The 228,110-nt window shown below is 62.8% G+C and carries 214 protein-coding genes, 2 tRNA genes, 1 other RNA gene and 1 pseudogene (2 of these 218 running past the window's edge); 116 read left to right on the top strand and 102 right to left on the bottom strand.

Translation table 11 applies throughout. The annotated features are described in order from the left end of the window. The 6 genes from GO499_RS01475 to GO499_RS01500 all read left to right on the top strand — a co-directional run. Positions 1–665: the 3' portion of a sugar phosphate isomerase/epimerase family protein gene (locus GO499_RS01475; protein ID WP_161860515.1), read on the top strand. Its footprint begins 91 nt before the window's first position; only the last 665 of its 756 coding nucleotides appear in the window; its start codon lies beyond the left edge, outside the window; the stop codon is at positions 663–665. An 11-nt stretch (positions 666–676) separates the two neighbouring features. After that, complete coding sequence (locus GO499_RS01480) at positions 677–1,810, top strand: Gfo/Idh/MocA family protein (protein WP_161860516.1); 1,134 nt, start codon at positions 677–679, stop codon at positions 1,808–1,810. 9 nt (positions 1,811–1,819) lie between these two features. Next, positions 1,820–2,869: an L-glyceraldehyde 3-phosphate reductase gene (gene mgrA / locus GO499_RS01485; protein ID WP_161860517.1), complete on the top strand. Its 1,050-nt coding sequence runs from the start codon at positions 1,820–1,822 to the stop codon at positions 2,867–2,869. After that, complete coding sequence (locus GO499_RS01490; RefSeq protein WP_161860518.1) at positions 2,866–3,447, top strand: GNAT family N-acetyltransferase; 582 nt, start codon at positions 2,866–2,868, stop codon at positions 3,445–3,447. Before mgrA ends, GO499_RS01490 begins: the two co-directional genes overlap by 4 nt. After that, positions 3,444–5,030: a glycoside hydrolase family 43 protein gene (locus GO499_RS01495; protein ID WP_161860519.1), complete on the top strand. Its 1,587-nt coding sequence runs from the start codon at positions 3,444–3,446 to the stop codon at positions 5,028–5,030. Before GO499_RS01490 ends, GO499_RS01495 begins: the two co-directional genes overlap by 4 nt. 85 nt (positions 5,031–5,115) lie before the next feature. Then, the gene (locus GO499_RS01500) at positions 5,116–5,424 is read left to right on the top strand and encodes a hypothetical protein (RefSeq protein WP_161860520.1); all 309 of its coding nucleotides are present in this window, start codon (positions 5,116–5,118) and stop codon (positions 5,422–5,424) included. A gap of 199 nt (positions 5,425–5,623) precedes the next feature. Here the strand turns inward: GO499_RS01500 and rpmB are convergent, their stop codons facing one another. Then, complete coding sequence (rpmB, locus tag GO499_RS01505; protein ID WP_161860521.1) at positions 5,624–5,911, bottom strand: 50S ribosomal protein L28; 288 nt, start codon at positions 5,909–5,911, stop codon at positions 5,624–5,626. Between the two features lie 145 nt (positions 5,912–6,056). Continuing rightward, positions 6,057–7,043, bottom strand: coding sequence for a methylmalonyl Co-A mutase-associated GTPase MeaB (meaB, locus tag GO499_RS01510; RefSeq protein WP_284154857.1), 987 nt, complete (start codon positions 7,041–7,043; stop codon positions 6,057–6,059). Positions 7,044–7,173: 130 nt separating this feature from the next. Between meaB and GO499_RS01515 the strand changes: the two genes are divergently transcribed. The 4 genes from GO499_RS01515 to GO499_RS01530 all read left to right on the top strand — a co-directional run bounded on the left by GO499_RS01515 (position 7,174) and on the right by GO499_RS01530 (position 12,060). Continuing rightward, positions 7,174–7,896 (top strand): DUF3108 domain-containing protein, encoded by a 723-nt coding sequence (locus tag GO499_RS01515; protein ID WP_161860523.1) that lies wholly within the window; start codon positions 7,174–7,176, stop codon positions 7,894–7,896. A gap of 3 nt (positions 7,897–7,899) precedes the next feature. After that, the gene (hrpB, locus tag GO499_RS01520; protein ID WP_161860524.1) at positions 7,900–10,323 is read left to right on the top strand and encodes an ATP-dependent helicase HrpB; all 2,424 of its coding nucleotides are present in this window, start codon (positions 7,900–7,902) and stop codon (positions 10,321–10,323) included. Between the two features lie 91 nt (positions 10,324–10,414). Further along, entirely contained in the window at positions 10,415–11,845 is a 1,431-nt protein-coding gene (locus tag GO499_RS01525; protein WP_161860525.1) for a Glu/Leu/Phe/Val family dehydrogenase, read from the top strand. Continuing rightward, positions 11,845–12,060 carry a hypothetical protein gene (locus GO499_RS01530; RefSeq protein WP_161860526.1) on the top strand — a complete coding sequence of 72 codons (216 nt, stop codon included), beginning with the start codon at positions 11,845–11,847 and terminating at the stop codon, positions 12,058–12,060. The genes GO499_RS01525 and GO499_RS01530 overlap by 1 nt, the downstream gene beginning before the upstream one ends. Here the strand turns inward: GO499_RS01530 and GO499_RS01535 are convergent. Continuing rightward, positions 12,055–12,567, bottom strand: coding sequence for a hypothetical protein (locus GO499_RS01535; protein WP_161860527.1), 513 nt, complete (start codon positions 12,565–12,567; stop codon positions 12,055–12,057). The genes GO499_RS01530 and GO499_RS01535 overlap by 6 nt on opposite strands. A gap of 142 nt (positions 12,568–12,709) precedes the next feature. Here GO499_RS01535 and GO499_RS01540 point away from each other — a divergent pair, with 142 nt between their 5' ends. Both GO499_RS01540 and GO499_RS01545 read left to right on the top strand, forming a co-directional pair. Next, a complete protein-coding gene (locus tag GO499_RS01540) occupies positions 12,710–14,134 on the top strand; it encodes a pentapeptide repeat-containing protein (RefSeq protein ID WP_161860528.1) in 1,425 nt (474 codons plus the stop codon). Positions 14,135–14,511: 377 nt separating this feature from the next. Beyond that, positions 14,512–15,423, top strand: coding sequence for a pirin family protein (locus GO499_RS01545; RefSeq protein WP_161860529.1), 912 nt, complete (start codon positions 14,512–14,514; stop codon positions 15,421–15,423). A gap of 78 nt (positions 15,424–15,501) precedes the next feature. Here GO499_RS01545 and GO499_RS01550 read toward each other — a convergent pair whose 3' ends face one another. Further along, positions 15,502–15,615, bottom strand: a complete 114-nt coding sequence (locus GO499_RS01550; RefSeq protein ID WP_284154858.1) for an entericidin, EcnA/B family — start codon at positions 15,613–15,615, stop codon at positions 15,502–15,504. 121 nt (positions 15,616–15,736) lie between these two features. Here GO499_RS01550 and GO499_RS01555 point away from each other — a divergent pair, with 121 nt between their 5' ends. Further along, positions 15,737–16,552 carry a sulfotransferase gene (locus GO499_RS01555; protein ID WP_161860531.1) on the top strand — a complete coding sequence of 272 codons (816 nt, stop codon included), beginning with the start codon at positions 15,737–15,739 and terminating at the stop codon, positions 16,550–16,552. Positions 16,553–16,587: 35 nt separating this feature from the next. Further along, positions 16,588–17,136, top strand: coding sequence for an alpha/beta fold hydrolase (locus tag GO499_RS01560; RefSeq protein ID WP_161860532.1), 549 nt, complete (start codon positions 16,588–16,590; stop codon positions 17,134–17,136). A 6-nt stretch (positions 17,137–17,142) separates the two neighbouring features. On the opposite strand, the gene GO499_RS01565 is transcribed toward GO499_RS01560, so the two are convergent. From GO499_RS01565 to cobT (GO499_RS01615), 11 genes are all read right to left on the bottom strand, one after another. Continuing rightward, the gene (locus GO499_RS01565; protein WP_161860533.1) at positions 17,143–17,469 is read right to left on the bottom strand and encodes a hypothetical protein; all 327 of its coding nucleotides are present in this window, start codon (positions 17,467–17,469) and stop codon (positions 17,143–17,145) included. After that, positions 17,466–17,729, bottom strand: coding sequence for a hypothetical protein (locus GO499_RS01570; protein WP_161860534.1), 264 nt, complete (start codon positions 17,727–17,729; stop codon positions 17,466–17,468). The genes GO499_RS01565 and GO499_RS01570 overlap by 4 nt, the downstream gene beginning before the upstream one ends. After that, positions 17,726–18,403: a hypothetical protein gene (locus GO499_RS01575; protein ID WP_161860535.1), complete on the bottom strand. Its 678-nt coding sequence runs from the start codon at positions 18,401–18,403 to the stop codon at positions 17,726–17,728. The genes GO499_RS01570 and GO499_RS01575 overlap by 4 nt, the downstream gene beginning before the upstream one ends. Positions 18,404–18,501: 98 nt before the next feature. Beyond that, on the bottom strand, positions 18,502–19,713 hold the full coding sequence (locus tag GO499_RS01580; RefSeq protein ID WP_161860536.1) for a mandelate racemase/muconate lactonizing enzyme family protein: 1,212 nt from the start codon (positions 19,711–19,713) through the stop codon (positions 18,502–18,504). A 45-nt stretch (positions 19,714–19,758) separates the two neighbouring features. Beyond that, a complete protein-coding gene (locus tag GO499_RS01585; protein WP_161860537.1) occupies positions 19,759–20,832 on the bottom strand; it encodes a Zn-dependent alcohol dehydrogenase in 1,074 nt (357 codons plus the stop codon). Between the two features lie 114 nt (positions 20,833–20,946). Further along, on the bottom strand, positions 20,947–21,912 hold the full coding sequence (gene cobD, locus GO499_RS01590) for a threonine-phosphate decarboxylase CobD (RefSeq protein ID WP_161860538.1): 966 nt from the start codon (positions 21,910–21,912) through the stop codon (positions 20,947–20,949). Next, entirely contained in the window at positions 21,909–22,844 is a 936-nt protein-coding gene (gene cbiB, locus GO499_RS01595) for an adenosylcobinamide-phosphate synthase CbiB (protein WP_161863799.1), read from the bottom strand. The genes cobD and cbiB overlap by 4 nt, the downstream gene beginning before the upstream one ends. A gap of 11 nt (positions 22,845–22,855) precedes the next feature. After that, entirely contained in the window at positions 22,856–23,686 is an 831-nt protein-coding gene (locus GO499_RS01600) for a propanediol utilization protein (protein ID WP_161860539.1), read from the bottom strand. Further along, positions 23,679–24,224: a histidine phosphatase family protein gene (locus GO499_RS01605; protein ID WP_161860540.1), complete on the bottom strand. Its 546-nt coding sequence runs from the start codon at positions 24,222–24,224 to the stop codon at positions 23,679–23,681. The genes GO499_RS01600 and GO499_RS01605 overlap by 8 nt, the downstream gene beginning before the upstream one ends. Next, positions 24,215–24,961 carry an adenosylcobinamide-GDP ribazoletransferase gene (gene cobS, locus GO499_RS01610; RefSeq protein ID WP_284154859.1) on the bottom strand — a complete coding sequence of 249 codons (747 nt, stop codon included), beginning with the start codon at positions 24,959–24,961 and terminating at the stop codon, positions 24,215–24,217. The genes GO499_RS01605 and cobS (GO499_RS01610) overlap by 10 nt, the downstream gene beginning before the upstream one ends. 1 nt (position 24,962) lies before the next feature. After that, the gene (cobT, locus tag GO499_RS01615; RefSeq protein WP_161860542.1) at positions 24,963–25,967 is read right to left on the bottom strand and encodes a nicotinate-nucleotide--dimethylbenzimidazole phosphoribosyltransferase; all 1,005 of its coding nucleotides are present in this window, start codon (positions 25,965–25,967) and stop codon (positions 24,963–24,965) included. A 126-nt stretch (positions 25,968–26,093) separates the two neighbouring features. On the opposite strand from cobT (GO499_RS01615), the gene cobU reads away from it, so the two are divergent. Next, positions 26,094–26,603, top strand: a complete 510-nt coding sequence (gene cobU / locus GO499_RS01620) for a bifunctional adenosylcobinamide kinase/adenosylcobinamide-phosphate guanylyltransferase (protein WP_161860543.1) — start codon at positions 26,094–26,096, stop codon at positions 26,601–26,603. A gap of 35 nt (positions 26,604–26,638) precedes the next feature. On the opposite strand, the gene GO499_RS01625 is transcribed toward cobU, so the two are convergent. The 4 genes from GO499_RS01625 to GO499_RS01640 all read right to left on the bottom strand — a co-directional run bounded on the left by GO499_RS01625 (position 26,639) and on the right by GO499_RS01640 (position 28,756). Further along, positions 26,639–27,022 carry a DUF1636 family protein gene (locus tag GO499_RS01625; protein ID WP_161860544.1) on the bottom strand — a complete coding sequence of 128 codons (384 nt, stop codon included), beginning with the start codon at positions 27,020–27,022 and terminating at the stop codon, positions 26,639–26,641. Between the two features lie 74 nt (positions 27,023–27,096). After that, positions 27,097–27,528: a type II 3-dehydroquinate dehydratase gene (gene aroQ, locus GO499_RS01630; protein WP_161860545.1), complete on the bottom strand. Its 432-nt coding sequence runs from the start codon at positions 27,526–27,528 to the stop codon at positions 27,097–27,099. Further along, positions 27,525–27,875 carry a hypothetical protein gene (locus GO499_RS01635; protein WP_161860546.1) on the bottom strand — a complete coding sequence of 117 codons (351 nt, stop codon included), beginning with the start codon at positions 27,873–27,875 and terminating at the stop codon, positions 27,525–27,527. The genes aroQ and GO499_RS01635 overlap by 4 nt, the downstream gene beginning before the upstream one ends. Before the next feature lie 131 nt (positions 27,876–28,006). After that, entirely contained in the window at positions 28,007–28,756 is a 750-nt protein-coding gene (locus GO499_RS01640; RefSeq protein ID WP_161860547.1) for an SDR family oxidoreductase, read from the bottom strand. Between the two features lie 96 nt (positions 28,757–28,852). Between GO499_RS01640 and GO499_RS01645 the strand changes: the two genes are divergently transcribed. Next, positions 28,853–29,758, top strand: a complete 906-nt coding sequence (locus tag GO499_RS01645; protein WP_161860548.1) for an AraC family transcriptional regulator — start codon at positions 28,853–28,855, stop codon at positions 29,756–29,758. A 21-nt stretch (positions 29,759–29,779) separates the two neighbouring features. On the opposite strand, the gene GO499_RS01650 is transcribed toward GO499_RS01645, so the two are convergent. Both GO499_RS01650 and GO499_RS01655 read right to left on the bottom strand, forming a co-directional pair. Beyond that, a complete protein-coding gene (locus GO499_RS01650; RefSeq protein WP_161860549.1) occupies positions 29,780–31,342 on the bottom strand; it encodes a trimethylamine methyltransferase family protein in 1,563 nt (520 codons plus the stop codon). 40 nt (positions 31,343–31,382) lie between these two features. Continuing rightward, the gene (locus GO499_RS01655) at positions 31,383–32,111 is read right to left on the bottom strand and encodes an HAD family hydrolase (protein ID WP_161860550.1); all 729 of its coding nucleotides are present in this window, start codon (positions 32,109–32,111) and stop codon (positions 31,383–31,385) included. 81 nt (positions 32,112–32,192) lie between these two features. On the opposite strand from GO499_RS01655, the gene GO499_RS01660 reads away from it, so the two are divergent. Next, positions 32,193–32,648 (top strand): acyl-CoA thioesterase, encoded by a 456-nt coding sequence (locus GO499_RS01660; protein WP_161860551.1) that lies wholly within the window; start codon positions 32,193–32,195, stop codon positions 32,646–32,648. 4 nt (positions 32,649–32,652) lie between these two features. Here GO499_RS01660 and GO499_RS01665 read toward each other — a convergent pair whose 3' ends face one another. Then, complete coding sequence (locus GO499_RS01665) at positions 32,653–32,931, bottom strand: DUF3572 domain-containing protein (RefSeq protein ID WP_161860552.1); 279 nt, start codon at positions 32,929–32,931, stop codon at positions 32,653–32,655. A gap of 116 nt (positions 32,932–33,047) precedes the next feature. On the opposite strand from GO499_RS01665, the gene GO499_RS01670 reads away from it, so the two are divergent. The 4 genes from GO499_RS01670 (at position 33,048) to GO499_RS01685 (ending at position 36,013) form a co-directional block, all read left to right on the top strand. Next, entirely contained in the window at positions 33,048–34,424 is a 1,377-nt protein-coding gene (locus GO499_RS01670; protein ID WP_161860553.1) for a diguanylate cyclase, read from the top strand. 91 nt (positions 34,425–34,515) lie between these two features. Further along, complete coding sequence (locus GO499_RS01675) at positions 34,516–35,094, top strand: TetR/AcrR family transcriptional regulator (RefSeq protein WP_161860554.1); 579 nt, start codon at positions 34,516–34,518, stop codon at positions 35,092–35,094. Positions 35,095–35,119: 25 nt separating this feature from the next. Then, entirely contained in the window at positions 35,120–35,407 is a 288-nt protein-coding gene (locus GO499_RS01680) for a YciI family protein (protein ID WP_161860555.1), read from the top strand. Between the two features lie 3 nt (positions 35,408–35,410). Further along, positions 35,411–36,013 carry a DNA-3-methyladenine glycosylase I gene (locus GO499_RS01685; RefSeq protein WP_161860556.1) on the top strand — a complete coding sequence of 201 codons (603 nt, stop codon included), beginning with the start codon at positions 35,411–35,413 and terminating at the stop codon, positions 36,011–36,013. Positions 36,014–36,023: 10 nt separating this feature from the next. Here the strand turns inward: GO499_RS01685 and GO499_RS01690 are convergent, their stop codons facing one another. Genes GO499_RS01690 through GO499_RS01700 form a run of 3 tightly spaced genes read right to left on the bottom strand, consistent with a single transcriptional unit; the run spans position 36,024 to position 37,489 of the window. Continuing rightward, positions 36,024–36,527: a periplasmic heavy metal sensor gene (locus tag GO499_RS01690; protein WP_161860557.1), complete on the bottom strand. Its 504-nt coding sequence runs from the start codon at positions 36,525–36,527 to the stop codon at positions 36,024–36,026. Positions 36,528–36,530: 3 nt separating this feature from the next. Further along, positions 36,531–36,905 (bottom strand): hypothetical protein, encoded by a 375-nt coding sequence (locus tag GO499_RS01695; RefSeq protein ID WP_161860558.1) that lies wholly within the window; start codon positions 36,903–36,905, stop codon positions 36,531–36,533. Beyond that, a complete protein-coding gene (locus tag GO499_RS01700) occupies positions 36,902–37,489 on the bottom strand; it encodes a sigma-70 family RNA polymerase sigma factor (protein ID WP_161860559.1) in 588 nt (195 codons plus the stop codon). The genes GO499_RS01695 and GO499_RS01700 overlap by 4 nt, the downstream gene beginning before the upstream one ends. Positions 37,490–37,720: 231 nt before the next feature. Between GO499_RS01700 and GO499_RS01705 the strand changes: the two genes are divergently transcribed. The 4 genes from GO499_RS01705 to GO499_RS01720 all read left to right on the top strand — a co-directional run bounded on the left by GO499_RS01705 (position 37,721) and on the right by GO499_RS01720 (position 39,747). Beyond that, positions 37,721–38,119, top strand: a complete 399-nt coding sequence (locus GO499_RS01705; protein WP_284154860.1) for a DUF983 domain-containing protein — start codon at positions 37,721–37,723, stop codon at positions 38,117–38,119. Between the two features lie 41 nt (positions 38,120–38,160). Continuing rightward, positions 38,161–38,850 (top strand): NUDIX hydrolase, encoded by a 690-nt coding sequence (locus GO499_RS01710; RefSeq protein ID WP_348520794.1) that lies wholly within the window; start codon positions 38,161–38,163, stop codon positions 38,848–38,850. 107 nt (positions 38,851–38,957) lie between these two features. After that, positions 38,958–39,125 carry a 50S ribosomal protein L33 gene (gene rpmG, locus GO499_RS01715; protein ID WP_009572866.1) on the top strand — a complete coding sequence of 56 codons (168 nt, stop codon included), beginning with the start codon at positions 38,958–38,960 and terminating at the stop codon, positions 39,123–39,125. An 82-nt stretch (positions 39,126–39,207) separates the two neighbouring features. Next, complete coding sequence (locus tag GO499_RS01720) at positions 39,208–39,747, top strand: GNAT family N-acetyltransferase (protein WP_161860561.1); 540 nt, start codon at positions 39,208–39,210, stop codon at positions 39,745–39,747. Between the two features lie 18 nt (positions 39,748–39,765). Here the strand turns inward: GO499_RS01720 and GO499_RS01725 are convergent, their stop codons facing one another. The 5 genes from GO499_RS01725 to GO499_RS01745 form a co-directional block, all read right to left on the bottom strand. After that, complete coding sequence (locus GO499_RS01725; RefSeq protein WP_161860562.1) at positions 39,766–40,275, bottom strand: DinB family protein; 510 nt, start codon at positions 40,273–40,275, stop codon at positions 39,766–39,768. Positions 40,276–40,495: 220 nt separating this feature from the next. Further along, positions 40,496–40,765, bottom strand: a complete 270-nt coding sequence (locus GO499_RS01730; protein WP_161860563.1) for a YiaA/YiaB family inner membrane protein — start codon at positions 40,763–40,765, stop codon at positions 40,496–40,498. Between the two features lie 21 nt (positions 40,766–40,786). Further along, on the bottom strand, positions 40,787–41,470 hold the full coding sequence (locus GO499_RS01735; RefSeq protein ID WP_161860564.1) for a PspA/IM30 family protein: 684 nt from the start codon (positions 41,468–41,470) through the stop codon (positions 40,787–40,789). Between the two features lie 118 nt (positions 41,471–41,588). After that, positions 41,589–42,185, bottom strand: a complete 597-nt coding sequence (locus GO499_RS01740; protein ID WP_161860565.1) for a TetR/AcrR family transcriptional regulator — start codon at positions 42,183–42,185, stop codon at positions 41,589–41,591. A gap of 56 nt (positions 42,186–42,241) precedes the next feature. Next, positions 42,242–43,639, bottom strand: coding sequence for a helix-turn-helix domain-containing protein (locus GO499_RS01745; RefSeq protein ID WP_161860566.1), 1,398 nt, complete (start codon positions 43,637–43,639; stop codon positions 42,242–42,244). A 121-nt stretch (positions 43,640–43,760) separates the two neighbouring features. Between GO499_RS01745 and GO499_RS01750 the strand changes: the two genes are divergently transcribed. The 6 genes from GO499_RS01750 (at position 43,761) to GO499_RS01770 (ending at position 48,799) form a co-directional block, all read left to right on the top strand. Further along, positions 43,761–45,293 carry an acyl-CoA carboxylase subunit beta gene (locus GO499_RS01750; protein ID WP_161860567.1) on the top strand — a complete coding sequence of 511 codons (1,533 nt, stop codon included), beginning with the start codon at positions 43,761–43,763 and terminating at the stop codon, positions 45,291–45,293. 28 nt (positions 45,294–45,321) lie between these two features. Next, the gene (locus GO499_RS01755) at positions 45,322–45,702 is read left to right on the top strand and encodes a hypothetical protein (RefSeq protein WP_161860568.1); all 381 of its coding nucleotides are present in this window, start codon (positions 45,322–45,324) and stop codon (positions 45,700–45,702) included. A gap of 94 nt (positions 45,703–45,796) precedes the next feature. Beyond that, positions 45,797–45,919, top strand: a complete 123-nt coding sequence (locus GO499_RS19615; RefSeq protein ID WP_284154861.1) for a hypothetical protein — start codon at positions 45,797–45,799, stop codon at positions 45,917–45,919. A 96-nt stretch (positions 45,920–46,015) separates the two neighbouring features. Continuing rightward, positions 46,016–46,369, top strand: a complete 354-nt coding sequence (locus GO499_RS01760; protein WP_161860569.1) for a hypothetical protein — start codon at positions 46,016–46,018, stop codon at positions 46,367–46,369. Positions 46,370–46,490: 121 nt separating this feature from the next. Continuing rightward, the gene (locus tag GO499_RS01765; protein ID WP_161860570.1) at positions 46,491–46,694 is read left to right on the top strand and encodes a hypothetical protein; all 204 of its coding nucleotides are present in this window, start codon (positions 46,491–46,493) and stop codon (positions 46,692–46,694) included. Positions 46,695–46,798: 104 nt separating this feature from the next. Then, complete coding sequence (locus tag GO499_RS01770; protein ID WP_161860571.1) at positions 46,799–48,799, top strand: acetyl-CoA carboxylase biotin carboxylase subunit; 2,001 nt, start codon at positions 46,799–46,801, stop codon at positions 48,797–48,799. Between the two features lies 1 nt (position 48,800). On the opposite strand, the gene GO499_RS01775 is transcribed toward GO499_RS01770, so the two are convergent. Beyond that, a complete protein-coding gene (locus tag GO499_RS01775) occupies positions 48,801–49,226 on the bottom strand; it encodes a DUF4174 domain-containing protein (protein WP_161860572.1) in 426 nt (141 codons plus the stop codon). A 111-nt stretch (positions 49,227–49,337) separates the two neighbouring features. On the opposite strand from GO499_RS01775, the gene scpA reads away from it, so the two are divergent. Next, on the top strand, positions 49,338–51,479 hold the full coding sequence (gene scpA, locus GO499_RS01780) for a methylmalonyl-CoA mutase (protein ID WP_161860573.1): 2,142 nt from the start codon (positions 49,338–49,340) through the stop codon (positions 51,477–51,479). A 339-nt stretch (positions 51,480–51,818) separates the two neighbouring features. On the opposite strand, the gene nhaA is transcribed toward scpA, so the two are convergent. Together nhaA and GO499_RS01790 are read right to left on the bottom strand one after the other, a co-directional pair. Continuing rightward, positions 51,819–53,012 (bottom strand): Na+/H+ antiporter NhaA, encoded by a 1,194-nt coding sequence (gene nhaA, locus GO499_RS01785; protein ID WP_161860574.1) that lies wholly within the window; start codon positions 53,010–53,012, stop codon positions 51,819–51,821. A gap of 118 nt (positions 53,013–53,130) precedes the next feature. Beyond that, positions 53,131–55,407, bottom strand: coding sequence for a patatin-like phospholipase domain-containing protein (locus tag GO499_RS01790; RefSeq protein WP_161860575.1), 2,277 nt, complete (start codon positions 55,405–55,407; stop codon positions 53,131–53,133). Between the two features lie 227 nt (positions 55,408–55,634). Between GO499_RS01790 and GO499_RS01795 the strand changes: the two genes are divergently transcribed. Further along, the gene (locus tag GO499_RS01795; RefSeq protein ID WP_161860576.1) at positions 55,635–57,920 is read left to right on the top strand and encodes an NADP-dependent malic enzyme; all 2,286 of its coding nucleotides are present in this window, start codon (positions 55,635–55,637) and stop codon (positions 57,918–57,920) included. 156 nt (positions 57,921–58,076) lie between these two features. Beyond that, on the top strand, positions 58,077–59,963 hold the full coding sequence (locus GO499_RS01800; RefSeq protein ID WP_161860577.1) for an AMP-binding protein: 1,887 nt from the start codon (positions 58,077–58,079) through the stop codon (positions 59,961–59,963). Positions 59,964–59,990: 27 nt separating this feature from the next. Here GO499_RS01800 and GO499_RS01805 read toward each other — a convergent pair whose 3' ends face one another. After that, positions 59,991–60,218: a hypothetical protein gene (locus tag GO499_RS01805; protein ID WP_161860578.1), complete on the bottom strand. Its 228-nt coding sequence runs from the start codon at positions 60,216–60,218 to the stop codon at positions 59,991–59,993. A gap of 124 nt (positions 60,219–60,342) precedes the next feature. On the opposite strand from GO499_RS01805, the gene GO499_RS01810 reads away from it, so the two are divergent. From GO499_RS01810 to upp, 7 genes are all read left to right on the top strand, one after another. Next, positions 60,343–60,723, top strand: a complete 381-nt coding sequence (locus GO499_RS01810; protein ID WP_161860579.1) for a VOC family protein — start codon at positions 60,343–60,345, stop codon at positions 60,721–60,723. 159 nt (positions 60,724–60,882) lie between these two features. After that, positions 60,883–61,281 carry a cytidine deaminase gene (locus tag GO499_RS01815; protein WP_161860580.1) on the top strand — a complete coding sequence of 133 codons (399 nt, stop codon included), beginning with the start codon at positions 60,883–60,885 and terminating at the stop codon, positions 61,279–61,281. After that, positions 61,274–62,035, top strand: a complete 762-nt coding sequence (gene deoC, locus GO499_RS01820) for a deoxyribose-phosphate aldolase (protein ID WP_161860581.1) — start codon at positions 61,274–61,276, stop codon at positions 62,033–62,035. The genes GO499_RS01815 and deoC overlap by 8 nt, the downstream gene beginning before the upstream one ends. Next, entirely contained in the window at positions 62,035–63,342 is a 1,308-nt protein-coding gene (gene deoA / locus GO499_RS01825; protein ID WP_161860582.1) for a thymidine phosphorylase, read from the top strand. Before deoC ends, deoA begins: the two co-directional genes overlap by 1 nt. Beyond that, positions 63,339–64,547 carry a phosphopentomutase gene (locus GO499_RS01830; RefSeq protein WP_161860583.1) on the top strand — a complete coding sequence of 403 codons (1,209 nt, stop codon included), beginning with the start codon at positions 63,339–63,341 and terminating at the stop codon, positions 64,545–64,547. The genes deoA and GO499_RS01830 overlap by 4 nt, the downstream gene beginning before the upstream one ends. Beyond that, on the top strand, positions 64,544–65,530 hold the full coding sequence (locus tag GO499_RS01835; RefSeq protein WP_161860584.1) for an adenosine deaminase: 987 nt from the start codon (positions 64,544–64,546) through the stop codon (positions 65,528–65,530). The genes GO499_RS01830 and GO499_RS01835 overlap by 4 nt, the downstream gene beginning before the upstream one ends. A gap of 4 nt (positions 65,531–65,534) precedes the next feature. Further along, positions 65,535–66,167, top strand: coding sequence for a uracil phosphoribosyltransferase (gene upp / locus GO499_RS01840; protein WP_161860585.1), 633 nt, complete (start codon positions 65,535–65,537; stop codon positions 66,165–66,167). Here upp and GO499_RS01845 read toward each other — a convergent pair whose 3' ends face one another. The 6 genes from GO499_RS01845 to GO499_RS01870 all read right to left on the bottom strand — a co-directional run bounded on the left by GO499_RS01845 (position 66,168) and on the right by GO499_RS01870 (position 70,595). Continuing rightward, complete coding sequence (locus GO499_RS01845) at positions 66,168–67,175, bottom strand: quinone-dependent dihydroorotate dehydrogenase (protein ID WP_161860586.1); 1,008 nt, start codon at positions 67,173–67,175, stop codon at positions 66,168–66,170. Next, on the bottom strand, positions 67,172–67,504 hold the full coding sequence (locus tag GO499_RS01850) for a DUF952 domain-containing protein (RefSeq protein ID WP_161860587.1): 333 nt from the start codon (positions 67,502–67,504) through the stop codon (positions 67,172–67,174). Before GO499_RS01850 ends, GO499_RS01845 begins: the two co-directional genes overlap by 4 nt. 3 nt (positions 67,505–67,507) lie before the next feature. Beyond that, entirely contained in the window at positions 67,508–68,434 is a 927-nt protein-coding gene (locus GO499_RS01855; RefSeq protein WP_161860588.1) for a DMT family transporter, read from the bottom strand. Beyond that, complete coding sequence (locus GO499_RS01860) at positions 68,431–68,796, bottom strand: Lin0512 family protein (RefSeq protein ID WP_161860589.1); 366 nt, start codon at positions 68,794–68,796, stop codon at positions 68,431–68,433. Before GO499_RS01860 ends, GO499_RS01855 begins: the two co-directional genes overlap by 4 nt. Next, complete coding sequence (locus GO499_RS01865; RefSeq protein ID WP_161860590.1) at positions 68,793–69,140, bottom strand: Lin0512 family protein; 348 nt, start codon at positions 69,138–69,140, stop codon at positions 68,793–68,795. The genes GO499_RS01860 and GO499_RS01865 overlap by 4 nt, the downstream gene beginning before the upstream one ends. 75 nt (positions 69,141–69,215) lie before the next feature. After that, positions 69,216–70,595 carry an aminotransferase gene (locus GO499_RS01870; protein WP_161860591.1) on the bottom strand — a complete coding sequence of 460 codons (1,380 nt, stop codon included), beginning with the start codon at positions 70,593–70,595 and terminating at the stop codon, positions 69,216–69,218. 213 nt (positions 70,596–70,808) lie between these two features. Between GO499_RS01870 and GO499_RS01875 the strand changes: the two genes are divergently transcribed. Beyond that, positions 70,809–72,383 (top strand): bifunctional metallophosphatase/5'-nucleotidase, encoded by a 1,575-nt coding sequence (locus tag GO499_RS01875; protein WP_161860592.1) that lies wholly within the window; start codon positions 70,809–70,811, stop codon positions 72,381–72,383. A gap of 555 nt (positions 72,384–72,938) precedes the next feature. Here GO499_RS01875 and GO499_RS01880 read toward each other — a convergent pair. The 6 genes from GO499_RS01880 to GO499_RS01905 all read right to left on the bottom strand — a co-directional run bounded on the left by GO499_RS01880 (position 72,939) and on the right by GO499_RS01905 (position 79,300). Beyond that, positions 72,939–74,042, bottom strand: a complete 1,104-nt coding sequence (locus GO499_RS01880; protein ID WP_161860593.1) for a TFIIB-type zinc ribbon-containing protein — start codon at positions 74,040–74,042, stop codon at positions 72,939–72,941. Positions 74,043–74,091: 49 nt separating this feature from the next. Next, positions 74,092–75,204, bottom strand: a complete 1,113-nt coding sequence (locus tag GO499_RS01885; protein WP_161860594.1) for an SPFH domain-containing protein — start codon at positions 75,202–75,204, stop codon at positions 74,092–74,094. Between the two features lie 80 nt (positions 75,205–75,284). Next, entirely contained in the window at positions 75,285–76,223 is a 939-nt protein-coding gene (locus GO499_RS01890; protein WP_161860595.1) for a DUF2927 domain-containing protein, read from the bottom strand. Beyond that, complete coding sequence (locus GO499_RS01895) at positions 76,220–77,413, bottom strand: toxic anion resistance protein (protein ID WP_161860596.1); 1,194 nt, start codon at positions 77,411–77,413, stop codon at positions 76,220–76,222. Before GO499_RS01895 ends, GO499_RS01890 begins: the two co-directional genes overlap by 4 nt. A 20-nt stretch (positions 77,414–77,433) precedes the next feature. Then, complete coding sequence (locus GO499_RS01900; RefSeq protein WP_161860597.1) at positions 77,434–78,339, bottom strand: 5-bromo-4-chloroindolyl phosphate hydrolysis family protein; 906 nt, start codon at positions 78,337–78,339, stop codon at positions 77,434–77,436. 160 nt (positions 78,340–78,499) lie between these two features. Next, on the bottom strand, positions 78,500–79,300 hold the full coding sequence (locus GO499_RS01905; protein ID WP_161860598.1) for a TerC family protein: 801 nt from the start codon (positions 79,298–79,300) through the stop codon (positions 78,500–78,502). 256 nt (positions 79,301–79,556) lie between these two features. Between GO499_RS01905 and GO499_RS01910 the strand changes: the two genes are divergently transcribed. Then, positions 79,557–79,760: a cold-shock protein gene (locus GO499_RS01910; RefSeq protein WP_161860599.1), complete on the top strand. Its 204-nt coding sequence runs from the start codon at positions 79,557–79,559 to the stop codon at positions 79,758–79,760. A 57-nt stretch (positions 79,761–79,817) separates the two neighbouring features. On the opposite strand, the gene GO499_RS01915 is transcribed toward GO499_RS01910, so the two are convergent. Genes GO499_RS01915 through GO499_RS01930 form a run of 4 tightly spaced genes read right to left on the bottom strand, consistent with a single transcriptional unit; the run spans position 79,818 to position 83,123 of the window. Next, positions 79,818–80,612, bottom strand: coding sequence for a hypothetical protein (locus GO499_RS01915; RefSeq protein ID WP_161860600.1), 795 nt, complete (start codon positions 80,610–80,612; stop codon positions 79,818–79,820). Between the two features lie 28 nt (positions 80,613–80,640). Next, complete coding sequence (gene gatA / locus GO499_RS01920) at positions 80,641–82,131, bottom strand: Asp-tRNA(Asn)/Glu-tRNA(Gln) amidotransferase subunit GatA (protein WP_161860601.1); 1,491 nt, start codon at positions 82,129–82,131, stop codon at positions 80,641–80,643. Continuing rightward, positions 82,131–82,418 carry an Asp-tRNA(Asn)/Glu-tRNA(Gln) amidotransferase subunit GatC gene (gene gatC, locus GO499_RS01925; protein ID WP_161860602.1) on the bottom strand — a complete coding sequence of 96 codons (288 nt, stop codon included), beginning with the start codon at positions 82,416–82,418 and terminating at the stop codon, positions 82,131–82,133. The genes gatA and gatC overlap by 1 nt, the downstream gene beginning before the upstream one ends. Before the next feature lie 33 nt (positions 82,419–82,451). After that, complete coding sequence (locus tag GO499_RS01930; protein ID WP_161860603.1) at positions 82,452–83,123, bottom strand: ceramidase domain-containing protein; 672 nt, start codon at positions 83,121–83,123, stop codon at positions 82,452–82,454. Between the two features lie 66 nt (positions 83,124–83,189). Between GO499_RS01930 and GO499_RS01935 the strand changes: the two genes are divergently transcribed. After that, entirely contained in the window at positions 83,190–83,882 is a 693-nt protein-coding gene (locus GO499_RS01935) for a metal-dependent hydrolase (RefSeq protein WP_161860604.1), read from the top strand. Here GO499_RS01935 and GO499_RS01940 read toward each other — a convergent pair. After that, entirely contained in the window at positions 83,879–84,334 is a 456-nt protein-coding gene (locus GO499_RS01940) for a nucleoside deaminase (protein ID WP_161860605.1), read from the bottom strand. The two genes, GO499_RS01935 and GO499_RS01940, sit on opposite strands and share 4 nt — an antisense overlap. Before the next feature lie 53 nt (positions 84,335–84,387). Between GO499_RS01940 and GO499_RS01945 the strand changes: the two genes are divergently transcribed. The 3 genes from GO499_RS01945 to rnpB all read left to right on the top strand — a co-directional run bounded on the left by GO499_RS01945 (position 84,388) and on the right by rnpB (position 86,285). Beyond that, on the top strand, positions 84,388–85,173 hold the full coding sequence (locus GO499_RS01945) for a pseudouridine synthase (protein WP_161860606.1): 786 nt from the start codon (positions 84,388–84,390) through the stop codon (positions 85,171–85,173). 28 nt (positions 85,174–85,201) lie between these two features. Beyond that, positions 85,202–85,894: an N-acetylmuramoyl-L-alanine amidase gene (locus GO499_RS01950; RefSeq protein ID WP_348520795.1), complete on the top strand. Its 693-nt coding sequence runs from the start codon at positions 85,202–85,204 to the stop codon at positions 85,892–85,894. An 11-nt stretch (positions 85,895–85,905) separates the two neighbouring features. Then, an RNA gene (gene rnpB, locus GO499_RS01955) (RNase P RNA component class A) lies at positions 85,906–86,285 on the top strand. Positions 86,286–86,473: 188 nt separating this feature from the next. On the opposite strand, the gene GO499_RS01960 is transcribed toward rnpB, so the two are convergent. Together GO499_RS01960 and GO499_RS01965 are read right to left on the bottom strand one after the other, a co-directional pair. Beyond that, positions 86,474–88,279, bottom strand: coding sequence for an ATP-binding protein (locus GO499_RS01960; protein ID WP_161860607.1), 1,806 nt, complete (start codon positions 88,277–88,279; stop codon positions 86,474–86,476). Positions 88,280–88,396: 117 nt separating this feature from the next. Further along, positions 88,397–89,689, bottom strand: a complete 1,293-nt coding sequence (locus GO499_RS01965; protein WP_161860608.1) for a UDP-N-acetylglucosamine 1-carboxyvinyltransferase — start codon at positions 89,687–89,689, stop codon at positions 88,397–88,399. Between GO499_RS01965 and GO499_RS01970 the strand changes: the two genes are divergently transcribed. From GO499_RS01970 to recN, 24 genes are all read left to right on the top strand, one after another. After that, positions 89,688–89,852, top strand: coding sequence for a hypothetical protein (locus GO499_RS01970; protein ID WP_161860609.1), 165 nt, complete (start codon positions 89,688–89,690; stop codon positions 89,850–89,852). The genes GO499_RS01965 and GO499_RS01970 overlap by 2 nt on opposite strands. Positions 89,853–90,371: 519 nt before the next feature. Then, positions 90,372–90,887: a division/cell wall cluster transcriptional repressor MraZ gene (mraZ, locus tag GO499_RS01975; RefSeq protein WP_161860610.1), complete on the top strand. Its 516-nt coding sequence runs from the start codon at positions 90,372–90,374 to the stop codon at positions 90,885–90,887. A 4-nt stretch (positions 90,888–90,891) separates the two neighbouring features. After that, a complete protein-coding gene (rsmH, locus tag GO499_RS01980; RefSeq protein WP_284154862.1) occupies positions 90,892–91,884 on the top strand; it encodes a 16S rRNA (cytosine(1402)-N(4))-methyltransferase RsmH in 993 nt (330 codons plus the stop codon). Further along, positions 91,881–92,234 carry a cell division protein FtsL gene (ftsL, locus tag GO499_RS01985; protein WP_161860612.1) on the top strand — a complete coding sequence of 118 codons (354 nt, stop codon included), beginning with the start codon at positions 91,881–91,883 and terminating at the stop codon, positions 92,232–92,234. The genes rsmH and ftsL overlap by 4 nt, the downstream gene beginning before the upstream one ends. Continuing rightward, positions 92,231–93,979: a peptidoglycan D,D-transpeptidase FtsI family protein gene (locus tag GO499_RS01990; RefSeq protein WP_161860613.1), complete on the top strand. Its 1,749-nt coding sequence runs from the start codon at positions 92,231–92,233 to the stop codon at positions 93,977–93,979. Before ftsL ends, GO499_RS01990 begins: the two co-directional genes overlap by 4 nt. Positions 93,980–93,981: 2 nt before the next feature. Continuing rightward, positions 93,982–95,487, top strand: a complete 1,506-nt coding sequence (locus GO499_RS01995; RefSeq protein ID WP_161860614.1) for a UDP-N-acetylmuramoyl-L-alanyl-D-glutamate--2,6-diaminopimelate ligase — start codon at positions 93,982–93,984, stop codon at positions 95,485–95,487. Further along, positions 95,484–96,929 (top strand): UDP-N-acetylmuramoyl-tripeptide--D-alanyl-D-alanine ligase, encoded by a 1,446-nt coding sequence (locus GO499_RS02000; protein WP_161860615.1) that lies wholly within the window; start codon positions 95,484–95,486, stop codon positions 96,927–96,929. The genes GO499_RS01995 and GO499_RS02000 overlap by 4 nt, the downstream gene beginning before the upstream one ends. Next, a complete protein-coding gene (mraY, locus tag GO499_RS02005; RefSeq protein ID WP_161860616.1) occupies positions 96,930–98,039 on the top strand; it encodes a phospho-N-acetylmuramoyl-pentapeptide-transferase in 1,110 nt (369 codons plus the stop codon). A 215-nt stretch (positions 98,040–98,254) separates the two neighbouring features. After that, a complete protein-coding gene (locus GO499_RS02010) occupies positions 98,255–99,046 on the top strand; it encodes a DUF2927 domain-containing protein (protein ID WP_161860617.1) in 792 nt (263 codons plus the stop codon). A gap of 93 nt (positions 99,047–99,139) precedes the next feature. Then, on the top strand, positions 99,140–100,546 hold the full coding sequence (murD, locus tag GO499_RS02015; RefSeq protein WP_161860618.1) for a UDP-N-acetylmuramoyl-L-alanine--D-glutamate ligase: 1,407 nt from the start codon (positions 99,140–99,142) through the stop codon (positions 100,544–100,546). 140 nt (positions 100,547–100,686) lie between these two features. Then, on the top strand, positions 100,687–101,112 hold the full coding sequence (locus tag GO499_RS02020) for a hypothetical protein (RefSeq protein ID WP_161860619.1): 426 nt from the start codon (positions 100,687–100,689) through the stop codon (positions 101,110–101,112). Positions 101,113–101,369: 257 nt separating this feature from the next. After that, positions 101,370–102,533, top strand: coding sequence for a putative lipid II flippase FtsW (gene ftsW / locus GO499_RS02025; RefSeq protein ID WP_161860620.1), 1,164 nt, complete (start codon positions 101,370–101,372; stop codon positions 102,531–102,533). 1 nt (position 102,534) lies between these two features. Next, positions 102,535–103,659, top strand: a complete 1,125-nt coding sequence (locus GO499_RS02030; RefSeq protein ID WP_161860621.1) for a UDP-N-acetylglucosamine--N-acetylmuramyl-(pentapeptide) pyrophosphoryl-undecaprenol N-acetylglucosamine transferase — start codon at positions 102,535–102,537, stop codon at positions 103,657–103,659. Beyond that, positions 103,631–105,040 carry a UDP-N-acetylmuramate--L-alanine ligase gene (gene murC, locus GO499_RS02035; RefSeq protein ID WP_161860622.1) on the top strand — a complete coding sequence of 470 codons (1,410 nt, stop codon included), beginning with the start codon at positions 103,631–103,633 and terminating at the stop codon, positions 105,038–105,040. The genes GO499_RS02030 and murC overlap by 29 nt, the downstream gene beginning before the upstream one ends. Next, positions 105,040–105,288 carry a DUF2484 family protein gene (locus GO499_RS02040; RefSeq protein ID WP_161860623.1) on the top strand — a complete coding sequence of 83 codons (249 nt, stop codon included), beginning with the start codon at positions 105,040–105,042 and terminating at the stop codon, positions 105,286–105,288. The genes murC and GO499_RS02040 overlap by 1 nt, the downstream gene beginning before the upstream one ends. Beyond that, complete coding sequence (locus tag GO499_RS02045) at positions 105,288–105,548, top strand: DUF2484 family protein (protein WP_161860624.1); 261 nt, start codon at positions 105,288–105,290, stop codon at positions 105,546–105,548. Before GO499_RS02040 ends, GO499_RS02045 begins: the two co-directional genes overlap by 1 nt. A gap of 5 nt (positions 105,549–105,553) precedes the next feature. Further along, the gene (gene murB / locus GO499_RS02050) at positions 105,554–106,483 is read left to right on the top strand and encodes a UDP-N-acetylmuramate dehydrogenase (protein WP_161863802.1); all 930 of its coding nucleotides are present in this window, start codon (positions 105,554–105,556) and stop codon (positions 106,481–106,483) included. Positions 106,484–106,548: 65 nt separating this feature from the next. Further along, a complete protein-coding gene (locus GO499_RS02055; RefSeq protein WP_284154863.1) occupies positions 106,549–107,463 on the top strand; it encodes a D-alanine--D-alanine ligase in 915 nt (304 codons plus the stop codon). Further along, entirely contained in the window at positions 107,451–108,332 is an 882-nt protein-coding gene (locus GO499_RS02060; RefSeq protein WP_161860625.1) for a cell division protein FtsQ/DivIB, read from the top strand. Before GO499_RS02055 ends, GO499_RS02060 begins: the two co-directional genes overlap by 13 nt. Further along, entirely contained in the window at positions 108,329–109,657 is a 1,329-nt protein-coding gene (ftsA, locus tag GO499_RS02065; RefSeq protein WP_161860626.1) for a cell division protein FtsA, read from the top strand. The genes GO499_RS02060 and ftsA overlap by 4 nt, the downstream gene beginning before the upstream one ends. Before the next feature lie 199 nt (positions 109,658–109,856). Continuing rightward, positions 109,857–111,437: a cell division protein FtsZ gene (ftsZ, locus tag GO499_RS02070; RefSeq protein WP_161860627.1), complete on the top strand. Its 1,581-nt coding sequence runs from the start codon at positions 109,857–109,859 to the stop codon at positions 111,435–111,437. Positions 111,438–111,726: 289 nt separating this feature from the next. Then, a complete protein-coding gene (gene lpxC / locus GO499_RS02075; RefSeq protein WP_161860628.1) occupies positions 111,727–112,647 on the top strand; it encodes a UDP-3-O-acyl-N-acetylglucosamine deacetylase in 921 nt (306 codons plus the stop codon). 122 nt (positions 112,648–112,769) lie between these two features. Next, the gene (locus GO499_RS02080; RefSeq protein WP_161860629.1) at positions 112,770–113,612 is read left to right on the top strand and encodes an outer membrane protein assembly factor BamD; all 843 of its coding nucleotides are present in this window, start codon (positions 112,770–112,772) and stop codon (positions 113,610–113,612) included. A 16-nt stretch (positions 113,613–113,628) separates the two neighbouring features. Continuing rightward, positions 113,629–115,278 (top strand): DNA repair protein RecN, encoded by a 1,650-nt coding sequence (recN, locus tag GO499_RS02085; RefSeq protein WP_161860630.1) that lies wholly within the window; start codon positions 113,629–113,631, stop codon positions 115,276–115,278. A gap of 54 nt (positions 115,279–115,332) precedes the next feature. Here the strand turns inward: recN and GO499_RS02090 are convergent, their stop codons facing one another. Both GO499_RS02090 and GO499_RS02095 read right to left on the bottom strand, forming a co-directional pair. Then, positions 115,333–115,908 (bottom strand): L,D-transpeptidase, encoded by a 576-nt coding sequence (locus tag GO499_RS02090; protein ID WP_161860631.1) that lies wholly within the window; start codon positions 115,906–115,908, stop codon positions 115,333–115,335. A gap of 148 nt (positions 115,909–116,056) precedes the next feature. Then, positions 116,057–117,430 (bottom strand): FAD-binding oxidoreductase, encoded by a 1,374-nt coding sequence (locus GO499_RS02095; RefSeq protein WP_161860632.1) that lies wholly within the window; start codon positions 117,428–117,430, stop codon positions 116,057–116,059. A gap of 57 nt (positions 117,431–117,487) precedes the next feature. On the opposite strand from GO499_RS02095, the gene GO499_RS02100 reads away from it, so the two are divergent. Then, positions 117,488–118,003 (top strand): thioesterase family protein, encoded by a 516-nt coding sequence (locus tag GO499_RS02100; RefSeq protein WP_161860633.1) that lies wholly within the window; start codon positions 117,488–117,490, stop codon positions 118,001–118,003. A 3-nt stretch (positions 118,004–118,006) separates the two neighbouring features. Further along, positions 118,007–119,683 (top strand): chloride channel protein, encoded by a 1,677-nt coding sequence (locus GO499_RS02105; protein ID WP_161860634.1) that lies wholly within the window; start codon positions 118,007–118,009, stop codon positions 119,681–119,683. Positions 119,684–119,757: 74 nt separating this feature from the next. Here the strand turns inward: GO499_RS02105 and GO499_RS02110 are convergent, their stop codons facing one another. The 3 genes from GO499_RS02110 to GO499_RS02120 all read right to left on the bottom strand — a co-directional run bounded on the left by GO499_RS02110 (position 119,758) and on the right by GO499_RS02120 (position 123,054). After that, positions 119,758–120,687 (bottom strand): bifunctional helix-turn-helix transcriptional regulator/GNAT family N-acetyltransferase, encoded by a 930-nt coding sequence (locus GO499_RS02110; protein ID WP_161860635.1) that lies wholly within the window; start codon positions 120,685–120,687, stop codon positions 119,758–119,760. A 90-nt stretch (positions 120,688–120,777) separates the two neighbouring features. Further along, positions 120,778–121,140 carry a DUF427 domain-containing protein gene (locus GO499_RS02115; protein ID WP_431309880.1) on the bottom strand — a complete coding sequence of 121 codons (363 nt, stop codon included), beginning with the start codon at positions 121,138–121,140 and terminating at the stop codon, positions 120,778–120,780. Between the two features lie 117 nt (positions 121,141–121,257). Beyond that, positions 121,258–123,054: an aminopeptidase P family protein gene (locus tag GO499_RS02120; protein ID WP_161860636.1), complete on the bottom strand. Its 1,797-nt coding sequence runs from the start codon at positions 123,052–123,054 to the stop codon at positions 121,258–121,260. A gap of 211 nt (positions 123,055–123,265) precedes the next feature. Between GO499_RS02120 and GO499_RS02125 the strand changes: the two genes are divergently transcribed. Continuing rightward, positions 123,266–123,481, top strand: a complete 216-nt coding sequence (locus tag GO499_RS02125) for a hypothetical protein (RefSeq protein ID WP_161860637.1) — start codon at positions 123,266–123,268, stop codon at positions 123,479–123,481. 9 nt (positions 123,482–123,490) lie between these two features. Here GO499_RS02125 and GO499_RS02130 read toward each other — a convergent pair whose 3' ends face one another. After that, positions 123,491–124,414, bottom strand: coding sequence for an isopenicillin N synthase family dioxygenase (locus GO499_RS02130; RefSeq protein ID WP_161860638.1), 924 nt, complete (start codon positions 124,412–124,414; stop codon positions 123,491–123,493). A gap of 70 nt (positions 124,415–124,484) precedes the next feature. Here GO499_RS02130 and GO499_RS02135 point away from each other — a divergent pair, with 70 nt between their 5' ends. Both GO499_RS02135 and GO499_RS02140 read left to right on the top strand, forming a co-directional pair. Next, complete coding sequence (locus GO499_RS02135; RefSeq protein WP_161860639.1) at positions 124,485–125,408, top strand: DMT family transporter; 924 nt, start codon at positions 124,485–124,487, stop codon at positions 125,406–125,408. 152 nt (positions 125,409–125,560) lie between these two features. Further along, positions 125,561–125,746, top strand: coding sequence for a hypothetical protein (locus GO499_RS02140; protein ID WP_161860640.1), 186 nt, complete (start codon positions 125,561–125,563; stop codon positions 125,744–125,746). A 12-nt stretch (positions 125,747–125,758) separates the two neighbouring features. Here the strand turns inward: GO499_RS02140 and cobT (GO499_RS02145) are convergent, their stop codons facing one another. After that, complete coding sequence (gene cobT / locus GO499_RS02145; protein WP_161863805.1) at positions 125,759–127,618, bottom strand: cobaltochelatase subunit CobT; 1,860 nt, start codon at positions 127,616–127,618, stop codon at positions 125,759–125,761. A 157-nt stretch (positions 127,619–127,775) separates the two neighbouring features. On the opposite strand from cobT (GO499_RS02145), the gene GO499_RS02150 reads away from it, so the two are divergent. Continuing rightward, positions 127,776–128,234 carry a hypothetical protein gene (locus GO499_RS02150; protein WP_161860641.1) on the top strand — a complete coding sequence of 153 codons (459 nt, stop codon included), beginning with the start codon at positions 127,776–127,778 and terminating at the stop codon, positions 128,232–128,234. 269 nt (positions 128,235–128,503) lie between these two features. After that, on the top strand, positions 128,504–129,370 hold the full coding sequence (locus tag GO499_RS02155) for a CpsD/CapB family tyrosine-protein kinase (protein ID WP_161860642.1): 867 nt from the start codon (positions 128,504–128,506) through the stop codon (positions 129,368–129,370). 41 nt (positions 129,371–129,411) lie between these two features. On the opposite strand, the gene GO499_RS02160 is transcribed toward GO499_RS02155, so the two are convergent. Together GO499_RS02160 and GO499_RS02165 are read right to left on the bottom strand one after the other, a co-directional pair. Further along, positions 129,412–130,776: an oligosaccharide flippase family protein gene (locus tag GO499_RS02160; protein ID WP_161860643.1), complete on the bottom strand. Its 1,365-nt coding sequence runs from the start codon at positions 130,774–130,776 to the stop codon at positions 129,412–129,414. A gap of 39 nt (positions 130,777–130,815) precedes the next feature. Beyond that, complete coding sequence (locus tag GO499_RS02165) at positions 130,816–131,577, bottom strand: WecB/TagA/CpsF family glycosyltransferase (protein WP_161863806.1); 762 nt, start codon at positions 131,575–131,577, stop codon at positions 130,816–130,818. 317 nt (positions 131,578–131,894) lie between these two features. Between GO499_RS02165 and GO499_RS02170 the strand changes: the two genes are divergently transcribed. From GO499_RS02170 to GO499_RS02195, 6 genes are all read left to right on the top strand, one after another. After that, entirely contained in the window at positions 131,895–133,022 is a 1,128-nt protein-coding gene (locus tag GO499_RS02170; protein ID WP_161860644.1) for a Gfo/Idh/MocA family protein, read from the top strand. After that, positions 133,010–134,014, top strand: coding sequence for an NAD-dependent epimerase/dehydratase family protein (locus GO499_RS02175; protein WP_161860645.1), 1,005 nt, complete (start codon positions 133,010–133,012; stop codon positions 134,012–134,014). The genes GO499_RS02170 and GO499_RS02175 overlap by 13 nt, the downstream gene beginning before the upstream one ends. Continuing rightward, positions 134,007–135,239: a glycosyltransferase family 4 protein gene (locus tag GO499_RS02180; protein WP_161860646.1), complete on the top strand. Its 1,233-nt coding sequence runs from the start codon at positions 134,007–134,009 to the stop codon at positions 135,237–135,239. Before GO499_RS02175 ends, GO499_RS02180 begins: the two co-directional genes overlap by 8 nt. Beyond that, a complete protein-coding gene (locus GO499_RS02185; protein ID WP_161860647.1) occupies positions 135,236–136,207 on the top strand; it encodes a glycosyltransferase family 2 protein in 972 nt (323 codons plus the stop codon). Before GO499_RS02180 ends, GO499_RS02185 begins: the two co-directional genes overlap by 4 nt. 26 nt (positions 136,208–136,233) lie before the next feature. Then, positions 136,234–138,330, top strand: a complete 2,097-nt coding sequence (locus tag GO499_RS02190) for an NAD-dependent epimerase/dehydratase family protein (RefSeq protein ID WP_161860648.1) — start codon at positions 136,234–136,236, stop codon at positions 138,328–138,330. Positions 138,331–138,506: 176 nt separating this feature from the next. Next, a complete protein-coding gene (locus tag GO499_RS02195) occupies positions 138,507–139,706 on the top strand; it encodes a glycosyltransferase family 4 protein (protein WP_284154864.1) in 1,200 nt (399 codons plus the stop codon). Positions 139,707–139,723: 17 nt separating this feature from the next. Here GO499_RS02195 and GO499_RS02200 read toward each other — a convergent pair whose 3' ends face one another. The 5 genes from GO499_RS02200 to epsE form a co-directional block, all read right to left on the bottom strand. Beyond that, positions 139,724–141,136, bottom strand: a complete 1,413-nt coding sequence (locus tag GO499_RS02200; protein WP_161860649.1) for a mannose-1-phosphate guanylyltransferase/mannose-6-phosphate isomerase — start codon at positions 141,134–141,136, stop codon at positions 139,724–139,726. Between the two features lie 91 nt (positions 141,137–141,227). Next, on the bottom strand, positions 141,228–142,622 hold the full coding sequence (locus GO499_RS02205) for a hypothetical protein (RefSeq protein ID WP_161860650.1): 1,395 nt from the start codon (positions 142,620–142,622) through the stop codon (positions 141,228–141,230). Continuing rightward, the gene (locus GO499_RS02210) at positions 142,619–143,230 is read right to left on the bottom strand and encodes a polysaccharide biosynthesis/export family protein (RefSeq protein WP_161860651.1); all 612 of its coding nucleotides are present in this window, start codon (positions 143,228–143,230) and stop codon (positions 142,619–142,621) included. The genes GO499_RS02205 and GO499_RS02210 overlap by 4 nt, the downstream gene beginning before the upstream one ends. Before the next feature lie 164 nt (positions 143,231–143,394). After that, positions 143,395–144,453 carry an ExeA family protein gene (locus tag GO499_RS02215; RefSeq protein WP_161860652.1) on the bottom strand — a complete coding sequence of 353 codons (1,059 nt, stop codon included), beginning with the start codon at positions 144,451–144,453 and terminating at the stop codon, positions 143,395–143,397. Positions 144,454–144,509: 56 nt separating this feature from the next. After that, positions 144,510–145,718 carry an exopolysaccharide biosynthesis GT4 family glycosyltransferase EpsE gene (gene epsE / locus GO499_RS02220; protein ID WP_161860653.1) on the bottom strand — a complete coding sequence of 403 codons (1,209 nt, stop codon included), beginning with the start codon at positions 145,716–145,718 and terminating at the stop codon, positions 144,510–144,512. Positions 145,719–146,059: 341 nt separating this feature from the next. Here epsE and GO499_RS02225 point away from each other — a divergent pair, with 341 nt between their 5' ends. The 4 genes from GO499_RS02225 (at position 146,060) to GO499_RS02240 (ending at position 151,011) form a co-directional block, all read left to right on the top strand. Continuing rightward, a complete protein-coding gene (locus GO499_RS02225) occupies positions 146,060–147,664 on the top strand; it encodes a GMC oxidoreductase (RefSeq protein ID WP_161860654.1) in 1,605 nt (534 codons plus the stop codon). After that, the gene (locus GO499_RS02230) at positions 147,665–148,447 is read left to right on the top strand and encodes an SDR family oxidoreductase (protein WP_284154865.1); all 783 of its coding nucleotides are present in this window, start codon (positions 147,665–147,667) and stop codon (positions 148,445–148,447) included. Between the two features lie 154 nt (positions 148,448–148,601). After that, positions 148,602–150,164 (top strand): GumC family protein, encoded by a 1,563-nt coding sequence (locus tag GO499_RS02235; protein WP_161860655.1) that lies wholly within the window; start codon positions 148,602–148,604, stop codon positions 150,162–150,164. 16 nt (positions 150,165–150,180) lie between these two features. Then, positions 150,181–151,011 (top strand): glycosyltransferase, encoded by an 831-nt coding sequence (locus GO499_RS02240; protein WP_161860656.1) that lies wholly within the window; start codon positions 150,181–150,183, stop codon positions 151,009–151,011. Here the strand turns inward: GO499_RS02240 and rfbA are convergent. The 8 genes from rfbA to GO499_RS02280 form a co-directional block, all read right to left on the bottom strand. Further along, on the bottom strand, positions 151,008–151,874 hold the full coding sequence (rfbA, locus tag GO499_RS02245; protein WP_161860657.1) for a glucose-1-phosphate thymidylyltransferase RfbA: 867 nt from the start codon (positions 151,872–151,874) through the stop codon (positions 151,008–151,010). The genes GO499_RS02240 and rfbA overlap by 4 nt on opposite strands. Beyond that, on the bottom strand, positions 151,867–152,718 hold the full coding sequence (gene rfbD / locus GO499_RS02250; protein WP_161860658.1) for a dTDP-4-dehydrorhamnose reductase: 852 nt from the start codon (positions 152,716–152,718) through the stop codon (positions 151,867–151,869). Before rfbD ends, rfbA begins: the two co-directional genes overlap by 8 nt. Next, on the bottom strand, positions 152,715–153,755 hold the full coding sequence (gene rfbB / locus GO499_RS02255) for a dTDP-glucose 4,6-dehydratase (protein ID WP_161860659.1): 1,041 nt from the start codon (positions 153,753–153,755) through the stop codon (positions 152,715–152,717). The genes rfbD and rfbB overlap by 4 nt, the downstream gene beginning before the upstream one ends. Further along, positions 153,752–154,321 (bottom strand): dTDP-4-dehydrorhamnose 3,5-epimerase, encoded by a 570-nt coding sequence (gene rfbC, locus GO499_RS02260; protein WP_161860660.1) that lies wholly within the window; start codon positions 154,319–154,321, stop codon positions 153,752–153,754. Before rfbC ends, rfbB begins: the two co-directional genes overlap by 4 nt. A gap of 98 nt (positions 154,322–154,419) precedes the next feature. Next, entirely contained in the window at positions 154,420–155,121 is a 702-nt protein-coding gene (locus tag GO499_RS02265; protein ID WP_161860661.1) for a sugar transferase, read from the bottom strand. A gap of 513 nt (positions 155,122–155,634) precedes the next feature. Beyond that, complete coding sequence (locus tag GO499_RS02270) at positions 155,635–157,926, bottom strand: calcium-binding protein (RefSeq protein ID WP_161860662.1); 2,292 nt, start codon at positions 157,924–157,926, stop codon at positions 155,635–155,637. Then, entirely contained in the window at positions 157,923–159,110 is a 1,188-nt protein-coding gene (locus GO499_RS02275) for a hypothetical protein (protein WP_161860663.1), read from the bottom strand. Before GO499_RS02275 ends, GO499_RS02270 begins: the two co-directional genes overlap by 4 nt. Positions 159,111–159,266: 156 nt before the next feature. After that, the gene (locus tag GO499_RS02280; RefSeq protein ID WP_161860664.1) at positions 159,267–164,069 is read right to left on the bottom strand and encodes a calcium-binding protein; all 4,803 of its coding nucleotides are present in this window, start codon (positions 164,067–164,069) and stop codon (positions 159,267–159,269) included. Between the two features lie 533 nt (positions 164,070–164,602). Here GO499_RS02280 and GO499_RS02285 point away from each other — a divergent pair. Further along, a complete protein-coding gene (locus tag GO499_RS02285; RefSeq protein ID WP_284154866.1) occupies positions 164,603–165,058 on the top strand; it encodes a serine O-acetyltransferase in 456 nt (151 codons plus the stop codon). On the opposite strand, the gene GO499_RS02290 is transcribed toward GO499_RS02285, so the two are convergent. Continuing rightward, positions 165,047–166,339, bottom strand: a complete 1,293-nt coding sequence (locus GO499_RS02290) for a glycosyltransferase family 4 protein (protein WP_284154867.1) — start codon at positions 166,337–166,339, stop codon at positions 165,047–165,049. The two genes, GO499_RS02285 and GO499_RS02290, sit on opposite strands and share 12 nt — an antisense overlap. A 436-nt stretch (positions 166,340–166,775) precedes the next feature. Between GO499_RS02290 and GO499_RS02295 the strand changes: the two genes are divergently transcribed. Genes GO499_RS02295 through GO499_RS02310 form a run of 4 tightly spaced genes read left to right on the top strand, consistent with a single transcriptional unit; the run spans position 166,776 to position 179,725 of the window. Next, positions 166,776–173,282, top strand: a complete 6,507-nt coding sequence (locus GO499_RS02295) for a type I polyketide synthase (RefSeq protein ID WP_161860667.1) — start codon at positions 166,776–166,778, stop codon at positions 173,280–173,282. A gap of 5 nt (positions 173,283–173,287) precedes the next feature. Further along, positions 173,288–174,316, top strand: coding sequence for a glycosyltransferase (locus GO499_RS02300; RefSeq protein WP_161860668.1), 1,029 nt, complete (start codon positions 173,288–173,290; stop codon positions 174,314–174,316). A 35-nt stretch (positions 174,317–174,351) separates the two neighbouring features. After that, on the top strand, positions 174,352–178,995 hold the full coding sequence (locus tag GO499_RS02305) for a MupA/Atu3671 family FMN-dependent luciferase-like monooxygenase (protein WP_161860669.1): 4,644 nt from the start codon (positions 174,352–174,354) through the stop codon (positions 178,993–178,995). A gap of 4 nt (positions 178,996–178,999) precedes the next feature. After that, the gene (locus tag GO499_RS02310; RefSeq protein WP_161860670.1) at positions 179,000–179,725 is read left to right on the top strand and encodes a 4'-phosphopantetheinyl transferase family protein; all 726 of its coding nucleotides are present in this window, start codon (positions 179,000–179,002) and stop codon (positions 179,723–179,725) included. Between the two features lie 10 nt (positions 179,726–179,735). Here the strand turns inward: GO499_RS02310 and cobS (GO499_RS02315) are convergent, their stop codons facing one another. Next, a complete protein-coding gene (gene cobS / locus GO499_RS02315) occupies positions 179,736–180,722 on the bottom strand; it encodes a cobaltochelatase subunit CobS (RefSeq protein ID WP_161860671.1) in 987 nt (328 codons plus the stop codon). Between the two features lie 175 nt (positions 180,723–180,897). Further along, the gene (locus GO499_RS02320) at positions 180,898–181,536 is read right to left on the bottom strand and encodes a J domain-containing protein (protein WP_161860672.1); all 639 of its coding nucleotides are present in this window, start codon (positions 181,534–181,536) and stop codon (positions 180,898–180,900) included. A gap of 103 nt (positions 181,537–181,639) precedes the next feature. Between GO499_RS02320 and GO499_RS02325 the strand changes: the two genes are divergently transcribed. After that, positions 181,640–181,897: a BolA family protein gene (locus GO499_RS02325; RefSeq protein WP_161860673.1), complete on the top strand. Its 258-nt coding sequence runs from the start codon at positions 181,640–181,642 to the stop codon at positions 181,895–181,897. Here the strand turns inward: GO499_RS02325 and GO499_RS02330 are convergent, their stop codons facing one another. From GO499_RS02330 to pepN, 4 genes are all read right to left on the bottom strand, one after another. Further along, positions 181,898–182,263, bottom strand: a complete 366-nt coding sequence (locus GO499_RS02330; RefSeq protein WP_161860674.1) for a DUF4177 domain-containing protein — start codon at positions 182,261–182,263, stop codon at positions 181,898–181,900. It abuts the gene before it with no gap. Between the two features lie 75 nt (positions 182,264–182,338). Continuing rightward, on the bottom strand, positions 182,339–183,850 hold the full coding sequence (gene gatB, locus GO499_RS02335) for an Asp-tRNA(Asn)/Glu-tRNA(Gln) amidotransferase subunit GatB (RefSeq protein ID WP_161860675.1): 1,512 nt from the start codon (positions 183,848–183,850) through the stop codon (positions 182,339–182,341). Between the two features lie 94 nt (positions 183,851–183,944). Next, on the bottom strand, positions 183,945–184,697 hold the full coding sequence (locus GO499_RS02340) for an SDR family oxidoreductase (RefSeq protein ID WP_161860676.1): 753 nt from the start codon (positions 184,695–184,697) through the stop codon (positions 183,945–183,947). Continuing rightward, entirely contained in the window at positions 184,694–187,279 is a 2,586-nt protein-coding gene (pepN, locus tag GO499_RS02345) for an aminopeptidase N (protein ID WP_161860677.1), read from the bottom strand. Before pepN ends, GO499_RS02340 begins: the two co-directional genes overlap by 4 nt. A gap of 236 nt (positions 187,280–187,515) precedes the next feature. Here pepN and GO499_RS02350 point away from each other — a divergent pair, with 236 nt between their 5' ends. The 7 genes from GO499_RS02350 (at position 187,516) to GO499_RS02380 (ending at position 192,132) form a co-directional block, all read left to right on the top strand. Beyond that, on the top strand, positions 187,516–187,944 hold the full coding sequence (locus GO499_RS02350) for a GlcG/HbpS family heme-binding protein (protein ID WP_161860678.1): 429 nt from the start codon (positions 187,516–187,518) through the stop codon (positions 187,942–187,944). A gap of 63 nt (positions 187,945–188,007) precedes the next feature. Further along, on the top strand, positions 188,008–188,778 hold the full coding sequence (locus GO499_RS02355; protein WP_161860679.1) for a gamma-glutamyl-gamma-aminobutyrate hydrolase family protein: 771 nt from the start codon (positions 188,008–188,010) through the stop codon (positions 188,776–188,778). 585 nt (positions 188,779–189,363) lie between these two features. After that, positions 189,364–189,440, top strand: a tRNA-Arg gene (locus GO499_RS02360). Positions 189,441–189,586: 146 nt separating this feature from the next. Further along, positions 189,587–190,750 (top strand): hypothetical protein, encoded by a 1,164-nt coding sequence (locus GO499_RS02365; RefSeq protein ID WP_161860680.1) that lies wholly within the window; start codon positions 189,587–189,589, stop codon positions 190,748–190,750. Between the two features lie 531 nt (positions 190,751–191,281). After that, the gene (locus GO499_RS02370; protein ID WP_161860681.1) at positions 191,282–191,650 is read left to right on the top strand and encodes a hypothetical protein; all 369 of its coding nucleotides are present in this window, start codon (positions 191,282–191,284) and stop codon (positions 191,648–191,650) included. Between the two features lie 60 nt (positions 191,651–191,710). Beyond that, positions 191,711–191,848 (top strand): hypothetical protein, encoded by a 138-nt coding sequence (locus GO499_RS02375; protein WP_161860682.1) that lies wholly within the window; start codon positions 191,711–191,713, stop codon positions 191,846–191,848. 74 nt (positions 191,849–191,922) lie between these two features. After that, on the top strand, positions 191,923–192,132 hold the full coding sequence (locus GO499_RS02380) for a dodecin family protein (RefSeq protein ID WP_161860683.1): 210 nt from the start codon (positions 191,923–191,925) through the stop codon (positions 192,130–192,132). A 345-nt stretch (positions 192,133–192,477) separates the two neighbouring features. Here the strand turns inward: GO499_RS02380 and GO499_RS02385 are convergent, their stop codons facing one another. From GO499_RS02385 to lepA, 4 genes and pseudogenes are all read right to left on the bottom strand, one after another. Then, positions 192,478–193,056, bottom strand: a complete 579-nt coding sequence (locus tag GO499_RS02385) for a hypothetical protein (RefSeq protein ID WP_284154868.1) — start codon at positions 193,054–193,056, stop codon at positions 192,478–192,480. Continuing rightward, positions 193,034–193,159, bottom strand: a pseudogene (locus tag GO499_RS19815) (hypothetical protein); the annotation flags it as partial. The gene GO499_RS02385 and the pseudogene GO499_RS19815, both read right to left, overlap by 23 nt. A 44-nt stretch (positions 193,160–193,203) precedes the next feature. Then, a complete protein-coding gene (locus tag GO499_RS02395; RefSeq protein ID WP_161860686.1) occupies positions 193,204–193,410 on the bottom strand; it encodes a hypothetical protein in 207 nt (68 codons plus the stop codon). A gap of 272 nt (positions 193,411–193,682) precedes the next feature. Continuing rightward, positions 193,683–195,482 (bottom strand): translation elongation factor 4, encoded by a 1,800-nt coding sequence (gene lepA, locus GO499_RS02400; protein WP_161860687.1) that lies wholly within the window; start codon positions 195,480–195,482, stop codon positions 193,683–193,685. 100 nt (positions 195,483–195,582) lie between these two features. Here lepA and GO499_RS02405 point away from each other — a divergent pair, with 100 nt between their 5' ends. From GO499_RS02405 to GO499_RS02415, 3 genes are all read left to right on the top strand, one after another. After that, positions 195,583–196,515, top strand: coding sequence for a hypothetical protein (locus GO499_RS02405; RefSeq protein ID WP_161860688.1), 933 nt, complete (start codon positions 195,583–195,585; stop codon positions 196,513–196,515). A 101-nt stretch (positions 196,516–196,616) separates the two neighbouring features. Then, the gene (locus GO499_RS02410; protein ID WP_161860689.1) at positions 196,617–197,249 is read left to right on the top strand and encodes a hypothetical protein; all 633 of its coding nucleotides are present in this window, start codon (positions 196,617–196,619) and stop codon (positions 197,247–197,249) included. Between the two features lie 9 nt (positions 197,250–197,258). Then, on the top strand, positions 197,259–197,804 hold the full coding sequence (locus tag GO499_RS02415) for a calcium-binding protein (protein ID WP_161860690.1): 546 nt from the start codon (positions 197,259–197,261) through the stop codon (positions 197,802–197,804). A 62-nt stretch (positions 197,805–197,866) separates the two neighbouring features. Here GO499_RS02415 and GO499_RS02420 read toward each other — a convergent pair whose 3' ends face one another. Beyond that, positions 197,867–200,029, bottom strand: coding sequence for a phosphatase PAP2 family protein (locus tag GO499_RS02420; protein ID WP_161860691.1), 2,163 nt, complete (start codon positions 200,027–200,029; stop codon positions 197,867–197,869). A gap of 477 nt (positions 200,030–200,506) precedes the next feature. On the opposite strand from GO499_RS02420, the gene GO499_RS02425 reads away from it, so the two are divergent. Both GO499_RS02425 and GO499_RS02430 read left to right on the top strand, forming a co-directional pair. Further along, a complete protein-coding gene (locus GO499_RS02425; protein ID WP_161860692.1) occupies positions 200,507–201,910 on the top strand; it encodes a type IV pili methyl-accepting chemotaxis transducer N-terminal domain-containing protein in 1,404 nt (467 codons plus the stop codon). A gap of 247 nt (positions 201,911–202,157) precedes the next feature. Next, positions 202,158–202,736 carry a DNA-3-methyladenine glycosylase I gene (locus GO499_RS02430; RefSeq protein WP_161860693.1) on the top strand — a complete coding sequence of 193 codons (579 nt, stop codon included), beginning with the start codon at positions 202,158–202,160 and terminating at the stop codon, positions 202,734–202,736. Between the two features lie 48 nt (positions 202,737–202,784). On the opposite strand, the gene GO499_RS02435 is transcribed toward GO499_RS02430, so the two are convergent. Then, positions 202,785–204,152, bottom strand: coding sequence for a DEAD/DEAH box helicase (locus tag GO499_RS02435; protein WP_161860694.1), 1,368 nt, complete (start codon positions 204,150–204,152; stop codon positions 202,785–202,787). 403 nt (positions 204,153–204,555) lie between these two features. Between GO499_RS02435 and GO499_RS02440 the strand changes: the two genes are divergently transcribed. Continuing rightward, positions 204,556–205,587, top strand: coding sequence for an XdhC family protein (locus GO499_RS02440; RefSeq protein WP_161860695.1), 1,032 nt, complete (start codon positions 204,556–204,558; stop codon positions 205,585–205,587). Between the two features lie 2 nt (positions 205,588–205,589). Next, entirely contained in the window at positions 205,590–207,206 is a 1,617-nt protein-coding gene (locus tag GO499_RS19820) for an NTP transferase domain-containing protein (protein ID WP_161860696.1), read from the top strand. Here GO499_RS19820 and GO499_RS02450 read toward each other — a convergent pair. Then, positions 207,193–210,357, bottom strand: coding sequence for a hypothetical protein (locus tag GO499_RS02450; RefSeq protein ID WP_161860697.1), 3,165 nt, complete (start codon positions 210,355–210,357; stop codon positions 207,193–207,195). The two genes, GO499_RS19820 and GO499_RS02450, sit on opposite strands and share 14 nt — an antisense overlap. A 196-nt stretch (positions 210,358–210,553) precedes the next feature. On the opposite strand from GO499_RS02450, the gene GO499_RS02455 reads away from it, so the two are divergent. Next, a complete protein-coding gene (locus GO499_RS02455) occupies positions 210,554–210,997 on the top strand; it encodes an RrF2 family transcriptional regulator (RefSeq protein ID WP_161860698.1) in 444 nt (147 codons plus the stop codon). Between the two features lie 3 nt (positions 210,998–211,000). After that, positions 211,001–211,879, top strand: a complete 879-nt coding sequence (locus tag GO499_RS02460) for an NAD(P)/FAD-dependent oxidoreductase (protein WP_161860699.1) — start codon at positions 211,001–211,003, stop codon at positions 211,877–211,879. A gap of 37 nt (positions 211,880–211,916) precedes the next feature. Here the strand turns inward: GO499_RS02460 and GO499_RS02465 are convergent, their stop codons facing one another. The 4 genes from GO499_RS02465 to rlmB all read right to left on the bottom strand — a co-directional run bounded on the left by GO499_RS02465 (position 211,917) and on the right by rlmB (position 214,907). Further along, on the bottom strand, positions 211,917–213,209 hold the full coding sequence (locus GO499_RS02465) for an O-acetylhomoserine aminocarboxypropyltransferase/cysteine synthase family protein (protein ID WP_161860700.1): 1,293 nt from the start codon (positions 213,207–213,209) through the stop codon (positions 211,917–211,919). A 97-nt stretch (positions 213,210–213,306) separates the two neighbouring features. Next, complete coding sequence (locus GO499_RS02470; protein ID WP_161860701.1) at positions 213,307–213,759, bottom strand: YHS domain-containing (seleno)protein; 453 nt, start codon at positions 213,757–213,759, stop codon at positions 213,307–213,309. A 65-nt stretch (positions 213,760–213,824) separates the two neighbouring features. Further along, positions 213,825–214,109, bottom strand: a complete 285-nt coding sequence (locus GO499_RS02475; protein ID WP_161860702.1) for a hypothetical protein — start codon at positions 214,107–214,109, stop codon at positions 213,825–213,827. A 3-nt stretch (positions 214,110–214,112) separates the two neighbouring features. Further along, the gene (gene rlmB / locus GO499_RS02480) at positions 214,113–214,907 is read right to left on the bottom strand and encodes a 23S rRNA (guanosine(2251)-2'-O)-methyltransferase RlmB (RefSeq protein ID WP_161860703.1); all 795 of its coding nucleotides are present in this window, start codon (positions 214,905–214,907) and stop codon (positions 214,113–214,115) included. A 57-nt stretch (positions 214,908–214,964) separates the two neighbouring features. Between rlmB and GO499_RS02485 the strand changes: the two genes are divergently transcribed. Both GO499_RS02485 and GO499_RS02490 read left to right on the top strand, forming a co-directional pair. Next, positions 214,965–215,408, top strand: coding sequence for a GNAT family N-acetyltransferase (locus GO499_RS02485; RefSeq protein WP_161860704.1), 444 nt, complete (start codon positions 214,965–214,967; stop codon positions 215,406–215,408). 53 nt (positions 215,409–215,461) lie between these two features. Then, positions 215,462–215,545 (top strand) — tRNA-Tyr (locus GO499_RS02490). A 26-nt stretch (positions 215,546–215,571) separates the two neighbouring features. Here the strand turns inward: GO499_RS02490 and GO499_RS02495 are convergent. Continuing rightward, a complete protein-coding gene (locus tag GO499_RS02495; protein WP_161860705.1) occupies positions 215,572–216,369 on the bottom strand; it encodes an HTD2 family dehydratase in 798 nt (265 codons plus the stop codon). After that, entirely contained in the window at positions 216,369–217,508 is a 1,140-nt protein-coding gene (locus tag GO499_RS02500) for an acyl-CoA dehydrogenase family protein (RefSeq protein WP_161860706.1), read from the bottom strand. Before GO499_RS02500 ends, GO499_RS02495 begins: the two co-directional genes overlap by 1 nt. 95 nt (positions 217,509–217,603) lie before the next feature. Here GO499_RS02500 and GO499_RS02505 point away from each other — a divergent pair, with 95 nt between their 5' ends. Together GO499_RS02505 and GO499_RS02510 are read left to right on the top strand one after the other, a co-directional pair. Beyond that, positions 217,604–218,608, top strand: a complete 1,005-nt coding sequence (locus GO499_RS02505) for a ligase-associated DNA damage response exonuclease (protein ID WP_161860707.1) — start codon at positions 217,604–217,606, stop codon at positions 218,606–218,608. 72 nt (positions 218,609–218,680) lie between these two features. Beyond that, positions 218,681–220,252, top strand: a complete 1,572-nt coding sequence (locus GO499_RS02510) for a cisplatin damage response ATP-dependent DNA ligase (protein WP_161860708.1) — start codon at positions 218,681–218,683, stop codon at positions 220,250–220,252. 441 nt (positions 220,253–220,693) lie between these two features. Here the strand turns inward: GO499_RS02510 and GO499_RS02515 are convergent, their stop codons facing one another. From GO499_RS02515 to GO499_RS02530, 4 genes are all read right to left on the bottom strand, one after another. After that, on the bottom strand, positions 220,694–222,040 hold the full coding sequence (locus tag GO499_RS02515) for an alpha,alpha-trehalose-phosphate synthase (UDP-forming) (RefSeq protein WP_161860709.1): 1,347 nt from the start codon (positions 222,038–222,040) through the stop codon (positions 220,694–220,696). 7 nt (positions 222,041–222,047) lie between these two features. Then, positions 222,048–222,755, bottom strand: coding sequence for a trehalose-phosphatase (gene otsB / locus GO499_RS02520; protein WP_161860710.1), 708 nt, complete (start codon positions 222,753–222,755; stop codon positions 222,048–222,050). Positions 222,756–222,843: 88 nt separating this feature from the next. Continuing rightward, complete coding sequence (gene kynU / locus GO499_RS02525; RefSeq protein WP_161860711.1) at positions 222,844–224,031, bottom strand: kynureninase; 1,188 nt, start codon at positions 224,029–224,031, stop codon at positions 222,844–222,846. A 51-nt stretch (positions 224,032–224,082) separates the two neighbouring features. Next, the gene (locus tag GO499_RS02530; protein ID WP_161860712.1) at positions 224,083–224,703 is read right to left on the bottom strand and encodes a class I SAM-dependent methyltransferase; all 621 of its coding nucleotides are present in this window, start codon (positions 224,701–224,703) and stop codon (positions 224,083–224,085) included. 127 nt (positions 224,704–224,830) lie between these two features. Between GO499_RS02530 and GO499_RS02535 the strand changes: the two genes are divergently transcribed. Then, positions 224,831–225,733, top strand: coding sequence for a LysR family transcriptional regulator (locus GO499_RS02535; RefSeq protein WP_284154869.1), 903 nt, complete (start codon positions 224,831–224,833; stop codon positions 225,731–225,733). A 124-nt stretch (positions 225,734–225,857) separates the two neighbouring features. Here the strand turns inward: GO499_RS02535 and GO499_RS02540 are convergent, their stop codons facing one another. Beyond that, positions 225,858–226,100: an EF-hand domain-containing protein gene (locus GO499_RS02540; RefSeq protein WP_161860714.1), complete on the bottom strand. Its 243-nt coding sequence runs from the start codon at positions 226,098–226,100 to the stop codon at positions 225,858–225,860. A 264-nt stretch (positions 226,101–226,364) separates the two neighbouring features. On the opposite strand from GO499_RS02540, the gene GO499_RS02545 reads away from it, so the two are divergent. Then, positions 226,365–226,868, top strand: a complete 504-nt coding sequence (locus GO499_RS02545; protein ID WP_161860715.1) for an RNA polymerase sigma factor — start codon at positions 226,365–226,367, stop codon at positions 226,866–226,868. 12 nt (positions 226,869–226,880) lie between these two features. Here GO499_RS02545 and GO499_RS02550 read toward each other — a convergent pair whose 3' ends face one another. Next, complete coding sequence (locus tag GO499_RS02550; protein ID WP_161860716.1) at positions 226,881–227,372, bottom strand: hypothetical protein; 492 nt, start codon at positions 227,370–227,372, stop codon at positions 226,881–226,883. An 81-nt stretch (positions 227,373–227,453) separates the two neighbouring features. Then, positions 227,454–228,110: the 3' portion of a hydantoinase/oxoprolinase family protein gene (locus tag GO499_RS02555; RefSeq protein WP_161860717.1), read on the bottom strand. The gene runs 1,332 nt beyond the window's last position; only the last 657 of its 1,989 coding nucleotides appear in the window; its start codon lies beyond the right edge, outside the window; its stop codon occupies positions 227,454–227,456.

Here is a 228,110-nt window from a genome sequence, read left to right on the forward strand (position 1 = left end):
AGGTCGAGGGGTATGGCGCGCTTTACAAGGGGCTGGATGACCTTGGGGCGCTGAAAGGGCTGCTGGCGGCCAATGGATTGCGAATGCCGACAGCGCATTTCGGGCTCGACATGCTGGAGGGCGATCCGGCGCGTGCGGTGGAAATCGCGAAAACGCTGGGAATCGAGACCGTCTATTGCCCGCATATCGGTCCGGATGACCGCCCGGACGACGCCGAGGGCTGGAAGACCTTCGGGATGCGGCTGGATCGGGCCGGCGCGATGATCCGGGCCGAGGGCCTGGGCTTTGGCTGGCACAACCATGCGTTCGAGTTCGAGAAACAGGCTGACGGCTCCGTACCGATGGAGAGCATTCTCGAAGGCGCACCGGAGCTGGAGTGGGAGGCGGACATCGCCTGGATCGTGCGCGGCGGCGGCGACCCGCTGGCGTGGATTGACCGGGAGGGAGACCGGATCACCTCTGTCCACATGAAGGATATCGCGCCGGCGGGCGAGAAGGCGGACGAGGACGGTTGGGCCGATGTCGGCCAGGGCGTGCTGGACTGGCAGGGGCTGTGGGCGGCGCTGAAGGCGACGCCGGCAAAGCATTTCGTAATGGAACATGACAATCCGTCGGACGACGCGCGTTTTGCCAAGAACGCCCTCACCGCCGCGCAATCCTACTGAGGGGCTGAACCATGGTTTTGGGAGTTGGCATAATCGGCTGCGGCAACATTTCGGCAGCATATCTGCGCCTTGCGCCGTTGTTTCGGGATATCGAGGTGCGGGCCGTGGCGGACATGGTGCCGGCGGCGGCGGAGGCTCGGGCGGCGGAATTCGGCGTGCGGGCGGACAGTGTGGACGACCTGCTGGCGGCGGATGATGTGGATATCATCGTCAACCTGACGATTCCGGACGCCCACGTGGAGGTGACGCGCACGGCCCTGCGGGCGGGCAAGCATGTCTACTCGGAAAAGCCGCTGGCGCTGACGCTGGAGGACGGGCGGAGCCTGCGCGACTTGGCCGCCGAGAAGGGGCTGCAGGTGTGTTCGGCCCCCGACACGTTCCTTGGTGGTGCGCATCAGAGGGCACGGGCGGTGATCGATGCCGGAGATGTCGGCCGGATCGTGGCCGGCACGGCGCATGTGATGAGCAAGGGGATGGAGCACTGGCATCCGAACCCGGATTTCTTCTTTCTGCCCGGTGCCGGGCCGATGCTGGATATCGGGCCCTATTACGTGACCAACCTGATCAACCTGATCGGCCCGGTGAAGCGGGTGGGGGCGCTGACGAGCATGGCCCGCACGACACGGCGCATCCTGAGCGAGCCACGCAGGGGCGAGGACATTCCGGTAAAGACGCCGACGAACATCCATGCGCTGCTGGAGTTCGCGAACGGCGCAACGGTGACGGTTTCGACAAGCTGGGACGTGTTCGCGCACCGACACGCGAACATGGAGCTGTACGGCACAGAAGGTGCGATCTTCGTGCCTGATCCCAACTTCTTTGGCGGCGATGTGGAGGTGGCCGATACGGAAGGTGCGATTACCCTGCTGGAGCCCGACAACCACCCGTTCGGGGTCGCCAACCAGGAGGGCAAGGACGGCGGCCCGGACCGGGCAAACTACCGCACGGCCGGGCTGGCAGACATGGCCGACGCGATCGCTACCGGGCGCACACCGCGCTGTGGCATAGAGGTGGCGCTGCATGCCGTGGAGGTGATGACGGCGGTGCTGAAATCCGGCGAGGAAGGGCGGTTCGTCGATATCGTCTCGACATGCGAACGGCCGGAAGCCCTGAGCCCGGAAGCGGCCCGGGCCCTGATGAAGTGAGGAAATGATATGAATTACGTCCCGGCGGAAGACCGCTACGAGAACATGATCTACCGGCGGTGCGGCCGCTCCGGTCTGCAACTGCCTGCGATATCTCTGGGGTTGTGGCACAACTTCGGCCATGACACGCCGCACCAGACCAAGCAGGCGATCTGCCGGAGAGCGTTCGATCTTGGGATCACCCATTTCGATCTGGCCAACAACTACGGGCCGCCGCCGGGCAGCGCGGAAGAGGCTTTCGGCGATATCCTCGCGACCGATTTCCGCGGCTATCGCGACGAGATGATCATCTCCAGCAAGGCCGGGTACATGATGTATCCCGGCCCCTACGGCGAGTGGGGCAGCCGCAAGTATCTGCTGGCGAGTTGCGACGCCAGCCTGAAGCGCATGGGGCTGGACTACGTGGATATCTTCTATTCCCACAGGTTCGACCCGGACACGCCACTGGAGGAGACGATGGGCGCCCTCGACCAGATCGTGCGCTCTGGCCGCGCGATCTATGCCGGGATTTCCAGCTACAATTCGGAGCGGACGCGCGAGGCCGCGGCGATCCTGAAGGAGCTGGGCACGCCCTGCGTGATCCACCAGCCGAGCTACAACATGATCAACCGCTGGGTGGAGCGGGACGGGCTGAAGGACACGCTGAAGGAACTCGGAATCGGCTCCATCGCCTTCACGCCGCTGGCGCAGGGGATGCTGACGAAGAAGTACCTCGGCGGCATACCGGAGGACAGCCGGGCCGCGCAGGGCAAGAGCCTGAAGCAGAATTTCCTTTCGGAAAAGGCGATCGAGAACATCCGCAAGCTCAACGAGATCGCGGAGCGGCGCGGCCAGACTCTGGCGCAGATGGCGATTGCCTGGGTGCTGCGCGATGGCGGGATCACCACAGCGCTGATCGGGGCCTCGCGGCCAAGCCAGGTGGAGGATTGCGTGGGTGCCATCGGCAACCTCGAGTTCACCGGCGAAGAACTGGCCGAAATCGACACCTATGCCGACGAGGAGAACATCAATCTCTGGGCACTTTCTTCCGAGACGAAGGAAGGCGCTGCCGAGAGATGACCCTCGCCGTGCGCCCGCTGAACGCCGAAACGTGGAACGGCTTTGCCGAACTGGTGGAGGCGCATGGCGGCATCTGGGGCGGGTGCTGGTGCCTCGCCTTCCATTTCCGCGGCAAGGCTGCGCAGGGGATCGGTGACAAGCGGGCGAAGAAGGAGGCGATGGTGCGGACAGGGGAGACCCATGCCGCGCTTGTCTTCGATGGCGGGGAGTGTGCCGGCTGGGCACAATACGGCTGCCCGGCGGAACTGCCCGCGATCCAGAACCGGAAAGCCTACGAGGAGGGGCTGGCGGCGCTGCCGGACTCGCGGATCACCTGCCTATTCGTCGGCAAGGCCTACCGAAAGCGGGGTGTTGCCGACCTTGCCGTGCGCGGCGCTTTGGAACAGATCGGCGAGGCCGGCGGCGGCAGCGTGGAGGCCTTTCCGGAGGAAACGGAGGGCCGCAAGGTTTCCGGCGCGTTCCTCTGGGGCGGGACGCTGGGCATGTATGAACGGCTGGGCTTTGTGCGCGAGCGCAAGATCGGCAAACACAAATGGGTGGTGCGCAGAGGCGTGGCTGCCGGGGAGAGACTGACATGATCCGCAACCCGATTCTGCCGGGGTTCAACCCCGACCCTTCGATCTGCCGGGTGGGCGACGACTATTACATTGCCACCTCCACCTTCGAGTGGTTTCCGGGTGTCCAGATCCATCATTCGCGCGACCTGATCAACTGGACGCTGGTGCGCCGGCCACTGGAGCGGGCGAGCCAGTTGGACATGCGCGGCAACCCGGACTCGGGTGGTATCTGGGCACCGTGCCTGAGTTATGCGGACGGGCTGTTCTGGCTCGTCTATACGGATGTGAAGCGGCTGGACGGAAGCTTCAAGGACACCCACAACTACATTGTCACCAGCCCGACGATCGAGGGGGTGTGGTCCGACCCGGTGCGGGTAAATTCGTCGGGCTTCGACCCGTCACTTTATCACGCGCCGGATGGGCGGAAGTGGTTCGTCAACATGCTGTGGAACCACCGGCAGAAGGGGCATCCGGCCAATGCGCGGTTCGACGGCATCGTCGCGCAGGAATACGACGCAGAGGCCGGGGCGCTGGTGGGAGAGGTGACCAACATATTTGCCGGGAGCTACCTGGGGATGTCGGAGGCTCCGCATCTGTTCGAGAAGGACGGCTGGACCTATCTGACGGTGGCCGAGGGCGGCACTGGCTATGGCCATGCAGTTACGATGGCGCGCAGCCGCGACGTGTTGGGCCCCTACGAAATGCACCCTGATGTGCACCTGATGACCGCCAAGGATGCGCCGGACAGCCCGTTGCAACGGGTGGGTCACGGACAGATCGTTGAGGGGCCGGAGGGGCGGTGGTATCACACCTTCCTGTGCGGCCGGCCGCTGCCGGGCCGGTTCTGCACCCTGGGCCGGGAAACCGGGATCGAGGAGGTCGTCTGGGGCGAGGACGGCTGGCCAAGGCTGGCCTGCGGCGGGATGGTGCCACGGCTGGAAGTGCCGGTCCCGGGGGTGGAGCCCGCAAAACCGCAGGCGGATGAGAAATACTACCGCTTTGATTCTGCGAAGTTGCCATCCGACTTCCAGTGGTTGCGAACACCGGAGCCGGAGCGGCTGTTCACGCTGACCGGTGACGCCCTGCGCCTGACCGGGCGGGAATCACCCGGAAGCTGGTTCGAGTTGGCTTTTGTGGCGCGACGGCAGACAGAACTGGCCTACAGGGCGGAAACCGAGGTGACGGCGGAGCCGCCGACGTATCAGCAGGCGGCGGGGCTGGTGACCTATTACAACAAGCACAAGTTTCACGGCCTTTTTCTGAGCGTCGAGCCGGGGATGGGACGGTGCCTTAACATCTTCTCCTGCCCCGGTGACTGGCGGGAGGCGCGGCTGAGCTATCCGATGGAGCCGCTGGCGATGCCGGAGGGTCCGCTGGAACTGGCAGTGGAGGTGGACGGCGCACAGCAGCAGTTCCTGGCGAAGCTCGAGGGCGGATGGCGAGACGTGGGACCGGTGCTGGATGCCAGCATCTTGTCTGACGAGGCGGGCAGGGGCGAGCATGGCTCCTTCACCGGCGCTTTCGTGGGGATGATGGCCTTTGATACCTCCGGCCAAGGCTGGCAGGCCGATTTCGCGCATTTCTCGTATTCGGGACGGCTCTAAGGCTCTTGTTAACCACGATCTGCCACGACTCTGCCAAATTCGCTTTCTAGCCTTTGCGCGGATCAGGAAGATCGGGAGAGACGAGATGCTTCGTTGGGGATTGCTTTTGGCTGCCTTGCTATTGCCGCAGACGGTGCTGGCGATGGGTCCGACGGAGCGGGCCTGCCTGCAATCGGAGCGGTCACCCGGGCGGCAGGTGTGCGCCTGCGCGCAATCGGTGGCCGACCAGACCCTGAGCAAGGGCGATCAGGACAAGGCGGCGGGAATCATCCGCAAACCGGACCTGTTCTTCAAGTATCACGGCTCGGACAATCCTTCGCGGAAGGCGTTCCTGCAGCGCTATCGTGCCTGGGGCACCGCGACCAGCGAGCTGTGCGGCGCGCCCGCGGGCTGAGGTTCTTCCGCCGACTTGAATTCGATCGGAATTCCGAGAGGGACGACAGGACTGTCGATGCGCGGGTACCGCGCCCGGTCGAGGGGCAGGCCGTCTGCGCGGTATCGTATTGCGGGCGATAAAGGCTGGCGGATCACCCGAAAAAGAAAAGCGCCCCGGAGTGGAGCGCTTTGCAAATAAGCCGGAAAAGGTAAAAAGATCAGGCGGTTGCCTGTGCCTTCTCGATGTCGCGCTTGACCTTCAGCGCGGCGGGGGAGAGATCCGTGTCTTTCGCCTTCGCGAGGAATGCGTCAAGGCCGCCACGGTGATCGACGGTGCGCAGGGCGGAGGCCGCGATGCGGAACTTGAAGCTCCGGCCCAGTGTCTCGCTCTGGAGGGAGACGTCGTTCAGGTTCGGCAGGAACCGGCGACGGGTGCGGTTCTTGGCGTGGGACACGTTGTTGCCCGTCATCGGGGCTTTGCCTGTGAGTTCGCAGCGGCGTGACATGGGCTACATCCTTGGTTCATCTGTTTCGCGCAGGCGCACCCCGCCTTCGGGACGGCCGCAAAATCCGAGACCCGGCTTTTAGGCGCAAGGCGGGCGGGCGTCAAGCGGGGTTTCACAAAAAACAGTGGCGCTGGGCACGGGCGTATCAGGGGGCGAAAAGACTGTCCAGCAGGGCGGCGGCGGCGGCGCGGGGTGTGGTGCGCCCGGCCAGGAGATCCGCCTCCAGTTCCGCGCGCAGGCCGGCGGTGTTGCGGCTCTGCCGGACGCGCAACGCCAGCGCCGCCTCGATTTCCTCGACGAACCAGCTGAGGGTCTGGCGGGCGCGGGTTTCCTCCAGCACGCCGGTCTGTCGCCGCCAGTCGGACAGGCTGACGATTTCGGCCCATGCTTCGGCCATGCCGCTGCCTTCGGCGGCTGAAAGCATCGCCGCCTTCGGGAAACCCTCCGGATCCTGTGGCCGGTGGCGCAGCAGGCGCAGGGCGCCGGCGTAATCGGCGGTGGTGCGGCGGGCCGTGGGAATGAGATCACCGTCGGCCTTGTTGACGAGGATCATGTCAGCGACTTCCATTATACCGCGCTTCACCCCCTGCAACTCGTCCCCGCCCGCGGGCGCGAGCAACAGCAGGAAGATATCGGTCATCTCCGCCACCAGCGTTTCCGACTGGCCGACGCCGACCGTCTCGACGATGACGGTGTCGAAGCCCGCGGCCTCCACCAGCAGGATCACCTCTCGCGTGCGCCGGGCGACGCCGCCGAGCTGACTGGCGGAGGGTGTGGGGCGGATGAAGGCGGACGGGTGGCGGCTGAGTTGCTCCATCCGGGTCTTGTCGCCGAGAATGGAGCCGCCGGAGCGGGACGAGGACGGATCCACCGCCAGCACGGCAAGACGGCGGCCCTCTTCGCAGAGCATCAGGCCGAAACGCTCTATAAAGGTCGATTTGCCGACGCCGGGGGTGCCGGAGAGGCCGAGGCGCAGGCTGGGCTCCGCCGGGGTGGGCAGACTTTCCAGCAGTGCATCGGCCTGAGCGCGGTGGTCTTGGTTTGTCGATTCCACGAGGGTAATGGCCTTGGCGAGCGCGCGGCGCGAACCGTTGACCAGTTCCTCACGAAATATGTCGGGAGTGGAATTCAAAGTGACCGTCCTTGCGCGATTAAGTGCTTTTTTGCCCTGCAAATACCGGCGCTGTATACCATATCTTCGGGTTGGTATAAGGCCGGGAGCGTCCGGGCCTTGTCGATACAGAGAAAAGGAGCATGGAGCCATGCTGAAACGAATTCTCCAGGCTGCGGCCCTTTTGGCGGGCCTGTCCGCCGGTATCGCCCATGCGGCGGACGAGGAGCAGCGATACGATGTCTACGCGGGTGGTCTGAAACTCGGGACGATGGGGATGAATGCCAATCTGGCGAACGACCGCTATGCGGTGAACGCGCGGGTGGCTGGTGGTGGCCTGCTGGGAGCGTTGATCAAGTTCGACTTCGCGGGCCGGTCCGAGGGGCGGATCGCTGCGGATGGCACGTTGCAGCCAGCGAGTTACTCCGGCACGTCCGACGATGGCAAGCGCGAGCGGACGGTGAAGTTCACCTATGGCTCCAAGACACCGCGTAATGTCAGCTTCTCGCCGGCGCGGACGCCGCGCGACTACGATGCCGCCCCGTCGGCACAGAGCGGAACACTCGATCCGATTTCGGCGACGCTGTCGCTGCTGCGGCCGATGCCGGTGGGTGAAGCCTGTGGTAAGCGTGTGGAGGTCTTCGACGGCTCCAAACGGTCACGCCTGAGCGTGGCAGCGCGGCAACCTGCGCGGGACGGCCTGTTCGTCTGCAATGGCACCTACAGCCGCATCTCCGGCTTTTCGCCCAAGTTGATGGCGAAACAGGTGAACTTTCCGTTCTCGATCTTCTGGCGCGAGACCAACGGGATGATGGAGGTGGTGCGCTTTCAGACCGACACGACTTTCGGCACGGTTTCCGCCATCCGGCGCTGAACCTTGCCGCCTGCCGCATTGCCGATAGAACCTGTACTGGCCCCGCTTCTGGCGGGGCTAAGTGCGCATGGGGTGGCGGTTTTGCAGGCGCCGCCGGGAGCCGGAAAAACCACACGGGTGCCGCTGTATCTGGCAGAGGAGGCCGGGTTTGGCGGCCGTATCCTGATGCTGGAGCCGCGGAGGGTGGCGGCGCGGGCGGCGGCGGAGCGGCTTGCGGAAGCCTGGGGCGAGGTTCCGGGCGACTCGGTGGGTTACCGGATGCGCGGGGACAGCAAGCCTGGCCGCCGGATCGAGGTGATCACAGAGGGCACTCTGGCGCGGATGATCCAGAGCGACCCGGAACTGCGCGGAATTTCCTGCGTGATTTTCGACGAGTTTCACGAGCGGGCGTTGCAATCCGACCTCGGGCTGGCGCTCTGCCTCGAAATCCGCGCTGCGCTGCGCGAGGACCTGCATCTGCTGGTGATGTCGGCGACGCTGGACGCCGAACCGGTGGCGGCGCTGATGGGCAATGCCCCGGTGATCACTTCCGAAGGGCGGGCGTTTTCGGTGGAGGAGCGGTTTCTTGACCGGCCGGTGAAACTGGAGCGGTTCGGCGCGTTCGAGAGCGCGGTGGCCGATCTGGTGGCGCAGGCGCTGGCGGAGACGGAGGGCGGCGTGCTGGTGTTCCTGCCTGGCAAGGCGGAGATCGCGCGGGTGGCACAGCGGCTGCGGCCGGAACCGGGCGTGGAGGTGATGGAACTGCACGGCGGGTTGTCGTTGGCCGCGCAGCGCAGGGTGGTGCAGCCATTGGAGGGCCGGCGCAAGGTGGTGTTGTCGACGGCGATCGCCGAAACCTCTTTGACACTGGCGGATATCCGGGTGGTGGTCGACGGTGGCCGGGCGCGGCGGGCGAGGTTCGATCCGGGCAAGGGCATGGCGCGGTTGGTGACCGAGCGGGTAAGCCGGGCGGAGGCCACGCAAAGGATGGGGCGTGCGGGCCGGGTGGCGCCGGGCTGGTGCTACCGCCTGTGGACGAAGGGCGAGGCAGGGGCGATGCCGGCTTTCGCGCCGCCGGAAATCGAGGTGGCGGACCTTGCACCGCTGGCGCTGGATCTGGCAGTCTGGGGTGCGCGTCAGCCGGAGGACCTGCCCTTCCTTACGCCACCGCATCCCGGCAGTTTCGCCGAGGCACGGGCGCTGCTGACGGAACTTGGGGCCCTGGACGAGAGCGGCACGCTGACGGAGGCCGGCCGGGCGATGGCGGCGGTGCCGGCCCATCCGCGACTGGCACGGATGTTGGTGGCCGGGGGCGGGACGCAAGCGGCTGATCTGGCGGCGCTGGTGGAGGGGCGGCTGGAAGGTGAGGACGTGGATCTCGGGGTGTCGCTGCGGGCACTGCGGGGCGGCGACGGCCTCTCCAAGGCGGCGCGCGGGGCGCTGCGGCAGGAGGCGGAGCGGTTGCGGAGGCACGCGGCTGCGGAGCGCGGACTGTCCTCCGGTGCACTACTATCGCTCGCCTATCCCGACAGGATCGCGTTGCGGCGGCCGGGTGGCCAGCCGCGCTACCTGCTTTCCGGTGGTGCGGGCGGCATTCTGCGGGACAGTGACAGCCTTGCCGGACAAAGGTTGCTGGTGGCGGCGGACCTCGACGGTGACCGGCGGGAGGCGCGCATCCGCAAGGCACTGGCGATCAGCGAAAGCGAAGTGCGGGAGGTGCATGGCAACCGGCTGAAGGAGCAGCGGATTTGCAAGTGGGACAGACGGACGCGCAGTGTGCAGGCGCGCGAGCAGGTGACCCTTGGGGCGCTGGTTCTGGAGGAGCGGCACTGGACGGGTGCGGGCGACGACGAGGTGCTGCCTGCGCTCCTCGAGGGCATCCGCGACCTTGGTCTGGCGGTGTTGCCATGGGGCAAGGCTGCGACCGCGTTGCGGGCACGGGCGGAATGGGCGCGGGCCAGCGGGCTGGAGCTGCCGCCATGTGACGATGCCAGCCTGATGATGGCGCTGGAGGAATGGTTGCTGCCGTGGATGGCCGGGATGCGGAGGCTGGAAGACTTTGCAGCCCTCGACCTGAACGCGGCGTTGCAGGCGCGACTGGGAGGACTGGCGGAAATCGACCGGCTGGCGCCGGCCCGGTTCACGGCCCCGACGGGTACGGCCGTGCTGATCGACTACAGCGGAGAGGCTCCGGCTGCGCAGATCCGCCTGCAGGAGGTATTCGGCCTGACGGTCCATCCTGTTCTGGGCGCGAAGCGACTGCCGCTGGTGCTGGAGCTGCTGTCGCCCGCCGGGCGGCCGGTGCAAAAGACTGCGGACCTCCCCGGCTTCTGGGCCAATTCCTATGCCGATGTGCGCAAGGACATGCGGGGGCGCTACCCGCGGCATCCGTGGCCGGAAAACCCGGCGGCCGCAACGCCGACACGCCGCGCCAAGCCGCGGACCTGAAGGTTTCAAATATTCGAAACACAACTGTAGCAATATGTTGGCAATCGCCTCTACAGTCGGCGTGGGAGAAAAAAGCCAGAAAGGTATTGCCATGCAGCCCGGATCCGAACCTTCGTTCCGCCAGTCCGTCGACATGATGTTCAGCCGCGCTGTGGCGCTGATGGACCTGCCGCCCGGCATGCAGGAGAAGATCCGCGTCTGCAACGCGACCTATACCGTGCGTTTCGGCGTGCGGTTGCGCGGGCAGGTGCATACGTTCACCGGCTACCGCTCCGTTCATTCCGAACACATGGAGCCTGTGAAGGGCGGCATCCGCTATGCCATGAGCGTCAATCAGGACGAGGTGGAGGCGCTGGCGGCGCTGATGACCTATAAATGCGCGCTGGTGGAGACGCCGTTCGGCGGTTCGAAGGGCGGTCTGTGCGTTGACCCGCGGGCGTGGGAGCCGCATGAGATGGAGCAGATCACGCGCCGCTTCGCCTATGAACTGATCAAACGCGACCTGATAAACCCCGCGCAGAACGTTCCGGCACCTGACATGGGCACCGGCGAGCGGGAGATGGCTTGGATCGCGGACCAGTATCGGCGGATGAACACCACTGACATCAACTCCGCCGCCTGCGTCACCGGCAAGCCGCCGCATGCGGGCGGGATCGCCGGGCGCGTGGAAGCGACGGGGCGGGGCGTGGAATATGCCTTGCAGGAATTCTTCCGCCATCCCGAAGACATCAGGATCGCGGGGCTGGAAGGTACTCTAGACGGCAAGCGCGTGGTGGTGCAGGGGCTGGGTAATGTGGGTTATCACGCGGCCAAGTTCCTCTCCGAAGAGGATGGTGCGCTGATCACGGCGGTGATCGAGCGGGATGGCGCGGTGATCAACGACGCGGGGCTGAACATCGAGGCGCTGAAGGCGCATATCGCCGAGCATGGCGGTGTCGCCGGTTTCCCCGATGCCGAGTATACGCAGAACGGCGCCGCCGTGCTGGAAAAGGAATGCGACATCCTGATCCCGGCGGCGATGGAGGGGGTGATCAACCTCGAGAACGCCGAGAATATCCACGCGCGGCTGGTGGTCGAGGCTGCGAATGGGCCGGTGACGGCGGGGGCGGACGAGATCTTGCGCAAGCGCGGGGTGGTGATCATTCCGGACATGTATGCCAATGCCGGGGGGGTGACGGTTTCCTATTTCGAATGGGTCAAGAACCTGTCGCACATCCGGTTCGGGCGGATGCAGCGGCGGCAGGAGGAGGCGCGGCACACCGTGCTTGTCAACGAGCTGGAGCGGCTGTCGGCGTCGGCGGATGTCAAATGGACGCTGTCCGACGGGTTCAAGCAGAAGTATCTGAAAGGCGCCGGTGAACTGGAGCTGGTGCGCTCCGGCCTCGACGACACCATGCGAGGGGCCTATCAGAGCATGCGCGAGGTCTGGCATTCGCGTAGCGATGTCAGTGACTTGCGGGTGGCGGCCTATCTCGTTTCCATCGGTAGGGTGGCGACGAGCTACGGCTCCAAGGGGCTGTGATGCCAGCGCGGCTGGCGCTGCCGGTACGGCGGTCGATGAACCTGACGGAGGCGGCCTATGACCGCCTTCGCGACCTCAACGCGAAATATGGGCTGGGCAACAACTACCTGCTGGTGGTGCTGCTGGAACGGCTGGACGAATTTGCTGACGAGGACCGGATGGACGAGGCATTTCAGGGGTTTATCGCGGAGTACGGCGCGCCCGACCGCTCATGAATTCCGGCGTGCCTCGGCGATCAGTTCCGCCCCGCGCTCCGTCAACATCAGCGAAATGACATCGGCAAAATCGCGGGCGGCCTTGCCGGGAGTGGCACCGCCGACGCCGACCTTGCGGCCGAAACGCCAGTAGAGACCCGGCTTCCAGCGGCGCGTCATCGGCGCCTTCGCCTCGATCAGAAACCCGTTGGAGGGTTTGAAGGCGAAGAAGCTTCGATCCACTTTTCTGATGTTTGTCAATGGGATGATGGCTTCGCCAGTGCTTTCGAATACACCTTCCTCCGTCAGCACCAGCCCGCCTTCGGTGGCGCGGTAATAGGCGGCCCCCCACCAGAAGAACAGCGCCCCGAGACCGCCAAGCAACACCCGCCCGAACACGCCGCCTTCGGGCAGGGTGACGGCGAGAAAGGCGAGGAACGCGCCGAGGGTGCAAAGGACGGCCGCCCCGAAGATGCGCCGGGAGGTGGATATGGCCAGGGCGGCGATGGGGTTTTCGAGGTGATCCATGAGACGGGTGATAGGGGATGCGGCACCCGCTGAAAAGAGGCGTTTTCCGCGTATGGATTTGGTATGGTTTCGGTATGGGTTTGGTATTGCGACGAATTTGATTGGGTAATTGATGGGAAAAGAGCGTGGCGGCGGGGACAGGATGCACCGCAATTGGCCCTTTCAGCGGTTCATCCGCGACGGGCTGTCGGAGCCGGAGCAATATTTTGTCTGGCTGATGTGTGCGGCATTTGCGGTGGCGCTTGGGGTGGCGACGATGCTCGCATTGGCGGCTTGGGTGGTGGGCATCGGCCTTCTGCTTGTGGAAAGCTATAATGCCGTCACGATGACTGGCGTGGAGCGGTATTCCGAAAACCGCAACGCGATGCTGATCCTCGCCGCTGTCGTCGGCGCGCCGCTGGTGGCGTGGCGGGCGTATCTGGCGGGCCGCGATGTGCAGATCAAGCAGGAGGGGCATTACACGGAACTCTTCACCAAGGCGGTGGAGCAGCTTGGGGCGACGAAGGCGAAATTCGAGGACGTGGAGCGGGTGATCCTCGACAGCCACGGCGCCGAGCGGAGGATCATCCAGCGCGAGCAGACGACGGAGCGCAACATCGAGGTGCGGCTGGGCGCGATCTACGCGCTGGAACGGGTGATGAAGGACAGCGCGCGGGATGCCGGGCCGATCGTCGAGACACTCTCGGCCTATGTGCGGGAGAATTGCGGGGAGCCGGTGGTGCTGGACGAAGCGGACCGGCCGATGTGGGAAAAGGAGATGACCCGCAACGACTATACCAGAATGTGGCGGAGCTACCTTAACGCGAAGCTGCCGGAGAAAGCACCGGGATCGCGGGCCGACATACAGGCGGCGCTAGCGGTGCTGGGCCGCCGGATGGACGGCCCGAAACCTGCGGATTTTGATACCGGTGATCCGGGCATCCTGCTCCCCGCCGCGAACCTGCAGGGCGCGGGGCTGGCCGGAGCGCGACTGGAGGGGGCGGACCTTGGCCGGGCGCGGCTGGAGGGGGCGGATCTTGGTGAAGCACAGCTAAAGGGGGCGAACCTTCGCTGGGCGCGGCTGCAGGGCGCAAACCTTCGCGGAGCGCGGCTGGAGAGTGCGGACATTGGCGTAGCGTGGCTGGAGGCCACAGACCTATCGAGGGCGCAACTGGATGGCGCGAACCTTGCCTGGGCGGGGCTACAGGGCGCGGAGCTTTTCGATGCAAGGCTCAAGGGTGCGAATCTTGGCGACGCTCGGTTGGCGGGTGCGGACCTTCGCTACGCAGGGCTGGAGGGGGTGAACCTTTCTGGCGCGCGTCTGGTGGGGGCGGACTTTGGTGGTGCGCGACTTAAGGGAGCGGACTTCAGGCGCACTATTCTTAAAGGAGCGCGACTGAGGACCGATTTTACGATTCTCGCACATCTGCCGCAAGATTTCGAGGAACAGGTGGCGCAGGCGTTCGGGCACAAGGTGCATACGAAGTTGCCGGAGGGGGTGGCGGTGCCGGAGCATTGGTTCGAGGGGGATGATTGGGATGCGGAGGAGGCCGCCTGGAAGGCCTTCAAGGCGTCGCTCGGGCTTTGAAGACGGTGGGTTGAAACCCACCCTACGCCAGTGTTCACGCAACGGAGGGGCAGGGGCGGCGCGTGGGGTGGCGCCGTTTTCATTGATGCCTTGCGCTTTTTGCTCGCTGTATGTCTTTGAAATTGAAGGTTTGCGCGGATGGCAGCCAAAGCGCCAGCCCGTGCGGGCGGGCCGGCGCTGGCCCGGCGGGCTTCGCCCTTGAGTCCGGGCCGGGTGGGCAATTGGCGGTTCGAATGAGATGGGAGTGGACGGCAGGCCGGGCGCCTGGCCTCCGCATCCGTTCTGATTTGGTAGACAGTCTTTTCCCGTTTTCCGGATTGTTTCGTCGTTGCTTCCCCTTATCTTGGAGCCAACGCAGCCTGAAAGGAGGCAAGCCCATGTCTTTCCGTCCCGTGAAATCCGAAACGCTTTCGCGCCCGACGCTCGAAGGGGCGGGGGTGCATCTCAACCGGGCGTTCGGGTTCGGCGACCCGACGATGCTGGACCCGTTCCTGCTGTTCGACGACTTCCGCAACGACGATCCGAGCCAGTATGCCAAGGGGTTTCCGTGGCATCCGCACCGGGGGATCGAGACGATCACCTATGTGCTGGAGGGCGAGGTCGCGCATGGCGACAGCCTCGGCAACTCCGGGGTGCTGAAGCCCGGCTCCGTCCAATGGATGACGGCCGGATCCGGTATCCTTCACCAGGAGATGCCGAAGGGAAACGCCGACGGGCAGATGCACGGCTTCCAGTTGTGGGCCAACCTGCCCGGCAGCCTGAAGATGACGCCGCCGCGGTATCAGGACGTCGGCGCCTCCGACATCCCGGAGATCATCGACGATGACGGCACGCGGGTGCGGGTGATCGTCGGCTCGTTCTGGGGCCAGAACGGCCCGGTGGACGGGATCGCGGCGGAGCCTGTGTATCTGGACGTGTCCGTGCCGCCGGGCAAGACGAAGGTGCTGCCGGTGGATACCTATGCGCACGCCTTCGCCTATGTCTTTGCGGGGGCGGGAAAATTCCGTGATGCCAGCCAGCCTTACGGCGTGCGGGTGGAGAAGGAATTCGCGGGCGAGGAGCTGAACATCCGCGATCTCTCGGGGAACAGAACGCTCGTTCAGTTCGATACGGGCGACGAGGTGAAGGTGACGGCCGGGCCGGAGGGCGTGCGCTTCCTGCTGGTGTCGGGGCGGCCTCTGGGCGAGCCGGTGGCGTGGCACGGGCCGATCGTGATGAACACGCAGGCGGAGCTGCGACAGGCGATGCGTGACCTGCAGAACGGCACGTTCATCCAGAGCCAGCACTGAGGAGACTGCGAGCGAGCGGCCCGCGCCGGTGGCATCGAGCCACCGGCGCGGGCTTTGGCGCCCGTCGCGGCGTGGCGATCAGAAGGTGCGGTCGAGCGCGTTGCCGGCGCCGGTGATGTCCCGGCCCACACCCTTGACGGTTTCGCAGGCGGAGAGCGCCAGCAGGGCGGAAAGAAGGAGAAGGATACGCATGATCGGGCCTGTCCACAGCTGTTTCGGCGACATATAAGCAGCAAAGGCGCCGGCGTTCCAGTGCCAGCCTTGACGCCTGTTTCGGCCCCGTGGTAGCGGGGCTGGCCCGAAGGAGGAACCGATGCCCAACGAGAGTAATGTCACATCGCCGGTGACGCTGATATCCGCCGGCCGGTCCGGCACATCCCTGTTGCAGGGCATCTTTCGCCATCATCCGGATTTCCAGACATGCGGCGAGACGATCTCGCTGGTGATCCGGGGCTATTTCGCCGCCGAGAAGGTGCTGCCCTTCATCAACAACGAGCAGCATCGCACCGATGAGCAGCGCTGTGGCGCGGCGGTGCGGGGCATGTTCCTGCAGATGATGCCGAGCGAAGAGAAATACTGGTTTCACAAGCCGCTGGGCGCGGCCACCATCGGCCGGGACCTGTCACCCGCCAGCGACCCGGAGGGCTATCGCGCCTGGTACTGGAACGCGATGAAGCAGAGCTTTCCCGACGGCACGTTCATCACGATCCTGCGCCATCCCTGCGACGTGATCCTGAGCCGGGCGAAGTGGTTCAAGGAAAAGCACGAGCAGGGGCTGGCCAAGATCTGCGAGATGGCCGACATCATCGCCGACGACGCCTCGCCCGTCAGCGTGGCCGTTTCCCACAAGGCGCTGGTCGACGATGGCGAGGCGGAGCTGCGGCGGGTGTTCGCCGCCATCGACCGGCCATTTCATCCCGCCTGCCTGAAGGCGCTTGACGTTGCCTTCGTGCAGGAGCGGGGCAAGCCCTTCCGCCAGAAAGTGGAAAACGTGCCGGAACGGGCGGCGCAGGGCTTCAGCAACCGCGACCGCTGGAACGAGATCGACAAGTCGATCCTGACCGACGACGCCCGCGGACGGCTGGACCGGATGTGGGCGAAGTTCGGCCAGGAAATCGACTGGCCGTAAGCCCGCCTGCCATCATTGCGCAGGATCCGTGTCGCGTGATCTCCCGGTTGCCGACCGACAGAAAGACGCATGTGGTTGTCCACAGCCGCTACGGCGTGCTGGCCTCCGCTCTGGCGGAGCGGGCACCGGAGCGGATCGCCCGCACCGTCTATCTGGCCTCCTACATGCTGCCGACGGGCGGACGGGCGGCGGAGTATTTCCGCCGCGACCGCGCATCACTGCTGCAGCCGCATGTCAGTGTGAGTGCGACGGGGATGTGGGATGCACTGAGCCCGGAGATCTACCGCGACGGGCTCTATCATGATTGCAGCGTCGAAGATAACGCGCTGGGCCGCAGCCTGCTGTGCAGGGAGCCGTTGCGCCCGGCGCTGAGCCGGTTGCGGCTGACGGAAGCGCGTTTCGGCCAGGTGCCGCGCGCCTATATCCGGCTGACGGAGGACCGGGCGGTGACGCCGGCGCTGCAGGACAGATGCCTGAGCGAAACGCCGGTGGAACGGGTGGCGAATATCGACGCGAGCCACTCGGCCTATTTTTCGCGCCCCGATGACCTGACGCGAACGATACTGGACTTGTGCCGGACATGAACACGGCTATTGCGAATACAACTCCAGTTCCGGCGGAACATAGAGGTATGATCCTGCCGGACCAGTATCGCTGAAGAGACTGAAATTCGGGTTTCCGCCGTAGGCCGGATAACACCGGCGGAGGGCGCCTTCGCGGATGGCGATCGTGCCCTTGGCATGGCTGCAGGCATCGGTGTAGCCACGCGCGTAGGAGGTTTCCTGCGCGAGGCGAAGGCATTCCGCCGTGAAACGGTTGTTCTCATCCGCAGTGCAGACCTCGGCGCCTGCAGCCAACGCGGCCGCAGTGTGGGCGAGCAGGCCCGCCGCTGCCACCACGATCAGGACGGCCCTCATCTGATCGTGTCCGGAGGCGGTGCGTCGTCATCGCCCTCGCCAGCCAGGCGCGCCGGATGTGTGCAGGCCGGGCCGTTGGTGGCGGAGTAGCGCCAACCGACGCCGCGGCATGTCCTCTCCACCCCCTCTGCATAGCCCTGGGCCTTGGCGGCACGGACGCAGGCGGCGGAATAACGACCATTGGCATCCGGGGCGCAGACGGACTGGGCGCTGGCAGGGCCGGCCAGAAGCATGGCGGCGGCGAAGGTCAGCTGTTTCATGGCTCTTCCTCCTCGTTTGGGCACAGATTGACACCACCCGGGCCGACACAGACATCGAACGGTTCGGGGTCTGCCGGTTGGTGGGAAGGGGTGGCGAGGCTGCGGGCTTCGCCGCATAGCTCATAGCCCGAGCCATCCTCGGCCATGCACCAGAGGATGCCGCCCGGCGCCGTCACCTCCACCGCGCGGATGTTGATGGCCAGCACCTGGGTGAAGGCCATGACAGCGACGCCGCCGACAAGGAAGACGACACCGGGCGAATAGGCGGCGAAGGAGAACTGCATGCGTTTGTCCTCAACCGTCGGTTCACCGATGCCGCCGGCAATCGTCGTCAGGGTCGTGACCTGGCGGAGGATGAAGACGCCGCCGATGGTGCTGAGGGCGAGGCCGACGATGAAGGAAAAGCCGGTGAGGAAGGTGCGAAGCATCAGGGCGAGCGTCAGCCGCCGTTCGCGGTAGGCCAGTGCTTCGTTGAAATAGGCATCCATCCCGGCGCGGACCTCGCCAGCGGCGATATCGGGGTAATCCAGCAGGCCGGAACGGAAGAGCACCCAGCCGAAGGCCACCAGCAAAACGAAGGCTGCGGCGGAAATGGCGACGACGATGGCGAAGTCGCGCTCCCGCACGCGGGATTTCCGCGCGGTCGAGGTATCCGTGATGTCTGTTTCCGTCATTCCGGGCCTCCCTATCCGGCCTTGGAATTCGGATGTGATGATATCATCCGCGCCTTGGGTGATCTGTGAGGATGCGCACGTCGGGGAGGCGAAAGATGTCAGCCGCCAGCCCAGTCTGAAGGGCCCGGCATATAAGGAGTTGGCTGCATTTCGAGATGCAGGCTGTCGCTGTCGCAGGGATGGGCGCGGGCCAGCGCCTCGTCGAAGTCGATGCCGAGGCCGGGCGCGTCGGGGACGGTAATGAACCCCTCCTCGACGCGGATCGCGCCGCCGATGAGGCTGTCGTGAAACGGGGTTTCTATGGTCTCGACCATCAGCGTGTTGGGACAGGTGGCGGCAAGGTGGATGTTGGCGGCCCATTCCACCGGACCGGCGTAGAGATGCGGCGCGAACTGGGCGCCGGCAGTCTCGGCCAGAGCCGCCAGTTTCCGGCCTTCCCAGATGCCGCCGACGCGGCCGGTGGCCGGCTGGATGATGCCGCAGGCGGCATCGCGCAGCAGGGGCCAGAAATCGGCGCGGGTCGTCAGCCGTTCGCCGGTGGCGATGGGCACCGGGCTGTGGCGGGCGACCTGTGCCATGGCGGCCGGATTGTCGGGCGGCACCGGTTCCTCGAACCACAGCGGCTGGCTGGGGGCGATGGCATGGGCCATGCGGATGGCACCGGAGGGGGTGAACTGGCCATGTGTGCCGAACAGGAGGTCGGCGCGGTCACCGACGGCCCCGCGGATTTCGGTGCAGAAGCGGGCGGCTGTGGCGAGGTCTTCCGGCAGCGGTTGATGGCCGCCCATGATGGTATAGGGGCCAGCCGGATCGAACTTGACGGCGGTGTAGCCGCGCGCCACCGCCACCGCCGCAGCGGTGGCCGACCGGTCGGGCGAGGTATAGAAGGCGCGCGCATCCTCCCCCGGCGCCGGGTAGAGATAGGTATAGGCCCGCAACCGCTCGCCCAGCCTGCCGCCCAGCAGCGCATGTACCGGCCGCTCCCGCGCCTTGCCGATGATGTCCCAGCAGGCGATCTCCAGCCCCGAGAAGGCGCCCATCACGGTCGGGTCGGGGCGTTGGGAGAAGCCGGCGGAGTAGACGGCGCGAAACATCGCCTCCACCTGTTCCGGGCTGCGACCCTGCATGTGCCGGGAAAAGACATCCCCGATGACTGCGCTCATCGCCGCCGGGCCGACCGTGGCGGCGTAGACCTCGCCCCAGCCGGTGATGCCGTTCGAGGTGGTCAGTTTCACGAAGATGAAATAGCGCCCGCCATGGCAGGGCGGGGGATTGCCGGTGACGAGGATGTCGAGATCGGTCAGATGCATCGCGGTGCCTTTCGGTGCGCGGTGTCTCTTATACCGCGGGCGGGTTCAGAAGACGATGACGTTGCGGACGGCCTTGCCTTGGCGCGCGGCATCGATGGCGGCGTTGATCTGCGAGAGCGGGTAGCGGGCGGTCACGAGACTATCCAGTTGCAGGCGGCCGTCGCGATAGAGTTCGATCAGCGCCGGGATGTCGCGTTTCAGCACGGTCTGGCCCATGCGGGAGCCGAGCAGGCGTTGGTTCATGGCGGCGATGGCCGTCGGCGAATAGGAGACGCGGGTGTCAACCGAAGGCAGGCCGACCATGACCATGGCGCCGCCGGGGGCGAGCAGGGTCGTGGCGGTCTCGAAGACACGGGGGACACCGACGGTGACGAAGACGTAATCGACGCCGCGGCCGCCCGTGGCCTCGCGCAGGAGGCTGTCGGCGGCCGGATCGTCGGCGCGCAGTCCCATGGTCGCGCCGAAGGTGCGGGCGCGGGCGAGTTTTTCGTCAGAGAGGTCGAGGGCGATGACCGTCGACGCCCCCGACAGCGCCGCCGCCTGGATGGTGTTGAGGCCGACGCCGCCGGCGCCGATCACCGCGCAGCTTTCGCCCGGTTGCAGTTTCGCTGTGTTGGTGACCGCTCCGAAACCGGTGATGACGCCGCAGGACAGGAGGCAGGCGACCGATGGGTCGATGTCTTCCGGCAGGGCGACACACTGGCTCTGGTCGACCACCACCGCTTCGGCGAAGGCACCGGTGGCCATGCCTTGCGATACAGGGCCTGCAGTGCCGGAAATCGGGCTGACCGTGGCGGCATAGGCATTGTCGCAACTGGTCGGCGCGTTGGCGGCGCAGGCCGGGCAGGTGCCGCAGGCGCGGATCAGGGTGACGAGCACGGCGTCGCCGGTGGCGATGCCTGTCACGCCCGGGCCGGTGGCGGTGACATGGCCGGCGGCCTCGTGGCCCAGCACCATCGGCAGTGTGCCGCCGTAGGCGCCGTCCATGTAGGCGATGTCGGAGTGGCAGATGGCGCAGGCGTCGATGCGGACGGCGACTTCGCCGCGACCGGGTGGTCGCAGGATGATCTCTTCGATCGAGAGGGGCGTGCCGAAGGCGTGGAGGATGGCGGCTTGCATGGTGTCCTCGCGGGCGTTGTCTCCCTCGCGGCTTGCCCCACGGGCGCGGGTGGTTCCGGCCTGATTGCGACATCGGGCGACGCAAACGGGATTTGTGGCCTCGATGGCTGGATTTCAGGCGAGGGCGGCTGTCAGACGTGACCATTCCGCAGCCGAACCTGGCAGGCCGAGGCGCAGCCAGCTTTCGGAATAGGGAAAGATGCGCGACCAGATCGCGGACCGGGCGAGGCTGGACTGTGCCATCTCTGCGCCGGGTGTCTGGTAGAGGCGAAAGAGGGCGGTGCCGCCAACGCTCCGCCAGCCTGCGGCTTCGGCCAGTGCGTCGAGGCGGCGGGTTTCGGTATGCAGGCGGCGGCTGGTGGCCTGTTGCCATTTCGTGTCCAGCAGCGCCATCCGGCCGACGTGCAGCGCCGGGCCGGAGGCGGCCCATGGACCGGCGGCAGCACTCAGGGCGGCGATATCGGCCTGCGCCCCGGCGGCGAAGCCGAGGCGCAGGCCGGCGAGGCCGTAGAACTTGCCGAAGGATCGCAGGGCGATGAGGCCGGGGGTGCCGAGGTGAGGGGCGATGCTGGACTTTGGCGTCGGATCCATGAAGCTTTCGTCGACGATCAGCAGCGGGATGTCACGGCTGAGAGCCAGTATTTCGCCCGCATCCAGCAGCCGGCCATCAGGGTTGTTGGGATTGACGATAACGGCGGCATCGGCGCCGGGCAGTGCTGCAGGTGTGGCCACGGATCTGACGGTCCAGCCAGCGGCGCGGAAGCTTGCGGCGTGTTCGTTGTAGGTCGGCTCCAGCACATGGACGGTGCCGGGCGGGCGCAGGCGCGGCAGGAGCTGGATTGCCGCCTGTGCACCGGCCAGCGGCAGCAGCGCGGCATCGGTGCGGTAGGCAGCGCGGGCGGCGGCAACAAGGGCTGAGCTGGCCTCTGCCGTCGGCAACGCCTGCCAGGCGTGGGCGGGAATTGCCGGCAGGGGGTACGGCTGGCGGTTGATGCCGGTGGAGAGGTCGATCCAGTTCTCAGCCTGGCCGCCGTAGCGCGCAATGGCCGCGCCGAGATTGCCTCCGTGGTCGCGGCTCACCAGAACGCCTCCAGCATCGCAAGGGGTAGCAGGGCGAGTGTAACCGCCGTGAGCATGCGGCGATAGAGGCCGAGGGCAGCGGGGCCGGTTTCGGCGGTGGGATCCGGCGCTTCGCCATTGAGCCACGGTTGCGCCTCGGGCCCGCGGGCATAGGCGCGGGGGCCGGAGAGACGACAGCCGATGCCGGCAGCCATCGCCGCCTCGGGCCAGCCGGCGTTGGGCGAACGGTGACGTGGGGCATCGGCGCGCATGACAGCGATGGCGGCGCGCGGTCGTGGTCCGGCAAGGGCGAGGGCGAGACCGGTGGCGCGGGCGGGCACCCAGTTGACGGCATCGTCGAGCAGGGCGGCGAAACGGCCGAAATCCTCGAACCGGTCGGAACGGTAGCCGATCATGCTGTCGAGGGTATTGATTGCCTTGTAGGCGACGATGCCGGGCAGACCGAGCAGCGCCCCCCAGAACAGCGGTGCGATGACGGCGTCAGAGGCGTTCTCCGCCAGACTTTCGATGGCGGCGCGGGCGATGCCGGGGGCGTCGAGCAGGTCGGGATCACGGCCGACGATACGGGCGACGGCGGTGCGGGCGGCTTCGGTATTGCCCCGGGCAAGCGGGCGAAGGACATCGGCGACATGCTCATAGAGGCTGCGGCTGGCGATCAGCGGGGCGGCCAGGAGGCCGGTCAGGAGTGCGCCGGTGAAGCCGCCCGGGAGCGCCGCGGCAATCGCAACGGCAGGCAGGACGGCTGCGGCGATGGTCAGGAGGGCGGCGTTGCGGCCTCTGGCGCGGCGGGCGGCCCGGCTGTCGCCTGCGTGGTTCATTCGCCGCTCCAGCCAAGCGATCAGGGCGCCGATCCATGTGACGGGGTGGCCAATGGCGGCATGGAGACGCTGTGGCCAGCCGAAGGCGGTGTCGAGCGCGAGGGCGATGAGCATGGCACTGAGGGTCACGGGGTGCCCCCGCTGCGGAAGCTGCGAATACCGGTGAGGCCGAGCGCGCGCAGGCGGGGCCGGGCGGTGGCGGGAATGCCGTCGGGGGCGAACAGGAGCGCGACGGCCGAGCCAGTGTGGGCGCAGGCGAGGCCGAGGGCGCCGAGGTCATCGGTCGCCGCCAGCAGCGGCGCGAGGTCGGGGCCGCCGCGCAGGGCGCGGTTGCGGGTGGCCGAGGCGGTGGCCAGGGCTGCGAGGGCTGCCCTATCACCGGCGCCGGCGGCGGCTGGCCAGGCGGTTGCGAGATCCGAGATGTCCGCGAATGTGCTGTCCTCGGCACGGGTTCGCTGCGACGGGCCGAGAAAACCGCCGACGATGTCGAACACGGGGGGAGACGGCATCAGGGCGAGGCTTTCGCCCCGGCGGGAGGCCCACAGGTGGCGGGACGGTTCCGCCAGCATAAGCGGATCGGTGGCGCCTTCGACGGCGAGGGTCAGGGCGGTGCTGGCGGCGGTGATGTCCTCTCCGAGCACCTGAAGCACGGCCAGCAGGCTGGCGGTGGAGACGCCGCATCCATGACCCGCGGGCAGGCTGCTGCGCAGGACGAGTCTGCCGTTGGGGACTGTTCCGAGAACGGCGCGGAACAGGGTGCGGTATGTCTCGGGAGGGAAGCGGAGACCGGGGGCGTGGCAGAAGAACGGGCCGCCGGGACGCCACGCGGCCGTGACGCTGCTGGCGCTGCATGGCAGGGTGATGAGCGCGACAGGACCGTCAGGGCCGAGCCTGCCCTGCAGAAACTCGCCGAAGTGGCCGGTGCGTGTCGCCTTGCGCCAGCCGCGGTCAGGCATCGGCGGGCGCGAGGCTGAGTGTGGCGGGAATGGTGAGCGTCTCGCCGTATGGCAGTGAGTGCGTCCACGGGTCGGTGTGCCCCATGGCCGCCGCGGCGATCTTGGCGACCCCTGCGTGGGTAACGACAAGGGTTGTCCCTGCACCCTGCAGCGCGGCGAGGGCTGGCAGGACACGGGCCTGCATCTGGGCGACGCTCTCGCCTCCATGCGGACGGGCGTGAAGAAAGTCTGCCGCCCACTGGTCGAGTTCGGCGCGGGGCACCTCGCTCCACCTGCGGTTTTCCCACGTTCCGAAATTCATCTCCCGCAGGTCCGGCAGAACCTGCGGGATGAGACCGAAACGGCGCGCAGCGCGGTCGGCCAGCAGCCGGCAGCGGCGGGCCGGGCTGGTGGCGAGGGCCTGCGGCGGGTGCGTGAGCGTGGCGAGGGCGGCGTCCATCTGTGCCGCCGCGTCCGGCGGCAGTGGCAGGTCGGTGCGACCGTAGCAGCGGCCTTCGCCATTCTCCGGACGGGTGTGACGCATCAGGATCAGGACCATGCCAACACCCCGAGGAGGAGGCCGAGTTGCGAAATCTGCTGGAGTGCACCGAGGCAATCGCCGGTGTAGCCGCCGAGGCGGCGCTGGTAGAGGGCGCGGGTGCCGATGTGGGCGGCGGCGAGGCCGATCAGGGCCCCGGCCCAGAGGTGGAGCGGCAGCAGGAGGGCCGGGGCCAGACCGGTGATTGCGGCGAAGGTGAGAGGCAACGGGCCGATGGGCCGTGCGGTGGCGGCGCCCGCGCCCTCGCTGCGCTGGTAGGCGCTGGTTGCCATGGCGAGGACGGCAGAGAAGCGGCTGGCGGACTGGGCGAGCAGGAGGGCCGTGGCGGCGAGGCCGGCGGTGGGCATCGCGGCGAGGGTGGCGGCGGTCAACGCGACGGTGAACAGCAGCGTCAGGGCGCCGTAGCTGCCGATGCGGCTGTCGCGCATGATTTCCAACGCCCGGTCGCGCGTGCCGCCGCCGCCGAGGCCGTCAGCCATGTCGGCCAGTCCGTCCTCGTGCAGGCCGCCGGTGATCAGGGCCAGCCAGCCGAGGGCCAGCAGGACGGCGACGAGCGGCCCGAAGAGCGGGGTGGCGGCGAGGATGACCGCGGCTCCGAAAGCACCAAGGAGGGCACCGACTGCCGGGAACCAGCGGGGCGCGGCGGCCATCGCTGCGGGCGACCATGCGCCGGGCACCGGCAGCCGGGTGAGGAACTGGAAGGCGAGCAGGAGTGCCGCGAGTTCCCGCCGGGCCACGCTAGTGGGCGCCGCTGACGCCGGCATCCTCGAAGCTCGCCATGCGGTTCATCATTGCAGCCGCCGCTTGCACCAGCGGCCAGGCAAGCAAAGCACCCGTGCCCTCGCCAAGACGGAGGTTGAGGTCAAGCAGCGGTTCGGCATGGAGGTGCTGGGCCAGCGCCTTGTTGCCCGGCTCCGCCGAGGCATGGCAGAACACGAAGGCGGGGCGCAGTTCCGGCTCCAGCGTCAGGGCGATCAGGGCGGCGGTGGAGGCGATGAAGCCGTCGACAAGCACCAGTCGCCGCTCCGTCGCCGCGCCGATCATCGCGCCGGCCATCATCACGATCTCGAAGCCGCCGTATTCGCTGAGCGCCTGCATGGGTTGCAGTTTGCCGGTGCGCGAGGCGGCCTTGCGCAGGATCGTCAGCTTACGGGCCACGCCTTCGGCATCAAGGCCGGTGCCGGGGCCGACCAGCGGCGCCAGTCTCTGGCCGGTGATCTTGTGGATGAGCAGGGCGCAGGTGGCGGTGTTGCCGATGCCCATGTCGCCGAAGGCCACGACGGGAAAGCCCCAGGACGCACCGAACTCCCGACCGGTGTCGAGGGCGTCGGCGACGGCACCGGGCGACATCGCCGGTTCCTCCGCACTGTTGGCTGTGCCGGGACCGAGCCTGTGAACCAGCAGGTTGGGATGATCGACGGGGTTCTCGACGCCGGCATCGACGACCCGGACGGTGACGCCGAAGGCTCCGGCGAAGGCATTTGCGGCCGCGCCGCCGCCCATGAAGTTCAGCACCATCTGCTGGGTGACGGCCTTGGGAAAGGCGGAGACGCCGGCATCGGCGAGGCCGTGATCGGCGGCGAAGATCGTGAGGCCGCAACTGTCGGCGTTCGGGCGGGTGGTGCCCTGCAGAAGGCAGAGCTGCTCGGCCAACTCCTCGATCCGGCCGAGTGAGCCCACGGGCTTGGTCTTGCCGTCGATGGCGGCTTTTACCTCTTCTCTGAGCGCCGGGTCGAATTCCATGGCTCGCACTCCTTTTTTGCCATTCGTCTCTACGGTTTCAGACCGGGGCACGCAAGCCCGCCGCAACGGCTTGCCGGGGTGGGGGCAATATGGTTGTCTCGCCCGGCAAACGGAAGGGAAACGGCCATGCAGCAGCATCACCTCGTGCTCGGCGGCGCCCGGTCTGGCAAGAGTGGCTATGCCGAGGCACAAGCGGAGGCGCTGGGCCCGGTTCGGCGCTACGTGGCGACAGCGGAGGCGGGGGACGACGAGATGACGGCGCGCATCGCTGCGCACCGGGCGCGACGCGGTGCGGGCTGGCAGACGGTGGAGACGCCGCTGGACATCTGCGCGCAGATTCGTGCTGGCGGGGCGGATGCTGTGCTGCTCGATTGCCTGACGCTGTGGCTGTCGAACCTGATGCATCGCGGGCGTGACATAGAGGCGGAAACAGAGGCCCTGATCGCGGCGCTGCCGAATGCGCCCGCCCCGGTGTTGATGGTCTCCAACGAGGTGGGCATGGGGCTGGTGCCGGAGAATGCGCTGGCGCGCGCGTTCCGGGATGCGCAGGGGCGGCTGAACGCGCGGGTGGCGGCGGCAGTGCCGCGGGTGAGTTTCGTGGCCGCCGGGCTGCCGCTGGTGCTGAAGGGCGGCTGAGGTCGGAATTCGCCGGACAGCCGGCGGCGGGGCTCTCAGCCGAGATCGGGCGCGGGATCGTCCAGCGGCGGGATGCGGGCGACGAAATGGCCCTTGATCGCCTGCGGCCACTGACGGAAGGGCACGGCACCGCTGTCACTGGATGCATGACCCTGAGCATATTCGACGATGCCGGCGGCGGCTTCCTTGCCAGGTGCAAAGGAACCGAGAACGTAGGTGAGTTTGCCGGTGCCGGAGATGGCGATGTTGCAGCCGTGCTCGCAGCCCATCAGGCAGGCAGTGCCGCGCACGCTCACGCTTTCCGCACCTTCGGCTGCCTCCCGGACGGCGGCGAGCAGGGCCTCGCCGCAAGGCGCACCTTCCTTCGCTTCGCGCAGGGCCGGTTGGCGGCAGGTGGTGCAGACGGTGATCGTGGTCATTGCTGGCATGTCCGTTCGGATTGGTTCGCAGGGGCGGGGTACGGGTTCCGGCCGCGATTGTCGAGAGGCCGCCGTCAGCCCGCGAGGGCCTTCACCGCCCGCAGCGCCGCGCCATAGCCGGCAACGCCAAAGCCCGCGATCAGCGCATCGGCTGCCGGGGCAACGAAGGAGGTGTGGCGAAAAGCCTCGCGCCGGTGGGGATTGGAAATGTGCAGCTCGATTACCAAACCCTCGAAGGTTTTGAGCGCATCGTGGAGCGCCACGGATGTATGAGTATAGGCACCGGCATTGATGATCATGGCGGCGTGGGTTTCGCGGGCCTGCTGCACCCATGTCACCAGTTCGCCTTCGGAATTGGTCTGGCGGCATTCAAGATCGATTGACAGCTCCCGCGCTTCGCGCATGCACTGCGCCTCGACCTCCGGCAGTTTCGTCGCGCCGTAGATATGCGGCTCCCTCAGGCCGAGCATGTTGAGGTTGGGGCCGTTGAGCAGCAGGACCTTCATGCCACACGCTCCGCGATCAGGCGCAGCGCGGCGGCGTAGCCGCCCATGCCGAGGCCGTAGATCTGAGCGTTCGTGCCGGCGACCGGCCCGCCACCCGCGGCGATGTTCTCCGGCTGGACCTCGACAGTGAACGCCGGCAGTGCGGCGATGGCGGTGGCATCGGCGGTGCCGGGGACCGGGGTGAGGATCAGGGGTGTATCGCCGTCGGCCTCCACCGCGAAGGCCTGCCCGGAAAGTTGCGAGAGGCCGAGGTCTATCCCCAGCGGCTCCGCGGCCCGTTCACAGGCAGCGAAGACAGCGTCGGCAAAGGCGGTGTCGTCGGTGCCGACAAGAACATGTATGCGCATTCTGACCCTCTTTCTGGCGGTGAGGATGAGGGCAGGAACGCGCGGCGAATGTCAAGGCAGGGGGCATCGCGGGTGCCGGAGGCAAGGCTTTGTCCCGGGCAGCAACGGCGTGCTGCCCGGACGGCCGGATGTCAGGCGGCCAGAGCCTCGGCATCGTGTCCGGCCGGCAGGTGCAGCGGGCAATCAGGGTCCGTCACGGCCCGCCAGATCGCCTGCACCACGTGATCCGGCTCCGTCATCTCCTCCGTCGCCTCGGCCATGAACGCGGCCATGACCCCGTCAATGAATGGCTGATAGTCGGCCGGGGCAGGATCGGCGATGCCCATCCTCGACATGGCGTTGCTGGCGAAACTGGTATCCGGGGCACGGCCCGGCAGGACGATGCGGCTGCGGATGCCCAGCGGTGCCAGTTCGAGCGCGAGACATTCGGTAAAGGCATTCACTGCGGCCTTGGAGGCGGTGTAGACCGGCAGGAGCGGCAGGGGCTTCATCGTTACGCTTGAGGTGACATTGACGATGACGCCGGTGCCCCGGGCACGCATGCCGGGAAGCACGGCACGGATCATGGCCATCAGGCCGAACGTGTTGGTTTCGAAGACATCCCTGACAATTGCCTCCGGGGTGGCCTCGAACGGTGCCAGCCAGCCGATGCCCGCGTTGTTCACCAGCGCGTCGACTGGCCCGGCGGCAGAGACGGCCGAAGCGATGCTGTCAGCCTCGGTTACATCGAGCGGCAGGATGCGCAAGTGTTCGGAAGCGGGCAGGAGGCTGGCATCCGGATTGCGCATGGTAGCGATGACGGCGTAGCCTTGGTCAAGGAAGTGGCGGGCGGTTTCCAGCCCGAAGCCGGAAGAGCAGCCGGTGATCATGACAGTTTGCATGGGAATTGGTCCTTTCGTTTCGATGCTCTTGATATCGCCAGCGAGAGGCGTACGATCTACTGCTGTACGTCCGCAAAAATTTATCGAAAGTCCGAAATGCGCGATCCTTTGTCCGAGGTGATCTCCCTGTTGCGGCCGCAGACGCCCTCTTCGAAGCTGGCGGCGGCTTCCGGCCCGTTCCGGGTGCGGCGGGAGGATGTGACGGAAGTGTTCTATGCGTTCGTGCTGGTAGGGCGCGTCTGCCTGCAACTCGATGGCAAGGCGCTGCTGGAGATGGGCGCCGGAGATTTCGTGCTGGTGCCGGCGGCGCGGGGGTTCACGATTTCCAGCGTCGATCCACCGCCCGCCAGCGGCACGACGAGCAGGCCTGTCGTTGGGGAGGACGGTGTCTTTCGCATTGGCCCCGTGGACGGACCTGTGGATGTGCAGCAACTGGTCGGGCACTGCAGCTTCGGCAGTGCCGATTCGGAGCTTCTGGTCTCGCTGTTGCCGGACATGGTGGTCGTGCGCGGGGAGCAGCGGTTGGGTGCTCTGGCCGGACTGTTGCGGGATGAGGCGCGGGCGGACAGGCCAGCACGTGACGTGATCGTGCAGCATCTGCTGGAAGTGTTGCTGATCGAGGCGTTTCGCGCCTCCGGTCAGCCCGGTGGGTCGCCGGGCCTTTTGCAGGGGCTTGCGGATGCGCGTATCGGCCCGAGCCTGCGGGCGATGCATCGCGCACCGGAACAGGCGTGGACGGTGGCGCAACTGGCCAGAGAGGCGGGCTTGTCGCGGTCCGCCTTCTACACCCGGTTCAACCGGATCTTCGGGGTGCCGCCGATGGGTTATCTGCTGAGCTGGCGGATGACGCTTGCCAAACATCTGCTGGCGGGCGGCGGGCAGGGCGTGGCGGAAGTTGGTGCGCGGGCGGGATACGGTTCCGTCAGCGCGTTCAGTTCGGCGTTTCAGCGGGAAGTCGGGTGTTCGCCGATGCGCTACGCACGGACAGTGGCGGCGGAATGAGCTTTGGGCATTATGCCCGCCTCAGAAATCCGTGGGCGCGCCGCCTTCCTTCTTGCGGCGGGCCACGAAAGCGGCGAGTTCCTCGCGCACGGCCTCGTCCATTGGGGGCGGCGTGTAGTCGGCGAGGATTGCCTTCCAGGTGCGGTTTGCCCTCTCCGGTGTCCATTCCGCACCCGCGCTTTCCCATGCCTCGTAGTTGCGCCAGTCGCTGAGGAAGGGGGAGTAGAACGCGGTCTCGTAGCGGTCCTGCGTGTGCTGGCACCCGAAAAAGTGGCCGTTGGGGCCGACCTCGGCGATGGCGTCGAGGGCAATGCCGCCCGGGCTGGTATCTGTCAGCACCGGGTCGAAATAGCGCTGGAACTGCTGGATGACTTCGCAATCCATCACGAATTTTTCGTAGGAGGCGATCAGCCCGCCCTCCAGCCAGCCGGCGGCGTGGTAGACGAGGTTGACGCCGGATTGGACGGCAGCCCACATCGAGTTCATGCTCTCCCACATCGCCTGGCCGTCGGGTACGTTGGCGGCGCAGGCGTTGGAGGCGCGCAGCGGGATGCCGTAGAAGCGCGCCATCTGCCCTGTCATCTGAGTGGCGCGGATGTATTCGGGCGTGCCGAAGGCGGGAGCGCCGCTCTTCATGTCGACGTTTGAGGTGAACGTACCCATCACGCAGGGTGTGCCGGGATTCAGGAATTGCAGCAGGGCGATGGCGGCGAGAGCCTCGGCCACCGATTGCGTGACCGCGCCCGCCATCGTCACGGGCGCCATCGCACCGGCCAGCGTAAAGGGGGTGACCACCACCGGCTGGCCGCGGCGGGCGAAGCGCATTGCGCCGTCGAGCATCGGCCAGTCGTGCTTCAACGGGCTGGAGGAGTTTATGTTCGTGTAGATGCGGGGACGGCTGAAGAATTCCTCCGCCTTCAGGCCGGAGGCGATGCGGGCCATTTCCAGCACGTCCTCGACCCGTTCCGAGCCGAGGGAATATGCGTGGCAGACCTTGTCTGTCAGCGTCAGCTTCTCGAACAGACAATCGAGGTGGCGCACGGAGGCGTGGATATCCACCGGTTCCACCGGATAACCGCCGGCGACGTGGATGCAGTTGAAATACTGCGTAAGCTTCATGAAATCCCTGAAGCTCTCGAAGTCGCCGACGCGGCGGCCCCTGTCCATGTCCATCACGTTTGGCGGCGAGGAGACATTGACGAAGGCCATACTGCGCCCGCCGATGGTAATGGTGCGGTCGGGGTTGCGCGGGGTGATGGTGAACGATGCGGGCGCGTGGGAAAGCATTTCCATCACCCAGTCGCGGCCCATGCGGACATTCTGTCCCTCGATGGTGCAGCCGGCGCGGCGCAGATGCTCCAGCGCCTCGTCATTGAGGAATTCGATACCGATGTCTTCCAGAATGCGCATCGCGCCGTCGTGGATGGCGGCGACGCCCGTTTCCGTCAGCGGTTCGGTGGGGCGGTCGGTGTTTTCCGGCTGGGCCCACGGGCTTTGCCGGATCGCCGGTCCGCTGCCGGCGCGGCGGCTGTTGCCTGCTCTGCCGCCGCTGCGTTGCGTCCTTGCGCCTTTCCTGTCGCTCATCTCGGTCTCCCTTTCCGCCTATCCAAGCGGGTGGTGTCTGTCAGGGCATGGCCGTTTGCGACATTTCCGACGTCGGTTTGAGGGACGCGAGCCAGTCGGGCAGATCGGCGATGCTGTCGAGAACCACGTCTGCATGCGGGGCGAGGTCGTCGCGCCCCGCGACGCCGGTGAGAACCGCGACCCGCGCCATGCCGGCGGCGAACCCGGCGTGCAGATCGTGAGTGCTGTCGCCAATCATGGCGATCTGGTGCGGCGGCAGACTTGTGGCCGCTGCGAAGGCTTCGGGCATGCCCGGAGCCGGTTTGGCGCCGAAGCCGCTGTCGTACCCGGCGATGAAATCGAAGAGATCGTGGATGCCGGCATCGCGCAGATGCTCGCGCGCCGGAGCCTCGGCATCGTTGGTGGCGACGCCGAGGGCGAGACCCTGCGCGCGCAGGGACAGGAGCAGCGGTACCAGATCGGCCGCGGGTGCCTGCGGCACGTCGGCTGTGCCTTCGAGGAGTTCGTTGAGGATGATTTCCTGCGGCACATCCGGCAGCGCTTGCCTGATCAGGCCCAGAACTGTCTCCACGCTGCCCGCGATAACCCGGCTTTCCGGGCGGAACCGGCGTGCGGCGAGATCATAACCAAGGGTGGCGGCGAGATGCCCCTGTCGTGACGGCTCCGGCCCGGCGAGGCGGGTGATCAGGCCGCCGGCCCATGCGCTCCAGCTTGCCTGAAAGTCGAAGAGCGTGCCGTCCTTGTCAAACAGCAATCCCCGGATAACCATTGCGCACCCTTTCCGTCAGGCTCATTCTGGCCCAGATTGACGCCCGATAAGGGCAGGATCAACGAGTTGACGAGAGCAGAAATGAAACGTCCCCGCCAGACACGCCGAGCCTATGCGTACTTCACGGACATGACCACCCGCTGGCGGGACAATGATGCCTATGGGCACATGAACAACGTCGTCTTCTATGAATACGTGGACACCTGCGTGAATGGCTGGCTGAAGGCCTCCGGAGCCCTGGACGTGCCGGGCGGGCCGGTGATCGGGCTGGTAGTTGAATCGGCCTGCGTCTTCCACGCGCCACTGGGCTTTCCGGAGCCGGTGGCGGTGGGGCTTCGCGTTTCGCGCATCGGCACGTCGTCGGTGCAGTATGATGTGGGTCTGTTCGCGCCGGACGGCAGGGAGGCGGCGGCGGAGGCCCGGTTCACGCATGTCTACGTGGCGCGGGACACTCGCCGGCCGATGCCGTTGCCCGACCGGATGCGCGAGGCATTGGCCAGCCTGCAGGTGTCGGAGGCGGACCGGGAGCGGGACTGAGGCGTCACGTCCAGTTCGGAAGGTCGCCGCCGGGCAGTGCGGCGCGGGCGGCGACGATGGTTTCCGGCGGGACCTGATGCTGCTCGGCGAACGCCAGTACGCCTTCGTCCGACAGCAGCACGAAATCCAGTACGGCGCCGAGAAACGCCGGATCCTGCGCGGCGGCGCGGATGTTGGCGGCATCTGCGCCCGTCTGTGCGAGGAATGCGCCCATGCGGTCGGGCTCTTCCGACAACCAGATGAGGGCGGAGACGGCGAGTTCGGCGGCAGCTTTGGGGGTCATGCGGTCAGTTTCCGTTGCGTCACATGTTTACGTTAAATTGTAGCCGTAAAGCTTTTGTTAACCTGTGCTGGCGAGAGTTCTCCAAACAAGGAAAGGTAGCGCCTCACAGGCACTTCATGAGCGGAAAAGTCCTCATTGTCAGCCCCGTACCAGCCCTGCGGGCCCTGTTTCGCGTGCGGCTGGAGGCGGATTACTTCCGTGTGGAGGTCTCCGACGGGTTCGAGGACATTTTCCAGAAGGTGGAATCCGCCAACCCCGATGTCATCGTCCTGTCCCCGGAAACGGGAGCGCGGACTTGCCGCCAGCTTTGCCGTGCCCTGAAACTGACGCCCGGCAGCGCCGGGATCCCGGTGCTGATGGTCCTGCCGGCCAACGATCCGCCGGTGCCGGAGGCGTTCTCAGCGGGGGCTGACGACATCGTGTTGCGCAGCGGCAGTGACGCGATGCTGACGGCCCGGCTGCGCCACCTGGTACGCGTGCGCCACATGATGGACGGCTTGAGACTGCGTGGGGAGGCGGCACAGGTTCTGAAGGGCGCATCCGTGCATGCCCGGCGGAGCGCATACAGCGACGATCAGCCCGTTATCCGGTTGTTGCCGGGCACACAGTTCGACGGGGCGGAGTGGAGCCGCCAGCTTTCCGTGGGCGGTTACCGGACCGTGACCAGCGGGCTCGACGACTTGGCCGGCATCGACTGGAGCGGGACGCGCGCCTGTATCATCGGCCATGATCCCGAGTCCGGGTGTGATGGCCTGCTGGCACTGTCGGAGATGCGCCACAATTCTGAAACCCGGGGTATTCCGGTGATCATGGTGCTGCGCGGCGAGACGCCCGTGCTGGCCGCCAGCGTTCTTGAACTTGGGGCCAGCGACTTCTGTGAGGCCCGCATGCAGTCGGGCGAACTCGTTGGCCGGGTGCGGGCGCAATTGCGCAACCATCGGCAGGCCGAAGTGCTGCGCCGGGTGCTGGCCGAAGGCGTGCACCTCTCGCTCGTCGATCCGCTGACGAACCTTCACAACCGCCGCTTCGCGGAAACCGAACTGGAGCGGATGTGCCGCGCGGCGGAGGCGGAACGCCGTCCGGCCGCGACGATGATGCTGGACCTCGATCACTTCAAGCATGTGAATGACAGCTATGGCCATGCCGGCGGTGACGAGGTGTTGCGGTGCGTGGCCCGCCGTTTACGGGAGCAGATGGTGGATGGCGACCTCGTGGCGCGGCTGGGCGGCGAGGAGTTCTGTTTCGTTCGCCCCGGTGTTGATGCCGTTGGCGCGCGGAGGTTGGCCGAGGCGATCCGCAGCGCGGTGGAGCGGACGCCGGTGCTGCTGCCCTGCGGACGGAGGGTGGACGTGACCGTCAGCATCGGTGTGGCGATGATACCGGCAGGCACACGTCCACGGGTCGAGCACCTCCTCTCCCGGGCTGACCGGGCGCTCTATGCTTCCAAGGCGGCGGGGCGCAACTGCATCAGTTTCCACCAGGCGGCTGCCTGATTGCAGGCCAAATGACCCAGTCCAAGGTTTAGTGGCTTGACGAATTAGGTCACTTGTCCTAATCAATAGGACAAGTGACCTAGGAATGCCCATGGCCGATCGGAACGAAACCAGTGCGAAGATAGTATCGGCGGCGGATACGCTGTTCTACGAGACAGGTTTCGAGGCGACATCCTTTGCCGATATCGCGGCTGCCGTCGGCATTTCACGCGGAAATTTCTATCATCATTTCAAGACCAAGGACGCGATCCTCGACGCGGTGATCGACCGGCGGATGGAGGCGACGCGGGCAATGCTGGCGGACTGGGCGGCGGAGGCGGGTGCCGCAGAGGCCCGGATCCTGTGCTTCATTCGCATCCTGATCGTCAATCGCGCCAGTATCATGGCCTACGGTTGCCCGGTGGGCACGCTTTCGGCGGAGCTGTCCAAGCTCGATCACGCGGCGCAGGGCCGGGCGGCGGAGGTATTCGCGCTGTTCCGGAACTGGCTGGCAGCAGAGTTCCGAAAGCTCGGGCATGAGGATGAGGCCGAGGCGCTGGCGCTGCACGTGTTGGCGCGGTCGCAAGGGGTGGCGGCGCTGGCCACCGCGTTCCGCGACGAGGATTTTATCCGCAGGGAGGTGGCGGCGCTGGAGGTGTGGCTGCACAGCCTTTGTGTGGGGCAGAATTGAACCGAAAGAGAAGGGAGAGGCGGCAATGTTCGTCGTATTGCTGAGATTTGCCGCCAACAGGGCGGCCGCGCCGGAGCACATGCAGGCGCACAACGAGTGGATCGCGCAGGGGTTCGAGGCCGGGGTCTTCCAGCTTGTTGGTTCCCTTGCGCCCGCGGGTGGCGGCGGCGTGCTGGCGCATGGCGAAAGCCGGGCCGAAATCGAGGCGCGGGTGGCAGAGGACCCTTTCGTCGTTCATGGTGTGGTGACGCCGGAGATCATCGAGATCAACGCCAAACGCACTGCGCCGGCGCTGGCCTTCGCGGCGGCCTGAGCGATGACACTGGTGACCGGCCCGGACGGGCGGCCACGCTGCGGATGGTGCGCGGCGGCCCCAGATTTCTTCAGGTATCACGATGACGAATGGGGCTGGCCGGTGGCCGACGATACCCGTCTGTTCGAAAAACTTTGCCTGGAGAGTTTCCAATCCGGATTGAGCTGGCGGACGATCCTGAGCAAGCGAGAGAATTTCCGCGCAGCCTTTGCGGGCTTTGATTATCGTGCGGTAGCCGGTTTTGGTTCGGAGGACAGGGCGCGGCTGCTGGCTGACGCCGGGATCGTGCGACATGCGGGCAAGATAGACGCGGTGCTGAACAATGCGCGTGTCGCATGCGAAATCGCCAATACCGAGGGCTCTCTTGCCCGTTTCCTGTGGCGGTTCGAACCCGGTGAAGCCGAAGCCGTGCCGCCGCAGAGCGTGACGACCTCGCCGGCGTCGGTGGCGCTGTCGAAGGTGCTGAAGGCCCGAGGGTGGAAGTTTTTCGGCCCGACGACAGCCTTCGCGTTCATGCAGAGCATGGGTCTGATCAACGATCACGCCGAAGGCTGCGTGATGCGGGCGGCTGTGGCCGAGGCGCGGGCAGGGTTCCCGCGCCCCTGAAAGCTGTGGCTCAGGGTTTCTCGCGCGGTGGCGGCGGAGGCTTGCGCTTCTTGCGCTCACGCCACTCCTCGAGGTTGGCGGCGAACTCGGCCCGTTCTTCGGCACTCATGCCTTCGATTGTCTCCAGCATTATGACCTGCGCCTCACTACTGACGGTCATCCAGAAGGCTTGTTGACGGTCAAAGAGCGCACCGACTGCAGCGGTGTCCAATGTTTCGGCCCGCAGGAGCGTGATCAGTTCCGCGCGGTTGGCCTCCACCTCGCGCATCCGATCACGGAATGCGCTGCGACGCTCGCGGAACGCCTCCCGCAGTATCTTTCGAGCCGGTTCCGGAAGGGAATGTTCAATCACACGGAATTCGCCGCTTGGTCCGGCCAGGCGCGGCGGTGGGCCGCGCCAGATCGCACCGGCAATCAGACCGATGAACAGCAGATTGAGCGACAGCGACACGATCAGCAGAATCCGGCCCCGGGTAAAGCGTGGTTTGCGTGCCTTGGTTACAGGTTCAGCCATCTGTCATCCCTCTGCCAGATAAATGGCGAACGGATCGTCGGCGCTGTCGGTATCGGCCTCGAGCACGGCCGGTTGTGCGCCGAGGGTTATCTCTGCCGCCGTCACGCTGATCGGCAGGCCGCTGCCCGCACCGAGCCAGACGCCGAAGAGGGCGGAAGCGGCCAGGGCACCCATGCCCTGCCAGCCACCGGTGCCTTCCAGCGCCGCGGAAAACACGGCCCGCAGGCGGGCGAGCGCCCCGGGCTGTCTGCGGGGCTGCACCATGCGCGCATCGGTGACGATACGCGCCAGCAGTTCCGGCGTGGGGGCAGGGGTTTCCGCGCGCAGGTCCGCAAGCAGACGGTCGAGCGTGTCACTGTGTTTCTTCGGATCACTCATGTTGTGCCATCCTTGTAGCTCAAATTTCCGGCCTGTCCCATCAGGGCGGCGCTCAGTCCGCGCTTGCCTCTTGCGATCAGGCTTTCCACCGCTTCGACCGAAACCCCCATGATCTCCGCGATTTCCGGGTTGCCGCGCTCCTCCAGATGGCGAAGCGTGACGGCCAGGCGCTGCTTTTCGGGCAGCGTTCCGAGGGCTTCGCGCAGCGCTGCGACGCGATCCGCCTCGATCAGCCCGGCCTCGACGCTGCGGGCCGGATCCTCCGGCTCGCAGGTGTCATCCAGCGGCATCTGCCGACCGCGCCGGCGCAGCCTGTCGGTGCAGAGGTTGGCGGTGACCCGGTAGAGCCAGGTCGAAATCCGCGCGCGGCCATCCTCCCAGTCCGGTGCGATCTTCCAAAGCCGCATCATTGCCTCCTGCGCCACATCCTCCGCTTCCGTCCTGTCGCCCAGCATGTGCATGGCCAGGGCCAGCACCCTTGGAACATGCGCAGCCGTCAGTTCCTCCGCGACGCCGGGTGCGCCGCTGGCATAGGCCCTGAGGGCCCGGGCATCCGCCCTGATCTCGGGATCGTCGAGCGCCATGTCAGCCTTTTAAGGCGCACCGTTACCGAAAGCGAGATGCGCCGCCTGCCGCGCCGATGGTTCCTGCATTCGCCGAATTGCATCCTCTTGCCTGTCTGTCCTCCGTTGAACGCGGGGCAGGGACGGTTCCGTCGCGGGTGCGGCAGATTCTTTGCGACATCCCGACGCAAGGCAATTTGCCTTAGGGTATTTCCCCGGCAGGAGGCGTATCTGGCTGGTATGGAAGAACTCATGACACACGATTCACACCATTCCTCGGCAGATGATGCCCGCGACACCCGCAAGGCCGCCTTGCGCGGCTGGCAGCGGACCTGCCCGAGTTGCGGCACCGGACCGCTGATGCAGAGCTATCTGAAGGTGCGGGACAAATGCGCTGTCTGTGGCGAGGAGCTGCATCACCACCGCGCCGATGACGGGCCGGCATGGGCCACGATCCTTGTTGCCGGGCATATACTGGCGCCGCTGATGCTGTTTGTCTTCGAACTCTGGCGGCCGGCCGGCTGGGTGATGGCCGTCGGTTTCTCCAGCGTATTCACGGTACTGGCCCTCTACCTGCTGCCGCGCCTGAAGGGCGTTTTCGTCGGGGTTCAGTGGGCCAAGCGGATGCACGGATTCGGCCACAACGGCTGAGGGCTGGACAGGGACATGGCGCCGGCCTTATGGCAATGGTCATGGAACAGTCCGCCGACACTCCCATTCGCGATGCCGCAACGCTGATCGCGTGGCGAACAGGCGCCAGCGGCCCGGAAGTGCTGATGGGCCAGCGTGGCGACAAGGCCGCCTTCATGCCCTCCAAGTTCGTGTTTCCCGGCGGGCGGGTAGATATGGGCGATGCGGCGGTAACGGCTGCGCCGGGCTTGCCGGAGATTTGCACCGCAAGGTTGGCGAAGGAGGCGGCACCAGGGATGGCAGGCGCCCTGGCCTCCGCCGCGATCCGGGAGTTGCGGGAGGAAACGGGGCTGTTGCTCGGCCGTCCGCGCAGGCAAGATGACCCTGCATTGGGCGGGCTTGAGGACTGGGCGGAGTTCGCCTCAGCCAGTCTCTACCCCACGGCCGCCGCAATGCAGTTCGTCTTCCGGGCCATAACGCCGCCGGGTCGTCCGCGCCGGTTCGACGCCCGTTTCTTCCTCGTGCCCGCCGCTGCCGTCTGCGGCGATCCGGAGGATTTCAGCAAATCCGACGACGAGCTTTCGCACCTGCAGTGGGTGCCGTTGCAGGCGGCGCGGGCCCTGGACCTGCCGTTCATCACCGGAATCGTGCTTTCCGAGGTTGCGGCACGGCTGGCGGATGCCGCCGCGGATGCGCGCCCGGTGCCGTTTTTCGACAATCGCGGCCAGCATTCGCGTTTTCTGATGCTCTGAGGCCTTGCCTGCTTGACACTCCCGCTGCGGTATGTGAGAGAGCGGCTTCAGATTTTACGAGCGCCCCGGCGGAGCTTCCGCGCGCGTGGCCCAAAGGAGACGGTCCCATGGCCAAGCCGACGACAATCAAGATTCGCCTGAACTCCACCGCGGACACGGGCCACTTTTACGTGACAAAGAAGAACGCGCGTACGATGACCGAGAAAATGGTCGTGAAGAAATACGATCCGGTTGCACGCAAGCATGTGGAATACAAAGAAGGCAAGATCAAGTAATCCTGCCCGACATACCAAACTGCTAGGCCGTGCTGGAGACAGCGCGGCTTTTTCGTATTTGCCTTGGGGAAAGGACGCCGTGATGCGGTTCCCACTCTGGAAACGCGATGCAGAAGCCGGGCCGGCGTATTTCATCAGGGCCTCGCGCAGCGATGACATGGGTGCGGTGGACCTGTTGCTTTCGCGTTCCTACCCGCGGCTGCTGAAGGCCGACTATCCTCCCTCCGTGCTGGTGACGGCGATTCCCCTGATCAGCCGCGCCCAGCCCGAACTGCTGCGGTCCGGCACCTATTACGTGGCCGAGGCGGCGGACGGTGGGATCTGGGGGGCGGGCGGCTGGTCGCTGGCGCCGCCGGGCGGGACGGCGCAGCGCGGCGTGGCCGGCCACATCCGCCATTTCGCCACCGATCCGGTCCATGTGCGCAAGGGCGTGGCTGCGGCGGTGATGCATCGGGTGCTGCTGGATGCACGGGCGGCTGGGCTGACGGCGCTGGAATGTTTTTCCACCAGAACGGCTGTGGCGTTCTATGCCGCGCAGGGGTTCGAGGTGGAAGCGGGGGTGGAGTTGCGGCTGGGAAATGCTGTCGTCTTTCCCGCCGTCCGCATGAGCCGCGCCATCTGAGGTGCAGGGCGTTTCGCGTCACTCCTGCATCGGCATGACGAACAGGTCCGTCGCCTCCGGCTTAGCGCCTGCGGCCGTCAACATCGCGTGGATCTGGCCGCGGTGATGCGTCTGGTGGTTGAAGAAATGCACAACGAGCAGGGCGAAGGGTTTCGTCACCTCCTTGCCGATGGCGCCCGAGAACCAGCTAAGCTCACCGGCAAGCTGGGCGTCGGTGATTTCCTCTGCCCATGCCGCGATGGCGGCGTCCGTGTGGCGGCGCCCGGCCTCGTAGCTTTGCCAGTCCGCCGTTTCCCGCGCGCTGTCGGCAATGGAATTCCGGTCTGGCGCGGCAGTGCCGGCAAAGCGGCTGAGCCACGTCCTGTCGCCCCAGAGGAGGTGATTCGCCGTAGCCTCGATGGAGCCAAAAAATGCGCCCCTGTCCTTGCTGCGCTCTACCGGGGAGAGCGCGGCCATCGCGCGGATATGCGCAGCGTTCTGCCAGATGCCGTAGCGACTCATCAACTGGACGTATGCGGAAGTGATCATCATTTGCCCCACGTTCGCTCGGCGCATTCTTTCCCGGAAACGGAAGAACCGCCACCCGAAAGTTCCGGGTGGCGGCCGTTGAAGTGCTGGTGCCTGTGTTACGCGCATACTGGTGAAACACGCCGACTGTCTCGTTACGCCCCCTAACTCGCGGGACACTCGCAAAACCTCGTTACTCTACTGGCACAGGCCACTCGTTAATCGGGTTACCCCCACTCCGTCACTTTTTCTCAGAGACGTACTCTTCCAGCATCTTCTCCGTTCTGGCCGCCTCGATCTGGTTGATCCGGTCCTGCTGGGACCGTGCGTCGATGCGGTATTTGACGAAATTCACGAGGGACAGGGTGAGGAGAAACACCCCCATGCCCCAGAACCCCTTGGTCGAGAGGTCCACCGGCGCCAGCCAGATGGACAGGGCCAGCATGCCGTAGGCGGTGGCGATGCCCGCCATGTTGAACATCGTGTAGATTTCGTTGGATTCGTTTTTCATCGGTCTTCTCCGTATTAGGCGTTATTTGTCTTGCTTGGCTTTCAGGCGGGCGATCACGTCTTCCGCACTGGTTTTCAGCTTCGGGCCATAGCCGGCTGCGGCGAGATCGTCGCGTGCCGTCTTGCCTGTCAGGTCGGCGTCGATCTCCGAGAGGATCTCGTCCTCCTCGAACGGGTCGCGCTGACCCATGATCCGCTCCACCAGTTCCTCTGCCTCCGTCATGTCGGACGTGCGGGTGATGGTGTTGGAGAAGCGCTTCTGCGCCTTGCGCTCCTGGTCGGTGGCGCGGGCCAGCATCGCGGCCTGGCGCAGGTCGACCACCCGGCGGTGCGCCCGGTCAAGGCTGTCGCGCATCCGCTCTACCCGGGCGGTGACACTCTCGACGGCCTTCTGGCGGGTGTCGCGCTCGTTCTCGAGTTCGGCGATGGCCTGGGCAGCTTTGAGGACGAGGTCTTCCGCCCCGGCCTTGAGGGCCTCTTCGGCGCGGGCCGTCATGTCCGACAGGCGGTCATTGACGGCTTCCAGTTGCCGCTGCTCCGTGCGGTGGCGACTGATGAGGGCGGCGAGCGTGGCCTTGGCTGCCCTCAGGTTCGTTTCGCAGTCGCGGACCTTCTGGTCCAGCAGGTCAACGGCGAACCGGTCCACCAGTGCCTCCTCCTGCCGTGCTGCGGCCCCCCGCATCAGTGTATTGAGTGTTCTGAACATTCCCCTCGCTCCTTGCTGGCTGCGTTTCGTGAACGCTGTTCATGAAATAGGAATAGCGATTCCATGAACGCCGTTCAAGACAAAAATGAACACTGTTCAGAATGACGTTACGTAAACGTCACACTGGAGGGTGAACGGCCGAGCCGACGAGCAATTCGATCACCCGCGGGACATCATCCGTGGGCACGGCGGAGATGCGATCCTCCACCGACAGCAGCACAATGCCGTGGACACCGGCGAACAGGCCGCGTGTCAGCAGGCGGACATCGGCCTCGTCCAGGTCTCGGCGCAGGGCGGCGAGGGGGACGGCGATGATCATGAACAGTTGCTTGACCTGTTCGTTGTACCACTCCGGCACGGCGGCGGCGTTCGACATCTCGACATTGAAAACGGCAGACCAGCGGTTGGGGTGCAGGCGGGCAAATCCGGCATAGGCCTGTCCCATGGCGACGAGTTGCGCCTCGTAGGCATCGGCAGGCTGGGCCTTGACTGCGGCGGTAACATGGGCGCCGAGGTCGCGGAAGGTGGCGGAGTTCACCTCCAGCACCAGCGCCTCCAGATCCTTGAAGATTGTGTAGATGCTGCCGACGGCGCAGCCGACGTCGGCCGCCAGATCGCGTGCGCGCAGAGATGCCAGCCCGTCATCGGTGATCCGCTTCGTCGCCGCTTCGACCAGCTTTTCGCGGGTTGCTGCGCGTTTGTCGCGTGTGCTCATGTCGTGCCTCCTGAACGTGGTTCAGGAAATACGTCGATGGGTCGCGGGCCGCAAGGTCATTGCAGAGAATAGGGCAGGATGCCGCGCTCCGCCGGGTCTACGCGCAGTGCGCGATCCATCGGGGGCAGGGCGCGCTGATGGCAGTTCGGCCGCTCGCACATCCGGCAGGAAATGCCGATCGGGTCGAATTCTGCCTCGCGGCTGAGGTCCATGCCGTCGGCATAGACCAGCGCACCGGCATGCTGCACTTCGCAACCCAGCCCGATGGCATAACGGCGGGTCGGCGCGGCGAAACTGCCGCCGGAGCGGGAAATATCACGCGCAAGGCAGAAATAACGCACGCCGTCCGGGGTTTCCGCCGCCTGCCGCAGCCACTGGCCCGGTGTCTCGAAGGCGCGGTGGACGTTCCAGAGCGGGCAGGCGCCGCCGAAGCGTGCGAATTGCAGGCGGGTGGCGGAATGGCGCTTGGTGATCGTGCCGGCGGGGTCGACGCGGACGAAGAAGAACGGCACGCCCTTGTTGCCGGCACGCTGGAGGGTGGAGAGCCGGTGTGCCACCTGCTCCAGCGAGGCGCCGAAGGCCAGTGCAAGTTGCTCCAGATCGTGACGCTTCTCCTCCGCCGCTGCGCGAAAACGGCCATATGGCAGCAACACGGCCCCGGCAAAATAGTTCGCGAGGCCGATGCGGCAGATATTTCGCGCCGTTTCGGTGCGGAAATCGGCGAGGTCGAGCGTCGCCTCGATCAGCTCCGCCTGCGCGATCAGTGCCACCTGATGCGCGATCTGGAACGCCTGGGTGGCCGCCCCAGATTCGGCGGAAAGCCGTAATGTGGCGCGTTGCGCGTCGTAGCTGCGGGTGGCACCGCCTGGTTCGATGCGGACGGCAATGCCGTGACGTTGCTCGAGTTCCGCCGCCAGCGCTGCCACCGGCGCACCCTCGAGGCCTTCGGCGAACCGCTCGCCAGCGCGGTCGACAGCGTCGATGTAGTTGTCGCAGTAGTGGAAGAAATCGCGCACTTCCTCCCACGGCTGCGGCGCCAGTCCGGTGCCCTCGTCCCCCAAAACGTCGGACAGCGAGGCAATCTGCTCCACCCTCTGGCGGTGGGCGCGATAGAGCGTGAGGAACGCCCTGGACAGGCCCGGCGCGTTGGTGGCCACCAATTGCAGTTCCGCCAGTGTCGGCCCGGCACTGCCGAATACCGGATCGACCAGGGCTTCGCGCATGTCGGCCACCATCCGGTCGGCCTCGTCCACCGCAAGTGTCGAGACGTCGAACCCGAATTCCCGGGCCAGCCCCAACACGGCGGCGGCAGAGGTCGGGCGCGTATTGTTCTCCATCTGGTTCAGGTAGGACAGGGATACCCCAAGCCGCGCGGCAAAATCCTTCTGCGTGAGACGGGACGCAAGGCGGACATCGCGCAGGGCGACGCCGGCGTAGAGTTTCTGACTGCTCATCGCATACTCCGCAAATTTGCAAAACGCAGAACTTAAATCGCAATGAGTTTGCAAATACACCAAAATTCCCTTCTCGCCCAGCCCCGGCGGTTCTAAGCTGCCGACAACGGTGGAGGCACGAATGAAAGACATTCTCGAAGAACTGGAGAAGCGCCGCGATCAGGCCCGTCTCGGCGGTGGCCAGAAGCGGATCGATGCCCAGCATGCCAAGGGCAAACTGACCGCGCGCGAACGTCTGGATGTGCTGCTGGATGAAGGCAGCTTCGAAGAGTTCGACATGTTCGTTGCCCATCGCGCCACCGATTTCGGCATGGCCGAACACAAGTATCCGGGCGACGGCGTAGTGACGGGTTGGGGCACGATCAACGGCCGCATGGTTTATGTCTTCAGCCAGGATTTTACCGTGCTTGGCGGCTCTTTGTCGGAAACGCATGCGCAGAAGATCTGCAAGATCATGGATATGGCGGTCAAGAATGGGGCGCCTGTGATCGGGCTGAACGACTCCGGTGGCGCGCGAATCCAGGAGGGCGTAGCCAGCCTTGCGGGCTACGCCGACGTGTTCCAGCGCAACATCACCGCCTCGGGCGTGGTGCCGCAGATTTCCGTCATCATGGGGCCGTGCGCGGGCGGGGCGGTCTATTCGCCTGCGATGACCGACTTCATCTTCATGGTGCGCGATTCGTCCTACATGTTCGTCACCGGCCCCGATGTGGTGAAAACCGTCACCAACGAGGTGGTAACGGCCGAGGAATTGGGCGGGGCCAAGACGCACACCTCCAAATCCTCCGTCGCCGATGCCGCCTTCGAGAACGACGTGGAGGCGCTGCTGGAAACCCGCCGCCTGATCGACCTGCTGCCGCTCAACAACCGCGAAAAGCCGCCCGTCCGCCCCGTCTTTGACGAGCCCGACCGCGTGGAGCCGAGCCTCGACACCCTGATCCCCGACAATCCCAACATGCCCTACGACATGAAGGAATTGATCCACAAGGTGGCTGACGAGGGCGATTTTTACGAGATTCAGAAGGACTTCGCCAAGAACATCCTGACCGGTTTCATCCGGCTGGATGGCTCCACCGTCGGGGTCGTGGCCAACCAGCCCATGGTGCTGGCGGGCTGCCTAGACATCGACAGTTCCCGCAAGGCCGCCCGCTTCGTGCGCTTCTGCGATGCTTTCGAGATCCCGATCCTCACCTTCGTCGATGTGCCCGGCTTCCTGCCCGGCACGGGCCAGGAATACGGCGGCGTGATCAAGCACGGCGCGAAACTGCTGTTCGCCTATGGCGAGGCGACGGTGCCAAAGGTCACCGTGATCACGCGCAAGGCATATGGTGGCGCGTATGACGTGATGAGCTCCAAACACCTGCGCGGCGATTTCAACTATGCGTGGCCCACGGCGGAAATTGCCGTGATGGGGGCCAAGGGCGCGGTGGAGATCATCTATCGGTCTGATCTTGGTGATGCGGAAAAGATCGCAGGCCGTACCGCCGAATACGAGGGTCGGTTCGCCAACCCGTTTGTCGCCGCCGAGAAAGGCTTCATCGATGAGGTGATCATGCCGCATTCGACCCGCCGGCGCGTGACCCGGGCCTTTGCATCGCTGCGAAACAAGCAGCTGGAGAACCCGTGGAAGAAGCACGACAACATTCCGCTGTGAGCGGATACACGCCCGAAAGGACAAGTCTGTGAAAGAGACATGGCACCTTGAACGGCAGCACGATGCCGTCACAGTCAGCCGCCCGGGCCGGGCGCGGCTGGATGTGGCGGTATCGCGCGCACTCGATGTTACAGCGCCGGTATCGTTGGCTCGGATGGCACATCAGATCAGGCAGGATGTATGGCGGGCGCTGGCCGGGCAGCGTGGATTTTCGCCAGTGGTTCACATTACCCGCCGGGTCGGTGGGTTGGATGTCACGGCCGGCGGCATGATCTCGGCCCGCAATCCCTTGTCCGACAGGCTGCACAACCGCATCGGCGCGGTGCTCGATTGCCCGCGAAACCGCGATCGCTGGTGCCGTTTTGCGCGCCATAAGCGGGCTCTTGCCGGAGATAGGCCACGAGGATGATTGATTTTCGCTCTCAACAGGTTACGATTCTTTTCGGTGGGGTGCTGGCACCCTGCTGCGTGCAAAATAACAACTTCCCTGGAAGGACAACCTTATGGCAACTGCGCTCAAACTCAGCGTTCTCACAATCGTCATCGGCCTCGCGGCCTGCGCCAAAGAGCCGGAGCCGGAGCCCGTATACGTCGAGCCCGAGCCCGTCTTCACCGGCAAGGTCTGATAGGCCCAGCCTTCGCCTCCCGGCCCGCCCTGCGCGTGGCCGGGGGCAAGCCACAGTGCTTGTGGCAGCAGCGCACCCGTTGGCGGGAGTCGCGAAATGCTGAAACACAAGGGCTTTCCGAGCCGTATGCCCGGTTCGGACTACCAGTTCACAATCCGTCGTCCCGCCAAGGATACCCCTACACAACTGACCGCGCGGGAGCGCTATCGCGACCGTCGCCCCGCCGACCGGCGCGCGGACGAGGCGTTTCTTGCGGCGCTCTGGGATTACTTCGGCGATGAGCCTTTCGCGCGCGGCAACCTCGATGCCGGGCGGCTGTGCTGGCTGTTCGGGCGAGAGGTGATTCCTGCAGAAGAGCCGTTCGACCCGATATCCTACGACGCATTGCTGCGGATCGACGTATCGGCCGCGGCTGAGACCTTTCCAAATGCGGTCGAGGTCACGGATTGATGTCAAAGTTGTTGCAAAACAAGCGCTTTTCCGCCGATGCGGATTCCTCACTTGTGCGTGAAGACGGAAACCCCACATCCGTTCGTAGAGTTAATACGAGCACAACGAACGGAGTGAAAACATGTCTTGCGTCAAACTGCTTGCGGGCTCTGCCCTGCTGCTTACCCTCGCCGCGTGCGGCGACACCGATCTCGAACGCGGCGCGACGGGCGCTGCGGCGGGTGCCGTCACAGCGGAAGTCTTCGGCGGCAATGTCGTCACCGGCGCCGTGCTTGGCGGTGCTGCCGGTGTCATCAGCGACGACGTGCGCCGCGAGCTTCGCTGACGCGCATTCTCGTCACCGTCTGATTATTTCAGGGTCAGCCTTCGGGCTGGCCCTTTTGCGTGCCCGCACACGCCGTTCGCCGACCCTCCCCAAAGGACATCGCAATGTTTAAGAAGATCCTGATAGCCAATCGGGGCGAAATCGCCTGCCGTGTCATCAAGACCGCCCGCCGCATGGGGATCGCGACCGTCGCCGTCTACTCGGATGCCGACCGCAACGCGCTGCACGTCGAAATGGCCGACGAGGCCGTGCATATCGGCGCGCCCGCCGCCGCCGAGAGCTATCTGGTGATCGACAAGATCATCGCCGCGTGCAAGGAAACCGGCGCCGAGGCGGTGCACCCCGGCTACGGTTTTCTGTCGGAGAACAAGGATTTTCCGACAGCGCTTGCCGCCAACGGCATCACCTTCATCGGCCCGCCGCCGAATGCCATCGAGGCGATGGGCGACAAGATCACCTCCAAGAAACTCGCCGCCGAGGCCGGGGTTTCGACTGTGCCGGGCTACATGGGCCTGATCGGCGATGCCGACGAGGCCGTGAAGATCGCGGGCGAGATCGGCTACCCGGTGATGATCAAGGCAAGCGCCGGAGGCGGCGGCAAGGGCATGCGCATCGCATGGGACGAATCGGAGGTGGCCGAGGGCTTCCAGTCCTCAAAAAACGAAGCGAAATCGAGCTTCGGCGACGACCGCATCTTCATCGAGAAATTCGTCACCCAGCCCCGCCACATCGAGATTCAGGTGCTGGGCGACGCGCATGGCAACTGCATCTATCTGGGCGAGCGTGAATGCTCGATCCAGCGCCGCAACCAGAAGGTCATCGAGGAGGCGCCGAGCCCCTTCCTTGACGAGGCCACCCGCCGCGCGATGGGCCAACAGTCCGTCGCACTCGCCAAGGCGGTGAACTATGCCTCCGCCGGCACGGTGGAATTCATCGTCGATGGCGAACGCAACTTCTACTTTCTGGAGATGAACACCCGCCTTCAGGTCGAACACCCCGTCACCGAACTTATCACCGGCATCGACCTGGTGGAGCAGATGCTGCGCGTCGCCGCCGGCGAGCCGCTGAGCCTGACGCAGGAGGATGTCACCCTGAACGGCTGGGCGATGGAATCGCGCCTCTATGCCGAAGACCCGTACCGCAACTTCCTGCCCTCCATCGGCCGCCTCACCCGCTACCGCCCGCCCGAGGAAAGCGCCAGCGATACGGCCGTGGTGCGCAACGATACCGGCGTCTACGAAGGCGGCGAAATCTCGATGTACTACGACCCGATGATCGCCAAGCTCTGCACATGGGCGCCGGAGCGTGGCGCCGCGATCGCGGGCATGCAGGATGCGCTGGATGCGTTTGAAGTCGAAGGCATTGGCCACAACATCCCGTTTCTGTCGGCGGTGATGGCGCATGAGCGGTTCCGCAGTGGCAACATCACCACTGCGTTCATCGCCGAGGAATATCCGGATGGTTTTGCGGGGGCGGAGCTTTCACCGAAGGAGCTACGCCAACTGGCGGCCCTCGCCGCCAGGTGCGAGGCGCTGCGTGCCGAGCGGGCGCTATCCATTTCCGGGCAGATGCGAGAACGCGACTTGCCGGATCCACTGGAACTTGTGGTTGCCATCGCCGGGCAGACATTCGAATTCTCTGTCACTGGCGATGCCGATGTCTGCGAAGTGGCAGACGGTGACGGCACGATGACGCTGGAGGATATGGACTGGACGCCCGGCCAGACGCTGGCAACATGCGTAGTGGACGGCGATCCGCTGCTCGCCAAGGTCGATCAGCGGACTGACGGGTTCCGCATCCGTTACCGCGGTGCAGAGCATGTGGCGCGCGTCTATACCCCCCGGCAGGCGAAACTGGCCGCGCTGATGCCCGAGAAACAGCCGCCGGATACCTCGAAGCTGCTTCTCTGCCCGATGCCCGGCCTTGTCGTATCCATCGCGGTTCAGGAAGGCGACGAGGTGCAGGAGGGCCAGCCGCTCTGCACCGTGGAGGCGATGAAGATGGAAAACGTTCTGCGTGCCGAGAAGAAGGCTACCGTCACGAAGATCAACGCCGCGCCGGGCGCTTCGCTGGCGGTGGACGACATCATCATGGAGTTCGAATGAGCTACCCGCCGGAGCGCTGCGCCTCGACTTCCTGCTGCCGCATTGGCATCCGGTCGATCAGGCGCATCAACTCGCGCACCGGCACAGGATCGGGTTTGCGGTACTTCACCTGCCCATCCTTGCCCACCAACACGAACATGAAGTCGCGCGGGCGCAGTTTCTGGCGCAATGGTCCATTGGCGGCCGGGTCGGTGTCGACGATGATGATCACATCCCGCTCCAGCAGCGCGTCCGTTTCCTGCTCCAGGTATTGCAGTTGCTGGGCCACGCGCGGGTCGGCCTCCGCGTCGGCAAAAATCACCACGGGCCGCGCGACCCATTTGAAGGCGTCCAGCCCCTCTTCGGCCGTGTTGCGCACAAGGTCCGCCGCCATCAGCGCCGAGCCCGCACCCAGTAATCCCGTAACCAAGGCCAAAACCCGGACCATGCCATTCTCCCTAAGCCTGCCTGATAGAGATAGGGTATCGCGGGGCGTATTTCCATCATTCGCACGCCGGGAATGCCCGGCGACACAAGCGAGCCAGCAAAGGAGACAGCCATGACGCAGGAAGACTGGAAGGCACTTGCCGAAAAGGAACTGCGCGGCAAGCCGGTGGACAGCCTTGTGTGGAACACGCCCGAGGGCCTGCCAGTGCAGCCCGTCTATGGGCCGGAAGCGCTGGAAGGCGTCGATCATCTCGGCTCGATGCCCGGCCAGAATCCGTTCGTGCGCGGACCCCGCGCCACGATGTACGCCGGCCGCCCGTGGACCATCCGGCAATATGCGGGCTTTTCCACCGCCGAGGAAAGCAACGAGTTCTACCGTAAGGGCCTCGCCGCAGGGCAGCAGGGCGTGTCGGTCGCCTTCGATCTGGCCACCCACCGGGGATACGACAGCGACCATCCCCGCGTGGAGGGCGATGTCGGCAAGGCGGGCGTGGCCATCGACTCGGTCGAGGACATGAAGATCCTGTTCGACGGCATCCCGCTCGATCAGATCAGCGTTTCCATGACGATGAACGGCGCGGTGATCCCGGTGCTGGCCAGTTTCATCGTCGCGGGCGAGGAACAGGGGGTGGAGCGGGCGAAGCTTTCGGGCACGATCCAGAACGACATCCTCAAAGAGTTCATGGTCCGCAACACCTACATCTACCCGCCCGAACCCTCGATGCGCATCGTATCCGACATCATCGAGTACACCGCCAGCGAGATGCCGCGCTTCAACTCGATCTCGATTTCCGGCTACCACATGCAGGAAGCCGGCGCGAACCTCGTGCAGGAACTGGCCTTCACGCTGGCCGACGGCAAGGAATACGTCCGCGCCGCCGTGGCGCGCGGCATGGATATCGACCGTTTCGCACCGCGCCTTTCGTTCTTCTTCGCCATCGGCATGAACTTCTTCATGGAGGCCGCGAAGCTCCGCGCCGCCCGCCTGCTCTGGTGTCGGATCATGGAGGCCGAGGGCGCGAAGGACCCAAAGAGCCTGATGCTGCGCACCCATTGCCAGACCTCGGGGGTGAGCCTGCAGGAGCAAGACCCCTACAACAACATCGTGCGCACCGCCTACGAGGCGATGAGCGCCGTGCTCGGCGGCACCCAGTCGCTGCACACCAACAGCTTCGACGAGGCGATCGCCCTGCCCACCGAATTCTCCGCCCGCATCGCCCGCAACACCCAGTTGATCCTGCAGGAAGAGACGGGGGTGACTAACGTCATCGACCCGCTGGCCGGCAGCTACTACGTCGAAAAGCTGACGGCGGACATGGCCGAGGCGGCGTGGAAGCTGATCGAGGAGGTGGACGAGATGGGCGGCATGACCAAGGCCGTCGCCTCCGGCATGCCCAAGCTGCGCATCGAGGAAGCCGCCGCCCGGCGTCAGGCGGCGGTGGACCGCGGCGACGAGGTGATCGTCGGCGTCAACAAGTACCGGCTGACCAAGGAAGACGCGCTCGACATTCGCGATGTCGACAACGTGGCCGTGCGCGACTCGCAGATCGCGCGGCTGGAAAAGATCCGCGCCAGCCGCGATCAGGCGGCCTGCGACGCCGCGTTGGGTGCACTGGAAGAGGCCGCCAAGAGCGGCGAGGGCAACCTGCTGGCGCTGGCCGTCGAGGCCGCCCGCGCCCGCGCAACGGTCGGGGAGATTTCGGACGCCATGGAAAAAGCATTCGGCCGCCACCGCGCGGAAGTGAAGACACTGGCCGGCGTCTACGGCGCGGCCTACGAGGGCGACGAGGGCTTTGCGCAGATCCAGAAGGACGTCGAGACCTTCGCCGAGGCGGAAGGTCGACGGCCGCGCATGCTGGTGGTGAAGATGGGCCAGGACGGCCACGACCGGGGCGCGAAGGTGATCGCCACCGCCTTCGCCGATATCGGCTTCGATGTCGATGTGGGCCCGTTGTTCCAGACGCCCGAGGAAGCCGCGCAGGACGCCATCGACAACGACGTGCACGTGATCGGCATCTCCAGCCAGGCCGCAGGGCACAAGACTCTTGCGCCAAAGCTGATCGCTGCGCTGAGGGAGATGAACGCCGAGGAGATCATCGTTATCTGTGGCGGCGTGATCCCGGCACAGGATTATGATTTCCTGAAGAAAGCGGGCGTGAAGGCGATTTTCGGGCCTGGCACCAACATTCCGGCAGCGGCGCGCGATATTCTGGAACTGATTGCCGGGGCAAGGGAAGCCAAAGCGGCGGAGTAGCGCCCCACAGGCAGGGAAGATGCGCCGTCCGGAGCATCTTCCCGGGCCTGTTTGTCGGGGGGGACTTACAAACGTGCCTGCGAGTTTCGAGGCTTAGGGCAAGGGCCGGTGCCGCGCGCACTGTGCGCCCGTACCGGAACCAATACACGGTCGGCTTCCCGGTGATCGAACGCAGCCCTCGCAAGTTGGCCGCCAACAAAACGTGCCGCCAGAATTACCCACACTGAAACTCGATTTTTCACCCGTCGAATCCTCTCTCATCGCCGGAAACTTAAGTAAACTGAAATGATTTAAAACGCTATCGAAAAGTGAATTCCGGCGTGAAAAAAATTGTCAACACTACTCCGCAGGTTGAGCGCGAGCCTCCGTGACCGGTTCGGCCGTGGAGAAGGCGCGCAGAACAGCATACCCCAGCAGCGCGGAAAGAATGGAGCCGGTGAGCACGCCGAGCCGCACTTCTGCAGCGAGAACCGGATCGGTGAAGCTGAGCCCGCCGATGAACAGCGACATGGTGAAGCCTATGCCTGCAAGACAGGACAGGCCGTAGATATGCACCCAGCTTACACCGTGGGGCAGGCGGGCAAAGCCCAGCTTGACGACGGCGAAGGTGAAGGCGAAGACGCCGATCTGCTTGCCGAAAAACAAACCCGCGGCGATGCCCACCGGCACGGCCGAGACGAGATCGGCAAGTGACAGCCCGGTAACGGACACGCCCGCGTTGGCGAAGGCGAAGATTGGCACGATCAGGAAGTAGACATATGGCTCCAACGCGTGCTCCAGCGAGTGGAGGGGCGATTTGCCGAACTGGTCCTTGATCGGGATCAGGAAGGCCAGAATTACGCCGGCCAGCGTGGCATGGACGCCGGATTTCAGCACCAGCACCCAGAGCAGCACGCCCAAGAGGATCGCCGGGGCGACGCGGTGGGTGCCCCGCAGGTTCAGCCACAGGAGCGCGGCCAGCGGCAAGAGCGCCAGCCCGAGGTAATGCACCTTCAGTTCCGCCGTGTAGAACAAAGCGATGACGAGGATCGCGCCCATGTCGTCGAGGATCGCCAGTGTCAGCAGGAAGATCTTCAGGCTGGGATGGGCGTGTTTGCCGAGAAGCGCAAGCACCCCGAGCGCGAAGGCGATGTCGGTGGCGGCCGGAATCGCCCAGCCATGAATCGTCTCGGGGTTGCCCCAGTTGATGAACGCGTAGATCAGCGCCGGCACGGCCATGCCGCCGAAGGCTGCCACACCCGGCAGGATCACATCGGAGGGGTTCTTCAGCTTGCCCTCCATGAACTCCCGCTTCAGTTCCAGACCGATCAGAAAGAAGAAGATCGCCATCAGCCCGTCGTTGATCCAGAGGATCAGGGGTTTCTCCAGCCCCTGATCGTCCAGGGTGATGGCAAGGGTCGCGTTCAGCGCCTCGTCGTAGAACCCGGACAGCGGCGAATTGTAGATCACCAGTGCCAGCACCGCAGATACCATCAGCAGAATGCCCCCCGCAGCATCGTGGCGGAAGAAACGGCTAACGGCGTTCAAGGGCATCGGGAGGTCCTGTCGTTTGGAAATTGATCGAAGCGAATGCTTCGGTTTGAGATGGGTTTCGCGGCGTCAACTTCAAGCGTCGATTGCTGCGGCAAACTGGCTCGCCGGAGCACGGATCCTAAAGGAAATCGGCCAGTTCCCGCACCCGCTTGCCGATGTCCGGGCCGTCGAGAATACGCTGCATCTCCACCAGTTCCTCCTCCGGCATGTACCACGACAGTGACGTGTTGCTGTCGACTTCGAAGCGGAAGCTCCGGAAGAAGTCCTTCACACCGGTGGCATCCTCGTACACCCGTTTCTGCCGCCCCATGCTCTGACGGTTGCGGAAGGTCATGGTCGAGGAGCGAGCGGCGAGGATGCCGTCGAGTGGCGTTGTCGCCCACTGGAACGCACGGGCGATGGCACCGGCGCCGTTCTTGTCCAGCCGCTTGGACGGAAAGGCCCGGATCTCGATCAGGGCAATGCCGGAGCATTCCGCCGCGATCCAGCGCTGGATGGCCGGGCGGCTGAGATAGGCCATTGCCGCGTCGATCCCGTAGTTGTCGTAGTATCCGGCATCGACGACCCGCAGATATGGCTCCGTCGGCAGCGCCGTGCTGGGCGAGACATAGGGGAAGGAGGCGTTCATCCGCACTGCCGTCTTCACCTTGAAGGTGTCGCGGGAATGCGGGAACCATTCGAAGAAACTGGCCGTCTCGTTGCGTTCGTCCTCGGCGATGGCCTGAGCCATGTCCAGATTGCCGATCAGCAGCGGCTGGCCCGTCTCGACGATCATCGGCGAGAATACCAGCGAGGGCCGCCAGCCCTCGGCTTCGCCGGGGCAGAGCGTCTTGAAATCCACGTCCAGCGTCTTCCACTGGTTTTCCAGTTCCGTACCCCGGTCGCGGCTGGCGGTGCCGGGACGCACCAGCATCCGCAGATCACGGCCCATCAGTTGCCGCACAACGGGCGAGAGGCTGTCACGCGGGATCGGGTAGCGGATGCCATGGCCTTCCATCATCTCTGGATCACCGATCGTCTGGGAACTCAGGATATCCTTTTCGATCTCGCCGAGAAGCGACATGCCGTCCGGCAGGCCAACGAGGCCGTCGGGCTTCCGCTCCAGAAGCGCGGCGAAATAGGCGGCACCGACCATGCCGCCGGATGCGCCGGTTATCAGGCGCGTATCGGCGGCCAGCGTCGGCACCTCGCGTAGCAACCGGTCCAGCACCAGCGCTGTCCAGAAGCCGGCGCGGTAGGCGCCGCCGGATGTGGCGATCAGAACCAGTTTCGGCTTGTCGACGCCACGCCGTTCCTTCCATGCCTTCAGCGCACCCAGCGGATCCACCGCATCGGTGCCGGGCAGGTTGTCCTGCATTTCTGTCGATGTGGCATAGCGCTTCTGCGTCTCTGCCATCATATCCTTCTCCCGGTCGGCGAAGAAACTGTCGGGCAGAACCTCCTCAAGTTTGAGGATGTCATCGTAGTGGTCGATCCTGTCCTCACCCTTCAGCGTGACGATGCCGGGAAAGCGGAACTTCAGCGGGACGGCACTGCCGAAGAGCCGCGCGAAGCCGCTGGAGGAGAACCAGATGATGAGGACGGCGGCGACCATGGCGAGAAACGGCGCCACCGGTCCGAACTCGTTCAGCACCGTGACAGCGAGCGAGGCCCAGAAGATCAGCAGGGTCACCGCCACGGCCGGAAGCAGGATGAACAGGGACGGCAGCGCGGCGGCAACGGTGAATGCCAGCGCCATGGCGAACAGTTCGTTGAGCCCCGTCCAGCCGAACCAGCCGTAACCGGCGACGACACTGGCGATCCACAGCACCGCGTAGCCGACCACCAGCCCGAGAAGCGTGCCGACGAGCGCGCGCAGATGCTGGGCGTTGCCGGGCTGTCGGCGCGGCAGAGGTGCGGGCAGCAGGTAGACGGAGAGGGTGGCGAAAGCGGCAGCATAGACAAGGAAATTATGGTCCTGCCAGACCCGTGGAATGGCGGGGCGCGGCGTGTCGGACACCACGATAAGCACCGCGACGAAATAGACGGCGAACACAGCTGCCGCCGCCGCGCCGAACAGCGTCGGGCTGTTCCACCACCAGTTCCTGCCGGTGTTATGGGCCTTCATCGCAGCGTCTTCGTGAAACAGGTTGCCAAGACCCATGCCCGAAAGCGCCCGCCCGCCGATGGCGAACAGCAACAGCAGGTAGAGCAGCGTGGTAATCCAGTGTTCGCCCAGCGTGCCGAGCCACTGCCACAGTCTGCTCCACCAGTCGCCGCCGCCAGCTTCCGCAACCCACCAACAGAAACAGGCGACCGAGAAAATGGCCGTCATCCGCGAGAGCACGTAACTCGGCTTCGCCTGCGCCTCGCTGCTCACGTCCCTTGGGAAAGCCCCCGTCGTCGCCTCGGTCATTGCCTGTTCCCCCTGCAATCAATGGCTCGAATGAAGTCTGCGGACAGCGACCATGCTACCACAATTGCGCCGGTGAGAGGGCCGTCAAACCCGGTGTGAGGGTGAATTTTCTCACAGGCTTGTCGCCTTGGCCCGCTGCACTGGCAATTGCACCGCTGGTTTCGGGGAAGTAAGGTCAGGGGCAAACGAAGGCCGGAACGGCCCGCCCCCATCCAAGGAGATTCCCGGTGACAGATCGTTCGAACGACCCACGCGTCCAGGCGGCGCTGGATTACCATCGCTTCCCGAAACCCGGGAAGCTGGAAATCCGGGCGACGAAGCCGCTGGCCAACGGTCGTGACCTTGCCAAGGCCTATTCGCCGGGCGTCGCCGAGGCCTGTCTCGAGATCAAGGCCGACCCCGGCACCGTTTCGGATTACACAACCCGCGGCAATCTCGTGGCCGTTGTCACCAATGGCACCGCCGTGCTTGGCCTTGGCAACATCGGGGCGCTGGCGTCCAAGCCGGTGATGGAGGGCAAGGCTGTCCTGTTCAAGAAGTTCGCCAACATCGACTGTTTCGATATCGAGGTGAACGAGAGCGACCCGGAGAAACTGGCAGATATTGTCACGGCGCTGGAACCGACGTTTGGGGCTGTTAATCTAGAAGACATCAAGGCGCCGGATTGCTTCATCGTCGAGAAACTGTGCCGCGAGCGCATGAACATACCGGTTTTCCACGACGACCAGCATGGCACAGCCATCGTTGTCGGGGCTGCGGCGGTGAACGCACTGCGGCTGGCAGGCAAGAAGTTCGAGGACGTCAAGATCGTCTCCACCGGCGGCGGTGCCGCAGGCATTGCCTGCCTGAAGATGCTGGAGAAGCTGGGTGTACGGCGGGAGAATATCTGGCTGTGCGACATTCACGGGCTGGTCTACGAAGGTCGTGCCGAGGACATGAATCCGCAGAAGGAGTGCTTCGCCCAGGCCACCGACCTGCGCACGCTGGACGAGGTAATCGACGGCGCCGACCTCTTCCTCGGCCTGTCCGGGCCCGGGGTGCTGACCCCGGTGATGGTGGGCAAGATGGCCGCCGCACCGATCATCTTCGCCTTGGCGAACCCGGTGCCGGAAATCATGCCGGAGGACGCCCGCGCCATAGCACCCGACGCCATCATCTGCACAGGACGCTCGGACTATCCCAACCAGGTCAACAACGTGCTGTGCTTCCCGTTCATCTTTCGCGGGGCGCTGGATATCGGCGCGACCGAGATCAACGACGACATGGAGATCGCCTGCGTGGAAGGTATCGCGGCCCTGGCGCGCTCTTCGTCTTCGGCGGAGGCGGCGGCGGCCTATGCCGGGGAGAAACTGGTATTCGGCCCTGACTACCTGATCCCCAAGCCGTTCGATCCGCGCCTGCTGGCAATCGTCGCCGGCGCCGTGGCCGAGGCCGGCGTGAAGAGTGGCGTCGCCACCAAGCCGATCGAGGACATGGTTGCCTACAGGGCGGAACTCGACCGCTCGGTCTTCAAGTCCGCCTTCCTGATGCGCCGGGTCTTCGAGGCCGCCCGCTCCGCCAATCGCCGGATCGTCTTTGCCGAGGGTGAGGACGAGCGGGTGCTGCACGCCGCCCACGCCATGCTGGAGGAGACCGGTGACAAGCCGATCCTGATCGGCCGCCCGGACGTGATCGACATGCGGCTGGAACGGACCGGCCTGCCGGAAAGGGCCGGGCGCGAGTTCGAGATCGTCAACCCGGAGAACGACCCGCGCTACCGCGAATACTGGGAAACCTATCACGCGCTGATGTGCCGGCGCGGCGTGACACCAGACCTCGCCCGCGCCATCATCCGCACCAACACGACCGCCATCGCCGGTGTGATGGTGCAGCGCGACGAGGCCGACAGCATGATCTGCGGTACGTTCGGCCAGTACCTGTGGCACCTCAAATACGTCAACGAACTTCTGGGTGGCGGGGCGGAGAAGCTGCATCCGATCGGGGCGTTGTCGCTGATGATCAACGAGCAGGGGCCGCTGTTCATTGCCGATACGCAGGTGCATCCGGTGCCCGGTGCGGAGGAGATCGCCGACGTTGTCATCGCCGCAGCCCGCCACGTGCGGCGCTTCGGGGTGGAGCCGAAAATCGCGCTCTGCTCGCACAGCCAGTTCGGCAATCTGGATACGGATACGGGCCGGCGGATGCGGGGCGCGCTGGAAATTCTCGACGCCAAGCCACGGGATTTCATCTACGAGGGCGAGATGCACTCGGATTCGGCGCTGGACCAGGAGTTGCGGGACCGAATCTATCCGAACTCCCGTCTGGATGGTGCCGCCAACGTGCTGGTCTTCGCCAACACCGATGCCGCCTCCGGTGTCCGCAACATTCTCAAGGTCGTTGCCGGCGGTCTGGAAGTGGGGCCGATCCTGATGGGCATGGGCAACAAGGCCCATATCGTCACCCCGTCGATCACGGCACGGGGGCTGCTGAACATCGCGGCGCTGGCCGGAACCTCCGTCCAGCACTACGGCTGAGAGTGGCGGGCACGGCGGGCATCGAACCCGCCGCGCCCGCGTCGCCGCGCAGGCGCGGCTCCCGCCCCTGCTGCAACCCGATACATGCGGCAACCTGAACCTTGTGCGCTGACGGCGATTGCTCCTATATCGTCAGAAAAACAAGGGAGGAATGCGATGGGATACCGGGAAGCCTACGCGGCCTGGGAGAGCGACGCCGAGGGCTACTGGATGGCCGCCGCCGAGGCCATCGACTGGTCGAAGAAGCCTACGCGCGCCCTTGATGACAGCGATGCGCCCTTCTTCCAGTGGTATTCCGACGGTGAGATGAACACCTGCCACAACGCCGTCGACCGGCATGTGGACGCCGGGCGCGGCGAGCAGGTGGCAATCATCTACGACAGCCCGATCACCGGTGCCAAGGCGAAGATGACCTATGCCGAGTTGCAGGTTGCCACCGCCCGTCTCGGCGGTGCGTTGCAGGCGCGGGGGGTGGAGAAGGGTGACCGGGTGATCATATACATGCCGATGGTGCCCGAGGCTCTGGTGGCGATGCTGGCCTGCGCCCGCATCGGTGCCGTGCATTCTGTTGTCTTCGGCGGTTTCGCGGCCCATGAGCTCGCCGTGCGGATCGACGACGCGACGCCAAAGGCGATCATCGCCGGTTCGTGCGGGATCGAGCCGGGCCGGACCGTGCCCTACAAACCCTTGCTGGACGACGCCATCGCTCAGTCCGCCCACACACCGGATTTCTGCATCATCCTTCAACGCGAGCTGTGTCGGGCGGAGATGGGGCCGCGTGATGTCGACTGGGACGCGGCTTTGGCAGATGCAGCACCGGCAGACTGCGTGCCGACCAAGGGCAGCGATCCGCTCTATATTCTTTATACCTCGGGCACCACGGGCCAGCCCAAGGGCGTGCTGCGCCCGGCCGGTGGCCACGCCGTTGCCCTGCACTGGACGATGAAGAACATCTACGGCATCGAACCGGGAGAGGTCTTCTGGGCGGCATCAGATGTCGGCTGGGTCGTTGGCCATTCCTATATCTGCTACGCGCCGCTTCTATATGGCGCCACTACCATCGTCTTCGAGGGCAAGCCGGTGGGCACCCCCGACGCCGGAACTTTCTGGCGCGTGATCTCCGAGCACAAGGCGGTGGCCCTTTTCACCGCTCCCACGGCCTTCCGCGCCATCAAGCGTGTTGATCCGGACGGGAGCTTCATCGGCACCTACGACATGTCGCATTTCCGCACGCTCTTCCTGGCCGGAGAGCGGGCGGACCCGGACACGATCGAATGGGCGCAGGACAAGCTGAAGGTGCCGGTGATCGATCACTGGTGGCAAACGGAGACCGGCTACACCATGGTTGGCAACCCGATGGGTCTTGAGCCGCTGCCGGTGAAGATCGGCTCTCCTACCGTGCCGATGCCGGGATACCGGATCGAAGTGCTGGACGAAGCCGGCCACCCGGTGCCGCCGGGCACGCTTGGCGCCATCGCGGCAAAACTGCCGCTGCCGCCGGGGACGCTTTCGGGCTTGTGGCAGGCGCAGGACCGGTTTCGCAAATCCTACCTCACGACCTTTCCGGGATACTACGAGACCGGGGATGCCGGCATGATCGACGAGGATGGGTACGTCTACATCATGGCCCGCACCGATGATGTCATCAACGTCGCCGGACACCGTCTTTCCACCGGCGCGATGGAGGAAGTACTGGCCGCGCTGCCCGACGTGGCCGAATGTGCCGTCATTGGCGTGAAAGATGAACTGAAGGGCCAGTTGCCCATGGGTTTCCTCTGCCTGACGGATGGGGTGAACAAGCCGCACGAGGACGTGGTAAAAGAAGCAATCGCCCGCGTCCGCAATGAGATCGGGCCGGTGGCGGCCTTCAAGCTGGCATGCGTTGTCGACCGTCTGCCGAAGACCCGCTCCGGCAAGATCCTGCGCGCGACGATGGCGAAAATTGCTGATGGCGAAGAGTTCAGGATGCCCGCAACCATCGACGACCCTGCGATTCTCGACGAGGTTCGCACGGCGCTGAAAACGCTTGGCTACGGAAGTTGATCGCCGGGGGCACAACGCCCCCTGCCGTCATCCCTGCTGCGGCTCGCCGGCCATGCGGCCGGATCCGTGGCAACGCGGGCAGGGAATGCGGCCAGTTGCGGCCTGCCCCTGCATCGCCTGCTGAGTGGCCGGGTTGGGAATGTTGCCGCGTCCGCCGCAGCCACCACAGGCGAGACGCAGATCGCGCGCCGCTTCCACCGGGCCCGGAGGCCAGCGCAAGGCACGCCCGCTGGGATGCCAGGATCGGTGATTCATGTCTGCGGTCCTTCTCACGTATCGCAATCGCGCGTTTTGTACCCCGAAGTTGCGGCGCCATTGTGACGCCTGCCCGGGGCCGCGCCTATTGACGCGTCGACGCGGCGGCGTCAAGCAGAGTTTCATGAAAAGACGCATCAGCCTCCTAACCCTCGTTGTCGGCGACTATGACGAGGCCATAGCCTTCTTCACCAGCAAACTGTCATTCAGCCTGATCGCCGATGAGGCGCAGGGCCGAAAACGCTGGGTCGTGGTTGCGCCGGAGGGCGGGCCGGGTATCCTTCTGGCCCGTGCCAGCGATGCGAAGCAGGAGACTGCGATCGGCAACCAGACCGGCGGGCGCGTTGCGTTTTTCCTGGAAACGGACGACTTCGCCCGAGACCATGCGGATATGCTGACCCAGGGTATCACCTTTCTGGAGGAACCGCGGCACGAGAGCTATGGAATTGTCGCGCAGTGGCAGGACCCGTGGGGTAACAAGTGGGACTTGTTGCAGCCTGCCTGAACGGATGCTTTCCTCCGAAAGAGTTTGTGCTGGCAGCCATACCGAAACCATACCAAACCCATACGGAAACCACATCGGGTTCCGACCTGGTTCCGGCCTCGCTTGCATCGCCGCAGCGGAGGCGCGATAGTCGGCAAAAAACCAGCGGAGATACTTCTCTTGAACCTGTTCGACGCCGCCCTTGCCGCCCGTGAAAACGCCTATGCTCCCTACTCGAAATTCAAGGTGGGCGCTGCCGTTCGAACAGCAGACGGCAACATCTATTCGGGTTGCAACGTCGAGAATGCCGCCTATCCCGAAGGCACCTGCGCAGAAGCCGGCGCACTGGCGGCGATGGCGGTGGCCGGCGGCCGCAAGGTTGTCGAAGTGTTGGTCATCGCCGATACCGAAGACCCGATACCACCCTGTGGCGGATGTCGGCAGAAACTGGCGGAGTTCGCAGCCGGTGACGTGAAGGTCACGCTCGCCGGATTGCAGGGGCCAAAAGCTGTCACCACAGTTGCCGCGCTGTTGCCCGGTGCCTTTTCGCAATCTCACATGGAGGGCAGCGATGTCTGATCTGCAAGCCGCCGCCGCCCGTGCAATGGCGTGCCTCGACCTGACAAACCTCAACGATGACTGTACGTCGGAAGATATCAAGGCCTTGTGTCAGAAGGCCAATACCCGTCACGGGCCGACGGCTGCCGTCTGTATCTGGCCACAGTTTGTCGCCGAAGCGCATGGCCACCTTCTGGGCACGGGCATTCGCATTGCCACCGTCGTCAACTTTCCGGGCGGCGACGATCCGGCCGAAGAGGTTCTGGATCTGACGGAGAAGGCCGTGGCCGACGGCGCAGACGAGATTGACATGGTCATTCCCTACAAGGCCTTGATGGAGGGCCATCCGCAACTCGTTCCCGCCCTTGTCTCGCGCGTGCGCGAGGCAGCGGGATCGGCGAGGGTGAAGGCGATCCTCGAAACCGGGGTTCTGGGAGACGCCGACCTTATCCGGCAGGCCTGCACCGGTGCGCTGGAGGGCGGCGCCGACTTCCTGAAGACCTCTACCGGCAAGGTAGCGGTGAATGCGACCCCTGTGGCCGGGCGTATCTTGTTGGAAGCGATCCGGGAAAGTGGCGAGCCTGTTGGATTCAAGCCGGCTGGTGGGGTGAAAAACACCGCAGACGCAGCGGCTTATCTCGATCTGTGCGACGAGATCATGGGCCCGGATTGGGCGCGTCCGGCGACGTTCCGCATTGGTGCATCCGGCGTGTTGACAGCCCTTCTGGCAACACTCGACGGTGAGGATGCGCCGGTCGAAACAGCCGGTTACTGATGCTGCCGGCAGAGATCATCGCCCTCAAGCGGGACGGCAGGCCTTTGCCTCCGGAGGCAATTGCCGCTTTCGTGCAAGGCTTGGTGGATGACAGTTTCAGCGAGGGGCAGGTAGCCGCGCTGGCGATGGCAATTTATCTCAACGGGATGAGTGCGGAGGAGCGTGTCTCGCTGACGACAGCAATGCGGGACAGTGGAACGGTACTGGAATGGGATTTGCCCGGCCCGGTGATCGACAAGCATTCCACCGGCGGTGTCGGCGACAATGTTTCGCTGATATTGGCCCCCGCGCTTGCGGCCTGCGGCGCCTTCGTGCCGATGATCTCCGGCCGTGGGCTGGGCCATACCGGCGGCACGCTCGACAAGTTCGATGCCATACCGGGCTATCGCACGAGTCCGGACCTCGATCTGCTTCGCAGGGTAACTGCGGATATCGGGTGCGCGATCATCGGGCAGACTGCAGATGTCGCACCGGCGGACAAGCGACTGTACGCGATCCGGGATGTGACGGGCACCGTTGAGTCCGTCGATCTGATCACTGCCTCTATCCTCTCCAAGAAACTGGCTGCCGGGCTGGACGCGCTGGTGCTGGACGTGAAACTGGGCAGCGGCGCTTTCATGAAGTCTCTGGATGAGGCGCGCGTATTGGCGCAGGCCCTGGTTCAGGTGGCCAATGATGCCGGTTGTCGGACAAGCGCTTTGCTCACCGACATGAACGAGCCGCTGGCCTCGGCAGCGGGCAATGCCCTGGAGGTGCGCAACGCTATCGACTTGCTGACGGGCAGCGAGATCGACAGTAGGCTCTGGGATGTGACCATCGCGCTCGGAGGAGAGGCGCTGGCGGCGGCGGGTCTGAAGGCGAATGCGGAAGAAGGCGCGTCGGCGATGGCCGACGCACTGCAATCCGGTCGGGCCGCGGAGATTTTCGGGCGGATGGTGGCCGCGTTGGGCGGGCCGGCAGATATCCTTTCGCGACCGCAGTTTCATCTGCCGGAGGCACCGGTGATCGAGGAAATTTACCATGGGGATGAAGGGTTCATCGAAGCCATGGATACGCGTGCCATCGGCATCGCCGTGATCGGCCTCGGCGGCGGACGGCGAAAGGCCAGCGACAAGGTGGACTACCGCGTCGGCTTCGACTGGATTTCCGCAACCGGACGCCATGTTGACCGCGAGGTTCCGATTGCCCGCGTGCACGCGGCATCACCAGAGGCGGCAACATTGGCGCGACGGGCGTTCATAGACGCTGTAACGGTTTCCCAAACTCCGGCCGAAGAACGCCCTCTTGTGCTGGAGCGGATCGGATGACCGGGCGAGCATTCCTCATCGTGATGGATTCCGTCGGCTGTGGCGGCGCGCCCGATGCGGCGGACTTCGGGGACGAAGGTGCGAACACGCTTGGGCACATTGCCGAGGCATGTGCTGCGGGGCAAGCCGATGAAGGCCGTACTGGGCCGCTGCTGATGCCGAACCTTGCCGGATTGGGACTGGGACAAGCCGTGGAACTTGCGTCCGGCCTGATCATGCCCGGCATGGGTGGCCAGATCTCCGGATTTTGGGGCGCTGCCACCGAGATTTCCAATGGCAAGGACACGCCTTCCGGCCACTGGGAGTTGAGCGGTGTTCCGGTGCCCTTTGACTGGCACTATTTTCCCCACGAGATTCCGGCTTTCCCGGCCGAAATCACCGACCGGCTGATCGCCATCGGTGAACTACCCGGCATATTGGGAAACCGTCACGCCTCGGGCATGCCGATCATTCAGGAGTTGGGCGAAGAACACATGCAGAGCGGCAAACCCATCTGCTATACCTCCGTCGACAGCGTTTTCCAGATTGCCGCCCATGAGCAGACCTTCGGTCTGGAGCGGTTGCTCAAGCTCTGCGAACAGGCGGCGAAACTTGTGCACCCGATGCAGGTCGGGCGGGTGATCGCGCGGCCGTTCGTCGGTGAAAATCCCGGCAACTTCAAGCGGACAGCGAACCGGCGAGACTATGCGATCGCGCCGCCGGAGCCGACGATCTGTGATCGGGTGGTCGCCAGTGGTCATGACACCATTGCCATCGGCAAAATCGGCGACATCTTCGCCCATCAGGGTATTTCGGAAGTGCGGAAGGCCAAGAGCGATATGGGCCTTTTTGACCAACTGATCGCCGCAGCCCGGGATGCGAAAGCTGGCGATCTGATCTTCGCAAACTTCGTTGAATTCGACTCGCTCTACGGTCATCCACGCGATGTGGCCGGGTATGCACGGGCGCTGGAAGCGTTTGATGCCCGGGTGCCGGAGCTTATGGCGGCTGTGAAGCGCGATGATCTGGTGATTTTCACTGCTGATCACGGGAACGATCCGACGTGGCGTGGGAACGACCATACAAGAGAACGGGTGCCGGTGCTGATGGCCGGCGCGGTGCCTGCGGGCAGTTTCGGCCATTGCGGTTTTGCAGATGTCGGCGAGAGCGTCGCCCGACACCTTGGTCTCTCGCCGGGAGCGCACGGAAGGAGTGTCTTGCCATGAATTGGGCAACGATCCCGAAAGTGGAACTGCACTTGCATCTGGAAGGCGCGGCGCCGCCGGAGTTCATTCGCCAATTGGCGCGTGAGAAAAACGTCGAGCTGCCGGGTGTATTCGATGAGAAAGGCGCCTATCGCTGGACGGATTTCGCGGAGTTTCTGCGCACGTATGCCGCGGCCTGTTCGGTGTTGCAGGGACCGGAGGATTTCGGGCGGCTGGCCCAGGCGGTGCTGGAGACGTCGGCAGGTGACGGGGTTATTTATACCGAGATATTTATCGCTCCCGACATTTGCGGCGGAGGCGACAAGGTGGCTTGGGGAGAGTATCTGGCCGCACTGACGGAAGCAGCGCGGTCGGCGCAGGCATCGCACGGAATCGTGGCGCGCTTCATTTCCACGTGTATTCGCAACCACGGCGCCGAAGCTGCCGAAAACGCGGCGCGGCTGTCGGCCGGGACGGCGGGCGAAATGCTGACCGGGTTTGGCATGGGCGGAGAGGAGCGCTTCGGCTCCGTGCAGGATTACGTCAAAGCGTTCGCGATCGCGGCGGAGGCAGGCCTGGAAATTACCAGCCATGCCGGCGAGATATGCGGCGCCGAAAGCGTGCGCGAGACACTCGAGCACTTGCCGGTCAGCCGCATCGGTCATGGTGTACGGGCCATCGAGGATCCGGAGCTGGTGAAACGGCTGGCCGACGAGGAGATTGTTCTGGAGGTCAATCCCGGCTCCAATATCGCGCTGTCGGTCTATGACCGCTGGGAGGCGCACCCGATCCAGAAACTTCGCGACGCGGGTGTGCCGGTGACGGTTTCCACCGACGATCCACCCTATTTCCACACCGATATGCCGCGCGAATATCGCAGGCTGCATGAGGTTTTCGGCTGGGATGCCGAAGACTTCCGAGCCATCAACCTAACCGCTGCCCACGCCGCTTTCTGCGACGAAAAAACGCGCAGCGAGATCATCACTCGCCTTACCGGAGCCTGACGCCATGACCGAACACCTGACGATTGTCGATCACCCGCTCTTGCAGCACAAGCTGACCTTGATGCGCGAACGCGATACACCAACGGCGGTTTTCCGGCAGCTCCTGCGCGAGATCAGCCACCTGCTCGCCTACGAGGTGACGCGCAATCTGCCGGTCACGATGAAAACCATCGAGACACCGCTCGTCGAGATGGAGGCACCAACGCTCAGGGGCAAGAAGCTGGCGCTGATTTCAATTCTGCGGGCCGGGAACGGATTGCTGGACGGCGTTCTGGACCTGATCCCTTCGGCTCGTGTGGGGTTCGTGGGGCTTTACCGTGATGAGGCGACACTCAAACCGGTGCAATACTACTTCAAGGTGCCGAGCGAATTGGAAAGCCGGGTGGTGATCGCGGTCGATCCGATGCTGGCCACCGGAAATTCGAGCGCCGCAGCAATTGACCTTCTTAAGGAAGCGGGTGCGAAGGACATTCGCTTCCTGTGCCTGCTGGCCGCACCGGAAGGAGTGGCGCGGATGAAAGAGGCGCATCCGGATGTACCGATCATCACCGCCGCGTTGGACGATCGGCTGAACGACAAGGGTTATATCCTGCCCGGTCTGGGCGATGCGGGTGACAGGATGTTCGGCACAAAGTAGTCAGGGCTGACGCGCACGCCAGGCGTCGATGCCCCGGAGGATCTCGGGAACGAGCGAGAGGCCCTTGTAGACAAGGCCGGAGTAGAGCTGAAGAGCTGTCGCCCCGGCCTCCAGCTTGGCGATTGCCTGTTCCGGCGAGGAGATACCGCCTACGCCGATGAGCGGCAGGTCCGTGCGGGCTTTAAGGTCGGAGAGGACGGCGGTGGACTTCGCAAAAAGCGGTTGACCGGAAAGGCCACCCTTTTCACCCTGTGCGGCACCCGACAGGCCCTGGCGGTCGAGCGTGGTGTTGGTGGCAATGATCCCAGCCATACCTGCGGCCTCGCACTCGGCGACGATATCATCGAGGTCCTGCGGCTCCAGGTCGGGTGCGATCTTGAGGAAGAGGGGGACCGGGCGCGTCAGCCCGGCGTTCGCCTCCTGTGTCTTTTGCAGGACTGCACGCAAAGCGTCGCGTCCCTGCAAGTCGCGCAATTTTTCGGTATTGGGTGACGAGACATTGATGGTGGCAAAGTCGACAAACAAGCCGCAGCACCTGAGTACGGCACCGAAATCGGCCGCCCGGTCTTCGCTGTCCTTGTTCGCACCGAGATTGATGCCGGTTATGCCGGGCCGACCGGCGGCTGCGAGGTGCGCGGCGGCGGCGCGCATCCCCTGGTTATTGAAGCCGAAACGGTTGATGACGCCTCGGTCCTCCGTCAACCGAAAGAGGCGCGGGCGCGGGTTTCCCTCCTGCGGGCGGGGAGTGACGGCCCCGACTTCGATGAAACCGAAACCGACTCGGGAAAGCGGGCCAAGTACCTCGGCGTTCTTGTCGAAACCGGCGGCAAGGCCAAGCGGGTTGGGAAGTTTCAGACCGGCAATGTCGGTGGCAAGTCGCGGGCTGTCAAATGGAGCAGGTAGGGGTGCGAGGCCCCGGCGAAGCGCTGCGAGAGCGAGGGTGTGGGCTTGCTCCGGCTCCAGCTTTTGCAGAGCGGCAAGCCCGATCTGTTCGAGCCACTGTTTCACAGCAATCCCTCGAATTCGTGGATTTCGCCGGCGAGGGGCAGAGGTTTAGCCCACTGTACCTCCGACAGCATCAGTCTGCGGTAGAGATGCGGGAACAGGGCCCCACCTCTCGATGGCTCCCACTTCAAGGTGTCCATGCCCTCGCTCTCGAATGCCACGAGCATCAGGTCGTCCTCCCCGGCGAAATGCTTGGCGGCTGTCTGTTGTACCTGCTCCGCAGTTGAGAAATGGATGAACCCGTCGGCGAGATCCACGGGCGCACCCGCTGTTTCCGTGTCCTGCTGGAATGCGGCCCACTCGCCGGCGCGGAAAATCTTGTATATCAGCATGGTTCAACCCTGTGGTGTCATGGCGGGGCGGGCACGTCCACGCTCCAGCCCCAGTTTGCGTTCGCGCCAGATAATGAACAACCCGGCTGCCATGATCAGACCGGCACCGGTTAGCGTCTGTGATGTCGGCACTTCCGTAAATAGAAAATAACCGACGGCAATGGCGATGAGCATCGAAACATATTCAAAAGGCGCGATTACAGATGTCGGTGCGCCACGATAAGCGCTCGTCAGCAGAATTTGCCCGACACCGCCGAGCAGGCCAGAGAGGATCAGGACCAGTCCGACACCCAGACCGGGCCAGACCCAGCCGAAGGGGACAGTGACCAGCGCAAGAACGGTGCTGGACAGTGAGAAGTAGAAAACGATGGCAGGTGTGGTCTCGGTGTGGACAAGCTTGCGCACGAAAACCTGGGCCAGGGCGGCCATAACCGCCCCCATGAGGGCGATGAGCGCACCGACGGCCTCACCTTTGGACGCGGCATCGAAAGACGTGACCGAGAGGCGAGGTTGCAGGATGACCATGACGCCGATCAGTCCGAAGAACACGGCGGAGAGCCGGAAGAGACGGACCTCTTCCCCCAGAAACATTGCGGCAAAGACGACAATCAGCAGGGGGGCGGCATAGCCTATGGCCGTGGCCTCAGGCAACGGCAGGAGCCCGAGGGCGGTGAAGTTGCAGGCCATTGCGGACACGCCTACCAAGCCTCGCCAGAGATGGCCGAAGGGGTTCTTCGTTTCCAGCCCGTGAGCGAGGTTGTGCTGCATGAGCAGCCAGACAACGATGACCGGCATAGCGAAGAAGGAGCGATAGAACACGCTCTGTCCCGGCGGGACGCCGTGGGCGGCTGCGTACTTGATGCAGGTGGCCATGGCGACGAAGAAGGCGACCGACAGGACCTTGAAGCCAATGGATCGCAGCGGATTCATATGGCCTTCCACCCTGCGAGTGCAGTTCGTGGCAGGTACGCCTCGACCGCGGCGGTGGCGACGACGTGATGCAGTTCGCCTTCTGCGTGGACGACATCGAGGCCGCCCTTGACCACTTCGACACTGATCTGGCCGTGGGGCATGATCTCTGCCACCTTGGCGACATCGACCTGCTCCGGCTGCTGGACGGCGACCGTCACTTTTACCTGCATGGCGGCGGGCGGCACGTCCAGTGTCCAGAAGAGCGTAATGGAGGAATGGCGCATGGCATCCTCTACGGCGCGGCGGGCGGCTTTGGTGTAATCCTGCCCGTACAGATCATTGCCGGTACCCATTTCGATAATGATGCGCTGAAGGCTCATGCCGGCTCCATGGACAGGGAAACAGATACCGCCGCGTTGGCCATGATGGTGACGCCGGAACCATCCGGCTTCGGCACGTCGAGGCCGCCGTGAACCACGTCTATCGAGACGTTTCCATATGGGAAGACTTCCGCGAGACGGCTCTTGTCCACCGCCTCCGGGATTTGCACGCCGATCTCGGCCTTTATCAGCATCGCCTCCTTTGGCACGTCGAATGCCTCCGCGAGAGAGATTGAGTTGTGCCACAGCGCGTCTCGCAGGGCCCGGAGGGCGGCTTCGGTGTAGTCGCCCCGCCGCAGCGAGGTGCCAAGGCCAAATTCGACCAGCAGATGTTTGGCGGGCATGGAGTCTGATCTTTCCTGTCTGATGCCCCTTTTGTCCCCCAGCGAGAAGGGCTTCGCAATGGCAAACGACCCGGTTCAGGCCAGATGACCCTCACTCCGCGCCCAGTTGTAGGTGACGTCCAGGGCTTCGTGCATCGGCGCGAAGAGTTCTTCCAGTTCTGCCTCTGAAATGATCATTGGTGGACAGACAGCGAGAACGTCGCCCAGGGAGCGGAAAATGGAGCCGCGGGCAACCAGTTCTTCCATCAATCGGGTGCCGACGGCTCCGGGTTTCTCAAATCCTTTTCGGCCTTCTGGCGCGACTTCGATACAGCCCATCAGGCCGCACATCCGAGCTTCGCCTACCAGTGGGTGTTGCCCGGCCTCCCTTAGCAGGCGGTGAAAGGTGGGTGTCACGTCCCGGACGTGGCCGACGATGTTGCGCCGTTCATAGATTTCCAGAGCCTTGAGGCCGACTGCGCAGCCGAGCGGGTGGCCACCATATGTGAATCCGTGGCCAAAGGTGCCGATCCTGCCCGAATTTTCCTCAATCGCCTCAGCCATGTCTCGGTTCATGGCAACGGCTGAAAGCGGTACATAGGAGCCGGTAAGTTGCTTGGCCATAGAGACGGATGTCGGCTGCATACCCATCGTCTGGGCGCCGAACCAGTTGCCGGTGCGGCCGAACCCGGTGATAACCTCGTCGTCGATCATCAGGATGTCATGGCGGTCCAGTACGGCCTGAATGGCGGGAAAGTAACCCTCCGGCGGTACGATTACGCCACCGGCGCCCATCACCGGTTCGGCGATGAATGCGGCGATGGTGTCCGGGCCCTCGCGTTCGATCATGTCCTCGAGTTCCTTGACCAGCCGGGCGAGAAACTCGGCTTCGCTCTCTCCATCGCTCGCTTCCTTCCAGTAGTGGGGGCTGGCGGTGTGAAGGATACGATCAATCGGAAGGTCGAAGTCGCGGTGGTTCGGCGGCAGGCCGGTCAGCGAGGCGGAGGCGATAGTGACACCGTGGTAGGCCTTCATACGGCTGATGATCTTTTTCTTTTGCGGTCGTCCGATCGCATTGTTGTAATACCAAGCAAGCTTGATCTGGGTGTCGTTCGCTTCCGAGCCGGACGACTGAAATATGACCCTTGCCATATTGCCGGGAGCGATCTCCTTGATTTTCTCGGCCAGCTCCATGCCGGGCTCATGGCTGCGGCCACCAAAGAGGTGGTAGTAAGGCAGCTTGTCGAGCTGTTCCTTGGCCGCCTCGATCAGTTCGCGGTCGGAAAATCCTAGGCCGGAGCACCACAGGCCGGCCATGCCCTCGATGTAACCTCGCCCCCTGTCGTCGAATACCCGCACGCCTTCAGCCCGCGTGATCATGTGCGCTCCGGTCGTGCGCAGCTTCATTGCATCCGTGTATGGGTGAAGAACCGCTTCTACATCGCGCTGCTGCATGTTGCTGAGGGGTTTTGTCATGATTTGCCTCCGAAGCTGGTGCCTGGACCAAATCACGGCGGAAATCGGAGCGCAATCGGAGTGGCCGGGCATTGACGCCAGAAGAGGCAATACGGGCGGATAATGGCGCGAGCCTCGGCGGAACGTGGTCAATTTGGGCATAACCAAGGCTGGAAAGCCACGCAGGCCTTCGCTAGCATCCTCGGGAATTCCATTTGCAAGAGGATCTTCGCAATGACCAGAACCCTGATGACGACGGCGGCTCTTCTGGGCCTTTCCACCGGAATTGCCCACGCGGACTATTCGCTGACAATTCTGCACACGAATGATTTTCATGCGCGTTTTGAACCGATTAGTAAGTATGACGGTCCGTGTTCAGCGGAAGACAATACGGCCGGTGAATGCTTCGGCGGTTCGGCCCGTCTGGTGAATGCCATCAAGGCGGCGCGGGAACGCTCCAACAACTCGATTCTCGTCGACGGCGGCGATCAGTTCCAAGGATCTCTGTTCTACACCTACTACAAGGGTTCCGTCGCGGCGGAGATGATGAACAAGCTCGGCTACACTGCAATGACCGTCGGCAACCACGAGTTCGATGATGGACCGGAAGTGCTGCGTGGGTTCATGGACAAGGTCGAGTTTCCGGTTTTGATGTCAAATGCCGATGTCTCGAATGAACCGCTGCTGTCCGATGCGATTCAGAAATCGGTGATCATCGAGCAGGGGGGCGAGAAGCTCGGCATGATCGGCCTTACCACGGTGGATACGCCAGATCTGGCCAGCCCTGGCAAGAACATCACATTTTCCGACCCGGCGGCGGCGGTGCAGGCAGAAATCGATGCGATGAAGTCCGAGGGCGTCAACAAATTCATCGTCCTCAGCCACTCCGGTTACAGGGTCGATACCGCGGTTGCCGAAGCAGTGCCGGAGATTGATGTGATCGTTGGCGGCCACTCCAACACTTACCTTTCCAACACATCGGACCGTGCCGAAGGACCGTACCCGACGATGGTTGGCAACACGGCCGTTGTGCAGGCCTATGCCTACGGCAAATTCCTCGGCGAATTGAATGTGACCTTCGATGACGAAGGCAACATCACCGAGGCGACCGGCGAGCCACTTGTCATCGATGCGGCGGTTGAAGAAGACAGTGATACGGTTGCCCGGATTGCCGAACTGGCTGGGCCACTGGAGGAGATCCGCACAAAGGTTGTGGCGGAAACCGCTGCGCCGGTCGAGGGTGACCGCAATGTCTGCCGTGTTCAGGAATGCGAGATGGGCAACCTCGTCGCGGACGCGATGCTGGACCGTGTGAAAAGCCAGGGCATTGATATCGCGATAGCCAACTCCGGCGGCTTGCGTGCTTCCATCGATGCCGGTGAGGTGACAATGGGCGAAGTGCTGGCGGTGCTTCCGTTCCAGAACACGCTTTCCACCTTCGAGATCAAGGGATCCGGCATCCTGGCCGCGCTGGAGAATGGCGTCAGCCAGGTGGAAGAGGTCGCCGGACGCTTCCCGCAGGTGGCCGGAATGAAGTTCACCTGGGATCCGGCCGCGGAGCCGGGAAGCCGGATTGTCGAAGTGCTGGTGGAAACCGATGACGGCCTCGAGCCGCTCGACCCGGAAGAGACGTATGGCGTTGTGTCCAACAACTATGTGCGTGGAGGCGGTGATGGCTACAGTGTCTTCGACACGGACAGCAGCAACGTCTACGACTATGGACCCGATCTGGCAGATGTGACGGCGGAGTATCTGGCGCAGAACCTGCCCTACACTCCGTATGTCGCGGATCGTATCAGCCAGAAGTGATTGAACGGCCCCGCGGCGCTTCAGCCGCGGGGCATCTTTCCACGGACTCACAACGTCAGTGACGAATGCCTGCCTCCTGTTTTCGAGATTGTAACGAAAAGCGGATCCAAGTGTCCGCCTCAAGAGATGCGGGCTTCAACAAGAGCCCTTGCCGTCCGCAACGGGCAATTGAGTATGGAAAATTTCACCCGGCTCCATGGGGCGACACAACTTCAGGATGTGTTGGCCGATGTAGCCTTCACGAACTTATCAACAAGACATTCAGTTGCGGGTTCAGCGAATTATTTGCGAGTGGGTGATGGAGCGAAACTTGGTTAACAATTAGTTAAATCAGTACTTTGTCGCTTCATGAATTTGTGCAATACAGCGCTTTAATCCCGCAAAAACACCTCCAAGCCGCCCTGATCAGGCCTCAATTGATTGCGACTTTCAAGATGCGTACAGGGGGGGGAAGTAGCGTCCCGAGTAACCCTTTAGTGTATCGAGTGCCCCTGTACGTGCTTACCCTACCGTTTCGATTGACCCGCTGAAGTTCAGCGCCAGCGAGGTGCCGGTTCAGCCGAATTCCTGACGGGCCATCAGGTATCCGACGCCGGCTGCGAGACAAAGCGCGGCGGCGACTGCCAGTGCAATTTTCCATATGGAATATGGCCGCTCTCCCTGAACCGTGCCGGTGCGCCCGTTCACGACAAACCTGTAGGTCTTGCCGCGGTACTTGTAGGCGGCAAGCCAGACGGGCAGGAGGATGTGCTTGAACGTCATCGAGCCGATGTCGGTGTCAACGGCCTCAATCTTCTGACGGTCACCGCCGATATCGAATTTTACGTCGCGCCGGATGATGCCATCCATAATCTGGCGCGCCTCCCGAAACCCTTCCTCTAGTTCGACCTGGTAGGCCTCGGCCCGGAAACCGGCGAGATAGTGAGGCTGATATGGCTCCAATCCACCCAAGTCCCAAGGCGCCAGCGCGTCGGTAAAGCGTTTCGGCAGCGATCGGGAAGCCAGGACGAGCACGTCGTCGAAGAAGCGGGCGACACGACCTGAAACCGGCTTCCACCGCACCTTGGCGACCTGCTGGGTGCGATTTTGCGGCTTGCCATCCACCATCACCCGGACGGTGCGCTGTTCATGATAGACGGTGCCGCGCTGGCCGCGATAGCTTGTCCGGGTGTCGGCGTCATAAGTCCAGTAGGGCACGTAGATGCCTTCCATACGCCGGCCCTTCCGAGCGTATTCCTGCAGACCGCCGGGAGCGAACCAGAGGTTGCCCAGCCACTTGGTCATTGCAGCGCGTGCAGCTTCCTCCGTCAGAGTGAATGGCAGCACGCCTTTCGGCTTCAGATGCCGGTTGGTGCCCGTGTCGGTCACGATCGGCGTTGCGCAGAACGGACATTCGGTCGCGTGGACGTCGGGGTCGAATTCGACGCGCGCTCCGCAGCTTGTGCAACTTACAACGCGGGTCTCTTCCATTTCTGCCGCCGGCAATTCTTCCGCCAGGGCCTTGCGCAGGTCCAGTTCCCGGATGGCGCTGCCTTGCCATATCGATGCGCCCTCAATCTGCTCCTCGGCGCCACAATGGTCGCATTGCAGACGGTCGGTGCCGGGCAGGAACCGCATGTCTGCGCCGCAGGTGTGGCAGGGAAAGCGATGTTCTTCCATGCGTCCAGTCAGGAATTGGTGGATCGGACCAGTTTCGGGAGATCCGGTCTCACGCGGGCGGTGGCGGGGGCGGGGGCATGACGGTGAAGAGCTGTGCGAGCTCGGCGATCTCGCCCGCCTTCGTCCAGCCGTCGATGCCGGCCGTCCACACGAGGGTTTCACGTGTCAATCCGCCGGAACTGGCCAACTTGCCGAGATCGGCGCGTGAAAACGGCCCTGAACTTTGGCCGTTTTCCGCAGTGTGCCAGACCTTTTCCATTGGCGGCGGGGGCGGTGGCGCAGCTGTCTGACGTGCGCCCCATGGACCCTGCTGGTTGGCCATCTGCGATGCCATCGCCATGCCGACGCCGGCTCCGAGCCCGGCCGTCATCGCTCCGCCGCCGCCGGGGTTGGCAGCGCCTGTCTGTAGCGCCTCCGCTGTCGCGTATTTGGTGTATTCGTCGAGGTTCCCGATGATGCCCATGGAGGTGCGCTTGTCGAGTACCGCCTCAACCGCCTCCGGCAGCGAGATGTTCTCGACGAAGAAGGCCGGCATTGACAGGCCGTATTCCGCCAGTTGAGGGCTTACCTGCTGGGCGATCAAATTGCCAAATTCCACGGTGTTGGCCGCCATGTCGAGTACGGGAATGCCGGAGGACGCGACCGTCTGGGTGAACTTGGACACGATGATATTGCGGATCTGGTAGCTGATCTCGTCCGTGGTAAACTCACCGTCCGTTCCGACGATTTCCTTCAGGAAGGTACCCGGATCGCTGACGCGGATACTGTAGGTTCCGAAAGCGCGCAGACGCACCGGGCCAAACTCCGGGTCGCGGCACATGATCGGGTTTTTGGTACCCCATTTCAGGTCCTGAAACCGGGTGGTATTGACGAAATAGATTTCTGACTTGAACGGGCTCTGAAAGCCGTGATCCCAATGCTGGAGCGAGGTCAGGATCGGCATGTTGTTGGTCTCGAGCATGTAGAGACCCGGTGTGAAGACATCGGCAAGTTGGCCTTCGTGCACGAACACGGCCGCCTGTCCCTCGCGCACAGTCAGCTTGGCGCCGTACTTGATCTCATGGCCCTGGCGTTCGAAGCGCCAGACCAGCGTGTCGCGGGTATCGTCCGTCCAATGAATGACGTCGATGAACTGGCCGGACAGAAAATCGAGAATGCCCATAGGGTCCCTCCAATTTGGTTAACCGCGTTTTACCCGCTGCGACGGCCGCGGCAAAGGTGTTTCTGGCAGGATCTTCGCCGCTAGCCTCCCACTTCCCGTGCCAGCGGCAGGCCTGCACGTGAAGCAGCATCTCGGGCGATGGCAGGCAGGAGCGGACGGACTTCCTCGGCGCTCATACCCGGTTTCAGGCGTTTGTCGTAGAGCATCCGTAAAAGTGCCTCGTCATGGCGGGTAAGAAAGGCGAATTCCTCGTCATCGTTGAAGATCGAGGGGCGGGCATCGAAGCTGTCGTTGGGCAGCCCAAGGGCCTGTGTCAGTTCCTCATGAATGCAGGAACGGCGCATCAACTCTCCGTGCTCCGCTTTGATGAGAATGACGCCGCTGTTGATCACACCGGGGCGTCCTACCTGTTCGGCGGTGTAGAACGCGCACAGCGAGTCGATGGGCGAATTGACGAAACTGTCGACGATCGCCGGTGAGGCGATGTTTGTCTGGCCCAGCAACGTTCCGAAGTCCCGCTGCTCCGCACGATTGAGAAACAGCAGCAGAAAATTTGGCTTGCCTTCCTCGACCACTGATATTGGCAGACCGGTATAGCGACCAAGATCCTTCACAAACGCATTCAGAGACCGGATGTCCTGCCGGGCCTGTTCTACCGGCACCGACTGCCCGAAAATCACCCCAATGCGGATCGGTTGTTCCCATCGGCTGAGGTTGGATCGGGTACGTCTTTCGACCAGCCGGTTTCCCTGAACCGCCAGTTCGTCGTACAGTGCGATCTCTTCGAAATTCCTTACCAGTGCGGCCAGCGTTACCGGTGCATCGTTCGGGAGCCTTTCCTGGCGCATCAGCCCCTGAGCGCGCAGGTCGGACTCGATAAAGGCATAGTAGTCGGCTATCTGGTCATCGGGAATTTCGGGGCTGGTCGTGCAGGCCGCGAGCGCGATGCTCGCAGCCGACAGAAAGGCCGGAAGGCGAAAGACCCGCGCGGCGGAGCGCCGCACGGTGGTCTGCATCATGCGCCCTCGATGCTTTCCGATACATTGTGACCGGATGCGGTGCCTCGCGCCTTGGCCGATGCCAGCGTTTCCTTGAGCTCCTGCTCCATCTGATGCAGATCCTTTTCGGCCTCGGCACGTTTTGCCTTGCCCTCGTCGGCAATCTGCAGCGATTCCTCGATGGTAGCGATCAGATTGGCATTGGCCTCTTTGATGGCTTCGATGTCGAAGACGCCGCGCTCCATTTCCTTGCGAACCTCGGCATTGGCCTGACGCAGGTTCTCGGCATTGGATTTCAGCAACTCGTTGGTCAGGTCGTTGGCTTCGCGCACGACGCTTGCCGCCTCGCGGGAACGATGAATGGTCACGGCCTGCGCAAGCTGCGTTTCCCACAGCGGCACTGTGTTGACGAGCGTGGAGTTTATCTTGGTGACCAGGCTCTTGTCGTTCTCCTGCACCAGCCGGATCGACGGCAGGGACTGCATGGTGACCTGGCGGGTAAGCTTCAGGTCATGGACGCGCCGCTCAAGGTCGTCGCGGGCTGCACGCAAGTCGCGCAATTCCTGTGCCTTGATCACACCCTGGTCTTCTGGCGCGGCCTGAACTTCGGCTTCCTTCGCCGGAATTTCCTCCGCATCAAGCACTTTCAGCTTTTCTTCGCCGGCGGCAATGTACAGCGCGAGCTGATCATAGAAATCGAGCGTTTTCTCATAGAGCTTGTCGAGCGCCTTGATGTCCTTCAGAAGCACGTGCTCATGCTCCAGCAGTTCGCCGGTAATCTTGTCGATCTGGCCCTGCACGTTCTCGAACTTTGCCATAAATTCGTGGATCGGTTTTGCCTTGCCCAGCAACCGCTCCCACCAGCTCAGTTTGCGGTTGGGGTCAAGCTCGTCGACGGAGAAGCCACGGATGGAGCCGACCATCTCGCGCAGGGCGTTTCCGGCTGGGCCCACATCCTTGTTTTGTACCCCGGCAAGCATTTCCTGGCTGATCTGTTGTAGCTCGGCCTGTGCGGCGGAGCCGAACTGGATGATCGACTGAGTGTTGTTCATGTCCAGTTCGGCCATGCGTTTTTCGATCTCGGCCTTGTCGGCAGGGTCGGCTGCTTCGATAACAATCAACTCACCTTTCGGTTCAGGCAGCAGTTTCGCAGTCACCTCCTGCACTTCCTTCAAGGTGGTCTCGGCCTTGGCACGGATATCTTCAGACATGTATTTCTCCTTGGCGAGGGTCAGGCCTTGAGGCCTTCCTGATGCAGGCGCTCGCGCAGCACCTCAATTTCTATGTCGAGATCGGTCCGGTTGTCCTGCAGAAGGTCCGTCCGATGTCTGGTGAAGCTTTTCTCCAGGTCTGCGAGCAGTTCCAGGTAGTCGGACCGCGCCGAAGCGTCATTGCCGCGGGTATAGACCTCCGCGAATTTGACCGTCGCGTCGCGTGCGCCTTTCAGGTAGACGCCCAGGAACTTGCGCGCGCGCGGTAGGTCTCTGGGGTCGTCCTCTACCGTGCGGAAGACGTCACGTGCCGTCACGCTCATGTCCTCGACGCGAGAAATGATCTGCCGGTCACCGGTGCGGCGAGCGGCATCGAGCATCGTGCGCAGATGCTCCTCGGCATCCTCGATCGCACGGGCGACCCTGTCCGTCTGATAGGTATCCACGCCATCCATGCCCTTGGCTCGCATCGGGTCGAGCCCGAAGCCAAAGACATGGGCGGCCGACGCCATGCCACCAAACACGATGCCAGCAAACAGGCTGCCGTCGCCCAGACCCTGCACCATGAAGACACCGATGCCGACCAGAACAGCGGACGCCAGTTTGCGCGGTACTCCGGGCGCGCGGGCGATCTTGCGGTCGTTGAAGGCGGCTTCGGCCTTGAGGCCCTCGTTCAGCAGCCATGCAGCGAGCATGAAAATGCCGAAAGCTCCCAATTCGATCAGGGACTGGACGGGATTGCCGCGCATGACCTCGCCGAGACCGGCGAAGAGCAGTGGCAACGGCGCAAGAAACAGAAGGCGTCCAAATATGGAGACACGCGCCGTGCGCCGCCCGCGGAAGCGGGAGATGGCACGCGGCTTTGTCTCCTCGGTACTCACCTCGGAGGCAGTCGGGCTGAACTTGCCACCATAGCGTTGCGCCATCAGAACTGTCCGGCACCAAAAGCGGAGAAGCCGGTGAAAAGCACGATCGCTACAACGATCAATGCTGCAAATCCCTGAAGCGTGGTCTCGCTCACGTATCGCCCCCCATCATCCTGCTACCTAGGTGGGTAGCATGTTCGCAAATGCAAACCTAGAATTTTCAGGCTTCCTTGGTACCCTGCTCATGCGCCCGTTCTGCCGCCAGTTTGCGTTGGTAGCCCGACTGAATGAACTCCACGAGAAACAGGACCGCGATTGAGAAATAGAAGGTCGATTTCGCCATAGGCTCCACGGCGTAGCCAAACAGGTGGATGTGGCCTTCGTGCCCGCCTTCACCAAGCAAAACAACGCCGACGATCAGCAGGACGAAAAGGCCCAGAACCTCGTACATGCGGTTTTTCTTGATGAACTCCGATACCGTGTCGGCGAGCAGGAGCATCGCCGCACCCGAGACGAGGATGGCGATTGCGAGGATTGGGAATACATCTGTAATCGCAAGGGCGGACAGCACGCTATCGAAGCTGAAGATCAGGTTCATGAGCACGATCAGACTGACCACCGCAGTGGCGGATTTGTGGGTATCCTTGCCGAGGCTCTTTTCCAGATGCTCCATCGACAACAGGTGACTGATCTCCTTCACCGCCGTGTACATGATGAAGCCGCCGCCGAAGAGGAAGACGCAGACCGCGAAGTTGAAATCGCCGGTAATGATGCCCGGGATATCGATGCTGAAGAACGGTGCTTCCAGCGCGGAAATCAGTTTGATCATGGCGAAAAGCAGGATAATCCGCAGGGCCACGGCGATGATGATACCCCAGCGACGAACCGCCTTTTGCTGGTGAATCGGGGCGCGCTGGCTCTCGATGGAGATATAGAGAAGATTGTCGAAGCCCAGCACGGCCTGGAGGAAGATGAGAACGCCCAGGTTGCCAAGGTTCGCCAGAGTAAAGAGATCCGCCATTTTCGTCCTGCCTGCTGCCGATGTATCCGGCGCGACAAAGCCATAACGGTATCCAATCATCAAGTATTTATACTGCCCGAGGGGGCGTTTTGGGTTTCTAAGTGTTCAATTGCAGTGATTCGCTGTATGTTATTGATGCGGGGGCACTGTATGGTTGGCGGTCTTTTTCCAAAGTATCGGTGGTCGGAGTAGTAGAACGCTTCCGCGGAAGTTGGCGTACGCTGCGCCAATCAGGATCGAAGAAGGACTTCAAGGCATGCCTAAAGGCACAGTAAAGTGGTTCAATACCGAGAAGGGTTACGGGTTTATCCAGCCCGAAGACGGTGGCAAGGACATCTTTGTTCACATCACGGCAGTACAGGCAGCGGGCCTGACGACGTTGACGGACAATCAACCGATTGAATTTGAACTGGTTGATGGACGTGATGGCCGAAAGAGCGCAGGGGAACTCAAGGTCTGAACTGATTGGCAGGCAGACCGAATGCCGCTTCGGAACGCGTTGCCGGAGCGACGGACCTCAGAAATTGAGCTTTCGATAGGTTTCAGGGTCGAACCGGCAGGCAAAGCCATCGCCGTCCGGATCAAGATTGAACCTGTCCGTCGTCGGGCCGCCGTTCGCGAGGAATTGACGCTGGGCGTCATCGTCGCTGGAGAAGCGGCGGCAGACTGATGCCGATTGCACGCGATCACGGAATGCCGGCCGGTTGTAGACCTTCGTGCCCTTGGGATGGGTGGTTTCCCGAGCGAATTTTGCGACGTTGGCATTCGGATCCACCTGCTCCACCGCTTCCGGTTGCACGATCACCAGTTGCTGCTGAGCGAGCAGGCGACGTTGTTCGGCAATTTCACGCTGGCGCTTCTGTTCAGCCTGTGAGGACTGGTTGAGATCGATCGACTGGTCGTTGGGGTTAATGCCGATGTCATCAGGCAATCCCGCGCCTGGTCCCGTACCCGGAACCACCTGCGCAGACTGGACCTGTTGCGGCTGCACCGTTGCCGTTGGTTGTGTGATCGTGGCGGTCGTTGTCGTGGACGGCACAATGCTTCCCGGCGTTCCCGGAGGTGGAGGCGTTGTGCGCAGCGTAGTGGCGACGTCCTGGGCCAGTTGGTCCGAACTGCTGCCGGATGGCGGCACCGGGATGGGGCGCGTCTGGGGAAAAGGCTGGAAATCCTGCGTGCCGGGCGTGGCGAACAACGGCGAATTGACCTTCGGAGGCGGTGGCGGATCGAACGGTCCCTGCCCGCCGGCGGGTTCCTCCGAACATGCCGCAACTGCCAGTAGTAACCCTAGCCCGATAACCGGTCTCATCATCTGCCGCCTCGCTCGATTACTTCGGTGTTTACCACCATTGGGGCGCATAATGCGCGAAACCCGCGGCATTTTCCAGAGCATACGCTGCGTTCAGCATTTCTGCCTCTTTCCACGGCTGCCCGATGAGCTGGAGGCCAAGTGGCAGGCCCTGGCTATCGAGCCCGGCCGGGACACTAACGCCCGGAAGTCCCGCAAGGTTCACCGTGACGGTGAAAACATCGTTCAGGTACATCTTGATCGGGTCTTCATTGTTCATCTCACCCAGACCGAAGGCGGCAGACGGAGTGGCTGGGGTGAGGATCGCATCCACCCCATCGGCGAACACCGTCTCGAAGTCGCGTTTGATCAGGGTGCGGACGCGCTGCGCACGCTTGTAATAGGCATCATAATAGCCTGCTGAGAGGACATAGGCGCCGATCATGACGCGCCGTTGCACTTCCTTGCCGAAGCCCTCGGCGCGGGTGCGTTCGTACATCTCGGTCACACCTTCACCCTGCGACAGCTTAGCCCGGTGGCCGTAGCGGACGCCGTCATAGCGGGCGAGGTTTGATGACGCTTCAGCCGGGGCGAGTACGTAGTAGGCGGGAAGGGCATACTTTGTGTGGGGGAGGGAAATTTCGACGATCTCCGCTCCCGCGCCGCGAAGCATTTCGGTGCCCTGCTGCCACAATTCCTCGATTTCCGCCGGCATGCCGTCCATGCGGTATTCAGTGGGGATGCCGATCTTCTTGCCGCGGATGTCACCTGTCAGCGCAGCCTCGAAATCGGGCACCGGAAGATTTGCAGAGGTGCTGTCCTTCGGATCATGCCCGGCCATTGCGGACAGCATGATAGCGGAGTCGCGGACGGTCTTCGTCATCGGTCCCGCCTGATCGAGCGAAGAAGCGAAGGCGACGATGCCCCAACGTGAAACGCGGCCGTAGGTGGGCTTCACGCCGACAATCCCGGTGAATGCGGCAGGTTGACGGATCGATCCGCCGGTATCCGTACCTGTAGCGGCGACACAGATGTCGGCAGAGACCGCCGAGGCCGAACCGCCGGAGGAGCCGCCGGGTGTGAGATCGGTGTTGCCGCCATCGTTGCGGCGCCAAGGACTGACGACAGGGCCGTAGGTGCTGGTTTCGTTGGAGGAGCCCATGGCGAACTCGTCCATGTTGAGCTTGCCGAGCATCACCGCCCCCGCATCCCAGAGTTGCTGGGTTGTTGTGCTCTCATAGGGGGGGCGGAAGCCTTCCAGAATGGCGGAGGCAGCCTGTGTCTGCACATCGCGGGTGCAAAAGAGATCCTTGATTCCCAACGGGATTCCGCACATGGCCGGAGCGTCGCCGCCGGCTATGCGTGCGTCGGCTGCCTTCGCCTGTTCGCGGGCGAGTTCCGACGTGTGCGCGATATACGCGTTCAACGGACCGGATGCCGCGGCGGCTTCAAGGTAGGTTTCCGTCAACTCGGCGGCAGTGAAGTCGCCTTTGCGCAGGCCGTCACGGGCAGCAGCGATCGTCATCTTGCGCAGATCAGCCATTATTCGACCACCTTCGGTACGGCAAAGAAGCCCTCACGTGCATCTGGCGCGTTCTTGAGGATGTCCGCCGGTTTATTGCCGTCTGTCACCTCGTCGGCGCGGCGGGGCAGGTCCATCGGGGTGACGGAGGTCATTGGATCCACGCCCTCCACATCGACCTCGGAGAGCTGCTCCATGAATCCCAGTATGCCGGAAAGCTCCCTTGCCAGCCCTTCCAGAGCGTCTTCCTGCACCTCGATCCGGGCCAGATGCGCAACCCGGCGGGCGGTATCCTTGTCTATCGACATGAAAGCCTGTCCTTCGCTGTAACGCGCATGGGTTTAGCGACGGGGTGCGGGCCGTGCAAGGGGCGCTCGGGCCTTGTGGAGCACAAAGATCATCCAGCCAAGCATAATGCCGTTAAGCGTATGCCATAGGAAGTGGGTGCCGATGGGGATGGCTGCGCAGATGTCGCGGTCGATCGTGCGGAAGACCAGAGATAGCGAGAGGAACGCCGCGCCGATCAGCAGGCCGCGGCCGATGGCCGGCTTTTTACCAAGTGTTGCAAGGCCATAGCCGGCGATAAGCAAGGCTACTGGCATGTAGCCGCCAGAGCCGTTGAGCGGGCCGAAGACGCGCGCGATGATGGTTCCGCTGACAAACGCAAAGGGGAAGAACAGGAGAACCGCGGCTGCTCCGGCCCACCATCGGAAGTCGAGAATCCGGGTTGTGGCAAAGTAGACGTAGATCAGGATGAAGGCCTGAATCGGGATCACGTCCGCCAATTCCGCCCATTGGGTTGCATGGGTGTGGAAAAGGTATGAGCCGATGCCGATGATGCCAAGGTTGAAGGTGAGCAGGCGGGCGGGGAAATCTTCCTGCCCGCGCAGCATCCGCCAGCACACCAAGGCCGAGATAAGAAACGCGGCATTTGTGATGGCGTTGAGTGGCTCCGACCAGTAGGAAAAATCGGTCCGTTCGCAATAGATGTCGACCTGTTCGAACCAGTTCATTGCCGGGCCTTGATTGCTGCGCCTCCACGATATGTAGTCGAAAGAAATGCCGAAAGGGAGATGGCGATGAAACTTACGTGGCTGGGGCATAGCGGTTTTCGCATCGAAATCGGGGGGCTGGTGATCCTTCTGGACCCGTGGATGACGGGAAATCCGATGTTCGAGGGGCAGGACAGGGCGGCGGCTATTGCCGGTGCAACGCATGTGCTGATCACCCATGGGCACGGTGATCACACCGGTGACACTATTGGTATTGTCAAGGAACTGGGCGTGCCATGTGTCGGCATCTACGACCTGATGAGCTATTGGCAGGAGCGTGAGGGGATCGAAACGATCGGCTTCAACAAGGGTGGCACCGTCGATTTGGGCGGGGTGAAGGTGACCATGGTGAATGCGGTGCATTCCTCTTCAATCGGCACTGACCACGGGCTGATGTATGCCGGGCATGAAGCGGGCTATGTGATCGCGGGTGAGGGGCATGTGGTCTATGTCTCCGGCGACACGGATGTGCATTCGGACATGGGGATCGTTCAGGATTTGCATCAGCCCGACATCGGCATCCTGTGCATCGGTGGTCATTTCACAATGGACCCTGAACGAGCGGCCTATGCAGCGAAGAAGTTCTTTGATTTCAGAGTGGTAATACCTTGCCACTACCGAACTTTCCCGTTGCTGGCGCAGGACGCGAAGGCACTGACTGCGGCATTGCCGGGCGTTGAGGTGACTGAACCCGAGGTTATGCGGGCGATCGAGATCTAAGGCCTGAGGCTCCTGAAGAAGTCCCTGAGCACGGCAGCGCAGGCGGCTTCCTCGATGCCGGCGTAGACCTCCGGCTTGTGGTGGGCCTGTGGGTGGGCGAAAATCACCGGACCCTGTTCGACGCCGCCGGATTTTGGGTCCGAAGCGCCGTAGTAGAGGCGACGGATGCGCGCGGCGGAGATGGCAGCGGCGCACATCGGGCAAGGCTCCAGCGTGACGTAGAGGTCGAGGCCGGGCAGACGTTCGGACTGCATGTGGGCCGCGACCTCCCGGATCACCAGCAATTCGGCATGGGCCGATGGATCGTGTAGTTCGCGCGTGCGGTTGCCGGCGGCGGCGAGAACCTCACCCGTATCCGGTGCAACGAGTACCGCGCCGACGGGTGTTTCGCCCCGTTCGGCGGCCTGTTGCGCCTCCACCAGCGCGCGGTGCATGTGCGATGCGAATGCCATGCACCTCGTATTAGACGTTGCGGCCCTGTACTCAAGCCCGCTATGCCGCTTGCATGGAACAGGAACGCATTGCAAAGCGCATCGCGCGGGCCGGGCTCGCCTCCCGTCGTGAAGCCGAGCGGCTGATCGGCGAGGGGCGTGTGAGCGTCAACGGCAAGCGCATCGACAGCCCGGCGCTCAATGTGTCCGAAAAAGATGTCATTACCGTTAATGGCAAGCCGCTCGCCGCCAAGGAGCCGGTGCGTATGTGGCGCTATCACAAGCCTGCCGGGCTGGTGACGACGACGGCGGACGAGAAGGGACGAGCGACGATTTTTGACCGGCTGCCAGAGGAAATGCCGCGGGTAATGAGCGTTGGACGGCTGGATTTGAACTCCGAAGGCCTTCTTTTGCTGACGAATGACGGTGATCTGAAACGTAGACTGGAATTGCCCGCAACGGGTTGGGTGCGCAAGTATCGGGTGCGCGCGAAGGGCGTGCCGAAGGACGAGGATCTGGAGCCATTGCGGCGCGGCGTGACGGTGGATGGCGAAGTGTTTCGCCCGATGCAGGTGACGCTGGACAAGCAGCAGGGGGCGAATTTCTGGCTGACAATCGGCTTGCGGGAGGGCAAGAACAGGGAAATCCGTCGGGCCATGGATACCGTAGGCTTTGCCGTCAACCGATTGATTCGCGTGTCCTATGGGCCTTTCCAGCTTGGCGATCTGGCCCGTGGCGCGGTGGAAGAGGTCCGGCCGAAGGTGCTGCGCGACCAGTTGGGCATTGAGCGGGAACCGCAGGCAAAACCTGAGCGTCCGCCGCAGAAGCCGCGGGTGAACCGTGTGCAGCGACGCAAGTGATTGTTCTGGCTTGAGTTTGAGGGCCAAATTGAAGCTTCACACCTATCCGTCGCCGAATTTCAATGACCGCAGGCATGGTGGTTCGCCGGATATGGTGGTGCTGCATTACACGGCAATGGCCAGCGCGGAGGCTGCACTGGCGCGGCTGGCCTCACCTGATCATGAGGTTTCGGCGCATTACCTGATTGATCCGCAAGGAAGAATCTGGGCGATGGTGGCGGAGGAGATGCGGGCCTGGCACGCGGGGGTTGCGGCCTGGGGGGGCGTGGACGATGTGAACTCGCATTCCATCGGGATCGAGATCCAGAACGATGGCAGCACTTCCTTTCAGGCAGCGCAGATGAGCTCGGTCGAATGGCTTTTACGTGATATTTCAGAGCGTTGGCGGATAACTCCGGAGCGAGTTCTGGGCCATTCGGATGTGGCACCGGCGCGGAAATCCGATCCTGGGCGGTGGTTTGACTGGTTGCGGCTGGCGCGGGCGGGGCTGGCTGCCTGGCCGGATGGTGTGCTGTCCGGATGCCCCGTGGACAGGGCGGAATTTATGCTTTGTGCTGAAAGGGTTGGCTATCGCGGCGAGTTTCGGGATGTGCTCACGGCAGTGCGGTTGCGGTTCTGCCCGTGGGCCGTGGGCCTGCCGCTGCGGGGGGCGGATGTGGCGATCGTGAAGGCAGCTGCTGCGCAGTTTCCCTGTATTGACGGAGAGAATTTCACAAGCTAAATCAAGGGCCTGCGGATGGCTGGATGGTCGCGGGGAAACTCGAGGAAAGTCCGGACTCCATGAAGAAGCGGCGCCGGGTAACGCCCGGCCAGTGAAAGCTGAGGGATAGCGCCACAGAGAACAGACCGCCCCATTTTTTCCGTTGGAAAATCAATGAGGTAAGGGTGAAACGGTGGGGTAAGAGCCCACCGCGGGACGGGTAACCGGACCGGCATGGCAAGCCCCGCCGGGAGCAATGCCAAATAGGGACCGCGTGGGGCATCCGCCCCGGGGGACTTCACTCCCAGCAGGTCCGGGTTGGCAGCAAAAACCTATTGGTAACAATGGGTTAAGATGAATGGCCATCGGGGCGCAAGCCTTACAGAATCCGGCTTACAGGCCATCCGCAGTATGATTTCGCCACTGGGATTGCCCGCGCCACCGTGGCGTATGGGTTTGGTATGGTTTCGGTATGGGTTCGGTATGGCAAAATGCCGGGATTCCGACGGTTTGGGCCGCATTTCGCGGGATCTGAGCGTTTTCCTGGCCAGGTAGGAGTTTTGCTTACCTGCGAGGTAAGTGGAATCATTACCCGGCTGCCTAGCGTCCTGTACCTTCCGCCGCCTTCAGTTTGCGAGCCTCGGCCTTCTGGCAGGCGGCGAAGATCGCCTTGGCGAGATCGGCGCGGTTGAACGGCTTGGTAAGAAACTCGATGGCCGCACCCGTGGAGCCGTTTGCCTCGGTGTTGGCAAAGCCGGACATGAGAACGACGGCAATCTCGGGATGCGTCCCGGCGAGGTCGCGGGCGAATTCGAGACCGGAGGTGCCGCCGGGGAGAACGACATCGGAGAGGATGACATCGGGCGGCAGTGGCCCGCCGAGAAACGCGCTGGCCTCGGCGACGCTTTCGACGGTGGAGACAGTATAGTCGAAGCTGCCGAGCAGTTTGCGGACGGTGGCGCGGACATCGGCATTGTCCTCGATGACGAGGATGCGTTCGCCGTTGCCGGTGAGAACCTTCTCCACGAGCGGCACGGCGGCGGCAGCCGGTTGGTCCAGGGTACTGGGCAGGCGGAGGGTGACGGTGGTGCCCTGGTTCTCGGCACTCTGGATGTCGATCTCGCCGCCCGACTGTTCGGCGAAACCATGGACCATCGACAGGCCCAGGCCACTGCCGTGGCCGAAACGCTTGGTGGTGAAGAACGGCTCCGCCGCGCGGGCACGGATTTCTTGCGTCATGCCGATGCCGGTGTCGCGGACAGAGAGATGGACAAGGCCGTCGCCACGTGTGCCACCGGGCTGATTGGCAGCGGTGACGACGATCACGCCGCCATCGGGCATAGCATCGCGGGAATTGGTGGCGAGGTTGAGCAGAGCGCTGGCCAGCAAGGCCGGATCGGCGTGGACGGGCCAGAGATCGGCAGCGATTTCCGTTTCGATGCGGATGTTCTCGCGCAGGGTGCGGCGGAGGATTTCAACCATATCACCGACCAGTTCACTGACATCCACCGCCTCTGGCCGCAGGGTCTGGCGGCGGGCGAAGGCGAGCAGGCGGCGGGTAAGATCGGCGCCGCGCCGGGTGGACCGGAGAATTGGCGTGGTGAGGGTCTGATCGTTGCCGGCATCCATTGCCAACAACTCCGCATGGCCTTGTATGGTGGCGAGGAGGTTGTTGAAATCATGGGCGATGCCGCCGGTAAGCTGGCCGATCGCCTCCATCTTCTGGGCCTGAACGAGACGCTGCTCGGCCGTCACCCGCTCCGCTATCGCGTCGGCGCGGGTCTGTTCCAGCAGGGCGCCGATATGGCGATTGTGTTCGTCCAGGGCGCGGCGACTCTGAAATTCGGAAACGAAGATCCGCTCGTGCCGGAGAATGCTGGTGGCGATGACGTAGAAGAAGACGAGCGTGACGATGGTGAAGCCGATCACCGATTCATGGGCGGTAAGTGCGAAACCGGCCAGGTTGAGGGCGGCGACGATGCCGCTGAAGGCGAGCGCGGCGGAAGGGATCGGGTAGAGGGTGATGGCCCCGGCGGCGACGGTGCCGGCGGCAAGCGCGACCAGGAACGCCTGCGAAATGCCGGTGGTGACAGGCAGGATGATTATGCCGGGGAAGCCCCAGATCAGGCCGAGGAAGGCGGCGCGCAGGGTCGTACGCCGGATGGATCGTGCAGTGAGGCGCGTGGGGAAGGTCTTGCCGCGATAACTCTGCCAGCGCCAGAAGAAGTAGAGGCTGAAGCCGATGGCGACGGCGGCCCAGAGCATGGCCTGCGGGAGTAACTGGCCGTCGAGCCAGAGGACGAGGAGGGTGGCGGTAGCATTGATGACGTTGGCAATCATCATCGGCGGCGTGAGCGCGGAGACGGCATGGGCCCGCTGGGCGATCACCTCCTCGACGTCAACCATTACTCCCCCCGCCCAATGCCGGCCTGCTGCAACCCTTTCCAAGGCCGCCATGTTAGCGGCATGCGGGCCAAAGCTGTAACATATTCTGAGTTGCGCAGGGCAGGGACCGGCTGGAAGTCAGTCGTCTTCCCAGTGGGCATCGGCGCCGAGGGCCTTGAGGTTCTCTATGAAATTGGGGTGAGCGCGGCGAACCGGCTCGGCCTTGAGGATCTTGGAGGTTCCCTCGATCTGGATCGCGGCGATCAGGAGGCCGACGACGACGCGAATGATGTAGGGGGCCTCCACCTCCGCCGGTTTCAGTTTCGAACCACCGAAGACGAGCAGGCGGTGCGGGTCCGACAGGTGGGCGCGGACGCCGAGCTTGGCCAGTTCGCCCGACCAGCCGAGCGCGCCTTCATAGACCTTGTTCCAGAAGAGCACGTCGCCGGTGCAGCCGACCGAGACGCCGATGGCCTGGGGCAGTAGGTCGGCGGGGAAATAGGGCCAGGGCGCAGCCTCGATCTTGGCGGTCATCTGCTGGGTGAGGGGCGGCGTGACTTCCCGCGTCCAGTCGGTGACGGTGACGGACCCGGCATCCTGCGAGAACCTGAGTCCGAGTTTTGCGAACTGGTCGAGGATCAGCGGCATCTCGGACAGGATGTCCGTTTCCACCGTCACGCGGCCGCCGGTGACGCCGCCGAGTGCGAGGAAGGTCGCGACCTCGTGGTGGTCGTCGGGCACGCGCATTTCCGCGCCTTCGAGGCGCTGCGCGCCGGTGACCGTGAGACGGGAGGTGCCGATACCGTCGATCTGCGCGCCCATCTGCACGAGCATGTGGCAGAGCGACTGGACGTGCGGCTCCGACGCGGCGTTGGTCAGCACGGAGGTGCCCTCGGCCACGGAGGCAATCATCAGGAAGGTTTCGGTGGCGGTGACGGAAGCGTATTCGGCCCAGATCGAATGGGCGGCAGGGCGGGACTTCAGCACCATGTCGATGCCCTGCGCGGGCAGGGTTTCGCAGCCGAAGGCCTGAAGAAAGTTGATGTGCGGGTCGATCTCGCGGATGCCGAGGGCGCAGCCCTTGGCATCGACGTCGAATTTCAGACGGCCGTGGCGGATGAGGACCGGGGCGAGCAGCAGGATGGCGGAGCGGATGCCCAGCGGCAGGTTCTCGATCGCTTTGGCGTCAATGTCGCCCTTGTGGTGCAGGGCGAGGGTCTGGGCCGTCGTGTCATAGTCGACATCCGAACCCAGGGACTGAAAGTAGGCGACGAGTTTGTGCACATCGGTGATGTCGGGGACATTCGTCAGCCGCACCGGGGCATCGGTGAGAAGGGAGGCGCAGATCATCGGCAGGACGGCGTTCTTGTTGCCTGAGGGACGGATGGTGCCGGAAAGCGGGCGCCCGCCGTTGACGATGAAGTTTGCCATGTCTGCCTCTGTGGTGTCCGGCGCTGCGGGCCGCGTGGTTGAAGTGCCTCTATTCCACGGTTTCGGCGCGAAGTTCAATCCGCGGCGGTGGGATGTGGTGGCATGGGGTGGGCGTGGGATTGCATGGGCGGTGGCGGTGACTCGGGTTTTCGGGGTGATTTGAGAGGGGAAAACTTTCCCGGCCTGTGGATAACCCTGTGACAAACTTGGCTGGCGACAGGTTTTTCGGGCGCTGTCGGGGATTTTATGGGCGCGGATGGGAAATGACTCGCGGCACCATATATGGTGGTACTTCCCAACAGATTGTCGATATGTGCAATTTTCTGCAAGTATTGCGCGGTTGTACTTGCGAGCAGACGGGGCTATCACCGGGCTTGGACCACCTGTGTGCACAATTTCCCATTGATTTATATCGTTTCCCATGAGATAGATTGTTCATCGAGAGGGAGCGGATAACAAAACGGGCGCAAGACCCACCTCCAAGGAACAGTTTGGCAGGTTTCATACAGGCCCGCCCCCTTTCGCAAAAAAGAAGACCAGCTTCGGGCACGAGCAGGCACGAAGACACAAAAGCCCGGCTGGAATGGCCAATTCGGCTCAAGGCGGATCGTGCAAGAGGCGGCACGGTTCGCCTTTTTTACGGCCCGGAGCCGGGCGGCGCAGGCAAAAGGGTGACACGCGAGTGGCACGCAGGTTCAGAGGCGAATGGCAGCACAAGGTTGATGCCAAGGGGAGGGTGTCCATTCCGGCACCCTTTCGGCGTGCTCTGGAGGAAGGCGACCCGGATTTCCGCGACGGCGACAACCCCAACCTGGTGCTGGTGTTCGGACGCAAGAACAAGAAATGCATCGAGGGCTATTCGATCAGGTCGATGGACGAGGTTGACGAGATGATCGCCAGCCTGCCGCGTTACAGCCGCGACCGCGAGGCGCTGGAGCGGAGCATCAACACCAAGTCGAGCCAGGTACAGGTGGACGAGAACGGCCGGATCGTGCTGTCCGCGCGGCTGCGGCAGATGTTCGGCATCGAGAAGGAAGCCATGCTGGCGGGGATGGGCGACAAGTTCCAGATCTGGTCGCCGGAAGCCTATGAGGCCGATCAGGCCGAGCTCGATGAATGGATGGCGGAGCAGGATGACGCGGACGATCCGTTCGCGCTGCTGGACCGGGCGCGTCTCGGGGCAGGTCTGGGGGGGTGATACCGTGACGGATACCGCCACCGCCCCGCATATTCCCGTCCTTCTGGAGCCAATTCTCGCACGGATAGCGCCGGTGGAGGGCGTCTGGCTGGACGGCACGTTCGGCGCTGGCGGATATACGCGGGCGCTGCTGGACGCCGGCGCTGAAAGGGTGATTGCGGTTGACCGTGACCCGGAAGTTTTTCAGCGGGCGGCATCCTGGGCGGAAAGCTATGGCGACCGGCTGAAACTGGTGGAAGCGACGTTCGACCGGCTGGATGAACTGGCGGACGAGCCGCTGACCGGCGTTGTGCTGGATATCGGTGTTTCGTCCATGCAGATCGATCAGGCGGAACGGGGATTTTCCTTTCAGAAGGACGGACCGCTGGACATGCGGATGAGTGGCTCCGGCCCGTCGGCGGCGGATATCGTCAATGGCGCCAAGGAAGAGATGCTGGCCGACATTCTGTACCAGTACGGGGAAGAGCGGGCCTCACGCCGGATCGCACGCCGGATCGTGGCGGCGCGGGATGATGCGCCGATCACGCGCACGAGCCATCTTGCGAAGATCGTCGAGGGTGCGTTGCCGCCGGCACGGCCGGGACAGGTGCATCCGGCGACGCGAAGTTTCCAGGCGCTGCGCATCGCGGTCAACGACGAGTTGGGGCAACTGGTTCGCGGCCTCATGGCGGCGGAACGGGCGCTGGCGGTTGGCGGCTGGCTGGCGGTGGTGACGTTCCATTCACTGGAGGATCGGATCGTGAAGCGCTTCTTCCAGCAACGCAGTGGTGGCGCCCCGCGCGGCAATCGCTATGCGCCGGAGCCGGAGGTGAGCGAGGCGCGGTTCGAGCTTGTCTCGCGCAAGGCCGTGGTGGCCGGAGAAGAGGAAATGACACGCAACCCGCGGGCGAGGTCGGCCAAGCTGCGGCTGGCGCGCCGGCGGGCGGTGGAGGCGGGAGATGTGGATCTTTCCACGCTCGGCCTTCCGCCGCTGGACCTGACAGGAGAGAGAAGATGAAGACACTCGGAACGATCGCGGCCGTGGCCCTCGTCGTTGCCTTCGCCTTCTGGGCGTATGGCGTCAACTATGCAACGCAGGACGCCGAACGGCGCGTGGCGGCGCTGCGGCAGTCCATCGCTGAGGAAAAGGCGGCGATTGCGATGTTGCGGGCGGAATGGGCCTATCTCAACCGGCCGGACAGGTTGCGGGAACTGGCTGAAGAGCACTTTGGCGAACTCGGGCTGATGCCACTGGACGCCGCGCATTTTTCTGAAGCCGAGTTGCTGCCCTATCCGCCAGATGAGGATCTGCCGCTGATCTCGCCCGAAGTCCAGGCGCTGCTGGCGCAGGCGGAGGTAGAGGGATGATCCGCCGGCCGCTTCGCCCCCTTGCGCGGATTCTGTCCGCGCGCGCCAACGGTGAGGATCCCGACCGGATCGAGGCCGAGGCGCGGGCGGCGCGGATGCGGGCGCGGCTTCGGGCCGAGCGCGTACAGGCGGAGCGGCGGCTGTGGCTGCTGGCGGTGGTGTTCCTGATGGCGTTCGGCACGGTGGCCGGGCGCATGGCGGTGCTGGCGGCGAGCAACCCGCAGGAGCCGGAAAACGGCTATTCGGCGGTGCATATCGCCAACCAGCGGGCCGATATCGTCGATGCGAAGGGCCGGATTCTGGCGACGAACCTGCGAACGCATTCGCTGTATGCGCAGCCTCACCTGATGGTCGACAAGGTGGCGGCGGCGGATGGGCTGGCGAAGATTTTCCCCGACCTCGATGCCGACCGGCTGTTACGGGACTTCGAGCGGCGCAAGAAATTCCTTTGGATCAAGCGTTCGCTGAGCCCGGAACAGCAGCAGGCGGTACACGATCTGGGCGAACCGGGTTTGTTGTTCGGCCCGCGTGAGATGCGGCTCTACCCCAATGGCGCCGTCGGGGCGCATGTGCTGGGCGGAACCCGCTTCGGGCAGGAGGGCGTGCATGCCGCGGAGGTTGTCGGCGTGGCGGGGGTCGAGCTGACCTATGACGAGTTCTTGCGCGACCCGGCACAGGCGGGCATGCCACTTGAGCTGTCCATCGATCTGTCGGTGCAGTCGGCCGTGGAGCAGGTGCTTGCCGGCGGCATGATGCTGATGAACGCCAAGGGCGCGGCAGCGGTGTTGATGGAGGCGAACACGGGCCAGATCGTGGCGCTTGCCAGCCTGCCGGACTTCGACCCCAACCAGCGCCCGCGGCCGGGTCCGAACCCGGCGGATAGCCCGATCTTCAACCGGGCGGCGCAGGGCGTGTACGAGATGGGCTCTACCTTCAAGATCCTGACGGCGGCCATGGCGCTGGAATCGGGGCGGTACGGCCCGGAGACGATCATCGAGACGAAAGGCCCGCTAACATGGGGCAAGTTCCGGATTCGCGACTTTCACGATTACGGACCGCGGTTGAGCCTGACGGAGGTGATGGTGAAATCCTCCAACATCGGTACTGCCCGGATTGCCATGGATCTTGGCGTCAGCGCGCAGCAGGATTTCCTGAAGTCGCTGGGTTTCTTTGACCCGGTGCCGGTGGAACTGCCGGCAGCACGCAAGGCCAAGCCGCTGTTGCCGCCGCGCTGGAGCGAGTTGTCGGCGATGACGATTTCCTACGGCCACGGCATCGCGATCACGCCGCTGCATCTGGCGACGGCCTATGCGACCATCGCCAATGGCGGCAAGAGGGTGCGGCCTTCGCTGGTGAAGGGCGCGGCGGCGCCGACGGAGGCTGACCGGGTCATCTCGGAGGAAACTTCGGCGGAACTGCGCTCTATGCTGCGGGCGGTGGTGTCGCGCGGGACTGCGAGCCTCGGCGAGGTGCCGGGCTACAATGTCGGCGGCAAGACCGGGACTGCGGACAAGCCGAACGAGCGCGGCGGGTACCACAAGGACAAGGTGATGGCGACGTTTGCCAGCATCTTTCCCGCCGAAGACCCGAAATATGTACTGATCGTGACGCTGGACGAGCCGGAAGAACGCTCCGGCCGGGAACCGCGGCGCACGGCGGGCTGGACGGCGGTGCCGGTGGCCGCAGAGATCATTCGCAGGATTGCGCCGTTGATGAACATGCATCCGTTGCCTAAAGAGGGCTGAAAATGGCGGAGAGTGGCATGGTCAAGGAACTGGAGGAACTGGGTGTCCTGACAGGCGCGCGCCGGGCGGGTTCCTGGCAGGGTGCGCGGGCGTTGACGGGCCTTTCGGTGGACAGCCGGGATGTGAAGCCGGGGCACCTGTTCTTTGCCTTGCCTGGCGTGAAGATCCATGGAGCGGAGTTCATCAGCTATGCGCTGCGGATGGGCGCGGCGGCGGTGGTGACGGATGCCGAGGGGCTGGCAATCGCCGAGGCGGATTACGGGGTGCCGGACGTGCCGGTGGTGGTGCATCCCGATCCGCGAATGGCGCTGGCGCATGCGGCGCGGCGCTGGTTTGCGGACCAGCCGGAGACGATGGTGGCGGTGACCGGAACCAACGGCAAGACCTCGGTGGCGAGTTTCACGCGCCAGATCTGGGAGCAGTTGGGCGCGACGGCGGTGAATTTCGGCACGACCGGAGTGGAAGGCGCGGTGGCGGCGCCGCTGAAGCACACGACACCGGAACCGATCACGCTGCACAGGTTGCTTGCGGAGCTGGCGGCGGACGGTGTCAGCCATGCGGCGATGGAGGCGTCCTCGCACGGGTTGGTGCAGCGGCGACTGGACGGGGTGCGGCTGCGGGCGGCCGGGTTCACCAACATCACCCGCGATCATCTGGACTATCACCCTGATTTTGAAAGCTATTTCGAGGCCAAATCCGGCCTGTTCACGCGGGTGCTGCCGCGCGACGGCGTGGCGGTGATCAACACCGACGACCCGTGCGGCGAGCGGTTGGTGACAATGGCGCGGGCGCGGGGGCAATCGGTGCTGACCGTGGGCAGGAACGGTGCGGACCTGGAGATCCTCGGCCGCAGGTTCGATGCGACGGGACAGGATCTGCGGTTTGGTCACGGTGGCAAGGTGTACATGGCGCGACTGAACCTGATCGGCGGTTTCCAGGCCGCCAATGCGCTGGTCGCGGCGGGGCTGGCGCTGGCATCCGGGTTCGAGATCGGCGACGTGGCGCGGGCGCTGGAAACGCTGCACACGGTGCGTGGACGGATGGAGCGGGCGGCTGTGCGCGGCAACGGCGCGGCTGTCTATGTCGATTACGCACACACGCCGGACGCGCTGGCGACGGCGCTGCAGGCGATGCGTCCGCATGTGATGGGCCGGCTGATCGTGGTTTTCGGTGCGGGTGGCGACCGGGATCCGGGCAAGCGCCCGCTGATGGGTGCGGCGGCGCGTGAATTCGCGGATGTGGCCTTCGTGACCGATGACAATCCGCGGGGCGAGGACCCGGAGCGTATCAGGGCGGCGATCATGGAGGCGGTGCCGGATGCCACGGAAATCGGCGACCGGGCGGCAGCGATCCTCGCCGGTGTCGATGCGTTGCAGCCGGGCGATACGCTTCTGATCGCCGGCAAGGGGCACGAGACCGGGCAGATCATCGGCGACGATGTGCTGCCCTTCGACGATGCCGAGCAGGCGAGCGTGGCCGTGGCCGCACTGGAAGGGCTGGGCGCGTGAGCCTTTGGACTGCGGCGGAGGCACTGGCGGCGACCGGCGGCGGTGGCGTGGCGAACTGGGAAGCCACGGGCGTCTCCATCGACACGCGCACATTGCAGCCGGGCGATCTGTTCGTGGCGCTGGCGGCGCAGCGCGACGGCCATGACTTCGTGGCGCAGGCGCTGGAAAAGGGCGCGGCGGCGGCACTGGTGACACATCTGCCCGAGGGTGTGGACCCGCACGCACCACTGATCTTTGTGCCCGATGTGCTGGAAGGGCTGGCACGACTGGCGCAGGCGGCGCGGGCGCGGATGTCGGGCAAGGTGGTGGCGGTGACGGGCTCCGTCGGGAAGACCGGCACGAAGGAGATGCTGCGCACGGCCCTGAGCGGGCAGGGCGCGACCCATGCCGCCGAGAAGAGCTACAACAATCATTGGGGTGTGCCGCTGACGCTGGCGCGGATGCCGCGGGAGACCGATTACGCGGTGATCGAGATCGGCATGAACGCACCGGGCGAGATCGCGCCGCTGGCGAAATTGGCGCGGCCGCATGTGGCGGTGGTGACGACGGTGGCGGCGGTCCATCTGGAAGCGTTCGAGAACGTCGAAGGGATCGCGCGCGAGAAGGCGACGATCATCGAGGGGCTGGAGCCGGACGGCATTGCGGTGCTGAACGGTGAAATCGGAACCTCGGATATCCTGGTGTCGGCAGCGCAAGCAGGTGGGGCGCGCGTGGTGCGCTTCGGCAGTGGCAACTATGAGGCGAGCCTGCGCAGCGTGGTGGTGAAGGGACTGGTAACCTGTGCGGAGGCCGACCTGAACGGGCAGCCGGTTGTCTTCAAGCTGGCGGCGCCGGGGGCGCATCTGGCAACGAACGCGCTGGCGGTGCTGGCGGCGGTGGAGGCGTTGGGCGCGGATCTGGCGCTGGCATCGCTGGCGTTGGCGCACTGGGCGCCGCCGGAAGGCCGGGGCGCACGCTGGCGGGTGGCGCTGGGGCCGGGCGGGATCGACGGCCATGTGACGCTGATCGACGAGAGCTACAATGCCAACCCGTTGGCGATGGGCGCGGCTTTCGAGGTGTTTGTCGGCGCACAGCCGGTAGACGGCGTCGGCAAGGTTCGCCGGGGGCGGCGGATCGCGTTTCTCGGTGACATGCTGGAACTGGGGCCGGAGGGGCCGCAGATGCACGCATCGCTGGCGGAGCATCCGGCGATGGCGCAGATCGACACCGTCCATTGCGCGGGGCCGCTGATGAAGAGGCTGTACGAAGCATTGCCGGAAGCCAAGCGTGGCGAGTGCTGCAAGACGACGAAGGCGCTGGCGAAAAAGGTGCCGCGCCTGATAGATGCCGGCGACGTGGTGATGGCCAAGGGTTCGCTCGGATCCGACCTCGCGGTGGTTGTTGACGCCATAAAGAAACTGGGCGATGCCACTGATATGCGCCAGACCGGGGAGAGTGACTAGATGTTGTATTTTCTGAGCGAGCTTTCCGACGGGGGCGATCTGTTCAACCTGTTCAGATACATCACTTTCCGGGCCGGTGGCGCCTTCCTGACGGCACTGATCTTCGGCTTCGTTTTCGGGCGGCCGCTGATCAACCTGCTGCGCAAGAAACAGAAAAAGGGCCAGCCGATTCGTGAGGACGGGCCGGAGAGCCACATTCTGGCGAAGGCGGGGACGCCGACGATGGGCGGCCTGCTGATTCTGTCGGCGCTATTGCTCTCGACCCTTCTGTGGGCGCGGCTGGACAACGGGTTCGTGTGGCTGGTGCTGTTCGTGACCGCCAGCTTCGGACTGATCGGCTTTGCCGATGATTACGCCAAGGTTTCCAAACAGAATACGGCCGGTGTCTCCGGCCGGATGCGGCTGGGCATCGGCTTTGCGGTGGCGGCGGTTGCGGCGGTGTGGGCGATGTATCTGCACGGCATCAACGATGCGCTGACCTCCGATCCGGCGCTTTCGGGGCGACTGGCATTTCCGGTGTTCAAGAACACGCTGATCAACCTGAGTTACCTGTTTGTGCCCTTCGCGATGATCGTGATTGTCGGGTCGGCCAACGCGGTCAACATGACGGACGGACTGGACGGGCTGGCGATCATGCCGGTGATGATCGCCGGTGCATCTTTCGGAATCATTGCCTACGTCGTCGGGCGCACCGACTTCACCGAATACCTCGACGTGCATTACGTGCGCGGGACGGGAGAGATCACGATTTTCACCGCCGCGCTGATCGGCGGCGGCTTGGGGTTCCTGTGGTACAACGCACCGCCGGCGGCGGTGTTCATGGGTGATACTGGCAGCCTGGCGCTTGGCGGAGCGCTTGGCGCCATCGCCGTTTCCACCAAGCACGAGATCGTGCTCGCGATCATCGGCGGGCTGTTCGTGGTCGAGGCGCTGTCTGTCATCATTCAGGTGCTCTATTACAAGCGCACCAAGAAACGTGTGTTCCTGATGGCGCCGATCCACCACCATTTCGAGAAGAAGGGCTGGGCAGAGCCGCAGATCGTGATCCGATTCTGGATCATCTCCGTCATCCTCGCGATCATTGGCCTGGCAACGCTGAAACTGCGCTGAGGTGAGGCGCGCGGCACTGAAGCCGCCTGCCTGAACAGACGATGCCGGGGCATCGGTAAACTGCCGTGATACTGTGCAGAATCCCACGTCGGGCCACATTTCTGCCGCGAAATCCACTTAAGACGAACAGAGTCAAGGCAATTCATGGTAGGGATTGTCGGTGCGCGGAAGTTGGCCGATCCGGGAGACCACCCCGGAAGTTCGAAAGGGATTGCATGCGTTTGGTGGCGACATTGGCGATGGCGATCCTGACGGCTTTCGGTTCCGGAACAAGTCCCGCGTTCGCAGGCGACAAGCCTATCCGTGAGCAGATCGTCGAGATCGTTTCCTCCAGGAAGGCGACTGTCCGGAAGTGGACTCGGGCCCCACGGGTGCTCGTGCTTCACGACCGGGCGGCGCCGAAGGACTTCTTCGAGGGCATGGTCGCGGAGATCACGGCAGCGGCTCCGAGCTTTCCGGGGGTCGCATCCATCGACTATGTCGATCTTGGTGCGATCGGCGCACCGCTGGCGGGCGGGGCGCGTTTCCGTGTGAAGCAGGACGAGGTCGAGGGCGGTGTTGCCGTCTCTTCCGGCTTCCTGATCGACGGATACGGCGCGGCGGTGGCCGACATCTACGTTTTCCTGACCGACATTCCCACCGGCGTGCTGTTCGCGGCGCTGACCCAATCCTCCGGGCCGCTGCCCCGGCGCTTTGCCGAAGGTGCGCCGCATAGCTGCTATTACACCGCGAGTTCCCTGAATGATGTACTGCGCTACGGCATGGTCTTCATCAACAGCGCATGGGACATGGAGCGGGTGCAGGCGTGCATGTTCGAGGAATTCATGCACACGCTGGGCATCCTGAACGATTCCGAAGCGTCGGAGCATTTTACCTTCAACGATCGGGTCGCGGATCCGGTTGACCGGCTGGCGGATTTCGCGCTGCTGGAAGCGCTATACAGTGAAAGCGTGCTGCCGGGTGATCCGCCGGACCGGGTTGCCGATGCGTTCCTGCTGAACCGCTGATCCCTCTTTCCGAGCTTGCCTCCCCTCCGGGCTTGCGGGATATGTGCCCGCAGGCCGCGCGATCACTGCGGCACGGGATATGGGGATGATGCGATGATTCCGGTACGCGGGTACGAGGGGCACAGGGTGGCGGTGCTGGGGCTTGGGCGCTCCGGTCTCGTGGCGGCGCGGGCGTTGCGGGCTGGGGGCGCGGAGGTCGTGGCCTGGGATGACAACCCGGAGGCGCGGGCGGCGGCGGAGGCGGAGGGCTTCACGCCGGTCGATCTGAGCCGGGACGCCGCGTGGGAAGACGTGAGGACGCTTATCCTGTCGCCGGGCATACCCGCGCTGTATCCGGCGCCCAACCCGATTGTCGAGAAGGCTTGGACGCACGGGGCGGTTGTCGACAACGACATCGGGTTGTTCTTTCGATCCTACGCGACGGAGGACTGGGGGCTGATGGACCGGCCGCCACGGGTGATCTGTGTGACTGGTTCGAACGGCAAATCCACGACAACGGCGCTGATCCACCATTGCCTGAAGGCAATAGGGATGCCTGCGCAAATGGCGGGTAACATCGGGCGCGGGGTGCTGGACCTCGAACCCGGTGTCGATGGCGAGGTGGTGGTGCTGGAGCTTTCTTCCTACCAGACGGAAGTGGCGCGGGCACTGGCGCCGGACATCGCGATCTTCATGAACCTGACGCCCGATCACCTCGACCGGCATGGTGGCATGGGCGGGTATTTCGCGGCCAAACGCCGGCTGTTCGCCGAGGGCGGACCGGAGCGGGCGATCATCGGGGTGGACGAGGCCGAGGGACGCTATCTGGCGGCAGAGATGCGGCAGGAGGCGGAGGGTGGCGATCCGGTGATCCGCATCTCATCTGCGCAGAAGCTGGTTGGCGGATGGAACGTGTTCGCGCGGAAGGGTTTCCTGAGCGAGTGGCGCAAGGGGCGGCAGGTGGCTTCCATCGATCTGCGGGAGATGGCGGGATTGCCCGGGGCGCACAACCACCAGAATGCCTGTGCCGCCTATGCGGCATTGCGGAGCCTCGGGGTGGCGCCGAAGAAGATCGAAGTGGCGCTGGCAAGCTATCCGGGGCTGCCGCATCGGTGCCAGTTGATCGGCGAGAAGGGCGGCGTGCGTTTCGTCAACGACAGCAAGGCCACCAATGCCGATGCGGCGGAAAAGGCGTTGTTGGCGTTTCCGCGCGTGCGGTGGATTCTCGGCGGGCGGGCAAAGGACGGTGGCATCGCGGCGCTGGCGCCGCTGTTCGACCGGGTGGCGAAGGCGTACCTGATCGGCGAGGCGGCTGAGTCTTTCGGTGCGACATTGGGGACGGTGCCGCAGGAGACGTGCGGCGACATGGCCACGGCGGTCTCCCGTGCGGCCGCGGAGGCGGAGCCGGGCGAGGTGGTGCTGCTGGCCCCGGCGGCGGCGAGTTTCGACCAGTATTCAAGCTTCGAGACGCGGGGGGATGACTTCGTGGCGGCGGTGCAGCGGGTGCTGGCTGCCGGGTGAGGTGGTGCAACCACGGTTTGGGCAATCTCTGCCTTTGTCAGATGGCTTGCCATGAACCATAATGCCACCCGGTTCTCCGGTTCGCAGGGAGGCCGACTGGTAACTGCCTGAATGAAGGAATTGGTGTGAAGTTTGCAATTATGACCGCAGCGATTGCGGTGCTTGGGTTTGGATTGGCTGGATGTGAAGACGCTGGCGGCACGGGTGGGACCTTCGCGGCGCCGGTGACACGGGACTATGGTGTGGCAGGTGTGAATTGGGCGGACCGCCGGGAGGGTTACACCTATGTCTACAAGGTCGTGGATGTAGACGGCGAACTGTATGTCTGTGGTGCTGGGTTCCACGAAGGTCAGACGCGGCGGAAGGCGAACCGGCAGGCTCTGCGCGCCCATGCGTTCGTCGTTAACGGTGAGACAGTGCTGGTGGGCACGGCACATTTCGCGGAATATGCCGATGAGGAGGCGCTGGTTGCCGGTACGGCGAACTGCCGCGCCACGGGCAAACCGACACCGTCCGGGCCGCTGACTGTCGAAGTGGAGGCACTGCGTTCGCGGGTCATGCTCTAGCTGCCGCAGGCGCGGTGTCCGGTGGTGGGCGAGGTCTTCGGGGTGTGTGCCATGCGACGGGACGTGGGCCGGAAATGGTCGTCCGGCGTTGCGCCGCATGGTGCAAACGGGCAGTAAACCGCCGTTCACACCAATGAAATAGATCGAAATGCTGGCGTGAACGGCAAAATGCCGCTATTCTGTCGTGCAGAGCGATAACCGACCCGCGATCAAAGACGGGCGGACTGAGGCATGTGCAGTATGAAGGCGGTTTCCCAATGACGGAAATGGTGTTTGGTGTCGTACCGGTAAAGCCGGGCGAACCATTGTTGCCACGCTGGTGGCGGACGGTGGATACGTGGACCTTGCTGGCGATCATCGGGCTGTTCGCGGCCGGGTTGATGCTGGGGCTGGCGGCCTCGCCGCCATTGGCGACGCGAAACGGGCTTGATCCCTTCTACTACGTCTCCCGTCAGGCGTTCTTCGGCATGCTGGCGCTGACGGCGATGGTTGTTACCTCCATGCTGACACCCAGGCAGTTGCGGCGGCTGGGCGTTATCGGTTTCGGTTTCGCCTTTGTCGCCCTGGCCCTGCTGCCGGTATTGGGCACGGATTTCGGCAAGGGAGCGGTGCGCTGGTACTCGCTGGGATTCGCATCGGTCCAGCCTTCGGAATTCCTGAAGCCGGCTTTCGTGATCCTGACGGCGTGGCTGATGGCAGCGAATTATGAGCCGGGCGGGCCGCCGGGGCGGGCGATTTCCTTCTGGATCGCGGTGCTGCTGGTTGGACTGCTGGTGGTGCAGCCGGACTTCGGGCAGGCGAGCCTCGTGCTGGGCGCGTGGGGGTTGATGTATTTTGTTGCCGGTGCGTCGATGTTCCTGTTGATGATCCTCGCGGCGCTGGTGATGGCGGGCGGGGTCATGGCCTATCGCATGTCGGACCACGTGGCGCGGCGGATCGACGGGTTCCTGTCGCCCGACCTGGACCCGCGCACGCAGCTTGGTTTTGCGACCAACGCCATTCAGGAGGGTGGTATCCTCGGGGTCGGTGTTGGTGAGGGGACCGTGAAATGGTCGCTGCCCGATGCGCATACCGATTTCATCATCGCCGTCGCGGCAGAGGAATACGGGCTGGTGATGTGCCTTGTCATCATCCTGCTGTTTGGCACGATCGTCGTCCGCTCCATGGTGCGGCTTGTGCGTGAGCGCGATCCGTTCGTGCGGCTGGCTGGCACCGGTCTGGCGGCGATGTTCGGGTTGCAGGCGTTGATCAACATGGGTGTGGCCGTGCGGCTGCTGCCCGCCAAGGGCATGACGTTGCCGTTCGTGAGCTATGGCGGCTCTTCGCTGCTGGCGGCGGGGATCGCGCTCGGAATGTTGCTGGCGCTGACGCGAGAACGGCCGCAGGACACGTTCTCGGAAATCATCGGACGGGGGCGTTGAGATGGCGGATGCACCCCTTCTCGTGATTGCGGCCGGCGGCACCGGCGGCCACATGTTCCCGGCGCAGGCTTTGGCCGAAGAGATGCTGGACCGTGGTTGGCGGGTGAAGCTTTCGACAGATGCACGCGGCGCGCGCTATGCGGGCGGCTTCCCGGCGGCGGTGGAGCGTGCTGTCGTGCCTTCGGGGAGTTTCGCGCAGGCGGAGGGCTGGCGGAAGGCGCTGGTACCGTTCAAGATTCTCGGCGGGTTGATCGGAGCGAATGTCTCTTTCCTGCGGGACCGGCCCGACGCGGTGGCTGGGTTCGGCGGCTATCCCGCGATCCCGGCAATGGCGACGGCGATCCTGCAGCGGGTGCCGCGGCTGATTCATGAACAGAACGGCGTGTTGGGGCGGGTGAATGGATTGCTGGCCAGACGCGCGGCGGCAGTGGCCTGCGGCACGTGGCCGACGGATGTGCCGGATGGCGTCGAGGCATTCCACATCGGTAACCCGGTGCGCGCGGCGGTGAAGGCGCGGGCAGGCAGCCCTTATATTACGCCGGGTGACTGGCCCATGGATCTGCTTGTTTTCGGCGGAAGCCAGGGCGCGCATGTGATGATGAAGGTGCCCGAGGCGTTGGCCTATCTGCCGGAGGAACTGCTGGCCAATCTGACGGTTTCGCACCAGGCGCGAGACGAGGATGCCGCCAAGGTGCGTGCGGCCTATGACAGCCTTGGTGTGCGTGCCGACATCCGCCCGTTTTTCGACGACATTCCCGACAGGATGGCGCGGGCGCAACTTGTGATCTGCCGGGCGGGCGCCTCTTCCATCGCCGATCTGACCGTGATCGGACGCCCCTCGATCCTGATCCCGTATCCCTACGCCACCGGCGATCACCAGACGGCGAATGCCAAGGGACTGGTGGCGGCGGGCGGGGCATTCATGATCCCGGAAAGCGGATTGACACCCGAGGTGCTGAGCGGGCATATCGCGGCAATTCTGGCCGAGCCCGAGGGGGCAAATGCCGCCGCCGCCGCCACACTGAAGTTCGGAAAACCGGATGCTGCCGAAATGCTGGCGGACCTGGTGGGCAAGATTGCATTCGAGAGGAAGAGCCATGAACGATCAGACGCATCTGCCGCATGACATAGGCCCGATCCACTTCGTCGGAATCGGCGGAATCGGGATGTCCGGTATCGCGGAAGTGTTGATCGACCACGGCTTCACGGTGCAGGGCTCGGACCTGAAGGAAAGCCCGATCACGCGGCGGCTGGAAGAGCGCGGGGCGAAGATTTTCATCGGCCAGAAGGCGGGCAACCTGAAGGGGGCGGCCGTGGTGGTGATCTCCTCGGCGATCAAGCCGGGCAACCCGGAACTCGATTGCGCGCGCAGCCTGAAGCTGCCAGTTGTGCGGCGGGCGGAAATGCTGGCCGAACTGATGCGGCTGAAGAACAATGTCGCTGTCGCCGGTACACATGGCAAGACGACCACAACCTCGATGGTGGCGGCGGTGCTGGATGGTGGCGGGATCGACCCGACCGTAATCAATGGCGGGATCATCCATGCCTACGGGTCCAATGCGCGGATGGGCGACAGTGACTGGATGGTGGTGGAGGCCGACGAAAGCGACGGCACGTTCAATCGGCTGCCGGCGACGATTGCCATTGTCACCAACATCGACCCGGAACATATGGACCATTACGGCGATTTCGACACGTTGCGCGATGCGTTCCACACTTTCGTCTCAAACATTCCGTTTTATGGAATCGCGGTGTGTTGCCTCGACCATCCGGAGGTGCAGACACTGGTGGGCCGGATTCATGACCGGCGCGTCGTGACCTACGGGTTCAACCCGCAGGCGGACGTGCGAGCGGTGGACCTGCGTTACAACAACGGGGTGGCGGAGTTCGACGTGGTGCTGAGCGGCGAGAGCGATGTGATCGAGGGCGTGCGGCTGCCGATGCCGGGGGACCACAATGTCTCCAACGCGCTGTCGGCGATCGCGGTGGCGCGGCATCTGGGCATCAGCCATGATCTGATCCGCGCGGCTCTGGCCGGCTTCGGTGGCGTCAACCGGCGGTTTACGCGGGTGGGTGAGGTGGACGGTGTGACGATCATCGACGATTATGGCCATCATCCCGTAGAAATTGCCGCCGTGTTGAAGGCGGCGCGGCATTCGACGAAGGGCAGGATCGTCGCAGTTCACCAGCCGCACCGGTATTCGCGGCTTGATGACCTGTTCGAAGAGTTCTGCACGTGCTTCAACGATGCGGACGTGGTGGCGATTGCCGATGTATACTCGGCGGGCGAGGACCCCATTCCCGGAAGGGACCGGGACGCGCTTGTCGCCGGACTGGCGCAGCACGGCCATCGCCGGGCACTGGCGCTGGCGAACGCGGCCGATCTGCCGGACTTCGTTCGCAAGGAAGCCAAGCCGGGCGATATGGTCGTCTGCCTCGGTGCGGGCACGATCACGGCCTGGGCCAACGGCCTGCCGGAGGCACTGAGGGCGAAGAAGGCGGGCTGATGGTGACGTTGCTGCTGGGTTTTGTCTGGGTCATCCTCGTCAGCATGGTGGCGATGATACCCTATCCCCAGCACCGGCCCTATGCGCTTGGGATGCTTCTGCTCTTTCCCTTTCTGATGGTGGCGATCTGGATAGAATGGGGTGCAGTGCCCGCGTTGGTGCTGTTACTCGGCGGCCTGTCAATCTATCGCTATCCGGCGATGTTTCTTGCCCGGTGGGCGATGCGCAAGCTGAGGTGCCGTGCCTGATGCTTTCCGCGCTGCTGACCCTGTGCTGGCTGATCCTTGCCAATGTCATCGCCATGTTTCCGTCGCGCAGTCATCACTGGCCGGCTGCCTATGTGCTGATGAGCATCGGCGTGCCACTGCTGGTCCTTGTTTATAAGGAACACGGGCCGGGTTGGGCAGGGCTGGCGCTGCTGGGAATGGTATCGATCCTGCGTTGGCCGGTGCGGTACTTCATCCGCTGGGTGCGGCGCAAGCTGGGAAACGAGGAGGCGGGGCTGTGAGCCTGATGGAACGGTTGCCGGAGGTGCGGGGCAAGCTGACGCCCGGGCGCGGGCTGGCGGAGATGAGCTGGCTGCGGGTCGGCGGGCCGGCGGAGGTGTTCTTCCAGCCGGCGGACGAGGAGGATCTCGCCGCCTTCCTGCGCGCTTGCCCGCGGGATGTGCCGGTATTTCCCGTCGGTGTCTGCTCCAACCTGATCATCCGCGAAGGCGGGATACCGGGCGTTGTCATCCGGTTGGGGCGGGCGTTTGCCGGTATCCATGTCGAGGACGGGCTGGTTCGGGTCGGGTCGGCCGCGCTGGACCGGCGTGTGGCGACGACTGCGGCCGAGGCGGGCATCGATCTGTCGTTCCTGCGGACGATTCCGGGCACGATCGGCGGCGCGGTGGTGATGAATGCCGGCTGTTACGGCACCTATACTGCGGATGTTTTCCTGAACGCGCGGGCAATGGACCGACACGGCGAAATCATCACGCTGACGGGTGCGGATATGGGATTTGCCTATCGTTCCAGTCGCTTGCCGGAGGGGCTGATCCTGCTGGAGGCGACGTTTCGGGGGCCGCAACGGCCCGTGGAGGAGATCGAATCGCGGATGGAGGAGATCGTGCAGAAGCGGGCGGCGAGTCAGCCGGTTGACGACCGCTCCTGTGGGTCGACTTTCCGCAACCCGGCGGGCTTTTCCTCCACCGGGCAGGCAGATGATGTGCACGATATGAAGGCATGGAAGCTGATCGAGGATGCGGGGCTGCGCGGGTTTTCGCTTGGCGGGGCGCAGATGAGCCCCAAGCACGCGAATTTTCTCGTGAACAAAGGTGACGCTTCTGCCACAGAACTTGAAGAGTTGGGCGAGCTGGTTCGCAAAAGGGTTTTTGAACACAGCGGCGTGAGACTAGAGTGGGAAATCATGCGCGTGGGAGAGTGGCCAAGTCCCTCCTGAGCCGGAAATGAGAATACCGCCCGACAGAGCCGAGAAAGGCCGATGGGCGAGACAAGAGGCGGGTTATGTCGAGCAGGGCAAACTCCCGCATTGCAGTGCTTCTGGGCGGCCTGTCGGCCGAACGGGAGGTTTCCCTGTCCTCCGGACGGGAATGCGCTGCGGCGTTGCGGGACGAAGGGTTTGACGTTGTCGAGATCGACGCGGGCGCGGACCTGTGCGGGATGTTGCAGGCGGCCGCGCCGGACGTCGTGTTCAACGCATTGCACGGCCGCTGGGGCGAGGATGGCTGCGTGCAGGGGCTGCTGGAGTGGCTGCGCATCCCCTATACGCATTCGGGCGTGCTGGCGTCGGCTCTGGCGATGGACAAGACCCGATCCAAGGAAATTTTCGTCCGCGCCGGCCTGCCGGTAAAGGACAGCGTGCTGGCGGCGAAGACGGAGGTCGAAGCCGGGCATGTGATGCAGCCGCCCTATGTGGTGAAGCCCTACAACGAGGGGTCCTCGGTAGGTGTCTACCTCGTGCATGAGGCGGCCAACGGGCCGCCGAAGCTGGTGGAAACCATGCCGGAAACGGTGATGGTGGAAGCTTTCGCACCCGGACGGGAATTGACGACGACGGTGATGGGCGACCGCGCGCTCGGCGTGACCGATATCATTACCGACGGGTGGTACGACTACGACGCAAAATATGCTGCAGGCGGTTCGCGCCACGAAGTACCAGCCAACATTCCGCAGGAGATTACCGACGCCTGCCTCGACTATGCGGTGCGCGCACACGATGTGCTGGGGTGCCGGGGCGTCAGTCGGACCGATTTTCGTTGGGATGACACCCGCGGGCTGGACGGATTGTTCCTGCTGGAGACCAACACGCAGCCGGGCATGACCCCGACATCGCTGGCGCCGGAACAGGCGGCGTTGAACGGGATCAGTTTCGGCGCCTTCGTGCGCTGGATGGTGGAGGATGCCTCATGCTCCCGGTAAGGCGGCCCGATCCGGCACCGAGCCGGGTGAAATACCGGCTGGAGCGGCTGTGGTTGACGCCTTCCTTCCGCAGGTTCGTGCGCACCGGCTTGCCGTTGGCACTGGTGTTGGTCGCCGTTACGGCACTGGTGACGGATCTGCGGGTGCGGGCGATGGCGGCGGAAACGGCCGAGGACATTCGCACCTATGTAGCGGAGCGGCCGGAGTTTCGCATTGCGCGGGTGCAGATCACGGGTGCCAGCCCGGAGCTTTCGGCACGGGTGGGTGCGGAGATGGCGATGGAGCTGCCGGTGAGCGCCTTCGACCTAGACTTGCAGGCGTTGCGCGACCGGGTGATGGCGCTGGAGCCGGTGCTGACGGCGCGGGTGCGGGTGGCGGAGGCGCATACCCTGGAAGTGACGGTGGTGGAGCGGACGCCGGTGGCGATCTGGCGGATGCAGGATGGGCTGGCGTTGGTCGATGGCTCCGGCGCGCGGGTCGACACGATCGACCGGCGGGGGGACCGGCCGGACCTGCCGGTGATGGCAGGCAAGGGTGCGGAGAAGGCAATCGAAGAGGGATTGTCGGTGATGCGGATCGCCGCACCGCTGGAGGCCCGCATTCGCGGGCTGGTGCGTGTTGGCGAGCGGCGCTGGGATCTCGTGCTCGACCGCGAGCAGGTGATCCAGTTGCCGGAGACACGGCCCGAGGCGGCGCTGCTGCGCATCCTGGCGCTCGACAGTGCCAAGGACCTGTTGGAGCGGGATCTGGTGATCGTCGACCTGCGGGACGGCGACCGACCGGTGGTGCGGCTCTCGCAACCGGGGCTGGCGGAATTCAATGCCCGGAAGATGCTGGGCGAGGACGACAGTGACGAGGATGACGCATGAGTGCTTTGTTTGAGAGCCAGCGGGCAATGCGGCAACGACGCGAGGCTGCGTTGCGGCGCGGACTGGTGGCCATTCTCGATATCGGAACGTCGAAGATTGCCTGCCTGGTGTTGCAGTTCGCGCCGGAACGCAGTGACGGTGACGCGCCGAAGCGCGGGCTGACGCATGGCGCCTTTCGGGTGATCGGCGCAGCGACCACCCGTTCCCGCGGGGTTCGCTATGGCGAGATCACGGCGATGGACGAGACGGAGCGGGCGATCCGAACCGCGGTGCAGGCCGCCCAAAAGATGGCGGGGATGCGGGTGGACCACGCGATTGCCTGCCTGTCGGGTGGCGCGCCGCGTTCCTACGGGTTGTTCGGCGAGGTAACGGTAGAAAACGGCGAGGTGCAGGAGGCCGATATCGGCCACTGCCTCGCCTCATGCGATGTGCCGGAATACGGAGATGACCGGGAAGCGCTGCATGCGCTGCCGGTGAGTTTCACGCTCGATCATCGCACGGGTCTTTCGGACCCGCGCGGCCAGATCGGGGCGAAGCTGGGTGTGGACATGCATCTGCTGACCGTCGACGGGATACCGGTGCAGAACCTGTTGCACTGCATCCGGCGCTGCGATCTGGAACTGGCGGGGCTGGCGGTTTCTTCCTACGCATCGGCGCTGTCGGCGCTGGTGGAAGATGAGCAGGAACTGGGTGCCGCATGCGTGGATATCGGCGCGGGCACGACGGGTGTCTCGATCTTTGCCAAGCGGCAGATGATTTATGCCGACGCGGTGCCGATGGGGGGCCAGCATGTGACGGGTGACATCAGCCAGGGCCTGCACATCCCGCAGGCGGTGGCGGAGCGGATCAAGACCCTGCATGGCGGTGTGATGGCAACCGGTCTGGACGACCGGGACTACATCGAAATTCCATCGCCCTACGACGAGTACGAGCGGGACCGGCGGCAGATCAGCCGCGCGGAACTGATCGGGGTGATGCGTCCCCGGATGGAAGAGATCCTCGAAGAAGTGCGGGCGCGGCTGGACGTTTCCGGTTTCGAATATCTGCCGGGTCAGAGGGTGGTGCTTACGGGCGGATCGGCACAGACGCCGGGGCTGGAGCCGCTGGCCCAGAAGGTGTTGGGACGCCAGGTGCGGATCGGGAAGCCGCTGCGGGTACAGGGCCTGCCGCAGGCCGCGACCGGTACGGGCTTCGCAGCCGCTGTCGGAATGGCGCTGCTGGCGAGCCATCCTCAGGATGAATGCTGGGACTTCGAGATGCCGGCCGACCGGCTGGGACATCGCCGTGTCAGCCGCGCGCTGCGGTGGTTTCGGCAAAACTGGTAGAGGCCCAAACGGCCGATTCGCGCTATAGGCGCGGAGGCGGCGCGAATCCGCCTATTTTGTGGCGGCTCACAATATATAGCATTGTCAGTGTAATAAATTAGTGACGCTTGGCCGATCGTTCGATACACTCCGAATCGGCAGAAAAGCGAAAGCTGCGGCAAAAGCAGCACACATAAAACTGATACAGGCGGATCCAGACATGGCTTTGAATCTCTCCATGCCCGAGCAGCATGATTTGCGCCCCCGCATCACCGTTTTCGGTGTCGGAGGGGCCGGCGGTAACGCCGTAAACAACATGATCGAGAAAAACCTGGAGGGGGCGGAGTTCGTGGTGGCGAACACCGACGCCCAGGCGCTTCAGCAGAGCCAGGCGCAGAGCCGGTTGCAGCTTGGCGCACAGGTAACGGAAGGACTGGGCGCGGGCGCCCGGCCGGAAGTCGGCGCGGCGGCGGCTGAGGAAAGCATCGAGGCGATCGTCGATCAGCTGGTCGGCGCGCACATGTGCTTCATCACTGCCGGCATGGGCGGCGGCACTGGTACGGGTGCGGCCCCGATCATCGCCAAGGCGGCGCGGGAGATGGGTGTGCTGACCGTGGGCGTGGTGACGAAACCCTTCCAGTTCGAGGGCGCCAAGCGGATGCGTCAGGCCGAGGAAGGCGTGGAGGAGTTGCAGCGGGTCGTGGACACGTTGATCATCATCCCCAACCAGAACCTGTTCCGCCTCGCCAACGAGAAGACGACTTTTACCGAAGCGTTCAGCCTGGCAGACGATGTGCTCTACCAGGGTGTGAAGGGCGTGACGGACCTTATGGTCCGCCCCGGCATCATCAACCTCGATTTCGCGGATGTCCGCTCCGTCATGGACGAGATGGGCAAGGCGATGATGGGAACGGGCGAAGCCGAGGGCGAGGATCGCGCGATTCAGGCGGCCGAGAAGGCGATAGCGAACCCGTTGCTCGACGAGATCAGTCTGAAAGGCGCCAAGGGGGTGCTGATCAACGTGACCGGCGGCATGGACCTGACGCTGTTCGAGTTGGACGAGGCGGCCAACCGCATTCGCGGCGAGGTAGACCCGGACGCGAACATCATCGTCGGTTCGACGCTCGACCCGGATATGGACGGCAAGATGCGCGTCTCCGTCGTCGCTACCGGCATCGACGTGCTGGAAGGTGAGCGGGACGTTCCGATGGCGCCACGCCGCTCCACCGAGGCGGCGCGCCGTCGCGAGGCACCGGTGGCAGCGCCGGAGCCGGAAGTGGAAATCGTGGAAGAAGTGCACCAGCCGGTTATGGAAGAGCCGGAGGTGCCGGCGGGCGCGGCCTTTGTCGACCAGCATGGCGCACGCCCGACGGAACCTGACTTCTTCGAAGAGCGGGCAGCCGAGGCACCGCAGGAAGCACCGGCGCCCGCTCCCGCGGCAGTCGCACCGACACCGCACCAGCCGGGTGATGAGGTTCAGCGCCCGCGTCGTCCGGGCGAACCCACGCCGGAGGCTCTGCGTCGTCTGCAGGCGGCCGTGGCCAAGGTGCCCGAGGCGCACGCCCCGACTGCACCGCAGCACGGCAACCGCCAGCACGGCGAGGAGGGCAACCGCTTCGCAATCAACAGTCTGATCCACCGGATGACCGGCCAGCCGGGCACACGCGAGGAACGCAGCCCTCAGAAACGGGTGGCGCAGCCGCCGATGAGCGCCCCGGCGCAGCGGCATGACCAGGATGTTCCGGCCGATCCGCGAGATCGCAACGAGATTCCCGCTTTCCTCCGCAGGCAGGCCAACTGAGGAATTATCCTTGCAATAGCAATAGCTTGAGGGGCGGCTTGCGGGCCGCCCTTTGCTTTTGGAAGTCCGTTACAGTTTGTGACGAAACTGTAGGAAAGGGTCACAAAGCTTGATTTGTTCGCATTTGCAGCGAGCAGTAGACTGCAGGGGCTTCGGATCGTGGGGACCTGAAGACAAAAAACAGCGGCACGGTTGGAACGATCTTGCCCGTGAAACGTAAACGACAGATGAGCGATTGCGTAACGCGGAGAGAAATTCTGCCGGAGGCGCGGAAGAAAGAGGCGGTACAGTGCAGACAAGTTTGACACAGGACGTACAGTTCGTTGGCACGGGTCTGCATTCTGGCAGGCCCGCGCGCCTGACGTTGCACCCGGCCAGCGTCGATCATGGCATCTGGTTTCGCCGCACCGACGAGCGGGAGCGGGACAACCTGATTCCGGCGAAGTTCGATGCCGTCTCCGACACGCGTCTGAACACACGGCTGAGCAATGCGGCCGGCGTTTCCGTCTCCACGGTCGAGCATCTCATGGCCGCGCTCGCCGGGTGCGGACTGCACAACGTGCTGATCGATATTGATGGGCCGGAAGTTCCGATCATGGATGGCAGTGCCAAACGCTTCGTGCGCGAGATCCTGGCCGCAGGGCTGGTTCAGCAGCGGGCACCGATCCGGGCGTTGCGCATTCTGAAGACTGTCGAGCACCGGGAAGGCGATGCCGAGGTAAGGCTGGAGCCGTTCGAGGGATTCCGCATCAGTTTCGAGATTGACTTTCCGGATGCTGCCATCGGGCGTCAGGATGCTTCCTTCGACATGCAGAACGGCACCTTTGTGCGCGAGCTGTCCGACTGCCGCACCTTCTGCCGCCGTGCCGATGTCGATGCAATGCAGGCGGCGGGGCTGGCTCTGGGCGGTTCGCTGGACAATGCCATCGTCGTCGAGGGTGGCGATGTACTGAACCCCGGCGGCTTCCGCCGGGCGAACGAGTGTGTGCGCCACAAGATGCTGGATGCGCTGGGTGACCTTTCGCTGGCGGGAATGCCGATCATCGGCCACTACACGGGCAAGAGAGCGGGCCACGGCCCTTCCAACCGGTTGCTGCGCACGTTGTTCGCGACGCCTGGTGCTTTCGAGGTGGTGACCTGCACTGAAGAACAGACACGGCGCCTGCCCGGTTTCGGGATCCGTCCGTCCGACCTCGCCAAGGTCGGCTGAGGCGGGGTGACCACAAGGGTCTCCCGGCGCACGTGATCCTCTTTCACTCCCGTTCTGACCTGTGCTATGCACCTCGCAGAGGTGCTGCAGCACCCGTGGATTATCGAGGGCAGAATGGGCCGATGACTTCTGTGTGCCGTAGAATTCTCAAGGGTTTGGCGAGCTTTCTTATTGTAGCGTCCGTCGCCGCCTGCGGTGTTTTCGGTGAACCGGAAGTTCCGGTGGAATCGCGGTCCGCCGAAGAGCTTTTTTTGACAGCGGAATTTGATCTTGAGGAAGGCCGGCCGCTGCGGGCGGCGCGAATGTTCGATGAGGTCGAGCGACTCTATCCCTATTCCGAATGGGCGAAGCGGGCGATGATGATGTCGGCGTTTGCCTATTACGACGCTCGTTACTTTGCGGAAAGCCGGTCAGCGGCCGAACGCTATCTCGATTTCTTCCCGGCCGACGAGGATGCCGCCTATGCGCAATACCTGATCGCGTTGAGCTACTACGACCAGATCGTGGATGTGACCCGTGACCAGGCATCGACCTTCGACGCCTTGCAGGAATTGCGGGCGACGATCGAGCGGTATCCCGACAGCGACTATGCCAAATCGGCAGAACTGAAATTCGATCTCGCGCTTGACCATTTGGCCGGCAAGGAGATGGAGGTTGGCCGCTACTACCTGAAGAAGGGGCATTTCTCGGCGGCGATCAATCGGTTCCGGGTGGTGGTTGAGGATTTCCAGACGACCCAGCATACGGCGGAAGCGCTGCACAGGCTGATTGAATGCTACCTGTCTCTGGGCCTGTTCGACGAAGCGCAGACGGCGGGTGCCATTCTCGGATACAACTATCAGGGTTCGCCCTGGTACGAGGACAGCTACAAGCTGCTTACAGCGCAGGGGCTGGAAGCCGAGGCAAAAGGCCAGGGGTGGCTGACGCGGATCTACCGCCAGGTTATCCAGGGCAAGTGGCTCTGAGCCGCGCGGGCTGGCCATGCTGCGCAGCCTGAGCGTTAGAGATGTCCTGCTGATCGACGCGCTGGATCTCGAGTTCGGCGCAGGCCTCAATGTGCTGACAGGCGAAACTGGTGCGGGCAAATCCATACTTCTCGACGCTCTCGGCTTCGTGCTGGGGTGGCGCGGCCGGGCGGATATTGTGCGGCAAGGTGCCGAAGCCGGTGAGGTGGTGGCCGAATTCGAGCTTGGGGCTGACCATCCGGCGAGGGCAATCCTGGCGGCGGCCGACCTGCCTGTGGGTGACGAGTTGCTGCTGCGGCGCGTGAATTCGACGGATGGGCGCAAGCGAGGGTTCGTCAATGATCGGCGGGTTTCGGCGGAGGTGTTGCGCAGCCTGTCGGACGTGCTGGTGGAACTGCATGGACAACATGACGACCGTGGCCTGCTGGATCCGAAGGGCCATCGAACATTGCTGGATGCGTTTGGCGACACCGATGCCATGCGCGCCAAGGTGCGGGCGGCATGGCGCGCACTGGCCGAGGCGGAGAAGGCGCTGGCGGCCCGGCGAACGGCCTTGGATGCAGCGGCGCGGGATGCCGAGTATCTGCGCCATGCCGCGAAGGAACTGGCGGATCTCTCACCAGAGCCGGGCGAGGAGGAGGATCTCGACGCGCGGCGACGGCTGATGCAAGCGGCGGAAAAGATTGCCGTCGACGTGGCCAAGGCCGATCAGGCCTTGGGGTTCGAGGGGGCCGAAGGGCGGATTTCGGACGCGATGCGCTGGCTGGAAGACGCGGCGGGGCGGGCCGAGGGCGGGCTGGACGCGGCGATAGAGGCTTTGGGCCGGGCGCTGGTGGAACTGGGCGAGGCACAGGGGGCGGTGGCCGATTTCGGCGAAAGCCTGCGGTATGATGCGCATGAACTCGAGCGGGTGGAGGAGCGTCTGTTCGCCATTCGGGGTTTGGCGCGGAAGCACAATGTCCTGCCGGACGACTTGCCTGGGTTGGCCGATGATTTTGCCGCTCGGGTGGCGGACCTGGAGGGCGGCGAGGCCGACATTGCGGGACTGGCGAAGGCGCGGGACACGGCGCGGGCACAATATGAAGCGGAGGCGGCGGCGCTGACTGCGGCACGGGCGGAGGCTGCCGCCGGACTTGATGCAGCGATGGCTGCGGAACTGGCGCCGCTGAAGCTGGAACGGGCGGTGTTCGAAACGGTGCTGTCCGAGGCCGAGCCGGGGCCGGAGGGCGTGGACGGTGTGACCTTCACGGTGGCGACCAACCCGGGTGCGCCGGCCGGACCCCTGAACAAGATCGCCTCGGGCGGGGAGCTGTCGCGGTTCCTGCTGGCCCTGAAGGTTTGCCTGACACGGGGCATGTCCGGGCTGACGATGATTTTCGACGAGATCGACCGGGGCGTCGGCGGCGCGACTGCGGATGCAGTTGGTCGACGGTTGGCGAGTGTGGCTACGGGCGCCCAGGTGCTGGTGGTGACGCATTCACCACAGGTGGCGGCGCTTGGGGCGCATCATTTCCGTGTGGCGAAGTCCGAGACGGACGGTGTGACGACGACGCGCGTGGCACCACTGGAGGCGGACGAGCGTGTTGACGAGATCGCGCGGATGCTTGCGGGTGACGTTATCACCGATGAAGCACGATCCGCTGCGAAGGTGCTGCTGAAGGGCTGAGGATCGTCCCGCCGCATGCCGGCTGGCGGCATGGGCGGCGGGAAAGCGGGATCATCAGAGCAGGACGACTTGCGTTCCGATCTCGGCGAGTTCGAACAGCTCCTCGATATGCTCGTTGAACAGGCCGATGCAGCCGTTGGAGGACCGACGGCCGATCTTGCGGACATCGTTGGTTCCGTGGATGCGGTAGTATTGCCACGAGAGGTTGAGTGCGCGGGTGCCGAGCGGGTTCTGTGGGCCCGGGCCGACGTAGGTGGGCAGATCGGGATTGCGTTCGAGCATCGACGGAGTCGGCCGCCACTCGGGCCCGTTGCGCTTCAGCGTCACCTCCGTGCGGCCACGGCGGGTGAGTTCGTCGGTGAGGGGAACGGAGCTGGGATAGAGGCGGGTGGTGACACCATCAGAGCCCCAGAAATAGACTGTTCGAGCCTCCGTGTCGCAGAGGATCGCACCATTGTCGAGGTTCTCGAAATGGTCCTGCCACTTGCGGACGGTGAAGCCGGAGATGCGCCGTTTGACGCCGCCGGTGTCTGACGGAACTTCGGCAACCTGCGCGAAGGCGGGTGCGGCAAGTGCGGTACCAGCGGCGGCAAGGCCGAGGGCGGTGAACTGACGGCGTGTGAGACTCATGGACCTGCTCTCGAATTGATGTGTTTTGCCGGAATCCAAAGCACAATTTTCGCCTCCGGTCCATTCACAGCGCAGTGACCCGGCGCGACCGATTGGCTGATTTTTGCCGGTGGCACCCGCCGCTGGTGCGCGTCCCGCCGATTGCGCCTCAGTTGATCTCCACGACCTTGCCGGGGTTGAGAATGTTTCGCGGATCAAACGTGCGTTTGATGTCGGCCATGACAGACCAGCCCTGGCCATGTTCCTCGGCCATGAATTTCATCTTGCCGACACCGATCCCATGCTCGCCGGTGACGGTACCACCGACCGCCAGTGCCCGCTTCGCCATACGGGCGGCGAGGGATTTGGCCTCTTCCAGTTCCGCCGGGTTGTCGGGATCTACCAGCAGGGCGGTGTGGTAGTTGCCGTCGCCGACATGGCCCAGAATCGGCCCCTTGACGGTGCTGCCTGCCATGTCTGCCTGGGTGTCTGCTATGGCCTGCGCCAGTTTCGAGATCGGGACGCAGATGTCCGTGGTCACCACCCGGCAGCCGGGGCGGAGAGCCTTGGCGGCGAAATAGGCGTTGTGGCGCATTTTCCAGAGGCGCGAACGGTCTTCTGGCCGGGTGGACCACTCAAATCCCTTGCCCCCGTGGTCTGCGGCGATTTCTGCGACGATTTCCGCCTGTTCCTTCACCGCGGAGTCGGAGCCGTGGAATTCGAGAAAGAGCTGCGGCACTTCCTCCATCGTGGCGTTGAAGTGTTGGTTCAGGCCCTTGATCTGTACGGCGTCGAGCAGTTCGATCCGCGCCATCGGCACGCCCATCTGGATGGTTGTGATCACGGTGTCGACAGCAGAGGCAACATCGGGGAAGGCGCAAACAGCGGCGGAAATCGCCTCTGGCTGGCCCTGGAGTCGAAGCGTCAGTTCCGTGATGATGCCGAGCGTGCCTTCCGAGCCGATCAACAGCTTGGTAAGATCGTAGCCGGAGGCGGATTTGCGGGCACGGCTGCCGGTGCGGATGATGCGACCGTCGGCAAGCACCGCTTCCAGCGCCATGACGTTCTCGCGCATGGTGCCGTAGCGGACGGCAGTGGTGCCGGATGCGCGGGTGGAGGCCATGCCGCCAAGCGAGGCGTTGGCACCGGGATCGACGGGAAAGAACAGGCCGGTGGCGCGCAATTCCTCGTTCAGCGCTTCGCGGGTGACGCCGGGCTGGACGACGGCGAGCATGTCCTCGGGTTGAGTATCAAGCACCTTGTCCATGCGGCTCATGTCCAGGCAGATCCCGCCGCGCAGGGCCAGCGCGTTCGCTTCCAGCGAGGTTCCGGTGCCCCAAGCGACGACCGGGCAGCCTTCGGTGTTGCAGATGCGCAGGATTTCGGAAACTTCCTGAGTGGTCTCTGGCGAGGCAACGGCGTCCGGCGGAGTGACGGGATAATAGCCTTCGTTCTGGCCGTGGAGCGACCTTGCGGCCTCAGTCGTTTCCAATCTCGGGCCGAGCACCTTGCGGACGGCCTCGATCGCGGTTTCTATGGTCATAATGTTTCCTCCGGTAGGAGGGTTTTGGCGCAAGATACCGACGAATGGAAGGTCGATATGTCATCCGATGTCAGGACCGGGCACGACGGACCCTATGCTGCGCCGGTGGTGGTGCCGGAACGGGCGGTGCCCGCGGATTGGATTGACTATAACGGCCACATGAACGTCGCTTACTACACCATGGCCTTCGACAAGGCTGTGGACGCGATGCTGGAAACCGAGTTGGGTGTCGGAGAGGCGCATGTGGCTGCCGCTGGCCAGGGGCCTTACGCGCTGCAATCGATGATCTGCTACCTTGGGGAGTTGCTGGAGGGCGAACTTTTTTCGATCGCGGTGCAACTGGTCGATTGCGATGCCAAGCGGTTGCATCTGATGCTGGAAATGCGCAAGCGGGACGGCACGCTGGCGGCGACCTGCGAGCAGATGCTGATGAACGTGGACCTGACGACGCGGCGGAGCACCCCCTATCCGGACTGGGCGTTGGCGCGGATGCAGCGAATGCTGGCGGATCATGGCGGGCTGGATCGGCCGGCGCAGATGGGACAGAAGATCGGCATTCGCCGGAAAGGCTGAGGCATGAGGGACGCGCTGGCCGCCTATGTTTCGCGCTACTGGCGGGGAGGGCGCCGCAAGGCGTTGCGCGGTTGGGAAGAAATCCGCTGGCGCGGCAGTGGCAAGATCCAGTTCTGGCTGATCGCCCTGGTGCTGGGCACTGCGGCGGGGCTGGCGGCTGTGGGCTTCCGGCAGGCGATCATCCTGTTGCAGGAAACGGTTTACGGCGAAAACGATGCGGCGCTGGCCAGCCATGCCGCGGAACTGCACTGGACATGGATCGTGATCATCCCGGTGCTGGGCGGGCTTGTGGTGGGGTTCATCCTGCACCTGTTCACGCCGGACGGACGCGCCCGGACGGTCGCCCATGTGATCGAGGGTGCGGCGCTGCGTGACGGACGCGTGGAGATGCGGGCCGGACTGGCCTCGGCCCTGGCTTCGCTGGTGACGCTGTGTACCGGCGGGTCTACCGGGCGTGAAGGGCCGGTAGTGCACATCGGCGCGGTGATTTCCTCCTGGATCAGTGAAAGGATCAATGCGGATGGCATGACGGGGCGTGACCTGCTGGGCTGTGCCGCAGCCGCCGCGGTGTCCGCATCATTCAACGCACCCATTGCCGGGGCGCTGTTTGCGCTTGAGGTGGTTCTGCGACACTTCGCGGTGCATGCCTTTGCGCCGATCGTGATTGCCTCCGTCGCCGGTGCGGTGGTGGCCCGGTTGCTGGTGGGCGATGTGACGGAGTTCATGCTTCCGGCGCACACGCTGGCCTTCTACGTGGAATTACCGGCGTTCATGATCCTTGGTCTGATCTGCGGGGCGGTGGCGGCAGTGATGATCTGGGGGATCATCGCAGCGGAAGATCTGGGGGATCTCGTGCAGGAGCAGACTGGTATGCCGCGCTGGTTGCGGCCCGCAGTCTCCGGCCTGCTGCTGGGGCTGATCGCCGTTGCATTTCCACATATCATCGGTGTCGGATACGAGACGACCACAAGAGCGTTGACCGGCAATATCCTGATATGGCCGGCGGTGGCGTTCGTCGCCGTCAAGATCATTGCGGTGGCGATCACCGTCGCCGGCCGCATGGGCGGTGGCGTGTTCTCACCCTCGTTGATGGTCGGGGCGTTGACTGGACTGGCCTTCGGCTATGTTGCCACGGCGATCTTTCCCGCTGTCTCCGGCGCGGTCGGACTCTATGCTCTGGCCGGAATGGGCGCGGTGGCGGCTGCAGTACTTGGGGCGCCGATCTCCACCACATTGATCGTGTTCGAACTGACGGGCGACTGGCAGACGGGGCTGGCGGTGATGGTTGCGGTGTCGCTGTCGTCGTCGCTGTGTTCGCGGCTGGTGGATCGCAGTTTCTTCCTCGCTACCATCGAGCGGCGGGGCGTGCATCTGGCTGCGGGCCCGCAAGCCTATCTGCCGGCGACGATTTCGGTGGGGCGGCTGATGCGAGTACGCGGCGGCGAGGGCAGTGTCTCCGACACCATGTGCCAGGAACTGGTCGATCAGGACGTGTTCCTGCGGCGGAGCGACACGCTGGAGACGGCACTGCCGTTGTTTGATCGGGTGGGAGAGGATTTTCTGCCAGTCGTAACGGCGGGCGAGGATGGCGATGAGCTGATTGGTGCGATTTTCCATGTCGATGCGCTGAAGGCCTACAACCGCGCACTGGCGGAGACGGCGCGGGAGGAGCATTCCTGAACGCGTGCCGCCGGTGCGGTTGAGACTGGAATGCGATGATGTCGAGACGGATGAGCCGGGTGCAGAGCGTTGGCTCAGAGGTCGCGGCCCCAGTACTGGCCGACAAGATCCTTCCCGAAACTCCGGTGCGACTCCTCGCTGATCAGTTCGAAACCGGCGGACTGGTAGATGTGGCGGGCGGCGGTGAGGTTTTTGTTGGTCCACAAGGTCATGTGTCCATAGCCGGCAGTGCGGGCGAAGCGCAGGCATTCCCCGACCAGGCGGCGGCCGAGGCCCAGGCCACGTGCGGAAGGGTCCACGTAGAGGAGGCGCAATTTCGCCGTATGTTCGTCTTGCTGGACGACAAAGACCGAGCCGATGATCTGCCCCTCTCTCTCCGCGACCCAGCAGCGTTCGCGTCGGGGATCGAAACCGTCGATGAATTCGGCCGTGATCCGTGCGACCAGAGCCTCGAAGTGCCAGTCGAAACCGTATTCCTGCGCATAGAGCTGCGCCTGGGCTGCGGTGATCAGGGCCAGGTCGCCGGGGACCGGATCGCGGAGGACGAAGGCCGCCGGTTGCGTCGGAGGGCCGAGCAGGCGGCGGATGGTGGCCATTGCGTCAGTCAGTTCCCGACGTTGGGGTGCGGAAAGAGGGGAGATCAGGGCCTCGATCTCGGCCGCGGAGGCTTTGTCCACCTGCATGAAGAGGATGCTGCCGGCACCGGTGGGCGTGAGGGCAAGCCGCTTGGCATTGCCGGGTGACGGGGTTCGATTGACGAGGCCCTTGGCTTCCAGAGTGGACAGGATGCGGCTTAGATAGCCTGCGTCCATGTTCAGATGGGTAGCGATATCGCTGGCGGCGGGCGGTTCGCTCTCAGAGGCCGACGCGATCTCGTAGAAGACGCGGAGTTGGGGCAGGGCGAGACCCGAGGCGAGCAGTGACTCCCCTAGGGCGCCGACCAGAGTGGTGTAGAAGCGGTTGAAGGAACGAACGGTTGCGACGGTGCTGTCAGGTTCATTCATTTGCCGGGATCACCACATGAGTTGACAACGTCAACATATGAGCCGAATGCGGGGAGGCGGGCAAGGGTGATCCTGCCGCGCCCCGGAAGTTCAAATCTGTTCGACGGTTACCCGATCACTGCTGTAAAACGCGAGATGGTCCTTGATGCGGGCCACATCCTCCTTCGGGTCCTCGTAGGACCAGGCGGCGTTCTCGATCGGGCCGCTCTTGGCGACAATTGTATAGTAAGTTGCCTCACCCTTGTGGGGGCAGGTGGTTCGGTGATCCGAAGGGTCGAGGAAAGCCATCTCGACGTCTTCGCGGGGGAAGTAGATCACGTAAGGCAGGTTGCCTTCTTCCAGCATCAGGGCGTTGCCGCTCTCGCCGAGGATGGCACCGCCGGCACGGATCACCCAGCGGCCTTCGGCCTTGGTGACGCTGATATGGGCTTCGGTCATTGCAGATCCTGTCATTGCTGTTCCTCCTGTCGGCTGGCTTTGATGGCTGCCGTTATTCCCGCTTCGCCTTGGGACGAAGCCTTATGCAGTTTCTGTGACAGTCTTGTCACGAAAGCCTCTTGCCGGAACGGCTCAGAGGGGTGCGCAGGCCTTGGTGAGCCATACGGCAGTTGCGTCATCTACACGGGGAGAGACGATTGCCGCGGTTCGGGCGTGGTAAGCATTGAGCCAGTCCCGTTCCGCTGTGGATAGAAGATCGGGATCAATCAGCCTTCTGTCAATAGGCGCGAAGGTGATTGTCTCGAAGCCCAGCATCGCGCGGTCGCCGCCTGAAGGCGTCTCCGGTGGCTCCACCACCAGCAGGTTCTCGATGCGGATGCCGAATGCGCCCTCGCGGTAGTAGCCCGGTTCATTGGAGAGGATCATACCCGGTTTCAGGGCTTCGGTGCCGCGGCGTGAAAGGCTTTGCGGGCCTTCGTGGACGCTGAGATAGACGCCGACGCCATGGCCGGTGCCGTGGTCGTAATCCATGCCGGCCTGCCAGAGGGCGATCCGGGCCAGCGCATCGAGGTCCCGGCCTGCAAGCCCCTCCGGCCAGCGCGCCTGCGACATCGCGATCATTCCTTTCAGCACCAGTGTGAAGGCCCGGCGTGCCTCCGGCTGCACGGGGCCGGTGGCGACGGTGCGGGTAATGTCCGTGGTGCCTTCGAGATACTGGCCGCCGCTGTCGATCAGCAGCAAATCGCCCGGCGTGATGGGACGGTTGCTGTCTTCGGTCACCCGGTAATGGACGATAGCGCCATTTGGGCCGGCGCCGGAGATCGTCTCAAACGAGATATCTTGCAGGGTGTTGCCGGCACGGCGGAGCGACTCCAGTTCGCGCACAGCGTCGATTTCGGTGAGGCCGCCGGATGGGGCAGCCTCATCCAGCCATGCGAGGAAACGGGCCATGGCGACGGCATCGATCAGATGGGCCTCGCGCGTCGAAGCAAGTTCGGCTTGTGTCTTGCAGGCCTTTGGCAGGATGCACGGATCGCGCATCCAGTGGATTTCGGCGGAGAGCGCCGCCTTGACGGCCAATGGCGCGGTGCCCGGGTCGAGCGCAACGCGGCCGGTGAGGGCCGCCAGAGCGGCGGGGAAGGCCTCCGGCTCTGCAATCGTGACGTCGGGGCCGAGGTGCGCACGCACGTCTTCATCCAGTTTCGCGCCTGTCATGAACAGCAAAACGGTGGCATCGGCATGGAGGATGGCGAAGCCGAGGGCGACGGGAGTGCGAGCAATGTCGGAACCGCGGATGTTGAGAAGCCAGGCGATGCTGTCGGGCAGGGTGAGGACGGTGGCGACGACGCCCTCCGCCTTCAGGATTCCGGCTATTTCCTGCCGTTTGCTGGCATGGGTCTTGCCGGCGATCACGTCCGGAAAGACGGCCACCTTGCCGAGGGGCGGGGCCGGCTGATCGGGCCAGATGCTGTCCACCGGGTTTTCCGGCAAGGGTTCGAGGGTGATGCCCTTCGGCGTCAGTGCTTTTTCCAGCGCCTCGATTTCGCGCTGGCCGTGCAGCCACGGATCGAAGCCGATGCGCCCACCCTCCGGCAATGCTTCAGTCAGCCACTTTGCCGGGGTGGCCTGCGGAATTTGATGATAGCTGAACAGGGCGCCGTCGGTCTGGCTGCGTACCTGGAGGGTGTAGCGTCCGTCGATGAAGATCGCTGCCTGATCGGCCAGAACGATGCACTGGCCGGCGGAGCCGGTAAACCCTGTGAGCCAGGCAAGACGCTCATCCCTTGGCGCCACATTCTCGCCACAATGTGCATCCGAACGCGGGACAATGAAGCCTGAAACACCGGATTTTGCCAATTTTTTGCGCAAATCGGCGAGGCGCGGCGCACTGTCGGAGGCTGATGTCGAGGCGGTAAAGGATTGAAACATAGCGATCTTTCTGCAACAGGGCGAATTGACGGGAAATGCGGGGTTTTGCGCTGCCGCGGGTTTGCCATATTGTCCGCACAGAGTGAGCCGTGGCAAGCCTCTGGAGGGTCCGAAAATGCGTTCTATGTTGGCATTGGTATTTTTCTTGTTGGCGGGTTGGCGCGCGTATCTTGACTGGAAGACATCCGCGGCTCAAGGGGAGCCGTTGTTCATGGTGGAGACCCGAACCGTGTGGGAGGGGCTGAGCCCATCGACCCTGACAAGCGTGGTGAACTGGGCCCAGGGGCTGGATTTCCAATACCTGTGGGATCCGGTCCTGCTGAACTTGCTGACGGCCCCGTTGTCACCGCTGCTGCTGGTCGTGGGGCTGTTCTTCTTCATCATCCGGCGCAAGCCGGAGCCGATCGACCCTTACAGCCCCGCCTGATCGGCTTTCCTACGTACCGAACTTGTGCTCATAGGTCGCGTTCAGGCGGCTGGCGAGGTAGTCTGCGCCGGTGACCGGCGGATATTTGGCCGCACCGGTGCCGGGCAGGGCGGTGATGACGCTGTCGGGGTTCGGATCGAGGAAGAAGGCCAGCGAATACCGTTCCGCTGGCGGTGGCAGGACGCGATGCGGTGTCGAGACATAGACATCGTTGGACCAGCGCATCAGCAAGTCGGCGATGTTGATGATATAGGCGTCCTCCACTTGCGGCACGTCGATCCACGCACCGTCGCGGGGGCGGACCTGCAGACCGGGAACGCCGTCGGTGGTGAGCAGGGTGATGGTGCCGTAATCCGTGTGCTCGCCTGCGCCGATTTCACCAGGTGCACCCGTGGCGGCGGGATAGCGCAACAAGCGCAGTGTGGCGAGTGGCTGGTCGAGATGACCGGCAAAGAAGTCTTCCTCTATGCCGAGATCGAGGGCGATGGCGCGATGCAACTGGACGCCGAAAGCGTGGACCGCGTCGAAATAGGCCAGCATGGTGTCGCGGAAACCGGGAAGGTCAGGCCAGAGATTGACGCCCCGGAACGGCTCTCCGGCGAGGATGCGCGGATCGTCCTCTGCCAGGTCGAGACCGATGTTGAAGGCTTCCTTGCTGTCGCGGATCCCGCTTTTCTCGTCCAGAAATTCCTCTCCCACCTGACTGTAGCCCCGGTTGTGCGGGGATCTGGCGATCGACATCTCCACCTTGTCGGCAAGGGGGCTGGCGAAAAAGCTGCGGCTCATCTCGAATGCGCGGGTTCGCAGGGTGGAGGAGACGGGCGGGTTGGCAATGACGACGAACCCGGTGTCGCGGCAGGCGCGGCCGAAATCGGCGACGAAACCCGCGCTGTCGCTGCCAGTGAAGCGGGAATAGTCCAGTATCGGGATCATGTGCGGGCTCCTTTCGCAAACGGCAAGTTTCGGGTCGCAAGGCTTGGTGCGCCGCGTCATAGTGCGGCGCATGTCCATTCAACACCAGATGAATCTACGCTCGTGGACACTGCTTGTGATCCTCTCTTTGTTGTGGGGTGGAAGTTTCTTCTTCATCGGGGTGGCCGTCGGCCATCTGCCGGCGCTGACGATTGTATTCCTGCGGGTGGCGATGGCAGCGGTATTCTTGTGGGCCGTGGTACTGGTAATGCGTCTGACGGTGCCGTGGCGACGCGAGGTCTGGCAGGCATTCCTGGGGATGTGTGTTCTGAACAACGTGCTGCCGTTCTGCCTGATCGTCTACGGCCAATCTCAGATCGCCTCGGGCGTGGCGTCCATCCTCAATGCGACGACACCCTTGTTCGGCGTGGTCATCGCGCATGTTCTGACGCCGGATGAAAAGCTGACGCCGGCACGCTTCGGTGGCGTAATTGCCGGATTTTTGGGCGTTTCGGTCATGATGGGCGGGAATCTGCTGGCGGGCGGCCAGGGAATCTGGGGCGTGGTCGCAGTGCTGGGCGCTGCCTTCTGTTACGGACTTTCCGGTGTCTTCGGGCGGCGGTTTGCACGGCTCGGCGTTAACCCGGTGGTGACAGCCACGGGGCAGGTCAGTTGCTCCACCGCCGTGCTCTTGCCGCTGATGTTAGTGGTGGACAGGCCATGGCAACTCCACATGCCGGGAGGTGACGTCATACTAGCACTTGTGGGTCTGGCGATCTTGTCTACAGGACTTGCCTACATCATTTTCTACAAGGTGTTGGCCGTTGCCGGAGCCACCAACCTGTTGCTGGTGACTTTCCTGATCCCGGTGAGTGCGATTTTGCTGGGCGTGGCGTTTCTGGGTGAAGTGCTGGAGCCGCGCCATCTGCTGGGCATGGCGTTCATCGGGGCCGGTCTGGCGGCGATCGACGGTCGCGTGCTGACCCGTCTCAGACGGCCTGTTGGGGCTGAATAGTTCGACCTCGCCTTAAGTATACTTAACATTTGCCTCAATTTGGCGTAAATTGACTGCAAGGACGTAGTTCATGGCCCGTGTACAGTTGGGCCGGGCGAGCGTTCCGGAATACCAGACTGTGCCGAGTTCATGTAGTGTGTAGGAGAATTGGTATGACCGAGTGCGAGACGACCCCCGAAGACAAGACAGGTTTCTCCAAGATCCTCGAAAAGGCGCTGGCGTTTTCAGCCCCCGTCTCCAGCCGGATCGTCCTTCCGACCATGAGCCTGAAGTATCTCGGTAAGGTGCAGTGCATGCCTGTTCAGGATCAAGCCGGCACCGTCAGTCAGGCCGGCTGAACGGGCTTTCCCTCAGATTGCGCGGCGCCGGCCGCGTCGCGTTTCCGTCTCGAACAGGGACGCTAGTTGTTCGGTCATCGCGCCCGCCAATTGTTCCACATCCGTGATCGTCACCGCCCGCTCGTAATAACGGGTGACATCGTGGCCGATGCCGATGGCGATCAGTTCGACGGCGCGGCGGCGTTCTATCATCGAGATTACGTCGCGCAGATGCTTTTCGAGATAGCTGGCCGGATTGACCGACAGGGTGCTGTCATCGACGGGTGCACCATCCGAAATCACCATGAGAACGCGGCGTTGTTCCGGTCTACCGACCATCCGGCGGTGGGCCCATTCCAGCGCCTCACCGTCGATGTTCTCCTTCAGGATACCTTCCTTCATCATTAGCCCAAGGTTAGGCCGGGCGCGGCGCCATGGAGCGTCGGCGGATTTGTAGATGATGTGGCGCAGGTCGTTCAGGCGCCCTGGCAGCGGCTCTCGTCCGTCGGCGAGCCACTTTTCACGGGCCTGCCCGCCCTTCCAGGCGCGAGTAGTGAAGCCGAGGATCTCACACTTCACCTGACAGCGTTCGAGTGTGCGGGCGAGCACATCGGCGCATATCGCGGCAATCGAGATCGGGCGGCCACGCATGGAGCCCGAATTGTCGAGAAGCAGGGTGACGACCGTGTCACGGAATTCGGTGTCCGTCTCCTGCTTGAAGGAGAGCGGTGTTGTTGGGTTGGCAACGACACGGGCCAGGCGGCCGGCATCGAGCGTGCCTTCCTCAAGGTCGAAATCCCAGCTTCGGTTCTGCTGCGCCTGAAGCCTGCGTTGCAACCGGTTGGCAAGTCGCGAGACCGCGCCCTTCAGCGGCTCAAGTTGTTGGTCGAGATAGGCGCGCAGGCGTTCGAGCTCTGCCGGATCGGCCAGTTCCTCGGCGGGAATTTCCTCGTCGAACCTGGTTTCGTAAACGGCATAGCCGGGATCGGCCTCGGAGATAGGTGGCGGCGGCGGTCGATCATTCTGCGGCTCGCCGTTCTCGGTCTCCACTTCCTCGCCAAGTTCGGCATCCTCGTTCTCGTCGAGGCTCACCTGAGCTTGCTGGCTCTCCTCCGACTCAGCTGCTTCCTGGCTGTCGGAGCCTTCCTGCTCATCATTCTCGTTGTCGTCCTCGGGTCCGTCCTCCGTCGACTCCTCGTCGTCGTTCTGGTTTTCGGCGGACTCCTCCTCCTGGTTGTCGAGGTCAGGATCATCGCCCAACTGATCGCCGTAGCCGAGATCGGAAATGATCTGGCGGGCGAGTTTGGAAAATGCGCGCTGGTCTTCGAGCGTGGCATCGACATTGGCGAAGGCATCGCCTGCCTCTCCCTCCAGAAAACCGCGCCAGAGTTCCATGACGTTCTGCGCACCGTCGGGCAATTCGCGCCCGGTGGCGAGATGGCGGACGAGAAAACCCGCGGCTTCGGCCAGTGGGGCTTCGGCTGAATCCTTGATCTGCGAATAGCCGCGGCGTTTGCATTCCGCATCGATCTTTGCGTCGATGTTGCCTGCGGTGCCGGGCATGGCGCGGGCACCGACCGCTTCGCACCGGGCCGTTTCCATCGCTTCGTAGAGGGCCTGCGCCACCTCGCCCTCGGGGGCGTAGCGGCTATGCATGGCCGGATCGTGAAAACGCTTTCGGAGCGCGTAGGCGTCGGCGGTGCCACGGGCGAGAAGCACCTCGTCGCGGGTCATCCGGCGGGTGACCTGCGGGAGGCGTGCGCCCTCGTTCGTCAGACCCGGCGGATCGACGGAATAGCTGACGGCAAGCTCCGCATCGTTGGCGAGCGCACGCGTTGCCTCGGACAGAGCCTTCTTGAACGGATCTGCCGGATTATCGGACGGTTTGTTCATGAGTTCGGAATGACGCAGCAGGCGGGATTTGGCAAGGCCCCTGGCATCGGCCGGCGCTGGCGGGCTGTTGGAAAAGGGGCACATGGGTGAGCTTGTGCAGGTTGTAACACTTTAATGACACTTTTCTGGATATCCTGATCCGGGAGGAGGATTAGTGATGCCGATGATGTTCCGAAACGCCCTCATAGCCATGGTCCTGGGAATGTTGGGCCTTGCCGCACCGGCCAAGGCCGGCTCGTTCGAGGAGACCTGTCGTTACTTTGATGGTGTTGCATTCAATGATGTCGCCCATCACCGGGTGGGGACGTTTCGGGTGGTTCTGGCGGCGGACTGCCGGGCGGCACTGGCGGTGATGGCCGTGGCACCTGCTGGAGCGCATACGGAGTTTGCACAGGACTATCTTCGCCAGTTGCAGACCTATCGCGCCACCATGCTGTCGATCATGATGGAGCGCTTCGAGACACAGCGCAGCCGAAGAGTTCTTCAGGCCCACACCGATGCGCCGATGGTCAAACCTGTCAGTCGGGCAGGGGCATTCCTTATTGCCAAATCCATGGGACTGGTGGCCAAGCAGCGGGAATGGACCGTCTGGAACGAGGCCCGACTGGCGCAATAGGGGCTTTCGTGAACCGGTGGCTGACCAAGCTTTCGGCAGATATTCCAGTATTTGCCTGTCTGGCGTCGGGCCGCCCTTTTTTCAGCAAATTTGTGCGTTTCAGATAGGCAAACCGGGGCATAAGTCTTAATGGTGGCGCGAGAGCCGCGCGGTGGAAGCCGCGTGGCATAATCGTGATTGCGGTTTGGTAAGTGGTTCATCGCCGACGGATATGTGTTCCATCGGCAGGGGGTAGAGTGTTGCAGGCGCAGACGGAAAGACAGGCTTCTTTGGCGGAAGATAAAATTACGCGATCGCCACGGCAGGCGGCCAACGACAAGGTAGAAGACGCGGAGATCGTCCGCGACGCATCGCATGCGGAACGGGTTCGCTCTTTTGTGCTGGGGCACAGCAGCCAACCACCGGTCATGGAAGCCCAAATTGGCGGTGGGGCCGGTTGGGAGGCGCTGACGCAGGTTCAGCTGAAGCAGCGTCACCTGGCCCGCAATCGAATTCTCACGGGCGACAAAGTTACGCCGGTGATGGAGTCATTCGACATGCTTCGGGCGCGGATGGTGAAGGCCCTGAAGGACAACGGCTGGAACCGCGTCGCCATCACTTCGCCCACCAAGGGCTGCGGCAAGACCTTCCTTGCCGCCAACCTTGCGATGAGCTGTGCGCGGCAAACAGGCCTGCGCAGCGTTCTGTACGATATGGATTTCCGCAATCCCAAGCTTGGCTCCGTTCTGGGCGTGCGGGCGCCGGGGCCGTTCAACGAGTATCTCTATGACGGTCTGGCGCCGGAATCGCACCTGATACGCGTTGCCGACAACCTAGCCGTGGGCCTGAATGACAAGGCGATGGCGGAACCGACGGATCTGCTGTCCTCCGACAAGACGGAGGAGACTATTGCCAAGATGCAGGACGCCCTGAAACCCGATGTGGTGCTGTTCGACATGCCGCCGATGCTGGTTTTCGAGGACGTGATGACCTTCCTCTCCCGTGTGGACGGTGTGCTGGTGGTCTCTGGCGGTCACACCACAAAGGCAGAGGATATCCGCGAAGTGGAGCGCCGCCTCGAGGACAAGGCGCCGCTGCTTGGCGTGGTGCTGAACATGGCCGAAGGTGTGCGCAAGCGTCGCGGCCGGGTGTACTGACGGCACGCCGTAATTTAGCTGCCGAGCGAGACCGACCGAGCCTAGCTGCCGATGTCCAGTAAAGTCAGGAGATCGGCGTGGTTCGTCCAGACGATGAGTCCGCCGAACAGGAGGCCGACTGCGGCAAAGACCCCGTCATGTAGCGGATCCCATGCGCCTGCGCGGCGGGTCAGCCATATGACCATCGGGTAGACGAGCACGATGCCTATGGCCTGACCGGCAATGCCGCCAAGCAAGCCGAAATAGTGGATGCCCAGGATCAGGCCGCCGATTTGCAGCACGGCCTTGGCGAAGACGAGTGCGGCGTAGTAGCGGGATTCGCCCGCGGCCAGCACCGCCTGATCGTAGCTCATGATGATGACCATCGGAATTTGCATGACGGCAATGCCGACCACCATCGCCCCGGCGGCGTAGTAGCGTGAATCGTAGAGCAGGTGGACCAGCGGCACGCCGACAAAGCCGGCGACGATCAGCATGGACACGATCCCGCCGGTGAGTGCAAAGCGCATCTTGCGGACACCGCGGAAGTTTTCGGCAGATGCGCCGGGCGGGCGCTCCCTGTAGATTGGAATGAGGATGCGCCAGGCGACGGAAGTTGCAAGCAGCAGCGGGAAACTGGCAAGGAAATAGCCGATATTATAAACGCCGAGGTTGCTGAGGGTCAGGTACTTGGCCAGCACGATCTTGTCGCCCTGCGACAGGATAAAGCCGAAGGCGGTGGACAGAAATATCCACTTGCCGAACCCGACGAGATCGCGCACGGCGTCACGTTCCCACCGGAAGCGGTTGGACGTTCCCGGCACGAAAACATTGGAAATGAGGATCTTGGATACCGCACCCACGATACCGCCGATGACAAGCGCCCAAACAGATTGCAGCAACCAGGCGAACAGGACCGTGGCGACGATGCCGATGATCTGAATTGCCATTTCCAGCAGAGTTACGCGCCCGAGGTTGAGGTGGCGGTTGGCGGATTCGAGCCTGGTGGGGAAAAAGCCCTGAATGACGAGAATTGCGCCGGCGACGGGGATGAGTTGCGCCAGTTGCGGTTCCTCATAAAAGTTGGCGATCGGCACGGCGACGAGGACGGTCAGCAGCCACAACAACAGGCCGCGGATAACGTTCAATGTCCACGCAGTGTTCAGGAAATCTTCGTCGTCGCCGCGTTTGTTCTGCTGGATCGAGGTGTTGATGCCGACATCGGAGAAGTTGGTGAGACCCTGCATCACCACCATGACAAGCGCCATCAGGCCAAACGCTTCCGGAAACAGGATGCGCGTGAGGATGAGGTTGGAGGCAAGCCGCAGGATCTGGGAAGTGCCGTAGCCGAAGATCGTCCAGAAGGAACTGCGCATCGCCCTTGCGAACAGCGAATTGTCCTTGAGGATGGAGGCAAGCCTGCTCATCGCGCGATGCTTCCGGAATGGATGGTCGTCATTTGCCGGTCAACCCGATGTGGCCGCGCGCTGGCGCATGGCGGCGATGAGTTCGCCGGGCAGTATGGCCAGGCATCGGGCGTATCGCGGTACCAGCCGCCTGGGGCTCGAAAGCATGCGCCACACCCATTCCATGGCGATTCTGCGGACCCAGAGCGGCGCGCGTTGCTGGTGACCTGAAAGGAAGTCGACACCGGCGCCGACGGAGGCGAAACCGACCGACGGGGCGATTGTCCGACCAAATGCCGCGAAGATTTCCTGCTTGGGCGCGCCGAGGGCGATGAAGCAGAGGCGGGCGCCGGAGGCATCCAGTTCCCTGAGAATCGCCTCGGCCTCCGGCCCGCCAGGCTCAAACCCCATTGGCGGCGCCTTCGCATAAGCGACGCGCAGGCCGGGAACCTTGGCTTCAAGGTCATCCTTGGCACCTGCAAGGGCCTCTTCGGTGCTGCCGACAAGGGCGAGGGGCATGTCCGACTCTGCTGCGAGGCGGGCCAGAGGCAGCACGAGATCGGACCCCGGCATCAGAGTTACCGGCTTGCCCGCAAGCTTCGAAAGCCAGACGATCGGGTTGCCGTCGGCGCAAACGAGATCCTGCCTGGCATAAGCCTCGGCGAAGACGGGTGAGGCGCGGAGTTTGACGAGGTGGTCGAGATTGATGGTCGCGAGGGCGAAACCCTCACGCCGTTGGAATCGTGACGCCACTTCCGCCATCAGTGCCGCGCGATCGGGCATGTTGACGGTTATCAACTGGCTGTCGAAACGAAAATCCACACCAAACTCCACACAGGAACGGGAGGATATCCGCCCGCTCATGCAACCCACCTCGGCTCTAGCCCGTCCTCAGTGGATTGTCGAACACTTCGTCCCGGCAGCCGTGACGATTTGCATATTGCCTGTTTCTTCTACGCTGGAATGTGGCGGAAATTGTACCGCATGGCACAATAATTGGTGGTTTGGTGCTCAAATGTGCAGAAAATCCAGTCTTCGACAGCCTGTGTCGTTGCGCAGAAAGTCAGGCCGGTGCTACATGGCGCGGGTTTCGAAAGTAAGTTGTAAAGGGCCGCAAAGTTGGGCTGGCAGATGTTTGCATGAGCAAATTCGCGATCATCGGATGCGGCTTTGTCGCCGATCTGTATATGGGATCTTTCCGGACGATGCCGGAGGCGGAGATCGTGGGTGTCTACGACCTGGATCACGCGCGGCTGAAGACCTTCTGCGACCATTGGAACCTGAAGGCCATGGAGTCGCGCGAAGCGCTCTTCGAAGCTCTGCCGGAAGGCGGAATTGTGCTGAACCTGACCAATCCGGACGCGCATTTCGCCGTCAGTTCGGCGGCCCTTGAGGCCGGATTCCACGTGTATTCCGAGAAGCCGCTGGCGACACGGATGGACGATGCGCGGGCATTGCATGCGCTGGCCGGTGAGAAAGGGCTGCTGCTGGCCTCCGCCCCTTGCAGCGTGCTGGGAGAGACGGCGCAGACGTTGGCACGGGCCGTGCGGAAGGGTGTGGCGGGAACTCCACGGCTGGTGTACGCCGAACTTGATGACGGCTTCATTTCGCAGGCGCCATACGACAAGTGGACGAGCGAGAGTGGCGCGCCGTGGCCAGCAGAGGATGAATTCCGCGTCGGGTGCACGCTGGAGCACGCGGGCTATTACCTGACATGGCTGATGGCGATGTTCGGACCGGTGAAGACCGTTGTCGCCGCTTCGGCCACTGTGGTTCCTGGAAAGGTTCCGGGGGAGGAAACCGCGCCGGACGTGTCTATCGCCACGCTCTTCTTTGAAGGCGGCATGGTGGCACGTCTTACCTGTACCATTGTTGCGCCGCACGACCACCAGATCCGGGTGGTCGGTGACAAGGGCACACTGGCGGTGAAAGAGGCGTGGAACAACGCCGCACCGGTGAAGTTTCACCGACGCTTCACGTTGCGGCGACGGCTGGTGGATATGCCGGTCGGGCGAAAGGTGAGGCTGGACACGAAGGAAACCCATCCGAAGGTTGGCCGGTGGGGCGCCGCGAGCATGAATTTCGCCCTGGGACCGATGGAAATGCTGCAAGCGCTAACAGAAGGGCGGGATTGCCGTCTTTCTGCCGATTTTGCGTTACATCTCAACGAGGTGACGCTGGCGATTCAGGGTGCAGGTGCACATTCGGGGGCGCAGGAGATGACAACACGCTGTGAGTTGATGGAGCCGATGCCATGGGCAGGATGACGGTGCTGATCACCGGCGCCTCCGGCTTCATCGGGGAGCGGGCGGTTGCTGCAGCACGCAAGCGCGGGCACCTGGTGGTGGCTGTCCTGCGCCGGGCCGAGGCTGCGCCGAAGGCTTGGGCGGCTGACGGCGGCATCATGACCGTGGTCGTGGACCTAGCCGCAAAAGGTGCGGAGAAGACACTGACCGAGGCGATGCAGCCTGTGGATGTGGTAATCCATGCCGCGGCAAAGCTTGGCGGCGATGATGCGGAACAGTCCGGCGCCACGCTCACGGGTACCAGGACGGTGATAGCGGCAATGCTTGGGCGCGATGGCGCTGCACCAAGGTTGGTGCTGGTCAGCTCTCTTTCCGTCTATGGCGCGACAGGCCTGCAGGTGGGTGGGTCGCTGACGGAGAAGAGCCCGCTGGAAACGCATCCGGACATGCGGGACGCCTATTGCCGGGGCAAGCTGGCACAGGAAGACATGGTCAAGAAAGCGGCGCTGAAACACGGGTTTCCGCTTTGGATATTGCGACCCGGGGCGGTCTACGGTCCGGGCAGGGCGTGGAACGCGCATCTCGGCATCGGGCTGGGGCCGTTGCTGTTGCAGGTGGGCAGAGGCGGAGAGGTGCCGCTTTCGCACGTGGAGCATTGCGCCGAGGCGATGGTGTTGGCTGCCGAGGTGACACCGAAGGATGGTGCCATAGAATTCTGCAACGTGGTGGATAGCGTTCTGCCAACGCGCAGCGCTTTCGTGGCGGAGCATCAACGCAGTGGCTGGCCGCTGAAGGCGGTTGTCCTCCCTTACGGGATATTCAGCCTGATGTCGAAACTGATCGCCTATTTGCCCGATGGCCTTCGCGCGAAATTGCCCGGGCTGCTTCGTCGGCCGGTGCTGGATGCACGCATGAAGCCGTTGACCTACCCCAACAAGATTCTGCGCGAGCGGCTGGGTTGGCAACCAAGCCGCGAATTCTCCGACGCGCTGCGTGAGGCCTGGGATGAGTGAATTCAGGGGGCCGATCGCCTATCTGACGGGCGAGTATCCACGCGCGACAGACACATTCATCCAGCGCGAGGTGGCAGGGCTTCGGGCGCAGGGTGTCGAGGTGTTCACCTGCTCGATCCGCCGGACGGGCGTGGAGCATCTGGTCGGGCCGGAGCAAAAGGCCGAGGCGGCCTCGACCTTCTACGTGCTGGCGGCGGCCAAGCGGCCATTGCGGCTGCTGAAGGCGCATCTTGCGGCTATGCGCCGTGCGCCGGCGCGTTATTTCGCGGGTCTTAGACTGGCGTTGAAAACGCGACCTGCCGGATTGAAGGGCTTTTTCTACCAACTCTTCTATTTTGCTGAAGCGGTGTTGCTGGGGGAGTACCTGCACGAGAAGGGTGTGGTGCATCTGCACAATCACATCGCCAAGGCCAGTTGCACCGTCGCGATGCTGATGCAGGAGGTGAGTGGCATCGGGTATTCCTTCACGATGCACGGACCCGATATCTTCTATGCGCCTGAGCACTGGCGGCTGGACGAGAAGATCGCGCGTGCGAAGTTCGTGGCCTGCATCAGCCATTTCTGTCGTAGCCAGGGGATGAACTTTTCCGGGCGTGAGCATTGGCACCGGATGCACATTGTCCATTGCGGCGTCATCCCGGAGCGTTACGCACTGGAGCGGCGCGGCAGGGGGCCTGTGCGTGCACTGTTCATCGGCCGGCTGGCGGCGGTGAAGGGCGTGCCGGTGCTGCTGGAAGCGCTGCGCGACGTGCCGGAACTGGAACTGGTGTTGATCGGTGACGGGCCGGAGCGGCGGGCGCTGGAAGCGGAGGCGCGGGAACTGGGCGGCCGCGTGAAATTCCTCGGCTACCAGAGCCAGGACGCGGTGGCCGAGGCGCTGGCCGAGGCCGACATGCTGGTGCTGCCGAGCTTTGCCGAGGGCGTGCCGGTGGTGCTGATGGAAGCGATGGCCGCGGGCCTGCCGGTGGTGACGAGCCGTGTGGCAGGCATTCCCGAACTGGTCGAGGACAAGGTGAGCGGCCTTTTGGTGCCGCCGGGAGACACGGCTGCATTGGCCGAGGCGTTGACGACACTGGTGGAGGATGCCGGCCTGCGACGCGAGATGGGCGAGGCCGGCCGCGCAAAGGTGGAGGCCGAGTTCAACCTTGCGCATGAAGTGCCTTGGCTGGGGCGGCTGCTGGCGGCTTACGTGGAGGACGGGCCGAAGCCCGGTTTGCGGCCATGACCGTCGCGGCCGTGGCCATTGGGCGGAACGAGGGCGAGCGGCTGGAACGCTGCCTTGCCTCGATGCAGGGCGTGGCCGATGTGCTGGTCTACGTGGATAGCGGCTCGAAGGACGGCAGCGTCGCGGCGGCCCGCGCGGCGGGCGCGGAGGTTGTGGAACTGGACATGAGCCAGCCTTTCACTGCGGCGCGGGCGCGGAACGCGGGCTTCGAGGCTCTGGCGGAGCGCGGGATGGCGGTGGACTTCGTACAGTTCGTCGACGGCGACTGCGCGCTGGTCGAGGGCTGGCTACCGGCGGCACGCGCGGCACTGGAGGCGGACGAGGGACTTGGCATCGTCACGGGCTGGCGCAGCGAGATTCACCGCGATGCCAGCATCTACAATCAGCTCTGCGACTTTGAATGGCGCCGCCCGGCCGGGCCGATCCTGACCTGCGGTGGTGACATGATGGTACGCCGGTTGGCGTTCGAGCAGGCGGGCGGTTTCGACCCGACGGTTATCGCCGCCGAGGATGACGAATTCTGCGTAAGAATCCGTGGCAAGGGCTGGAAGATGGAGCGGTTGCCACTGGAGATGACGCGTCACGATGCAGCGATGACCGGTTTTGGCCAGTGGTGGCAGCGGGCGGTACGAAGTGGCCACGGCTTCGCGCAGGTCGGTTGGCTGCATCCCGAGTATTTCGTGAAGGAGCGCAAGCGCGTGTGGTTCTACGGCTTCGTCCTGCCCGTGATTGCGGTACTGGGGTTGCTGCTCGTGTCGATCCTGGTGCCACTGCTCGTGCTGGGCGTCTATGGGCTGAACTGGTGGCGCACGTCCAAGGGATTGGTGCGCGAAGGTCTGCCGGCGGCGGAAGCACGGCGGCATGCGGTGCTGATCACACTTTCGAAGATTCCGAACATGCTGGGCATGTTAACATTTCACTGGCGCCGATTCAGGGGCAGTGCCATGCGGATCATCGAGTATAAATGATATCGAATGGATAGGTTGTTGAGTTCATGACGAATACATTGCGCGCAGGTCTGGTGGGCGCCGGATACATCGCCACGTGGCACGCCAACACGATCAAGGCATTGCCGGGGGTGGAATTGACGGCGGTGTGCGATACCTCGCCCGCCGCCGCCGAGGCGCTGGCAGGTGCCTACGGTGCGAAGCCCTTCACCTCGCTGGACGACCTGATCGCCGCCGGGATCTGCGACGCGGTGCACATCGTGACACCGCCGCAGGTGCACAAGGATCTGGCCATTCAGGCGATGGAGGGCGGGCTGCACGCTTTCGTCGAAAAACCCGTGGCGCTGGGCGCGGAAGAGACGGCGGCGATGCAGGCGGCCTCTGAGGCCACCGGAAAGATCTTCGCGGCAGGGCACAACTTCCTCGGCACGCCGAAATACGAGAAGCTGAAGGGCATGGTGACGAGCGGCGAACTGGGCCGCATCGCCTCGGCCGAGATCAACTGGCGCTTCCCGCTCGCGCCGCTGCGCTCGGGCCCCTACACCATCTGGATGCTGCGCGAACCGAAGAACCTGCTGCTGGAGCTTGGGCCGCATCTCTATGCCTTCTGCGTCGATCTGTTCGGCGTGCCCTCGGATTTCACGCTGCGCCTTTCCAAACCCGTGGCGCTGCCGGGCGATGACATCCGCCACCAGGTGTGGCGGATCATGTGCACGGCGGGCGGGGTGGATGTGACGTTCCACCTCTCGCTGGTCGAGGCGCTGGACGACCGCAGCGTGACGGTGCGCGGCTCGGCCGGGATGGCGCTGCTCGACTATGCCAACGACACGCTGGTGGTGACGCGGGAGAATGCCTCCGACCTGATCCTCAACCCGTTCCGCCGGGCGGCGGGGCAGGGGATGCAGAACCTGAAGGAGGCGTTCGGGAATGCCTTTCTGCAGACACGCACCCTGAACCAGAAATCGCCATACGGGCTGAGCTTCCTCGGCACTATCGGGCCGTTCTACGAGGCGATCCGCGATGACAAGCCGATCGACAGCCGCTTCTCCGGCGCGTCTGCCGTGAAGGTGATGACGGCGATCGACGAGACGGTGGCGCTGCTGCCGGGATACGTGCCTGTGGCCAAACCGGCGACGCGAAAGCCCGAGCCGAAGGTGATGGTGATCGGCGGCACGGGCTTCATCGGGCGGCACCTGACGCGGACGCTGGTGGAACGCGGGCACGATGTGCGCGTGCTCAGCCGGGGCCGCAACGGGCCGTTCCCCGATCTGGCAGACCACGTGGAAACCGTCGGCGTTTCACTGAAGGACCGCGCGGGGCTGGCGAAGGCGATGGAAGGGATCGATGTGGTCTACAACCTCGCCAAGTCGATGGACGACACGTGGGAAGCGGCGCTGGAAAACGATGTGGGCGTGGCCGTGGGCATCGCAGAGGCTGCGCTGGAAGCGGGCGTGAAGCGGCTGATCTACACCGGCACCATCGCCTCCTACAACATGGCCTCTCCCGAGGGCACCATCACCGAGGACGTGAGCTTCGGCGACGATCTGACGGACCGCAACATGTACGCCCGCTCCAAGGCTGAATGCGAGCGGCGGCTGATGGAAATGCACCGCGAGAAGGGGCTGCCGCTGGTGATCGCGCGGCCCGGCATCGTGATCGGGCCGGGCGGGCCGTTGCAGCACTGGGGCATCGGGCGCTGGCACGGGGCGGGTGCCGTGCGCATCTGGGGCCACGGGCGCAACATCCTGCCCTTCGTGCTGATCGAGGATGTATCGGACGGGCTGATCCGGATGATGGACAACGAGGATGCCGTCGGCCGGTCGTTCAACCTCGTCGGCGAGCCGATGATGAGCGCGAGGGGCTACTTCGACGCCATCCACGAAGCTTTGGGGGCGAAGATCGACGTGCGACCGGGCAATCTGCACATGTTCCATGCCGCTGCCAGCGTGAAGCATTTCCTGAAGACGAAGGTGCTGGGGCGCAAGGGATTGAGCCGTGCCTCGTTGAAAGACTGGCAGAGCCGTGCGCATTTCACACCGTTTGACAACCGGCAGCCGAAAGAGATTCTCGGCTGGGAACCGGAGACGGACCGCCAGACGTTTATCCAAAAAGGTATAATCGACGCCAACCTTATGGGGTTCTGAAATTTTGAGGAGGAGATTTGTGACGGAGGGCACAGAAACGGAACCGCATTCCGGGCATACCTGTCCCTGTCACGACCTGAAACGAATGAGTTATTGTAATGCGTTACGAGTGTACGGACAGATTTGTAAACGGTATCGAGAAAGTGCGCTTTCAGGCGACTGTTCCAGGGGGCGTCGTGGCAGGTAACAAGTCGTCAAGTATCGAGGATCGCCCCCTCAGGATTGCCTATCTTAGCGACCTCGACCCGCGGTTGTCGTGGACCTATTCAGGCGGCAACAAGCGGATCCTGGAAAGCGTGAAAAAGTTCGGCGACGTGACAGTGCTCAGCAGTGAGTGGCACGCCATGGAGCCGGTGCGGCGCCTGCTGGAAAAATTGCCCGAAAGTCTTTTGTTGCGCTCCCGCTTCCGGACGCACATGCTGCTCTCGCGGATCATTTCCAACGGCGTCCGGCGGGAACTGGCACGGGGACAATATGACGTTTTGTTTGCCTCCTACAGCTTTCACAGCCTTCTGAACCTGACGCCGCCCTATCCGATCACGACGGTGTTCACATCCGACGCGACACAGACCATTTACAAACAGTCCGTGGTGGGGCGGGCGCACGGATCGTTCTTCTCTCCCGCACGCCTGCTGGACTCCTGGATCGAGGCCAACGAACGGAAGGTGTTGCGCAACACGGACCTGTTGCTGTGGCCGTCGGAATGGATGAAACGCGGCGCGGATGAGCGGTATGGGCTCAGCGAGGAACAATCCCATCTTGTGCCGTGGGGCGCGAACATCGCCATGCCGCCAAAGGATTCCATATCTATCGAAAATCCGATGGATGAGGAGGTTAACCTGCTGCTCGTCGGGCGAGATTGGGAACTGAAGGGCGGCCCGACGGCCGTGGCGGTGCTTGACGCGCTGAAAGCCAGAGGTATCCGGGCGCGTCTGACGGTTATCGGTTGCCGTGTTCCCGACGCGGACCGCCGCCCGGAGCTGACCGATCACGGCTATCTCGACAAGAACGTTCCAGAGCAGAGGCGCATCTTTGACGAGGCGTTCCGCACAGCGCATTTCGCGCTGATCCCGTCGTTTGAATCCTACGGCTTCGCCTTTTGCGAGGCATCTGCCCACGCCATTCCGTCGCTGTGTCTGAATGTCGGTGGAGTGCCGGTGTTCAACGGGGTCAACGGCTTTGCACTGCCGGTTGGTTCCGGCCCCGAGGATTTCGTGGCACGGATAGCGTCCTTGCGCGACGATGCTGCCCAGTATTCAAGCCTGCGTGCAAGCAGCCGCCAGTTCTACATGGAGACATTGAACTGGGGTGCATGGCGCAAGAAGGTCGAGAGCCTGATCCGAGAGAAGGTGAGCCAACGCGAGGCGAGGGCCTGATCGCCAGAAAGGCTGGTTCAGGCCCGTGCGTAAACGTCTTCGTATCGAATGATGTCATCCTCACCTAGATAGGTACCCGTCTGCACCTCGATCAGGTACATCGGCACTTTGCCCGGGTTCTCCATCCTGTGCACGGCGCCAAGTGGAATGTAGACCGACTGGTTCTCTGACAATAGCTTTACTTCTTCGCCGACGGTGACGCGGGCCGTGCCTGCCACGACGACCCAATGTTCCGACCGGTGCATGTGGCTTTGCAGCGACAGGATGCCACCGGGCTTGACCATGATGCGTTTCACCTGGAAACGGGTGTCGATGCACAAGGTTTCGTACCAGCCCCATGGGCGGTGAAATCGAGGAAAATCAACAGCCTGTGGGATGTCTCGTTGCTTCAGGATCGTCACCACATCCTTCACGCGTTGTGCATCGTCGAGATTGGCCACCAGCACGGCGTCGCGCATCGCCACGGCGATCGTATCTTTCAGACCGAGGCCGACAAGTTGCATGCCCTTGTCCTCCGAGCGCAGCAACGTGTTCTCACAATGCACGGCTGTAGCGGAGCCGTAGGTGGCATTGCCGCTCTCATCCTTGTGGAGGGCATCCAGAATCGCATCCCAGGCGCCGAGATCGGACCAGCCGCCACCGTAGGGGACGGCCGTGATGTTGTCGGATTTTTCCATCACCGCATAGTCGATGGAGACGTCGCGGGCCTCGGCATAAGCTTCTTCGCCAAGGCGGAAGAAGCCGAGGTCAGGGCTGGCGGCTTCCCATGCGGCCTTGCAGGGCGCGAAAAGGTCGGGAGCTTTCGCTTCGAACGCCGCGAGGATGTCGCGAACGCGGAACAGGAAGATACCCGCGTTCCACAGGTAATTTCCGGCGGCGAGCATTTCCTCGGCGCGTGGCAGCTCCGGTTTCTCGACGAATTTGCGCACGGACTGAGAGTTGCCATTGTCCGGGGAGTCGGCGAGTTCAAGGTAGCCATATCCGGTTTCCGCCCGCGTCGGGGTGATCCCGAAGGTGACGAGCTGGCCGGACCGTGCTGCCTCGGCACCCTTTTCGACTGCTGCGCGGAAGCCGGCTTCGTCACCGATCAGGTGATCGGACGGCGCGACGAGCATCAGTGCGTCGGGCGTGTCAGCGAGTGACAGTGCGGCTGTCAGGATGGCGGGTGCGGTGTTGCGTGACGCTGGTTCTATCAGGATGCGGGCGTCGGCCAGCCCAAGTTGTGCCAGTTGATCCGTGACCAGAAAACGGAAGTCCGCATTTGTCATCACCACCGGCGCATCGAAATCCGGGCCGGATAGGCGGCGGCAGGTCGCGATGAAAGGGCTATCGTCACCCACCAGTGAGGAGAATTGCTTGGGATAGGATTTGCGGGAAAGCGGCCACAGCCGCGTGCCGGAGCCTCCGCAGAGGATGACGGGGGTAATCATGAAATCGGATTCCATTTGCCTGAAACTGTTGGCCTATCCTAGAGTGAAGCCTGCTCCCGTGCCTAGCCGAAGCAGGCGGCGAAACGCCAATTTATCCGCCGAACGGCACTTCCAGCGCGATCCGCAGTGAATGTCCGGAAGCGGAGTCCTCGATGCTTTCGCGGCGATGGCTGTAGCGGGCGGAAATGCTGGCCCGTTCCGTCAGCAGGTATTCCGCACCAACCGAGAGCCGGAACTGGGTGCGGTCATCTCCCTCCACATCGAGGTTCTCGCTGACGGCTCCCGCCACTTCGGCGCCGAAGTTGATACGGTTACTTACCGGCTGGAAATATCCCAGACCGAAGGCCGAGATGATCGTGTCGTCGCCTTCACGGGAAGTCTCCAGGCTGCGGCTGAGGTTGAAGCGCAGGTCGCCGCGCCCGAGATCCTGGCTGATGGAAACCGTGGCGGTGCCGACGGTATCGCCGGTCTCGCGGGATTCGAGTGCAAATTCCGCGGCTGCGCCGCCGGTACGCCACTCATGCTCGTAGCCAATACCACCGAGGAAGACGAGGCTGCCTTCATCGGGGATGACGACGGCAGCGGCGGCGCCGAGTGTACTGCGCTGGAAACCGAGTTCGAAACCGACATCAAAGAGCGGGCCTTCCAGCCGCTCCGTCGTGTCGCCGCGAATCTGTTCATCGAAGATGTAACCTACGCCGGATGTCAGCATGAGGCGTTCGGAGACGTCATACTCGATTCCGGCCCGGAAGTTGGCTGCGCGGCGTTCCTCGCCTTCCGCCGAGTCGACTTCGGTGTAGGATGCGCCGGATTCAAGCACGCCGGTTATTACCGGGTTGATCCGGAAATCCAGCCCACCGGTGGCGGCAACGGCAAAGACGTCGTTAAGGTCGTCATTGGCGCCGATATAGAGAGTGCGATCGTAATCCAGGGCAAAGCTGCCCTCGATCGGTCCGCCTTCACCAAAAGTGAACGCGACGCCGGCATCGTAATCCTGCCGCCTGCCAGAGCCTTCTTCTGGCGTCAGGTCGCCGGGAACGACGAAGCCGGAATCGGTGAACCCGGCTTCAGGCGTGCGGCGCGCGAGTAGCGAAGTTTCTCGGAAACCGGCCTCGATGCCGAAGGAGCTGGCGGAGCCGATGCGATCATAACCGATGTCCAGGCTCGGAAGCGTTACCAGAGCAACCGCGTCATCGTCGCTGCGCTTGATGCCACGCAGTTCGATATCGGAGATGACGGAGAAACTCTGGGTGCGCGTGTCCGTAAAATAGCCGAGCCCGAGCGTTGTGGTCGCAAATAACGAGGGATCGTCGTCGTCGGGATCGAGTGCAAAATTGCTGTCGGCTTCGAAGGCCTGCGTCACAACGCCGGCGAATCGTTGCCCACCGTCACGCAGCGGCTCCGGAACCGATTGCGGAATTGCTGTTCCCGCGAGGCTCAGAAGGCTGATCGTGAGTACGGGACGAAGTTTTGTCGTGCCATTCACTCGAACAATCCGCGCTCTGGCACGAGGATCACGTCACCCTCGCGCAGCGGGGCAAGGCCCTGAAGGCTGGCGCCGCGGAGAATCGACTTGTAGTCGATGACGGTCACGGCGTCGCCGCCAGAGCCGGGAATTGCACGGCGAAGCTGGATGCGGCGCGTTGCGGCGAAAGGTGTCGGCCCCCCGGCGACGGACAGGGCCTGCAGCAGGGTGGCGTTTTTCGGAATTTCGGCCTGTCCGGGTTCGGCGACCTCTCCGAGAACGTAGACGAAGATCGTCGGCGCTTCCGGCTCCGGAAGGGGGGTGCCTTCCGGCGCCTGCTGTGCGAGCGCCACGAAAACGCTCGGCGGCTGGGCAAAGTTGCTGGACAGGGCGGCGGCGAGACTGCGCTGAACCTGCTCCACCGTCAGACCGGCAGCGCGGACCGAACCGGCAAGCGGCAGGGTAACGCGACCGTCGGGCGCCACAAGGGCGCGACGACTGAGCGTCTGATCTTCCAGTACGCTGATTTCAAGAATGTCGCCCGGCTCGATGCGATATGTTTGCGCGACCGCGCTGGCGGCTCCGGCGATGAGAATCAGGATGGTACAGACTGCGCGCAGTACGGACATGGTTACAGTGCCTCGATCACGAAATGGAGCGCCGGCTCACGAAACCCAGCGCATTTGGTTGCAAGTTTATGGCCACTGGCGGCCATGACAAAGGAAAACCGCCGCTTCGGCCGGATGGACGCAGCGCAGAGGTGCGCATTTGCAACATGCAGGCTGCGGAATGTTCACCGTTTGTTGGAGCGGTTTCGGGGGTGGCGCATGAACAGCGGATCCGGCGCCGGGCCGAGTCGGGGTGCCTTCGGCTGCTCCACCGTGGTCTGCACGGTGGGAGGAGGCGGTTCGGTGTCGTCCTCGTCACGGGGCGGTGCCTTTAGATCCGGCACGCCGCCAAGGCGCGGCGCAGGCACGGACTTGTCCCGCTTGGACTTCGGGGCGAGAGACAGGAAATGACCCTCCGCCATGCGGTCACGGACGACGAGGTCGACGATTTCGGAGTTCACTTCGTCCTGACCGGCGCCGTAAGCATAGACGAGGGCATAGTCGCAGATCTGGCTGACGCGGCGGGGCAGGCCGCCCGTGGCCCGGAAGATGCCCGCCATGGCGCCGGGCGTGAAGATGGCGGGGTTGGCACCAGCCGCTTCCAGACGATGGGCGATCATGCCTTCGACGGCTTCCAGATCCATCGCCGGAATATGGTAATCCGCGGACACCCGCTGCGCGAAGGGCAGCAGTTCTGGCCGGGACAGTGTCTCGCGCAAACCCGGTTGGCCGAACAGCACCAGTTGCAGCAGGGAGTCGCTGTCGGCATTGATGTTGGTGAAAAGCCGCAACTCCTCCAGTGTTTCGATCGAGAGGTTCTGTGCCTCATCGAAGATCAACAGTGTCCGCCGCCCGGCCTGAAATTCGCTGATGAGGAAGGACTGGAACTGGGCGTGAAGCCGAACGTAGCCAATCTCCGGGTTACTCTCCTGACCGAGCGCCAACAGCACCCAGTGCAGCAGTTCTGCTCTCCCGCCACCGGCCGTGGAGACCAGCCCGGCGGAAACATCGGGGCCGATATTGCGTAGCAGGTGGCGCAGGAGAGAGGTCTTGCCTGTGCCGACTTCGCCGGTGATCACGGTGATCGGTGCGCCACTCATCAAACCGTAATCCAGCATCGTGTAGGCTTGCCTGTGGGCATCCGACCAATACAGGTATTCAGGGTCCGGTTGGGACGAGAACGGGCGTTCGTTCATTCCGAAATGGGAAAGGACGATTTCTCTGCCCTGGGCGTCTACAGACATTCAGCGAACCCTTGCCGACTGGGAAACAAAACACATATCTGATCCATGATATGCGGTCAAATGACGAGGCTTTCAACTTCGTTGAGGATTGTCTCCGCGCCGAGGCTGGAGCGGAACGCTTTGACGATCCTCTGACGCCCCTGTTTTGCAACGGTTTCCGCCTCCTCGGGGTTCCCGATTATTCTTTCCAGCGTGTCGGCCAGCGCCTGAGGTGACCTGGGTTCGACAAGATAGCCGTCGACGCCATCCGTGATCAGTTCTCGGACGCCGCCGGCTGCGGTGCCCACAGTCGGAACCTCGCAACTCATTGCTTCCATATAGGCGACGCCGAGCGGTTCGTGCCAGCTTGCGAGCACGAAGATATGCGCCTCCAGCAGTTTCTGTCGTACGGCGTCAGCATCGATCGCGCCCAGCATCGTAACCCGGTCCGCCAGACCTTCTGCGGCGATCTTTTCCTCAAGCACCTTGCGGAATCCGCTGCCCCCGGCATCGTCTTCGCCGGCAATTTCCAGTGTGGCATCGATGCCCCGTGCAGTCAGCATTGCGATGGCGTCACACAGGTCCTGATGCCCCTTGACGACGTTCAGGCGACCACATGCAAAGATGCGCACCGGCTCGCGGGGTTGCGGCGGTGTGTATGGTTCCGACCGCTTAAGTGTCTCGACATCCACACCCATCGCCTGCACGCGCAGAACGGGCGGCAGGTTGCCGGCGAGGTCCGTCTGCACTTCAGCCAGCAGCTTTTCAGTAATGATCGTCGCGAAGGCGGCGTGGCGCCATTTTAGCGGCTGGCCGATTCCGTAATCCGACATCGGGCCGTGCAGCGTCAGCGAATAGGACAAACCATGCATCAGTTTGGCCAGTGCCGCGATCAGGGCGGAGCGGCCACAGGAGTGAACATGGACATGTCTTGCGCCACGCGCCTTCGCCTGCCGGGCAAGCTCTCTGGCGGCGGGGGCGCAGAGGAGGATTTCCTTGAGCAGGCCCTTACCTTCCTGCCGTATGTCTGCGCGCAGGTGCTTCCACGGGATCGCGGCAAGCGCCTGCGCGGCAGACAACGGGCGGAGGTTGAACAAATAGGTCGTGCGGGCAATTGCGGCTTGGGACCAGGCGTGAGAGATCAGGCCCGCTGGCGGCATTCGGGTGCTGAATACCTCCACCCCGGTACCGCGGGCCTCGACCTCCCCGATCTCACGCCAGAAGAACATGTGGGTCTGGCCGGGAAACTGAGGAATCAGATAGGCGATCTTCCCGATTTTCGGCATGGAAACTTCCCAGACATTTGCAACTCGACAACAATATGCGGCCTGATCGTGCGGCCCTGAGCAAGAGCGCTACCATCTCGTCCACCTCCAGCCAAGCGGCAGACCGCACTTGCACACCTGCAACTGCCACAACTTTGACAATTGCCACGTTTACGCTGGTTTAAGTGGCACTGCGGCACTGCAGCAATGGACTTAAGATGCCCACGCATTTACGATTTTCACGACGATGTCTGGCCTCGATGGCGTGGCATCGGGGGTATAGACAGGGTTCTCGATGAGTTTGGACACTCCATTCGCTTTCGCGCCTGTGCATCGCATGGTTGGCGAAGGAACGGTCTGAGATGGGCATTCAGCAAACGGCTGCAGAACTGGCGGAACGCCACTGGGACGTGATCGTGATCGGCACGGGGATCGGCGGTGGCACGCTGGGCCGCAGGCTGGCGGAAGCCGGACGATCCGTGTTGTTTCTCGAATTCGGGCAGGCGGGCTATCGGCGCGAGCAGCAGGGACTGGATTCGGAACTGGGTGACAGAACGGCGCGTGAGTTGCGCGGCTACTGGCCGGTGCCGATGCGGGCGCGGATCGATGGCCGGGAGAGCACCTTCTACAGCCCGACGGGAGCAGGTGTCGGCGGATCTTCGGTGTTCTATGCCGCATCGCTGGAGCGCCCGGAACCACATGATTTGGACGACAGTCCGGAGCGACCGCACCCTACGGGTGGCTGGCCGGTGAGCTATGCCGATTTCGCGCCTTACCTGACCGAGGCCGAAAGGATGTACCACGTTTGTGGCACGCCGGACCCGCTGGGCAGCGACACGGCTGATGGCATCTGTGAACCGCCGGATATGACTACGGGCGACGTGGCGATGCTGAAGGGGCTGGAAGCCTCCGGCCTGCACCCCTATCGGGTGCATATGGGCTTGAAGTATCTACGGGATTGCCAGGAATGCATCGGATTCAAATGCCCACGCTCGTGCAAGATGGATGGCCGCTCCGCCGGAGTGGAGCCGGCATTGGCGACGGGGCGAGCGAGCTTGCTGACGGGCTGCCGGGTGCGCAGGCTGGAGCATGCGGATGGCAGGGTGCAGGCCGTGGTGGCGGATGTCGCTGGCGGAGAGATGCGGTTTCATGCTGATGAGTTCGTGCTGGCGGCGGGCGCGTTGAGCTCTCCGCGTGTCCTGCTTGCCTCCAAATCGGAAGAGGCGACCGAAGGCCTCGGCAATTCGGCGGGCCTGGTCGGTCGCGGGCTGATGTTCCACCTCAATGAGATGATCGCACTCTGGCCAAAACGCGGTACGGAGTTCGCGGGTCCGACCAAGGCGCTGGCGCTTCGGGACTTCTATTATCGCGAGGGCGCGCGGTTCGGCAGTTTTCAGGCGATGGGTGTCGATGCCACCTATGGCAGTATCGTCCATTTCCTGAACGGCATGTTCGACCGGTCTTTCCTGCGCCGGTTCAGGACCTTGCGCGAATTCACCCGCATTCCGGCGGCAATCGCTGCAAAACTGTTCGGCGACGCCAAGATCTTTACCGGTATCCTCGAAGACTTGCCCTATCCTGAAAACCGGGTGTTGCTGAGCGCTGAGAACCCCGACGAGATCATTGTGGAATACAACCTTGCCCGCGAACTTCTGGAGCGCCGACGTAAATTTCGGCGCGCGATCCGCAAGGGACTGAAAGGGCACCGCTTTTTCTTTCTCGGCTTCGGACCGGAACTGAATTTCGGCCATCCCTGTGGGACGTTGCCGTTCGGTGCCCAGCAGGCCAACAGCGTTCTGGACATGGAATGCCGGGTCCACGGTGTGGCCAACCTGACGGTGGCCGATGCTTCCTTCATGCCCACATCGACGGGGGTCAACCCGAGCCTGACAATTGCCGCCAATGCACTGCGGGTGGCCGATTGCATGCTGGCGCGCGGTACGGTGGAAATGCAGGAGGCTGTCTGAGTGACGATCGAGAACGGGCGGATCAGCGGCGGTATCGCCGTGATAACGGGTGCCGGCGCAGGGCTAGGCCGGGCGCTATCCTTGCGTCTGGCGGCGGCGGGATTGACAGTCGCGGGTTTGGGGCGTCGGCTGGAGCCGCTGGAAGAAACCGGCGCGGCTGCCGATGGACGCTTCGTTCCGATTGTTGCCGATGTTGCCGATGCCGCGGCGGTTCGCGCGGCCTTCGCACAGATCGACACGCTGGGCGGCGATATCGCCATCCTGATCAACAATGCCGCCATCTACGAGCGTTTCGACTTTCTTGCAGAACCTCCGGAAGTCTACATGCGCTCGGTCAATGTCAATCTCGGCGGGACGATAGCTTGTTGCCACCAAGCGCTGTCGCGGATGGTGGAACGCGGCAACGGCCGGATTGTCAACGTTACCACATTCGCCGATCTCGCGCCGTTGCCAGGCAGTTCGGCCTACAGCGTTTCCAAGGGGGCCGGCCGGATTTTCACGCGTGCGCTGATCGCCGACATGGGCGACCGCTTCCCCGATATTGTCATCAACGACTGGATACCCGGCGCACTGGCAACGCAAATGGGCATCGCCGACGGTATCGTGCCGGAGCAAGCGGCGGCGTGGGGGGCGGAGTTGGCCCTGCAGCACGACCGCAGCCTGATGGGCACCCTGTTCGACCGCGACCGCGAAGTTTTGCCACCCCGATCCCTCAAGGGCAGAATTCGCGATCTTGTGCTCTTTCAGCCCAAACGGGTGGCGAGGGTGATGAATTCTGCGTGAAGAACAGGCAGCGATTTAAGGATATGTGTCCTTGAGCACTGTTTTTCCTTTGCTCGCGGGCGTATAGGATATGATGTGAGCAGCGGACATTGCGCGCTTGCATGTACAGAGTGGGCGGCTCAGGCGAGCCGATGTTTTGGGTGGGTAGCAAGAAATGACGGAACAGCTTCAGATCGTTGCGGAAATGGCTCGGATGCTCCGCCGCCGTATCCTGCTTTTCCTTGTCATTTGTGTAATCGGTCTCAGCGCCTCGATCTACTACGCTGTCAGCCAGAACAAGCTCTACATGGCGACCGCCTCCATTCAGATCCAGCGACCGCAGGTGTCTGACGATCTCGCCCGGTCGACCGCCGACAGTTCCGTGGCAGAGCGTGTGCAGCAGATTGAGCAACGCCTGATGGCCCGCAGTAACATGATCGAGGTGATCGAGGATCTTGGCCTGTTTGCCGATACCCCGGACCTTCCTGTCAACCTGCAGGTGGAGACGCTCAGGGAAGCGACGCAGATCAACACGGTCGCAGCGCCCAGCGCAGGTTACGGCCCGAACAGCACGCCCTCGGCCCTGTTTATCTCCGTGACGCTTGATGATGCGCAGCTTGCGGCCGACACGACAAACCGGTTCGTGGAATCGGTTCTTGCCCAGAATGAGCAGAAGCGGACGGAACTGGCCCGGCAGACGTTTGAATTCTTCCAGGAGGAAGAAAACCGCATCGCCGAGGCCATTGTCGAACTTGAGCGTGAGATCGCAAATTTCAAGAACAAGAACCTCGATGCGCTGCCTGAAGGTCTGAGTGACCGGCGCCAGGAAATCGGCCGTCTGCAGAGCACTGAACTGGACATTGACACCCGGATACTTGCCTTGGAGCAGGAACGCGACCTGCTGAAAACCGGGCAGGCACCGGTGGTCGACAACGCGACACGCAGTCCCGAATACGAGGAACTGCGCCAGTTGGAAGTGGAACTGGCAGAACGAAGCCGCGTTCTTGCACCCAACCATCCGACAATCCTGCAATTGCAGCGCCAGATCGCCTCTGTCGAGACAGGCTCCACCCAGTTGCGCGAAACGGCCATCGACGCCCAGGTGCAAATGAAGGATCGCCAGATTGCATCCTTGGAGAAGCAGAAGGAAGCGCTGACCAAACGCCGCGAAGAACTTGAATCTTCAGTCAGCGAAATGCCGCGTGTCACGATGGAATTGAACGCGCTCGATCGCCGGTTGGAGCAGTTGCAGAGCCAGTACAACGTTGTTTCCGTTCGGCGAGTGGAGGCCGAGACCGGCCAGCGGTTGGAGGAAACCCGGCAGTCGGAGCAATTCGTGGTACTGGAAACGGCGCTTGTGCCGGAAGTGTCCATCAGTGCCAGCCGCAAGAAACTCGCGCTCATGGGGCTGGCGGCGACTTTTGTCGTAGCATTCGGCATTGTTTGGTTGTTGGAACTGATCAACCCGGTAATCCGCTGCACCAGCCAGATGCAACGGCGGCTGGACCTTAGCCCGGTGGTTGCCATCCCGTATGTGCCGACATTCTGGGAGTTGCAGCGCCGTCGCATCGCCTGGACCGTGGCGATCGTGGCGCTGATCATCGGCGCACCCTTTGCCATCAACGCAATCGACAAGAACGTGATGCCCATCGAGGAGATCGCCGCGAAGGCCGGGCTGGAAGGGTTGTTGAAGGGCAGTTCCGATCCAGTATCCGCATCCACGGAAGCCAACGGCTGAGCCGACCTGTGAACAGATGCTGAGCGTCATCATTCCGGCCAACAACGAGGAGGGCTATATCTCGGCCTGCCTCGATGCGGTTATGGCGTCCGATTGGCCCGCGAGTCGGCCGTCACCGGACGTGATTGTCGTCGCCAATGGCTGCACTGACAACACTGCGGAGATCGCGCGGGACTATGCGGACCGGTTTGCTGCCAAGGGCTGGGGTTACACTGTTCTGAACCTGGCCAAGGGCGACAAGATGAACGCTCTCAACAAGGGCGACGGCGCTGCCAGCCATGCGGCCCGCGCCTATCTTGATGCCGATGTCATTCTCTCCCCCGGTGTGTTGACGGAAATCGCCAGGGTTCTGGACCGCCCGGAACCCTGTTACGCCAGCGGCACGCCGCTGGTGAAGGAAGCCCGGAGCTGGGCAACGCGGGCCTATCGCCGCATCTACTTGCGGGTGCCATTCATGCAGACCGGTGTACCGGGTTTCGGCATCTATGCGGTCAACGGCCCGGGGCGGGCCCGCTGGGGCGATTTCCCCGATATCATATCGGACGACACGTTCGTGCGGCTGAACTTTGCCCCGCGGGAACGCCATGCCGTGCCGTCGCGACATGAATGGCCGATGGTCGAGGGCTTCGACAAACTCGTGAAGGTGCGGCGGAGACAGGATCTCGGAGTTCAGGAGATCGAGGCAAGATACCCGGACCTGCTGAAGAACGACGACAAGACGCGACTGGGCAAGGGCGGAGCGCTGAAACTGGCAGCCTCCGATCCTGTCGGCTTCGGCGTCTATGTCGCCGTTGCGCTGGCCGTGCGTTTCGGCAAGGGCAAAGCGGGCTGGACGCGCGGGCGTTAGCCGATCAATCGCAGCAGGTAGCGGCCGTATTCAGTCTTGATGTACTTCTGGGCCTGCCGCTCAAGCTCTGACGCGTCTATCCAGCCTTTCAGATAGGCCACCTCTTCCGGACAACCGATCTTCAGGCCCTGCCGCTTCTCCAGCGTCTGAACGAAAGCGCCAGCATCCAGCAGGCTTTCGTGGGTGCCGGTATCGAGCCAGCCGTAACCGCGGCCCATGGTCGTGACGTTGAGGTCGCCTGCTTCCAGATACATTTGCAGGAGGTCCGCAATCTCCAGTTCTCCCCGACCCGAAGGTTTCAGGGTCTTCGCCCATTCCGGCGCTCGGCCATCGAGAAAGTAGAGCCCGGTGACGGCGAAGTTCGATGGCGGTACAGCCGGTTTTTCGACAATTTTCGTGGCACGGCCGTCAGCGTCGAAATCCACCACGCCATAGCGCTCGGGATCGCTGACCTGGTAACCGAAGACGGTACCACCTTCGAGTCGCGCCGCAGCCTCCAGCAGCAGGCCCTGAAAGCCGTGGCCGTAAAAGATATTGTCGCCGACCACCATCGCGGAAGGGCCGCCTTCAAGAAAATCCTCCGCCAGCAGATACGCCTGCGCCAAGCCGTCGGGGCTGTTCTGAACGATCCAGTCGATCGTCATCCCCCATTGGCTGCCATCACCCAGCAGGCGCTTGAATGCGGATTGGTCGTCGGGTGTCGTGATCAGCGCCACTTCTTGGACACCGGCAAGCATCAAAACGGTTAGAGGATAGTAGATCATCGGCTTGTCATAGAGCGGCAAGAGCTGCTTGTTGACGGCCTGCGTGATCGGATAGAGCCGCGTGCCGGAGCCGCCGGCCATGATGACGCCCTTACGCATGTGCAACCTCGTTCAATACTTCCTGAAGGTTTGCCCGCCAGTCCGGCCGGGCAATCCCGAATGTCTGCTGCAACCGTGAACAGTCGAGCCGGGAATTCAGCGGTCGGCAGGCCGGTGTAGGGTAGTTGGCTGTCGGTATGTCTTCGACCGTGCAGCCCAGTTCCGCTTCGCGAAAGATCGTCCGCGCGAAATCGGCCCAACTGACATCCGGAGCGCCGGAAAAGTGAAACAGGCCCGTCGCGCCGCGCCGTTCGCTCAACTCGCCAGCCATGTGGATGAGTGCATCAGCAATGGCACTGGCCGGCGTCGGCCCACCGATCTGATCAGCGACAATGCGTAGAGAGGGGCGTTCGGCACCGAGACGCAACATGGTTTTCACGAAGTTCGATCCGTGGCGAGAGAAGACCCATGACGTTCGCAGTATTGCCGCCGTGGCGCCCGAGGCGAGAATGGCGTTCTCGCCCGCCAGCTTGCTCCGGCCGTAGGCCGAAAGTGGCGCCGTCAGATCCTCGGGTGACCACGGCCTGCTCCCGCTGCCGTCGAAGACGTAATCCGTCGAGACATGCAGAAAGGGAATATCCAGGGTGCGGCAAGCTTCGGCCATTGCTCCGGGCGCATCGCCGTTGATGCGCGTGGCGAGGGCTTCCTCGTCTTCCGCCTTGTCGACGGCAGTGTAGGCGGCGGCATTGAACACAGCCTGAGGCGCGGCCGTCAGGATGGCGCTGCGGCAGGCTTCGGGCTGCGAAAGGTCTGCCTCTGCGCGACTGAGAAACGTCATGCCTGTGCCGCGCGCCGCAAGCTCGCGCGCCACCTGGCCGGTGGCCCCGAAAACCAGAACAGTCATGTGCCTGTCCCCAAGCGCTTGCCGACACCATCACGCTCCAGCAACGGCCGCCACCAGGCCTCGTTTTCCAGATACCAGTCCACCGTCCTGCGCAGTCCCTCTTCCAGCGTCACGCTCGGCCGCCAGCCCAGTTCGTCGCGCAGACGGGTGGGGTCGATCGCATAGCGGGCATCATGTCCCGGTCTGTCCTCAACGAATGTGACAAGCCGCTCATGCGGTGCGTCTTGCGGGCGCTTTTGATCGAGTATCGCGCAGATCATCTGCACCAGGTCGATGTTCCGGGCCTCGTTCTCGCCACCGATGTTGTAAACGCGCCCGACAACGCCTTCCCGTACCACATGCAGCAGAGCGGCCGCGTGATCTTCGACAAACAGCCAGTCCCGCACGTTCTCACCCTTGCCGTATACTGGGATTGCCTTGCCGGCGAGCGCGTTGAGTATGACAACCGGGATCAGTTTCTCCGGAAAGTGGAAAGGACCGTAGTTGTTGGAACAGTTGGTGATGAGCACCGGGAGGCCATAAGTTTCGCCCCACGCGCGGGCCAGATGGTCGGAAGCGGCTTTGGAGGCAGAATAGGGCGAGTTGGGCGCATAAGCTGTTTGCTCGGTAAAAAGGCCTTCGGCACCAAGACTCCCATAAACCTCATCAGTGGAGATGTGGTGGAAGCGGAATGTCTCGGGGCGGCCCCGACCTTCCCAATAGGCGCGAGCAGCCTCCAGCAGCGCGTAGGTGCCGGTAATGTTGGTTTCGATGAAGGCCGCAGGCCCGTCGATGGACCTGTCAACATGACTTTCGGCCGCGAGATGCATCACCGCGTCGGGCTGATGTTCGGCAAGGGCGCTATCCACCGCCGTCCGGTCGCGAATATCGGCCTGAACAAAGGCGTAGTTCGGGTGGCCTGCGACGGATGCGACATTTGCGATATTGGCCGCATAGGTCAAAGCGTCGAGGTTGACGACTTCGAGACCCTCGGCAATCGCCTGCCGCACGACCGCCGAGCCGATGAAACCGGCGCCACCGGTTACGAGAATTTTCATGGTACCGCCTGATAAGTGAATGGGCTGTCGAGATCTGCAAAGGCTGATGCCTCGGCGTCCTTCGCGGAAAGCACGGTGTCTTTCATCTCCAGCCCCCAGTCGATTGCCAGATCGGGGTCGTCGAAACGAACGGCCCCCTCGGTCTCCGGCGCATAGTAGTCACTGCATTTGTAAAGAACATCGCAATCCGGCGTCAGTGTGGCGAAGCCGTGCAGGAACCCCTTGGGAATGAGTAATTGTAGACCGTTCTCGGCCGAAAGCTCCTGCGCCACCCAACGACCGTACGTCGGGGAACCGCAGCGAATGTCGACAGCCACGTCCATGATGCGGCCGCGCACGCAACGCACGAGTTTGTCCTGCGCGACCGGCGGTGCCTGGAAGTGCAGCCCGCGCACGGTGCCGCGCTGGGCAGAGAGTGACTGGTTGTCCTGGCAGAAGTCGATGTCGAGCCCGGCCTCTCCCAGTGCCCTGCGATTCCATGTTTCGGAAAAGAAGCCGCGCTGGTCTCCGAACCGCCGCGGTTTCAGCACCATGACGCCCTCCAAAGCGGTTGGCGTGATCTCCATGGCTATTTCTCCTTCGCCTGAATGAGAAACGGCGGCCGGAGCCGCCGTCGGTCTAACTTCGTTTTGATAGCCGGAACGCTGGGCGCTAGGGCCTTCTTTCAGTGACCCGTGGCCCGAACAACCACACCGAAGGTCCGCAGCAGTACGGTGAGGTCGGTGTAGAAAGACAGGGCGGTGTTGTACTTGCCATCGTACCGGGCACGGGACGAGAAGGAAGACTCGTTGCGCTCAGAAATCTGCCAGAAGCCGGTGATGCCCGGACGAAGCTGGAAGTAGGCGTGCCCGGGATAGAGCGTCACCTGTTCCGGCATCATCGGACGCGGCCCGACTAGCGACATGTCACCGACCAGCACATTCCACAGCTGCGTCAACTCATCCAACGATGTCTTACGAAGGAAACGGCCCAGTGGTGTGATGCGCGGATCGTTCTTCAGCTTCTGCGTTGCGTTCCACTCCACCCGCGCCGCCGGGTTGGCGGCCAGGTACGCTTCCAGCTTGTCCTTGGCGTTGGGCACCATCGTCCGCAGCTTCCAGAAGCGAAAGCGGCGACCAGCGCGACCGATGCGATACTGCCAGTAAAAAGGGTTCTTGCCGTCCTGCAGAAATAGCAGCAGGGCGAAGAGACCGATAACCGGTGCGACAACAGGAAGGGAGAGAACCACCATTGCAACATCAAGGCAGCGTTTCACGCCGTTCCGATAGATGCGCGGAGTATCTTTCAAAAACCTGTCATGGGAATGTTCTGAGTTGGCACCCCCCACGGTGCCGGCGGCAAACGCGCCGTTGGAAAACTCGACCATCGAACTACAAACCCCCAAAGAAACCATCATTACCATTCACTCAACCCGAGCACATAATCGGCAAACTTTCGCCGGTTGCGTTGCCGGTTTCGGGTCCCTCAACCCTCTGCCGACCGCTCGAAAACTACCCTGTTCATATCGCAAATTTTGCTAGATTTGACAAGATAGCTTTAAGCGTCTGGAAACCATACTGCACAAATAATGCATGGTTCCTGTTTGAAATGTGACATTTCGCAGACTTTCCCAAATTCACTGCCTTTGCGGTGATCAACTGCCCGTTTTGCAGCGCAGCATCGTTTCCGCATTGCACCAATCAACGTTTCAAAGGGAAATCAGTTCCAATTCGCTAACGAATGAAAATATTCGGTTGACTGGATTTGTCGACGGCGGGGTGATTCCGGCTCGATTGCGTAGGAAATGCGGAAAATTCCTGATCACATTCTGAAGGCGGCAAGTGAATAAATTCCGCGAAGTGATTTTTTTTCAACCAGTAGGTGTGCAATCGGCGACTCACTACCTCACGATGGTATCCAGACGGATTCTCTCATCCGGCTTGTCGGAGAAAACCACCGTCTCTATGGCGACGAGCCAGGTCGTCACGCTGTTCCGGGAAGCGAGGAGGGCAGGGCCCTCTCGCCTGAACTCGTAATCCTGACGGGAGCCAGTAAGGATCGCGACGTCTTCGCCGGCGCCGCCGTGAAGATGGTCCGCGCCGCCACTTGCCATCAGCGTATCATCTCCGGGGCCACCGAGCAGTACATCCTCCTCGTAGGTGCCTTTCAACATATCGTTCTGTTCAGTTCCACGCAGATGGACACCCTGATCAAACGCTTCCGGCAGGCGGTCCTCCCACCATGCCGGTTCGGACTCGTTAAAGCGCTGCAGGGTATCCCATCGCGGGTTCTCATCCTCCAGATGCCTCAAAGATCCCCAGGAACCCCACGGGCTCGGGTCCGAAACATCGACGAATGCGTTGAACAGCGTTCCCCCGGCCGCTTTCCAGCCGTCGAGCAATTCCGAGTAAAGCGCCGCCATCTCCGGTGTATAATTGAAGTGGTTGAAATATTCGGTCAAAGCCTCGTTCTGGACGGCCTCGCCGACGCCGACGATATGGGTTCCACCTTCATACATCACCATCTGCAGTCCGGCGGCGGTAGCAGCGGCAGCATGATAGGGCAGGGTGTCGCGGATCAACTCACCAAGGGAGCCAGCCCGCAGGGCATCGGCGGTTACCTTGCTGGCCTGATCGTAGCGATGTTCGGAAACAAAAGCTGCACGGGCGGCGTCGGAAAGATCTTTGGCCTCCGCCTCGGCTTCGGCGGCCGCGTGACTGTCATCGATCCAGCCCAATACCTCTTCCACCCGGTCCAATCCGAGTTCGATGCCAAAATATCCGGTGACGGCATAGGCATCGAAATAGGTTGCCGGCCGGTCGCGGCCCGTCTCGGTTGTCCAAAGTGGCGCGTCAAGGAAGTAGTTTTCCAACCCTGGCCAACCGGTATGAGTGGCGATGACGTTGATGACCCGCGCCTCCGCTTCTGGCCCATAGACGTCATCCCAGATCATCGCCACCTCTGCAGCCCGTCCGCCGTAGAACTGCATCCAGCCGCCGTCGTTGGCCGCCTCCGCTCCCCAGCGGGTCTCGGCCTGCGCGGCGGCCCAATGCGTCTGCTGGAAGGAGTAGTTCCACATCTCGTTGGAATATTCGACGTAACTGCGGAGTTCGGGGTCCAGATGGTCGCGCACATACTCCGCGAACCGGCGGACGTATTCGTCGTCTGCCTGATGCGGCATGTTGAACCACGGATCGGCCCCGATCTGGTTTGCCAGGGCGATCATGATCTCCACCGGTACGCCGCTGTCAGTATAGGTATAGCGGTCAAGTGACGGACGTTCCGCCCAACCGGTAACAGCGCTGTTGTTTGTCTGCATCCAGTCCATGAAACGAATCGACCGAAGGTCTTCGATCTTTTCGATCCAGTCCGGGTTGAACAGGACACCGGCTTCCATTGCCTCGATATTGCTTTCGTGCACCAGACGGAGGTTGCGGATGTAGTTTTCCGGGTTTGTCCGTGTGATCGAAATGGCAACCCCGCCATCGCCGGGGGTGAAACGGAACCAGATGGCGTTGGGGCGGGGAGAGATGCCACTGATGTTTGCCCCCAGCACCTCGATGTCGCCCTCGCCCTCCCAAGTCAGGCGGTAGCGGCCGATCAGGTTTGTCGATTCTTCCGGCAACGACGTCAAAACCACCGTCTGAACCGAACTGACGTTTTCGGGGATTGCCTTCAACCAGCCGGACTGATCCATGAAGCCGTCTGCGCGCAGGGCATCATGATCGTACCCTCCCCACTGTTCGCCGACATGGCCAGTCCACGGGCGCGCGAATTTCATCAGGTCGATGAATGGCATCTGCGCCGACCAGTCGGCCAGGCCTTCGAGCCCCATGCCAAGCGAGGGCGTGGCGTGTTTCACCTCGGGCCACACGATTTCCGGCGCCGGTGGTGGCATGGCCTGTGCAACCTGCACCTCCTCCTCATATTCTGGCTCCGGGATTTCGGTCGGCATCTCCGGCAGAAAGGCCTGGCCGTCCAGTATCGTGCCGTCCAGCACCTTTCGCTGGCCGTCCGTGTCCGGCCCTGACCATTCCAGGGTCAATGTCTGCGCCGGTGCACTATTAATTTGCCGGATTTCAATTTCGTGCAGGCCATCGTCCACTGAAATCGGGGTCTGCTCCGTACCGCGCACCGCGGTCAGGATCGTCTTTCCGTCGAGCTTGAAGGCCGCCGCTTCACCCGATGTCAAAAAAAAACGTAGTCGCCGCCCTTCCGGACCTCCAATGGCGCAACGAACCGCAGGGCGTGAGGAACCGTACTGTCGCCATCGAAGGCCGGACGGGTAAAGTCCTGCCAGGCCAACCTGTCCACGACAGTGGTGAATGCAGGCCTGCCACTGAAATCAACGTCCGCAAGCTGTGTGGCAGGCGATGCAAGCGGAAAGATCTCCGCCTTGTAACCGGGCCCGGCGAATTCCATGACTGGCAGACCGTTCACGGCATCCGCGAAGTCCGTCTCCGGCTCGCTTGCTTCGGGCAGCGCGGCGATGGTGCGTTTGTCCCGCATCTGCCAGACGGCCTCACGAATATCTGGATAGCGGGCGCGAACCTTGGCGTTGACTGAGGCGGGAATTGCGAAGTTCTGCGGCGGGCGTTCGCCGTAGAGATGGACGTAGGTGACAAGGCTGGCGAGGAAATAAAGCGTCGGCTTGCCGTGGGGTGCATCATCCTCGTAGAGGTCTGTCACCGGAACGTCCTTGAGCAGCCCGGTAAAAAGGTTCGCCATCACCGGACCGGCCGGAATCAGCGAGACATTTGCATCTGGTCGCGCGTTCCTGACACCGGAATAGAGTGCCTCGAACCAGTCATTGAAGCTGCCGACGGTAACGGAATTGTACTTGGCAAACCCTTGTGCAGAGGGGGGGAAGCTTCCGACCGTACCCGCCATGTCCGGCCAGTTCACGTAGATCTGCACGGCAATGCCGGGCTGTTGCTGATTGAACCAGTCAACCGCTTCAATAATGTCTGACACCGGCGAGATGCCGCGCGGGTTGTCGCCGTCATACGGTTCGGTTGGAGGTTTGTACTGGGCGTAGTTCAGAGCCGTCACCATCGCGTGGGTGTAACCGGAAGACGCGAAGGAACCTCGATCCGCCCGCTGCACGCCGGGCAGGCCCCATTGGTTGTAGGGCGGTACGTGTTGCATGAAGCCATGGCCGTGAAACTGGCCTTCCATCGCGTAGGTATTGCCTGCTGCCCGAGCAAGTTGTGCCAGCCAGTAAGGTACAGTGGTTTCGGGCGTGTCCGAGACGTGGTTTATCAGGCTGTGGCCGTAGATGTAATTTCGCACGTCCTTGGCGGTGGCCGACATCGGCAGCAGGATCAGCGAACAGGTACACATAGCCTTCAGAAACCGTCTTACACCCGTTCGCATTCGTCACTCCCCTATCGCGTTCTAGGAATTTATGTGGGTTGAGGGTGGGTGCGGTCAAAGGTTTGTTGAGTGATTTTGTGAGAAATGTCGTCGCCACGCGATCAGGCATAAAAAAAGGCCCCGCAGAATGCGGGGCCCTGATGTCTATGTGTGCGCTCAGAAGAGGGAGTTGGCAGCGTAGGCCACGTCCGGATTCTCCTCGAACACCACGTTCTCGATATCTGTCAGGAACGTGCGGCCCGAACTGTGCGTCGCGATGACAGTGCCGTTATCCGACGTGAAGGTGTAGTCCTCATAGCTGCCGATGAGCCAGGCCGTATCGTTGCCCATACCGCCATGCAACCTGTCCTCGCCGCCGTATCCGGAAAGGACGTCATTGCCGCGCCCGCCGAGCAGGATATCTTCCTCCGCCGTGCCACCGATGGCATCATTACCGTCGGTGCCGTTGATGAAGACGCCCTGATCGAAGGTATCGGCCGAACGGTCTTCCCACCATGCTGCAACATTGTTGTTGAAGTCGTTGAGCACGTCCCAGCGCGGGTTGTCGTCTTCCAGATAGCGCAGCGCGCCCCAGGAGCCGTACTGGCTGGGATCGGAGACATCGACGAAGGCGTTGAAGAGGCCGCCGCCTGCCGCCTGCCAGCCTTCGAGAAGGATCTCGTAAAGCTCGGCCATCTCCGGCGTGTAGTTGAAGTGGTTGAAGAACGCGGCGAGTTCTGCGTTGTTGACGTTGCCGCCGACACCGACGACATGAGTCCCACCCTCGTACATCACCATTTCCAGACCGGCCGCCGTCGCTGCGGCGGACTGGTAGGCATAGGTCTCGCCGATGAGTTCGGCCAGAGACCCGGTGCGCAGATCTTCGGCCGCGATCGCGGATGCCTGATCATACTGATGCTCTTCGATGTAGCGGGTGCGGGCTGAACCTGTCAGACCCTGCGCATTGGCATCGGCGATCGCCGCGTTGCGGCTATCCTCGATCCATCCAAGCACTTCGCCCGCCCGGCTGTTGCCGAGTTCGATGCCGAAATAGCCGGTGACGGCATATGCATCGAAGTATGTGTAGGGCGCATCGTTGCCTGTCTCCCGAACCCAGAGTTCGGAGTTGAACATGTACTGTTCGAGCCCGGGCCAACCTGTGTGCGTGCCGATCACGTTGATGACGCGATCATCTGCCTGGTTGCCGAAGACATCGTCCCAGATGATGGCCATTTCTGCGGCGCGTGCGCCATAGAACTGCATCCATCCGCCGTCGTTGGCCGCGTTGCCCCAACGGGCAGTTGCCTGCTCCGCCGCCCAGTGGGCTTGTTCGAACCCGTAGTTCCAGACCTCGTTGGAGTATTCCACGTAAGCCCGGAGCTCCGGATCGAGGTTGTCGCGCACGTACTCCGCGAACTCGCGCATGTACTCGTCGTTCGCCTGATGAGGCATGTTGAACCACGGGTCCGCACCGATCTGGTTGGCCAACTGCACCATTATCTCCACCGGCACACCGCCGTCGAAGTATGTGTAGTTGTCCGGTGTCGGGCGGTCCGACCAGTCCACCTGTGGGCTGTTGTTGGTCTGCATCCAGTCCATGAAACGAACGGAGCGCAAATCCTCGATCAGGTCGATCCAGTCGGGGTTGAAGATCGCCCCGGCCTCGTGCGCCTCGATGTTGTCCTCGTGGACCAGCTCGATGTCGCGGATGTAGTTGCCGTTGTTGTTCGGATCGGTGCTGGAGATCGAAATCACCGTTCCCGAACCGCCCGGCTCGAAATCGAACCAGATTTCGCCGTTGGACCGCGTGATGTTGCTGATCCGGCCGCCGATGACTTCCACGTCACCCTCGCCTTCCCATGTCAGGCGATAACGCCCGGCAAGGCTGGCAGATTCTTCCGGAAGGTCAGCCATCACGACGGCCTGGATCGAGCTCACGCCCGCCGGGATATCGGTCGGCCAGCCATTTTCGTCCAGGAAGCCGTTCTCTTCCAGCCGGTCGTGGCCGTAGCCACCCCACTGGTCGCCGACATGGCCGATCCAGGGACGCGCGAACTTCATCACATCGATGAACGGAGCCTGTGAGGACCAGTCCGCGATACCTTCGAGCCCCATGCCAAGCGACGGGTTGCTCTCGCCAAAGGTATCTTGCTCCGGCGCAGGCTGCCCATTGTCGTTCGGAAGGATCACGGGATCACCGCCGCCACCACCGCCTTCACCGTCTGTGGGCTCTTCGTCGACGCCGAGTTCCAGGTTGGCGCCAGAAAGGTTGCCGACACCCGTCAGGTTGATCGAGAAATCGGAGTTTCCGTCGCCATCAACATCACCAAGCAGCTGACCGTTGGCGAACCTCAGCTCGCCGGCCGTGCCGGTGAAGTCCAACCCGCCGATGAAACCGAAAGCCTGGTTGCCGGCGACACTCGTGTTAGCGTCGATGCCGCTGAGATCGATGATATCAGTGCCGCGGGTGAAATCGGTGATCGTGTCGATCCCGCCGGCGAAATTGGACTGTCCGACGGAGGTGTAAACGAACGTGTCAGCACCTTCGCCGCCTGTCAGGATATCCGCACCGGTGCCGCCGTTGAGCACGTCAACGCCTGCGCCGCCATGAATGGTGTCGTCACCCGCGCCGCCGAACAGCGTATCGCTGCCGTTGTCGCCGTTGATCGTGTCATTGCCACCACCGCCGTTGATACGGTCGTTGCCGGCACCGCCGCTGATGGTGTCTTCACCGTGGAAATCGCCCTGCGCCGTGTCGGTGTAGACGTCATTGCCTGCCCCGAGGTCGACGGTATCACGTCCGTTACCGCCCGAGACCGTGTCGTTGCCGGTACCGCCGAAGATGGTGTCGGCACCACCGCCGCCGTCGATGGAGTCATCGCCAGCGCCGCCGTGCAGGACATCGTTGCCGGCACCACCGGTGATGTCGTCGTTGCCTACGCCGCCGCGGACCTCGTCATCGCCATCGCCGCCGTGCAGGCTATCCTGTCCGCCGCCGCCATTGATGATGTCGTTTCCGGCACCGCCATAAACGGTGTCAGCGCCGCTGGCACCTTGCTCCGCGCTGTCCTGGAAGATGTCGTTGCCGTCGCCCAGGTCCACCACATCGGCACCGAGACCACCGAATACGTGGTCATCGCCACCACCTGCATTGATGATATCCGCACCCTGGGCACCATTGATGAAATCATCGCCCCAGCCGCCGTTCAGCGTGTCGGCACCTTCGCCACCGGAGATATGGTCGTTTTCGAGACCGCCATTGATGGTGTCGGCACCGCTTCCGCCGAAGAGGCGATCATTGCCACCGCCGCCGAGGATCGTATCGTTGCCCGCACCGCCGCTGACAGTGTCCGAGCCCTGAAAGCCCGCCTGATCGTTGTCGACGAAGCGGTCGTCCCCGCCACCAAGGCGCACACGGTCGCGGCCGTTGCCGCCCTCGACGGTGTCGTTTCCGGAGCCGGCATTGATGAAGTCGTGACCATTGCCGCCAAAGATTGTGTCGGCACCCTCTCGGCCGTGCAGGGAATCGTCGCCCGCACCGCCACGGATCTGGTCATTGCCAGAGCCGCCGAAGATGCGATCGTTGCCGCCTTCTCCGTAGAAGCGGTCATCGCCGCCGCCGCCGTGGATCGCATCGTCGCCATCACCGCCATAAACGGTATCCACAGCATTTTCACCGGTCTGGCCGTTGTCGGTGAACCGGTCGTGGCCCGCGCCAAGATACACCGTATCCCGTCCGTTGCCACCGCGGACGCGGTCATCGCCATTGCCTGCGTAGATCGTGTCGCGTCCTGCGCCGGCATTGATCGTGTCGTTACCGCCGCCGCCGTTCAGGATGTCGTTGCCGTAGTTGCCGTTGATCCAGTCGTCGCCGCTATTGCCTTCGACAACATCGTTGCCGCGGCCGCCGGAGAGGAAATCGCTTCCGTCTCCGCCGTGGATGTTGTCCGCGCCCTGGTCTCCCCAGACGGAGTCATTGCCCGCACCGGCATCGATCGTGTCGTTCCCGTCGCCGGCTTGGATGGTGTCGTTGCCGCCAAGTCCGGAAATCGCATCCATTCCGTCGGTGCCGACAATGTTGTTGTTGCGGTCATCGCCGTCCACGACGTTGACTTCTGGTTCGACGTCCACACCGCCGCCGCTGGAATCCCCATCGGATCCGCCTTCGACCTCGGCCGGATCGATACCCGTGAAGTCTGCAAGCTCCGTCAGGATATCGGAGTAGGCAGCGCGCACGGACGGCAGAATATTGTTGGGGATCTGGAAGTCTGCCGGGGGCAACTCATCATACATGAAGGCATATGTTGCGAGGCTGGCCAGGAAATACAGAGTTTCCGTTCCGTGCGGGGCATTGTCTTCGTAGAGATCGGCAGCCGACACATCACTGAGGACAGTCGTGAACAGATGCGCCATCGCAGGACCGACCGGCATCAGGTTCATGGTCACGCCGGGGCGCGCTGCCTGAAGCGCTGCGTAATATTCGTCGTACCACTCCATATAAGTGGTCATCGTCAGTTGGTTATAGGTATCGAACTGCGCATCGCTCGGCGGGAAGTTCGGGAAGACGCCCGCCATGTCCGGCCAGCCGACATAGATGTCGACCACGGCGTTCGGTTCACGGGCGTGCACCATATCCACCAGTTCCAGCGTTGCTGAAATGGGAGTGTGCGAATTGCCATAGTACTGTTCGTCCGGCCCCTGATACTGGATGTAGTTGGCCGTCGTGATCATCACGTTGGTGTAGTCGCTGTTGGCAAAGGAAGAATTCCAGGAGCCTTCTACACCGTCACCGAACCACCAGTTCGGTATAGGATTCGTTCCGAGGTGTGAGAGAAGGTTTCCGAATTGGCCGTCGACGCTGTAGGAATGGCCTGCGGTGTCCGCAAGTGCGTCGAGCCAGTATGGCACGGTTGTCTGATGGCTGCCGGAAACATGGTTGATTAGGCTGTTTCCGAAAATGAAGTTTCTGATCTCTGTCAAGGCGGGGGCTCCTCGTGGCAGTTCGAATGATCCCGGGGGTACGGGGGACCAATGTTCAGGTCAGGGATTTACCGGAAAGACGCAACCGGACGGCGACGCCTTGTAATCACAATCGGGCAGCCAGGCGAGCAACCAAAAGGCAAACCTTTTACATGCCAACCGCCTTCCAACGTTTACGAACTGAAAACTCGGGCGACAATCCGAGCACAACCATCTACATAATCCCTCATCAACTAAGCAAAGGTTAACCGCAAAGAGACAGCGCCTACCCCTATAGTCAATATACTAAACCCTGAGGCTTGTTTTAGGCAGATTTATGCTGGTATTTGCTCAAAATGTGCAGTTTTGCCACAATTTCCGGGGGGTTCCGCAATCTTGCCGCATTCTGAAGAGCAAAAAACAACCACATCGAACAAGTCGTTTTGTCTATGCGGTATTAGTTTTTTCTTAATACATCCCAGAGTTGCGAGGTGTCTTTGATGGAGAATCACTTAGCAATATCTGCAGATAAACCGGATTGGACTCGCGAGCGAGTGGAACGCTTCTGGGATCCGGGCCGCAAGCTGCTGCGATCCCTCAGAAAGTATCAGGCATGGCGCGCCTCCTCCAACCCGGTCGCGCCGTTGATGCGGCGCTACTGGGTGCTGATCCACTGGTTCTGGTCTCTGGTGACGCAGTCGGAAATACATCTCAACACCCGCATCGAGGGTGGCCTGAGGTTGACGCATCCGACAGGCATCATCCTGCACCCCGACTCGGTCATCGGACCAAACTGTCTCATATTCCATCAGGTAACCTTCGCCGGGCCGGTAACGATCGGTGGTCATGTGGATATTGGCGCCGGGGCCAAGATCATCGGGCCGCTGACCATCGGCGATCATGCCCGTGTCGGGGCCAATGCCGTCGTTACCTCGGACGTTCCGGCCGGCGCCACCGTGGTCGGCATTCCCGCCCGCGTGATCAGCAAAGAGGTAGTCTCAGAAGGGTGAAGGTCTGTCGTCGCGCCGCCCGAGTACCCAGTCATAGACTTCGGCAACTTGCCCCGCCTTGGCCGACCAGGTGAAATGTGTCGCGATCCGCGCGCGTCCGGCCTCCCCCATGGCGACGAGATCGTGCCTGCCCTCGACAATTTCCCGCAATGTCGCTTCGAAACCGGCGATGATCTCCGCGCGCCCGCCCAGCGGCACTTTCAGTCCCGTCTCGCCTGCGGACACCAATTCACCCGGGCCGGCATAATCAACGACAACCGGAACCAGTCCCAGCGCCATCGCTTCCAGCACCACACCTCCGCCGAATTCGCGGATGGAGGGGAAGGACAGGATGTGGCAGCCGGCGGCGACGTCCTGCACTGTCTCATGCGCCAGCCAGCCGTGGAAACGCACGGCATCCTGAGTGCCCTGCTTCTCAACCTGTGCCTTCAGCGCCGGCAACAGCGGTCCATCGCCGATCATGTCGATCTCCAGCAGGCCTTCAGCCAGCAGGGGGCGCGCTGCCTCCAGCAGCATGTCCGGTCCCTTGTAGGGCACCATCCGCCCGATGAAACACGCCCTCAGCCTGCCGCCATCGTATGACGCCCGGCAGGAGAAGCGCGCCGGTTCGATTGCGTTCTCGGGAATGTAGACGCAGCGGTTCTGATGCTGATCCGGGATCTCGCTGCCGGTATGCCGGGAACCGACGATGATCGCCGCTGCCGAAAGGGTGGCACTGCGCCCCGGAAGCATCTTGTATGCGCTTCTGAGATAGGAGAGCCATTCTCGCTCCCGTCTTCGCTCCGCGTCGAAGGCTTTTGGCCACGGTACTCCGCCATTGAGCGGGCCGATAACGAAAGGTACCCCTGCCTGCCTGCATTTTTTGGCAATCGGGCTCTGTATCGTCGGGCTCAACGGTGTCACCCGGTGGACGATGTCAAATTTCCCTGCCCGGATATCTGCTCCGAATTTCTTCCAGATGAGGTGTTCGAAATACGGATAGCTGAGAGCGCTGACGGCCTGCAGCATTGTCCAGCCCTTGCCCTTGCCCATCTTCAGAAGGTCGCCAAGCTTCCACATCGGGCGTGCCAGGGCCTCGGAATCCACGGCCGTGAAATCGATGCCCTCCACCAGGCCTGCGCGCAATATGGCTTCACGGTTTCGTATCTGGGTTACGATGTGCACATCCGCAACTTCCCGCAGCGCAGTCGCCAGCGACCACCCCACCAGAGGCACGCTTACCCATTCGGGGTTGGCGGCTTCCGCGATAACCAGAACTCTCGGCTTTTGAACTTCAGACACTATGACCCGCGCACTCCCCGCCATGGGGCGGCTAATCTGTTCGCCCGGACGGGCGCGTACAGTTAAGACAATTTTTGTGCCATGACAAAGGTGTATGCTGCAGCATTCCCGATACTTGCCTGAAAAATTGGCATTGCGGTGCAACATTCAAATCTGCAATTCTCCATCTGGTTTTCGGGAATGCGCTTCGACCGGGGCTAGGTTACAAAAGTTACAATTTCTGCGTGAAAAACGGGCGATAGTTGCGCTGAGCTGCCACAATGTAACCAAGTTCACGGGTTTGCATATCGACTGTGGTAATTGTCATCCGCGCTGGCCTGAGAATCGCCTACGGGATGGAATTGGGGGCGGCTGGTTGCAGTTGCGAAATCGGGGTGGTGTGGTGTTCGCGGCGGATCGTCGGCGCGGGCGCAATTTTTGAGTAAGGGGCATTTTGATGACTGAACCAGTCGGTGGGAACACTGGTTTTGACACGGATATCGCAATTGTCGGCATGTCTGCACATCTGCCCGGTGCGCGTGACATAAACGAATACTGGACGAATCTTCGGGACGGTGTCGAATCTATCCGCCGTCTGTCGGAGGAAGAATTGCAGGCTGCAGGCGAGAATCCGAGTAGGATGCGCCACAAGAACTACGTCCCCTCGGCCTCCATCCTCGATGATTTCGAACAGTTCGACGCAGATTTCTTCGGCTTCAGCCCCAAGGAATCGGCGATTATGGATCCCCAGCACCGCCAGTTCCTCGAAGTGGCATGGGAAGCGCTGGAGAATGCGGGCCACCCGCCCGAGAACTTCCCCGGCCTCATCGGTGTGTACGCCGGTTGCGGCATGGGCAGCTATTTCTACTTCAACATCTGCTCGAACCCCGATCTCGTGGACAGCGTGGGCATGTTCCTGCTGCGCCACACCGGCAACGACAAGGATTTCCTCTCCACCCGCGTCTCCCACATCTTCAACCTGCAAGGCCCCTCGATCAACGTGCAGACGGCCTGCTCCACCTCGCTTGTCGCCACGCATTACGCCTGCCAGGCGCTGCTGAACGGCGAATGCGACATGGCGCTGGCCGGCGGCGTGACCATCGAGTTGCCGCACAAGCGCGGCTACATCTTCGAAGAAGGCGAGATCCTTTCGCCCGACGGCCATTGCCACGCCTTCGACCACCGCGCGCAGGGCACCGTGTTCGGCAGCGGGGCAGGGGCCGTGGTGCTGCGCCGCCTGTCGGATGCCATCGCCGATGGCGATCATATCTGGGGCGTGATCAAGGGCACCGCCGTGAACAACGACGGGTCCGACAAGGCGGGCTACCTCGCCCCGTCGGTCGAGGGGCAGGCCCGCGCGATTGCCGAGGCCCACGCCATCGCGGGCATCACCGCCGACACGATCGACTACGTGGAATGCCACGGCACCGGCACCTATCTCGGCGATCCCATCGAGGTCGCCGCCCTCACCTCCGCCTTTCAGGAGACGACGGACGAGACGGGCTTCTGCCGCATCGGCTCGGTAAAAACCAATATCGGCCATCTCGACACAGCGGCGGGTGTCGCTTCGCTCATCAAGGCGACGCTGGCGCTGAAGCACCGTCAGCTTCCGCCGAGCCTCGGCTTCGAGGCCCCGAACCCCGCCATCGACTTCGAGAACTCGCCCTTCAGCGTGAACGCGGCGCTTCGCGATTTCACGTCGCACAAGGGCCCCCGCCGCGCCGCCGTGAATTCGCTCGGCGTCGGCGGCACCAACGCCCATGCGGTTATCGAGGAAGCGCCTGAACGCGCGGCTTCGGAGGAATCCGACTGGCCGTTCCAGATCCTCACCGTCTCCGGCCGCTCCCGCGCCGCGCTCGACGCCAACACCAAGACGCTGGCCGCACACCTTCGCGCCCACCCCGAGCAGCCACTCGCCGATGTGGCTTACACACTGAAGGAAGGCCGCCGCGCCTTCGAAAAACGCCGTGTCGTGGTGGTCGAAGACCACGAGGAAGCCGCCGACCTGCTGGAGGAAGCCGACCCCCGCCGCGTTTTCACGCATTCCTTCGTTGCCGATGATCCGGAAGTCGTATTCATGTTCCCCGGCGGCGGTGCGCAGTTCGCCGGCATGGCCCGCGACCTGTATGAAACCGAACCCGTGTTTCAGGAATGGATGGACAAGGGCCTCGACATTCTCCAGCCCAAGCTCGACTACGACATTCGCGCGCTCTGGCTGCCGGAGGCAGGCGAGGTCGAAGCCGCCGACGAGAAGCTGAAGAAGCCCTCCGTCCAGCTTCCGTTGATCATGATCACCGAATACGCGCTGGCACAGCTCTGGATGTCGTGGAACGTCGCGCCCGCCGCATTCGTCGGCCATTCGATGGGCGAGAACACGGCCGCCTGCCTCGCCGGCGTGATGTCCTTCGAGGATTGTATCGGTCTCGTACATCTGCGCGGAACCCTGATGGACAGCGTTCCGAAAGGGGGCATGCTCAGCCTGCCGCTGCCGCTGGCCGATGTGAAACCTCTGCTTGGTGATGATCTCGACATAGCCAGCGTCAACGCGCCGGAACTGACTGTTGTTTCCGGCCCGCAGGCCGCACTGGACAAGTTGCAGGCGGAGATGGAGGCCAAGGAGGTGGAGTGCCAGCGCGTTCCCATCGACATCGCCGCACACTCTCGCATGTTGGAGCCAATTCTCCAGCCGTTCCGCGATTATCTCAACTCCATCAATCTTAATCCGCTGCAAATTCCCATTGCATCGAATTACACCGGGGCATTGCTTACAGACGGGGAGGCGACGGACCCGGAATACTGGGTTTCGCACCTTCGCAACACTGTCCGCTTCGCGGATTGCATCACCACCTTGGCGCAGGAGCCGGAGCGCATCTATCTCGAGGTCGGGCCGGGCAAGGCTTTGAGTTCGCTTGCGCAGGCACATGGAGCAATTCCGGCGAACCAGGTGATGAGCAGCCTGCGTCACCCGAAACAGGTTATCGCCGACGATGCTTATTTCCTTTCCGTCGTCGGTCGGCTCTGGGCCGTTGGCGTCAATGTCGACTGGGAGCCGATTTGGGGAGATGCGAAGCGACAGCGCGTTCCGCTGCCGACTTATGCCTTTCAGCGCGCGCCCTATTTCATCGAACCCGGCAAGGGCGCTGTCGAGGCTGGCTCGACCTTGCTGACGCGGAACGAAGACATCGCCGACTGGGGGTACCAGCCGACGTGGCGGCCGCGCCTGGCCGATTGTGATATCGACGTTGAATTCGCCCTCGACACTGCCGAAAAACACACTTGGCTCGTCTTCTCCGATGATGCAGGTGTTGCGACGCGCAGCGTCAAGCGCCTGCGCTCCGTGGGCCATACCGTCATCGAAGTTTTTACCGGAGACGCCTTCACCCGCAGCGGTGATCACCAGTATTTCCTGGCTCCGGAGCGCGGTCGCGAGGGCTACGAGCAACTGATGCAGGACCTGGTTCAGCGCGGCATGGTGCCGAACCGGATCGCCCATTTCTGGCTCGTTACCGCCAAGGAGTCGTTCCGCCCCGGTTCCTCTTTTTTCCATCGTAATGTCGAGCAGGGATTTTACAGCCTGCTGTTTCTGGCGCAGGCGATCAGCGACGAGAACCTGCCAACACCGCTCCACATCTCCATCTTTACATCCGGTGCAGCGCAGGTGCGCGATGAAGCACTTCCGTACCCGGAAAAGGCGACGATCATGGGGCCTGCGAAGGTGATCCCGCGCGAACTGCCGAAAGTGACGTGCTCGGTACTCGACATCACGATGCCGTCGATGGATGCCGACCGCGGTCTTTCATTCCGGTCGGCAAAGGGGCCATCCGAACGGTCGAAGCAGTTGGAGACGATGACCGACCGGGTGCTGGAGGAGATGCTCGCCAGTCCCGGAAATACCGTGGCGGCACTGCGCGGAACAAAGAGGTTCGGCCAGGACTTCCGAGCAATAAGCCTTACCGAAACCATACCGAACCCATACCAAACCCATACGACATTTCTGCTCACCGGTGGCTTCGGCGGCATTGGTCTGACCATAGCCGAGCATCTTGTCCGAAAGGCCAAGGCACGCATCGTCCTGTTGTCGCGGACGGGACTGCCGGAGCGCGGGGCATGGGACGAGCACCTCAAGGGCCACGGTCCCTTTGACGCCATTTCCAAGCGGATCCGGGCGGTGCAGCGGCTGGAGGCTCTGGGCGGTGAGGTGATGGTTGCCGAAGCCGATGTCTGCAATGTCTCCGAGATGAAGCGGGCGATTGCGTCGGTCGAGGAAAAGTTCGGCAAGATCAATGGCTTGATTCATGCTGCCGGTGTGGTCAACGATGGTCCACTTCTGGCCAAGTCACCCGACACAATCGAGGATGTCTTTACTCCGAAAATTCACGGAACGCAGGTTCTGGACAACCTTTTCCCTGATGGGTCACTCGACCTGATGGTTCTGTTCTCCTCCACCTCAACGATCATAGCGCCCGCCGGACAAGTGGATTACGTCGCCGCAAACGAGTATCTCAACGCCTTCGCCAAATCCCGGCGCAACGGCAAGACGAAGGTCGTGGCGATCAACTGGGGCATCTGGAACGAGGTTGGCATGGCCGCAGCCATGCAGGCCGAGCGCAGGGGGGAAATCCCGGATGCCCCCGCCGTACCAATCGAGGCGCCGCTACTCGACACGGCTACTTTCGATTCCGAGGGAAATCGTGTCTTCGAAGCGAGTTATTCTACAGCCGATCGCTGGATTTTCGATGGCCACCGCACAAAGGGCGGCGATGCTCTGATGCCTGGAACAGGGTATATCGAACTGGCGGCCGAGGCACTGCAAGCCCACGGCGAGAAAGCACAATTCGAGATTCGCGATCTTTTGTTCCTGCGGCCTCTACAGGTCGTCGACGGCGTCGAGACAGAAGTGCGCGTGCGGCTGAAGCGAAATGAAGCCGGATACGCTTTCGAAGTGCGCAGCGCCTGCACTGTTCAAGGCAAGAAAGGGTTTCAACTCCACGCCCAGGCGACGATTGCGATCCTGCCGCAGAAAACACCTGATCCGCTGGACATTGCCTCTATCAGGGCAGCGGCTACGGTTCGTTCCGTCCCCGACGACCCCTCCGGCATCCGCTCCCCGCAGGAGGAACATCTGAATTTCGGTGCACGTTGGCGGGTGCTGCGCGAGATGGACTTAGGGGCAAATGACGGCGTCGCCCGACTGCGTCTGCCCGATGCCTTCTCGGATGATCTGAAGGCTGGCTATCGCGCTCATCCGGCGCTGCTCGATCTGGCCACAGGTTGGGCGATGGACCTCATCGAGGGTTATGAAGCGCGTCACCTTTGGGTGCCCGTTTCCTACGAAAGCGTGAGGTTCTTCAAGCCGTTGCCGCAGGAAATCTACAGCCACGTGCGCAGTGCCAGCGAGAACCGTCATGACCATCCGTTTGCGGCTTTCGATGTGACGCTTACCGATGGGCAGGGCGAAGTGTGCCTTGAGATCAGGAACTTCTCCATCCACCGTCTGGAAACTGCGACCAGTTTCACCAAGGCACCACCGCTCAGCGTCGGCGAAGTCGAATTTGAGCGCAACAGTGACGAGGCCGCACCGCTATCGGCTTCCGAAGAACGCTTTCAGGCGATGCTGGAGCAGGGTATCCGCCCGGAAGAGGGGGCCGACGCGTTCGCGCGCGCAATTTCTACCGGATTGTCGCAGGTCATAGTCACCTCGATGGATCTCGATGCTCTGGTCGCCCAGGCCGCGGAAGGCGGGCAAGCAGAGGAGGGTGATGGTCAGAAATTCGAGCGCCCGCAACTCGACAGTGAATACGTCGAGCCAAGCAACGATATCGAACGAACGCTAGTCGGGTTCTGGGAGGACTTGCTGGGTGTCAGCAATGTCGGCGTAGAAGACAGTTTTTTCGATCTCGGTGGCCATTCGCTGATAGCTGTTCGGCTGTTTGCCATGGTGAAGAAAGCGTTCCGAGTGGAATTTCCGATCTCTATCCTGTTCGAGGCGCCGACCATTTCCAAATGCGCGGCATTGATAATGGAGAGGACCGGACTCACCGGACAAACCGATGGTGGAGAGACGAAGGCGCAGCCAACGACGCCGACACGGCGTTTCACCCATATCGTGCCGATGCATTCAGGCGAGGGTGGACCCAAGACGCCGTTCTTCCTTGTGGCGGGTATGTTCGGGAATGTCCTGAATTTGCGGCACCTGGCACACCTGCTTGGATCCGACCGGCCATTTTACGGGCTTCAAGCGCGCGGGCTCTACGGTAATGAAGAGCCACACACGTCTCTAGTTGACGCCGCCCGGGACTACATTGCCGAGATGCAAGAAGTGCAGCCGCATGGGCCATACATGTTGGGTGGGTTCTCCGGTGGGGGCATTACGGCGTATGAAATTGCACACCAACTCGAAGCCGCTGGCGAAACAGTTTCGCTTGTCGTTATGCTGGATACTCCGCTACCAGTTCGTACGCCCCTGTCAGCAGTAGACCGGGTGATGATCCAGTTGCAGGAAATCCGGCGGAAAGGCCTTACCTACCCCTATACCTGGGCGCGCAACCGCATTCGCTGGGAACTGGCAAAGCGCCGCGCCAACGATCCGGGAGAGCATTCCACTCCGGAACACCAGTTCCACAATGCCGACATTGAGGCCGCTTTCATGACTTCTGTCACATCCTATCCGCTCAAGGGTTGGGATGGTCCGCTGAAACTGTTCCGGCCGCCGTTGGTCGGGCACTGGGATGTTTCAGGAGGAAAGATGGTGGATAGCCAGCGTGCCTATGTCCTGCATGACAACGGCTGGACGGACTGGGTGCCGACGGTCGAAGTGTTCGAGGTGCCGGGCGACCATGACTCGATGGTTTTGGAACCCAACGTCCGTGTCTTGGCATCCGGTATCAAAGAATGCATCCAGCAGGCTGAAGCGAAACATCTTTCAGAGGCAGCATCGCTGCCGAATGCCACCGCGGCGGAGTAAAAGACATGAACGAGAAGTTGCCCGGCGGCCCGACCGTCCTGACCGTTATTCTGAACTGGCGTACTCCGGAGATGAGCATAGACTCCGCTGCCAGTGCGGTGCGCGAAATGGAGGGCATCGCCGGTGAGATTATCATCGTGGACAATGATAGTCAGGACGGCTCCGAGGAGAAGATGCGAGCCGAGGTCGAAGCGTGTGGGTGGGCGGCGAACAACAGAGTTCGCGTGCTGCAATCCGGTCTGAACGGTGGCTTCCCTTACGGCACAAACTTTGGCATGAGGGCAGGGCTTTCGGATGGGTCGCGCCCTGACTATTGCTACGCACTGAACTCGGATGCCTTTGCCGACGAGGGCTCCATCCGGGTGTTGCTCCAGTATCTGGAGGAACACCCTGAGACCGGCTTTGCCGGCAGTTATATTCACGGCGAGGATGGCGAGCCGCACCAGACATCTTTTCGGTTCCCGACCCCGCTCAGTGAGTTCGAGGGTGCGGTACAATTCGGACCGGTTTCCCGCCTGCTGAAGAACAAAGCCATGGTGTTGCCAGTGTTGACGGAGACCTGCCGGGTGGACTGGCTAGCCGGTGCCAGCCTGATGATGCGGGACAGGATTCTTCAGGAAATAGGTATGTTCGATGAGACTTTTTTCCTCTACTTCGACGACCCGGACCTGTGCGGCCGAGCGTTGAAGGCCGGATGGCCGACAATGTACGTGCACGAAAGCAAGGTTACGCACCTTGGATCGGTCTCTACTGGAATGAAGGAGTGGAAACGGGTGCCGACGTATTGGCTCGACTCGCGGCTGCACTACTTCGTCAAAAATCACGGCTGGGGCACCTTGGCGCTCGCGACTTTTCTGCAAGTAGTGGGTGGCGGCCTTGCAAACTTGCGGTCAGCGCTGAACGGCAAGAAACGCAATGCGCCGGAGCGGTTTATCCGCGATCTTGTGAGCCATGATCTGAAAATTGCCTTCGGACGGATGACAAAGGGGCAATCGGCGATGCCGGTGCCGAAGGCGCAGCAAGTGAATGCCTGATATTCGAATCACACTGCCGTTTACGAGGATCTGAGATGAGTGTCATGTCTTGCATTGTGGTCGGTGACGAGTCTCTGCTTGTCCAGTGCAGCGAAGTCCTGCTGGCCAACGGCCATACGATTTGCGCAGTGGTGACCCACAGCGATGACATCCGTGCCTGGGCAGATGATCGTGGCCTGCGCGTGGAGGCACATGGTGCCGACCTGGCAGATCGCCTGGGTCCCGTGACCTGCGACTGGCTGTTCAGCATCGCCAATCTGGTCTTGATCCCTGAGACCGTGCTTTCGAAAGCAACACAAGGTGCTGTCAATTTTCATGATGGTCCGCTACCGCGCTACGCTGGCCTAAATGCGCCGGTATGGGCCATTCTTAATGGCGAGGCGCAGCACGGCATTACCTGGCATCTGATCGAAAACGGCGTCGATGAGGGTGATATCCTTGCACAGCGCATTTTTGACATCGCACCCGACGAAACCGCACTGACGCTGAATACCAAGTGCTATGAGGCGGCGATCGAGAGCTTCGATGATGTGGTCTCCCAACTGGCGGGCGGTGCTCCGTCTCGTCAAGCCCAAGACCTTTCTCAGCGCAGTTACTTTGCACGGGATGCACGGCCATCGGCGGGGGGACGCATCGACTTCAATGCCGATTCCGGAACGATTGCATCATTGGTTCGTGGGCTTGACCATGGCGGTTATTTCAATCCGCTAACATTGCCGAAAGTGGAAATTGACGGCGACTTGTACGTGGTCACTTCAGCCAGCGAAGCGGAACCGGCCAACGCCGGTCAGGTTCCCGGCACGGTGCGCGGCGCCTCCGCTGAAACACTTGAAGTGGCCACCGGGCAAGGAACGGTGCAGTTGTCGGGTTTGAAGACGCTTGACGGCAGGAAGGCTGACCTAAAAGCCATCGTCAGTGTCGGCGATGTGTTACCTTCACTGGACCAGCAAGTGGCGGAGGGACTTTCTCAGATCCTTCGGCCCGCCGCGCGCAGCGACGGATTCTGGCGCAGAGCGTTCGACAATTTCTCGCCGATCAAACTGCCGACGGTGGCGCAGGGCAAGGGCAAGGGTATCGGCAAAATCTCGGTCCAGGTGCCGGATGGCGCTGACTTGTTGCCGGCAGTGGCCGTTTGGGCGGCGCAGATGGTGGAAGAGGTTAGCTTCGGGCTAGCCTATGTACCCTGCGATCCTGTGGGCAACGACATTGCCGCGCCCTATGTCTCCCCGTGGGTGCCACTGAACGTGCAGACTGGGACGGACACGACCGGTACGGTATCATTTGCAGACTTGGCCACAGCGCTCACTTCTGCGCGTGCTGATATGAAGGGGAAGTATCCTTTCGCGCGTGACTTGCTGCTCCGTGCCCCCGAACTTCTCGGGATGGCGGTTCCCGACATCGCCTTCAGTAATCAAGATGTGACCGTGGATGGAGCGGCACTCACCGTCTGCGCCGGCGAAGTCCTTGAATTGGCCTATGACATTGCTCGCGTGCCGGAGGAGATGGCCAGAGTGCTCGCCGGCAGGCTCGAGCATGTACTGAAGACAACCGCCAGTGGCACAGTGTCAGCGACGGCTATTCGCCACATTCCGATGCTGTCGGAGGCTGAGCGACGGCAAATAATTCATGACTGGAACGCTACCACCTCACCCTATCCATCGGACGTATGCGTCCATCACTTGTTTGAGGACCAGTCGGCAAAGACGCCGGATGCCGTTGCCGTAGTTTTCGAGGCCGAGGCGCTGACCTATGCAGAGCTGAATTCGAAAGCAAATCGCGTCGCTCATGTGTTGGCAGAAATGGGAGTTGAACGAGGCAGTCTGGTTGGTTTGCATACGACACGCTCACTTGACTTGCTTATAGGTGCGCTCGCCATCCAGAAGGCGGGAGGGGCCTATGTTCCTCTTGATCCTGCTTACCCTGCCGACCGTGTGGCGCTCTATATCGAGGACAGCGGTGCAGAAGTCATCATTGCCCAATCCGAATTGGCGCGACATCTGCCGGCGCACAAGGCGAAGGTCCTTGAGATCGACAAAGATCCTCGCATGGCGAGTGCATCCGACTCCAATCCGGAAAGTGGCGTTACCTCTTCCGACCTCGCCTATTTGATTTTCACCTCGGGTTCTACGGGCCGCCCGAAGGGCGTGATGGTTGAACACCGCAATGTTGCCAATTTCTTCACAGGCATGGATGAAAGAATTCCGCATGAGCCTGCAGGTGTTTGGCTTGCTGTCACGAGCCTGTCGTTCGACATTTCGGTATTGGAACTTTTCTACACGCTGGCGCGTGGTTTCAAGATCGTATTGTCGAGCGATGAGAACCGGGCACTTGCGTCCAGCGGGCAGATCGCGATCACCGACCGAAAGATGGATTTCAGCCTCTACTACTGGGGCAACGATGATGGTGCGGGGGCAAAGAAATACGAACTTCTGCTTGAAGGCGCGAAATTTGCCGACAGGAACGGTTTTTGCGCGGTCTGGACGCCGGAGCGACACTTTCATGCATTCGGCGGCCCCTATCCCAATCCGTCTGTTACCGGTGCAGCCGTAGCTGCCGTTACGGAGAACATAGGAGTGCGTGGCGGTTCGTGCGTCGCACCGTTGCATCACCCGGCACGCATTGCCGAGGAATGGGCAGTGATCGACAATCTGACCAACGGCAAGGCGGGTATGGCCATCGCCTCTGGCTGGCAGCCAGATGACTTCGTGTTGCGGCCCGAAAACACGCCCCCGGACAACAAGCCTGCGATGTTCGATGCCATCGACAAGGTTCGCAAGCTCTGGCGGGGCGAGGCAGTGGAGTTCCCCAAAAGGGACGGCACGATGCATGCCGTTGTTACGCAACCGCGCCCTGTTTCCGAAGAAATGCCCGTATGGGTGACTACGGCCGGCAACCCCGCGACGTGGAAGGAGGCCGGCGCCTACGGTGCCAACGTTCTGACCCACTTGCTGGGCCAGAGTGTCAAAGAGGTGGAAGAGAAGATAAAGATCTATCACGAGGCATTGCGTGATGCCGGCCACGAACCGGCGGAGCGAACTGTAACACTGATGCTGCACACGTTCGTTGGCGAGGATCGCGAGGTCGTTCGTGAAACTGCGCGCGAACCGATGAAAGATTACCTGCGTTCGGCTGCTGGGTTGATCAAGCAATATGCGTGGGCATTTCCGGCGTTCAAGAAGCCGGAGGGTGCGACGAATGCTTTCGACATCGACCTCGGTTCCCTCGATCAGGAAGAGATGGAGGGCATCCTCGATTTTGCGTTCCAGCGTTATTTCGAAGACTCGGGTCTCTTCGGTACCGTGCAGGACTGTGTGGCACGGGTCGAAAGTCTCAAGCGAATTGGCGTCGACGAAATCGCCTGCCTTATCGACTACGGCATCGCTGTCGAAGACGTGATGGAGGGTTTGAAACCATTGGCCGAAGTGCTGCGTCTCTCTAATATGACAACAGAAATAGCTGAAGACGATTTCTCCATTGCGGCACAGATATTGCGCCACGATGTCAGCCACCTCCAGTGTACTCCGAGTATGGCGCGAATGCTGATGATGAACGATGAGGCAAGGTTCGCCCTGTCGCGTATTTCGACCATGATGGTGGGAGGAGAACCGCTGCCGGGAGCGCTGGTGAGAGACTTGAAGTCAGCAACCAACGCCCGGCTGGAGAACATGTACGGCCCCACAGAGACAACCATATGGTCGTCGACCGAGACCGCTTCGGCCGAGGATGGCATCGTCAACATCGGCACCCCCATCGCAAACACTCAACTATACGTGCTGGATGCCAACCGGCAACCGGTTCCAATCGGCGTCGCCGGAGAATTATATATCGGTGGTGCCGGTGTCACCCGAGGCTATTGGCAGAGGGATGATCTGACGACCGAGCGTTTCCTGCCCGACCCGTTCTCAGAGGTTGAGGGGGGACGGATGTATCGCACTGGAGACCTTGTACGCTGGCGTTTCGACGGCAAGGTGGAGTTTATCGGGCGTGTCGACCATCAGGTAAAAATACGAGGATACCGTATCGAACTTGGTGAGATCGAAGCGCGTCTGGAAGACATCGCCGGCATCCGTCAGGCCGTTGTAACTGCCCGAGAGGACGTACCCGGCAATGTCAGACTCGTCGGCTATATTCGCAGCGACGGGCCTGTGGCGGTAGAGGACGTCCGGGCGCAGCTTGGCACGAACCTACCGGATTTCATGGTGCCGACGCATATCGTAAGACTCGACGATTTTCCGCTGACGCCTAACAAAAAGGTGGACCGAAATGCTCTGCCTGCTCCGGAGGAACGTCGCGCTGAGCAATCGGAAGCGGCACCGGAAGCGCCAAAAAACGATGTCGAAGCACAGATTGCCGAAATCTGGAAGCGTGTGCTCGGGGTGGCAACTGTCAGTTCCAAGGACAATTTTTTCGACATCGGTGGCCATTCCCTACTTGCTGTGCAGGCGCACCGCGAAATCAAGATGGCGCTGAACGCTCCGAAACTGAGTATTACGGATATTTTCCGTTATCCGACGCTGGATGCTTTGGCGCGGCATCTCGGCGGTGAGCTAGTTGGGTCCGCACCTGCCAAGGCCGCAGTTGATGTTGCCCCGGCAGCGGATCGTGCAAATGCGCGGGCGGATGCAATGTCACGCAGGCGGGCGATGCGCGCACGACGACATTCCGGTTCGGGGGCCTGAGCGTATGAGCGACAGTCTTAGCATCTCGAATTGTGCCAAGGTGGCGCGCGGCCTTTTCCCTGCCGAAATCAGCGTCGCTGCAACCGACCCCCGGAGGGAATACGAGGGGCTGATGGCTGAAGAGGTGAAGGCTATCGTACGTGCTACGCCGCGCCGTCGGCGGGAGTTCGTTGCAGGCAGGGTTGCAGCGCGGCACGCGATGAGCGCACTGGGCTATGGCCACAACTCGGTGCCTTCGGGATCCGACCGCGCTCCGGTCTGGCCTCCGGGCCTGGTGGGCAGTATCTCACATACCGGTTCGGTCTGCATGTCGGTGGTTGCGCGAAGCTCGACAGCATCGGCGATCGGGATTGATGTGGAAACCGATGAGCCGCTTTCTCAGGACCTCTGGGATACCGTGCTTACATCCTCGGATCAGTCGATGTTGCGTTCCTTCCCGCGTGCAGACAGGGGCAGGATCGCAAAGATCATCTTCAGCGCCAAGGAGTGCGTCTACAAATGTCAGTATCCCATCAGCAAGAAGCTGTTTGGGTTCGACATGCTGAACATTACCCTGGACATGGAAGGGTACCGGTTTTGGGCGACCCTCAACGATGACGTCGCACCGTTTTCGCGGGGAACGAGCTTTGCCGGCAATTTTGCGTTGACCGACAACGTAGTAATTACCGGCATGACTCTTGCGCCCCTGGCAGAGGCACGGACAGCCAAGAACACGATGATTTACGTGTAAACCGCTAAAGTCAGCCCAAGCTGACGCTGGCCGCACTTTCCGGCAATTCCTCATCGAAACAGCGCTGGTAGAACTCTGCCACGGTCTGGCGTTCCAGTTCATCGCACTTGTTGAGGAACGTCAGGCGGAACGCGAAGCCCACATCCCCAAAAATTGCCGTGTTCTGAGCCCAGGCAATCACGGTTCGCGGGCTCATCACAGTCGAAACATCGCCGTTCACGAAGGCGGCGCGGGAAAGGTCTGCAACCGTCACCATACGGGAGACCGTCTTGCGGCCCATCTCCGTATTCATGTCCGGATTCTTGGCCAGAACGATGTCCACTTCGGCGTCATGGGGCAGGTAGTTGAGCGTCGCCACGAGGCTCCATCTGTCCATCTGGCCTTGGTTGATTTGCTGCGTTCCATGATACAAGCCGGTCGTATCTCCAAGGCCTACCGTGTTTGCAGTGGCGAACAGGCGGAAATAGGGGTGTGGGTGGATGACCCTGTTCTGGTCGAGCAGAGTGAGTTTGCCGTCTACTTCCAAAACACGCTGGATAACGAACATCACGTCGGGACGACCAGCATCGTATTCGTCAAAAACAATGGCGACGGGGTTACTCAACGCCCAAGGAAGGATACCTTCCTGAAATTCCGTGACCTGCATTCCGTCGCGCAGTTTGATCGCATCCTTGCCGATCAGATCGATGCGGCTGATATGACTGTCCAAGTTGACACGAACGCACGGCCAATTGAGCCGCGATGCGACTTGCTCGATATGGGTTGATTTCCCGGTTCCATGATAGCCTTGGATCATGACACGGCGGTTGTGTTTGAAGCCGGCGAGGATCGCCAGCGTCGTGTCACAGTCGAACTGATAGGAGGAGTCGCGCTCCGGCACCCTGTCGGACCCTTCGGGGAAGCCCTTGACCGTCATGTCGGAGTCGATGCCAAAAGCTTCGCGAACGCTTATGTCCACCGTCGGTTCACTCGGCAATTCCATCGATCCATCAGCCATTGCGGGATTTCCTCTCATCGTTTTCCGGCCCACAGAGGTGCCGGGCAAACACCCGGGCCTTTGTCATATATCTGCCAGTGGGGCGCAAGGGCGAGTTTGGCTTTGCGCCTGCGGCCAATTCGGCTTGTCGAATTGGAAGGCAACTCAGTTGGGATGGCGCCTTTTTGCCGTCAACTCAGTCCTTGAAGCTGCGGCTGTCCTTGACCTGATCCCACGCCCATACAACTTCCGCGAGACGTTCCTCGTCATCGCGCTTGCCGCCGTTCATATCCGGGTGAAGGACCTTGACTAGGGCTTTGTAGCGTTTGCGGATTTCCGCCTTGGTCTCATGGTCGTGCGCCTCCAGTATCGTGAGTGCCTTGCGTTCCGTTGCGGGCAGGCGGCGCTGCGATACTGATCCCCCGGCGTTGGGGTTCATCGTGCCTTTTTCACCAAGCACTTCCAACGGATCGTCGAAACCGAAACGCTGCCATGCCCGGCCCTCCGGGTGTCCATCTGGATCCTTGAAAGGTTTGGTGGTGCGTTCCCACACCTTGTCGGCGGCAAACTGTTTCTCCATTTCCTCGTCGGAATGGTTCTCGAAGAAATTCCATTTCTGATTGTATTCGCGAACATGGTCGAGGCAAAACCAGAAGAACTCGTCGAGGTTGTCGGGCCCCTTTGGCGCACGGAACTTTCCGGCGCTCTCGCAGCCTGGCTTGGCGCAGGCTCTGCTGGACGTTTCCACTGCGCCAGACATTCCACGAGCCCGCTGACGGCGCTTTTTATCGGCGCGAACGGAGATGTCGAATTCGAAGGGCGAGCGGCGATTCATGAGCTTCCTTTCGGGTCTTGCGAGTCGAGCAACAGAGTTTAGTCTATCAGCACAAAAGGCCAAGGGCCGATTTAGGCGCTGTTTCGGGGCATCGAAGGTTAGTATGAATACGAAGGAAACGATAGAGAAGAAGCTGTCGGAGGCATTTTCGCCGGTGCATCTCGAAGTTATCGACGAGAGCGAGCAGCATCGCGGCCACGGAGGCTACCGGGAAGGCGTTGCTACACATTTTCACGTGCATATCCGTGCGAGCGCCTTCAGCGGCAAGAGCAGGGTGGCCGCACAGCGGCTTGTCTACTCGGTCCTGAAAGCAGAACTCGACGGTGACGTTCACGCACTGGCGCTGAAAGTCGAGAGTTGATCAATCCTCGGTGGCGGGGCCGAGTGTCATTGGCTTTGCGACTCCCTGCTCCTTTTGGGGGCGGGCCCGAGGGGCCTGCGGCGGGGTAGCACGCGGTTCCAATCGCTCGCGGAATGGGCTGGGCGCCGCCGTGACATTTCGTCGGAAAACCAGGACGGAATGGTAGCTTTCCGTGGGCGACGATAGCATGCCCTTTTTCTCTTCGACCGGCAGAGACTCGGCCCTCAAGTATTCCCAGCCATTCTCCGCCTCGGCGTTGATGACATCTGTGAGTGTACGGGCGAAGCGATCCTGTGGCGTCTTCGCGCCCTTGGCACGACGCGCCTTGCGCGGCGCCGAGACGACCCTGTACTCAAAGTTCTGCATCGTTTGTCCTTACTCCGCTTCGGGCGAAACGGTGGTTAAATGGCAGGTTTCGATACACTGCTCAAGGGTGCTGGCTCAGATCCCCAGTTTTGCGCGGATGATTTCGTTTACGGCTTTGGGATTGGCCTTGCCGCCGGTGGACTTCATGACCTGACCGACGAACCAGCCCGCCATCGACGGTTTCTCCTTCGCCTGTTCCACCTTGTCGGGATTGGCGGCCATGACTTCGTCAACCGCCGCTTCGATCGCGCCGATATCGGTGACCTGCTTCATGCCGCGAGCCTCGACGATCTCCGCCGGATCGCCGCCTTCGGACCAGACGATCTCGAAAAGATCCTTGGCGATCTTGCCCGAGATGTCGCCTTTGGCGATAAGGTCGATGATGCCGCCGAGCTGGGCGGCGGAGACGGGTGAGGCGTCGACGCCGAGGCCCTCCTTGTTGAGCCGTCCGAAGAGTTCGTTGATGACCCAGTTCGCGGCAGTCTTGCCGTCCCGGCCCTCGGCCACGCTCTCAAAGAAGAGCGCGTTGGCGGTTTCGGCCGTCAGCACGCCGGCATCGTACTCGGTCATGCCGTAGTCGGAGACGAAGCGGGCCTTCTTCTGGTCGGGCAGTTCGGGTAGGGCAGCCTTGATGCCGTCGACCCACGCCTGTTGAATCGTCAGCGGCAGCAGGTCGGGGCAGGGGAAGTAGCGGTAGTCGTGCGCCTCTTCCTTGGAGCGCATCGAGCGCGTCTCGCCCTTGACCGGATCGTAGAGCCGGGTTTCCTGATCGACGGTGCCGCCATCCTCGATGATGGCGATCTGACGGCGGGCTTCGTATTCTATGGCCTGCTGAATGAAGCGCATGGAGTTCATGTTCTTGATCTCGCAGCGCGTGCCGAGGTGCGAGAAATCGCCGGTTTCGCGGAACTTCTCGTAAGCCCCAGGCTTGCAGACGGACACGTTCACATCGGCCCGCATCGAGCCTTCCTGCATGTTGCCGTCGCACGTGTCGAGGTAGCGCAAGATCTGACGCAGCTTGCGCACGTATTCCGCCGCTTCCTCCGGGCCCCGGATGTCGGGGCGCGAGACGATCTCCATCAGGGCCACGCCCGTGCGGTTGAGATCGACGAAGGACATTTCGGGGTCCATGTCGTGGATGCTTTTGCCGGCGTCCTGCTCGAGATGGATGCGCTCGACACGGACCTTGCGGGCGACGCCGGGTTCCATATCCACGATGATCTCGCCCTCGCCGACGATGGGGTGGTAAAGCTGACTGATCTGGTATCCCTGCGGCAGGTCGGGGTAGAAGTAGTTCTTGCGGTCGAACTGGGAGAAGAGATTGATCTCCGCCTTCAGGCCGAGGCCGGTGCGCACCGCCTGCTCAACACAGTATTCGTTTATTACCGGCAACATTCCGGGCATGGCTGCATCGACGAGCGAGACGTTGGAATTCGGTTCGGCACCGAATTGCGTGGATGCTCCGGAAAACAACTTGGCATTGGATTTGACCTGCGCGTGCACTTCCATTCCGATCACAAGCTCCCAGTCATCGGTCGTGCCCGCGATTACCTTGGGTTTCGGTTCGGAATAGGTGAGTTCGGTCATGTGTAGCTGCCTCGAAAAACCGGGCTGCCTTGCGGGCAACCGCTGCCTGAAGCCTTCTAGGCAAGGCCTGCGGCGGGATCAAGCGGAACCCGCCTCAGCGCCCGCCGGAGATGTCGAGGATAGCGCCGGTCACGTAGCTGGCCTTTTCCGATATCAGCCAAACTACGCCTTCTGCGACCTCGTGCGCGGTACCTGCCCGTTTCATTGGCAAACTTGCGGCGATCTGTGTCACCCGGTCCGGGGTGCCACCCTTGGCATGCAATTCGGTTTCGATCACGCCCGGCCGCACGGCATTGACCCGCACCCCGTGTGCGGCCTGCTCTGCAGCCAGCCCACGGGTGAACGTGTCGATAGCTCCCTTGGAAGCTCCGTAATCCAGATACATGTTTGCACCACCAAGCCGTGCTGCGGCCGAAGAAATGTTGACTATGCTGCCACCATGTCCGCCGAACTCGCGGCTCATCAGCCTGACGGCGGCCTTCGCGCAGAGGATCGAGCCCGTGACGTTGACGTTGAGCATGTTGGCGATGCGGTCGGAGTCGAGGCCGTCAAGACGCGTTGCCTGATCGACGATCCCGGCGTTGTTGATCAGTGCATCGAGCCTGCCGAACATGTCCACCGTCTTGCGAAAAACGTGCTCAATATCGTCCGGCTTGCCCACATCCAAGCGCAGGATCAGGGCTTTTGCTCCAAGTTCCTCTACCTTCGCCTGCACGTCTTTGGCGCCGGTTTCGTCAGTCTTGTATGTCAGAACGACATCAAAACCGTCCCGAGCCGCCAGTTCCGCCGTCGCAGCACCGATGCCGGAGCTGCCGCCGGTCACAACGCATACCGGTCGTTCGCTCATCCTTTCGCCTCCAGTATCCGGCCTATGATTTCGCCGGTGTCCTTGGAAAGGCCTTTGAGATCGGCGATCCGCTGCATGTTGCCCAGCATCAACGCCTGCCGTCCATCATCGAAGTTGCGCCATGTCTCGAAGGCTCCGGCAAGCCGCGCGGTCGTCTGCGGGTTTACCGGGTCAAGCCTGATCAGCCAGTCCGTCAGCAGTTTGTAGCCGGCACCGTCAGCCCGATGGAACCCGGCAACGTTCGCCATGGCAAAAACACCGATGACACTACGGAAGCGGTTGGGATTTTTCCAATGGAAGTCCGGATGCTCTGTCAGTTGAGCTACCGCCTCTGCCGCATGCTCGGGCGGTGTGGCCATGGCCTGCGCTGCGAACCATTTGTCAAGGACGAGATCATTGTGTTTCCAGGACTCATAAATGCTCCCGAGCGCTTCCTTCGCCTCCGGCCTGCCCGCACGAATCAATAGCGGTAGGGCCTGCATGATATCCGTCATGTTGTCCGCATGTGCGAGATGGCGCATCGCGGTCTCGACATTCGGTTCCAGCCGGGAAATGAGACCTAGAAGCCGCCCGCGAAGGCTGCGCTCGCCCGCAGCCTGCGGATCTGGCGTGTAGGGCCCGTCATTGTCCAGAGCATTGTAGATTTGCTCAATTGTGCCTTTCATTCGGCCTGCCATTGCCGTGTCCAGCCGGCTCAGAGCATCGTAGCAGGCCATCGGATCGGGAGTTCCGCCGCCCTGGCGGACGGCATCCATAACGTCCTCAATACTTGGCAGGCTGAGTGCGAGGGCCTTGAAAGCAGGGTCGAGGGTCTGGTCCTCGAGAAGTGTTGCCATCGCGTTGAGGAAATCTGGCTCTATGGTCGACTCCGCGTCCGTTGCCAGGACGGACAACAGGTCGAGGGCATAGGCGCGCCCCATCTCCCACTTATTGAAAGGATCCGTGTCATTCGCGAGTAGAAACGCCCGCTCCGCATTCGAGATCTTTCGCTCGACGATCACGGGCGCCGAGAAGCCGCGGAACAGGGAAGGTATTGGCTTCTCCGGCAGTCCTTCGAAGCGATAGGTCTGCTCGGCCTTATCCAAGACAAGCACTTCAGTACTGTGAAGCTCCGTTCCGTCGCTGCCAAGAAGGCCAGAGGCGACGGGGATGACGAGTGGTTGCTTGTCCGGCTGTCCAGGAGTCGGGTCGGTCTTTTGGGTGAGCGTGAGCATGTAGGTATTGCCGTCCCAGTCCTCCTTAACGGAAATCCGCGGCGTTCCTGCCTGGCTGTACCAACGCTTGAATTGCGCAAGGTCCGTGCCCGTCACGTCCTCGAAGACCTTGATCCAGTCCTCTATGGTACAAGCCTGCCCGTCATGACGCTGGAAATAAAGCGTCAGCGCCCTCTCGTAGGCTTCTGCCCCGACGAGAGTGCGCAACATACCGATCACCTCGGCGCCCTTTTCATAGACGGTAGCCGTGTAGAAGTTGTTGATCTCGATGTATTCTTCTGGCCGGACCGGATGCGCCAGTGGCCCCGCGTCTTCCCTGAACTGCCGGGCGCGCAGCATCTTCACGTCGTCGATGCGCTGCACCGCGTGGCCGCGCTGGTCGCCGGAGAACTGCTGGTCGCGGTAGACGGTCAGCCCTTCCTTGAGGCAGAGCTGGAACCAGTCGCGGCAGGTGATGCGGTTTCCCGTCCAGTTGTGGAAATACTCGTGGGCGATGATGCCCTCGATAAGTTCGTAGTCGCGGTCTGTCGCTATCTCTGCGCTGGCGAGGACGTATTTGGAGTTGAAGATGTTCAGTCCCTTGTTCTCCATGGCTCCCATGTTGAAGTCATCGACAGCAACGATCATGAAAAGATCAAGGTCGTATTCCCGACCATAGACCTGTTCATCCCAGCGCATGGAGCGTTTGAGGGCGTCCATGGCATATTCGCACCTGTGTTTGTCACCCGGCCGCACGTAGATTTTCAATCCAACTTCGCGGCCTGACATTGTGAGGAAGCTGTCGTCATACGACACGAGATTGCCGGCTACGAGAGCAAACAGGTAACTGGGTTTCGGCCATGGATCGTGCCACTCGGCCCAGCCGGGGCCGCTTGCCGTCGGATTGCCGTTGGACAGCATCACCGGCTCGTCGCTCTCGATCCGAACGCTATATGTGGCCATGATATCCGGCCTGTCGGGGAAAAAGGTGATCTTGCGGAAGCCTTCAGCTTCGCACTGGGTACAGTACATGCCTTTGGACATGTAAAGGCCGTCGAGTGACGTGTTGCCTTCCGGATTGATTTCCGTTTCGCAGCACAGGGTGAAATCACCGTCGGGTAGGGCATCCGCCGCAATCTCAAGTGTGGTTTCGGTCAGGATTAGCGCGTCGTCGGCCAGAGGTTTGCCGTCAATCTCGACGCTGATGAGCTGCAATTCCTCACCATTCAAGAGAAACGCTGACTTGCCGGTGTTAGGAACACATTCGAGTCTGGAGAAAACTCGTGTTGCGGTCGGATGCAGGCAGAACTTCAGATCGACATGACGGACGAGAAAGGCCGGCGCCTGATAGTCGGAAAGCTTGATCATTGGGGGGGCTTCGCTGCGCATTGTGTGTCTCCTGTCGGCGCGAGCCTAGGGACTTTCGCGGCGCGTGCAAGGTCCAGCCCCCATGGGAGTCCTCTCCTCCGTACGGTCTGAACGTCCGATGTAGTGTGCAAAAATCGACCAGATCGATGCGAAACGCCAGTAATGCCAAAGATGTCAACGGTGCCTCGGTTTGAAATCCGGTGAGTTTGTGTTTGACTTGCAGAGGTACAACGAAATGACGGAAGGACTTGATTGCCATGGCCTATATTCCGCTTCGCAAGGCCAGAACGATGATCCGATCTGTGTTCCGCCGACAGGAGCAGATGAGCCTGAAGCCGCTGAGCGTAGTGTTGCTCGACCCGGGTGGTCATCCGATCGCATTCGAGCGGCAGGACGGCGCAGCGCCGGGACGCTTCGAAATCGCCCGGGCAAAGGCCTATGGTGCCGTGATGCTTGGTATTGGCGGGGAGGCGCAGTACGCGCGTGCAGAGAGCCAGCCGTACTTCGCACTGGCGGCCAATGGTGCTTTTGACGGAAAACTGGTTCCGGTTCCGGGCGGAATTCTGATAAGAACGGGCAAGGGAACAGTGCTGGGCGCTATGGGCGTTTCCGGCGATACTTCTGAAAATGACTCTCTGTGCGGTGTAGCTGCCATTGAGGATGCGGGTTTTGTTGCCGAACCCTGAAGCAATTGACGGCATGTTTCGCGTTGGTAAATTTTGCGGCGCAACATGAACACGAGGAAAGATATGGCGCGGCCCACAGTTGGTATCATCGGGAACACTCACCTTATCAATGACCAGTATCCCGCGCAGGCCGTCGGTGAGCACAATATCAGCGCGGTGGCGGAGGTAACCGGGGCGCTGCCATTGCTGGTGCCGGCACTGCCATCGGCCGCAGACATTCCTGCCCTACTCAATACGTTCGATGGCTTCATTTTGCCCGGTGGCAGGCCCAACGTGCATCCCCGTTTTTATGGACAGGAACCGACGGAGGCACATGGCACTTTCGACGAGAACCGTGATGAACTCGTGTTGCCGTTGATCCGCGCGGCCGTGGAACACGGCACGGCGATTCTCGGAATCTGCCGGGGCTTTCAGGAATTCAATGTCGCCTTCGGTGGATCGCTTCATCCCGAAATCCGCGATCTGCCGGGACGGTTGAACCATCGTATGCCGCCCGATGGAACGCTGGAAGAGAAGTTCGAGCATCGGCACGTCGTCAGTCTCAGTCCGGGGGGAGTCTTCGCCAGGGTTTTCGGTGCGGACGAGGTGTTGGTCAATTCCCTCCACGGACAGGGGATAGACGAGGTGGGTGAACGCATTGTCGTGGAAGGCTATGCGCCCGATGGAACGCATGAGGCGATCCACGTTGCGGGAGCACCAGGTTTCGCGCTGGCAGTGCAATGGCATCCGGAATGGCGAGCAGGTGAGGACCCGGTCTCCCGACCTCTCTTTGAAGCTTTCGGAGCGGCACTGTGCCGCCAGAAGGAACTCCAGGTTTCTCGCAAAGCCTCCTGAAGGTGCAGTGCTGTGCGCCTGACTATGGACTGATGTCTCCGAGTCGTTGCCGCACCGCGTGCATTCGGATGGCACGGTTTCGACCGTGGATATCGCTGTGGTCCATATCGTCCTTAAAGAGATAGAAGCCAAAACTGGGGGCAGGCTGGCGCCGAGAGGTTTGGATCGGAAGAAAGAGCGCTCGCGTCAAGATTTTCTGAAGGATTTCGACCTCTCGCATGCAACGACTGATCGTGTCGCCCGCACTGCCGTTGGCAGAGTAGTTCACGAAGCCCTTGCGGAGTATGGTAGATACGTAAGGTTGTTCAAAATCATGAGCACGCTGTTGATCCGATCTACCGGCACCGGATGGCAACGATTTGTCAGCAGTACTACCAGTAACAGTCAAACACAGATCGCGGTCGATAATACGAGAGAATAGGCTCCCGCGTCGTTAAGGTGCAGAGTGGCTGCATCGTTGTTAGTGGGCGCATGTCAAACGCAAGCTGATTGCGCTTCGCGATAAGCATGGCCCGGAAAAGATCTAAGTGTTATCGGGTGGCCGGGCTTGACCGTCCTGTGCAAATTGCTAAACCGCAGGAGCGTGGTCCCGTAGCTCAACTGGATAGAGCACCTGACTTCTAATCAGGATGTTGGGGGTTCGAGTCCTCCCGGGATCGCCATTGCCCGCCGGCAACGGTCCCACCTTGATCCACGATCTCCATTGCAAACGCTTTGCGTTATCGTCAGGCAAAGACTTAGCAACGGAGAGCAAATGATACCGTCCCCGAAAATCCTTTATGTCAGTTATGGCGGCGGCCATATTTCAATGATCCTGCCGGTCGTGCGTGCCATGCGGCAGATCGCACCTGATAGCGAGCAGATTGTGATGGCCCTGACCATTGGAGCCGCCGCAGCCAGATCCGCTGGGGAGAGGCCGGTTGGCTTTGCCGACTTTCTTCATCTTCGCGATGTCGAGGCTGTGACGAAGTGCGGCCTGGAGCTTCTTCCGGAAAACGCCGGCGGCAGTGTCAGCGAAGCCGAAAGTATCGCTTATCTGGGCGTCAATTTCTTGGAACTCGAGACCAGGCTTGGGCGGGAAGCAGCATTCCACGAATACCGCAGCAAGGGCCGGGCGGCGTTCGAACCCGTTGATTTCATTGCCGATATCATCAGGGATGTCGGGGCTGATATTGTTGTTACCACGAACTCGCCGCGGGCGGAGCGGGCATCATGGAAGGCGGCCAGAAGGCTCGGTATTCCGTCCTTGGCTATGAACGATCTTCTTGCGCGTCAGGCGAAAACCTTTGTCGGGCAGGGGGACTGGCCGGATCGTATCTGTGTGCTTTCCGACAACGTCGCTGAATATTTACGGAGAGAAGGTGCGCCCCACGTAGCCGTGACGGGAAATCCGGCGTTTGATTCAATGGCTTCCAGGGAAGTTTTGGAAGCAGCCGAGGCATTTCTCGAAGCCCGTGGATGGGAGTCGAAGCGGCCGGTTCTGTTCTCGGGAGATATAGATTTCAGCAAGACCGGGGAGGAGCGGTTCTGGTTGTTGCGGAGGATTTCCGAAGTACTGGAAAACTTTGTGGAGGAAAATCCCGATAACCCGTTGATATTCAGGTATCATCCATCCAGATGGAGAGAGGTCCCGCGACCGCGCGCGCATCCTCGGATCTATTTTGCCGATCCGGAAAAGGAGAGGCCACATCCTCAGATTCAGGCGAGTGCGGCGGCGATCGTCCAGTTGTCGACCATTGGACTGGAAGCATCCATTGCTGATAAGCCTGTGATATCGCTGGAGAATTTGGAGGGATATCCGCCGGGGGTTTCTTGGGAGGCGGAGGGGGTTTCGGTGGCTTGCAGGGATCTGGAGGCCTTGCCGGGGATGATCCGGCAGGCGCTGGCGGGTAACCTGACGACGCCACGGCCATTTGCGACCGACGGACAGGCCGCTTTCCGGGTTGGGGAACAAATCCGGGCGCTCTTCTAACACATTGAGAGCATTGAACAAAAACACAGCCGACCACGCAACTACAAAGATGTCGGCACGCAACCCCCCGATTGACCGAGCCGACCCCTGAAGGTGGCTCGCTTGACACCCTACGTTTCGATCTTGGCGGAAAAAGGGCGAAATCGGACTTCTTTTGCGACGATTGCCAAATATGGGTTTGGTATGGTTTCCGTATGGGTTTGGTATGGCTGACTGTCGGGATGATCCGGCGGGCCTGACTGGCCGTGAAATCACCGCCCGGCGCTGTCGCCTGCACGTCCGGGTCGGCAACGGCCGGGCGACGATCGCGTGGCAAAAACTGCCCATGCCATCCCTCGCCTCATGCCGGATGTCTTGTCATGCGGAACGGGCCTTCATGCATATGCCATGTCGTAACGACCTGTTAACGTTTTGATAACGTTGAGTTTTACAGATAGTTTTCTGGGAAATCTCGGAAAACTTGGCTAGGAGTCTCGGCAGAGTTGAAACAAAGACATCTCGAATGAGTGTCGCAGTCGCAGGAACGTAGCCATGACCAACCGTAAACCCAGCCTCCTTTCCCGTACCGCCCGTGAAGATGGTGCGGTCGCCACCACGTGGATCTTTCTGACGGCGATGGTGATCGGCAACACGGCGGTCCTGTCGCAGGCCATCGGCTTCGGCGTTTCGGAAGTGTCAGAGGTGATGCAGGCGGAAATGGAGACAGAGATGCCGCGCACGGACCTGGCGGAGGCTGTGCGTGCCACGGCGCTGCCGGTGGAGGTCGAGCAGGGCAGCTACGCCGGTTTCATCCTGCCCGAGACGCTGGCCTGGCGGCAGAACCCGGTGGAAGAGACACGGCTGATGCCGGTGGTCGCCCTGCCGACGGAAGTGGCGACCCTGCCTGCCGCCCGCCGCTGAGGCTGGCGCGGGCCGCTGCCGCAGGCTATGCTGCGCGGCGAACATGATGGAGTGAAGCCAATGCCGAAACCCTTGCTGATTGCCCTGCTGCTGAGCCTGATGAGCCTGCCCGGATGCGTAGCCGCCGTCGGCGCGGGTGCGGCGGTGGGCGCCGATGCGGCCATCGAGCACGAGCAGGGCGGCGACGGGCTGTTCTGAGCCTCTGCCCCTGCGCCCGATGACAGGCGGCGCGGTCTGATGTGCCTGCCCCCACGATAATCGGGGGGGAGACAATGGCCGAGAACGTCTACAAGATGATCGAGATCGTGGGCACGAGTTCCGAATCCTGGGAGAAGGCGGCGGCCACGGCGATCAGCCGCGCCGCCGGCTCGCTACGCGATCTGCGCGTGGCGGAGGTGACGGAACAGGACGTCGTGATCGAGGGCGGCGCGGTGAGCCTCTACCGAACGAAGTTGAAGGTCTCGATGAAGCTGGAGGATTGAGGGGCGGGGCGGAAGCGCGGTGCGACGGGTTTCAATGAAATGGGCTGTGCGGTGGGTTGACGCCCACTCTAAAAAATCTGAGATCCGACATGTCCCAACACCCCGCCTCATGGCCTTCCTCGCCCCACCCTGACAGACTGCATCGCCGCCGCAATCGGGTGCCCTGAGGGACCGTTATCGTGAATGATGCGTTGTAGGATGAGCGGGGCGGGGTGGGTTGTTTTGAGGTGGTGGGTTGACACCCCCCTTACGGTCGCTGATCGCACAAACCGGCTGATCACCGAGACTGAAAAGTGGGGAATTTTCCGTCGCCACTTTTGGGGACTTTTACACCGGCATCTACACTCAGTCGCGTGTCCACAAGCGCTCCGCCGTAGTGGACCAAACTACATCGCCGTTATCGTTCAGGCGCTTTATATGCTTGACCATGCCATCTTGAAAAAAAGAGACCAACATGACTTCGTGCAAATTATCTTTGTACGGCAGGACTGCGTAGGTGGTGCTTCTAAACCAGCCGTCTCCTTCGGGCGAGGTAATGCGCCTGAACTCCTGACTATGGCCTGTACTGTAGATGGTTGTAAATTTGCATTGACCGATTGTGCGAAAGCAATTGTGCGGTTCATAAGTAAAGAGAACACCGTTCCCGTGGAGACGTTTGACCAGATTGCCCTCTGCATCGGAGAAATGGGTTACAATGGGAGAGCTGTCAGGGAGATGCTCGTTACGGGCTTCTGTCACATAAAGACCGTCCTCGATACCGGTAAATGTGAAAAGATAGCCTTGATCCTCTTTGTCATTGGTCTGGACCACTTGACCGCCTTCCGGAATTTCAGAGCGTTGGATAGTTTGAGCCGCAGCAAGCGCAGGCGCTATAGTAATCGCGGCAATGGCGAATACTATTTCAACTATGCATCTTAAGCGCACTAATAAAAGTCTCCGGTGGACTATCAACCTTCCCGGCCTTCTGCTTCTCCAGAAGCTTCTTCTCCCGGGTCACGTCTCCGCCGTAGCATTCAGCCGTGACGTCTACTTTTTAGCGTGTAAAAGGTCTGGTGCGCAACAATTCAATCATCAGTTGTCACTCCACACCCTCTCCGCCTCTCGGAACCACACCACCTCTCCGGCATCGTTGCGGCGCTCGGCGCGGGCGATGAGGCCGTCTTCGGAGAAGGTGAGGTATTGGTCTTCGAGGTGGGTTTCGGTGCCGTCATCCGTCCATCTGTTGAGGCGCCGGTTTTGCCGCGTGGCGCCGGGGGGTAGACGGCAGCGCAGGTGCACGCGCCAAAAGGCAGCCTGCGCTCCTGAGGGCCAGCGCCAGACCGTGGGGTGGCGCTTCGTGCCTTTGGGTATCGCGGTTTATGCCGGCCACATGTCTTTGACCTCGGAGATCGGCGCCAGGATCAGCCAAAGCGCCAGCCCGCGCGGACGGGCCGGCGCTGGCCCGGCGGCGCTTGCGCGCCTTGTTCCGGGCCGGGTGGGGCTGTGGCGGTTGAGCTTGGGTGATCGGCTCGTCGGCTTGCGATCAGATTGGGGGTGGTCCGGTCTGCCCCTCAGCTATCCATCTTCAGCGCCGAGATGAACGCCTCTTGCGGGATATCCACCTTGCCGAACTGGCGCATCCGTTTCTTCCCGGCCTTCTGCTTGTCCAAGAGTTTCTTCTTGCGGCTTACATCGCCGCCGTAGCATTTCGCCGTCACGTCCTTGCGCAGGGCCGAGAGCGTCTCCCGCGCGATGATGCGGCCGCCGATGGCGGCCTGGATGGGGATCTTGAACATGTGCTGGGGGATGAGTTCCTTGAGCTTTTCGACCATCGCGCGGCCGCGCGCCTCGGCCCGGTCGCGGTGGACCATGGTGGAGAGGGCGTCAACCGGCTCGTCGTTGACGAGGATCTGCATCTTGACCAGCGCATCCTGCTGATAGCCGATCATCTGGTAGTCGAAGCTGGCATAGCCCTTGGTGACGCTCTTCAGCCTGTCGTAGAAATCGAACACCACTTCGTTCAGCGGCAGATCGTAGACGACCATGGCACGGGCGCCGGCATAAGTGAGGTCGAGCTGGACGCCGCGCCGGTCCTGGCAGAGCTTCAGGACATCGCCGAGATAGTCGTCGGGCACGAGGATTGTCGCCTTGATGCGCGGCTCCTCTATGTGGTCGATCTTGACCATGTCGGGCATGTCGGCGGGGTTGTGCAACTCCAGCATCTCACCGTCCGTCAGGTGGATGTGGTAGATCACCGAGGGCGCGGTGGTGATGAGGTCGATGTCATACTCCCGCTCCAGCCGGTCGCGGATGACTTCGAGGTGCAGGAGGCCGAGGAAGCCGCAGCGAAAGCCGAAGCCGAGCGCGGCGGAGGTTTCCATTTCGGCGGAGAAGCTGGCGTCGTTGAGTTGCAGTTTCTCGATGGCGTCGCGCAGGTCCTCGAAATCGGCGGCGTCCACGGGGAAGAGGCCGCAGAAGACCACGGGGATGGAGGGTTTGAAGCCGGGCAGCGCCTTGTCCGTGCCCTTTTTCTCGTGAGTGATGGTGTCACCGACGCGCGTGTCGCGGACCTGCTTGATGGAGGCGGTGAGAAAGCCGATTTCTCCGGGGCCGAGTTCATCGACCTGTTGCATGGCGGGGCGGAAGACGCCGATGCGGTCCACCGGGTAAGTGGCCTTGGTGTTCATCATCTTGATCTTGTCGCCCTTGCGCAGCTTGCCGTCGATGATGCGGACGAGGACGACGACGCCGAGGTAGGCGTCATACCAGCTGTCAACGAGCATGGCCTTCAGCGGCGCGTCGGCGTCGCCGGTGGGGGCGGGCAGGCGGGTGACGATCGCCTCCAGCACGTCGGGAATGCCGAGGCCTGTCTTGGCGGAGATCTTCACGGCGTCGGAAGCGTCGATGCCGATGACATCCTCGATCTGCTCGCACACCCGCTCCGGCTCGGCCGCCGGCAGGTCGATCTTGTTGAGGACGGGGACGATCTCGTGGTTGGCGTCGATGGCGGTGTAGACGTTGGCGAGCGTCTGGGCTTCGACGCCCTGAGAGGCATCGACGACCAGCAGTGAGCCTTCGACGGCGCGCATGGAGCGGGAGACCTCGTAGGCGAAATCGACGTGGCCCGGCGTGTCGATCAGGTTGAGGACGTATGTCCGCCCGTCCTTCGCCTTGTAGTCGATGCGGACGGTGTTGGCCTTGATGGTGATGCCCCGCTCGCGCTCGATATCCATCGCGTCGAGCATCTGCTCTTTCATGTCGCGGTCGGCGACGGTGCCGGTGCTCTGGATGAGCCGGTCCGCGAGGGTGGATTTGCCATGGTCGATATGGGCGACGATGGAGAAATTGCGGATGTGCGAGAGGTCTGTCATGGCGACTGATATGGCGGGGTTGCGAGGGGCCGTCAATGGTGCTGGAGACGCGCAGTGCGAGAGAGCTTGACAGGTGTGTGGCGCACCCGAAGATGATGCAATGAATTTTGAGGCAGCCTTTGCAGTTCTGGCACTCATCGTTAGCGGACTTTTTGGTCTGCTCTGGCTGTTCTCGCCGTACCTTACCCATGGAATCCTGATCCTGCTGAATGTCGTCCTCGGCACACTTGCCGCAACGATCCTGCTGGCTGCCATGACCATCTGGTCTCCTTCGCGGCAGGACTGGCTGGGAAGGCATCTTTCTGTCGAGACGTTTGCGCCCTTCTACGCCCCGACAATGCAGGCGGTACTGAGGCGGGTAATGGGCTGGGTGGGGCAGGTGACGGAGGACGGAGGGACGCGCGGACTTCCGCGGCTGTTCGCCGGCAGCCTGACCTACAGGCTGATGGACAGGGCCCTGCTGGTCGCCGTGCTCTACCCTCTGATGCTGATCTTTCTGCACTGGCAATGGACGGGCGAGGATGGGCGGCTCGGCGGAATGGTCGTTCTGGAGCGGGAGGAGAGGGACTGGGTGCGGCATTTGAGCTTTAGCATAGTTGCTTTCGCGTTCTTTCTGGTGCCGATTGCAGGATCAGTAGCAACTCGCTGGTCTCTGCCGCTTCGGAAATTTGCAGAAAGGCTGCAGATGGCTGGTGACCGATTGCTTTCGTGGCGGATGGTAGCAGTTTTATTTTCGGTCATACTCATATTCGCAATCTTAATCGGATTCTATTTTTTATTAATAATGGGCATCGGTTTTGCAATCGGGCTTTCGGTATTATTTGCAAACGTAGGCGTAGTTGATGCCGCACGCGCGTTTGATTTCGCATTTGCATTCACATACGTGGTCATGTTTCCATTCTTAGTTGCTTTTTCATTTTCTATTTCAGGCGCGGTCGCAGGATTATTATCAGTATCAGTTGCAATCGTCATCGCCGTAGCATTCGCAAATCCAGGTTCAATGATAGTTTTTATCACAATGGCATTTTTTTAACGGTTGTGCCGGCTATAGTTTGGTTGATTGATCAAAAAAGAAATGAATTTGGGTCTTTAATTTTGATAATTTCATGCGCTGCAGCGCTGTTTTTCCCACTTATGTCTGGTTCATGGGCGGAGATTTCGGACGAAAGGCGCGGGCTCTTTCTGTTTCTTGGCGTGCTTCCGATCCTGAACGGCCTGTTCGACACACTCTCCTATGCCGCGACGCTGGCGCTGACGCAGCGGGGGTTGCGGGCCGGGTGGGGGGCTGTGCTCTATGGGCTCGCGGATTTCGCCGTGGCAGCGCTCTTGTTTCTCGCGCTCGGCGCCACGCTGGTGGTGGTGATTGCGGGAATGAACGTCCTTTCGGGGGTCGTGTTGCTCGATCTGGTGCAGGTGATCGGCGGACTGACGGACTGGCGGCAGTACTGGTGGCTCTATGCGATGGTCTTCTCCACGCTGTTGCCGACTTGCGTGCATTTCCTGATTGCCGCCCTCAGCCTCTCGGCCATCGTTTCACAAGACAAACGACTGGTCATCTGGGGCTGGATCGGGCGGCGAGAAGCGGACAATTTGGCGGCCATTGGAGGTGCGTTGGCGCTGGGGCTGCTGTGGTTTTTAGCGGTTGCCTTGCCGGTTGCAGCGATCGGGCTGCTGATCTGGTTCGGGTTCGGCTGGCTGGAATGGGCGGCCGAGGGATACCTGCACTGGCTCGCCCGGATCGCGCTGGCTGTCGGGGGCCTCGATTGACGCTAGGAAATGCGGTGGCTCGGGTTGCCGATGGGCGGCGGCCACGATCGCTATGCAGGTTTACTGGGCCGGCTGGACGGCATTTTGTCGCTCGGGTCTGGTGAGGACGTGGCCAGCATGGGGGCAGATGACGATATTGTTCGGGCCGGGCAGGGCGACGACATCGTGCGCGGCAACGATGGCGATGACGCGCTTTACGGGAGTGGTGGCCTTGACCGGTTGTTCGGAGGGGCCGGTGAAGACGTTCTGCGAGCCGGCAGCGGGGACGATCTGCTGGACGGCGGAGTTGATGATGACCGGCTGGCCGGCGGTGAGGGTGCGGATGTATTCCGTTTCGGCCTCGATGCCGGCAATGATGTCATCGTTGATTGCGAACTCGGTATTGACCGGCTCGACCTGCGTGCCCTCGGTACCGGCTTTGCCGAGGTGGCGGACGCGGCGGTAGACGGGACGTCGGGTGCGCTGATCGACCTGGGCGCGCTGGGCGGCTTGGGAGAGTTGCGGATCAACGGCGTTGAGGCATCGGATCTCTCGGTCGATGATTTCCTGCTGTAGCAAACGCGGACGGAGCGTCTGCTGAAAAGGGGGCCCACGGCCCCCTTTCGCGATTGGATGGCTTACAGATCCTCGGCGATCTCGGCACCGCTGGTATGGCGCAGCCACCATTCGTGGCTGCCGACGTTTCGGCCATTGTAGTCCATTACGGTCAGGGTAGGGCAGCTACCGCCCTCGCCGGTGACGGTGATCATGTCGCCATCGAAGGACTTGAAGCGCATTTCCATGGACTCGTTATAGGTCGGCGCCTGTTCGAGAAGGATACCGACGGCGATACGCTCTCCCATGCGCAGGCTGTCGTAGTAGTCCGAGTAGTAGTGGACGCCGGCCATGTTGCGGCCGATCGAGATGTTGGCGGCCAGTTTGTCGAGTTCACCCTGGATCGTCAGCGCTCCCTTGAACTTGTCGTCCTTCTTCAGTGCCTTGCCGTCGTCGGTGGGAACGTAGACGACTTCCGTGCCGCCGCGTTCGACATGCTTGCCGCAGTCATTGACGCGCAACTCTCGCTCCTTGAAGCTGTCGCAATTCTCGAACATCTCGAAGAATGCCTTCAGCATAGTTACGCAGCCGCCGGCGACCGTGGCGTGGCCCGCGCCGTAGGCTGGGTGCATCGGTGAGCCCTCGGGGAATGCCATCGGTAGGAGCGCGTTGCAGCTATTGAAGGCTGCAAGGTCGATACCCGGCGGCAGGCAGGCCTTCGGATCGCAATCGAACCCGCGCATTGCAGCCATGCCCTGCTGATCCGTGTTGTGTTTGGCGATGGCCTTGAGGATCGGCTCCGGCAATTCCTTGAGTGTCTTTTCAAACGCACCGGAAGCACAGCCGAGTTTGTCGGCCAGATCCTTGTTCTTGCCGCCAAGTGCTGCCAGCGTGAGCCGACCGGCGATGGCCTCCGGCCTGGCGCGGCGGTGGTAGTTGAACTTCTGCCGACGCACGGCCTTGAGGCAGCGGGTTGCCACCTCGGTGACGAGTGACAGGACATGCGGGCCGCCGAATGTGGCGAAGGCGGCCCGGCGGGTGGACGGGCTTGGCTCCGGGAAGCCCTTGGAGGAAGGCACACCCATGCCGATCAGAATCAGGGCGGCATTAAGATAGGCTTCGTAGAGCGCATCATAATGCACGTAGGTGGCCAGATCGCGCGGCGTGGTAATGAAGCGCCGCTCTTCCTCGAACTGATCGGAGCCACCAAAACTGGCGCCGTTCTGGACATCGCGCCAGCTTGTCCAGTCCGTCATGTAGTCGAGGCAGTTCTTGTGCCCGAGGGTGCGCTGGTCGATCGTCAACGAACCATAAGGTATGAACCCGTCGTTGAGATCGAAAGCTGCTTCCGTGCCCGGGAAACTGCCGCGACCGCCACCGGCGCAGGCCAGTGAGTTGCTGCCAATGAGCATGAATTGCGAAATGTAGGGACCCTTTAGGGCGCCCTTGGTTGAACCGCGAAAGGCGATCTGTGGCGTCAGCGGGGCGCTGAAAGGCTTGGCGTCATCCTGTGTTCTCGCCCAGCGGCGGTGGCGTTCGAAGGCGTTGAAGCCTTCGGGGCCGGTGTTGTGCGGCGTGGAGGAGTGGGGGGCCTTGCCGGAGTAGAATTTCATGCCATTGAGTGCCTTGACGACATCCGCGGCCGAGAGTTCGGCCTCTCCGGTATCATCCTCGCCCTCGCAAAGTTTCTTGCCGCCGCCTGCGCATATGGTCGTGAAAGGCACGTCGCGCAGGAGGGCGAGACCGTAGACTTCCGCCATTTCCGCCGCCAGTTCGCTGGACCCTACGCGGGGCGCCGGGGCCATGCCGACGGCACCCGCATCGGGACCTTCGAGTTCGTAGACATGACCGGCCCGTGGGCTTTCCCAGCCGCGCCAGCCTATTTCCTCTTCGCCGCAGCAGGTTTTCTTGGTCTTGCAGGAGAAAGTGTCAATCTCCCTGTCCTTCGAGGAAGTGACGTGTTTCTCGAAAAGCGTATGGTCAGGAGAATTGATTGCCTCGACAAAGCAGGTGTAATCCTCCGGCTCCGCCAGAAGGCCGCACTTGTCGTGAAAGAGGCCTTTGGTGAAGTTGGCTGGGAAGGAGGCATTGCGGCCGTCGGTGGCGTGATCGGCTTCCTCGCAGTTGCTGCGGGTGGCGGCCTGCGGCGTCAGGCGGGAAACCTCGGTGGCGAGGTCGCGGCGGACTTTGGCCTTGTGTGCGCGCTCGGAACCTGCGGGATCCGGCTCGGAAAACGGAAGTTTCATACTGTGCCCTCACTCGAAAATGAATTGATCGGTATTGCATTGAGTGTCCGCCGGTTGACTGGGCCTGTCTGTGAAATTCCGCACGTTCCATTTTGTATTGAAGAGGGGCTTAGACCCGCGGGAATTGAACCTCTTGAGCACCGCCGGAGGCTCACCGAATCCCGCATACTTGTTCAGCGCGATTGTCAGCGGACATGTTCGTAATACGATAGTGGCAGGAAATTTTGCGGGGAGTCGGCGAAAAAAAGTAGGCCGTATTTGGATTTTGCGAAGCAGGACCTGACCTCTGTCAGACGAGTACCCAAGCGCTTTGAATCAATAAAAAATTACGAAAAACAAGTAGTTACTGGACCTTTGAATTTTCCAATGTGTTCAAACTAAGGCTACCTTCACCCAAAATTAAGCATATTTGCCGAGTACGGACCATGGCAATCGCATACAACCTGAGAATGCAAGGTGAGGAAAAAGGAGCTTTCGGTGGTCACTCTCTTTTCAACGGAAAAGTCGTTCAGGGGCTGGACCCTGGCAACTCTTTCTTCCGCAGCCGTCTTGCTGTCGAGCGCGGCTTTTGCCCAAGGCGATGCCAGCGGTTCGGCGCGGATCAGCGTCGGCGGCAAACTGAGGTTTGAAAGCCAGTCGCTGATGGCGAAGGCCTGCACGCTCGCAGTCAATGGTGAAGCGTCGCCCATTTCGTCGGAAGACCTCCGCACGGATGTTCAACTCTTTCAGCAGAAGATAGACGCCCTGCGCAACGGAGATATGGCGCTGGCTCTGCGGGAACCGGAAACCGGGCGGCGCGTACTCTCGGCCCTAGACAAGGTGGAAGCCGCGTGGCAGCCGGTTTCGGCCGATCTGGCCTCCGTTGCCGATGGCTATTTCGTCGAAGAAGCGCTGACGCGCATTCTGGTTCAGGGCAAGGATCTGGTCGACACCACGGGCAACCTGCTGGCCATCCTCTCCGGTGCCTACTCCAACTCCGAGAACTTCAGTTTCGGGGCTGCGTTGGCCGTGAACATCGTGGATCGGCAGACGGTACTTCTGGAAGAGATGTCGCTGCATGACTGTGTTGCCCAGTCGGAGACGGCGGGTGCCGAGGAGAGCAATGCAGCGCTGGCCGAAAGCATCAAGGTTTTCGATGCCTCGATGGAAGCACTGATCAACGGCCAACCGCAGGTGGGCCTGATGGAGCCGCCGACGGATGGCGTGCGAAATTCCCTCGGCAAGGCGCAGGATGTGTGGAGCGAGTTGAAGCCGATGGTTGCAGCCGGTGAATCCACCAGCGCTGCGGCTGGCGAATTGCGCGTTTCGCTGCAACGGGAGTTGAACAACGCCCGTCTGCTCTACCTGCTCGCCACCAGTAAGCAGCCGGACCTCTATCGCATCCCGCTGGAGGCCTATGCCAATGATCAGTTGGCCCGCTGGTTGCTGGAACCGCAGATCGTGATCTCGCTGCGCGAGCAGAATACGGCCCACAAGGAACTGTCGCAGGAAGCCGTTGACGAGATGGACCTGGCGTGGCGTGCCGATGCCGAAGGCGATGCTTCCGGGATTGTCGCGGAGATGATGGCTCGGCCCTTGTCCGAACTGCTGAAACGGTACCAGTTGGCGGCGAACGGCATTGTCACCGAGGTGTTCATCATGGATGACAAGGGCCTCAACGTGGCCCAGAGCGCTGTGACCTCGGACCTGTGGCAGGGTGACGAGGCGAAATGGCAGGAGACGTATGCGTCCGAGGGACTGGACTATCATTTCAGCGATGTCGAGTTCGATGACAGCACGGGTTTCTACCAGGTTCAGGTTTCCATGCCGATCGCCGATCCGGTGACGCAAGAAAAACTGGGCGCAGTGACGTTTGGCGTGAATATCCAGTCGCTGCTCTGAGACAGGAACCGGGCTGCTGCAGCGTCGGCAGCCTGCATGCCTGTGGCCGGAACAGGCGTTGCATGTCGGTCTGCCAACGTATCGGGCTGCAAGAGTGATCTCAAATCGTAAACCAGGAACGACGCGGTGCTAGAAACACCGCGTTTTTCTTTTTCGATATGGAACGGGCATCACGCTGGAATGTGCGGGGCTTGACGCGTGGTGCATCGGGCTGTCTGCTTGAGGCGGTTTCAACGGAGTAAGTGGTATGGAAACGGGTGAAGACGGAAAAATAAGATGCTTCGGCGCCTCGCCGGTATATGCCGCCTATCATGACGAGGAATGGGGTGTTCCCGTCCACGATGACCGCCATCTTTTCGAAATGCTGATCCTGGAAGGGGCGCAGGCCGGCCTCAACTGGGAGACCGTGTTGATGAAGCGGGACGGCTATCGCCGAGTGTTCCACGATTTCGATGTCGCCGCGGTGGCGGCGATGTCAGATGATGATCTGGAGGAAGCGCGCCACGACGCGGGCATTGTCCGCAACAAGCTGAAGATAGCGGCGACACGGCGCAATGCCGCGGCCTTTCTGGAAATCCAGCAGGAATTTGGCAGTTTCAACGCTTATCTCTGGCGGTTTGTAGATGGCGCACCGGTGATCAATCACTGGCCGAGCATGAAGGCGGTACCGACGACGACGAAGGAAAGCGACGCCTTGTCGTCCGACCTCAAGGCGCGGGGCATGAGTTTTGTCGGATCTACCATCATCTATGCCTATATGCAGGCAGTGGGGATGGTGAACGACCATGTGAAAGGGTGCTGGAAGTATCCCGAGGCCCGAAACTGAGAGCGCCGGCCCCGCCCGCCCGAAGGCGCGCGGGACTGGAAAATTCAGTCAGGCGGCGGAAGGTGCCTTGGCACGTGTGCGCGGGCGTTTGGGGGCATTGGCTTTCGGACCGGAACGAACCGGCTTGGCCTCGCTGCCCTTGGCAGCATGGGCGCCGGACCGGCCGTTCGGCTTGCCCCGTCCCTTGTTGCCACCGCCATGGTTTTGCGGGTTGCCACGCCCCCGGCGGCGGGAATTGCCTTTCGGTTTGGGTGCGTGCGCGACCTCGGTCTCGGCTTCTTCCTCGAAGCCTGTGGGCAGGGCCTGACGATCGAGGGGCATACCGGTCGTGCGTTCGATATCGCGCAGATAGGCCTGTTCGTCACCGGCGATGTAGCTGATGGCGATGCCCTCGCGGCCGGCGCGGGCCGTACGCCCGATGCGGTGGACGTATTGCTCCGGCACGTTTGGAACATCGAAGTTGATCACGTGGCTTACGCCGGGCACGTCAATGCCGCGCGCGGCGATATCTGTGGCGACCAGCACCTTGGTGCGACCATCACGAAACGCCTTGAGGGCACGCTCTCGCTGACCCTGAGATTTGTTGCCGTGGATCGCGGCCGCGTTGATCTTGTCCTGTTCGAGGTGCTTTACGACCTTGTCGGCGCCATGCTTCGTGCGCGTGAAGACGAGCACCCGGTCAACCTCCGGATCGCGGAGTTGATGGGCAAGCAGACGGCGCTTGGCACCGCCCTTGAGGAAGTAGGCGTGCTGATCGACCCGCTCTGCCGTTGTGGCAGCGGGGGCGACGGAAACCTTCTTCGGCTCGGTCAGGAACTGATCGGCAAGCTCGGCGATGGTACTCGGCATCGTGGCAGAGAAGAACAGCGTCTGCCGTTCTTTCGGGACCAGCGGCACGATCTTCCGGAGGTCGTGGATGAAACCCATGTCCAGCATCTGGTCGGCCTCGTCCAGCACAAGAACCTCCACATCGGAGAGCTTGAGCGCGCGCTGGTTGATCAGGTCGAGCAATCTGCCCGGTGTGGCGACGAGGATATCTGTGCCGCGCTGCATCCGGTTGATCTGGCGGTTGACCGACACACCACCGAACACAGTGAAGACGGAGAGATGGAGGAACTTGCCATAGGCTTCGAACGACGCGGCAATCTGGCTTGCCAGTTCGCGTGTCGGTGCCAGTACCAGGCAACGGGTTCCGCGCTTCGGGCGCGGTGTCTCGCCACGGCAGAGCCGGTCGAGGATAGGCAGGGCGAAGGCCGCCGTCTTGCCGGTGCCGGTCTGGGCTATTCCGAGAAGGTCATGGCCCTCGAGCACGAGGGGAATGGATTGCGCCTGGATCGGTGTGGGCGTGGAGTAGCCTTCGGCTTCCAACGCCTTCGCGATGGGAGCCTTGAAGTTGAAGTCAGAAAAATTGGTCAATTGCAGTCTTTCGGCGGGGAGCACGCGACAGAGCGCCGCCCTTTCCATGGGCAGCGTGCGCGGCTCGTTTCAGTGGCGACCCGCGTGATGTTCAGGACGATTTACGGAAATGTTGTCAATAAAGTGGGCCCGGCGGAGTATCCCGCTGCATCACTGGCCCGACTTGAGCACGGCACTCCGCGCTGACGTGTGGGTCATATGGATGGTTCGCGATAGGAAGTCAATGCCCTCCTTGGCCATGTGCCCTGACAGGCTTGCGGTGTTGTGGCACGGTTCCGTGGGAGCGGGGGCAAAATGTTTGACTGATGCAGCGGGCCTGTTTGCCGGCCCGGGAAATGCCTATATTCTTGTCACGTCAGGCCGGAGTACTCGTCAGCAGCCTGGATCAATCGGGGAGACACGAATGACAGCTCTTCATGACGCAGTGCCGGAACAGGCGCTGAAATGGGTGCGTGCGGGGCGGAAGGTCGCACTGGCCACGGTGATCGAGACCTGGGGATCGGCGCCACGCCCCGTTGGCTCTCAACTGGCGATCGGCGAAGAGGCAGAGATGGTTGGCTCCGTTTCCGGGGGGTGTGTCGAGGGCGCTGTCGTCGCCGAGGCGCTAGAGGCCGTCGAGGATGGCCGCTGCCGGGTGCTGGAGTTCGGCGTGTCGGACGATGAGGCTTTTGCCGTGGGGCTGGCTTGCGGAGGCCGCATCCGGGTGATGGTGGAGCCGGTTGGCGTCGGGGCCGGTTTGCCGGTGGAGATGTTGGACGATCTGGTGGCGGCGCGGGCGGCAAGAAGACCCGTGGCGCTGGCCACCGACACCCAAACCTGGGCGCATGAATTGGTGGGCACTGAGGGCGGTGTGCTGTCGGTTCTGGCGCTCCCTCGGTTTCACGCAGACAAGTCGGGGTTTGAGGAGGATTGGTTTTTAGGTATCCATAATCCCCCGTTGGCCATGGTGGTTGTCGGTGCCGTACATATTGCCCAGCCACTGATGGAGATGGCGCGACTGGCGGGCTACGATGCGGTCTTGGTTGATCCACGGGAAGCCTTCGCCTCCGAGGCTCGGTTCCCGGGGGCGAGGATCATTCACGATTGGCCGGACGCGGCACTGGCAGCCATCGGTCTCGATGCGCGAACGGCGGTTGTGACCCTGACCCATGATCCGAAACTGGACGACCCCGCGATCGAGGTGGCGTTGCGCAGTGATGTTTTTTATCTCGGTTGCCTTGGCTCTACCCGTACGCATGCAAAGCGGCTTGCACGACTGGAGGAGAAGGGGTTTTCAGCTGACGAAATGGGCCGCATTCATGCGCCCGTGGGCGCGGACATAGGGGCGAAATCGCCGGCGGAAATCGCCGTTTCGATCATGGCGGAGATCACCGAGCGTTTGCGCCGACCGGAGAGCCGGCCAGGACAGGCCCGACAGGGTGTGGCGGCGGAGTAGGTATGATTTTCGGAGAAGTGCCCCTGAGCGACGCCGGAGGTGCGCTGCTGGCGCATTCGGTGCGGGCGGGTGACCTGCGCCTGCGCAAGGGGACAAACCTGACATCCGAAATCTTGGCAAAGCTTGCAGACGCCGGGGTGGAACGGGTGACGATCGCGCGTCTGGAGCCGGGAGACATGGATGAGAACCGGGCGGCGGCGGCAATTGCAAAGCGGCTGAACGACCGATCGTTCGAGATCACTGAACCCTTCACCGGGCGGGTGAATCTGCTGGCCCGCGAGGCCGGGGTAGTGAGTGTCGACGCTGCCGCCATTCATGCGCTGAACACCGTTGATCCCGGTATCACCATCGCGACGGTACCAGACAAGGCCAGGGTTGCGGCGGGAAGCATGATCGCGACGGTCAAGATCATTCCCTATGGCGTTCCCGAAGAGGCGGCGGCGGCGGCGGCCGGCGTTGTCGGTGCCGACAGCATCACATTGGCGCCCATGGTTATCGAGCGCGCGGCGCTGTTGATGACGCGGACGGAGGCGCTGACCGAGAAGGCGCTGGCCAAGGGCGAGGCGGTGGTGCGCGCGCGGTTGGCGGGGCTGGGTGTGGCGTTGGACCACGTGCGGGTGCTGCCGCATGATGCCGGGGCGCTGGCCGAGGCGCTGGCGGAAGTGTCGGCACCGCTGGTACTTATCCTCGGAGCATCGGCGACGTCCGACATTCGGGATGTTTGTCCGGCGGCGGTCGGGGCCGCGGGAGGGGAGATCACACGATTCGGCATGCCGGTCGATCCTGGTAATCTGCTGTTTCTTGGTCAGCTTGCGGGGGCGCCGGTTGTCGGACTGCCGGGCTGCGCCCGCTCTCCGGCTCTGAATGGCGCGGACTGGGTGCTTGAGCGGCTCGTGTGTGGATTGCCGGTCGGCAATGCCGAGATCGCGGCAATGGGCGTCGGCGGACTGCTCAAGGAAATTCCGATACGCCCGCAGCCGCGCGCGGTGCGTAAGCTGGCGCCGGCGCGCCCCAATATTTCCATCCTGTTGCTGGCGGCAGGACAATCGCGGCGGATGGGCGACCGCGACAAGTTGCTGGAAGAGATTGGCGGGCAGCCTCTGCTGCGTCGCTCCGCCAAAACGGCGGTGGATGCCGGGCTGGCAGAAGTGCTGGTGGTCGTGCCACCGGACGCGACTGCGCGCCGTGCGACCCTGAAAGGGGTCGGCACTAGAATTGTTGTCGCGGAACTGGCTGCGGAGGGTATGGCGGCGAGTTTGCGGGCCGGGCTGGCTGCCATTAGCCAGGGTACGGATGCCGTGATCGTGGCGCTGGCCGACATGCCGGAGGTTTCCGTGCAGACCTACGCTGCACTGGCAGCGGCTTTCGCGCCGGACAAAGGGGCAGAAATCTGCCGCGCCGTCACTGAAGGAGGCCGGCCGGGGCATCCGGTGCTGTTCGGGACGCGGTTCTTCGAGAGCCTGGGCGCACTGGAAGGCGACGAGGGGGCGCGGTCGGTGCTGGCCGAAGCCGGGGACTTCGTGCGGGATGTGCCTGTTTCAGGTGACGCTGCGATTCTGGATCTGGATACACCCGAGCAATGGGCGGAGTATCGGGCGCGAAGCGTTACTGCGGAATGACGAGCACGGTGTCGCGGCCGCCGCGCCGCAGGCGTATTGCATCCGACGAGATTGCGGTGACCTGATAACCACGCAGAGTATCGCCGGTGCCGACTTTGACGTAGCGGCCATTGGCCATCCGCACCAAGGCGTGCTTTCGGCTGGACGTACCGAACACGCCGATCAGGGCCATTTCGCGCCGGGGCAATACGTTCTCGATGGTCGCGGCTCGCGCAACCGAAGCCACGGTGGGCAGCTGTGGTGCGCTGCGGGCGACGGTGCGCGGCTGAGAGGTGGATGCCGCTGGTGGCGGTGTGGGTTTTGGGGTCGTCCGAACGGCAACTTTCAGGTTCTGTGGGCGGGAGGGCGGCCGGCTGGCCGCTGTCAGCGCAAGGTCGGAGGGGCCCAATGCCGCGAGACGCTGTTCCTCTGCCTCGATGGCAGCTTTCTCGATACTGTCTGGACGGATGCGGGGCGGCGTCTGCAAGACGACGGATTCATCCGTCGGAGCAAGATCGCCTTCCTTCTGTGTCTTGATGGCCAGTTCGGCAGCATCCATCTGCTCCATCGTCGGTTCCAGCACCGTGACGAGCGTATCATTGGGGCGCGGCGGCGGGACAACGCCGGGACTTGCCGCCGTGACCGTAACGCCCTTGGGAGTGACGTGGGTGAGGCCCGCAGTGCTGCCAAGCGGCGACTGTGACGCGTTCGGTTCAGCTTCGACGGCGGCAGTCTCCGGCGTCTCGGCATCTTCATTCGCCGCCTCGGCGGTGTCGGGGCGAAGCTGTGGCGGGATCGGTTGGGGTTCGAGCGCCGAGAGATCGGTGGCGCCAGGCGTGGCCTGTTCCTCCACCACAGGCGGTGGAGGCAGGGCCGTCAAGGCCGCCGCCCGGCGTTGCGGTTGGTCCGGTGTCAGCGCCGCGAGTTGGATCGAGCCGTCGTCGGCGGCTTCGGGGGCTGCCATGGGCGAGGGATCACCAACGTCGATCAACCGCTCCGCCGGCAGGACGACAGTGGGGGTGCGGGCATCGCTTGCGACATCGCCGATGTTGAGTGCTGCGAATTCCAGCGTGCCGTCCTGTGCCGCGATTGCCGGATCGTCTTGCTGAGCAGGCAACACGCTGGGCGTATCGGTGGCGGTGCCGAAGCTGGCCTGAACCGCGGCCATGGCGGCGTCAATTGCCGCCTGATCGTTGGCAGGCGCACTTGCGACTACGTCCGGAGGCGTGATCTGTGCGAGGAAATCGCCGGGGCGGGAGGGAGGAACTACGTCGGGCGCACCAGCGATGATCCGGACATTGGCAGGGCTGATCCTGCCTTCGCTGAATGGCGTTGGAGTGGCGACGACAGCAGAGCGCAAAACCGGATCTGTCGCTGGAGACTTGGTGCCGAGCGGAGCCGAGGGGCCAATGGCAGTGAGGATCGAGGCCATGGCGCCCGGCGCATCGAAAGAGACGCTCTGTGGCAGCGGTGGCTGGAAGGTGGCCACAGCCAGTTGTGCCTGTGCGGTGTTTGGATTGTCAGGGCTTGCGAGGGCCGTGATGTAGCTGCTGAGGTCCGGACCATCGAGTTTCTCGTTGGCCATCAGCGGTATGCGCGACGGTGCAATCAGGACAGCAACGGGTTTGGCCGACGGGTCCTCTTCAGTTCCTTTGGTGTCGATGGCCAGCGCGGCAAAGGCGACATTCGGGCCGATGTCAAAGTCTTCCTGCAGATCAAGGGCGGCGTAGGCGCGCGTCTCCGGCTCAGGACCGCCGGGGACGGGCACGGCGATCGGGGCCGGTGTTTCCGGTGCAAGCTCCGCGGGCCGATCAGTGTCGGACGCGTAACTGTGGGTGGCGCTCGCCATTGAGAGTGCGAGATCGCGGCGGGCTAGTGGCGAGGAGCGACGGGTCAGGCGCGGGGCTGGTGTTCTGGCGGCAGTCTCGACAGAGGATGCCGCGGGCGCATCTGCCGGTTTGGTTATTCCGGCGACGCTGGTTGTCACGACACCTTCGAAACGGCTGTAGCGATTTGCCTCGTCCGTGCGTTCTGGCGCGTCCGGCCTTTCCGAGGTGCGCGGGGTGGCCAAGGTTGCAGGTGTCGTCAGCGCACCTGTGTCAAGAGCAATGGCCGGTGCGGCGGCAACTTCCAGTAGGGCCGGAGCCAGCGGTGCCGGCTCTTCCGCCATGCTGGACATAAGCGGCGTGATGCCGAGTGCCAGTATGTCTATTGGGCCAAGAGCGACATCGGAGTGTTCAGCTGCGGTCACATCGACCTGCGCCGCCGTTTCGGCTGCGGCAAGTGGATGCAGGGCCGTCATGCTCTGCGCTTCGGAGCCGGGTAGACCTCGGGTGTCGGACGGACCGATGAGATGCGGAACGGTAACGATGCCGAGGCCGATCAGCAGTGCGGCGGCGGCCGTTCCGGCGACGGGTACGACCCATCCGGGCGGCCCGGCCGGGGCGAGGGCAGTGGCAGCCCCACGCGGTTGTCTCGGTCGGTTGGGAAGCGCCGGTTCCGGATGGCTGATGGCGGTCGGGCGCGGAGGTGCGACGCGGGCCGGTTCCGGCGGCAAAGGCTTGGGCGCCGGGTTTGCGACGACCGGCGGGTCAATGAAGGCGTACTCGACTGCCGCGCTGTGCGGGATAACCGCGTCGCAATGTTCGGATTTCGAAGCCAGAACAAAGTCCGGCATCTGGCCAAAGCCTTCCGGCTCATCGGCCGTGGTGAAACCTGTGGGAACGAAGCCATGGGCGCGGAGGAAGTCGTCAGCCTCCTGCAGGACCGCGGTAGGGATGCCGGCAACCGGCACAAGCCCGTCCTCGCGGGGCAAGGCGAAATCATAGGCGAGCAGGTCCGGTTCGGTCTGGCAGGTGGCCCGGAAAACGGTGAATACTGCGTCCTCGACGGTTTCCCAGCGTTCGAGATCAACGTTCTCGACCATCACCTCCGCACAGGGCAGCCAGACTTCCACGGGGCTCTTCTCACCTTCGGCACAGCCCGTGCGGGCATGAAGGCGCGCGAGATTGCGGCTGAGCGTGCCTACCTGTAGCGGGACTGTGTCGAGGCACCGCCAGACGGATCTGTCGCGGCTGTCCAGCAGGCTGATGCCATCGCGCGACAGGTCAAGCGCGTAGAAGGGGGTTGCACCCTTGTCCCTCGCCAGATCTTCCATCCTGCCGTCTACCACCGGCGGCCCCCGCGTTGCTTGTGTTTCTTCTGCCGCGTGTACCCAGATCGAGTATACGCCGGGCGCGGCCCCTCGGCTACTCCCAAATGCGGCGGAAGCGAGACAGGGCCCTTCTGGCATGAGCCATATTAATTTTCCGCTAACTGTTTGGCGGACGGACTTGCGGATCAGAGCGAATCGTAATAAACAAAGTTACATGAAAAGAGACAGTCGCCTCTCCACGGTTTTGCATGCACTTCTTCACATGGCGGAGCAGCAGCAGCCGATGACTTCGGAAACACTGGCCCGCTGCATGGGGACGAACCCGGTTGTCGTGCGGAGGACGATGGGCCTGTTGCGCGAGGCTGGCATCGTCACGTCGTCGCGCGGTCATGCCGGTGGTTGGACGATTACGGCGAACCTTCGGGAGGTTTCGTTGCGCGATCTGCACGGCGCGCTGGGGGAGCCGGCGATCTTTGCCATCGGGAACCGTAACGAAACGCCTGATTGCCTTGTGGAGCAGGCGGTCAACGCAGCGCTGGATGGTGCCTTTCAAGATGCCGAAGCGTTGTTGCTAGAGCGTTTTGCCGATGTCTCGCTCTCAGATCTGGCGGCGGACTTCGCACGCCGTCATGCCGAAAGGCGCTCAGAAAGGGAATAGACCATGCAACATGACGTTATCGTCGTCGGGGGCAGCTACGCCGGAATGGCCGCAGCCCTCCAGCTTCTCCGTGCCCGGCGCACGGTGCTGGTGATCGACGCGGGCGAGCGACGAAACCGGTTCGCCGCGCAGAGCCACGGTTTTCTGGGCCAGGATGGCGCGGACCCGGCAGCAATCGCGCGGGAGGCGCTGGCGCAACTGGAGCGGTATCCGACGTTGGAGTGGATCGACGGGATTGCAGACGCAGCCGCCGGCGAACGCGACGATTTCGTGGTCAAAGCCGGACCGGCGGAACACAGCGCGCGCAGGATTATCTTCGCCACGGGCGTGAAGGACGGGTTGCCGGATGTGCCCGGATTGGCAGACAGGTGGGGCCGAAGCGTCTTTCACTGCCCGTACTGCCATGGATACGAACTGAACCGGGGGCGCATCGGCGTCATCGGGGCAGGGCCGGGTTCTATCCATCAGGCGCAGATTGTCGCGGAATGGGGACCGCTGACTTACTTTCCCAATGGTCTGGCCGAGGTAACGGGCGAGGAAAAGGCAGATCTTTCTCGGCGCGGTGCCGACGTGGAGACCGGGCGGATCGCCGCCATCGAGGGGATTGCGGATGTCCGGCTGATGGATGGCCGGGTGTTGCAGTTCGCGGGACTATTCACTGCGCCGGTTTGTTCCCCGGCAACGCCGGTGGCCGAAGTTTTGGGGTGTGCATTGGATGAAACCGGCATGGGCACCCATCTGCGGACTGACGGTATGAAGGAAACATCCGTGCCCGGCGCCTATGCCTGTGGCGATGTCGGACGAGTGCCGCATTCCGTCTCGCTCGCCGTCGGTGACGGCGCGTGGTGTGGCGCGATGGTTCACCGGTCGCTGGTCTTCTGACTGGCGGCCCGGTTTTGGCCGGGCCGCCTAACCTGGCTTAGCCTGTCGCTTTCGCCAGCGCCTGGTCGAGATCGGCGATCAGGTCGTCGGCATCCTCGATCCCGATGGACAGACGCACCATGTTCGGGGCTGCGCCGGCGGCTTCCTGCTGCTCCGGTGTCAACTGCCGGTGGGTCGTGCTGGCAGAGTGGATGATAAGGCTGCGGGCGTCACCGAGGTTGGCGACGTGTGAGAAGATTGAGACGTTGTCTACCAGCTTCACACAGGCATCGAACCCGCCTTTAACTGCAAAGGTGAAAAGAGCCCCGGCCCCCTTTGGGCAGACCTTGGCGATGCGCCCGTAATAGGGGCTGCTTTCCAGACCGGCGTAGGTGACAGAGTCGACGCGGGGATCGGACTCCAGCCATTTTGCGACTTTTACGGCGTTGGCGACGTGCTTCTCCATCCGCAGTGAAAGGGTTTCGATTCCCATCAGGGTGTAATGCGCACCTTGGGGGTTCATGGTCATGCCGAGATCACGAAGCCCGATGGCGATGGAGTGGAAGGTGAAGGCCATGCTGCCAAGGGCTTCGTAAAAGTTGAGACCGTGATAGGCGGGCTCCGGCGCGGCGAGAGAGGGAAACTTGTCAGAGGCACCCCAGTTGAAGTTGCCGCTGTCCACGACGCAGCCGCCGGTAACCGTGCCGTTGCCGGTAAGGTATTTCGTGGTGGAGTGAACGACCAGCGTGGCTCCCAGTTCGATCGGGCGACAGAGATAGGGGCTGGCGGACGTATTATCGACGATCAGCGGCACGCCGGCTGCATCGGCCACATCGGCGATTGCCCTGATGTCAGTGATGTAGCCGCCGGGGTTGGCAATGCTTTCGCAAAAGATGGCGCGGGTGTTGTCGTCAACTGCGGCTTCGACCGCAGCGAGATCGTCGAAGTCAACGAAGGTACAGGACCAGCCGAATTTGCGGATGGTATTGGTGAACTGCTGAATGGTACCGCCGTAGAGCTTTGTCGAGGCGACGACGTTGCAGCCGGGGTTCATAAGCGGAAACAGCGCCATGATCTGTGCGGCGTGTCCGGAAGAACAGCAGACGGCACCGGCACCCCCTTCCAGAGCCGCGATCCTGTCGGCCAGGGCCGAGACGGTGGGGTTGGTCAGCCGCGAGTAGATGTAGCCGACTTCCTGAAGGTTGAAGAGTTTGGCCGCGTGTTCGGCATCGCGAAAGACATACGCTGTCGATTGATAGATCGGCACCTGTCGCGCGCCGGTGGCCGGATCGGGGCTTGCGCCCGCGTGAATTTGCATTGTGTCGAAGCCGTAGGTCTGATCGTCGGCCATCGCCGTTCCCCCTGTCGATTGTCTGGCCGCTTGCGGGCCGGTTGCGTTGACCGGCACGCTAAGCGAGGGGATTGATCAAGACAACTGCGCTTTCGGTTCAGAGTTCGCGGAGTTCGGGCCAGTTCTTGTCACCCTGACGGATGTTTTCGCGGATACCTTCGGCCCAGCGGTTCTGCGCCTCTATCGAGTAGTGGACATAGAGCTTGTCGTTGACCATGACCCAGACGGTCGGGTCGCTGACCCGCTTGAACCCGCGGGAGATACCTTCGGCGCAGAAGCCGCCGTATTGCGGCAGGAATTTTTCCGGCTCTGCCTCAAAGGCTGTCTGGTTGCCGTCGAATTCGAATTGCCAGATGGCGCCGTCATGTTCCGTCTGTATGGACGGCAGGCCGGGTATGGCCTCCTCCTCCTTGAAGTATGCGACCGGATCGTAGCCACGCAGTCCACGGCCCTGGCTGTCGAGATATTGGGATTCGGCGCGGGCAATACGGGGCACGGCCAGCGTGCCTGCCATCAGCGCCATGCTGGTGCGTCGGGAAATCGGTGCCATGGTTTTTGAACCTTTTGTCGGCGTCTACTGCTCTGAGGGAAGTATATCCGATTTTAGGGACGAAATCAGTCAAAAATATCTTCGATCTCGTCCCATACATCTTCCAGCACATCCATCCAGCGTTTGCGACTGCGCTTCTTCGGCGATTTGCGCGGTTTGGGCGGCAGGTGGATCGGGCGGGAAGGGCTGGGTTTGGGTGCCGTTGCCGGTTTGGCCTTCAGCGGTTTCATATTATGGAGAGCCGCGCCGCAACTTGCGCAGGCAAGCTCGTGCCGATCCCGCGCAGTCAGGCGGAGAACGGTGCGACTGCCGCAGTAACAGCAGGTGGCAATCTTCGTCAGGTCAGGCATATGTCAGCCTCTCGAGGTCTTGGCTGCATATAAGGCAATCGCTGCGGCATTGGAGACATTGAGGGAGCCAAAGACACCGGCTGCGGGTATGCGGGCGATGGTATCGCAGGTTTCGCGGGTCAGCGCGCGCAGGCCCGGGCCCTCGGAGCCGAGGATCAGGGCAAGCGGTCGATCCGCCGCCGCAACGCAGGCGGGGCCGATTTCCTCGTCTCCGTCGCCATCCAGTCCGATCAGGGTATATCCCATTTCCCTGAGGCTGGTCATGGCGCTGGCGAGATTGGGAATGCGCAGGTAGGGCTGGCGTTCCAGCGCACCACTCGCGGTTTTGGCAAGTGCGCCGGTTTCGGGAGCGGAGTGACGATGGGGCGCGATGACAGCGCGCGCACCAAACACCTCCGCCGACCGGAGAACGGCGCCGACGTTGTGCGGGTCCGACACACGATCAAGCAACAGCACGAGCGGTGCGCCGCCGCGCGGGGCGCATTGCTCCGACACCGAGCCCCAATCCAGCGGGTCGACCTCAAGGGCCGCGCCCTGGTGCACCGACTGCGGATCAATCGGCGCAGAGAATTTGCGGGCATCTGCGATTTCCGGCTCCATGCCGGACGCCGTGATGGCTTCGCCGAGCCGATCGGCCGCGTTCTTCGTCACGATGAGTCGATGGCGGTTGCGCGCCGGGTTGAGCAGTGCGTCGCGTACGGAATGGATACCGAACAGCCACAAAGTGTCGTCGCCTTGACGTTTGGCGCGTTCTCGCTCAACTATCCATTTGGGTTTCTTGGACTGTCTGGGGGCCATGTTATTTCCCTTCTTGCGCGTATGGCGTTTGGTTGGGCCCCGGAATTGGGAGAGACAATGATCCGCCCTGCGCGCGAATCGGACTTGCAGCAGATAAGGTTTCTGGCACAGACCTCGTTCCGTGCCTATTTGGCCCGCGAGGACGCGAAGATCAAGCAGCCGGACATGGATCCGCGGCAACTGCAACAGGAAGGGCGTCTGTTCGTCTACATGATTGACGCGGCGCTGGGCGGCTACATTGCCTTTCATCAGGATGGCATGGACATGCATGTGGAGCATCTGGCGGTAACACCGCGCTTCCGTAGCCGGGGTATCGGACGGGCTTTGCTGAATTACGTCGATACCCTGGGCCTTCTGCGCAAGTGTTTGCGGGTCGTGTTACACCCCAATGTCGTCCTGTTCCAGAACATCGCATTCTATCGCAGCCGCGGTTATACGGAAATCGACCGGCGGTTGGTGGAAGGGCACGAATACGTCTATCTTGAAAGATACCTCAGATAGGCCATTCCCGGTCTTGACGGTGCCGGACGGCGTAAGTATGCAAGCGGCTCAGTGGGCGACGGGCTGCAAGGTGCGGCAGCGGACTGTAACTCCGCCGAGGTGACTCATGCCTGGTTCGATTCCAGGGTCGCCCACCAACTTTTCCAGAAATGTGCGCGCGGTTTCAGATGTCGAAACTGGCCGTGGCGGTTGAGACCAGCGCGCCGTTGGCGCTTCGGGCTTCCAATTGGCCAGCGTCGGTGAAGAGGTGCAGTGTCTCGTCTGCGATGGCCGGACTGGCACCACGATAGGTGAGATGGCGCAGAGATCTGCCAGCTTGCGCCTCCGCGAGGTTGGCCAGCAGGGTAGCGACCAGAGGGCCATGGACGACAAGACCTGGGTACCCCTCCACCGTCCGCGCATATGGCTCATCGTAATGGATGCGATGGCCGTTAAAGGTAAGTGCGGAGTAGCGAAAGAGCAGCGTTGCGTCGGGTGTAAGACTGACAGTTGGCGTGCCCATGCCCTCCGCCTGCGGGCGATGCAAGGGCGCAGGTGTGCGGTAGACGAGCGTTTGCACTTCCGAGACAAGCATTGTGTTACCTGCGGAAAATTCATGTGCGACTTCGACAAAGACGAGCGGGCCGGTGCGGCCCTGCTTTTCGCGGATCGCTGCGATGCGCGAGGTGCGCGTGATCGCGGTGCCGAGCGGCAGGGGCGCGTGAAAGGTGATCTCGCCGCCCGCCCACATGCGCCGGGGTAGCGGGATCGGCGGCAGGAAGCCGCCCTTGGCGGGGTGGCCGTCCTGCCCCAGCGCCGAGGCCGGCAGAGCGGGTGCGGCGAGGCACCAGTGCAGGCAGAGCGGGTGCGCCGGCAGGGGCACGACGCCTTCCAGCGTGGCCGTGAAGCGGCGCAGGGTCTCGGGCGTCAGCACGTCTTCGGCCACCTCCTCGCGCCCCACCCAGTCTTGCCAGCCGGCCATCAGTAGGACCTCGGCAAGCCGAGCACGTGTTCGGCGATATAGGACAGGATGAGGTTGGTGGAGACGGGTGCGACCTGGTAGAGGCGGGTTTCGCGGAACTTGCGTTCGATGTCGTATTCCTCGGCGAAGCCGAAGCCGCCGTGGGTTTGCACGCACATATTGGCGGCCTCCCACGCGGCGTCGGCGGCGAGCATCTTGGCCATGTTGGCCTCGGGTCCGCAGGGTTCGCCCTGCTCGTAGAGCGCGGCCGCCTCGCGCACCATCAGCTCCGCCGCGCGCATCGCGGCGTAGGCCTTGGCGATGGGAAACTGGATGCCCTGGTTGCGGCCGATGGGGCGGGAGAAAACCTCTCGGTCCTTGGCATAAGCCGTGGCGCGGGCGATGAACCATTTGGCATCGCCGATGCATTCAGCGGCGATCAGGATCCGCTCGGCGTTCATGCCCGAGAGGATGTAGCGAAAGCCCTTGCCCTCCTCGCCGATCAGGTTGGCGGCTGGAATCTTTACGTCCTGAAAGAACACTTCCGTGGTGGCGTGGTTCATCATCGTGCGGATCGGGCGGATCGTAAGGCCGGGCGCGTTCATGTCGAGCAGGAAGACGGAGAGGCCGTCAGTGCGCTTGGCTGCCTGTTCTCGCGGGGTGGTGCGGGCGAGCAGGAGCATCAGGTCGGAATGCTCGGCGCGGCTGGTCCAGATCTTCTGGCCGTTGACGATGTAAGCCTCGCCCTCGCGCCGCGCCGTGGTGCGGATGGCGGAGGTATCGGTGCCGCTGGTGGGTTCGGTCACGCCGAAGGCCTGAAGGCGCAGCTCGCCGGTGGCGATGCGGGGCAGGTAGCGGGCCTTCTGTTCGGCGCTGCCGTGGCGCAGCAGCGTGCCCATGATGTACATCTGCGCGTGGCATGCGGCGGCGTTGGCACCCTGCGCGTGGATTTCTTCGACAATCGCGATTGCGGCTGAGAGCGTCAGACCGCTGCCGCCATGTTCCTCCGGGATCAGCGCGGCGAGGTATCCGGCTTCCGACAATGCAGTGACAAAGGCTTGCGGATAAGCGCGTTCCCGATCGAGGTCGCGCCAATAGGCGTCGGGAAAGCGCTGGCAGAGCTTGGCGATCTCTTCACGGATTTCGGAGTGGTCAGTCATCGGGCCTCTCGGGTCTTGGGCCGCAGGATGAACACTTTCCCCAGCGAAGGAAAGAGGCGGCTTGGCACCGCAGTGTGGCGGACTAGATTTGCCGCATGAAAGCTGAAGAACTTTTGCACCCGCGCCCCGAAGGGCTTTATTGCCCGGTTGGCGATTTCTACATTGATCCGGTCCGACCGGTCGCGCGGGCGCTGATCACGCACGGGCATGCGGACCATGCACGTGCCGGGCACGGTGCCGTCATGGCGACGCGCCAGACGCTGGACATCATGGCGATACGGTATGGTGAAGGGTTTGCGGGCTCGGTTCAGGCGGCGGACGGGGTCACGGATGTGGGCGGCGTAGGCGTGTCTTTCCATCCGGCGGGGCATGTCCTCGGCTCGGCACAGATATGCGTGGAACACCGTGGGCTGCGCATTGTCGCGGCTGGTGACTACAAGCGAGGAGTCGATCCAACTGCCGCGACATTCGAGCCTGTGGCCTGCGATGTGTTCATTACCGAAGCGACCTTCGGCTTGCCGGTGTTTCATCATCCTGATCCGCTCGCGGAAATAGACAAGCTCCTGAAATCGCTGGAGCAGTTTCCGGAACGGACGCATCTGGTCGGCGTCTATGCCCTCGGCAAGGCGCAGCGGGTCCTGCGACTGATCCGCGATGCGGGCTATGCGGAGCCGATCTACATGCATGGCTCGCTGGCGCGGTTATGCACTTATTATGAGAGTGAGGGGGTGGCACTTGGACCGTTGGAGCCGGCGACGGTGGACAGGGCCGAGAAGGCGAAATTTGCGGGCAAGATCGTGCTCGGTCCGCCGTCGGCGTTTGCCGCAAAATGGGCGCAGCGTTTCCCGGACCCACTCATCGCGTTTGCCAGTGGCTGGATGCGGATTCGGGCGCGGACGCGACAGCGGGGAGTTGAGTTGCCACTGGTGATTTCCGACCACGCGGATTGGCCGGAACTGACGGCCACGCTGCGGGAACTGGCGCCCTCGGAAGTCTGGGTAACGCACGGGCGGGAAGAGGCACTCGTGCGGTGGTGCGCGCTACAGGGAATGCCGGCGCGTCCCCTGCATCTGGTTGGGTATGAAGATGAAGCGGAATAGAGCGTTTTCAGACATGTGGCTGCGGCTGCACGCTTTGCCGTTCGGTGCCTGCCATCGAAGAGGACCGAACGTATGAAGGCGTTCGCCGCACTTCTGGAACGGTTGGTGCTGACGCCGTCCCGCAATGGCAAACTGCGATTACTCGAAGACTATTTTCGGGCCGTGCCGGACCCGGACAGGGGCTGGGCTCTGGCTGCAATCACACGCGATCTGGATTTCCGCGCCGTGAAGCCCGGGGTGCTTCGGACGCTCATGGCGGAGAGGATTGACGAGGAGTTGTTCCGCCTTTCCTACGACTTTGTGGGAGACTTGGCTGAGACCATTGCATTGTTGTGGGAAGGTGATGGTGTTGAGGCGCCGACTTTGGCGGAAGTGGTTGATATGCTTGCAAAAGCCGGGAGAGCCGAGGCGCCGGCTCTGGTAGCCGACCTTCTGGACCGGATGGGGGCTTCGGAGCGTTTTGCGCTGCTGAAGCTGGCGACGGGCGGGTTGCGGGTTGGTGTTTCGGCGCGATTGGCGAAACAGGCGCTGGCCGGCTTCGGCGACGTCGACGTGACTGAGATCGAGGAGTTGTGGCACGGGCTGGAAGCGCCCTATTGCGATCTTTTCGCCTGGTTGGACGGACGAAGCGAAAAGCCGGTGCAGGCGGCGCTTTGCCCGTTTCGGCCAGTGATGCTGGCGACCGCGCTGGACGAGGCGGCGCTGGAGGGGCTCGACCCAGTTGAATTTGCGGCGGAGTGGAAATGGGACGGCATCCGCGTGCAGGCGGTGGCCGAGGGCGGCGAGCGGCGTATCTATTCGCGGACCGGGGACGACATTTCGGGGGCGTTTCCGGATGTGTTGGCGCATATGGATTTCGAGGGAGCGCTGGACGGGGAGTTGTTGGTGGTGCGCGACGGTGCCGTCGCCCCGTTCGGAGATTTGCAGCAGCGGCTGAACCGCAAGACTGTATCCCGGAAGATGATGACCGATTTTCCGGCCTTCATTAGGGCATACGACTTACTGCAGGCTGGAGACAAGAACCTGCGGCCGTTGACTTTCGCGGAGCGGCGGCGGCGATTGGAAGGGTTTGTCTCAGGGCTGAACGACAGCCGGTTCGATCTGTCGGAACTGATTGAGTTTAATGATTTCAGTACGTTGTCTGCCCTGCGCGCCGCGCCGCCGGACCCGGTGATCGAGGGGCTGATGCTGAAGCGGTGGGACAGTGTCTACGTGCCTGGCCGGCCGAAGGGGCCATGGTTCAAGTGGAAGAAGGATCCGCATGTCATCGACGCAGTGCTGATGTATGCGCAGCGGGGGCATGGGAAACGGTCCGGGTTTTATTCGGACTACACTTTCGGCGTTTGGGATGGCGATGTCCTGGTGCCTGTGGGCAAGGCCTACTTCGGTTTCACGGATCAGGAACTCAAGGAGATCGACAAGTTCGTGCGCGACAATACGGTAGAGCGTTTCGGTCCGGTACGCTCCGTCCGGGCGGGGCAGGATTTCGGTCTGGTGCTGGAGATCGCCTTCGAAGGGCTGAATCGCTCTGCCCGCCACAAGTCCGGCGTCGCGATGCGGTTCCCGCGCATCAGCAGGCTGCGTTGGGACAAGCCCGCCGGCGAAGCCGACCGGCTGGAGACGCTGACGGCAATGCTGCCGTGAAACCCGATATGGATTTGGTATGGTTTCGGTATGGGTCTGGTATGGCTGACGATCACGGTCGGTTGAGAGGCCTCAGGCTCACCAGAGAACAGGGGCCGGGCCTGTGCGCCGCACCCGCCTTCGCCGATTGATGCCTGAGAGCCGCGAAGACTGGCGTCAAGGACGCTTCGCGCCGCCGAGCCGGTAAATCCCTGACGCCAGTCTTCGCGCCTCTCATTCCGGCATCATCGAAGGCGGCTCCGGCGAACAGGCCCTGCGGACCCCGTGTCCGGCGGCAGACCATGCGGCGGCGGGGCGCCGGTAGTGAATAAAACGGCCGAGACCGCTGATACACGGTATTTTGCCGCCGTGGATTTTTGTGTCCCACATGCTTGACCGGCATCCCGGATTCGCGGTTGAGGGTACAATTCACCTCAGTCACCTGTCCGTGCGTCACCTCCGTCACGCGGCCGCGAGTTGTTTGAGGAAGGCATCCGACCACCAGCGGACGTCCTTCTCCGTCACCTCGCGCAGAAGGGCCTCGTGACGATCCTGTCGCTCCTCCAGAGGCATCCGGAAGGCGGTGGCGATTGCCTCTGCCGTCTCATAGGGGTCGTGCGGGTTGATCAGCAGGGCCGCGTCCATCTGTTCGGCGGCCCCGGCGAAGCGGCTGAGGATCAGCACGCCGGGATTGTTGCGGCGCTGGGCGGCGACATATTCCTTGGCTACCAGGTTCATGCCATCGTTGAGCGGTGTGACGAGGCCGATACGGGCCTGACGGAAGAGGCCGGCCAGGATTTCGCGCGGCACGGCGCGGTGAATGTAGCGGATGGGTGTCCAGTTCAGGGTTGCGAAACGCCCGTTGATGCGCCCGGCCAGATGTTCGGTTTCCTCGCGGATGTCCTGATAGGCCTGCACCTCCTCGCGCGTTGGCGGCGCGATCTGCAGGAAGGCGATCTGCTCGTGCAGGTCCTCGTGGGTTTCCAGCAGTTGCTGAAATGCCCGGAAGCGTTGGGGCAGGCCCTTCGAGTAATCCAGCCGATCGACGCCGATCATCAGATCGGCGCCGGTGAGGGTGCGCACCCGGTCGGATTTCCGGGCCGCCTTGGCCTCTTCGGCGAAGGCCTTCGCGTCGATGCCGATGGGGAAGGCGGCGGCGTTGAGGCTCTTGCCGCCGAATTCGATGACACCCTCCATCGCCTCGTCAAGCTCCGTTATGTGGCGGATGCAGTCGCGCAGGTTGAAGACGTCGCGGTTTGCCTGAAAGCCGATCAGCGAGAAATCGGCCAGCCAGCTGAGAACCTCCTCGGCGTTGGGCAGTGCCTGCAGATCCTGCGGTGACGGGAAGGGGATGTGGAGGAAGAAGCCGATGCGGTTCCGGACGCCGCGCGCCCGTAATTCGGTGGCAATCGGAAAGAAGTGATAGTCCTGCACCCAGAGGATGTCGTCGGGTTGCAGGATTTCGGCGACCAGCCCGGCGACGCGGGCGTTCACGGCACGATAGGTCTCCAGATCGCCATGCTCTATCTGCGAGAGGTCCGCACGCCCGTGGCAGATCGGCCAGAGCACGGAATTGGCATAGCCAAGATAATAGCCCTCATGCTCCGACTCGGTGAGCGTGAAGGTGGCGCGGTCGAACGAGGCGCCATCATGGGACGTAAGCCGGGTGCACGGGTCTTCGGCAATGCCGTGGTGGCCGATCCAGAGACCGCCCGAGGAGGCCAGGGCGTCTTCCAGGGCAACGACGAGGCCGCCGGAGGGGGCATCCCCGAGGGGCAGACGATTGGAAAGAACGATCAGGCGGGACATTTGACTTTCAACTCAGCGATGCGAGCCATGACAGCATGTCAGACGGGGTTTCCAGATGATAGGGCGCGGCGCTATCACCGCCGCCGATGCGGATGGCGATGCCTCCTTTTTGGGCAACATGGGCCAGCGCTGGCTCATCCGTGGTGTCGTCACCGGCGAATAGCGGCAGGCGGCCCTGAAAGGGAGGGCTTTCGAACAGGGTGGCGAGGGCGCGATCCTTGGAGATCCCCTCGGGGTGGATTTCCCAAGCCATTTTTGCGCGTTGCAGTGTGAAGCCGGGGAAGCGGGCGGCAATAGCGCGGGCCGTTGTTTCGGCTTCGTCGGCGCGGTCAGGTTCCGCCCGGTAATGGAGTACGGCGCCATGAGGCTTTTCCTCCACCCGCAGGCCGGCGGCAAGGGCGTGGACCTCGGCGATGACGGCGCGGGCGTCGGGCAGACCGGATGTGTCGATGCGACCGGGAGCATCGCTGCGCTCGCCGCCGTGACTGCCGATGATCGGCCCCTTGTACTCCGGCAGGTGTCGGCGAAGTGCCGCGACGTCCCGACCGGAGATCAGCGCGGTGGCACCGTCGGTTTCCGCCAGCAGGTGGTTGAGCAGGGGCGCCAGCGTTTCCGGCACCTCGATGCCATCGGGCGTGGCTGCGATGTCGACCAAAGTGCCATCGAAATCGAGGCAGATGGCGTGGGTGGCAAGCGAGACGAGAGGCGGGCGCATGATGTCCTGTTCCATTACGTTTACGTGAACGCCGCGGCTGACGGTTTGGTTGCACCGCGGAACAAATTTTGCGGATGTTTTCGCAGGCTTATGTGACTGCCTGACGAACACTGTAGGCGGGATTGTCCCAGAGACGATTCAGCACGACGTCGCTGAGATGGGCGAGTGCCGTGTCGATATCCGCTTCGGTATTGTAGAGCGGGGCGAAGCCGAAGCGCATGAGGTCTGGGGCGCGGAAATCACCGATCACGCCGCGGGAAATGAGCGCCTGCATCATCGCGTAGCCTTCGGGGTGGGCAATGGAGACCTGGGAGCCGCGCCGGGCCGGATCGCGCGGGGACATGAGCTGCAGGCCCAGTGCATCGGCCCCGGCGATGAAGCGCTCCGACAGGGTGATGGAGCGGGCGCGGATGTCCGACATGGCCACATCGTCGAATATGTCGAGGGCCGTCTCCAGTGCGGCGAGGGCAATGACTGGTGGGGTGCCGATCCGCATCCGGGAAATTCCGGGAGCCGGGCGATAGCTGGGTTCGAACTCGAAGGGGGCGGCGTGGCCTAGCCAGCCGGGCAGGGCTGGTGACACCTGTTCTGCCCGGTCGGGCCGGACGTACAGGAAAGCGGGAGCGCCGGGCCCGCCATTGAGATACTTGTACGTGCAGCCGACGGCGAAGTCGGCGTTCGTGCCCCGGAGGTCCACCGGCAGGGCGCCGGCGGAATGGGCGAGATCCCAGACCGTGACAGCGCCCAGGTTATGGGCGGCACGGGTGAGGCGCGCCATATCGTGCAGGCGGCCGGTGCGATAGTCCACCTCCGTCAGCATCAGCACCGCCGTCTGATCGGAGAGTGTGGCCGCGACCTCCTGAGGTGGAACGACGCGAAGGGTGTGGCCCTTGTCGAGCGTGCGCAGCAGTCCTTCGGCGATGTAGAGGTCGGAGGGGAAGTTGCCGGAACAGGTGAGCACCTCGCGACGGTCGGGTGCGGCCTGGAGGGCGGCGTGCAGGGCCTGGTGGAGCCTGATCGACAGAGTGTCGCCGACGGTGACGGTGTCGGGGGCGGCGCCGATCAGGCAGGCTATGCGGTCTCCGGTGCGACCCGGCTGGGCCATCCAGCCGGCTTCGTTCCAGCCACGGATCAGGCGCTGGCCCCATTCGTCGCGCAGCAACGCTGAGACCCGGGCAGTGGCGGCGCGCGGCAAGGGGCCGAGGGAGTTGCCGTCGAGATAGACGATGCCCTCGGGCAGGTCGAAGGCATCGCGGGTTTTCTGAAAATCGACCATGCCAAGGGTGGTACCCGAGGCGGGGCGGCGCGGCAACTGCGCCGGTAGGCTTCAGCGCTTGCGGGCGACGATGAAGACGGCCTTGCCGGGGCCGGGATGCCAGTTCTGCTCGATGGTGAAACCGGCCTCTTCGAGATCCCGTATCAGCCTCGGCCGGTCGAAAACACTTATGTTCGGCAGAATACGCAGGGCGGAGAGGACTGGCACCAGAAAGCGGGGCAGCCAGCCCATCTCGGCGATGCAGGCGGTGGACGAGACGAACAGTCCACCGGGTTTCAGCAGGCCATGGACTTTGCCGAGTACGGCGGCGCGGTCTTCCAGCAGGTGAATGATGGACAGACCGAGGATGGCGTCGTAGCTGCCGCCGGGTTCCGCAAGCTCCTCGATGGTTGCCGTTTGGAAGGTGACGTTGGATGTTCGTGCATCGGCGGCGCGCTGGCGGGCGATCTCGATCATCCGGGGGGAGAAGTCGATGGCCTGGATATGGCGGACATGCGGCGCGTGGATCAGCGCGGTGCTGCCGGTGCCACAGCCGAATTCCAGCAGTTCCATCTCCGGGCGCAGGTAGCTCTGCGTGATCTCCAGCTTGCGCTGATAGGAGGCCTCGTCGGCGATGGGCTGGCGGGCGTAGCGGCGGGCCATGATGTTCCAGAAGAAGGGGGAGCGGGGCATTGGCATATCCATTTGGGGCATTCCTGATCTCCTGCGTGCAAGCGTGGCTTTTGGCTTGAGGATGCTATAGCCATGGAAACATCCATGCGGAATTGCCTATTTTTGTAGATATGTTATGCATATTTGCATGAATTGGCAGGCACTCGGCTTTGACTGGAACCACGCACGGGCTTTTCTCGCCACGGCTGAGGAAGGCTCGCTTTCGGCCGCTGCGCGGGCGCTTGGCTCCACCCAGCCGACGCTGGGGCGGCAGGTGGCGGCGCTGGAGGAGGCGCTGGGCGTGGTGCTCTTCGAGCGAGTGGGACGTGGACTGGAACTGACGCCTTCGGGCGCCGACCTGTTGGCGCATTTTCGCGGCATGGGGGAAGCTGCGGGCCGGGCAGCATTGAGTGCTGCCGGGCGGTCAGAGGCTGTGGAGGGGCTGGTGGCGATAACCGCCACCAACGACGTCGCCACCTATGTCCTGCCGCCGATCCTGCGGCGGCTGCGGCAGGAGGCGCCGGGGATCACCTATGACGTCATCGCCTCGAATGCTGTCAGCGATCTGGCGAGGCGGGAGGCGGATATTTCCATCCGCCACGCCCGACCGGACAACCCGGACCTGATCGCACGGATGGTGGCACATACCGAGGCGGGCCTGTTCGCATCCACCGACTACCTTGAAGCCTTCGGACGTCCGCGGAGTAAGGAAGACCTGACAAGTGCCCGCATCATCGGTTTCGACCGTGAGGGCCGGATGGTGCGGCACCTTCAGCAGAAACTGGGCTTGCCGGTGACGGAAGCCAGTATCGTGCTGTCCTCGGAGAGCGGGTCGGTGGCGCGGGAGATGGCTGCGGCTGGTCTGGGTATTGCTGTGCTGACGCGGGCACTGGCGGAGCGGGGCGCGGCATTGGAACCGGTGCTGCCGGGAGATGTGTCATTTTCCATCCCGGTGTGGCTGGTTACCCACCGCGAGTTGCACACCAGTAGGCGCATTCGGCTGGTTTTCGATGTGCTGGCGGAAGAACTGGCCCGGTATTCGAAGTGGTAGAGGCCGTGGCGCTGCCTGATTGCCGGTTCGGGATGTTGGAATCCCGCCCCTGAAACGCCGCAGGCCGGACCCGAAGGCCCGGCCTGAACGCTCTCCGGGGGGCGAGAGCATCGTAACCTTGAGATTATTCGGCCGGAAGGATGCCGGCATCCACGGCTGCGCCGTGCTCTTCCTCGGAGACCATGCCATCGGCATCGGTATCTGCGGCGAGATAGGTTGCCTCTGTTGCATCGGGGAAGGCCGCGACGAATTCTTCTGCGGACAACAGGCCGTCACCGTCGGCGTCCACATCCGCGAATTCGGCGAAGGCGGCGCCGCCCATTGCCAGCGTGCCTGCGAGAACGGCGATACCAAGTGTGCGTTTCATGAGGAATTCCTCCTGCTTTCAGTCTCGGACGACCGGGCATCATGCCCGACCGGCAAGGCCATTGTGGCGCTTACATGGGATAGACGGCGGAGCAGCCATCCCCTTCCTGAGCGGTTTTTTGCTGAGCCAAAACTCGCTGAATCGGTAAACTTTCTGCGCGGACACTGGAAGACGGCGCGGTGAGCACGCATCTTAGGCACATGAGCGGGCCAGCATTCAGGCTCGACTTGTGGGGAAACAATTAAGGACAACGGAGCCATGCAAATGGTTGCTTCCGTGCGCGGTGACGCGCGCGAAGACCGCACCCTTCTGGACCATCAACCGGTTCTTTATCGCTACGCCTTGTCACTGACGCGGGCCAAGGCGCAGGCCGATGATCTGGTACAGGAAACGTTCAGCCGGGCATTGCAGGCCCGGCAGAAGGGTAACGAGATACGTAATCCGCGCGCCTACCTTATGCGTATGCTGCACAACCTGCACATCGACGGTGTCCGCGGCCGCAAGCTTGACGGCGAGCCGGAGGAAGAGGAAGCGGTGGCCGGCGGACAGGAGATGCAGCTGACGGTGCAGGAAGTGCTGGCGGCGCTGGAAAGCCTGCCGAAATCCCAGCGCGATCTGCTCTGGCAGGTCGCTGTCGATGGGGCGAGTTATGCCGAGGCTGCGAACGCGCTTGGCGTGCCGGAGGGAACGGTCACCTCGCGATTGTCGCGGGCACGGTCGGCGCTTAAATTGCGGCTCGGCTGGGACGGTGGCCGGGTCGTGAGTTGACCCGTCGGCGGCTCAGTTCGGAACAGCCGCGTCGGTGACGGACCAATCCGTCACCAGAATGCCTTCGAGTATTGGGATGTCCGGAAAGCGCCAGACCGTGCGGAAGGCGCGACTTTGGCCGGGTGGAACGGTGACCCGTGCGCGGCCCCTGTCCTCTGCGACTACGGTGCACTCGGTCAACTGGGTTTCGACGGTCGGACAATCGTAGAGACGAATGCGCAGCCCGAAATTGCTGAGCGTCCAGTCCTGCGAGGCGTTGGTGACCCGTCCGGCGAGGACACTATAGCCCCGCTCTTCCGTCAGTACGATGTCGGCAAGCTGAACTTCGTCCGCCTCGATCCGCTCCGCCCTTGGGGTGGCGTTGATGTCGGCCAGCAGGAAATAGGCGGCGAGACCGCCGCCAGCCACGGCCAATACTGCCAGAACTGCTATCCGAAGATGCGGATAGAGGATCGCGACTGCGATGCCGCCCGCGATGAGGACGAAGAAAGCTGCGATGGGCATGGGGACGCTCCGATTAACCTGTACCTGATGTAAGCTGCCGCTGCACGGATTTGAACCTCCGATTGATGCGGGCGGTATCGGTCAGCGGGCGGCATGGCGCGGCCGGCCTGCGGCTTCTGCGCGGGCCTCGCCCTCGATGAACACGGGACGACCTTCAACCGTCGCGCGTGTTTCATGGAAACTGACCGTGACTTCCGGGGTGTCGGCGCCCGCTTCGATGGCTGCAGCGCGGGCGGCGGCTTCGGACGCCTGAAGCGCGGCCTGTGTGGCGGCAGGCAGGTCGGGGTAGATGGTGGGAGTGCTGCGTGTGTGCACGGCAAAACCGCCGTCGGGTGACGTGGAGACATGAACGCTTCGGCGGATGGAGATGCGACCGGCAACGGCACCGATGGCATTGGCGACGCCGGCTTCTCGGGGGATCAGCGCCTCGCTCCCCAGACGGCGGGCGATGCCGGGATAGTAGGTGGGTGCGGCCGCGCCGAGGCCGATAAGCGGGAGTGTAAGGCCGGCGGTGAGGCGGGTGATGCGCGGGCTGTCGGTGAGGCCGGCACGGATGAATGGATGCGTGGGATCCGGCGGCAACCCGTCCGCGCGGAGGGTGACTGCGAGGATCGCCTCGGCCGAGAACTCTTCGAGCCGGGCGAGGACGCGCCGGGCGAACGCCTCCGGCGAGGCGGCGACGGGTTGGCCGCGACCGTCGCGTTGGCGGGCCATGAGAAAGGCACCGAGGCGGGCAGC

Source organism: Algicella marina (assembly GCF_009931615.1).
Lineage (GTDB): Bacteria > Pseudomonadota > Alphaproteobacteria > Rhodobacterales > Rhodobacteraceae > Algicella > Algicella marina.

Bases quoted from the DNA above. Each gene is read 5' to 3' on its own strand.
- GO499_RS01480 (WP_161860516.1), top strand. From the start codon at position 677: ATGGTTTTGGGAGTTGGCATAATCGGCTGCGGCAACATTTCGGCAGCA.
- mgrA (WP_161860517.1), top strand. From the start codon at position 1,820: ATGAATTACGTCCCGGCGGAAGACCGCTACGAGAACATGATCTACCGG.
- GO499_RS01490 (WP_161860518.1), top strand. From the start codon at position 2,866: ATGACCCTCGCCGTGCGCCCGCTGAACGCCGAAACGTGGAACGGCTTT.
- GO499_RS01495 (WP_161860519.1), top strand. From the start codon at position 3,444: ATGATCCGCAACCCGATTCTGCCGGGGTTCAACCCCGACCCTTCGATC.
- GO499_RS01500 (WP_161860520.1), top strand. From the start codon at position 5,116: ATGCTTCGTTGGGGATTGCTTTTGGCTGCCTTGCTATTGCCGCAGACG.
- rpmB (WP_161860521.1), bottom strand. From the start codon at position 5,911: ATGTCACGCCGCTGCGAACTCACAGGCAAAGCCCCGATGACGGGCAAC.
- GO499_RS01515 (WP_161860523.1), top strand. From the start codon at position 7,174: ATGCTGAAACGAATTCTCCAGGCTGCGGCCCTTTTGGCGGGCCTGTCC.
- GO499_RS01525 (WP_161860525.1), top strand. From the start codon at position 10,415: ATGCAGCCCGGATCCGAACCTTCGTTCCGCCAGTCCGTCGACATGATG.
- GO499_RS01530 (WP_161860526.1), top strand. From the start codon at position 11,845: ATGCCAGCGCGGCTGGCGCTGCCGGTACGGCGGTCGATGAACCTGACG.
- GO499_RS01535 (WP_161860527.1), bottom strand. From the start codon at position 12,567: ATGGATCACCTCGAAAACCCCATCGCCGCCCTGGCCATATCCACCTCC.
- GO499_RS01540 (WP_161860528.1), top strand. From the start codon at position 12,710: ATGCACCGCAATTGGCCCTTTCAGCGGTTCATCCGCGACGGGCTGTCG.
- GO499_RS01545 (WP_161860529.1), top strand. From the start codon at position 14,512: ATGTCTTTCCGTCCCGTGAAATCCGAAACGCTTTCGCGCCCGACGCTC.
- GO499_RS01550 (WP_284154858.1), bottom strand. From the start codon at position 15,615: ATGCGTATCCTTCTCCTTCTTTCCGCCCTGCTGGCGCTCTCCGCCTGC.
- GO499_RS01555 (WP_161860531.1), top strand. From the start codon at position 15,737: ATGCCCAACGAGAGTAATGTCACATCGCCGGTGACGCTGATATCCGCC.
- GO499_RS01565 (WP_161860533.1), bottom strand. From the start codon at position 17,469: ATGAGGGCCGTCCTGATCGTGGTGGCAGCGGCGGGCCTGCTCGCCCAC.
- GO499_RS01570 (WP_161860534.1), bottom strand. From the start codon at position 17,729: ATGAAACAGCTGACCTTCGCCGCCGCCATGCTTCTGGCCGGCCCTGCC.
- GO499_RS01575 (WP_161860535.1), bottom strand. From the start codon at position 18,403: ATGACGGAAACAGACATCACGGATACCTCGACCGCGCGGAAATCCCGC.
- GO499_RS01580 (WP_161860536.1), bottom strand. From the start codon at position 19,713: ATGCATCTGACCGATCTCGACATCCTCGTCACCGGCAATCCCCCGCCC.
- GO499_RS01585 (WP_161860537.1), bottom strand. From the start codon at position 20,832: ATGCAAGCCGCCATCCTCCACGCCTTCGGCACGCCCCTCTCGATCGAA.
- cbiB (WP_161863799.1), bottom strand. From the start codon at position 22,844: ATGCTCATCGCCCTCGCGCTCGACACCGCCTTCGGCTGGCCACAGCGT.
- GO499_RS01600 (WP_161860539.1), bottom strand. From the start codon at position 23,686: ATGCCTGACCGCGGCTGGCGCAAGGCGACACGCACCGGCCACTTCGGC.
- GO499_RS01605 (WP_161860540.1), bottom strand. From the start codon at position 24,224: ATGGTCCTGATCCTGATGCGTCACACCCGTCCGGAGAATGGCGAAGGC.
- cobT (WP_161860542.1), bottom strand. From the start codon at position 25,967: ATGGAATTCGACCCGGCGCTCAGAGAAGAGGTAAAAGCCGCCATCGAC.
- cobU (WP_161860543.1), top strand. From the start codon at position 26,094: ATGCAGCAGCATCACCTCGTGCTCGGCGGCGCCCGGTCTGGCAAGAGT.
- GO499_RS01625 (WP_161860544.1), bottom strand. From the start codon at position 27,022: ATGACCACGATCACCGTCTGCACCACCTGCCGCCAACCGGCCCTGCGC.
- aroQ (WP_161860545.1), bottom strand. From the start codon at position 27,528: ATGAAGGTCCTGCTGCTCAACGGCCCCAACCTCAACATGCTCGGCCTG.
- GO499_RS01635 (WP_161860546.1), bottom strand. From the start codon at position 27,875: ATGCGCATACATGTTCTTGTCGGCACCGACGACACCGCCTTTGCCGAC.
- GO499_RS01640 (WP_161860547.1), bottom strand. From the start codon at position 28,756: ATGCAAACTGTCATGATCACCGGCTGCTCTTCCGGCTTCGGGCTGGAA.
- GO499_RS01645 (WP_161860548.1), top strand. From the start codon at position 28,853: ATGCGCGATCCTTTGTCCGAGGTGATCTCCCTGTTGCGGCCGCAGACG.
- GO499_RS01650 (WP_161860549.1), bottom strand. From the start codon at position 31,342: ATGAGCGACAGGAAAGGCGCAAGGACGCAACGCAGCGGCGGCAGAGCA.
- GO499_RS01655 (WP_161860550.1), bottom strand. From the start codon at position 32,111: ATGGTTATCCGGGGATTGCTGTTTGACAAGGACGGCACGCTCTTCGAC.
- GO499_RS01660 (WP_161860551.1), top strand. From the start codon at position 32,193: ATGAAACGTCCCCGCCAGACACGCCGAGCCTATGCGTACTTCACGGAC.
- GO499_RS01665 (WP_161860552.1), bottom strand. From the start codon at position 32,931: ATGACCCCCAAAGCTGCCGCCGAACTCGCCGTCTCCGCCCTCATCTGG.
- GO499_RS01670 (WP_161860553.1), top strand. From the start codon at position 33,048: ATGAGCGGAAAAGTCCTCATTGTCAGCCCCGTACCAGCCCTGCGGGCC.
- GO499_RS01675 (WP_161860554.1), top strand. From the start codon at position 34,516: ATGGCCGATCGGAACGAAACCAGTGCGAAGATAGTATCGGCGGCGGAT.
- GO499_RS01680 (WP_161860555.1), top strand. From the start codon at position 35,120: ATGTTCGTCGTATTGCTGAGATTTGCCGCCAACAGGGCGGCCGCGCCG.
- GO499_RS01685 (WP_161860556.1), top strand. From the start codon at position 35,411: ATGACACTGGTGACCGGCCCGGACGGGCGGCCACGCTGCGGATGGTGC.
- GO499_RS01690 (WP_161860557.1), bottom strand. From the start codon at position 36,527: ATGGCTGAACCTGTAACCAAGGCACGCAAACCACGCTTTACCCGGGGC.
- GO499_RS01695 (WP_161860558.1), bottom strand. From the start codon at position 36,905: ATGAGTGATCCGAAGAAACACAGTGACACGCTCGACCGTCTGCTTGCG.
- GO499_RS01700 (WP_161860559.1), bottom strand. From the start codon at position 37,489: ATGGCGCTCGACGATCCCGAGATCAGGGCGGATGCCCGGGCCCTCAGG.
- GO499_RS01705 (WP_284154860.1), top strand. From the start codon at position 37,721: ATGACACACGATTCACACCATTCCTCGGCAGATGATGCCCGCGACACC.
- GO499_RS01710 (WP_348520794.1), top strand. From the start codon at position 38,161: ATGGAACAGTCCGCCGACACTCCCATTCGCGATGCCGCAACGCTGATC.
- rpmG (WP_009572866.1), top strand. From the start codon at position 38,958: ATGGCCAAGCCGACGACAATCAAGATTCGCCTGAACTCCACCGCGGAC.
- GO499_RS01720 (WP_161860561.1), top strand. From the start codon at position 39,208: ATGCGGTTCCCACTCTGGAAACGCGATGCAGAAGCCGGGCCGGCGTAT.
- GO499_RS01725 (WP_161860562.1), bottom strand. From the start codon at position 40,275: ATGATCACTTCCGCATACGTCCAGTTGATGAGTCGCTACGGCATCTGG.
- GO499_RS01730 (WP_161860563.1), bottom strand. From the start codon at position 40,765: ATGAAAAACGAATCCAACGAAATCTACACGATGTTCAACATGGCGGGC.
- GO499_RS01735 (WP_161860564.1), bottom strand. From the start codon at position 41,470: ATGTTCAGAACACTCAATACACTGATGCGGGGGGCCGCAGCACGGCAG.
- GO499_RS01740 (WP_161860565.1), bottom strand. From the start codon at position 42,185: ATGAGCACACGCGACAAACGCGCAGCAACCCGCGAAAAGCTGGTCGAA.
- GO499_RS01745 (WP_161860566.1), bottom strand. From the start codon at position 43,639: ATGAGCAGTCAGAAACTCTACGCCGGCGTCGCCCTGCGCGATGTCCGC.
- GO499_RS01750 (WP_161860567.1), top strand. From the start codon at position 43,761: ATGAAAGACATTCTCGAAGAACTGGAGAAGCGCCGCGATCAGGCCCGT.
- GO499_RS19615 (WP_284154861.1), top strand. From the start codon at position 45,797: ATGGCAACTGCGCTCAAACTCAGCGTTCTCACAATCGTCATCGGCCTC.
- GO499_RS01760 (WP_161860569.1), top strand. From the start codon at position 46,016: ATGCTGAAACACAAGGGCTTTCCGAGCCGTATGCCCGGTTCGGACTAC.
- GO499_RS01765 (WP_161860570.1), top strand. From the start codon at position 46,491: ATGTCTTGCGTCAAACTGCTTGCGGGCTCTGCCCTGCTGCTTACCCTC.
- GO499_RS01770 (WP_161860571.1), top strand. From the start codon at position 46,799: ATGTTTAAGAAGATCCTGATAGCCAATCGGGGCGAAATCGCCTGCCGT.
- GO499_RS01775 (WP_161860572.1), bottom strand. From the start codon at position 49,226: ATGGTCCGGGTTTTGGCCTTGGTTACGGGATTACTGGGTGCGGGCTCG.
- scpA (WP_161860573.1), top strand. From the start codon at position 49,338: ATGACGCAGGAAGACTGGAAGGCACTTGCCGAAAAGGAACTGCGCGGC.
- nhaA (WP_161860574.1), bottom strand. From the start codon at position 53,012: ATGCCCTTGAACGCCGTTAGCCGTTTCTTCCGCCACGATGCTGCGGGG.
- GO499_RS01790 (WP_161860575.1), bottom strand. From the start codon at position 55,407: ATGACCGAGGCGACGACGGGGGCTTTCCCAAGGGACGTGAGCAGCGAG.
- GO499_RS01800 (WP_161860577.1), top strand. From the start codon at position 58,077: ATGGGATACCGGGAAGCCTACGCGGCCTGGGAGAGCGACGCCGAGGGC.
- GO499_RS01805 (WP_161860578.1), bottom strand. From the start codon at position 60,218: ATGAATCACCGATCCTGGCATCCCAGCGGGCGTGCCTTGCGCTGGCCT.
- GO499_RS01810 (WP_161860579.1), top strand. From the start codon at position 60,343: ATGAAAAGACGCATCAGCCTCCTAACCCTCGTTGTCGGCGACTATGAC.
- deoC (WP_161860581.1), top strand. From the start codon at position 61,274: ATGTCTGATCTGCAAGCCGCCGCCGCCCGTGCAATGGCGTGCCTCGAC.
- deoA (WP_161860582.1), top strand. From the start codon at position 62,035: ATGCTGCCGGCAGAGATCATCGCCCTCAAGCGGGACGGCAGGCCTTTG.
- GO499_RS01830 (WP_161860583.1), top strand. From the start codon at position 63,339: ATGACCGGGCGAGCATTCCTCATCGTGATGGATTCCGTCGGCTGTGGC.
- GO499_RS01835 (WP_161860584.1), top strand. From the start codon at position 64,544: ATGAATTGGGCAACGATCCCGAAAGTGGAACTGCACTTGCATCTGGAA.
- upp (WP_161860585.1), top strand. From the start codon at position 65,535: ATGACCGAACACCTGACGATTGTCGATCACCCGCTCTTGCAGCACAAG.
- GO499_RS01850 (WP_161860587.1), bottom strand. From the start codon at position 67,504: ATGCTGATATACAAGATTTTCCGCGCCGGCGAGTGGGCCGCATTCCAG.
- GO499_RS01855 (WP_161860588.1), bottom strand. From the start codon at position 68,434: ATGAATCCGCTGCGATCCATTGGCTTCAAGGTCCTGTCGGTCGCCTTC.
- GO499_RS01860 (WP_161860589.1), bottom strand. From the start codon at position 68,796: ATGAGCCTTCAGCGCATCATTATCGAAATGGGTACCGGCAATGATCTG.
- GO499_RS01865 (WP_161860590.1), bottom strand. From the start codon at position 69,140: ATGCCCGCCAAACATCTGCTGGTCGAATTTGGCCTTGGCACCTCGCTG.
- GO499_RS01870 (WP_161860591.1), bottom strand. From the start codon at position 70,595: ATGACAAAACCCCTCAGCAACATGCAGCAGCGCGATGTAGAAGCGGTT.
- GO499_RS01875 (WP_161860592.1), top strand. From the start codon at position 70,809: ATGACCAGAACCCTGATGACGACGGCGGCTCTTCTGGGCCTTTCCACC.
- GO499_RS01880 (WP_161860593.1), bottom strand. From the start codon at position 74,042: ATGGAAGAACATCGCTTTCCCTGCCACACCTGCGGCGCAGACATGCGG.
- GO499_RS01885 (WP_161860594.1), bottom strand. From the start codon at position 75,204: ATGGGCATTCTCGATTTTCTGTCCGGCCAGTTCATCGACGTCATTCAT.
- GO499_RS01890 (WP_161860595.1), bottom strand. From the start codon at position 76,223: ATGATGCAGACCACCGTGCGGCGCTCCGCCGCGCGGGTCTTTCGCCTT.
- GO499_RS01895 (WP_161860596.1), bottom strand. From the start codon at position 77,413: ATGTCTGAAGATATCCGTGCCAAGGCCGAGACCACCTTGAAGGAAGTG.
- GO499_RS01900 (WP_161860597.1), bottom strand. From the start codon at position 78,339: ATGGCGCAACGCTATGGTGGCAAGTTCAGCCCGACTGCCTCCGAGGTG.
- GO499_RS01905 (WP_161860598.1), bottom strand. From the start codon at position 79,300: ATGGCGGATCTCTTTACTCTGGCGAACCTTGGCAACCTGGGCGTTCTC.
- GO499_RS01910 (WP_161860599.1), top strand. From the start codon at position 79,557: ATGCCTAAAGGCACAGTAAAGTGGTTCAATACCGAGAAGGGTTACGGG.
- GO499_RS01915 (WP_161860600.1), bottom strand. From the start codon at position 80,612: ATGATGAGACCGGTTATCGGGCTAGGGTTACTACTGGCAGTTGCGGCA.
- gatA (WP_161860601.1), bottom strand. From the start codon at position 82,131: ATGGCTGATCTGCGCAAGATGACGATCGCTGCTGCCCGTGACGGCCTG.
- gatC (WP_161860602.1), bottom strand. From the start codon at position 82,418: ATGTCGATAGACAAGGATACCGCCCGCCGGGTTGCGCATCTGGCCCGG.
- GO499_RS01930 (WP_161860603.1), bottom strand. From the start codon at position 83,123: ATGAACTGGTTCGAACAGGTCGACATCTATTGCGAACGGACCGATTTT.
- GO499_RS01935 (WP_161860604.1), top strand. From the start codon at position 83,190: ATGAAACTTACGTGGCTGGGGCATAGCGGTTTTCGCATCGAAATCGGG.
- GO499_RS01940 (WP_161860605.1), bottom strand. From the start codon at position 84,334: ATGGCATTCGCATCGCACATGCACCGCGCGCTGGTGGAGGCGCAACAG.
- GO499_RS01945 (WP_161860606.1), top strand. From the start codon at position 84,388: ATGGAACAGGAACGCATTGCAAAGCGCATCGCGCGGGCCGGGCTCGCC.
- GO499_RS01960 (WP_161860607.1), bottom strand. From the start codon at position 88,279: ATGGTTGACGTCGAGGAGGTGATCGCCCAGCGGGCCCATGCCGTCTCC.
- GO499_RS01970 (WP_161860609.1), top strand. From the start codon at position 89,688: ATGTCTGCCTCTGTGGTGTCCGGCGCTGCGGGCCGCGTGGTTGAAGTG.
- GO499_RS01965 (WP_161860608.1), bottom strand. From the start codon at position 89,689: ATGGCAAACTTCATCGTCAACGGCGGGCGCCCGCTTTCCGGCACCATC.
- ftsL (WP_161860612.1), top strand. From the start codon at position 91,881: ATGAAGACACTCGGAACGATCGCGGCCGTGGCCCTCGTCGTTGCCTTC.
- GO499_RS01990 (WP_161860613.1), top strand. From the start codon at position 92,231: ATGATCCGCCGGCCGCTTCGCCCCCTTGCGCGGATTCTGTCCGCGCGC.
- GO499_RS01995 (WP_161860614.1), top strand. From the start codon at position 93,982: ATGGCGGAGAGTGGCATGGTCAAGGAACTGGAGGAACTGGGTGTCCTG.
- mraY (WP_161860616.1), top strand. From the start codon at position 96,930: ATGTTGTATTTTCTGAGCGAGCTTTCCGACGGGGGCGATCTGTTCAAC.
- GO499_RS02010 (WP_161860617.1), top strand. From the start codon at position 98,255: ATGCGTTTGGTGGCGACATTGGCGATGGCGATCCTGACGGCTTTCGGT.
- murD (WP_161860618.1), top strand. From the start codon at position 99,140: ATGATTCCGGTACGCGGGTACGAGGGGCACAGGGTGGCGGTGCTGGGG.
- GO499_RS02020 (WP_161860619.1), top strand. From the start codon at position 100,687: ATGACCGCAGCGATTGCGGTGCTTGGGTTTGGATTGGCTGGATGTGAA.
- ftsW (WP_161860620.1), top strand. From the start codon at position 101,370: ATGACGGAAATGGTGTTTGGTGTCGTACCGGTAAAGCCGGGCGAACCA.
- GO499_RS02030 (WP_161860621.1), top strand. From the start codon at position 102,535: ATGGCGGATGCACCCCTTCTCGTGATTGCGGCCGGCGGCACCGGCGGC.
- murC (WP_161860622.1), top strand. From the start codon at position 103,631: ATGAACGATCAGACGCATCTGCCGCATGACATAGGCCCGATCCACTTC.
- GO499_RS02040 (WP_161860623.1), top strand. From the start codon at position 105,040: ATGGTGACGTTGCTGCTGGGTTTTGTCTGGGTCATCCTCGTCAGCATG.
- GO499_RS02045 (WP_161860624.1), top strand. From the start codon at position 105,288: ATGCTTTCCGCGCTGCTGACCCTGTGCTGGCTGATCCTTGCCAATGTC.
- murB (WP_161863802.1), top strand. From the start codon at position 105,554: ATGGAACGGTTGCCGGAGGTGCGGGGCAAGCTGACGCCCGGGCGCGGG.
- GO499_RS02055 (WP_284154863.1), top strand. From the start codon at position 106,549: ATGTCGAGCAGGGCAAACTCCCGCATTGCAGTGCTTCTGGGCGGCCTG.
- GO499_RS02060 (WP_161860625.1), top strand. From the start codon at position 107,451: ATGCTCCCGGTAAGGCGGCCCGATCCGGCACCGAGCCGGGTGAAATAC.
- ftsA (WP_161860626.1), top strand. From the start codon at position 108,329: ATGAGTGCTTTGTTTGAGAGCCAGCGGGCAATGCGGCAACGACGCGAG.
- ftsZ (WP_161860627.1), top strand. From the start codon at position 109,857: ATGGCTTTGAATCTCTCCATGCCCGAGCAGCATGATTTGCGCCCCCGC.
- GO499_RS02080 (WP_161860629.1), top strand. From the start codon at position 112,770: ATGACTTCTGTGTGCCGTAGAATTCTCAAGGGTTTGGCGAGCTTTCTT.
- recN (WP_161860630.1), top strand. From the start codon at position 113,629: ATGCTGCGCAGCCTGAGCGTTAGAGATGTCCTGCTGATCGACGCGCTG.
- GO499_RS02090 (WP_161860631.1), bottom strand. From the start codon at position 115,908: ATGAGTCTCACACGCCGTCAGTTCACCGCCCTCGGCCTTGCCGCCGCT.
- GO499_RS02095 (WP_161860632.1), bottom strand. From the start codon at position 117,430: ATGACCATAGAAACCGCGATCGAGGCCGTCCGCAAGGTGCTCGGCCCG.
- GO499_RS02100 (WP_161860633.1), top strand. From the start codon at position 117,488: ATGTCATCCGATGTCAGGACCGGGCACGACGGACCCTATGCTGCGCCG.
- GO499_RS02105 (WP_161860634.1), top strand. From the start codon at position 118,007: ATGAGGGACGCGCTGGCCGCCTATGTTTCGCGCTACTGGCGGGGAGGG.
- GO499_RS02110 (WP_161860635.1), bottom strand. From the start codon at position 120,687: ATGAATGAACCTGACAGCACCGTCGCAACCGTTCGTTCCTTCAACCGC.
- GO499_RS02115 (WP_431309880.1), bottom strand. From the start codon at position 121,140: ATGACAGGATCTGCAATGACCGAAGCCCATATCAGCGTCACCAAGGCC.
- GO499_RS02120 (WP_161860636.1), bottom strand. From the start codon at position 123,054: ATGTTTCAATCCTTTACCGCCTCGACATCAGCCTCCGACAGTGCGCCG.
- GO499_RS02125 (WP_161860637.1), top strand. From the start codon at position 123,266: ATGGTGGAGACCCGAACCGTGTGGGAGGGGCTGAGCCCATCGACCCTG.
- GO499_RS02130 (WP_161860638.1), bottom strand. From the start codon at position 124,414: ATGATCCCGATACTGGACTATTCCCGCTTCACTGGCAGCGACAGCGCG.
- GO499_RS02135 (WP_161860639.1), top strand. From the start codon at position 124,485: ATGTCCATTCAACACCAGATGAATCTACGCTCGTGGACACTGCTTGTG.
- GO499_RS02140 (WP_161860640.1), top strand. From the start codon at position 125,561: ATGACCGAGTGCGAGACGACCCCCGAAGACAAGACAGGTTTCTCCAAG.
- cobT (WP_161863805.1), bottom strand. From the start codon at position 127,618: ATGAACAAACCGTCCGATAATCCGGCAGATCCGTTCAAGAAGGCTCTG.
- GO499_RS02150 (WP_161860641.1), top strand. From the start codon at position 127,776: ATGCCGATGATGTTCCGAAACGCCCTCATAGCCATGGTCCTGGGAATG.
- GO499_RS02160 (WP_161860643.1), bottom strand. From the start codon at position 130,776: ATGAGCAGGCTTGCCTCCATCCTCAAGGACAATTCGCTGTTCGCAAGG.
- GO499_RS02170 (WP_161860644.1), top strand. From the start codon at position 131,895: ATGAGCAAATTCGCGATCATCGGATGCGGCTTTGTCGCCGATCTGTAT.
- GO499_RS02175 (WP_161860645.1), top strand. From the start codon at position 133,010: ATGGGCAGGATGACGGTGCTGATCACCGGCGCCTCCGGCTTCATCGGG.
- GO499_RS02180 (WP_161860646.1), top strand. From the start codon at position 134,007: ATGAGTGAATTCAGGGGGCCGATCGCCTATCTGACGGGCGAGTATCCA.
- GO499_RS02185 (WP_161860647.1), top strand. From the start codon at position 135,236: ATGACCGTCGCGGCCGTGGCCATTGGGCGGAACGAGGGCGAGCGGCTG.
- GO499_RS02190 (WP_161860648.1), top strand. From the start codon at position 136,234: ATGACGAATACATTGCGCGCAGGTCTGGTGGGCGCCGGATACATCGCC.
- GO499_RS02200 (WP_161860649.1), bottom strand. From the start codon at position 141,136: ATGATTACCCCCGTCATCCTCTGCGGAGGCTCCGGCACGCGGCTGTGG.
- GO499_RS02210 (WP_161860651.1), bottom strand. From the start codon at position 143,230: ATGTCCGTACTGCGCGCAGTCTGTACCATCCTGATTCTCATCGCCGGA.
- GO499_RS02215 (WP_161860652.1), bottom strand. From the start codon at position 144,453: ATGTCTGTAGACGCCCAGGGCAGAGAAATCGTCCTTTCCCATTTCGGA.
- epsE (WP_161860653.1), bottom strand. From the start codon at position 145,718: ATGCCGAAAATCGGGAAGATCGCCTATCTGATTCCTCAGTTTCCCGGC.
- GO499_RS02225 (WP_161860654.1), top strand. From the start codon at position 146,060: ATGGGCATTCAGCAAACGGCTGCAGAACTGGCGGAACGCCACTGGGAC.
- GO499_RS02235 (WP_161860655.1), top strand. From the start codon at position 148,602: ATGACGGAACAGCTTCAGATCGTTGCGGAAATGGCTCGGATGCTCCGC.
- GO499_RS02240 (WP_161860656.1), top strand. From the start codon at position 150,181: ATGCTGAGCGTCATCATTCCGGCCAACAACGAGGAGGGCTATATCTCG.
- rfbA (WP_161860657.1), bottom strand. From the start codon at position 151,874: ATGCGTAAGGGCGTCATCATGGCCGGCGGCTCCGGCACGCGGCTCTAT.
- rfbD (WP_161860658.1), bottom strand. From the start codon at position 152,718: ATGACTGTTCTGGTTTTCGGGGCCACCGGCCAGGTGGCGCGCGAGCTT.
- rfbB (WP_161860659.1), bottom strand. From the start codon at position 153,755: ATGAAAATTCTCGTAACCGGTGGCGCCGGTTTCATCGGCTCGGCGGTC.
- rfbC (WP_161860660.1), bottom strand. From the start codon at position 154,321: ATGGAGATCACGCCAACCGCTTTGGAGGGCGTCATGGTGCTGAAACCG.
- GO499_RS02265 (WP_161860661.1), bottom strand. From the start codon at position 155,121: ATGGTCGAGTTTTCCAACGGCGCGTTTGCCGCCGGCACCGTGGGGGGT.
- GO499_RS02275 (WP_161860663.1), bottom strand. From the start codon at position 159,110: ATGCGAACGGGTGTAAGACGGTTTCTGAAGGCTATGTGTACCTGTTCG.
- GO499_RS02295 (WP_161860667.1), top strand. From the start codon at position 166,776: ATGACTGAACCAGTCGGTGGGAACACTGGTTTTGACACGGATATCGCA.
- GO499_RS02300 (WP_161860668.1), top strand. From the start codon at position 173,288: ATGAACGAGAAGTTGCCCGGCGGCCCGACCGTCCTGACCGTTATTCTG.
- GO499_RS02305 (WP_161860669.1), top strand. From the start codon at position 174,352: ATGAGTGTCATGTCTTGCATTGTGGTCGGTGACGAGTCTCTGCTTGTC.
- GO499_RS02310 (WP_161860670.1), top strand. From the start codon at position 179,000: ATGAGCGACAGTCTTAGCATCTCGAATTGTGCCAAGGTGGCGCGCGGC.
- cobS (WP_161860671.1), bottom strand. From the start codon at position 180,722: ATGGCTGATGGATCGATGGAATTGCCGAGTGAACCGACGGTGGACATA.
- GO499_RS02320 (WP_161860672.1), bottom strand. From the start codon at position 181,536: ATGAATCGCCGCTCGCCCTTCGAATTCGACATCTCCGTTCGCGCCGAT.
- GO499_RS02325 (WP_161860673.1), top strand. From the start codon at position 181,640: ATGAATACGAAGGAAACGATAGAGAAGAAGCTGTCGGAGGCATTTTCG.
- GO499_RS02330 (WP_161860674.1), bottom strand. From the start codon at position 182,263: ATGCAGAACTTTGAGTACAGGGTCGTCTCGGCGCCGCGCAAGGCGCGT.
- gatB (WP_161860675.1), bottom strand. From the start codon at position 183,850: ATGACCGAACTCACCTATTCCGAACCGAAACCCAAGGTAATCGCGGGC.
- GO499_RS02340 (WP_161860676.1), bottom strand. From the start codon at position 184,697: ATGAGCGAACGACCGGTATGCGTTGTGACCGGCGGCAGCTCCGGCATC.
- pepN (WP_161860677.1), bottom strand. From the start codon at position 187,279: ATGCGCAGCGAAGCCCCCCCAATGATCAAGCTTTCCGACTATCAGGCG.
- GO499_RS02350 (WP_161860678.1), top strand. From the start codon at position 187,516: ATGGCCTATATTCCGCTTCGCAAGGCCAGAACGATGATCCGATCTGTG.
- GO499_RS02355 (WP_161860679.1), top strand. From the start codon at position 188,008: ATGGCGCGGCCCACAGTTGGTATCATCGGGAACACTCACCTTATCAAT.
- GO499_RS02365 (WP_161860680.1), top strand. From the start codon at position 189,587: ATGATCCTGCCGGTCGTGCGTGCCATGCGGCAGATCGCACCTGATAGC.
- GO499_RS02370 (WP_161860681.1), top strand. From the start codon at position 191,282: ATGACCAACCGTAAACCCAGCCTCCTTTCCCGTACCGCCCGTGAAGAT.
- GO499_RS02375 (WP_161860682.1), top strand. From the start codon at position 191,711: ATGCCGAAACCCTTGCTGATTGCCCTGCTGCTGAGCCTGATGAGCCTG.
- GO499_RS02380 (WP_161860683.1), top strand. From the start codon at position 191,923: ATGGCCGAGAACGTCTACAAGATGATCGAGATCGTGGGCACGAGTTCC.
- lepA (WP_161860687.1), bottom strand. From the start codon at position 195,482: ATGACAGACCTCTCGCACATCCGCAATTTCTCCATCGTCGCCCATATC.
- GO499_RS02405 (WP_161860688.1), top strand. From the start codon at position 195,583: ATGAATTTTGAGGCAGCCTTTGCAGTTCTGGCACTCATCGTTAGCGGA.
- GO499_RS02410 (WP_161860689.1), top strand. From the start codon at position 196,617: ATGTCTGGTTCATGGGCGGAGATTTCGGACGAAAGGCGCGGGCTCTTT.
- GO499_RS02415 (WP_161860690.1), top strand. From the start codon at position 197,259: ATGCGGTGGCTCGGGTTGCCGATGGGCGGCGGCCACGATCGCTATGCA.
- GO499_RS02420 (WP_161860691.1), bottom strand. From the start codon at position 200,029: ATGAAACTTCCGTTTTCCGAGCCGGATCCCGCAGGTTCCGAGCGCGCA.
- GO499_RS02430 (WP_161860693.1), top strand. From the start codon at position 202,158: ATGGAAACGGGTGAAGACGGAAAAATAAGATGCTTCGGCGCCTCGCCG.
- GO499_RS02440 (WP_161860695.1), top strand. From the start codon at position 204,556: ATGACAGCTCTTCATGACGCAGTGCCGGAACAGGCGCTGAAATGGGTG.
- GO499_RS19820 (WP_161860696.1), top strand. From the start codon at position 205,590: ATGATTTTCGGAGAAGTGCCCCTGAGCGACGCCGGAGGTGCGCTGCTG.
- GO499_RS02455 (WP_161860698.1), top strand. From the start codon at position 210,554: ATGAAAAGAGACAGTCGCCTCTCCACGGTTTTGCATGCACTTCTTCAC.
- GO499_RS02460 (WP_161860699.1), top strand. From the start codon at position 211,001: ATGCAACATGACGTTATCGTCGTCGGGGGCAGCTACGCCGGAATGGCC.
- GO499_RS02465 (WP_161860700.1), bottom strand. From the start codon at position 213,209: ATGGCCGACGATCAGACCTACGGCTTCGACACAATGCAAATTCACGCG.
- GO499_RS02470 (WP_161860701.1), bottom strand. From the start codon at position 213,759: ATGGCACCGATTTCCCGACGCACCAGCATGGCGCTGATGGCAGGCACG.
- GO499_RS02475 (WP_161860702.1), bottom strand. From the start codon at position 214,109: ATGCCTGACCTGACGAAGATTGCCACCTGCTGTTACTGCGGCAGTCGC.
- rlmB (WP_161860703.1), bottom strand. From the start codon at position 214,907: ATGGCCCCCAGACAGTCCAAGAAACCCAAATGGATAGTTGAGCGAGAA.
- GO499_RS02485 (WP_161860704.1), top strand. From the start codon at position 214,965: ATGATCCGCCCTGCGCGCGAATCGGACTTGCAGCAGATAAGGTTTCTG.
- GO499_RS02495 (WP_161860705.1), bottom strand. From the start codon at position 216,369: ATGGCCGGCTGGCAAGACTGGGTGGGGCGCGAGGAGGTGGCCGAAGAC.
- GO499_RS02500 (WP_161860706.1), bottom strand. From the start codon at position 217,508: ATGACTGACCACTCCGAAATCCGTGAAGAGATCGCCAAGCTCTGCCAG.
- GO499_RS02505 (WP_161860707.1), top strand. From the start codon at position 217,604: ATGAAAGCTGAAGAACTTTTGCACCCGCGCCCCGAAGGGCTTTATTGC.
- GO499_RS02510 (WP_161860708.1), top strand. From the start codon at position 218,681: ATGAAGGCGTTCGCCGCACTTCTGGAACGGTTGGTGCTGACGCCGTCC.
- GO499_RS02515 (WP_161860709.1), bottom strand. From the start codon at position 222,040: ATGTCCCGCCTGATCGTTCTTTCCAATCGTCTGCCCCTCGGGGATGCC.
- otsB (WP_161860710.1), bottom strand. From the start codon at position 222,755: ATGCGCCCGCCTCTCGTCTCGCTTGCCACCCACGCCATCTGCCTCGAT.
- kynU (WP_161860711.1), bottom strand. From the start codon at position 224,031: ATGGTCGATTTTCAGAAAACCCGCGATGCCTTCGACCTGCCCGAGGGC.
- GO499_RS02530 (WP_161860712.1), bottom strand. From the start codon at position 224,703: ATGCCCCGCTCCCCCTTCTTCTGGAACATCATGGCCCGCCGCTACGCC.
- GO499_RS02535 (WP_284154869.1), top strand. From the start codon at position 224,831: ATGAATTGGCAGGCACTCGGCTTTGACTGGAACCACGCACGGGCTTTT.
- GO499_RS02540 (WP_161860714.1), bottom strand. From the start codon at position 226,100: ATGAAACGCACACTTGGTATCGCCGTTCTCGCAGGCACGCTGGCAATG.
- GO499_RS02545 (WP_161860715.1), top strand. From the start codon at position 226,365: ATGGTTGCTTCCGTGCGCGGTGACGCGCGCGAAGACCGCACCCTTCTG.
- GO499_RS02550 (WP_161860716.1), bottom strand. From the start codon at position 227,372: ATGCCCATCGCAGCTTTCTTCGTCCTCATCGCGGGCGGCATCGCAGTC.